The organism is Clostridium sp. CTA-7 (genome assembly GCF_054768095.1).
Map to the genome: position 1 here is coordinate 173,015 of NZ_BAAAAV010000001.1, position 230,686 is coordinate 403,700.

General features: G+C 27.9%; 208 protein-coding genes (2 of these 208 cut by a window edge). 176 read left to right on the forward strand and 32 right to left on the reverse strand.

Annotation, left to right across the window (positions count from 1 at the left end):
- The 7 genes from ACYUEX_RS00695 to fsa form a co-directional block, all read left to right on the forward strand.
- A protein-coding gene (locus tag ACYUEX_RS00695) for a PTS sugar transporter subunit IIB (RefSeq protein WP_460286107.1) crosses the window boundary here: on the forward strand, positions 1 to 68 show its 3' end. Its footprint begins 226 nt before the window's first position; only the last 68 of its 294 coding nucleotides appear in the window; its start codon lies beyond the left edge, outside the window; it ends in the stop codon at positions 66 to 68.
- 109 nt (positions 69 to 177) lie between these two features.
- On the forward strand, positions 178 to 1,218 hold the full coding sequence (locus ACYUEX_RS00700; RefSeq protein WP_460286108.1) for a hypothetical protein: 1,041 nt from the start codon (positions 178 to 180) through the stop codon (positions 1,216 to 1,218).
- Positions 1,219 to 1,342: 124 nt separating this feature from the next.
- A complete protein-coding gene (locus tag ACYUEX_RS00705; protein WP_460286109.1) occupies positions 1,343 to 2,041 on the forward strand; it encodes an L-ribulose-5-phosphate 4-epimerase in 699 nt (232 codons plus the stop codon).
- A gap of 19 nt (positions 2,042 to 2,060) precedes the next feature.
- Positions 2,061 to 2,924, forward strand: a complete 864-nt coding sequence (locus tag ACYUEX_RS00710) for an L-ribulose-5-phosphate 3-epimerase (protein ID WP_460286110.1) — start codon at positions 2,061 to 2,063, stop codon at positions 2,922 to 2,924.
- Position 2,925: 1 nt separating this feature from the next.
- Positions 2,926 to 3,735, forward strand: coding sequence for a transketolase (locus tag ACYUEX_RS00715; RefSeq protein ID WP_460286111.1), 810 nt, complete (start codon positions 2,926 to 2,928; stop codon positions 3,733 to 3,735).
- A 9-nt stretch (positions 3,736 to 3,744) separates the two neighbouring features.
- Positions 3,745 to 4,668, forward strand: a complete 924-nt coding sequence (locus ACYUEX_RS00720; RefSeq protein WP_460286112.1) for a transketolase family protein — start codon at positions 3,745 to 3,747, stop codon at positions 4,666 to 4,668.
- Between the two features lie 116 nt (positions 4,669 to 4,784).
- Positions 4,785 to 5,429: a fructose-6-phosphate aldolase gene (fsa, locus tag ACYUEX_RS00725; RefSeq protein ID WP_411169793.1), complete on the forward strand. Its 645-nt coding sequence runs from the start codon at positions 4,785 to 4,787 to the stop codon at positions 5,427 to 5,429.
- Positions 5,430 to 5,500: 71 nt separating this feature from the next.
- Here fsa and ACYUEX_RS00730 read toward each other — a convergent pair whose 3' ends face one another.
- The gene (locus ACYUEX_RS00730) at positions 5,501 to 6,343 is read right to left on the reverse strand and encodes a Cof-type HAD-IIB family hydrolase (protein ID WP_460286113.1); all 843 of its coding nucleotides are present in this window, start codon (positions 6,341 to 6,343) and stop codon (positions 5,501 to 5,503) included.
- Between the two features lie 187 nt (positions 6,344 to 6,530).
- On the opposite strand from ACYUEX_RS00730, the gene ACYUEX_RS00735 reads away from it, so the two are divergent.
- Positions 6,531 to 7,085, forward strand: coding sequence for a sigma-70 family RNA polymerase sigma factor (locus ACYUEX_RS00735; protein ID WP_460286114.1), 555 nt, complete (start codon positions 6,531 to 6,533; stop codon positions 7,083 to 7,085).
- A gap of 134 nt (positions 7,086 to 7,219) precedes the next feature.
- On the opposite strand, the gene ACYUEX_RS00740 is transcribed toward ACYUEX_RS00735, so the two are convergent.
- Positions 7,220 to 7,792, reverse strand: coding sequence for a sigma-70 family RNA polymerase sigma factor (locus tag ACYUEX_RS00740; RefSeq protein ID WP_460286115.1), 573 nt, complete (start codon positions 7,790 to 7,792; stop codon positions 7,220 to 7,222).
- Positions 7,793 to 8,136: 344 nt separating this feature from the next.
- Here ACYUEX_RS00740 and ACYUEX_RS00745 point away from each other — a divergent pair, with 344 nt between their 5' ends.
- The 20 genes from ACYUEX_RS00745 (at position 8,137) to ACYUEX_RS00840 (ending at position 26,821) form a co-directional block, all read left to right on the forward strand.
- Positions 8,137 to 8,859 carry a CpsB/CapC family capsule biosynthesis tyrosine phosphatase gene (locus tag ACYUEX_RS00745; RefSeq protein ID WP_460286116.1) on the forward strand — a complete coding sequence of 241 codons (723 nt, stop codon included), beginning with the start codon at positions 8,137 to 8,139 and terminating at the stop codon, positions 8,857 to 8,859.
- Positions 8,860 to 9,577: 718 nt separating this feature from the next.
- Positions 9,578 to 10,252 (forward strand): YveK family protein, encoded by a 675-nt coding sequence (locus ACYUEX_RS00750; RefSeq protein WP_460286117.1) that lies wholly within the window; start codon positions 9,578 to 9,580, stop codon positions 10,250 to 10,252.
- Between the two features lie 9 nt (positions 10,253 to 10,261).
- Complete coding sequence (locus ACYUEX_RS00755; protein WP_460286118.1) at positions 10,262 to 10,915, forward strand: CpsD/CapB family tyrosine-protein kinase; 654 nt, start codon at positions 10,262 to 10,264, stop codon at positions 10,913 to 10,915.
- Between the two features lie 22 nt (positions 10,916 to 10,937).
- A complete protein-coding gene (locus tag ACYUEX_RS00760) occupies positions 10,938 to 11,711 on the forward strand; it encodes a tyrosine-protein phosphatase (RefSeq protein ID WP_460286119.1) in 774 nt (257 codons plus the stop codon).
- Positions 11,712 to 11,778: 67 nt separating this feature from the next.
- The gene (locus tag ACYUEX_RS00765; protein ID WP_460286120.1) at positions 11,779 to 13,626 is read left to right on the forward strand and encodes a polysaccharide biosynthesis protein; all 1,848 of its coding nucleotides are present in this window, start codon (positions 11,779 to 11,781) and stop codon (positions 13,624 to 13,626) included.
- Between the two features lie 55 nt (positions 13,627 to 13,681).
- Positions 13,682 to 14,245 (forward strand): NeuD/PglB/VioB family sugar acetyltransferase, encoded by a 564-nt coding sequence (locus ACYUEX_RS00770; RefSeq protein WP_460286121.1) that lies wholly within the window; start codon positions 13,682 to 13,684, stop codon positions 14,243 to 14,245.
- Positions 14,246 to 14,263: 18 nt separating this feature from the next.
- Complete coding sequence (locus ACYUEX_RS00775; protein WP_460286122.1) at positions 14,264 to 14,866, forward strand: sugar transferase; 603 nt, start codon at positions 14,264 to 14,266, stop codon at positions 14,864 to 14,866.
- Positions 14,867 to 14,929: 63 nt separating this feature from the next.
- Complete coding sequence (locus ACYUEX_RS00780; RefSeq protein WP_460286123.1) at positions 14,930 to 15,826, forward strand: NAD-dependent epimerase/dehydratase family protein; 897 nt, start codon at positions 14,930 to 14,932, stop codon at positions 15,824 to 15,826.
- The gene (locus tag ACYUEX_RS00785; protein WP_460286124.1) at positions 15,823 to 16,947 is read left to right on the forward strand and encodes a glycosyltransferase family protein; all 1,125 of its coding nucleotides are present in this window, start codon (positions 15,823 to 15,825) and stop codon (positions 16,945 to 16,947) included. Before ACYUEX_RS00780 ends, ACYUEX_RS00785 begins: the two co-directional genes overlap by 4 nt.
- Entirely contained in the window at positions 16,948 to 17,553 is a 606-nt protein-coding gene (locus ACYUEX_RS00790) for a DapH/DapD/GlmU-related protein (RefSeq protein WP_460286125.1), read from the forward strand.
- Positions 17,554 to 17,591: 38 nt separating this feature from the next.
- Complete coding sequence (locus ACYUEX_RS00795) at positions 17,592 to 18,776, forward strand: glycosyltransferase (protein ID WP_460286126.1); 1,185 nt, start codon at positions 17,592 to 17,594, stop codon at positions 18,774 to 18,776.
- Between the two features lie 58 nt (positions 18,777 to 18,834).
- Complete coding sequence (locus ACYUEX_RS00800; RefSeq protein WP_460286127.1) at positions 18,835 to 19,794, forward strand: GT-D fold domain-containing glycosyltransferase; 960 nt, start codon at positions 18,835 to 18,837, stop codon at positions 19,792 to 19,794.
- A gap of 310 nt (positions 19,795 to 20,104) precedes the next feature.
- Positions 20,105 to 21,409 (forward strand): O-antigen polymerase, encoded by a 1,305-nt coding sequence (locus ACYUEX_RS00805; protein ID WP_460286128.1) that lies wholly within the window; start codon positions 20,105 to 20,107, stop codon positions 21,407 to 21,409.
- 368 nt (positions 21,410 to 21,777) lie between these two features.
- Entirely contained in the window at positions 21,778 to 23,028 is a 1,251-nt protein-coding gene (locus ACYUEX_RS00810) for an oligosaccharide flippase family protein (protein ID WP_460286129.1), read from the forward strand.
- A gap of 99 nt (positions 23,029 to 23,127) precedes the next feature.
- A complete protein-coding gene (locus ACYUEX_RS00815) occupies positions 23,128 to 23,292 on the forward strand; it encodes a hypothetical protein (protein ID WP_460286130.1) in 165 nt (54 codons plus the stop codon).
- Positions 23,293 to 23,347: 55 nt separating this feature from the next.
- Complete coding sequence (locus ACYUEX_RS00820) at positions 23,348 to 23,491, forward strand: hypothetical protein (RefSeq protein ID WP_460286131.1); 144 nt, start codon at positions 23,348 to 23,350, stop codon at positions 23,489 to 23,491.
- A gap of 151 nt (positions 23,492 to 23,642) precedes the next feature.
- A complete protein-coding gene (locus ACYUEX_RS00825) occupies positions 23,643 to 23,783 on the forward strand; it encodes a hypothetical protein (protein WP_460286132.1) in 141 nt (46 codons plus the stop codon).
- A gap of 302 nt (positions 23,784 to 24,085) precedes the next feature.
- A complete protein-coding gene (locus ACYUEX_RS00830; RefSeq protein ID WP_460286133.1) occupies positions 24,086 to 25,450 on the forward strand; it encodes a UDP-glucose dehydrogenase family protein in 1,365 nt (454 codons plus the stop codon).
- Positions 25,451 to 25,548: 98 nt separating this feature from the next.
- Complete coding sequence (locus ACYUEX_RS00835; RefSeq protein ID WP_460286134.1) at positions 25,549 to 26,610, forward strand: GDP-mannose 4,6-dehydratase; 1,062 nt, start codon at positions 25,549 to 25,551, stop codon at positions 26,608 to 26,610.
- 43 nt (positions 26,611 to 26,653) lie between these two features.
- Positions 26,654 to 26,821: a hypothetical protein gene (locus ACYUEX_RS00840; RefSeq protein ID WP_460286135.1), complete on the forward strand. Its 168-nt coding sequence runs from the start codon at positions 26,654 to 26,656 to the stop codon at positions 26,819 to 26,821.
- 335 nt (positions 26,822 to 27,156) lie between these two features.
- On the opposite strand, the gene ACYUEX_RS00845 is transcribed toward ACYUEX_RS00840, so the two are convergent.
- Positions 27,157 to 27,840, reverse strand: a complete 684-nt coding sequence (locus ACYUEX_RS00845) for a hypothetical protein (RefSeq protein ID WP_460286136.1) — start codon at positions 27,838 to 27,840, stop codon at positions 27,157 to 27,159.
- A gap of 326 nt (positions 27,841 to 28,166) precedes the next feature.
- Here ACYUEX_RS00845 and ACYUEX_RS00850 point away from each other — a divergent pair, with 326 nt between their 5' ends.
- The 6 genes from ACYUEX_RS00850 (at position 28,167) to ACYUEX_RS00875 (ending at position 34,227) form a co-directional block, all read left to right on the forward strand.
- Complete coding sequence (locus tag ACYUEX_RS00850; protein ID WP_460286137.1) at positions 28,167 to 29,075, forward strand: conserved phage C-terminal domain-containing protein; 909 nt, start codon at positions 28,167 to 28,169, stop codon at positions 29,073 to 29,075.
- A gap of 212 nt (positions 29,076 to 29,287) precedes the next feature.
- A complete protein-coding gene (locus tag ACYUEX_RS00855) occupies positions 29,288 to 30,229 on the forward strand; it encodes an LCP family protein (protein ID WP_460286138.1) in 942 nt (313 codons plus the stop codon).
- Positions 30,230 to 30,425: 196 nt separating this feature from the next.
- The gene (locus ACYUEX_RS00860) at positions 30,426 to 30,650 is read left to right on the forward strand and encodes a DUF1659 domain-containing protein (protein ID WP_411169824.1); all 225 of its coding nucleotides are present in this window, start codon (positions 30,426 to 30,428) and stop codon (positions 30,648 to 30,650) included.
- Positions 30,651 to 30,697: 47 nt separating this feature from the next.
- Entirely contained in the window at positions 30,698 to 30,916 is a 219-nt protein-coding gene (locus ACYUEX_RS00865) for a DUF2922 domain-containing protein (protein ID WP_460286139.1), read from the forward strand.
- A gap of 296 nt (positions 30,917 to 31,212) precedes the next feature.
- Complete coding sequence (locus ACYUEX_RS00870) at positions 31,213 to 33,153, forward strand: FAD-dependent oxidoreductase (protein ID WP_460286140.1); 1,941 nt, start codon at positions 31,213 to 31,215, stop codon at positions 33,151 to 33,153.
- A 300-nt stretch (positions 33,154 to 33,453) separates the two neighbouring features.
- Positions 33,454 to 34,227 (forward strand): MurR/RpiR family transcriptional regulator, encoded by a 774-nt coding sequence (locus ACYUEX_RS00875; protein WP_460286141.1) that lies wholly within the window; start codon positions 33,454 to 33,456, stop codon positions 34,225 to 34,227.
- A gap of 91 nt (positions 34,228 to 34,318) precedes the next feature.
- Here ACYUEX_RS00875 and ACYUEX_RS00880 read toward each other — a convergent pair whose 3' ends face one another.
- From ACYUEX_RS00880 to ACYUEX_RS00890, 3 genes are read right to left on the reverse strand one after another with little or no spacing between them, the layout of a single operon-like run.
- Positions 34,319 to 35,980, reverse strand: a complete 1,662-nt coding sequence (locus ACYUEX_RS00880) for an ABC transporter permease (protein ID WP_460286142.1) — start codon at positions 35,978 to 35,980, stop codon at positions 34,319 to 34,321.
- Positions 35,981 to 36,003: 23 nt separating this feature from the next.
- The gene (locus tag ACYUEX_RS00885) at positions 36,004 to 37,131 is read right to left on the reverse strand and encodes an ABC transporter ATP-binding protein (protein ID WP_460286143.1); all 1,128 of its coding nucleotides are present in this window, start codon (positions 37,129 to 37,131) and stop codon (positions 36,004 to 36,006) included.
- A 36-nt stretch (positions 37,132 to 37,167) separates the two neighbouring features.
- Positions 37,168 to 38,205, reverse strand: coding sequence for an ABC transporter substrate-binding protein (locus ACYUEX_RS00890; RefSeq protein ID WP_460286144.1), 1,038 nt, complete (start codon positions 38,203 to 38,205; stop codon positions 37,168 to 37,170).
- A gap of 125 nt (positions 38,206 to 38,330) precedes the next feature.
- Between ACYUEX_RS00890 and ACYUEX_RS00895 the strand changes: the two genes are divergently transcribed.
- The 27 genes from ACYUEX_RS00895 to ACYUEX_RS01025 all read left to right on the forward strand — a co-directional run bounded on the left by ACYUEX_RS00895 (position 38,331) and on the right by ACYUEX_RS01025 (position 79,157).
- Positions 38,331 to 40,040: a sensor histidine kinase gene (locus ACYUEX_RS00895; protein WP_460286145.1), complete on the forward strand. Its 1,710-nt coding sequence runs from the start codon at positions 38,331 to 38,333 to the stop codon at positions 40,038 to 40,040.
- 57 nt (positions 40,041 to 40,097) lie between these two features.
- Positions 40,098 to 40,868: a response regulator transcription factor gene (locus tag ACYUEX_RS00900; RefSeq protein WP_460286146.1), complete on the forward strand. Its 771-nt coding sequence runs from the start codon at positions 40,098 to 40,100 to the stop codon at positions 40,866 to 40,868.
- Between the two features lie 153 nt (positions 40,869 to 41,021).
- Complete coding sequence (gene pgaC / locus ACYUEX_RS00905) at positions 41,022 to 42,269, forward strand: poly-beta-1,6-N-acetyl-D-glucosamine synthase (protein WP_460286147.1); 1,248 nt, start codon at positions 41,022 to 41,024, stop codon at positions 42,267 to 42,269.
- Positions 42,269 to 42,715 (forward strand): poly-beta-1,6-N-acetyl-D-glucosamine biosynthesis protein PgaD, encoded by a 447-nt coding sequence (gene pgaD / locus ACYUEX_RS00910; RefSeq protein WP_460286148.1) that lies wholly within the window; start codon positions 42,269 to 42,271, stop codon positions 42,713 to 42,715. The genes pgaC and pgaD overlap by 1 nt, the downstream gene beginning before the upstream one ends.
- Complete coding sequence (locus ACYUEX_RS00915) at positions 42,699 to 43,559, forward strand: polysaccharide deacetylase family protein (protein WP_460286149.1); 861 nt, start codon at positions 42,699 to 42,701, stop codon at positions 43,557 to 43,559. The genes pgaD and ACYUEX_RS00915 overlap by 17 nt, the downstream gene beginning before the upstream one ends.
- Before the next feature lie 361 nt (positions 43,560 to 43,920).
- Positions 43,921 to 45,948, forward strand: coding sequence for an LPXTG cell wall anchor domain-containing protein (locus ACYUEX_RS00920; protein WP_460286150.1), 2,028 nt, complete (start codon positions 43,921 to 43,923; stop codon positions 45,946 to 45,948).
- Positions 45,949 to 46,026: 78 nt separating this feature from the next.
- Positions 46,027 to 48,405 carry an O-antigen ligase family protein gene (locus ACYUEX_RS00925; RefSeq protein WP_460286151.1) on the forward strand — a complete coding sequence of 793 codons (2,379 nt, stop codon included), beginning with the start codon at positions 46,027 to 46,029 and terminating at the stop codon, positions 48,403 to 48,405.
- 225 nt (positions 48,406 to 48,630) lie between these two features.
- Positions 48,631 to 50,211, forward strand: coding sequence for a PTS transporter subunit EIIC (locus tag ACYUEX_RS00930; RefSeq protein ID WP_460286152.1), 1,581 nt, complete (start codon positions 48,631 to 48,633; stop codon positions 50,209 to 50,211).
- A 40-nt stretch (positions 50,212 to 50,251) separates the two neighbouring features.
- Positions 50,252 to 51,490, forward strand: coding sequence for an N-acetylglucosamine-6-phosphate deacetylase (gene nagA / locus ACYUEX_RS00935; protein WP_460286153.1), 1,239 nt, complete (start codon positions 50,252 to 50,254; stop codon positions 51,488 to 51,490).
- A gap of 276 nt (positions 51,491 to 51,766) precedes the next feature.
- Positions 51,767 to 55,330: an Ig-like domain-containing protein gene (locus ACYUEX_RS00940; RefSeq protein WP_460286154.1), complete on the forward strand. Its 3,564-nt coding sequence runs from the start codon at positions 51,767 to 51,769 to the stop codon at positions 55,328 to 55,330.
- Positions 55,331 to 55,609: 279 nt separating this feature from the next.
- The gene (locus ACYUEX_RS00945) at positions 55,610 to 56,920 is read left to right on the forward strand and encodes an ABC transporter substrate-binding protein (RefSeq protein ID WP_411169840.1); all 1,311 of its coding nucleotides are present in this window, start codon (positions 55,610 to 55,612) and stop codon (positions 56,918 to 56,920) included.
- A gap of 161 nt (positions 56,921 to 57,081) precedes the next feature.
- On the forward strand, positions 57,082 to 57,912 hold the full coding sequence (locus ACYUEX_RS00950) for a carbohydrate ABC transporter permease (RefSeq protein WP_460286511.1): 831 nt from the start codon (positions 57,082 to 57,084) through the stop codon (positions 57,910 to 57,912).
- A complete protein-coding gene (locus tag ACYUEX_RS00955; RefSeq protein WP_460286155.1) occupies positions 57,905 to 58,750 on the forward strand; it encodes a carbohydrate ABC transporter permease in 846 nt (281 codons plus the stop codon). The genes ACYUEX_RS00950 and ACYUEX_RS00955 overlap by 8 nt, the downstream gene beginning before the upstream one ends.
- 110 nt (positions 58,751 to 58,860) lie before the next feature.
- Positions 58,861 to 61,980, forward strand: a complete 3,120-nt coding sequence (gene lacZ, locus ACYUEX_RS00960; protein WP_460286156.1) for a beta-galactosidase, LacZ type — start codon at positions 58,861 to 58,863, stop codon at positions 61,978 to 61,980.
- A 213-nt stretch (positions 61,981 to 62,193) separates the two neighbouring features.
- Positions 62,194 to 63,762: a response regulator transcription factor gene (locus ACYUEX_RS00965; RefSeq protein ID WP_460286157.1), complete on the forward strand. Its 1,569-nt coding sequence runs from the start codon at positions 62,194 to 62,196 to the stop codon at positions 63,760 to 63,762.
- Positions 63,737 to 65,488 carry a sensor histidine kinase gene (locus ACYUEX_RS00970; protein WP_460286158.1) on the forward strand — a complete coding sequence of 584 codons (1,752 nt, stop codon included), beginning with the start codon at positions 63,737 to 63,739 and terminating at the stop codon, positions 65,486 to 65,488. The genes ACYUEX_RS00965 and ACYUEX_RS00970 overlap by 26 nt, the downstream gene beginning before the upstream one ends.
- Before the next feature lie 372 nt (positions 65,489 to 65,860).
- Complete coding sequence (locus tag ACYUEX_RS00975) at positions 65,861 to 67,645, forward strand: leucine-rich repeat domain-containing protein (protein ID WP_460286159.1); 1,785 nt, start codon at positions 65,861 to 65,863, stop codon at positions 67,643 to 67,645.
- Positions 67,646 to 67,905: 260 nt separating this feature from the next.
- The gene (yhfZ, locus tag ACYUEX_RS00980) at positions 67,906 to 68,832 is read left to right on the forward strand and encodes a GntR family transcriptional regulator YhfZ (protein WP_411169846.1); all 927 of its coding nucleotides are present in this window, start codon (positions 67,906 to 67,908) and stop codon (positions 68,830 to 68,832) included.
- A gap of 50 nt (positions 68,833 to 68,882) precedes the next feature.
- On the forward strand, positions 68,883 to 69,227 hold the full coding sequence (locus ACYUEX_RS00985; RefSeq protein WP_460286160.1) for a PRD domain-containing protein: 345 nt from the start codon (positions 68,883 to 68,885) through the stop codon (positions 69,225 to 69,227).
- Positions 69,228 to 69,429: 202 nt separating this feature from the next.
- Complete coding sequence (locus ACYUEX_RS00990) at positions 69,430 to 69,786, forward strand: DUF2620 domain-containing protein (protein WP_097033665.1); 357 nt, start codon at positions 69,430 to 69,432, stop codon at positions 69,784 to 69,786.
- Between the two features lie 150 nt (positions 69,787 to 69,936).
- Complete coding sequence (locus tag ACYUEX_RS00995) at positions 69,937 to 71,229, forward strand: YhfT family protein (protein WP_460286161.1); 1,293 nt, start codon at positions 69,937 to 69,939, stop codon at positions 71,227 to 71,229.
- A 248-nt stretch (positions 71,230 to 71,477) separates the two neighbouring features.
- Positions 71,478 to 72,353: a phosphotriesterase family protein gene (locus tag ACYUEX_RS01000; protein ID WP_460286162.1), complete on the forward strand. Its 876-nt coding sequence runs from the start codon at positions 71,478 to 71,480 to the stop codon at positions 72,351 to 72,353.
- An 11-nt stretch (positions 72,354 to 72,364) separates the two neighbouring features.
- Positions 72,365 to 73,474 (forward strand): aminotransferase class V-fold PLP-dependent enzyme, encoded by a 1,110-nt coding sequence (locus ACYUEX_RS01005; protein ID WP_460286163.1) that lies wholly within the window; start codon positions 72,365 to 72,367, stop codon positions 73,472 to 73,474.
- Positions 73,475 to 73,486: 12 nt separating this feature from the next.
- On the forward strand, positions 73,487 to 74,650 hold the full coding sequence (locus ACYUEX_RS01010; protein WP_460286164.1) for a YhfX family PLP-dependent enzyme: 1,164 nt from the start codon (positions 73,487 to 73,489) through the stop codon (positions 74,648 to 74,650).
- Positions 74,651 to 75,019: 369 nt separating this feature from the next.
- Positions 75,020 to 76,228, forward strand: a complete 1,209-nt coding sequence (locus tag ACYUEX_RS01015; protein WP_460286165.1) for a phosphopentomutase — start codon at positions 75,020 to 75,022, stop codon at positions 76,226 to 76,228.
- A 208-nt stretch (positions 76,229 to 76,436) separates the two neighbouring features.
- Positions 76,437 to 77,522, forward strand: a complete 1,086-nt coding sequence (locus tag ACYUEX_RS01020) for an amidase family protein (protein ID WP_460286166.1) — start codon at positions 76,437 to 76,439, stop codon at positions 77,520 to 77,522.
- A 108-nt stretch (positions 77,523 to 77,630) separates the two neighbouring features.
- Positions 77,631 to 79,157: a DUF6056 family protein gene (locus ACYUEX_RS01025; RefSeq protein WP_460286167.1), complete on the forward strand. Its 1,527-nt coding sequence runs from the start codon at positions 77,631 to 77,633 to the stop codon at positions 79,155 to 79,157.
- A gap of 33 nt (positions 79,158 to 79,190) precedes the next feature.
- Here the strand turns inward: ACYUEX_RS01025 and ACYUEX_RS01030 are convergent, their stop codons facing one another.
- The 3 genes from ACYUEX_RS01030 to ACYUEX_RS01040 form a co-directional block, all read right to left on the reverse strand.
- Entirely contained in the window at positions 79,191 to 79,574 is a 384-nt protein-coding gene (locus tag ACYUEX_RS01030; protein ID WP_460286168.1) for a GtrA family protein, read from the reverse strand.
- Between the two features lie 17 nt (positions 79,575 to 79,591).
- Positions 79,592 to 80,539, reverse strand: a complete 948-nt coding sequence (locus tag ACYUEX_RS01035; protein WP_460286169.1) for a glycosyltransferase family 2 protein — start codon at positions 80,537 to 80,539, stop codon at positions 79,592 to 79,594.
- A gap of 195 nt (positions 80,540 to 80,734) precedes the next feature.
- On the reverse strand, positions 80,735 to 81,691 hold the full coding sequence (locus ACYUEX_RS01040) for an LCP family glycopolymer transferase (RefSeq protein ID WP_460286170.1): 957 nt from the start codon (positions 81,689 to 81,691) through the stop codon (positions 80,735 to 80,737).
- Positions 81,692 to 81,858: 167 nt separating this feature from the next.
- Between ACYUEX_RS01040 and ACYUEX_RS01045 the strand changes: the two genes are divergently transcribed.
- The 34 genes from ACYUEX_RS01045 to rfbB all read left to right on the forward strand — a co-directional run bounded on the left by ACYUEX_RS01045 (position 81,859) and on the right by rfbB (position 121,532).
- A complete protein-coding gene (locus ACYUEX_RS01045) occupies positions 81,859 to 84,165 on the forward strand; it encodes a cell wall-binding repeat-containing protein (protein WP_460286171.1) in 2,307 nt (768 codons plus the stop codon).
- A gap of 46 nt (positions 84,166 to 84,211) precedes the next feature.
- On the forward strand, positions 84,212 to 86,269 hold the full coding sequence (locus ACYUEX_RS01050) for a family 10 glycosylhydrolase (protein WP_460286172.1): 2,058 nt from the start codon (positions 84,212 to 84,214) through the stop codon (positions 86,267 to 86,269).
- 345 nt (positions 86,270 to 86,614) lie between these two features.
- The gene (locus ACYUEX_RS01055) at positions 86,615 to 87,592 is read left to right on the forward strand and encodes an NAD-dependent 4,6-dehydratase LegB (protein ID WP_460286173.1); all 978 of its coding nucleotides are present in this window, start codon (positions 86,615 to 86,617) and stop codon (positions 87,590 to 87,592) included.
- Between the two features lie 49 nt (positions 87,593 to 87,641).
- Positions 87,642 to 89,438, forward strand: a complete 1,797-nt coding sequence (locus ACYUEX_RS01060; RefSeq protein ID WP_460286174.1) for a thiamine pyrophosphate-binding protein — start codon at positions 87,642 to 87,644, stop codon at positions 89,436 to 89,438.
- 33 nt (positions 89,439 to 89,471) lie between these two features.
- Positions 89,472 to 90,446, forward strand: coding sequence for a Gfo/Idh/MocA family protein (locus ACYUEX_RS01065; RefSeq protein ID WP_460286175.1), 975 nt, complete (start codon positions 89,472 to 89,474; stop codon positions 90,444 to 90,446).
- A 1-nt stretch (position 90,447) separates the two neighbouring features.
- Positions 90,448 to 91,383: a Gfo/Idh/MocA family oxidoreductase gene (locus ACYUEX_RS01070; protein ID WP_460286176.1), complete on the forward strand. Its 936-nt coding sequence runs from the start codon at positions 90,448 to 90,450 to the stop codon at positions 91,381 to 91,383.
- A gap of 44 nt (positions 91,384 to 91,427) precedes the next feature.
- Positions 91,428 to 92,312, forward strand: a complete 885-nt coding sequence (locus ACYUEX_RS01075; RefSeq protein WP_460286177.1) for an NAD-dependent epimerase/dehydratase family protein — start codon at positions 91,428 to 91,430, stop codon at positions 92,310 to 92,312.
- 16 nt (positions 92,313 to 92,328) lie between these two features.
- Positions 92,329 to 93,528: a LegC family aminotransferase gene (locus tag ACYUEX_RS01080; protein WP_460286178.1), complete on the forward strand. Its 1,200-nt coding sequence runs from the start codon at positions 92,329 to 92,331 to the stop codon at positions 93,526 to 93,528.
- Complete coding sequence (locus ACYUEX_RS01085; protein WP_460286179.1) at positions 93,518 to 94,570, forward strand: sugar phosphate nucleotidyltransferase; 1,053 nt, start codon at positions 93,518 to 93,520, stop codon at positions 94,568 to 94,570. The genes ACYUEX_RS01080 and ACYUEX_RS01085 overlap by 11 nt, the downstream gene beginning before the upstream one ends.
- Positions 94,567 to 95,226, forward strand: a complete 660-nt coding sequence (locus ACYUEX_RS01090) for an acetyltransferase (protein WP_460286180.1) — start codon at positions 94,567 to 94,569, stop codon at positions 95,224 to 95,226. Before ACYUEX_RS01085 ends, ACYUEX_RS01090 begins: the two co-directional genes overlap by 4 nt.
- Positions 95,205 to 96,206, forward strand: coding sequence for an N-acetylneuraminate synthase (neuB, locus tag ACYUEX_RS01095; RefSeq protein WP_460286181.1), 1,002 nt, complete (start codon positions 95,205 to 95,207; stop codon positions 96,204 to 96,206). Before ACYUEX_RS01090 ends, neuB begins: the two co-directional genes overlap by 22 nt.
- Positions 96,203 to 97,366 (forward strand): UDP-N-acetylglucosamine 2-epimerase, encoded by a 1,164-nt coding sequence (neuC, locus tag ACYUEX_RS01100; RefSeq protein WP_460286182.1) that lies wholly within the window; start codon positions 96,203 to 96,205, stop codon positions 97,364 to 97,366. The genes neuB and neuC overlap by 4 nt, the downstream gene beginning before the upstream one ends.
- A 15-nt stretch (positions 97,367 to 97,381) precedes the next feature.
- Entirely contained in the window at positions 97,382 to 99,190 is a 1,809-nt protein-coding gene (locus ACYUEX_RS01105; protein ID WP_460286183.1) for an ArnT family glycosyltransferase, read from the forward strand.
- A gap of 56 nt (positions 99,191 to 99,246) precedes the next feature.
- On the forward strand, positions 99,247 to 100,224 hold the full coding sequence (locus ACYUEX_RS01110; RefSeq protein ID WP_460286184.1) for a glycosyltransferase family 2 protein: 978 nt from the start codon (positions 99,247 to 99,249) through the stop codon (positions 100,222 to 100,224).
- Entirely contained in the window at positions 100,208 to 100,687 is a 480-nt protein-coding gene (locus tag ACYUEX_RS01115) for a GtrA family protein (RefSeq protein ID WP_460286185.1), read from the forward strand. The genes ACYUEX_RS01110 and ACYUEX_RS01115 overlap by 17 nt, the downstream gene beginning before the upstream one ends.
- On the forward strand, positions 100,687 to 101,373 hold the full coding sequence (locus ACYUEX_RS01120) for an LbetaH domain-containing protein (protein ID WP_460286186.1): 687 nt from the start codon (positions 100,687 to 100,689) through the stop codon (positions 101,371 to 101,373). The genes ACYUEX_RS01115 and ACYUEX_RS01120 overlap by 1 nt, the downstream gene beginning before the upstream one ends.
- Before the next feature lie 62 nt (positions 101,374 to 101,435).
- The gene (rfbF, locus tag ACYUEX_RS01125; protein WP_460286187.1) at positions 101,436 to 102,206 is read left to right on the forward strand and encodes a glucose-1-phosphate cytidylyltransferase; all 771 of its coding nucleotides are present in this window, start codon (positions 101,436 to 101,438) and stop codon (positions 102,204 to 102,206) included.
- 2 nt (positions 102,207 to 102,208) lie between these two features.
- Positions 102,209 to 103,267 (forward strand): CDP-glucose 4,6-dehydratase, encoded by a 1,059-nt coding sequence (rfbG, locus tag ACYUEX_RS01130; protein ID WP_460286188.1) that lies wholly within the window; start codon positions 102,209 to 102,211, stop codon positions 103,265 to 103,267.
- A gap of 3 nt (positions 103,268 to 103,270) precedes the next feature.
- Positions 103,271 to 104,608, forward strand: coding sequence for a lipopolysaccharide biosynthesis protein RfbH (gene rfbH / locus ACYUEX_RS01135; RefSeq protein ID WP_460286189.1), 1,338 nt, complete (start codon positions 103,271 to 103,273; stop codon positions 104,606 to 104,608).
- A gap of 95 nt (positions 104,609 to 104,703) precedes the next feature.
- Complete coding sequence (locus ACYUEX_RS01140) at positions 104,704 to 106,458, forward strand: hypothetical protein (protein ID WP_460286190.1); 1,755 nt, start codon at positions 104,704 to 104,706, stop codon at positions 106,456 to 106,458.
- Positions 106,459 to 106,821: 363 nt separating this feature from the next.
- Positions 106,822 to 107,478 carry a sugar transferase gene (locus ACYUEX_RS01145; protein WP_460286191.1) on the forward strand — a complete coding sequence of 219 codons (657 nt, stop codon included), beginning with the start codon at positions 106,822 to 106,824 and terminating at the stop codon, positions 107,476 to 107,478.
- 39 nt (positions 107,479 to 107,517) lie between these two features.
- On the forward strand, positions 107,518 to 108,555 hold the full coding sequence (locus tag ACYUEX_RS01150) for a mannose-1-phosphate guanylyltransferase (protein ID WP_460286192.1): 1,038 nt from the start codon (positions 107,518 to 107,520) through the stop codon (positions 108,553 to 108,555).
- Between the two features lie 21 nt (positions 108,556 to 108,576).
- Positions 108,577 to 109,707: a glycosyltransferase gene (locus ACYUEX_RS01155; protein WP_460286193.1), complete on the forward strand. Its 1,131-nt coding sequence runs from the start codon at positions 108,577 to 108,579 to the stop codon at positions 109,705 to 109,707.
- Positions 109,707 to 110,804, forward strand: coding sequence for a glycosyltransferase family 4 protein (locus tag ACYUEX_RS01160; protein WP_460286194.1), 1,098 nt, complete (start codon positions 109,707 to 109,709; stop codon positions 110,802 to 110,804). The genes ACYUEX_RS01155 and ACYUEX_RS01160 overlap by 1 nt, the downstream gene beginning before the upstream one ends.
- Positions 110,805 to 110,915: 111 nt before the next feature.
- Positions 110,916 to 112,301 carry an O-antigen ligase family protein gene (locus ACYUEX_RS01165; RefSeq protein ID WP_460286195.1) on the forward strand — a complete coding sequence of 462 codons (1,386 nt, stop codon included), beginning with the start codon at positions 110,916 to 110,918 and terminating at the stop codon, positions 112,299 to 112,301.
- A gap of 54 nt (positions 112,302 to 112,355) precedes the next feature.
- Positions 112,356 to 113,420 (forward strand): glycosyltransferase family 4 protein, encoded by a 1,065-nt coding sequence (locus ACYUEX_RS01170; RefSeq protein WP_460286196.1) that lies wholly within the window; start codon positions 112,356 to 112,358, stop codon positions 113,418 to 113,420.
- 1 nt (position 113,421) lies between these two features.
- Positions 113,422 to 114,882 carry a flippase gene (locus tag ACYUEX_RS01175; RefSeq protein WP_460286197.1) on the forward strand — a complete coding sequence of 487 codons (1,461 nt, stop codon included), beginning with the start codon at positions 113,422 to 113,424 and terminating at the stop codon, positions 114,880 to 114,882.
- Positions 114,875 to 115,780 (forward strand): glycosyltransferase family 2 protein, encoded by a 906-nt coding sequence (locus ACYUEX_RS01180; protein WP_460286198.1) that lies wholly within the window; start codon positions 114,875 to 114,877, stop codon positions 115,778 to 115,780. The genes ACYUEX_RS01175 and ACYUEX_RS01180 overlap by 8 nt, the downstream gene beginning before the upstream one ends.
- A gap of 12 nt (positions 115,781 to 115,792) precedes the next feature.
- Complete coding sequence (locus tag ACYUEX_RS01185; protein WP_460286199.1) at positions 115,793 to 116,905, forward strand: glycosyltransferase family 4 protein; 1,113 nt, start codon at positions 115,793 to 115,795, stop codon at positions 116,903 to 116,905.
- Positions 116,905 to 117,999 (forward strand): glycosyltransferase, encoded by a 1,095-nt coding sequence (locus tag ACYUEX_RS01190; protein WP_460286200.1) that lies wholly within the window; start codon positions 116,905 to 116,907, stop codon positions 117,997 to 117,999. Before ACYUEX_RS01185 ends, ACYUEX_RS01190 begins: the two co-directional genes overlap by 1 nt.
- 12 nt (positions 118,000 to 118,011) lie before the next feature.
- Positions 118,012 to 118,896 carry a glucose-1-phosphate thymidylyltransferase RfbA gene (rfbA, locus tag ACYUEX_RS01195; RefSeq protein WP_460286201.1) on the forward strand — a complete coding sequence of 295 codons (885 nt, stop codon included), beginning with the start codon at positions 118,012 to 118,014 and terminating at the stop codon, positions 118,894 to 118,896.
- 17 nt (positions 118,897 to 118,913) lie between these two features.
- Positions 118,914 to 119,480, forward strand: a complete 567-nt coding sequence (gene rfbC / locus ACYUEX_RS01200) for a dTDP-4-dehydrorhamnose 3,5-epimerase (RefSeq protein WP_460286202.1) — start codon at positions 118,914 to 118,916, stop codon at positions 119,478 to 119,480.
- Between the two features lie 75 nt (positions 119,481 to 119,555).
- The gene (rfbD, locus tag ACYUEX_RS01205) at positions 119,556 to 120,440 is read left to right on the forward strand and encodes a dTDP-4-dehydrorhamnose reductase (protein ID WP_460286203.1); all 885 of its coding nucleotides are present in this window, start codon (positions 119,556 to 119,558) and stop codon (positions 120,438 to 120,440) included.
- Positions 120,441 to 120,482: 42 nt separating this feature from the next.
- On the forward strand, positions 120,483 to 121,532 hold the full coding sequence (gene rfbB / locus ACYUEX_RS01210; protein WP_460286204.1) for a dTDP-glucose 4,6-dehydratase: 1,050 nt from the start codon (positions 120,483 to 120,485) through the stop codon (positions 121,530 to 121,532).
- Between the two features lie 40 nt (positions 121,533 to 121,572).
- On the opposite strand, the gene ACYUEX_RS01215 is transcribed toward rfbB, so the two are convergent.
- Positions 121,573 to 122,574: an LCP family protein gene (locus ACYUEX_RS01215; RefSeq protein WP_460286205.1), complete on the reverse strand. Its 1,002-nt coding sequence runs from the start codon at positions 122,572 to 122,574 to the stop codon at positions 121,573 to 121,575.
- Positions 122,575 to 122,762: 188 nt separating this feature from the next.
- Complete coding sequence (locus ACYUEX_RS01220) at positions 122,763 to 124,316, reverse strand: cell wall-binding repeat-containing protein (RefSeq protein ID WP_460286206.1); 1,554 nt, start codon at positions 124,314 to 124,316, stop codon at positions 122,763 to 122,765.
- 189 nt (positions 124,317 to 124,505) lie between these two features.
- Here ACYUEX_RS01220 and ACYUEX_RS01225 point away from each other — a divergent pair, with 189 nt between their 5' ends.
- Positions 124,506 to 126,401, forward strand: coding sequence for a cell wall-binding repeat-containing protein (locus ACYUEX_RS01225; protein WP_460286207.1), 1,896 nt, complete (start codon positions 124,506 to 124,508; stop codon positions 126,399 to 126,401).
- A gap of 26 nt (positions 126,402 to 126,427) precedes the next feature.
- Here the strand turns inward: ACYUEX_RS01225 and ACYUEX_RS01230 are convergent, their stop codons facing one another.
- Positions 126,428 to 127,417, reverse strand: a complete 990-nt coding sequence (locus tag ACYUEX_RS01230; protein WP_460286208.1) for a hypothetical protein — start codon at positions 127,415 to 127,417, stop codon at positions 126,428 to 126,430.
- Positions 127,398 to 128,207: a polysaccharide deacetylase family protein gene (locus ACYUEX_RS01235; RefSeq protein ID WP_460286209.1), complete on the reverse strand. Its 810-nt coding sequence runs from the start codon at positions 128,205 to 128,207 to the stop codon at positions 127,398 to 127,400. Before ACYUEX_RS01235 ends, ACYUEX_RS01230 begins: the two co-directional genes overlap by 20 nt.
- A gap of 185 nt (positions 128,208 to 128,392) precedes the next feature.
- Here ACYUEX_RS01235 and ACYUEX_RS01240 point away from each other — a divergent pair, with 185 nt between their 5' ends.
- From ACYUEX_RS01240 to ACYUEX_RS01295, 12 genes are all read left to right on the forward strand, one after another.
- On the forward strand, positions 128,393 to 129,526 hold the full coding sequence (locus tag ACYUEX_RS01240) for a glycosyltransferase family 4 protein (protein ID WP_460286210.1): 1,134 nt from the start codon (positions 128,393 to 128,395) through the stop codon (positions 129,524 to 129,526).
- 13 nt (positions 129,527 to 129,539) lie between these two features.
- Positions 129,540 to 130,715 carry a glycosyltransferase gene (locus ACYUEX_RS01245; RefSeq protein WP_460286211.1) on the forward strand — a complete coding sequence of 392 codons (1,176 nt, stop codon included), beginning with the start codon at positions 129,540 to 129,542 and terminating at the stop codon, positions 130,713 to 130,715.
- On the forward strand, positions 130,708 to 132,129 hold the full coding sequence (locus tag ACYUEX_RS01250) for an oligosaccharide flippase family protein (RefSeq protein ID WP_460286212.1): 1,422 nt from the start codon (positions 130,708 to 130,710) through the stop codon (positions 132,127 to 132,129). The genes ACYUEX_RS01245 and ACYUEX_RS01250 overlap by 8 nt, the downstream gene beginning before the upstream one ends.
- 117 nt (positions 132,130 to 132,246) lie before the next feature.
- Positions 132,247 to 134,106: a polysaccharide biosynthesis protein gene (locus ACYUEX_RS01255; RefSeq protein ID WP_460286213.1), complete on the forward strand. Its 1,860-nt coding sequence runs from the start codon at positions 132,247 to 132,249 to the stop codon at positions 134,104 to 134,106.
- 38 nt (positions 134,107 to 134,144) lie between these two features.
- Positions 134,145 to 134,750, forward strand: a complete 606-nt coding sequence (locus tag ACYUEX_RS01260; protein ID WP_460286214.1) for a sugar transferase — start codon at positions 134,145 to 134,147, stop codon at positions 134,748 to 134,750.
- Between the two features lie 13 nt (positions 134,751 to 134,763).
- Positions 134,764 to 135,846 carry a Gfo/Idh/MocA family protein gene (locus ACYUEX_RS01265; RefSeq protein WP_460286215.1) on the forward strand — a complete coding sequence of 361 codons (1,083 nt, stop codon included), beginning with the start codon at positions 134,764 to 134,766 and terminating at the stop codon, positions 135,844 to 135,846.
- A 75-nt stretch (positions 135,847 to 135,921) separates the two neighbouring features.
- Positions 135,922 to 136,944: a glycosyltransferase family 2 protein gene (locus ACYUEX_RS01270; protein ID WP_460286216.1), complete on the forward strand. Its 1,023-nt coding sequence runs from the start codon at positions 135,922 to 135,924 to the stop codon at positions 136,942 to 136,944.
- A gap of 19 nt (positions 136,945 to 136,963) precedes the next feature.
- On the forward strand, positions 136,964 to 138,313 hold the full coding sequence (locus ACYUEX_RS01275) for an ABC transporter substrate-binding protein (RefSeq protein ID WP_460286217.1): 1,350 nt from the start codon (positions 136,964 to 136,966) through the stop codon (positions 138,311 to 138,313).
- Position 138,314: 1 nt separating this feature from the next.
- Positions 138,315 to 139,715, forward strand: coding sequence for an O-antigen ligase family protein (locus tag ACYUEX_RS01280; protein WP_460286218.1), 1,401 nt, complete (start codon positions 138,315 to 138,317; stop codon positions 139,713 to 139,715).
- Positions 139,716 to 139,992: 277 nt separating this feature from the next.
- Positions 139,993 to 140,589, forward strand: a complete 597-nt coding sequence (locus tag ACYUEX_RS01285) for a hypothetical protein (RefSeq protein WP_460286219.1) — start codon at positions 139,993 to 139,995, stop codon at positions 140,587 to 140,589.
- Between the two features lie 23 nt (positions 140,590 to 140,612).
- Positions 140,613 to 141,509, forward strand: coding sequence for an ABC transporter ATP-binding protein (locus ACYUEX_RS01290; protein ID WP_460286220.1), 897 nt, complete (start codon positions 140,613 to 140,615; stop codon positions 141,507 to 141,509).
- Positions 141,490 to 142,521, forward strand: coding sequence for a hypothetical protein (locus tag ACYUEX_RS01295; protein WP_460286221.1), 1,032 nt, complete (start codon positions 141,490 to 141,492; stop codon positions 142,519 to 142,521). Before ACYUEX_RS01290 ends, ACYUEX_RS01295 begins: the two co-directional genes overlap by 20 nt.
- Positions 142,522 to 142,668: 147 nt before the next feature.
- Here ACYUEX_RS01295 and brnQ read toward each other — a convergent pair whose 3' ends face one another.
- A complete protein-coding gene (gene brnQ, locus ACYUEX_RS01300; protein WP_460286222.1) occupies positions 142,669 to 143,940 on the reverse strand; it encodes a branched-chain amino acid transport system II carrier protein in 1,272 nt (423 codons plus the stop codon).
- 264 nt (positions 143,941 to 144,204) lie between these two features.
- On the opposite strand from brnQ, the gene ACYUEX_RS01305 reads away from it, so the two are divergent.
- Both ACYUEX_RS01305 and galU read left to right on the forward strand, forming a co-directional pair.
- Complete coding sequence (locus tag ACYUEX_RS01305) at positions 144,205 to 145,095, forward strand: UDP-3-O-(3-hydroxymyristoyl)glucosamine N-acyltransferase (protein ID WP_460286223.1); 891 nt, start codon at positions 144,205 to 144,207, stop codon at positions 145,093 to 145,095.
- 182 nt (positions 145,096 to 145,277) lie between these two features.
- Positions 145,278 to 146,147, forward strand: coding sequence for a UTP--glucose-1-phosphate uridylyltransferase GalU (gene galU, locus ACYUEX_RS01310; RefSeq protein WP_460286224.1), 870 nt, complete (start codon positions 145,278 to 145,280; stop codon positions 146,145 to 146,147).
- A gap of 70 nt (positions 146,148 to 146,217) precedes the next feature.
- On the opposite strand, the gene trpS is transcribed toward galU, so the two are convergent.
- From trpS to ACYUEX_RS01330, 4 genes are all read right to left on the reverse strand, one after another.
- The gene (gene trpS / locus ACYUEX_RS01315; protein ID WP_460286225.1) at positions 146,218 to 147,228 is read right to left on the reverse strand and encodes a tryptophan--tRNA ligase; all 1,011 of its coding nucleotides are present in this window, start codon (positions 147,226 to 147,228) and stop codon (positions 146,218 to 146,220) included.
- A gap of 342 nt (positions 147,229 to 147,570) precedes the next feature.
- Positions 147,571 to 147,717 carry a hypothetical protein gene (locus ACYUEX_RS01320; RefSeq protein WP_411169892.1) on the reverse strand — a complete coding sequence of 49 codons (147 nt, stop codon included), beginning with the start codon at positions 147,715 to 147,717 and terminating at the stop codon, positions 147,571 to 147,573.
- A 115-nt stretch (positions 147,718 to 147,832) separates the two neighbouring features.
- On the reverse strand, positions 147,833 to 147,988 hold the full coding sequence (locus ACYUEX_RS01325) for a zinc-ribbon domain-containing protein (protein WP_016207738.1): 156 nt from the start codon (positions 147,986 to 147,988) through the stop codon (positions 147,833 to 147,835).
- A gap of 179 nt (positions 147,989 to 148,167) precedes the next feature.
- Positions 148,168 to 149,262: a GerAB/ArcD/ProY family transporter gene (locus ACYUEX_RS01330; protein WP_411169894.1), complete on the reverse strand. Its 1,095-nt coding sequence runs from the start codon at positions 149,260 to 149,262 to the stop codon at positions 148,168 to 148,170.
- Positions 149,263 to 149,399: 137 nt separating this feature from the next.
- On the opposite strand from ACYUEX_RS01330, the gene ACYUEX_RS01335 reads away from it, so the two are divergent.
- The 5 genes from ACYUEX_RS01335 (at position 149,400) to tyrS (ending at position 155,111) form a co-directional block, all read left to right on the forward strand.
- Positions 149,400 to 150,809 (forward strand): spore germination protein, encoded by a 1,410-nt coding sequence (locus ACYUEX_RS01335; RefSeq protein ID WP_460286226.1) that lies wholly within the window; start codon positions 149,400 to 149,402, stop codon positions 150,807 to 150,809.
- A 2-nt stretch (positions 150,810 to 150,811) separates the two neighbouring features.
- Positions 150,812 to 151,930 (forward strand): Ger(x)C family spore germination protein, encoded by a 1,119-nt coding sequence (locus ACYUEX_RS01340; RefSeq protein ID WP_460286227.1) that lies wholly within the window; start codon positions 150,812 to 150,814, stop codon positions 151,928 to 151,930.
- 126 nt (positions 151,931 to 152,056) lie between these two features.
- Complete coding sequence (locus ACYUEX_RS01345; protein ID WP_460286228.1) at positions 152,057 to 153,136, forward strand: sensor domain-containing diguanylate cyclase; 1,080 nt, start codon at positions 152,057 to 152,059, stop codon at positions 153,134 to 153,136.
- A 130-nt stretch (positions 153,137 to 153,266) separates the two neighbouring features.
- Positions 153,267 to 153,680 (forward strand): hypothetical protein, encoded by a 414-nt coding sequence (locus ACYUEX_RS01350; RefSeq protein ID WP_411169898.1) that lies wholly within the window; start codon positions 153,267 to 153,269, stop codon positions 153,678 to 153,680.
- Between the two features lie 210 nt (positions 153,681 to 153,890).
- The gene (tyrS, locus tag ACYUEX_RS01355) at positions 153,891 to 155,111 is read left to right on the forward strand and encodes a tyrosine--tRNA ligase (RefSeq protein WP_460286229.1); all 1,221 of its coding nucleotides are present in this window, start codon (positions 153,891 to 153,893) and stop codon (positions 155,109 to 155,111) included.
- 227 nt (positions 155,112 to 155,338) lie between these two features.
- Here tyrS and ACYUEX_RS01360 read toward each other — a convergent pair whose 3' ends face one another.
- The 4 genes from ACYUEX_RS01360 to ACYUEX_RS01375 form a co-directional block, all read right to left on the reverse strand.
- Positions 155,339 to 156,772: a HAMP domain-containing sensor histidine kinase gene (locus ACYUEX_RS01360; protein ID WP_460286230.1), complete on the reverse strand. Its 1,434-nt coding sequence runs from the start codon at positions 156,770 to 156,772 to the stop codon at positions 155,339 to 155,341.
- Between the two features lie 2 nt (positions 156,773 to 156,774).
- A complete protein-coding gene (locus tag ACYUEX_RS01365; RefSeq protein WP_460286231.1) occupies positions 156,775 to 157,458 on the reverse strand; it encodes a response regulator transcription factor in 684 nt (227 codons plus the stop codon).
- A 321-nt stretch (positions 157,459 to 157,779) separates the two neighbouring features.
- Complete coding sequence (locus ACYUEX_RS01370; RefSeq protein WP_460286232.1) at positions 157,780 to 158,868, reverse strand: tetratricopeptide repeat protein; 1,089 nt, start codon at positions 158,866 to 158,868, stop codon at positions 157,780 to 157,782.
- Positions 158,869 to 158,893: 25 nt separating this feature from the next.
- Positions 158,894 to 159,964 (reverse strand): Ig-like domain-containing protein, encoded by a 1,071-nt coding sequence (locus ACYUEX_RS01375; RefSeq protein WP_460286233.1) that lies wholly within the window; start codon positions 159,962 to 159,964, stop codon positions 158,894 to 158,896.
- Positions 159,965 to 160,159: 195 nt separating this feature from the next.
- Between ACYUEX_RS01375 and ACYUEX_RS01380 the strand changes: the two genes are divergently transcribed.
- The 7 genes from ACYUEX_RS01380 to ACYUEX_RS01410 all read left to right on the forward strand — a co-directional run bounded on the left by ACYUEX_RS01380 (position 160,160) and on the right by ACYUEX_RS01410 (position 167,434).
- A complete protein-coding gene (locus tag ACYUEX_RS01380) occupies positions 160,160 to 162,214 on the forward strand; it encodes a hypothetical protein (RefSeq protein WP_460286234.1) in 2,055 nt (684 codons plus the stop codon).
- Positions 162,215 to 162,237: 23 nt separating this feature from the next.
- On the forward strand, positions 162,238 to 162,501 hold the full coding sequence (locus ACYUEX_RS01385; RefSeq protein ID WP_411169905.1) for an EscU/YscU/HrcU family type III secretion system export apparatus switch protein: 264 nt from the start codon (positions 162,238 to 162,240) through the stop codon (positions 162,499 to 162,501).
- Positions 162,502 to 162,510: 9 nt separating this feature from the next.
- On the forward strand, positions 162,511 to 163,197 hold the full coding sequence (locus ACYUEX_RS01390) for a metallophosphoesterase (RefSeq protein WP_460286235.1): 687 nt from the start codon (positions 162,511 to 162,513) through the stop codon (positions 163,195 to 163,197).
- Positions 163,198 to 163,405: 208 nt separating this feature from the next.
- Positions 163,406 to 163,639, forward strand: a complete 234-nt coding sequence (locus tag ACYUEX_RS01395; protein ID WP_460286236.1) for a glutaredoxin family protein — start codon at positions 163,406 to 163,408, stop codon at positions 163,637 to 163,639.
- A 95-nt stretch (positions 163,640 to 163,734) separates the two neighbouring features.
- On the forward strand, positions 163,735 to 164,388 hold the full coding sequence (locus tag ACYUEX_RS01400) for a Crp/Fnr family transcriptional regulator (RefSeq protein ID WP_460286237.1): 654 nt from the start codon (positions 163,735 to 163,737) through the stop codon (positions 164,386 to 164,388).
- Between the two features lie 115 nt (positions 164,389 to 164,503).
- Positions 164,504 to 164,782, forward strand: a complete 279-nt coding sequence (locus ACYUEX_RS01405; RefSeq protein WP_460286238.1) for an ArsR/SmtB family transcription factor — start codon at positions 164,504 to 164,506, stop codon at positions 164,780 to 164,782.
- A gap of 177 nt (positions 164,783 to 164,959) precedes the next feature.
- Complete coding sequence (locus ACYUEX_RS01410) at positions 164,960 to 167,434, forward strand: DsrE/DsrF/DrsH-like family protein (protein ID WP_460286239.1); 2,475 nt, start codon at positions 164,960 to 164,962, stop codon at positions 167,432 to 167,434.
- A gap of 58 nt (positions 167,435 to 167,492) precedes the next feature.
- Here ACYUEX_RS01410 and ACYUEX_RS01415 read toward each other — a convergent pair whose 3' ends face one another.
- Positions 167,493 to 168,467 (reverse strand): methyl-accepting chemotaxis protein, encoded by a 975-nt coding sequence (locus ACYUEX_RS01415; RefSeq protein WP_460286240.1) that lies wholly within the window; start codon positions 168,465 to 168,467, stop codon positions 167,493 to 167,495.
- Between the two features lies 1 nt (position 168,468).
- Complete coding sequence (locus ACYUEX_RS01420) at positions 168,469 to 169,194, reverse strand: DUF2225 domain-containing protein (RefSeq protein WP_460286241.1); 726 nt, start codon at positions 169,192 to 169,194, stop codon at positions 168,469 to 168,471.
- Between the two features lie 164 nt (positions 169,195 to 169,358).
- On the opposite strand from ACYUEX_RS01420, the gene ACYUEX_RS01425 reads away from it, so the two are divergent.
- The gene (locus ACYUEX_RS01425; protein ID WP_460286242.1) at positions 169,359 to 170,153 is read left to right on the forward strand and encodes a GTP pyrophosphokinase; all 795 of its coding nucleotides are present in this window, start codon (positions 169,359 to 169,361) and stop codon (positions 170,151 to 170,153) included.
- Between the two features lie 119 nt (positions 170,154 to 170,272).
- Here the strand turns inward: ACYUEX_RS01425 and ACYUEX_RS01430 are convergent, their stop codons facing one another.
- A complete protein-coding gene (locus ACYUEX_RS01430) occupies positions 170,273 to 170,995 on the reverse strand; it encodes an exosporium glycoprotein BclB-related protein (protein WP_460286243.1) in 723 nt (240 codons plus the stop codon).
- Between the two features lie 180 nt (positions 170,996 to 171,175).
- On the opposite strand from ACYUEX_RS01430, the gene ACYUEX_RS01435 reads away from it, so the two are divergent.
- From ACYUEX_RS01435 to aroF, 15 genes are all read left to right on the forward strand, one after another.
- Complete coding sequence (locus ACYUEX_RS01435) at positions 171,176 to 172,111, forward strand: ABC transporter permease (protein WP_460286244.1); 936 nt, start codon at positions 171,176 to 171,178, stop codon at positions 172,109 to 172,111.
- Positions 172,111 to 173,064 (forward strand): iron chelate uptake ABC transporter family permease subunit, encoded by a 954-nt coding sequence (locus tag ACYUEX_RS01440; protein WP_460286245.1) that lies wholly within the window; start codon positions 172,111 to 172,113, stop codon positions 173,062 to 173,064. The genes ACYUEX_RS01435 and ACYUEX_RS01440 overlap by 1 nt, the downstream gene beginning before the upstream one ends.
- Positions 173,061 to 173,816 carry an iron ABC transporter ATP-binding protein gene (locus tag ACYUEX_RS01445; protein WP_460286246.1) on the forward strand — a complete coding sequence of 252 codons (756 nt, stop codon included), beginning with the start codon at positions 173,061 to 173,063 and terminating at the stop codon, positions 173,814 to 173,816. Before ACYUEX_RS01440 ends, ACYUEX_RS01445 begins: the two co-directional genes overlap by 4 nt.
- A gap of 41 nt (positions 173,817 to 173,857) precedes the next feature.
- The gene (locus ACYUEX_RS01450; RefSeq protein ID WP_460286247.1) at positions 173,858 to 174,805 is read left to right on the forward strand and encodes a siderophore ABC transporter substrate-binding protein; all 948 of its coding nucleotides are present in this window, start codon (positions 173,858 to 173,860) and stop codon (positions 174,803 to 174,805) included.
- Between the two features lie 248 nt (positions 174,806 to 175,053).
- On the forward strand, positions 175,054 to 175,602 hold the full coding sequence (locus ACYUEX_RS01455; RefSeq protein WP_411168699.1) for an NADH peroxidase: 549 nt from the start codon (positions 175,054 to 175,056) through the stop codon (positions 175,600 to 175,602).
- Between the two features lie 227 nt (positions 175,603 to 175,829).
- Positions 175,830 to 177,257, forward strand: a complete 1,428-nt coding sequence (gene cls, locus ACYUEX_RS01460) for a cardiolipin synthase (RefSeq protein ID WP_460286248.1) — start codon at positions 175,830 to 175,832, stop codon at positions 177,255 to 177,257.
- A gap of 63 nt (positions 177,258 to 177,320) precedes the next feature.
- The gene (gene aroB, locus ACYUEX_RS01465) at positions 177,321 to 178,370 is read left to right on the forward strand and encodes a 3-dehydroquinate synthase (RefSeq protein ID WP_460286249.1); all 1,050 of its coding nucleotides are present in this window, start codon (positions 177,321 to 177,323) and stop codon (positions 178,368 to 178,370) included.
- A 91-nt stretch (positions 178,371 to 178,461) separates the two neighbouring features.
- A complete protein-coding gene (aroA, locus tag ACYUEX_RS01470) occupies positions 178,462 to 179,757 on the forward strand; it encodes a 3-phosphoshikimate 1-carboxyvinyltransferase (protein ID WP_460286250.1) in 1,296 nt (431 codons plus the stop codon).
- The gene (gene aroC / locus ACYUEX_RS01475) at positions 179,735 to 180,817 is read left to right on the forward strand and encodes a chorismate synthase (RefSeq protein WP_460286251.1); all 1,083 of its coding nucleotides are present in this window, start codon (positions 179,735 to 179,737) and stop codon (positions 180,815 to 180,817) included. The genes aroA and aroC overlap by 23 nt, the downstream gene beginning before the upstream one ends.
- 2 nt (positions 180,818 to 180,819) lie before the next feature.
- Entirely contained in the window at positions 180,820 to 181,110 is a 291-nt protein-coding gene (locus ACYUEX_RS01480; protein WP_460286252.1) for a chorismate mutase, read from the forward strand.
- Positions 181,111 to 181,396: 286 nt separating this feature from the next.
- Positions 181,397 to 181,813 (forward strand): GNAT family N-acetyltransferase, encoded by a 417-nt coding sequence (locus ACYUEX_RS01485; protein ID WP_460286253.1) that lies wholly within the window; start codon positions 181,397 to 181,399, stop codon positions 181,811 to 181,813.
- Positions 181,814 to 181,933: 120 nt separating this feature from the next.
- Entirely contained in the window at positions 181,934 to 182,743 is an 810-nt protein-coding gene (aroE, locus tag ACYUEX_RS01490; protein ID WP_460286254.1) for a shikimate dehydrogenase, read from the forward strand.
- 17 nt (positions 182,744 to 182,760) lie between these two features.
- Positions 182,761 to 183,261, forward strand: a complete 501-nt coding sequence (locus ACYUEX_RS01495) for a shikimate kinase (protein WP_460286255.1) — start codon at positions 182,761 to 182,763, stop codon at positions 183,259 to 183,261.
- Between the two features lie 123 nt (positions 183,262 to 183,384).
- The gene (aroQ, locus tag ACYUEX_RS01500; RefSeq protein WP_460286256.1) at positions 183,385 to 183,816 is read left to right on the forward strand and encodes a type II 3-dehydroquinate dehydratase; all 432 of its coding nucleotides are present in this window, start codon (positions 183,385 to 183,387) and stop codon (positions 183,814 to 183,816) included.
- A 46-nt stretch (positions 183,817 to 183,862) separates the two neighbouring features.
- On the forward strand, positions 183,863 to 184,885 hold the full coding sequence (aroF, locus tag ACYUEX_RS01505) for a 3-deoxy-7-phosphoheptulonate synthase (protein WP_460286257.1): 1,023 nt from the start codon (positions 183,863 to 183,865) through the stop codon (positions 184,883 to 184,885).
- Positions 184,886 to 185,104: 219 nt separating this feature from the next.
- On the opposite strand, the gene ACYUEX_RS01510 is transcribed toward aroF, so the two are convergent.
- Complete coding sequence (locus ACYUEX_RS01510; protein WP_460286258.1) at positions 185,105 to 186,151, reverse strand: HD-GYP domain-containing protein; 1,047 nt, start codon at positions 186,149 to 186,151, stop codon at positions 185,105 to 185,107.
- Positions 186,152 to 186,484: 333 nt separating this feature from the next.
- Here ACYUEX_RS01510 and ACYUEX_RS01515 point away from each other — a divergent pair, with 333 nt between their 5' ends.
- Positions 186,485 to 187,045: a class IV adenylate cyclase gene (locus ACYUEX_RS01515; RefSeq protein ID WP_460286259.1), complete on the forward strand. Its 561-nt coding sequence runs from the start codon at positions 186,485 to 186,487 to the stop codon at positions 187,043 to 187,045.
- 95 nt (positions 187,046 to 187,140) lie between these two features.
- Positions 187,141 to 187,956 carry a ZIP family metal transporter gene (locus tag ACYUEX_RS01520; protein WP_411169930.1) on the forward strand — a complete coding sequence of 272 codons (816 nt, stop codon included), beginning with the start codon at positions 187,141 to 187,143 and terminating at the stop codon, positions 187,954 to 187,956.
- 113 nt (positions 187,957 to 188,069) lie between these two features.
- Here ACYUEX_RS01520 and fba read toward each other — a convergent pair whose 3' ends face one another.
- Complete coding sequence (fba, locus tag ACYUEX_RS01525; RefSeq protein WP_411169931.1) at positions 188,070 to 188,933, reverse strand: class II fructose-1,6-bisphosphate aldolase; 864 nt, start codon at positions 188,931 to 188,933, stop codon at positions 188,070 to 188,072.
- Between the two features lie 389 nt (positions 188,934 to 189,322).
- On the opposite strand from fba, the gene ACYUEX_RS01530 reads away from it, so the two are divergent.
- The 20 genes from ACYUEX_RS01530 (at position 189,323) to ACYUEX_RS01625 (ending at position 211,844) form a co-directional block, all read left to right on the forward strand.
- The gene (locus ACYUEX_RS01530) at positions 189,323 to 189,472 is read left to right on the forward strand and encodes a hypothetical protein (RefSeq protein WP_460286260.1); all 150 of its coding nucleotides are present in this window, start codon (positions 189,323 to 189,325) and stop codon (positions 189,470 to 189,472) included.
- Positions 189,465 to 189,569: a hypothetical protein gene (locus tag ACYUEX_RS01535; RefSeq protein WP_460286261.1), complete on the forward strand. Its 105-nt coding sequence runs from the start codon at positions 189,465 to 189,467 to the stop codon at positions 189,567 to 189,569. The genes ACYUEX_RS01530 and ACYUEX_RS01535 overlap by 8 nt, the downstream gene beginning before the upstream one ends.
- A gap of 434 nt (positions 189,570 to 190,003) precedes the next feature.
- The gene (gene pbp4b / locus ACYUEX_RS01540) at positions 190,004 to 195,226 is read left to right on the forward strand and encodes a penicillin binding protein PBP4B (protein WP_460286262.1); all 5,223 of its coding nucleotides are present in this window, start codon (positions 190,004 to 190,006) and stop codon (positions 195,224 to 195,226) included.
- A gap of 187 nt (positions 195,227 to 195,413) precedes the next feature.
- Complete coding sequence (locus tag ACYUEX_RS01545) at positions 195,414 to 196,073, forward strand: HAD family hydrolase (protein ID WP_460286263.1); 660 nt, start codon at positions 195,414 to 195,416, stop codon at positions 196,071 to 196,073.
- Positions 196,074 to 196,160: 87 nt separating this feature from the next.
- Entirely contained in the window at positions 196,161 to 197,201 is a 1,041-nt protein-coding gene (locus ACYUEX_RS01550) for a nucleoid-associated protein (RefSeq protein ID WP_411169935.1), read from the forward strand.
- 179 nt (positions 197,202 to 197,380) lie between these two features.
- On the forward strand, positions 197,381 to 198,268 hold the full coding sequence (gene phaZ / locus ACYUEX_RS01555; RefSeq protein WP_460286264.1) for an intracellular short-chain-length polyhydroxyalkanoate depolymerase: 888 nt from the start codon (positions 197,381 to 197,383) through the stop codon (positions 198,266 to 198,268).
- Positions 198,269 to 198,536: 268 nt separating this feature from the next.
- The gene (locus tag ACYUEX_RS01560; RefSeq protein ID WP_460286265.1) at positions 198,537 to 199,556 is read left to right on the forward strand and encodes a 3-oxoacyl-ACP synthase; all 1,020 of its coding nucleotides are present in this window, start codon (positions 198,537 to 198,539) and stop codon (positions 199,554 to 199,556) included.
- Between the two features lie 3 nt (positions 199,557 to 199,559).
- Complete coding sequence (locus ACYUEX_RS01565; protein ID WP_411169938.1) at positions 199,560 to 200,435, forward strand: branched-chain amino acid ABC transporter permease; 876 nt, start codon at positions 199,560 to 199,562, stop codon at positions 200,433 to 200,435.
- Between the two features lie 13 nt (positions 200,436 to 200,448).
- Positions 200,449 to 201,459, forward strand: coding sequence for a branched-chain amino acid ABC transporter permease (locus tag ACYUEX_RS01570; protein WP_460286266.1), 1,011 nt, complete (start codon positions 200,449 to 200,451; stop codon positions 201,457 to 201,459).
- Positions 201,437 to 202,225: an ABC transporter ATP-binding protein gene (locus ACYUEX_RS01575; protein ID WP_411169940.1), complete on the forward strand. Its 789-nt coding sequence runs from the start codon at positions 201,437 to 201,439 to the stop codon at positions 202,223 to 202,225. Before ACYUEX_RS01570 ends, ACYUEX_RS01575 begins: the two co-directional genes overlap by 23 nt.
- 1 nt (position 202,226) lies before the next feature.
- On the forward strand, positions 202,227 to 202,946 hold the full coding sequence (locus ACYUEX_RS01580; RefSeq protein ID WP_460286267.1) for an ABC transporter ATP-binding protein: 720 nt from the start codon (positions 202,227 to 202,229) through the stop codon (positions 202,944 to 202,946).
- 67 nt (positions 202,947 to 203,013) lie between these two features.
- Positions 203,014 to 204,228 (forward strand): ABC transporter substrate-binding protein, encoded by a 1,215-nt coding sequence (locus tag ACYUEX_RS01585; RefSeq protein ID WP_460286268.1) that lies wholly within the window; start codon positions 203,014 to 203,016, stop codon positions 204,226 to 204,228.
- Positions 204,229 to 204,296: 68 nt separating this feature from the next.
- Positions 204,297 to 205,631: an acetyl-CoA hydrolase/transferase family protein gene (locus ACYUEX_RS01590; protein ID WP_460286269.1), complete on the forward strand. Its 1,335-nt coding sequence runs from the start codon at positions 204,297 to 204,299 to the stop codon at positions 205,629 to 205,631.
- Between the two features lie 24 nt (positions 205,632 to 205,655).
- Positions 205,656 to 206,471, forward strand: coding sequence for an alpha/beta fold hydrolase (locus ACYUEX_RS01595; RefSeq protein ID WP_460286270.1), 816 nt, complete (start codon positions 205,656 to 205,658; stop codon positions 206,469 to 206,471).
- A gap of 66 nt (positions 206,472 to 206,537) precedes the next feature.
- Positions 206,538 to 207,113, forward strand: coding sequence for a TetR/AcrR family transcriptional regulator (locus ACYUEX_RS01600; RefSeq protein WP_460286271.1), 576 nt, complete (start codon positions 206,538 to 206,540; stop codon positions 207,111 to 207,113).
- Between the two features lie 104 nt (positions 207,114 to 207,217).
- On the forward strand, positions 207,218 to 207,940 hold the full coding sequence (locus ACYUEX_RS01605; protein ID WP_460286272.1) for a beta-ketoacyl-ACP reductase: 723 nt from the start codon (positions 207,218 to 207,220) through the stop codon (positions 207,938 to 207,940).
- An 11-nt stretch (positions 207,941 to 207,951) separates the two neighbouring features.
- Complete coding sequence (locus ACYUEX_RS01610) at positions 207,952 to 209,133, forward strand: acetyl-CoA C-acetyltransferase (RefSeq protein WP_460286273.1); 1,182 nt, start codon at positions 207,952 to 207,954, stop codon at positions 209,131 to 209,133.
- A 55-nt stretch (positions 209,134 to 209,188) separates the two neighbouring features.
- Positions 209,189 to 209,605: a MaoC family dehydratase gene (locus ACYUEX_RS01615; protein ID WP_460286274.1), complete on the forward strand. Its 417-nt coding sequence runs from the start codon at positions 209,189 to 209,191 to the stop codon at positions 209,603 to 209,605.
- Between the two features lie 28 nt (positions 209,606 to 209,633).
- Positions 209,634 to 210,635 (forward strand): phosphate acetyltransferase, encoded by a 1,002-nt coding sequence (pta, locus tag ACYUEX_RS01620; protein ID WP_460286275.1) that lies wholly within the window; start codon positions 209,634 to 209,636, stop codon positions 210,633 to 210,635.
- A gap of 15 nt (positions 210,636 to 210,650) precedes the next feature.
- A complete protein-coding gene (locus ACYUEX_RS01625) occupies positions 210,651 to 211,844 on the forward strand; it encodes an acetate kinase (protein ID WP_460286276.1) in 1,194 nt (397 codons plus the stop codon).
- A gap of 236 nt (positions 211,845 to 212,080) precedes the next feature.
- On the opposite strand, the gene ACYUEX_RS01630 is transcribed toward ACYUEX_RS01625, so the two are convergent.
- The 3 genes from ACYUEX_RS01630 to ACYUEX_RS01640 all read right to left on the reverse strand — a co-directional run bounded on the left by ACYUEX_RS01630 (position 212,081) and on the right by ACYUEX_RS01640 (position 214,634).
- A complete protein-coding gene (locus ACYUEX_RS01630) occupies positions 212,081 to 213,274 on the reverse strand; it encodes a 3D domain-containing protein (RefSeq protein WP_460286277.1) in 1,194 nt (397 codons plus the stop codon).
- 308 nt (positions 213,275 to 213,582) lie between these two features.
- Positions 213,583 to 213,963 carry a DUF4363 family protein gene (locus ACYUEX_RS01635; RefSeq protein WP_411169952.1) on the reverse strand — a complete coding sequence of 127 codons (381 nt, stop codon included), beginning with the start codon at positions 213,961 to 213,963 and terminating at the stop codon, positions 213,583 to 213,585.
- The gene (locus ACYUEX_RS01640; protein ID WP_411169953.1) at positions 213,963 to 214,634 is read right to left on the reverse strand and encodes a DUF421 domain-containing protein; all 672 of its coding nucleotides are present in this window, start codon (positions 214,632 to 214,634) and stop codon (positions 213,963 to 213,965) included. The genes ACYUEX_RS01635 and ACYUEX_RS01640 overlap by 1 nt, the downstream gene beginning before the upstream one ends.
- A 185-nt stretch (positions 214,635 to 214,819) precedes the next feature.
- Between ACYUEX_RS01640 and ACYUEX_RS01645 the strand changes: the two genes are divergently transcribed.
- From ACYUEX_RS01645 to sdaAA, 4 genes are all read left to right on the forward strand, one after another.
- Positions 214,820 to 216,475 carry a nucleoside kinase gene (locus ACYUEX_RS01645; protein WP_460286278.1) on the forward strand — a complete coding sequence of 552 codons (1,656 nt, stop codon included), beginning with the start codon at positions 214,820 to 214,822 and terminating at the stop codon, positions 216,473 to 216,475.
- A gap of 86 nt (positions 216,476 to 216,561) precedes the next feature.
- Positions 216,562 to 217,152, forward strand: a complete 591-nt coding sequence (locus tag ACYUEX_RS01650; RefSeq protein ID WP_460286279.1) for a hypothetical protein — start codon at positions 216,562 to 216,564, stop codon at positions 217,150 to 217,152.
- Between the two features lie 128 nt (positions 217,153 to 217,280).
- A complete protein-coding gene (sdaAB, locus tag ACYUEX_RS01655) occupies positions 217,281 to 217,961 on the forward strand; it encodes an L-serine ammonia-lyase, iron-sulfur-dependent subunit beta (RefSeq protein WP_411169956.1) in 681 nt (226 codons plus the stop codon).
- Between the two features lies 1 nt (position 217,962).
- Positions 217,963 to 218,847, forward strand: a complete 885-nt coding sequence (gene sdaAA, locus ACYUEX_RS01660) for an L-serine ammonia-lyase, iron-sulfur-dependent, subunit alpha (protein ID WP_460286280.1) — start codon at positions 217,963 to 217,965, stop codon at positions 218,845 to 218,847.
- Positions 218,848 to 218,976: 129 nt separating this feature from the next.
- Here sdaAA and ACYUEX_RS01665 read toward each other — a convergent pair whose 3' ends face one another.
- Positions 218,977 to 219,354, reverse strand: a complete 378-nt coding sequence (locus tag ACYUEX_RS01665) for a winged helix-turn-helix transcriptional regulator (protein ID WP_411169958.1) — start codon at positions 219,352 to 219,354, stop codon at positions 218,977 to 218,979.
- A 197-nt stretch (positions 219,355 to 219,551) separates the two neighbouring features.
- On the opposite strand from ACYUEX_RS01665, the gene ACYUEX_RS01670 reads away from it, so the two are divergent.
- The 11 genes from ACYUEX_RS01670 to ACYUEX_RS01720 all read left to right on the forward strand — a co-directional run bounded on the left by ACYUEX_RS01670 (position 219,552) and on the right by ACYUEX_RS01720 (position 229,344).
- The gene (locus ACYUEX_RS01670; RefSeq protein WP_460286281.1) at positions 219,552 to 220,157 is read left to right on the forward strand and encodes an FMN-dependent NADH-azoreductase; all 606 of its coding nucleotides are present in this window, start codon (positions 219,552 to 219,554) and stop codon (positions 220,155 to 220,157) included.
- A gap of 120 nt (positions 220,158 to 220,277) precedes the next feature.
- Entirely contained in the window at positions 220,278 to 220,436 is a 159-nt protein-coding gene (locus tag ACYUEX_RS01675; RefSeq protein WP_460286282.1) for a DUF1540 domain-containing protein, read from the forward strand.
- A 269-nt stretch (positions 220,437 to 220,705) separates the two neighbouring features.
- The gene (locus tag ACYUEX_RS01680; RefSeq protein WP_460286283.1) at positions 220,706 to 221,845 is read left to right on the forward strand and encodes a mechanosensitive ion channel family protein; all 1,140 of its coding nucleotides are present in this window, start codon (positions 220,706 to 220,708) and stop codon (positions 221,843 to 221,845) included.
- Positions 221,846 to 222,045: 200 nt separating this feature from the next.
- Positions 222,046 to 223,104, forward strand: coding sequence for a selenide, water dikinase SelD (gene selD / locus ACYUEX_RS01685; protein ID WP_460286284.1), 1,059 nt, complete (start codon positions 222,046 to 222,048; stop codon positions 223,102 to 223,104).
- 196 nt (positions 223,105 to 223,300) lie between these two features.
- A complete protein-coding gene (gene yqeC, locus ACYUEX_RS01690; protein WP_460286285.1) occupies positions 223,301 to 224,044 on the forward strand; it encodes a selenium cofactor biosynthesis protein YqeC in 744 nt (247 codons plus the stop codon).
- A 33-nt stretch (positions 224,045 to 224,077) separates the two neighbouring features.
- Positions 224,078 to 224,884 carry a selenium-dependent molybdenum cofactor biosynthesis protein YqeB gene (gene yqeB / locus ACYUEX_RS01695; protein WP_460286286.1) on the forward strand — a complete coding sequence of 269 codons (807 nt, stop codon included), beginning with the start codon at positions 224,078 to 224,080 and terminating at the stop codon, positions 224,882 to 224,884.
- A gap of 11 nt (positions 224,885 to 224,895) precedes the next feature.
- Positions 224,896 to 225,702 carry an XdhC family protein gene (locus ACYUEX_RS01700; protein WP_460286287.1) on the forward strand — a complete coding sequence of 269 codons (807 nt, stop codon included), beginning with the start codon at positions 224,896 to 224,898 and terminating at the stop codon, positions 225,700 to 225,702.
- A 78-nt stretch (positions 225,703 to 225,780) separates the two neighbouring features.
- On the forward strand, positions 225,781 to 226,779 hold the full coding sequence (locus tag ACYUEX_RS01705) for a molybdopterin-binding protein (protein WP_460286288.1): 999 nt from the start codon (positions 225,781 to 225,783) through the stop codon (positions 226,777 to 226,779).
- 69 nt (positions 226,780 to 226,848) lie between these two features.
- On the forward strand, positions 226,849 to 227,622 hold the full coding sequence (locus tag ACYUEX_RS01710) for a radical SAM protein (protein WP_460286289.1): 774 nt from the start codon (positions 226,849 to 226,851) through the stop codon (positions 227,620 to 227,622).
- A gap of 27 nt (positions 227,623 to 227,649) precedes the next feature.
- On the forward strand, positions 227,650 to 228,267 hold the full coding sequence (gene yedF, locus ACYUEX_RS01715; RefSeq protein WP_460286290.1) for a sulfurtransferase-like selenium metabolism protein YedF: 618 nt from the start codon (positions 227,650 to 227,652) through the stop codon (positions 228,265 to 228,267).
- A gap of 183 nt (positions 228,268 to 228,450) precedes the next feature.
- A complete protein-coding gene (locus ACYUEX_RS01720; protein ID WP_460286291.1) occupies positions 228,451 to 229,344 on the forward strand; it encodes an MBL fold metallo-hydrolase in 894 nt (297 codons plus the stop codon).
- A 117-nt stretch (positions 229,345 to 229,461) separates the two neighbouring features.
- On the opposite strand, the gene ACYUEX_RS01725 is transcribed toward ACYUEX_RS01720, so the two are convergent.
- Complete coding sequence (locus tag ACYUEX_RS01725; RefSeq protein WP_460286292.1) at positions 229,462 to 230,028, reverse strand: NUDIX hydrolase; 567 nt, start codon at positions 230,026 to 230,028, stop codon at positions 229,462 to 229,464.
- A 297-nt stretch (positions 230,029 to 230,325) separates the two neighbouring features.
- Between ACYUEX_RS01725 and ACYUEX_RS01730 the strand changes: the two genes are divergently transcribed.
- Positions 230,326 to 230,686: the 5' end (the start) of a hydroxyethylthiazole kinase gene (locus ACYUEX_RS01730; protein WP_460286293.1), read on the forward strand. It continues 485 nt past the right edge of the window; 361 of the gene's 846 nt are visible here — the first part of the coding sequence; it begins with the start codon at positions 230,326 to 230,328; its stop codon lies beyond the right edge, outside the window.

A 230,686-nucleotide genomic window follows, 5' to 3' on the forward strand; every position in this document is an offset into this window, starting at 1 on the left:
TTAGAAATTTATTATCAGAGCAAGAAATAGAGCAAAAGATTATAGATAATGTAGTAAACAAAAAATAATTTATCTACAAATTAATAAATAAAATAAAGAGGTTAATTTATATTAACAAGCTTAACAGAAGAATAGTTAACAATAGTAACAAAAAAGTAGTATCAGGGGGAGAAAGATATGAAATTTGAAAAGAAATTTCTTACAAACTTGCATAGGTGTTATGCAACAAGTAGTACTGTAATTGATGGAGAAAGATATATATTACTAGCAACAGAAGGAGAAGGTCCTTGTTATAGCTATAGAGGAGAAGAATTTGAACAAAATACAGTTTGGGATGGACCAGGTGGAACAATGTCTATGATACCTGTGCCAGGAAAAAATGGAGATTTTTTAGCAGTACAAAACTTTTTTCCAACTTTCCAATCAGAAAATGCAACTATAGTATGGGCAAAACCAAATGGAAGTGGTGAGTTCGAAGTAAAGACTTTATTTAAAATGCCATATGTTCATAGATTTGATATATTATCAGCTGGAGATAAGCACTATTTTATAGGAGCTACTTTATGCACAACAAAAGAATTTAAAGATGACTGGAGTAATCCAGGAAAAATATATGTAGCAGAAATTCCGGAAGATTTAAATACTCCTTTTGAATTTAAAATTATAAAAGAAGGATTAACTAAGAATCATGGATACTGTAGAACTACATGGAATGGAAAAATGGCAGGACTTGTAACATCTGAAGAAGGAGTTTTTGTAGTAACTCCACCTCAAAAAGATGGAGACGAGTGGTCAGTAGAACAAATAATGAATAGACCAACAAGTGATATTGCCGTTGTGGACATCGATGAAGATGGAGAAGACGAATTAGTTACAATTGAAGACTTCCATGGAGGAAACTTCTTAATAAATAAAAAAATAGATGGAGAATATAAAACTATATACAAATATCCAAAAGAAATGGACTTTGGACATGTAGTATGGGGTGGAAAATTAAGAGGAATCCCAATTATAATTGGTGGATACAGAAGAAATGAAAAAGAATTATTTATTATCCAATGCGATGATAAAGAAAAGCTTACATTTAAAACACAAGTTATTGAAGCAGGGGTAGGACCAAGTAATGTTGCAGTAATAAATGAAGAAGATAGAGATATAATAATTTCAGCAAACAGAGAACTTGGAGAGGCTGCACTTTACTTTGTAACAGAAGAATAAAGTAATAAAAAACTATAGACAGTAAATGGAATAAAGGCATCTTAGGAGGTATACGAATTAAAAAGTTCTATACCTCTAAATTTAGAAAAAAATAGTATTTTCTATTTATAAAGGAGGAATATTTATGCTAGAAGAACTAAAAAAAGAAGTTTATAAAGCAAATATGCTTTTGCCAAAATATGAATTAATTACATTCACATGGGGAAATGTATCAGCAATAGATGGAGAAAAAGGCTTGATAGTAATAAAACCATCAGGTGTTGAATATGACGAAATGGGTCCAGAAGATATGGTTGTAGTTGACTTAGATGGAAATGTTGTAGAAGGAAAGTACAAACCTTCATCAGACACTCCAACACATATAAGACTTTATAAAGAGTTTAAAAATATAGGAGGAGTAGTTCATACACATTCAAGATGGGCAACTATTTTTGCACAAGCTGGAAAGAGCGTAATACCATATGGAACTACTCAAGCAGATTACTTCTATAATGAAGTTCCATGTACTAGGGATATGACTCCTGACGAAATAGGGAATAACTACGAATACAACACAGGAGAAGTTATAGTAGAAACATTTAACAATCTAAACCCAGATTTTATACCAGGAGTTTTAGTTAAAAACCATGGACCATTTACTTGGGGAAAAAATGCAAATGAAGCAGTTCATAATGCAGTAGTTTTAGAAGAAATTGCAATGATGGCATGGAACACTGAAATATTAGGTGGAACTTATATAAAGAAAATGCCTCAAGAGCTTATTGATAAACACTTTATGAGAAAACATGGTCCTAATGCATATTATGGACAAACTTCTAAATAAAAGTTAAGGAGGTATATATATGAGCTTTGAATATACATTAGGCTTATACGAAAAATCAATGCCTAATACTTTAAACTTCAAAGAAAAATTACAATGTGCTAGAGAATGTGGCTTCGATTATATGGAAATAAGTATAGATGAAACTGATGAAAAACTAGCAAGACTTGATATGACTAAAGAAGAAAGATTTGAAATAGTAAAGGCTATGTTTGAAGTTGGACTTCCGATAAGAACAATGTGCTTAAGTGGACATAGAAAATATCCTTTAGGAAGTTTAAATGAAGAAACAAGAAATAGAGCCTTAGAAATAATGGAAAAAGCAATAGACATAGCTTATGACCTTGGAATAAGGGTTATTCAAATAGCTGGCTATGATGTTTATTATGAAGAAAGCAACGAAGAAACAAAAGAACTTTTCATAAAAAATCTAAAAAAATCAGTAGAAATGGCATCAAAAAAAGGGGTAATCCTAGCCTTTGAAACTATGGAAACAGATTTCCTAAATACAGTAGAAAAAGCAATGGAATACGTAAATTTAGTAAACTCACCATATCTTCAAGTTTATCCTGATTGTGGTAATGTAACTAATGCTGTGTTAAATACAGAAAAAACAGCTAGTGATGACTTTAAAATAGGAAAGGGACATCTAGCAGCAGTACATCTTAAAGAAACAGTTCCAGGAAAATTTAGAGAGATACCATTTGGAACAGGACATGTAAATTTTGAAGATATAATAGAAACTTCATTAAACTTAGGAGTTAGAAAATTTACAGCAGAATTCTGGTATGTAGGAAATGAAGATTGGAAAGAAGTTATAAAGAACACAAGAAAATTTATGGATATAAAATTCAAAAGTGTTCTAAGTAACAAAGGGGGAAAGTAACTTGAATAAAGATTATTTAATAGAAGTATCTAAAGAAGTAAGAAAAAATATAATTAATATGATTCACAGTGCAAAATCAGGACATCCAGGTGGATCACTATCCTGTGCAGATATAATGACATACTTATTCTTTGAAGAAATGAGCATAGATCCTGAAGATCCGAAGATGGAAAGTAGAGATAGGTTCGTTTTATCAAAAGGTCATGGAGCACCAGCTTTATATAGCGTACTTGGAGAAAAAGGCTTCTTTGATAAAAGTGAATTTACTGGACTTAGAAAAATAGGAAGACTCCTTCAAGGACATCCAGATTCTAAGCATATCCCAGGAGTAGATGTTTCAACAGGATCTCTTGGTCAAGGTATATCAAATGCAGTTGGAATGGCTTTAGGTTTAAAATTAAGTAACCAAGAAAGCAAGGTTTACTGCCTATTAGGAGATGGAGAAATACAAGAAGGTCTAGTATGGGAAGCTTCAATGTGTGCAGCTCACTATAAATTAAATAATTTAGTAGCTATATTAGATTATAATGGCTTACAAATTGATGGTAAAAATGATGATGTAATGACTATTTCTCCAGTAAAAGAAAAATTTGAAAGCTTTGGCTGGACTGTAATTTCATGTGATGGACATGACTATGATGCTATAGATGAAGCTTTTAAAAAAGCAAATGAAGTAAATGGACCAGCTATGATTATAGCTAAAACAGTTAAAGGTAAAGGCGTAAGCTTTATGGAAAACCAAGCAGGATGGCATGGACAAGCACCTAATGATGAGCAACAACAATTAGCTATAAAAGAGCTAGGTAACTAGGAGGTTAATATGGGAAAAGCAACTAGGGAATCTTATGGAGCGGCACTAGCAGCTATAGGTAGAGAAAATGAAAATATAGTGGTTTTAGATGCTGACCTTTCAAAATCAACAAAAACAAATATATTTTTAAATGAATTTCCAGATAGATTTTTTAACGTAGGAATAGCAGAACAAAATTTAATGGGAGTAGCAGCAGGTTTAGCTAATGTAGGAAAAATACCATTTGCAAGTACATTTGCAGTGTTTGCAACAGGAAGAGCCTTTGAAATAATAAGAAATTCAATTTGTTATCCAAAGATGAATGTTAAAATAGCGGCAACTCATGCAGGAATAACAGTTGGAGAGGATGGAGGCTCTCATCAATCTATAGAGGATATAGCATTAATGACAGCACTACCTAATATGACAGTAATAGTACCAGCTGATGATAAAGAAGCTATGGAAGCAGTAAAAGCAGCAGCAGAAATAAATGGACCAGTATACTTAAGATTTGGTAGATGTGCAACACCAGACTTATATGATGAAAACTATAAATTTGAAATAGGAAAAGGATCACTTTTAAAAGAAGGTAATGATATAACTATTATTGCTACAGGTATGATGGTTGCAAAAGCTTTAGATGCAGCTAAGATTCTAGAAGAACAAGGAATAAATGCAAGGGTTATAAATATGGCAACTATAAAGCCAATAGATGAAGAAATAATTATAAAAGCAGCTAAAGAAACAAAAGGAATAATAACAGCTGAAGAACATTCTATTATAGGTGGTCTTGGAGATACAGTAAGCGCAGTAGTTTGTAAGAACTCTCCAGCAAGAGTAGAAAAAGTAGGAATAAATGATGTTTTTGGAGAGTCAGGAACCCCAGATGAATTAATGGAAAAATATAAACTAACAGCAGAAGAAATAGCTTCAAGAGCTAAAGCAATATTATAAAATAACCTGTTTAATAAAACAGTATAATTAACATTATAAATTGCCATAACATAGCTAGAGTATAAGATAATTAATCTACAAAATAAAAATGGCAAAGCCTTAGGAGGAGTTAATATATGAAAATTTTTATAGATACAGCTAATGTTGACGAAATAAGAAAAGCAAGCAAGCTAGGAGTGCTAGCAGGAGTTACAACTAATCCATCTTTAATAGCAAAGGAGGGAAGAGATCTAAAAGAAGTAATAGAGGAAATATGTGAAATAGTAGATGGCCCTATAAGTGGAGAGGTTATATCTTTAGAGCATGAAGCTATGATTAAAGAAGGAAGAGAATTATCAAAACTTCATAAAAACATAGTAATAAAAATTCCTATGTGTGAAGAAGGATTAAAAGCAGTTAGTGTTTTATCAAAAGAAGGAATAAAGACAAATGTAACATTAATATTCTCTCCACTACAAGCCTTACTTGCAGCAAGAGCAGGTGCATCTTATGTAAGCCCATTCTTAGGTAGATTAGATGATATAGGAAACCCAGGAATAAATATAGTTAAAGAAATAGCAGAAATGTTCAAAATACATAATATAAATACAGAAATAATATCTGCTAGTGTAAGAAATCCAATGCATGTTTTAGAATGTGCATTAGCAGGATCACATATAGCAACAATTCCATACAATGTAATAGTACAAATGACAAAACATACATTAACAGATATAGGAATAGAAAAGTTCTTAAAAGACTACGAAAATATGAATAAATAAAAAGTATAGGCTATATCACTTAGAGTTGATATAGCCTTTTTGAAATTTTATGTAAATTTATCTAATATCCCTTACTGTCCTAAAACAAACTTTTCAATGGCTTTAGCAACGCCATCATTATCATTAGTATCAGTTACAAAATCTGATATATCCTTAACCAGTTGAAGTCCATTTCCCATTGCAACTCCAAGTCCAGCAAACTTAAGCATTGAAATATCATTTTCAGAGTCACCTATGCACATAATTTCTTCACTTGGTATATGAAGAGAATCAGCTAAGTAAGCTACAGCATTTCCCTTAGAAACATTTCCAATCATTATTTCAAAATTATTTGTACCAGAGCTAACTATGTGAAGTTTATCCTTGTAAATTGATTGAAGCTCTTCTTTAGCTCTCCAAAGCTTCTCTTTATTTTCATCTTCGACGATTATTACTTTGAGAAGGTTACCTTCAAATTCATTTATAGCAGATATAAAATCCTCATTTACTATAAAATTAACCTTTTTTCCTTCAGGTAAATCCTTATTCATAGTTTTATAAGCATGGCCTTCAGGAATTTCAGCATCTCTAATAAAAGTATTCCAACTATTAGAGTTAACAATTAAATCATGTTTTTTAATAATTTTATAAATGTCGATTAACATATCTTTAGGGATAGGACATTCAAGTATAGGATCATCTTCGTACTTATTTTTAATATAAGCACCATTAGAAGCTATAACAGGGGTATCAATTCCAAGTAAATCAGAGTAATATCTTGCAGAGCAAAAAAGTCTTCCAGTAGTAACAGCTATATTAATACCCATTTCTTTAGCTTTTTTTAGGGCATTCTTATTTTTTTCACTTACTTCATGTTTACTATTAAGTAAAGTACCATCCATATCTATGCAAATTAGTTTAATATTTTGCTTCATATATAAAATCCTCCTAGTAAAAATATAAGTTTAAAAAACTCTTTATCACTAGTATAATCTAAAATTCAAAAAAATAAAAATTTTATTAAAATAAAGCATTCTGTCATAAATTGCGATAATAATATGTGGAACAACGAACATGTGTTTGATATAATTTAATTGTAATAAATTTGAGGGAGATGAATTTATGAATCAATTAATCAAAAAAGCTAAACAAGGGGATAAAAAAGCAATGGAAGAAATACTAAATAGTTTTGAGCCATTAGTTTACAAAACTTCAATTAGCTACTATATATACGGCTGCGATACAGAAGATATTAAACAAATAACAAGGCTTACAATAATTAAATTAGTAGATAAGTTTAACATTGACTTAAGTGGATCCTTTCCGGCTTATGTACAAAAGGGAATAAGAAACCAAATGTATAAAGAAATAGAAAAGGCTACTAAAAAATACTATGACAATAAATTGAATAAAGAAATAGTCTCCTCAATAGATATAAAAGAAATAGTAGATAAAAATACTAATATAACTGAAGATTATATAAAAAAAGAATTGAGAGAAAGTTTATATAATATTATAGAAAAGCTAAACTCTAGTGAAAAGGCTTTACTTAACTCACTATATGTAAAAGGAATAACCTTAAAGGATTACTCAAAAAGTCAAAATATAGAGTACCATAAAATGAGATATATGAAAGATAAGATAATAGAAAAGTTAAGAAAGGAAGTAGTTATTTAAAGTATAATTTTTAAAATTTTTATGAAAGTATAAAAGTTTAAAGTTTTTAAAATGTGATTACAAGTGTGGAGAGTAATTTTATGGTGACTTGGAGCGAAGAGACGGAACAAAGAAAATTACTCTCCTCACTTGTATTAATACACATTAAGCGTTATACTTTTTAATTTATGAAGAGCTCTCTTTTTTAAGCAACTACAATAATAATAATCTTTATCCTTTAAAATACTGTACTTAGAAAGGTTTGGTTTTTTATTAGATATATAAAGAAATTCAATTAACTCCCTTTCCTCAGGATCTAAATAATCTAAAGCTAAATATAGCCTTTCATATAAAATATCATTAATTACATCTTCTTCAGGGTTAATGTCTGTATCTATTATACTGTTTCCTAACTCATAACCATCATCAGTAGTTTTATTTAAACTAAACTCATCATTATATTTAATTTCCCTTCTACAAATATATCTAAAACCATTTTTAATTGCCCAAAGAGCATAAGAAGGAAAACTACTAGCCTTTTTAGATAAATCAAATTTATTTATAGCATTAAGTAAATTTACAATACCAATTTGAATAAGATCATCAAAGGATTTGTTCTTAAGATAAATTCCTTTAGCTTCTTTTATTATTAATGGATAATACATTTTTATTATTTCTTCCTTTGCAAAAGAATCCTGATTTTTTGCTTTCTTTAATAAATCCTCCATAAAATTCTTCTCTCCTTTAATATAAAAATTTATTTCATTAAATAAATATCCTAAAAAAATATGTTTTGAGAAAAAAATTAAAAAAAATATTTAGTTAAAATAATACAAAAAATTGGAAATTTACTCCAAATACATTAATCTAGTTATAAACAATATTAAATAGAGGAATAAAAACAATTAAATATATGATAATAGAGTATATATTAACTGAATTTGAACCAATATATAACAACAAATATATAAATTTACTATTAATATGTCTAAAGATGTAGAAATAAAGTTGTGGTTTAAAGAAAATTTTAAACTTATAATTAAAATATGATATATGGGAGCGGGGGGATAAAATGTTATTTGCAAATTTAATTTTTAAGGATTTGGTCATACGAGGAGAATTTAAATCAACATATTTACTTAAAAAGATAGATGAAGCAATTAAGTGTAATATAAAAAGATTAGTTTTAGCACCAGCATATTATGATATAGAAAGTAAAACTAGCATAGATGAAGTTAGTAATATTGTAGAAGAGTTAAATTCTTACTTAAAAGCTAAAAATGTAGATTTAACCTTATATTCAGCTAATCTATTAAGAGATAACTATGAAAATGTAAAAGACTATATAAGTGGTGATGCAGGAAGCATAAATAATAGTAACTATATTTTACTTGATGTTGAGGAATCTAATAAAATAGATGAGCTTTTAGAAATAGTTTTTGAGTATAGATTGCGTAATTTAGTACCTATAATAGTTAGTCCGGAAAAAATAGAAGAAATAATAGAAGATAACAAAAAGATAGAAAAGCTTTTACAAGAAGATTGCCTTTTTCAATTAGATCCAGGAAGTTTGCAGGGGATTTATGGGAAAAAGGTTCAAAAGGCAGCAAAGGCTTTAATAAAAAAAGATGTTTATCAATTTGTTGGATTTGAAGAAAAAATAGAAAAAGAATTTATAGATAAACAAATAATAGATTTAAGTAAAAAGAGTTTATTTATTTTAAAACCAGAAGGTAGAGGGCCTAGAAAACTTTTAAAAGATTCTAAAAAGAAAAAGGTTGGATTTTTTAAATAAGATATTCAGTAAATAACTGAATATCTTATTTTTTATGCAACGAAATGAATAGGTTTTTAAAATTTATAAAAATGAAATGTATATTTATTAAAAAAGCATTTTATTATTATAGTGATAGTCTAGGATACGACAAAAAAATACATTTAATAAAAATGAATTAAATAAAATTAAAAATAGAATTTAAGTAGAATGAATTATAGATAATATTTTTTTATAAGTAAAAGGTTTAACAAAGAAAGAAAACATATAATTTTGCATGAAAAATATGTAAAGTTCTAATTTTTATCGATGAAATATATAATTTTATTAAATAAAAATTTGCAAAAAAATTAATGGAGATGATATTCAAAAATACATCTATGTCGAATGATTTAATTTAGCTAAATATGTAGATAATTTTTTAGGAGAAAATCATAACAAAACAGTGTATTTATGGTATAATTTTATATTGTTGAATAAGTTTATAGATAAAGCAATAAATTTACTATGAATAATTATTCAAAATAGCTGTATAATTATAAAAAATAATATTAAATTAAAAAACAAACAAAATATACATTTAATTAAGTAATATATAAGGAAGTTTAAATAGAAAATTAAATAAGAGTAAATTTACTATTTAATTTAAGTGTTAAAACGTGTAAAAAAATAGGATTTAATGTTATAATAAGCCTATAATGTAATTTTGTAATGTAATTATGGTTTAGGAGGAATTTAATTGGAAGAACAAGTAATAAGATTAGACGAATTATTTGAAGCCTTAAAAAAGAAATGGTTAATGATATTTACAATTACAATAATAGCTACAGTAATAGTAGCTGCGTTAAATTTTTTTGTAATAAAACCTAAATACGAGGCCTCTACAAAAGTGTTTATAGGTAAAGAAGGAGAAAATCAAGCTTATAATCAAAATGATGTTCTTATGTATCAAAAGCTTATGAAAACATATTCTGAAGCAATAAAAACTAAGGATTTAGTTTCAAGAAGCATAGATAATACAAGTTTTAACTTAAAGCCAGAAGGAGTTTTAGCAAATTTAACTGTAGTACCAGTTGCAGATACACAAATACTACAAATTAAATATAAAAGTACTAATCCTCAAGAAGCAAAGGAAGTTATAAGCGAAATAACAGATGAATTTATAAAAACATCTAAAGATTTAGTTCCAAATGGAAATATAAAAGTAATAGAAGAAGTTCAGTTCCCAGAAAAACCAGTAAGTCCAAATAAAAAAATGAATATAGCAATAGCATTTTTACTTGGATTAATGGTAAGTGTAGGGTTAGCATTCTTATTAGAATTCTTAGATAATACCTTTAAAACTAAAGAACAATTAGAAAGAGAGTTAGATATCCCGGTAATTGGAACGATACCTAACGTGAAGGAGCTTTAGGAGGATAATATGTTTATAGTAGAAAAAGAACCAAAATCTATAGCAGCAGAAACCTATAGAACTTTAAGAACAAATATACAATACTCATCCTTTGATAAAGAATACAGAGTAATAATGGTTACAAGCTCAGAGCCGGGTGAAGGAAAGTCAACTACTTCAGGAAACCTTGCTTTATGTTTAGCTCAAGGAGATAAGAAGGTTATATTAGTAGATTGTGATTTAAGAAAGCCTTCAATACATAAGAAATTTAGAATTTCAAACATAGTAGGTTTATCAGATGTAATTATAGGAAAAGAAGATTTAACTACAGCTATGCATAGATATAATAAAAATTTAGTAATTTTAACTTCTGGTAAAATACCACCAAACCCATCAGAAATGCTTTCATCAAAGGCAATGACTACTTTAATAGAAAATCTTAAAGAAAACTTTGATTATATAATTTTAGATACACCGCCAGTACAAGCTGTTACAGATTCACAAATTCTGTCAACAAAGGCAGATGGAACAATTTTAGTAGTAAGAGCAGAAAAAACAAAAAAAGATTCAGTTCAAAATGCAATTGGTCTTTTAAAGAAGGTAAACGCACATGTTATTGGAACAGTACTAAATGGAGTAGATAACTCAAGAAATAAATACTATTACTATTACGGAGAAAAATAAATATTATAAAGGCGGGTTAAATATGGTAGATTTACATTCTCATTTAATTTGGGAAATTGATGATGGATCTAAATCTAGGGAAATGACCTTAAATATGTTGAAAAAGGCAATTGAGGGAGGAACTACAAAGATAGTTTCTACCCCACACTTCCTGCCTGGATATTATGAGGTTCCCTTAGAAGAAGTGAAAAAAAGAATAGAAGATGTAAAAAACTTAGCGAAAGAGGAAAATTTAAATATTGATATATATTATGGACAAGAAGTATATTACTCATCAAGCTTATTAGAGAATTATTATAATGGATATATAGGAACAATAAATGATTCAAGATATATGCTAATTGAATTTAATATGAGAGATTTTTCTATTAAAGAGGCAGTTGAGAATATATATGAGTTACAACTTAAGGGAATAGTACCAGTTATAGCCCATCCAGAAAGATATCAAAAATTTATAAAAAATCCTTCTTTAATAAATGAGTTTATAAAAGAGGGATTTCTTTTTCAAGTAAATATGGGAAGTATAACTGGAGACTTTGGAAAAGACGTTAAAAAGACAGTTGATTTATTTTTGAAAAATAAGATTTATAGCTTTATAGGTTCTGATGCTCATAGAGATACCAAAAGAAACACAGATATGAGAAGTGGAACTGAAGCTATAAAGAATTTAGATAAAGATTACTTTAACTACTTAAAAAAATCAGGAGAAAAGCTTATAGAAAATGAGGAAGTTAAGCTTAATGGAAACTTAATAAAAGAGAAAAAAGGGCTTTTTGGTATGTTTAGTAGAGGTTAATTAAAATGCTAAGTAAAATTTGCAAAGAATATTTATATTAATATTTTGAAGATAAGGGTGTGATAATTTGAAAGATTTAGGGAAATTAAGAAAACCAATATTAATACTAATAGATGCAGCTCTTGTAAACTTATCCTATATACTAACCTTATATTTTAGATATAATTACAGCACTTTTATAGAATTAGCATCTAATTATAAAGAAATAGCAATAATAGTTACAATTATTTATATAATTTGTTTTTACTTATTTAAGTTATATGAAAGCATTTGGACTTATGCTAGCATAGATGAGTTTATGTTAGTTATAGGAGCTTGCTTAACGGGTAATCTATCAGCAGCAGTTGTAGGTAGCATTTTATCACACCCCTTTCCTTATGGTGTAATTATAGTATCTTGTGCATTCAATATTCTTTTCATAGTAGGGTTTAGAATATCATTTAGAATATACAATAGATTTACAAATATATTAGACTACAATTCTAACAAAAATCAATTAAAAAGAACTATGATAATAGGAGCCGGAGAAGCAGCTTCTGTAGTAATAAGAGAAATGAAAAATAGCAAGAATAGTAATTACCTTCCATTAGCTTTAATTGATGATAATGAATACAAAGTAGGAAAAAATGTTCTAGGTGTAAAGGTATTAGGTACTAGAAAAGATATTGTAAATATAGCAAAAGAAAAATCAATAGAAAACATAATAATTGCAGTTCCATCCATGGAAGACGAGGATAAAAAAGAAATATTAAATTTATGTAAAAAGACAGAATGTAGAATTCAGACTATTCCGAGTGTGTGTGAAGTTATTGATGGTAAAATCTCACTAAACCAAATTAGAGATGTTAACATTGAAGACTTACTTGGAAGAGACCCTATAGAGCTTGATATGAAAGGAATATCAGAATACATAAAAAATAAATGTATTTTAGTAACAGGGGGAGGAGGCTCAATAGGTTCAGAACTATGTAGGCAAATTGCTAAATTTTCTCCCAAAAAACTTATTATATTCGATATTTATGAAAACAATGCTTATGATATACAAAATGAGCTTAAATACAAATATCCCAAATTAGATTTAAAAGTGCTGATAGGTTCTGTAAGAGATAAAAAAAGGTTAGAGCAAATATTTCAGGAATATTCGCTAGATATAATATTCCATGCAGCAGCTCATAAGCATGTTCCTCTTATGGAAGATAGTCCTATAGAAGCTATTAAAAATAATGTGTTTGGAACCTTTAATGTAGCAGAATGTGCAAATAAATATAAAGCAGAAAGATTTGTATTAATATCTACAGATAAAGCAGTAAACCCAACAAATATTATGGGAGCTACAAAAAGAATGTGTGAAATGATTATACAATCTATGGATAAAATAAGCCAAACACAATTTGTAGCAGTTAGATTTGGGAATGTACTTGGAAGTAATGGTTCAGTTATACCATTATTTAAAAGACAAATAGCCCATGGAGGACCGGTAACAGTAACACATAAAAATATAACTAGATTTTTTATGACGATACCAGAAGCATCACAATTAGTACTTCAAGCAGGTGCCTTTGCTAAAGGAGGAGAAATCTTTGTTTTAGATATGGGTAAACCAGTTAAGATATATGATTTGGCATGTGATCTTATAAGACTTTCAGGTTTTGAGCCAAATAAAGACATAAAAATTAAAGTAACTGGACTTAGACCTGGTGAAAAGTTATACGAAGAACTTCTAATGAGCGAAGAAGGGCTAACTAATACAAAACATAAAAAGATATTTATTGGTAAGCCTACCTTTAATGATATATATGAGCTAAAAAGTCAAATGGAGGAACTAAAATATATCATTGAAAAAAATGACATTGAAAACTTAATTTTAAAGGTAAAAGATATAGTTCCAACTTATGTGAAAAAGGAAAATGATTAATTAGCTATTAGTATATAGGTTATAAAAAAGTTTGTAATAAAAGGGTGTTGTTGCTATGGAGAATTTATTAATAATAGGTGCTGGAGGCCATGGAAAAGTTGTAGCAGAAGCTGCAGATCTTGAAAAAAAATATGATAAAATATCATTCCTTGATGATAAAGAGGGTATAGAAAATATATATAATTTTAAAGTAGTTGGTAAAATTGATAGGTATATTGAGTTTATAAATGAGTATAAATATGCATTTGTTGCAATTGGAAATAATGAAAAAAGATTGGAACTTATAGATAAACTTATAAGTGTGGGCTTTAATGTACCAATCATTATTCATCCAAAAGCATCAGTAAGTAAATACAGTAATATAGGACTAGGAACAGTTATCCTAGCTAATGCTGTAGTTAATGTTAACACAACTATTGGAAATGGGTGCATTTTAAATATTAATTCTTCTGTAGACCATGATTGTGACATATCTAGTGGAGTTCATATTTCATCTGGTGCAGTTATTAGAAGTATGGTTAATATAGGAGAACTATCAATAATAGATGCTGGAGCTTGTGTTACAGCACAAAAGGTTTTAAAAGAGAAATCTTTTTTACAAGCAGGAAAAGTTTTTTAGATGGTAAGGGGGTAAATTATGAAAAGATTTTTTGATTTTTTAATTAGTTTAATATTATTAGCATTATGTTCACCTGTAATTTTATTAGTTGCAATACTAATAAAGTTAACCTCAGAGGGACCAGTATTTTTTACTCAAATGAGAATAGGTAAAAATAATGAACTATTTAAGCTTTATAAGTTTAGAACAATGAAGACTGGAACACCAAATGTAGCAACAGATAAGCTTGGAAACGCTCAAAGTTATTTAACAACTGTTGGAAAAATTTTAAGAAAGACAAGCTTAGATGAAGTTCCACAGTTAATAAATATACTTAAAGGAGATATGACATTTGTTGGACCAAGACCAGCCTTATACAATCAATATAATCTAAAGGAACTTAGAACAAAAGCTGGTGTACATACACTGGTTCCAGGAATTACAGGATGGGCACAAATAAATGGTCGTGACCATAATGATGATTTTCAAAAAACAGAGTTAGATAGGTATTACTTAAACAATAAATCCATTAATTTAGATATAAAAATATTATTTATGACTTTTTTTAAGGTTCTTAGAGCAGAAGGAATAATTGAGGGTCAAAATAAGCTTGGAGAAGAGAAAGAAAGAATGGGTGCTTAGTTGATTGAAGAATAATATTAAAGTTAATATATGTCTTAGGTTATAGAAGGAAGGTGAGAGCAAATGAAAAAGATTCTTATAACTGGAGCAAATAGTTATATAGGAACAAGTTTTGAAAAGTGGCTTAAGCAATGGGAAAATGAATATGCAGTTGAAACTGTGGATATGATAGATGGAACTTGGAAGGAAAAAGACTTTTCTAAGTTTGATGTGGTATTTCATGTAGCTGGGATTGCTCATGTATCAACTGATCCAAATATGGAGGATTTATATTACAAAGTTAATCGTGATCTTACCATTGAAACGGCTAAGAAAGCTAAAATAGAAGGAGTTAAGCAATTTGTTTTTATGAGTAGTATTATCGTTTATGGTGATAGTAGTCATATAAATCATAAAAGAGTTATAGATAACAATACAGTTCCAACACCAAGTAACTTCTATGGAAGAAGTAAGTTACAGGCTGAAGAGGGAATTGCTCCATTTCAAGATGATAACTTTAATGTAGTTATAATAAGGCCACCAATGATATTTGGTAAAGACTCTAAAGGAAATTATCCTAAGCTTGCCAAGATAGCTCAGAAGTTGCCAATATTTCCTGATATCAAGAATGAAAGAAGTATGCTTCATATAGACAACCTTTGTGAGTTCATTAGACTTATGATTGTTAATGAGGAAAGAGGAATATTTTACCCTCAAAATGCTGAGTATATAGGGACAAGCGAATTAGTGAAGCTTGTTGCGGAAGCTCATGGAAAGAGGATTATACTTACAAAAGTATTTAACCCTGCATTGAAGTTAATGGGTAATTTTGTTGGAATGGTAAATAAGGCATTTGGTAATTTAGTTTATGAGAAAAGTATGAGTGATTATAAAGAGAAATATAGGGTTAGAGATTTGAAAGAGTCGGTAAGGGTGACGGAAGTGGAAGATGTGACACGTAGAGTGGGTGTAGAATCATGAAGGTAGTTATTGTTAATTGCTTTGATACTTATGAGGATAGAATAGATTTACTTCATGATTTTTTTAGTAATAAAGGTGATGATGTTACAGTTGTTCAATCTGATTTTAGACATTTTAAAAAGATCAAACGTACTCAAAATAAACAGGACTTTATATTTGTAGAATCAAAGCCATATTATAAAAATATGTCAGTAGCAAGAATGAGATCACATTATGATTTTGCAAAGAGAGCATTTAAGGTTGTAGAGAATTTACATCCAGACTTATTATACGTAATGGTACCACCAAATTCACTAGCTAAATTTGCTGCTAAATATAAAAGAAAACATAATGATGGAAAGTTAATTTTTGATTTAATAGACCTTTGGCCTGAAACTATGCCGGTAGGAAAAGTTGAATCATTACCACCATTTTGTTTTTGGCGTACGATGAGAGACAATGCATTAAAGTATGCAGATTGTGTTATAACAGAATGTGACTTATATCAGAAAGTACTTACAAAATATTTAAAAGGTGTTAAAGCTAAGACAGTATATTTAGCCAAAAGAGAAGTGGAGATTTATAGTCAACCTGTGTTAAATAAAGATGAAATTCACTTATGTTATTTGGGCTCAATAAATAATATAATTGATATTCCTAAAATAAAAAAGCTTATAAATGAAATAAATAAAATTAAGCCTGTAGCACTTCATGTTATAGGTGACGGAGAAAGCAAGGATATTTTAATTGATGAAGTAAAAAGTACAGGTGCAATTATAGAATATCATGGAAAAGTATATGACTCGCAAAAGAAGAAGGATATATTTGATAAATGCCATTTTGGATTAAATATTATGAAAGATACAGTATGTGTTGGACTTACTATGAAGTCTATTGACTATTTTCAAGGTGGGCTTCCAATTATAAATAGTATTGAAGCAGATACTGAAGATATAGTTGATAAATATAAGATAGGTATAAATGTTATAAATGAGAACATAGAAGATGTAGCTACTAAGGTGGCTGGCTTTAATATAAAAGAATTATTGATCATGAGAGAGAATACAAAGATGGTGTTTGATAGTCTATTTTCTCTTGAGGCATTTAATGAAAAATTAAAAGATGCAATTAAGGAGTTGTAAATGTTCATGAAAAATGGATACGGATTAGGTGAAATGTTTACTAATGCAATATCACTTATTTACACAAAAATATTTTATAAAGGTGCACGTTTAATACGTAGGCCAATATACGTTAGAGGTAAAAAATTTTTGCGATATGATGAGGGCTTTACTACAGGGTATAGTTGTAGGTTAGAAATGTTTGATACAGAAGTTGGTGGAGATAAGAAACTCATAGTAGGCAAAAACTGCAAGATTGGTGATTACGTTCATATTGCAGCTGGGGAGAGAGTTACCATAGGAGAAAATTGTCTAATGGCATCAAAAATATATATTAGTGATATTAATCATGGAGATTATTCTGGAAATTTTGAGTATTCATCACCTGATACTCCACCAGATGATAGAACATTATATACAAAGCCTGTTTCGATAGGAAATAATGTTTGGATAGGTGAAAATGTATGCATTTTACCTGGAGTTAATATTGGAAATGGATGCATTATTGGAGCGAATTCCGTGGTTAACAGGGATGTTCCTGATAATTGCATTGTTGCAGGGGTACCGGCTAAAGTAATAAAAAAATATGATAAATATACAAAAAAATGGAATAAATATAATGATTAATATATTATGAATCAAGTTAGATAAGGGTTGGTGATGGAATGATTGGATTATTCAGTTTTGATGGACCAATGTATCGTGATTGTAATGGAGTATATTGTAATACAACGATTACTTCTGAAATGTTTTCACGATATTTTCATGTAGTAGATGAATTAATTGTTGTTATTCGTACATTTCATATAGATAAAACTTATGAAGAGGCTAATTTAAAAAAGGTAGAATTAAAAGGTCTTCAATTTATTGAAATTCCCAATTTAAATTCTATTAGTGGATTTTTAATAGATAAACCTAAATATAAAAAGCTAATTGGAGAACAAGTTGAAAAAGCTGACTTGATATTTGCAAGAATGCCAAGTGTTATTAGCGATATAACTATTCATATAGCAAGAAATATGGGGAAAAAGTATATGGTAGAAGTTGGAGGATGTGCTTGGGATGCTTATTGGAACCATGGATTAATGGGGAAATTAGTTGCACCATACATGTTTTTAAATGAAGTTAAAGGTGTAAAAAATGCTACTTTTGCGTCATATGTAACTGAAAAATGGCTACAAAAACGTTACCCATGTAGTTGCCCAACTATTTCAGCATCAAATGTTTATTTAAAACCTCTTGATGAATCTATTTTAGAACAACGATTAAATAATATACAAATAAAAAATAAGCGTGACAGGACTATAATAGGAACAACAGCAGCTGTCGATGTAAGTTATAAAGGGCAAGAATATATTATAAAAGCCATTTCAGAATTAAATAAGCAAGGATATGATTTTGAATATGAATTAGTTGGAGGAGGAGACAACTCTTACTTAAAAAAACTAGCAAAAAAGCTTGGAGTGGAAGATAAGGTTAGATTTAAAGGACTATTATTACATAACGATGTGATTAAATGGCTTGACTCAATAGATATATATGCTCAACCAAGTAAACAGGAGGGATTACCTCGTGCTTTAATTGAAGCGTTAAGTAGGGGATGTCCAGCTATTGGTTCAATAACTGCAGGAATACCAGAGTTGCTTCAGACTGAAACAGTATTTAAAAACGGAGATGTAAATCAAATTTGTGATATATTAAAAATGCTTATTCGCAGTGATCTTTGTAAAATAGCAAAACGTAATTTTGAAAAAGCAAAGGAATATGAATTAATACGATTGAACACTAAACGAAATGAGATTTACGAGCAATATTGTAGTTCAGTAGTTTATGAGAATTATAAGAAATAATCAAGCATACGAGTATTACAAAAAGAAAGAATTATGATAATAAATATTGGGGGAAAATATGACAACGATTATTAAAATTAAACGAGAACTTTCACGAACAATAGTTGGACGAACTCTTTTAAAGATTTATCATTATATTATAGCTATACCGTTAGCTAAAATTTACTCATTTAAGTTTTATTTTATAAGAAACAATTTTAAACACATATTATTTTATTCAATCGAAGATACATTTGATATGATAAAAACCAAAAAAAAGTCTTTATGTAGATTTGGCGATGGTGAAATTTCATGGATATATCAGGATTCTAAAGGGTATTTTGGACAGGAGAATTCTAAAGAATTAAGTGATAGACTAAGTAGTATCATATGTTCAGAGAATGAGGATATACTTATTGGGATACCTAACTTTTTTGGCTCAATGGATCATTATACTCGAAAGCATAGAGAATCAAGAAATACACATTTAGCAAAATATTATAAAAGGTGGATGGTATTGTTAGATACTGACAGATTTTATGCAGATGCTTTATTAACAAGAGTGTATTATGGTCGTATAGATAATAAAGGCGAATATATGTTTAAGAATTGGAAAAGTGTATGGGAAAATAAAAATATAATAATCATTGAAGGTAGTCAAACAAGATTTGGCGTAGGGAACGATTTATTAAATAATGTACGTAGTATTAGACGGATTATAGCTCCTGCTGAAAATGCTTTTGAAAAATATAATGAGATATTAAATATTTCAAAAAAATATATATCAGAAGATGTTTTATTTTTAATTTCATTAGGACCTACAGCAACAGTGTTAGCATATGACATTGGAATTTCTGGAGGCCAGGCTATTGATATTGGACACCTAGACATAGAGTATGAATGGTATTTATCTGGTACAAGTAAAAAGAAATCTGTAATTGGTAAATATGTTAATGAAGCAGGAGGGGCACCAAATATTGAAATACCGGAAGCTATATTGTATGAATATAAATCTCAGATTATAAAATATATAGTATAAGTTGATTATAAAGAGAAACTGTACTACGAATAATAATTGTCTTTATGAATAGCTTATTTGGTTAGCACAGTATGAGGTGAAGTTCTCGTATAAAACTGTTAGCAATATAATATTAATTGACTCAATAATGATGGTTATATTTCTTATGAACCGTGATAAAAAAGTGTCTAATATAAAGATTAAGACACATGTACTTATTAGTTATATATTACTAGAATATTAGCTAATGACGAAGCCGATAAATATCAAATTATATAATAAATATAATTACATTTAGTTAAGAGTATAATGTACTCAGATTGAGGTGTTTATGGATAAAGTTAATAAAAATTTAAGAATAGCTGGGGGATTGAAATTATATACAGATATTATAGTATCGATATTTTTATGGGGAGCAATTATTATTTTAGATAATTCTCAATATTCATTAAGATGTTTAGGTGTTTTATTAATATTTATATCATTGTATCAACTATTCAAGGTAAGATTTAGTACAGAATTACTTATTTTATTTGGCACAATTGCTTATATTAATATATCGGTAGCATTGGGGGATTTGTTGCAAATTGGTCAAGTATTAGGTATAAATACTTTAGATTGGCAAATGGCAGTTCGTATATCGGAATATAATGCATTAGGAGCAAAATCTATTTTGCTCTTAATGAGCATTCTAAACTTATGTATAAATAGAAAATATTTAAGGGAAATTAGTCCTGATGCATGCACTCCAATAAAAAAGAAAGAAAATAATTATATTTTTTTTGTTGGTTTATTTATTTTATTAATATTCTGGTTATTTGGATATGAAACATCAATAGGAAGTACTTATCATAGTAATACGCGTACTATATATGAATACAGTATCATAATTTTTATAGTTGTATGGTTTTATAGTGGAAATTCAAAAATAAAGAAATATTTATTATATTCATATGCAACTATATATATTCTACAAGCATTAATTAGGGGAGATCGTTCTTCAGCATTTCCTATGATAATTGTTTTATTTATAATTCAAAATTATAAGATTAAAATTAAAACATTAATTATTCTGGCTATATGTGGAATTTTTGCATCTAATATTATATCTGTATATCGAGTAGCATTTTCTATTTCTGAACTTAAAAGTTTGTATTTATCCAAATACGGTATGGCTTCGTTCCTATCTGATACTGTATCACAATCTTATTATACGGCGATTACCATTTTGAATGTGCATGATATAATTCCTTCAACAATGGGGTACTTTATTAATTTCCTAGGTGGAATAATAATGGGTGGAGGTTTTAATAATGCTGATGTAGGAGCTATATCATATAATTATCTACTGAATAAAGGCGGAGGTTTTTACTTCTCTTGGTTTTATTTTTGGTTTGGCATATTTGGGGTAGTAATTGGTTCGTTCTTTTTAGGATATTTAATTAGATTATTTTTCCGTAGTAGGAATAACTATATTAAATTATATAAGATAAGTTTAATTGCAATGTCATTTAGATGGTATTTATATACACCATTTGTTTTATTTAGATCAGTACTGTTCATATTTACAATCTTATTGCTTATTTGTTATATGGTTGAAAGACTCACTATTAAGAAATATATGAATCATAGTTAATCTACATATTTTACATAAAATGCAGTTGTGAATAACTCCTCAAGATTGAAATTTGATATAGCCTCCTGTTATGTAGAATTATAACAGGATAAAGTTTAGTATATGATTTATCTAATCATGAATTATCTACACGAATGAGAAAAGAACTAAGAGTAGTTTCATGAAATTTATTGCATGGATAAGGTGCTTTTTTAGAAGAAGTAAAAATTATAATTATGACATATTATTCAATTGAATTTAGCGGAATAAAGTGATTTTACCAAGTAACTTTTTTGAAAATCTGAAATTTACAAAAAGAAATCCCATGGAACTTTATAAATATATTATTTTTATAAATCTTCAAATTGTTTAGAAGGGATGATGATTATTTGAGAAATAAGAATGAGTATATCATATCAATTGTATCAAAAATAATACTCGTAGGGTTGTCTTTTATAAACTCGGTATTAATTAATAGATATTTAGGTCCAGTATTAAAAGGTGAATATTTTTATATACTAAACATATCAAACATTATTACTATTATTATAGGATTTAATATAGCTTCTTCTTATCCATATTTTTCAAAAAAATATGGACTTAGTATTAGACAAAAGCTTATTAACATTATATTTTTTCAAATGGGGATATACACACTTAATGCTATTCTTTTATCTTTTTTTATAAAGAATAATTTATTTATTTATATAATGATTATTAGTATTTTACTTCAATTTAGTAATCAATTAGATTTCATGAGTATTATTGATAGTATTAATAAAAGAAATAAAATTACTGTTATTTCTACTTTTATTTATTCATCAATATTATTTTACTTGTTTTTCTATACTAAAAATAGTTTAGAGTATATCGTAGGAGCACTATTATTATTCAATGTAATTAAATCTTTATTATATATTGTTAATAATAAATTTATTCCTTTAAAGATTTTAGAAGATTCTCCATCATTATTTGAAATTTTTAGATTTAGTTTCTTTCCTATGATTACTTCATTACTTACAACATTTAATTATAATATCGATGTTGTTATATTAAAATTATTTGTTGCTAATAGTGAAATAGGAATGTATAGTGTTGGTGTTACATTAGCAGCAATGTTATGGATTATTCCTGATGCTTTTAAGGAAGTATTATTTAACAAAACAGCTAAAAGTGATTCAATTGATGCAATTGTCTTGAGTATTAAAATTAATGTTTATATAAGTTTAATTGTTATTTTAGGTTTTGTTTTCATAGGCAAGAATTTTATTTCTTTAGTTTATGGGATTGAATATCTTGATGCCTATAATGTTTCTGTTATTTTGCTTGTAGGAACGATACCAATGATATTCTTTAAAATTATTAATACGCTATATCTTGCTATTGGAAAACAAAAATATAGTTTTTATATATTATTCATATCAGTATTATTAAATGTAGTGATAAATTTCTTGATGATTCCGTTTCTTGGGATAGAGGGAGCTGCAATTTCTTCAGTTTTATCTTACATGATATGTGGAATAGTTATGCTTATATCTTTTAATAAAAAATACGAACTTAGTATTAAAGATATATTTCTAATAAATAGTTATGAAAAAGAAAAGATTAAAAGTATTATTTTGAAAAAAGGAATGAATTAAACGTAAAGTAAGGAAAGCGTAATTGATATATTATATAATAATTTACAAATTATTAAATCTAGATTAGAATACTTTTTATAGAAATTTAAAGAAGAGATAATGATAAACAGCTATGAAAATACGTCTAATCCTGATGGATATGATTTTAACGAAAAGTTTATGAATTATATTAATTATGAACATAATAAAATAAGAAAGAAGTTATACTTACCATATAGTAGAAGTCCTTTTTATATTATAAAATTTATAGCTATGTTTTATTAACGTATAGAAAAGTTAATAGAATTATAAGAAGAAAATTAAATATAAGGTGATGATTATGGATAATAGTAAAACTCAATTAGAAGTGTTTTATAATTCATCACTAGATGTTCAAAATTCCAATAAAATATTTAATGATTTAAAAATATTTTTTTATAGAGAGCTAAAAAGTAAAATTTTCTGGAGATCTCTGTTTTTGTAGTAGTGAGATAAAAAAGATTAAGATATGTAGAAGAAAAAAGAATAGATGATTTAGTGCAAAGGATATCTGATAAAATACGATATATTGATAAAGAAAAAATTGATTATAGTTTTTTAATACTGAAGAATTTGTAAGAATTGTACTTTATTATTTGGAGAAATCACAAACTGATTATAGATATAACAAGATTCAGTATTATGCCAATGCATTATTAAATTATTCAGCTAAAAAAATTTCAGAGGGTTTTTATAAGGAAAGAATAATAAAAATAATATCAAAGATTACAGTATAACATTTATTAGTACTTAAAAAGGCATATGATATTCATAAAAATAAAGAAAAAAATGACTCTAACAAAGTTGAATTTACAGATGTATTAAAAGTTGAAGAGATTGACAAAGATATTTTTAAATATTCTATTCTTGGTTTAAAATCAGAGAAATCAATTAATTAAGTAATTGGCGCTATTCTAGATTATTTTAGTGGTAGCTATTATATTAGTAAATATGGAATTAGGTGTATTAAAATAATAACATTGAATATATAAGTTAAAAGAATTTATTATAATAATTTTTAAAAGAGGGGTAAATAAACATGTACAAAATAGCAGTAGCAGGAACAGGCTATGTAGGCCTTGTGGCAGGGGTTTGCTTTGCAGAGGTAGGTCATCAAGTTACCTGTGTAGATATTGATGAAAAAAAAATAAAGTTAATGGAGAGTGGAGTTTCTCCAATTTATGAAGCAGATTTAGAAGGTCTTATGCAAAAGAATTATGCAGCTGGTAGACTTCATTATACTACAGATTATAAAACTGCTTATAAAGAAGCAGATGCTATCTTTATTGGAGTAGGAACTCCAGAGCAATCAGATGGTTCTGCAAATTTAAATTATATAGCTACAGTTGCAAGGCAAATAGCTGAAACTATAGAAAAAGATTGTCTTGTAGTTGTTAAGTCAACAGTACCTGTTGGTACTAATGATAAGGTAGAGCAATTTATAAAGGACTTTTTAGTTAATGATGTGAAGGTAGAGGTGGCATCAAATCCTGAGTTCTTAGCTCAAGGAACTGCAGTTCATGATACACTTCATGCTGCAAGAATTATAATTGGAACTGAAAGTAAATGGGCAGAAGAGATGCTTATGAAGATATATGAACCATTTAATCTTCCAATAGTATCTGTAAATAGACGTTCTGCAGAGATGATAAAGTATGCATCTAATGATTTTTTAGCTCTTAAAATATCATATATGAATGATATAGCTAATCTTTGTGAGCTTGTTGGAGCAAGTATTCAAGATGTGGCTAAGGGTATGAGTTATGATGAGCGTATTGGTAGAAAGTTCTTAAATGCTGGCATTGGCTATGGTGGTTCATGTTTTCCTAAGGATACAAAGGCTCTTGAGTATCTTGCAAGACAAAATGGTTATGAGCTTAGAACTATTAAAGCTGCAATTGATGTAAATAAAGACCAAAAGACTATGTTATATAAGAAGGCTTGTAGACGTCTTATTACATTTAGTGGACTAAAAGTAGCAGTACTTGGACTTACTTTTAAACCAGGAACAGATGATTTAAGGGAAGCACCATCACTTGAGAATATTCCTTTATTACTAGAACAAGGAGCTGAAGTTTATGCTTATGATCCAGTAGGAAAGGATAACTTTAGTAAGGTTTATCCAGAAGGAAAAAATGGACAAGGTACTATAAAGTATGTAGATAATATAGAGGAAGCTTTAAAAGGAGCTAATGTATGTTTTATATTCACTGAATGGGGTGAAGTTAAAGCTATTACTCCAAAAAAATACAAAGAATTAATGAGAACGCCTTTAGTTTATGATGGAAGAAATATATATGATGTTGAAGAGATGAATGAAGTAGGCGTAGAGTATTACTCAATAGGAAGAACTTATATGAAGACTAGTGATGCAATTGATGAGGCTGCAGCAACTAAGAGTTAAATTTATATTTTTTATAAAATAATTGAAATGTTAAAAAGAAAGTAGTTTAAGATATTATTATCTGTAATGATAAATATCTATTTTAAGGGGGATTAAAATTGAGTTACAAAACTTTAGATACGTCTAAAACTTATCTTGTTACTGGAGCAGCAGGGTTCATTGGATTTTATTTGTCTAAAAAGCTTTTGGGGAAAGGCTGTAGAGTAATTGGTATTGATAATATAAACGATTATTACGACGTTAATCTTAAATATGAAAGATTGGAAAAGCTTAAACCTTTTGAAAAGTTTACTTTTATTAAAGAAGATATATCAAATAAAGCTATAATCATGAGCATTTTTGAAGAATATAAACCTAATATTGTAGTAAATTTAGCAGCTCAAGCAGGGGTAAGATATTCTATAGAGAATCCAGATGTATACATTGGAAGTAATGTTGTAGGATTTTTTAACATTCTAGAAGCTTGTAGATATAATCATGTAGATCACCTTGTATATGCATCATCTAGTTCTGTATATGGTTCTAATAAAAAAGTTCCATTTGAAGAAACTGATTTTGTAGATCATCCAGTATCATTATACGCAGCTACAAAGAAATCAAATGAACTTATGGCGCATACTTATAGTCATCTTTATAAGATACCATCTACAGGGTTAAGATTTTTCACTGTATATGGGCCTATGGGAAGACCTGATATGGCGTACTTTGGATTTGCTGATAAATATTTTAATGGAGAGGCTATTAAGATATTCAACAATGGTGACTTTGAAAATGATTTGTATAGAGACTTTACTTATGTAGATGATATAGTAGAAGGAATAGAGAGACTTCTTAATAATCCTCCTAGTGAAGATGTTGTTAATAGTGATAAAGATAAGAACAGTACTGGAGTTCCACATAGAGTATTTAATATTGGAAATAATAATCCAGAAAAATTAATGGTATTTATTACAGCGTTAGAAGAAGCTTTAAGTAAGTCATTAGAAAGACAAATAGTTTTTGAAAAGATATTTGAACCTTTGAAAGCAGGAGATGTTCCAGCAACCTACGCTTCTACAGATAAACTTCAGGAAGCAGTAGAATTTAAACCATCAACAAGTGTACAAGAAGGACTTCAGAGATTTGCTGATTGGTATGTAGAGTATTACGGTAAAAAATAATAATCATATCAATTTTTATTCAACTCAATGTCAAGTATTTTGGGTGAATAATGGTAATAGAAATTTAGTGCAAGAAATGGAAGAAGCTATAAATATATCTTTAGAAAAAGCACAAGAGTTAGTTAATAAACATGTAATACCATTATTAAAAGATTATGAAAATAAAAATCCTAGAGTAATAGATAATTACTTTATGAAGGGTTCAGAATGAAATTTAAAGAGCATACCTACAACAGAATATAATAATAATTTCTATAGTGTTATGGTAACAGATACTAAAAGAGCAGAAACAAAGTATTATGTTAATGAATCTAATGGAAATATATATGGTGTAGTAACTGGATCTAAAATAAATTAATACTAATGTAGATATAGCATAAGAATAAAGAAGAATAAAAAACGATAGCACAGTAAAAGCTATCGTTTTTTATATTTATTGTGACAGTAGATGATTTGTGTAATTCTTTTTACGCTTATGAGCGAACAAGTAAAGACAACATTAAAATGATGTATATAAGGTAAAAGTATGAAAATATAAATAATACATTAAAGTGACCATTTATAAATAGTTCCACCTAACTCCATTTCTAGGTACGTAGAATCACTATTAGTTATTGCTATAAATTCTTTTCCAGTAGCATTTCTTCCTTTGCCTATATCATATGTTCCAGCACCTTTTGAATTAGGATATGTCCTACATTTAGTACCATTAGAATCATAGAATTCAGCTTGGTTATCTAAGAAGAAATCTAATTCTCCCATGCTGATGTTCTCCACAGTGTAATTTATTTCAACAACATTTTTCACTTGATCAGCAAATTGATTTCTTTCACTAGTTAACTGAACACTATTGATCGTCAATGCAAATTCTCCTTTAGAACCGTATTTAAATACTATTCTTTCCCCTATTTTATTAGCTTTTTTAGCTTCTTCTTCTTTAGCAAGTTTTTCTGCTTCAGCTTTTTTAGCAGCTTCTTCCTTGGCTAATCTTTCTTTTTCTACCTTTTTTTCATCCGCCTTCATATTAAACCATGGTTCAGCTTCATCTACTTTTGCTTGTAGATCATTAATTGAATTGTTTTTATCTGATATTTCACTTGATAAAGTATCTACAGATTGTTGTAATTCTGAAATTTTTGAAGAGTTTGAGAAAATAATGCCACCGAAAATAAAGCAAATTATTCCTATAACTACTCTATTTTTTAAAACTTTTATAAATTTTTCTTTCATTTCATTACTCCCTTATGAAAATATGTTAACTAATATTTTACCATATAAATCATTTATTGTAAATATATGTTTAATATACGATTCAGAAAGATGGGAATTATTATGATATATAATAATATTAGAAGTATATATTTCAGAACAGCAGAAGTATCAATTTTAGAACAGCAGATAGTATCAAACTGAAACATCTGCTGTTCTTTTTTGTATATTAGAGAGAACTGGAATAGTTGTGACAAATAATATAAAAATATTTTTCTCAAAAAGTTCAAACATTAGGTATTTATTAGTTGAAGGATAAAATAATTATTTTAAAGGGGATAGGATTTATGCAATATTCATTTTTAGGGTTTTCAGTTAAAAAGATTATGGAGTTTGATTTAGATGTTAAAGATTTAGCTATACTTAGATATTTTGATGATTTTAGAGATAGTGGAAGAATGAATTATGAAGTTATTGAAGGTGAAAAGTATTATTGGGTTAGTTATCAAAGTTTTGCAAAGGAAATGCCTTATTTAGGATTAGAAAAGAGATCAATTATGGCTAGGATGTTAAAGCTAAGAGATTTAGAGATATTAGATCATTATACTAAAAAAGAAGGAGGAACCTTCTCTTATTTTAAGCTTGGTAAAAGATTTTATGAGCTTTTTGATGATAATAATATGCAAAATAATGCCCATAGTGTCTTTAAAAATGATGATACTGTTCATAAGTCAGAAAAGGAAAGGTCTTGTGATGATGAGGTTATCTATAAAAATGATAAAAGGCTATCTACAGAAAATCATAAGGGGTGTACATCAAAATGTTCATCAAAGACTAATCTATTAAATAATTCATCTATTATAGATACTAATATATATAAATATATAGAAGAAGCTAAAGAAATAATTGCATATTTAAATTCAAAGATTGGAACTAATTATAAAGAAAATAACAAAGGTACTATTATGTTAATTAAGGATAAGCTCAAGGAAGGCTATGATATTGATGATTTTAAGACTGTTATTGATAAAAAGGTGAAGACTTGGAAAAATAATAAGTTTGAGCAATATTTAAATCCTCAAACTTTATTTGGAGATAAGTTTGAAATATATTTAAATCAAAATATCATTAAAGAAGAGAAAAAGAATAAAGACTATGAAGATTATAGAGGCCGTAAGAAATTAAGGTTTAATAATTTTATAGGAAGAGATTATGATTATGACATTTTAGAAAAGCAGCTTTTAGGGTGGGCATGATTAAAATTTATAATTAATAGCATGGTCTTAGGGGAGGCGCGTTTGGCGACATACCCTGGGGCCAAATTGATTGATATTTGCATTAATAAAAGTTGTATAGTAAAATTAAGTTTAATTATTAAAATTAAACAATAGAATGTAGTTATTATCTGGTGATATTACTAGGTAGCAAGAAAATTATGATTAAATCAGTCTAATAGGGAGAGATGTTTATGTCTAAAAGAGATAATAAAAGAAAAATGTCCAAAAATAAAAAGGTAGTTCTATGGACATTAGGAGTTCTGTTATTCCTTTTATTAGGATTAATTGGTGGGGGATATTGGTACGCTAATATCATGCTAAATAAAGTTGAAAAGGTAGAAATTAATACTAATTCAGAAGAACTTGGAATTAAGCCAGAAGTAGAAGAAAAGTCTAAAGAAATTAGAAATATAGCTTTATTTGGTATTGATGCACCAGAAGGTGATGTTGGTAGATCTGACTCTATTATGATTTTAACTTTAGATAGTGTACATAATAAATTAAAGTTAACTTCTATTATGAGAGATTCTTATGTTAATATTCCAGGACGTGGTCTTGACAAAATAAATCATGCATATGCCTTTGGTGGTCCAGAACTAGCTGTTAGAACTTTAAATGAAAATTTTGATTTAAATATAAAGGAATTTATGGCAGTTGATTTTACGTCACTTCCAACAATTATAGACAATCTTGGAGGAGTTAATATTAACATAATACCAGAAGAAATATCTCATATACCAGGAGTAACTTCTGCTGGAAACCAAGTATTAAATGGTAAACAAGCTTTAGCATACTCAAGAATTAGATATGCTAGTGGTGGAGATTATAAGAGAACAGAAAGACAAAGAACTGTTGTAGATGCAATATTTAATAAATTAAAAGATACTACTTTAACAGAGTATCCTGCTCTTGTTAGTGAATTTTTACCTTTCGTAAAAACTAATATGTCACCAAATGAGATATTAACTTTAGGAAAGGATTTTAGTGGATTAATATCAAGTGGACTAGCGCAAGAGAGATTCCCAAGAGATAATCAAGGGGAAGGTCAAATGATAGATGGAGTATATTACTTAACTTTTGATAGAGATTTAGTAAGAAGTAGTGTGCATAACTATATATTTGAAGACAAGTAAGATTTCTTATTATTTTTAGACTTCGAGGTAACATTTTAAGCTGAGCTTGAGTCCAATTAATCTCCAAAGAAAAATAAGTATCAAATATTTTTAAAGGGGCTATTGTTTTAGTAGCCCCTTATTTTTATGAAAAAATTTATATAATTTTTAAAAACTTCTCATATCTGCATATATAGATAATGAGGAGGTGATAAACATGGCAGCAAGTTCAGTATTAGTAGGAAACAATTTAGCAGTAAGATACCAAGTAGGTGTTAATGCTAAGGGGAAAGATGTTTTTAAGGAACAAAGCTTTAAAAACATATCAGCTACTGCAACAGATGAGGAGCTAGTATTATTATCTGATGGTATAGAAAAACTTTTAGATTTTAATATTGGTACAATCAAAAAAGAGCAAACCTTTGTAATAACTAGAGGATAGTAGATTAATAGGAGTTATTACAAATAATAAAGAAAGGGGGAAGGGGAATGATTCAAAGAACTGCTACTATGGCATTTAAAGATGTTTCAGGAAAGAAGCTTAACCTAATAGTTAGAGATGTTAAGCAAGATGTTCAAGATGCAGATATTTCAGCGCTTATGGATTCTGTTATAGCTAAAAAGCTTATAAAAACAGAAGCAGGAGATATTGCTGAAAAATTTGCTGCACAGGTAGTTACTAAAGAAACAATTAAAGTTACACTTTAATTCACAAAGTAAAACAAGTTCGTTAATATTTAATGGGGATAAAGTTAAATAAGGTTATATTTACTAAGGATATAAAAGGGGGTCGCGTTTCGCGACCCCCTTTTATAATTATAGCGAGGTTACTAAAAACTACTTGTAAGGTTCCATACTTTTTTAGATGTGAAAGATATAAGAATGATTATTTATATATATGTAAACGTCTAGAATAGAAAAAATAAATCTGATTCTGAAACTTTGTTAATAATTTATCCATGTTATACTATGAAATGTAGGATAAAGTTGGAGGAGAGGGAAATATGAAAAAATGTCTTATGAAGTTTTTGTCTCTATTTGCTGTAATGACCCTTTTATTTGCTAGTGTTGGGTGTTCAGGTAAATCAGGTGTTAAATTTACACCAGGAGTATATACAGGAACTGCCGATGGTAAAAATGGTCCCGTTACAGTTGAAGTAGAGTTTACAAATACAGAAATTAAAAGTGTTAAAGTAGTTAGTCATTCAGAAACAGAAACTATTGCTGAAGCGGCAATTAACCAGTTACCAGAAAAAATTGTTTCAAATCAAAGTATAGGTGTTGATGCTATTTCTGGTGCTACATTAATGAGTGAGGCTATACTAAAAGCTGTTGAAGATTGTACTGTACAAGCTAATGGTGATGTTGAAAAATTAAAGCAAGTTAAAGAGATAGCTTCTAAAAAAGAAAATGAAGAAGTTAGTACTGATGTAGTTGTAATAGGTGCTGGTGCGGCTGGAACAGCAGCGGCTCTTTCAGCTGTGGATAATGGGGCAAAAGTTACTTTACTTGAGAAAACAGCAACACCTATGGGAGCTGGAACACTTGCAGGTGGTATGTTTGCTGCTGATTCAAAAGAGCAAAAGGAGAAAAATGCTACTGTAAGTAAAGAATGGCTATATAACGAATATCTTAAAGCTTCTGATGGGTTTATGAACTCATTATTAGTTCGTAAAATAATTGATGAATCAGGTCCTACTGTAGACTGGTTACAAGAAAATGGCTGTGAGTTAAATCTTGTTGATGCTGGAACAGGTGGAGGATATGAGCATATAGGAAAGCCTGCTACATTACATGGATATAAAGAAGGTGGAACAGTAGCTATAAATAAATTAATAGAATCATTTAAATCTAAAGGTGGAGACGTTAGGTTTGGTACACCAGCAAATGAATTAATTAAGGATTCTGATGGAAAAGTTACTGGAGTTAAGGCTACTAAGCCAGATGGATCAACTTTAACTGTTAATGCTAAAGCTGTTATAATAGCAACAGGTGGTTTTGGTGGAAACGATGAAATGTTAAAGGAATATATTGGTGATAGTTATACTAAAGGTGAAATTGCTCAAAACACAGGTGATGGAATTAAAATGGCTTGGGATGCAGGCGCTGATAAGTATGGAACAGATGTAACACAATATTTCTGGGAAAAGTTCACAGATGAAGAAAATGCTAAACTTGCTGAGGCAATAGGCGAAGCTTCATATATATTACCAAATCTTAGTAAATTTCCTAACTTAAGAGTAAATAAATTAGGACAACGTTTCTCAGATGAAACAAAAGCAACATTATATTCAATTCATGGTGCAGAAATTAGTGCACAACCAGAACAAACAGAATATGTAATTATTGACTCAAATATGTTAGATAAAGTTAAAGTATCAGGTACTGCAGCTATTGAAGAACAATTTGGTAAGTGGAAAGATAATTCACAATCTTTTATGGAGTTTAATGAGCCAAATGATACAGCTATGTTTTTAGAAGAAGAGCATACTCCGGTAGATTATGCTGCACTTTTAGATAAAGCATTAGGTACTGGTGCTGTATTTAAATCAGATACATTAGAAGGTCTTGCTAAGGAAATGGGTGTAGATGAATCAAAATTTGTAGCATCAGTTAAGCAATATAATGATTCTATAAAAAATGGAAGAGATGAATTATTCTTCTCAAATCCATCTAGATTAATATCAGTAGATAAAGCACCATATTATGCGGTTAAGTTCTCAGCAAGAAATTTAGGTACTTTAGGTGGAATTAGTATAAATGAAAATATAGAAGTAGTTAATAAAAAGGGAATGCCTATAGATGGATTCTATGCAGCTGGTGCTGATGCAGGTGGAATGTATGGTAAAGCATATGTTGATTTTGAAGGTGCAACTTTAGGATTTGCATATACATCAGGTAGAATAGCAGGAATTAATGCTGCAAAATATGTAAAGAGTAATTAGTTTTTAATAGAATTAATAGTTATTAAGAGAGATAGGTCATCTCTAGCCAAGCTAGAGATGACCTATTTTTAAATCTGTAGGAAAGTATAGAAGTTTAAAGTTGTGAAAATGTGATTATATAATACTTTTATTACCTTCAGTTTGTAAGTGGGCATATGTAAGTTTACGTTGACTTGGAGCGAAAGCGACGGAATAAGTAAATTTACATATGTCCACTCTTTAATGGCATAAAACTTCATTTAAGGCATAAATTGTGTTATCATAATAGAGGCTACTAAAGGATTTTAAGGGGATGATTTTATGCTAGAGTTAGGAGCTATAATAGATTGTTATAATACCTATGATCAAGGGGATATATATTTTGAGGTTTCTAAATCTATTTTAGAAAATTATAATAATCTTGATATGTCAAATTTACAATCTTGTGCAGATTCTCTACATATTTCAGTTTCAACATTAAATAGATTTATAAGACAAATGTATTATAGTAATTTTTCAGATTTTAGAAATTATATGAGTATGTCTGAGGAAAATTATTATTATGATGGTAAATATTTTCCGGGAGTAAATGAAAAAAATATTACTCCTATTGAATATGGACAAATTTTATGTGATGAAATAACAGAGGTCATGAGTGTGTTAGCTCAAAATAGCATTGAGTCTTTAGTATCGATGATTAAAGATAGTAAAGAGGTTATATTTATTGGGATTCAACTTACTTCAGAGGTATGGCGTCTACAAAGAGAATTGATTTTCATGGGTAAAAGGACAAGTGCTTTTTTAGACCCTAATTATCAAGTTTCTGAACTAGATAAGGTAGGACCTGATTCACTTGTAATTTGCTTGCAATATAATCGACAACAAGATAATCATAATGAAAGATTAATTAAAAAAGCAAAGAGCAAAGGGGCCAAAACGGCGTATATTGGAAACATAAAATTTAGAAGCATCGAACAAGATAGTGATATATCAATTGTTTATAAAGGAACAAATACAAATATTGATACGAATATGATGCATATGATATTGAATTATATAGGTAATTATTTAAGAAATATTATTTTAACACGATAAAAAATATCTAAAAGGACCTAACAAAACGTTAGGTCCTTTTAGAATTTATAGTAAGCCCATAATAAGCCACCTGAGGACTAATTAATTGAGGTTACATAGTAACTTCTTTTTGTCCTGATACTTTAAAGAAGATTAATAGGGATATAACGGTAACTATCAGTAGTATAGTTGCAAGGGCTGCTGCAACACCATAATTTCCTCTAATAACTTCAGTATATATGGCTATTGTCATTGTTTTAGTCTTTGCAGTATAAAGAATAATTGATGTACTAAGTTCAGTTATAATTGTAATCCAACTAAGGATTGCCCCGGAAATTACACCAGGTAACATAAGTGGTAGTGTAATTTTACTAAAGGTTTTTACGTTAGAGGCACCAAGGCTTATAGCTGCTTCTTCTGTATTTGTACCAATTTGATGTATTATAGCTGCACTAGATCTTATAGTGTATGGCAGTCTTCTAATTGCAAAGGCCAGTATCATTATAAAGGCCGTTCCACTTAAAAGTAATGGTTTTTTGTTAAAGGCAACTAATAATGAAATACCTAAAATTGAACCAGGAACTATATAAGGGAACATTGTAATAATATCTAATAAGTTTGTCATAACGTTACGCCTTCTAATAGTTACGTATGCTATTATTACAGCTAATATAATTATAATTATTAATGCTATTATAGCTAGTGAAAAAGTATTTTTTATTGAGCCACCAACTTTAGTAAAGGCATTTTTATAACTATTTAATGAATAACCTTCTTTAAATAATCTACCAGATGTATTTAGGAAGGAAGTATATATAACTGTTATTTGAGGTAGTAAAGCTAATAAAGTGAATATATAAACGTAAGCATGTGATAATATATTGCTAATTCCAGTTACTTTTTTAGCTTTTATTGGTCTAAGAGCACTCATAGTAAATGACTTTTTATTTGATATATATTTTTGCATTAAAAATACTGCTGTTGCAAAAACAATTACTATAACACTTATGGCAGCTGCAAAGCCATCATCGCCACCCATTTCACTTATAAATTCGTTAAAGATTAAAACAGGAACTGTTTGATAACCTTCACCTATAAGCATTGGAGTACCAAAATCGGCTAAAGCTCTCATAAATACAAGTAGTGCCCCAGCTAAAATTGTTGGCATAATTAAAGGCATAAGAACCTTTAGCATTTTTTTAATTCCAGTACAGCCCATACTTTCAGCTGCTTCTAGAAGTGAGTTGTCCACCTTCTTTAATGCACCTGATACATACATATATACAAGTGGAGTAAGCTGAAGGGTTAAAACTAAAAGTATTCCAGCAAATCCATATATATCAGGAGTAGGAAGATGAAGTGTGTTTTTTAGAAAGTTTGTTAATGCACCATTTCTTCCAAGTAATAATATCCATGAATAAGCACCTATAAAAGGAGCTTGCATTGATGATATAAGAATTAATATTTGAATAAGTCCCTTGCCTTTAATTTTTACAGTAGTCATTATATAAGCAAGAGGGGTAGCAACTAGTACACATAAGAATGTAACGCTAATTGTAACCTTTAAACTGTTAAATAACGCACTGTAGTAATAAGGTTTACTAAAGAACTTTTGAAAATATCCTAATGAAAATCCATGTGTATTTCCATCAACAAAACTCTTTGCAAGTAATGAAAATAAAGGGAAAATCAAAAATATTACATAAAATATAAAGATTAAACCTGTTAATGAAGTCCAAATATCTAAATTTTTATTTGCTTTATTTAATTTCATAAAATCACCTACTCACTTATCAATTAATTTGAAGCAGTAGCTGCAACAGAATATTTTTTAGTATAGTTTTCATCACCTTTATTACTAAATACATTAATCTTTTCTTTTTTAACAGTAAGATTAATCTCAGTTCCAGGTTTTAATATATTATTAATAGTTGATTCTTGGATTATTTCACAGGTTTCATTTGTATCTTTTATTTCAACGAAATAGTGAGTGTTTATTCCTAAGAAAATGCTAGATAAAATAGTAGCTTTAATTCCTTCATTTTCATTAGAAATTACAAATTCTTCAGGTCTTATAGATACAGTAACATCTAACTTATCATTATTATTTAATAAGTCTTTAGATAAATTATCCATTTCGATGTTGTAATTCTTAGATAATGAAAGAGTAACTTTTCCATTATTTAAAGAAATACTTCTTTTCATTATATTTGTGCTTCCAATAAATGAAGCAACGAATAAATTGCTAGGTCTTTGATAAATTTCTTGTGGAGTTCCAATTTGTTGAATAACTCCAGAATTCATAACAGCAATTCTATCTGAGACAGCCATAGCTTCTTCTTGGTCGTGAGTTACGTAAACAGTTGTAATACCAATTTGATTTTGAATTTCTTTAATTGCGTTACGCATATCTACACGTAATTTTGCATCTAGGTTTGAAAGGGGTTCATCCATTAAAAGAACATCTGGATGAATAACTATAGCACGAGCTAAGGCAACTCTTTGCTGTTGACCTCCTGATAAAGCCTCAGGAAGTCTATCTTTATAATCACTAATTTTTACAATATCAATTATTTCATCAACTTTTTTAGCTATTTCATCCTTAGGAACCTTTCTATTTTCAAGTCCAAAAGCTATGTTTTCTTTAACAGTTAAGTGTGGGAAAATAGCATAGTTTTGAAAAACCATTCCTATATTTCTTTTAGATGGAGGAACATTGTTAACGATAGTGTCATTGAATTTTATAGTGCCACCTTCTATGCTATTAAATCCCATAATCATTCTTAACAATGTTGTTTTTCCACAACCAGAAGGGCCTAGTAGTGTGAAAAATTCACCATTTTTAATTTCAAGATTTAGATTAGGAATAATTATGTTTTCACCATATTTTTTTATTATATTTTCACATGTAATACATCTACTCATTTTCGAATATTCCTCCTATAAATAATTTATTTAATATTAATTTTTAGCATTTGTAAATATTTCAGTATATTTTTCAGCTATTTCTTTCTTATGTTCAAATACATAATTTCTATCTTCTTCTAATAATTTAATATCTTTTAATGGTTTCATATAATCAGCAAGTTCAGCATCTTTTCTTAAAGGTCTTATAGTTAATTGAGTACCAAAAGCATCTTGAGCTTTCTTTGAAGTTAAAAAGTCCATAAATAACTTAGCGTTGTCCATATTTTTAGCACCCTTAATTATTGCAGAACCAGGATCTAGGAAAACTGCACCTTCTTCAGGGTAAACAACTTCAACGTTTCCACCATTTTTGACATAGCTTACAGATGGATCTTCATAAGTTAAACCAACAACAAATTCACCATCAGCAACACTTTTGTGAACAGCACCTGAACCATTAGCAACTTTACCATCTAAATTAGCAACTAAAGATTTAACATAATTCCAACCAGCATCAGATGTGTAATCACCACCCATTGCAAGTAATATGTTAGTTAATTGAGCAAAAGAAGAACTTGAAGTTGCAGGATCAGAAGCAGCTATTTTACCTTTAAGCTCAGGGTTTAATAAGTCTTTATAACCTTTTATTTTTATATTACCAATTAGATTTTTATTAACTAATAGTACGCTTCCATCAGAACCGTAAGTAGTTACATAACCATTAACATTTCTATGACCTTCAACTAAATCATCATTATATTTAGCAACATATGGTTCAAAAAGATCAGGGTTTTGAACATATTGAGCCATTGAACCACCAAATATTACGTCAGCATAAGAATTATCCTTTTCTGATTGTAGACGTTTAAATAATTCGCCTGTTCCAGCACTTACTAGTTCAACTGTTATACCAGTTTCATCTTCAAATAAAGGTACTATAGTGTTAACTATGTCTTCACTATTAGGTGAGTAAACAACAAGCTTTTTAGAGCCGTCTTTGGTTTGTGCTGAGTCCTTTCCACCACCACAACCTACAAAAGTACCAACTGTTATTACAGTAGCAGTTAAAAGAGCAATAATTTTTTTCATCATAAAATCCCCCTTAAATTTAAAAATTTTAACAATTCTATTTTAATAAAAAGGTTTTCATAAATAAATGTCAAAATAAATAAATATAGTGTAAAATAGAAAACAGATTTACGAAGGAGAAATATAATATGGTAAAGGGAGCTAAAAAGGTAAGAAATTTTGAAGATTCAATAAGATACATGTTTTTAAGGTATTCATTAATGTCGATAGTTATAGCATTAGTATTATTTTCAATATTTGTAGTTGTAATGCTAAAGATAAATATTATTATTAATACAACTCAAGCAAATAAAATCATAAATGAGAACATTAGTAAGTTATATGAGAATTATTATAATGAAATTAATAATGTATCATCTTCTGCTAATTTAGTAAATTATATTAAAACTAAAGAAGATGGAAATCTTATTTTTGATGAGTTTTATAAATTTAACAAAGATCAAAATGTAAAGGGTGTATTTGAGGTAGTAGATACAAGTGGAAACTTTATAATATCTACAGCATATTCGGATTCTAATTTTGATGCAGATGGATATATACGTAGAAATATAATACCTAAGCTAAAAGAAAAACCAGATCAGACTTATGTGGAAGAGAATTTTATTAAGTATCAAAATGACAGTACAGCTATTACCTTTGCTAAAGCTGTAAAGGATAACAACGAAATAATTGGTTATGCTCTTTTAATGGTATTTAAGTCACCATTAGAAGAAATGCTCTTTGTAAAAAATAATGAGCTTGCAGTTTTTACAGATAAAAGAAATAGAGTTATTGCAACTACGAACAATTCAGTTAAAGGACTTGTAAATAAGTTTAATCCACAAGTTGCAAAAGGAAATAAAATAGAAAATGTAGATGCTTTAGAATCAGGTAGTTATTATATGAAGAAAACAACTTTACCTGGGTCTAAATTTAATATTTACACTTTAAATTCCTCGGAAATAAAAAATACATTATTTATTGTTTATGGAGCCTTTTTAATGATAGTAGGCTTTCTATTCTGGTTTTTATTAAATCACTTAGCAAATAGGATGTCAAAAGAAAATACTAAGTCAATAGACAAGCTTATTTGTGCAGTTAATAAGTTGAAAACTGGGGATACTTCCCATTATGTTAACATAAAAACTGGGGATGAGTTTGAAGTCCTTGGGGATGAATATAATTCTATGTTAGATACATTAAATTCTTTAATGATAAAAAATAAAGAACTATCTAAATTAAAATATCAAAGTGAAATGAAGCTACTACAATCACAATTTAATCCTCATTTTATATTCAACATACTAGAAACATTAAGGTATTCAATATATATAGCACCAAAGGATACAGAAAAGATAATAATAAAGCTAGCAAGTTTATTAAGGTATAGCATAAATTATGAGGCTGATAGAGTAACTTTAGATAAGGATATTTGTTATATAGAAGATTTTTTAGAGTTAAATAAATTTAGGTTTAAGGACATGCTTAATTATAATTTTTTTATAACTGATAAAGCAAAAGAAGCTTTAGTACCAAAGTTATTAATACAAACTTTAGTAGAAAACTCAATAAAATATGGTTATATAACAAAGGACAGCCTTAAGATAGATATTATATGTGAAAATAAGGAAGATAAACTAATAATAGAAGTGAAAGATAATGGATCAGGAATGAATGAAGAAACATTAAAAGAGGTTCAAGAAATAATATCAAAGGTTGAAAATAATTCTAATCATATAGGATTACATAATTTATATAGAAGGCTTGAGCTATTTTATGGAGAAAATAAAAGCTTTGAAATTTCTAGTACTTTGGGGGTAGGTACTAGTATAAAAATAGAATTACCCTATGAATTATGAATTTATAGTAAGAATACTTTGAAGATAAAAATATGAACAATGGATGGAGAAATAACTATGTATAAGGTTTTAATTATAGAAGATGAAGAAATGATAAGAAAAGGGTTAATTTATACTTATGAATGGGAAGAGCAAGATTTAATAGTAGTAGGAGAAGCTGTAAATGGGATAGAAGGGTTAGAAAAAATAGAAAGCTTAAAGCCAGATATAGTTATAGTAGATGTAAATATGCCTATAATGACTGGAATAGAGATGCTTGAAAAATCAGTAGATAAATATATATTTAGTGCAATAATACTTTCAGGCTATGCAGAATTTTCTTTAGCTAAAAAGGCTGTTCATTTAGATGTAGCAGAATATCTTTTAAAGCCTGTAGATAAAGAACAATTAAAAATAGCTTTAGAAAAAGCTAAGGAACAAGTAGAGCTTAGAAAACAAGCTAAGATTATAAAGGAAGAATATAAAGATATAGATGAATTTTCATGTTTAAAACCAAATTTAATAAAAGATAAAAAGAAAACATCTAAATATGTTTTGAAGATGATAGATTATGTTAATGAAAATTATAAAGAAAAAATAAGCATTCAAGATTTAGTTGAAATACTATGTGTAAGCTCAACCTTTTTAAATAATGAATTCAAAAAGGAAACAACATATACCTTTAATGACTATTTAAATAGGTATAGGATAAATAAAGCAATAATATTAATGAAGGAAGGTGATGAAAAAATATATAATATTGCATCAGAGGTCGGCTTTAAGGATTATAGGTATTTTATTAATGTATTTAAGAAATATACAAATTGTACTCCAACTGAATTTAGGTAATATATCTGGAATAAGAAATAATATGAACAATATGTAAATAGATACTATTGTAAATGAATGAATAAAAAAATATGATATAATTATTCAAATATCTACATTAGTACTTTAGTATGAATGTTTTATTAATATTATTTTTTAGAAAGGTTGTGGATAATGATAGATTTTATTTATAATAATTTATCTATACTAGGAGCATTTGTTTTTTGGTATCCGTTAATAATGTCTCTGTTTTGGATTTCTGGAGCAGTAATATTTTCATTTTATAGAGAAAAACATATTGAGTTAAATATAGAAGAAATATCATGGCCTAAAATTAGCATTTTAGTACCATGTTTTAATGAAGAAGAAACTATAAGAGAAACAATAGAAAATCTACTAAATTTATCATATCCAGATTATGAGATTATTGCTATTAATGATGGAAGCACAGATGGTACAATAGAAATTTTAAAGGATATAGCTAAAAATGAAGAAAAGTTAAAAGTTATCCATTCAGTGCAAAATAAAGGTAAGGCAAATGCTTTGCATATTGGTGCTTTTGCTTCAACATCAGAATATTTATTATGTATAGATTCTGATGCTTTAATAGAAGACAGTGCCCCTTACTATTTAATTAACCATTTTATTAATAAAGGTGAAAGAGTAGGTGCTGTTACAGGAAATCCAAGAATAAGAAATAGGGATACTTTATTATCTCGTATGCAAATTGTTGAATATTCTTCTATTATTGGATCTATTAAAAGAACTCAAAGAATACTAGGAAAGGTTATGACAGTATCAGGTGTCATTGTAGCTTTTAGAAAAAAGGCATTAATGGATGTAGGAATGTGGGATAGAGATATGATTACAGAAGATATAGCTATTTCATGGAAACTGCAAAAAAGATTTTGGGATATAAGATACGAACCAAGGGCTTTATGCTGGATGTTAGTTCCTGAGACTTTAAAGGGAATATGGAAACAAAGAGTTAGATGGTCTCAAGGTGGACAAGAAGTAGTCCTTAGACATTGGGATATATTTAAAGATTGGAGACAGAGGAGACTTTGGCCAATATATATTGAGCAAATTCTTAGTATTATATGGGCATTTATGTGGTTAATTATTACTGTTATTTACATATTAAAAGCTAAAGATTTTCAAGAAATTATGATGTGGTTTGCATTTAATTCTTTTGCATTAGTAATGTTAAGCCATGTCCAATTAATAATATCCATAATAAATGACTCAAGATATGATAAAGTGGCAAGATACTATATTTGGGCAGCATGGTATCCAGCTATTTATTGGATGATAAATACTTTTGTTGTAATTGCTGCAACACCGAAAGCAATAAAGTCGAGAATAAGGGGAGGCTATGCTGTGTGGACCTCGCCAGATAGGGGGCATAGAAGTAGTATTTAATGAATAATTTTATAATTAAATCGAAACAAAATCCTTTTAAAAAATTATTAACTATAATATTAACATTAGTTATGTGGATTTACTCTATTGTAGTTTTTTATTTTTTTATAAGTGCTGTGTTTAATGAAAATGATAAATACATATCTGCTGTAAAGGAAGCTTTAAAAATGACAAATAATGATATTAATATGTTTTTAATAATTGTATTTTTATTACTAATTATGAGCTTTTTAATATTGATTATTTGGAGAACATATAACAAAAAAAAATTTGGAAAGCTAAATAGAAGAGTATATCCTAAAAATACAACAAAAGAGGAAATGCTCAGTTTAAATTTAATATCTGAGAAAAACTTCAATAAGCTACAAGAACATGGAGTTCTAATTTTTGAAGAGAATCCAATAAAAGAATTAGAACGAGGTAAGAAATTTGAAAAAAAGAAATAAGATTATTTTAATAGGGTTAGTAATATTATTAGTAGCTTTTAAATGTTATCAAATGATTATTTTAGATTCTAAAGAAGATGAAACTTTGAAAGAAATAACTTCAGAAAATATTTGTGTTGCATTAAATTATCATAGAGTGAAGAAGCCTAAAATATGGTTTAAAAGTATAGAAGCTATAACTAATTCTAAAGAATTATCTAAATATAATGTATATGAAGATGATTTTAAAAAGCAAATGACTATGTTAAAAGAACAAGGTGCATATTTTGCAACATTAGATGAAATGATTAAATTTAGAGAAGAAGGGAATTTTCCGGAAAAGTGTGTATGGATTTCTTTTGATGATGTGGATAAAAGTGTGTATGAAAATGCATTTCCAATTTTAAAAGAAATGAGTATTCCATTTACTTTATTTGTTATAGCTGGACAAGTAGGAAATAATGATTTTAATAACTTACAAATGGCAACTTGGGATGATTTAAGAGAAATGAAAGATAGTGGACTAGCATCCTTTGGTTCTCATTCTTATGATATGCATTATTTAGAAGATGATAAAGCAGTTTTCTTAGAGGAGAGTAAATATACAGAGTTTAAAGAAGATATAATAAAAAGCAAAGAAGTAATAGAAAATAACTTACAAGTGGAAGTTAAAGCTATAGCATATCCTTTTGGAGAAACTTCAGATGAAATAACTAATATTGCAAAGGAAGCAGGCTTTGAAGAAGCTTTTATCCTTAGTTCATTACCTATAACACCTAATTCAGATCCATATTATCAAAATAGATACTTAATAGATAATGTAGCTTTTGATCAGGTTATTATTCCATGGATAGAAAATAATTAGATTTAATAAAAAGCATTAGATTAATGAGATTCTAAAAACTTGCTCATATGTGATTATGCAACTATCATATCAACAAAAATACATAACAGAGCGACAATTAAAAGTAAATAGCATTAACAAATAGGCTGTATCAAAAGTTTTTTGATACAGCCTATTTTTATCTTTTTATAAGTAAGTCTTTGTCAAACAATGACTATATAACTAACACTATGTAAAATATTATAAAATAATATATATAAAAGTAATATTTAATATAAAAATTAAAGAAATTTTAAAAACAATTTAAAATTACATATAATTATTGAGAAATGAAGAAAATAATGGTAAAATACCTTGGGGGTTATAAGAGGAGGATATTGACGTGAAAAAATTTAAAACACTTGTTGCCAGTATTATAACTTACATAATGGTAACAACATTAATTCCAACAAATTTAATAGGGGTGGTAGCTAAAGCTGCAGAAAATCAAAATGTAAACATTATTGAAAATGATTTATATTTAAGAACTGCTGCACAATATGGTGATAAAGCATTAGTTACTTACGGGATAAAAACAGAAGATAATAAAAGTGCTATTAGAATATCATTATTTGATAAGGGTCAAGAGAAAGTAATAAAAGAATTAGTAGCTACAGATGGGAAGACTGCATGGTCAATTGAAGGAAAGTCAGAAGAAGGAAAGGCTACATTTACAGTTTATAATGTAGCTGAAAATGGAATTCATTTTGAATATGATTTTAAAACAAGTGAATTAAAGCAAGTTGATAAAGTTACTAGCAATAATGGTGACTATTCTTGGAGCTCTAATTATACAGATGATATGGATCTTAAGCTAAGCGTACTAGATAAGGTAAACAAAAAATATAATAAAAATTATAAATTAGATGATAAAAATAGAAAAGAAATAGTATTTGTAGATGTTCTTAATATTAAAATTGAGCAAGACGGTAAAGTGTTAGAAGGAATAGAGTTTGAGTGTAGTGTAGAAAAACCAGAACTAGCTTCGCATGAAGCATATAGAGGAATCATAATAAAAGATATGGATATTATAAATAGAGATATTTATTTAAATTCATATTATGATGGAAAGTCTAAGGAATTTAAAATTTTATCATCAGATGATGATTTTAATAGTTATGATTATATAACTATATCAATTGATGGTACTGTAAATAAGGAGAGAATTGTACTAGACGAATATGCATATTTATCTAATAAAATAGAAGCTACAATTAATGACTTAACATATATGAAAGGTAGTACTTTCCCTGAACAACATTTATATGAATTCAAGAAAGAAAATAATGAATATCATGTAAAAAATGTATACAATTTATTCAATGGTTATAATAATGTAGTTGTAGACAAAAATAATAATTTATGGTTTTTAAATGGTAGTCCTGATAAGGTAAATGTAAACAAAATAGAAAATGGACAAATGATTACAGTTTATGAATTAGATGCTACAAAAATTGCTGATCAGTTTATGCAATTATATGTTTATGATGAAAATAATATAATAGTTGCATCTCCTATGGGATCAATTATGATCAGCTCTAAGGATAATACAGGAAATCCAAATGAAGGTAATAACAACAATCAAGGAGATAATAATCAGGGAAACAACAACCAAGGAAGTGGAAATGGCGGAAATAACAATTCAGGAAGCGATAATGTAACTATTAAGCCTATAGAAAATGGACAAGCTAAAGTTGAAGTAGCTACTGTTAATGCTAATGGGGAAAATAAAATAGACTTACAATTAGATGATTCAGCTAAAGGTGTAGATGTTACTTTTAATGATATTAATTCAATTAAAAATGGAACTGGTTCTATAGCTTTAAATATTAATAATAAAGTAAATATGAATTTACCTTTTTCATTAATAGATAAGAGTCTTTTAGATGGAGCAACAGGTTTAACAGTAAATTTAAATACTATTGTTGATTCTGAAATAGTTAAAGGGTTAAATGCTGTAAATAGGGTATATGATTTTAATTTAACTATAAATAAAGAAAATGGACCTGTTTCTATTCATAATTTTGCAAATGGTGTTGCAGAAATAAAAATAAGTGTAACTGATGAAGATTTAAAAGGATTAGATAGAAATAACCTTTCAGTTTTCTACTATAATGAAGAAACTAAGAAATTCGAAGAAGTTGAAACAACAGTTAATGGAAATGAAATAACTTTTAAAACTTCACACTTCTCTAAATATGTAATTGGAGAAAAATCTTTAGGTGAATTAGCTAATAATGGATCTTCAAACACACAAATATTACCAAATACAGGAGCTGTTGTATCAAGTACTGTAATAGCTCTTATAGGATTATTATTAGTAGCAGCTGGAATTACATTAAATTCTAGAAGAAAGAGAAAGACAGTATAATATATGAAGAGGAGTGGTGCTAACTATTCCTCTTTTTACATACTAATTATCAACAAAATACATAATACTGGAGGACATATGAATTTAGAAATAGTAATAGCTATTTTACCTTTGATAATACCTTATGGAATATTAGGAGAAAATCTGAGTAATTTAATTTTAGCTATTTTAGCTTGTATTTATCTTATAAAATCTAAGAAAAAAATAAAAATAGATAAATACTTTTATTTAATTAGTATATTATCTATTACTGCCTTTATAACTCAAATAATTATATCTAGAAATATTGAAAGTCTTTCAGGACTTTATATTTATATAAATGTAAATTTATATTATTTAACTTGGAAAAATATTTTTAAAGATAAAAATAAAGACAAGCTTTTAAAATATATGGTTTTATCTATAGTCATAGTAAGTGTTATTTCTATAATAACACAAGGATTTTATTTAGATATTAGAATAAATGGAAATATTGGTTATGCTAATAGCTATGCCTTGTTATTATTAATAGGTATATATATCAATAAGTTAAGAGAAGAGGACAAACTATCAGATATTATTGATAGTATATTTGTGTTAGGAATTTTTTATACTGGCTCTAGAACTACTATTATATTATTAATTGCTTATTATTTATATTTACTTTTATATGAATATAAGAAAAATAAAAAAGAGATTGTATATTCTTTAGAACCTTTTATTTTAGGGGTAATTCAATATTTAATTTATTCAAATGTTGGACTATTTTCTTTAATTATAATTCCTATATATATAATTATTTATAACTATATAAAGAATGAAAAATGGAGAAAGTATTTATATTATATTGGAATTATACTAGGGGCTATAGCTATGTTCTTTAGCTCAAGTAATACCTTTGAAAGACTTAGGAATATATCATTAAATAATGGTAGCTTTCAAGAAAGGCTAGTATTTTTTGAAGATAGTATAAAAAGTATATTTAATAATCCTTTAGGACATGGAATAAATACTTTTCAATATAAGCTTTATGATAATGCATCTGCTTTTTATGATGTAAAGTATGTACATAATTCAGTTTTACAAACTAGCTATGATATAGGTATTATTGGAGGTTTATTAATTTTAATTATATTTATTTATGGGATTATAAAGTTATTTAAATCAAATGAAAGCAACAGAAATTATTTTATTTTATTATATATATCAATATTTATTCATTCTTTAATGGATTTTGATTTTTCCTATAGCACTTTAATAATATTATGGGTGTTAGTAATAGCTTTAATTAATGAAGATAACAAAGAAATTATAAATAGAAGAATTGCCTATATTCCAGTTATAGCTTTAGCAACATTTTTATTATTGTATGAAGGAACATTACTTTTAGGAGAAAAGGCGATGAAGTATAATTTAAATTCCTTTGCAGAAAATTGTTTTAATGTTGCAAATAAAATTTCCTTCCAGCTAGATTATAGAGGTTATTATAATGAAGCTCAATTATATAAAAACTTATATGATGAGAATAAAAATGAAAATAATTTATTAGAGTCTTTAGATTTACTAAAAACTTGTGAAAAAATAAATAAGGATGATCCAAGGATATTATGGAATATTTCTTATATATATGAGAAGCTAGGAGATGCTGATAATACAGAAAAATATATGGAATTAGTTTTAGAAAAAGAAAAGTATTATAAAGAAGCTTATATAAGGTATCAAGATTATTTAATTAAAGCTTATGGCAAAATTAATGACAATAAATATGTAGATAAGTTAAACAACTTAGAGAACTATTATTATGAAAGCTATAATAGTCTAAATAATAAGGCTATATATATGAAAAATCAATTAAAAGAAAACTATGATGATATAAGAGATATATCTATTGATTACAATATATTGTTAAATGGTAAATACAAAGACACAATAACCTATTATGATCAAAAGGATACTAAATGGAATGATATTTCATATCCAACTAAAGAAAAAAATGTAGGGGAGTATGGTTGTGGTGCAGTTTCAATGGCTATTGTACAAGCTACATTAAATAATTCTAATATAACACCAATAGAAATGGTTAATTATTCTTTAGAAAATGGATATTGTGAAAATGGTACAAAGAGAGAATTCTTTACAGATGTAGTAAAGGAAGAAAAGTATAAATTAAATTTAGAAAAATATTCTTCTACAGAAATAAGTAAGGTGAAAAGGCTATTAAGTGATGGAAATCATGTAGCAATAGCTATAATGAAGCCTGGAAACTTTACTAAAGAAGGGCATTATATAGTTTTAAATGGTATAGAAACTATAGATGGATATAACTATTTTAACGTTGTAGATTGTAATAAAAATAATGACAATTATAAAAATAATGGTAACTTAATAGTTAGTGAACCTAAAAATGGAATAGTTAAAGCAAGAACTAATATATTTCAAAAGGAATGCGATGAATATTGGGTTTATAGTAAAAATTAAAATTATAAATGATTATAAGAAGTGAAGGGGCTGTATTTTGAGACAGCCCCTCTTTATATTTTAGTTATATTATCTTTTAAAACATTACAAAAATTCCTAAAAACCAGTTATAAAATATCATAAATTTTCATATAAAGAGTATGAGGGTATCTATACACAATAAACGTATTTGGGGATTATCTAAAAAATTTATTGTGTAAAAATTATAATGGGGGAATTTAAATTATGAAGAAAAAAGATAAGTTTTGGCAATCCGTACAAACCTTTGGACGAAGCTTATTATTACCAGTTGCTCTTATGGCGCCAATTGGTATGGTAATGGGGATCTGTAATGCATTTACACAAAGTTATATGATAGAACAGTTTAGCTGGCTATCAAATGAAACATTGCAAACTATTTTAAATAGTTTAAAGTCCATAACAAGCATCATATTCAATAATATTCCTTTATTATTTGCAATGGGAGTAGCTTATGGACTAAGCAAAAAGGAAAAAGGCATAGCTGTATTTTCTTCTGTTGTTGCATATTTAACACTAAATATAGTTATGAATGTTTATCTAATAGTGACAAAAACCTTAGCTCCTCAAGAAACTATGACTCAATTAGGACAAGGAATGGTATTAGGTGTACAAACATTGAAAATTGAAGCTTTAGGAGGAATTATTGCTGGTATAGTAGCAGCTAAGTGTACAGATAGATTTTATAAATTACAGTTGCCACTTGCCTTTGCTTTCTTTAGTGGTAAGAAATCTGTTCCTATAATAAGCTTTGCATTAATGATTCCTATAGGATTAGTAATTCCATTTTTCTGGGGAATAATAACCAAGGTGCTTATAAGTGGATCTGTAATTTTTATGAATAAATACGTAGGACCTGGTATATATGTGGCACTTAATAGATTGTTGATTCCATTTGGATTGCACCACGTTTTATCTTCAATAGTAAGATTTACAGAAGCTGGTGGAGTTTATATGATAAATGGAGAGCAATATGTTGGAATAATGAATGCTATGAATGAAATATTATTTAATTTAGGGCCAACACATCCAGCATGGAACGAGTATATGCCAACTTTATCAAGCTATATGGCTCCAGCTCAAATGTTGACTACTTTATTTAGAGTTCCAGCTATTGGACTAGCTATGTACCATACAGCATTTACAAAGAATAAAAAAGTAGCAAAAGGTGTTATTATTACAGTTTGCTTAACAGCTTTCCTAGGAAATATTACAGAGCCTTTAGAGTTTACCCTATTACTTGTTAGTCCAATGTTATTTGTCACCTATTCAATTCTTGCAGGCATAACAACTATTCCGTTAGGATTTTTAGGGGTAAAGATGGGTTATATAAGAGGTACAATATTTGACTTTGGAGTATTTGGACTTCTTTATGAAAATACTAATTGGATTAATTTGGTGATACTAGGGACTATAAATTTTGTTATATTCTATTATGGATTTAAATTTATGATTAAGAAGTTTAATTTAGTTACTCCTGGTAGAGAAGATTTTGAGCTAGATGAAGGTGCAAGTCTTTTATTAAAAGAAAAGAGATATAAAGAAATTGCTGAAATTGTTATAGATGGTTTAGGTGGTGCAATTAATATTCTAACTGTAGAAAACTGTGTAAGCCGTTTGCGTGTAGATGTTGATAAGCCAGAATTAATTAATAAAGATAGAATAAGAGAGAGTGGATGCTTAGGTATATTCTTACCATCAGAAAAGCATATACATGTAGTTTTTGGGCCACATGTAGAAGCTGTAAAAAATGCTGTAGATGATGCATTGAAACAGTTAGGAGAATAGTGGCAAAATATTAAAAAAGCTGATGAAATGGAGAAATAGTATGATAATTTATTCTAAGAATATATATTTAGAAGATAAAAAGATAAGTGGGTTTATTAAAATTCAGGAAGAAAAAATTGTAGATATAGTAGAATGTAAAGATGAACTAATAGAGGGGGATTTAAAAAATCATATTTTAAATGCATTGAAATGGGATAATCATAATGAAGTTCTTGATTATTCAGATTTTAATATTATTCCAGGTTTTATAGACAATCATGTTCATGGATGGGGAACAGGGTCTTTTTGGATTGAAAAGTCAAAAGAATCAATATTAGAAATGCAAAAGAATTTACCAAAGGAAGGTGTAACATCTTTTCTTGCAACAACTGGAGCAGATGCTATAGAAGATATTTTAAAACAGATTGATGAGGCTAATGAAGTATATGAATCAAAACAAATAGGGGCAGAAATGGTAGGAGTTCACTTAGAGGGGCCATTTATAAATAAGGAATACAAGGGAATGCAAAAGGAAGAAAATTGTATATCACCTAATATTGAACTTATGAAGTCTTTTTACAATAGGCAAAAGTCACATGATTTAATAAAATTAATGACAATGGCACCAGAATTAGAAGGTGCTAAAGAAGTTGCTGAATTCTGCAATGAGAAGGGAATACAACTTTCAATTGGCCATTCTGCATCTACCTTTGATAAAATTAAAGAAATGAAAGGATATGGGTTTGGAGGATTTACTCATACTTTTAGTGGGATGAGAGGTATGCATCATAGAGAGCTTGGTGTAGCTGGAGCAGCCTTGTATTTTGAGGATATGTATTGTGAATTTGCTAAACAAACTGGCTTAACAGTAAAACATGAGATTTTTGATATAGCATTAAGAATTAAAACTAGCGATAAAATAATCTTAACTACAGACTGTTGTGGACTAGCTAAAACAGATAAGCCTTGGCATCATTACGTTAGGAAAATAACTCTAATTCCTCATGAAAAAGGCATAATGATTAAGCATGATGATGGAAGAGAAGAAATAATAGATAATAGTCAATATGAAAACGTTAAAGACTTAGAAATGAGTTATATTAATTCAGTAAAAAATGTTGTAAAACATTCTAAGGTGGATTTCTTCGATATTATGAAGATGGCTAGTATAAACCCTGCAAAATATATAAATGTATTTGATAGAAAGGGAAGCATAGCTGTAAACAAAGATGCTGATTTACTGGTAATTGATAATGAATTTAATATAATTGATACAGTTATTAGAGGTAAGGTTTATTAAAAGGTTGATGCATAAGTAGTTACTAAAGAAACAACTAAAGTTACACTTTAGTTTCCAGTTTTTTTGACCCCAGGGGAAGCAGGAGCTTTTACTGGGGTTTAATTATTTCTATTTGAAAATTATAAGTAACTAGAAACAACTAGAATCATAATATTACTACTTATTAATAATAATTAAAGTTTGATTAAAATACAAATTAAAAGAAAATTATATTATATATAGAAAATATATACATAATATGATAAAATATCCCTTGGAAATAAAAGGAGGAATTTTATGCATAACTTTACAAAAAAAATATCTATGTTGTTAGTAGCATTTATGTTATTAACGTATATGCCGGTAAATGCTATAAGCAATAGGGATTATAGCAAATTTGGAATTAGCCATGTTAGCTTAATTAGAAATCAGGAAGATAAGAGAGAAATTTCAGTAAATGTATCAAATGAAGTTTTGTCAACTATAAAAGAAATGAAGATTTATTTGAAAGTTGTACAACGTGGATACGACCCATTAGATAAAGGAACAGTCTTCGAAGGACCAAGTATTATATTAAATAAGGGGCTTGGAAATAACTTCACTGGAACTTTAGAGGAAAAGGATATTAAGAATTTTGGGGAGTATCATGTAGATAAAATAGAAATTTATTTAACGGATGGTACTAAAAAAGTTTCATATAACGAAAAATTTTATGATTCTTTAAGTGATAATGATAAAGAAAATGGGGAAATAATAACTTATTATAGTATTGGAGAAATAAATAATCCTATAACTATAAATGAAATTAATATAAACAAAACATTAATTAAGTTAGGTGACGAACAAAAGGTTGAATTAAAAATAGAAAGCTCTAATGAAGAAGTTTATCCAAATTTAGTTTATGTAAACTTCATTAATGATACTAGTAAAAAAGAGCAAACAGTAATAGCAAAAAAGTTAGAAGAAAATAATTATCAAGCAACTATAACCTTAACCAACAGCTTAGATACTGGTGTGTGGAGAATTAATAAAGTAGATGTTATAGATAACTTTGAGAGAAGTTTAAGTAATAATGTTTATCCAGAAAGCTTTACTGTTGTATCGGAAAATGCAGATATTAATGCACCAGTTTTAAAAGGGATAACATTAAATAAAAATGTATATGATGGAAAAGGATCAGACAAGCCGTATTTTGATTTAGATATAACTGATGATTTATCAGGATTCAGATCTGGAACAATTACATTAGTGAACAAGGCTGATAAGAATATTACATATGATATTAATATATGGTTTAATGGAAGCAGTTCAAATGAAAGCAAGTATAGAGCAGGATTAAATGGTATAAAGAAAAATGGAGATTATACAATAAAAAGAATATATATTGAAGACAATAGTAAAAATAGTGTGGTTTACTATAATTCAAACTATTATGATTCTTATGTAAATAGCAGTTATATAAAATGGGACTTTAAAGATGTTAATATAACTGCAATAAATAATGAAGAAGAAGAAAAAGTAAAGGTAGAGATCTTAGATATTAAAAATAACTCTAAAGAAGTAAAAAATAACACGGAGATTGATTATGAAATAAAGGTGAAATCTAATGTAAAAATTAAGTATATGACGATTTTCGTTGAGAACCAAAACAATAATAGTGTAAGTTTTAGTACAAGAGGCGTAGAAGAAAATAATGGGATATACACTTTTAAAGTAAAAGGGGTTAGTAAGTCTGACGAGTTAGAATATATGGCTAGTGGAAATTATATTGCTGATCATATAAGTTTTGCATATGATGGAGGAGAATTTAATAAACAACATAGAGTTTACGATTTAAGAAGTAAACATTCAAATAAAAATATTGAAAAGTATGATTTGAAGGAATTAGATTTTAAATGTAATAATCCTAATGAAGATATAACTCCACCAGAAATATTAGAAATTAACTTAGATAAAAATGTTGTAGTGCCAGGTGAAAAGGTAAATATATCTATTAAAGCTAAAGATGATAAATCAGGTTTTGTGAAAGGTTGGAATAGGCAAGATCCGAGCATATCTTATAAAAATGGAGCTCATGAGATTGATGCAAGAATTACAGAATTTGATGAAGTTAATGGAGTCTTTAAAGGAACTATAGAAATACCAACATATGCATCGACAGGAGCATATTATATAAATTATTTAAGCCTTTACGATATTGCTAGAAATAATAAATATTATGGATGGTATAATGAAAGCGATAAGAATTTATTATCACAAGGATCTATTCTAGTTAAAAAAGATTTAAATGAAATGCTTCCACCTGTGATAACTACAAACATAAAGGAAGATATAGTAGAAGGTTTCAAAGCTCCGTTTACACCAATAGTTAATAGTGATCATGGAACAGTAGAAATGCTGTTAAATGGAAATAAGTATAATGGTGAGCCGATAAATAAGATAGGAAATTATCATTTACTAATTAAAGCAACAGGGGTTGATGGTTCCGTATCAACTAAAAAGGTTAGCTTTAAGGTTATTAGTGAAATAAATAATGAAACTAAGCCTGAAGAAGTTGCTGATCAAATAAAAAATTCAGAAGAAAAGAATATCGAAGTTGAAGTTAAAAACGATGAAAAAGTAATAGATGCATCTATTTTTGAAGCTATAAAGGGTAGCGATAAATCAGTATCATTTACTCAAAATGATGGTACAGTATGGACTTTTAATGGTAATGATATTAAAGACGAAAATATAGGGAACATAAAAATTTCTGTTAGTAATATTGCTGATGAAGAAAATAAAGAAAATATAGAAAAGATAGATAGAAGTTCTAGAGTAATCCATTTTGATTATCATGGAATTTTACCAGGAAAAGCATCAGTTAAAATAAAGGTTAATAATCCTGGAGATATGATAGGAAAGGATTTAACTTTCTATTACTATAATCCAGAAACTAAAAAGCCAGAAAAGGTACAAGGACCTTTATCAATAGATAAAGATGGATATGTTACTGTAGAAATTGAACACTGTAGTGATTACTTCTTATCTACAAAGGATAATTTAGATGCAATTGCTAATATGCCTATAATTACTGTTAAAGATACAGATTTAACTTTAAAAGAGGGAGAAAATTATAAATTAAATGTGACTGTTGACCCTATAGATGTTAAACCGGTGTTTACTTCACTTAATGAAAATATAGCTAAAGTTAACGAGAATGGAGAAATAGTAGCTTTATCACAAGGAGAAACTCAAATTAAAATAGAGGCAAAAGAAGCTGTTGTATTTGTAAATGTTAAGGTAGAAAAAAAGGAAGACTATAATTGGCCTATAATAACTGTGGATAGAGATGAATTTATATTAGCTGTTGATGAAGAAGTTAAGATAAATGCCACTGTTATTCCAGAAAATACAAAATTAAATTATGTTGTTATGGATAAAAATATTATAACTGTTAGTAATGATGGTGTTATTAAAGGTCTCGCTAAAGGAGAAACTGTTGTTGTAATTGATACAGGAGCAACATTAAAAACAATTAAAGTAATTGTAAATGAGAAAAAAGTAACAATTCCAGAAGAAAATCAAAAACCAGATAAAAATGGTAATAAAGAAAATAATGAAATTGAAAATCCGGTTGAAAAACCAAATGATGATACAGTAGATATAAATAAACCAAGTACGAACCCTGGACAAGTAGAAGAAAGCAAACCAGTTACTAAACCAGAAGTAAAGCCAGTGGTTAAAGAAGAAGTTAAACAAGAGGTAAATGAAGCAGAGAATATTTTACCTAAGACAGGAGATAAAGTATCCACTAATACATGGATTATTATTTCTTTAATTACTGTAGCATCAGGAGTATTATTATATAGAAGAAAATAGTTTTATTTATAAGCCATATGGAGATTTCCCTGTGGCTTATTTTAATCTAAAAATAGTACAAGTTTATAAAAATAATCCATTTCTTATGTAATGTAGAAAATAAAATCTAAAAATATTAAAAGTTTAAGTAAAGAATTTTCTAAATTAAAGCAATTAAGTTATGATAATATAAATGCATAAGGTGTAAAGCATTACAAAATGTAAACAAGCCTAGTTAAGCTTAATACACTTTTCATAAAAGGGGAATGACAAAGAGAATATTAAGATGGAGGGGTTTAAATGAAAATTAAAAAATTGACATCAATTTTATTAGCAGCAACTTTAACTTTAGGTCTAGTAGCTTGTGGAGGAAATAGTAAAAATACAAGTGATAAGACGGATAATAAAAATGCTAAAAGCAACAAAATAACAATATGGGCATGGGACGAGTCTTTCAACATAGTAGCAGCGAATAAAGCAAAGGAAATATATAAAAAGGATCATCCTGACGCAGAAATTGAAGTTGTTACAATGGCTCAAAATGATATTGTAGCTAAATTAAATACAAGCTTATCTTCAGGATCCTATGAAGGACTTCCTAATGTTGTATTAGTTGAAGATTATAGAATTCAAGGATATCTAACATCATATAAAGACGAATTTGCAGATTTGTCATCTATAGCTAAAGCAGGAGATTTTGCAGAGTTTAAAACAGGTGTAAATTATGTTGATGGTAAATTATATGGAATTCCTTTTGATAGTGGAGTTGCAGAAACTTTCTATAGAACAGATTTAATAGAAAAAGCTGGATACACTAAGGAAGATATGCAAAACCTAACTTGGGAAAAATACATTGAAATAGGTAAAGCTGTAAAAGAAAAGACTGGTGTTGCTATGTGTACACTAGATCCAAGTGATATAGGACAAATTAGAATGATGTTACAAAGTGCTGGAGCATGGTACACAGATGAGAATGGTAAGGTTACTATAGCAGATAATCAAGCACTAAAAGATGCTCTAAAGACATATAAGGATCTAACTGAATCAGGAATTACAAAGCAAGTAGCAAATTGGGATCAATTTGTAGGAGCATTTAATAAAGGAGAAGTTGCATCAGTAGTTACAGGTTGTTGGATTGCACCTTCAATTAAGAAGGCTGAAGATCAAAGTGGAAAATGGGCTATAGCACCATTCCCTAAGATGGGAGCTAATTCTAAATCTGTTAATGCATCTTCACTAGGTGGAGCAGGATGGTATGTTCTTAAAAATGTTGGAAATACAGATATGGCAGTAGATTTCTTAGGAAAAACTTTTGCTTCAAACACAGATTTAATGAATGGATTAGCGCAAGATATAAATTTAGTAAGTACTCTAAAGGCAGCAGCGAAAGCTCCAAATTATTCTAAGCCAAATGAATTCTTTGGTGGACAAGAAATATTTGCAGATTTTGCAAAATGGAATGAAAAAGTACCTTCAGTAAATTATGGACTACACACTTATGCAATTGAAAGTATTATGACTGAAGCTGTTCAAGCTATAGTAGGTGGAGCAGATATTGATTCAACTTTAAAGAATTTCCAAGGTCAAATTGAATCAGCTGTAGCACAATAATAAGAGTTAAAAGAGAAATAATTATCATAAGGAGAGTAGCCATTTATTAAAATAAAAATTAGTAAATGGTTATTTTCTATATAGGGGGAATAGGCTTGATAGTAAGAAAGAAAAACAATAGTCTCAATTATAAGTCGGATAGAAAAGCATGGATATTTATTATGCCAAGCATTATTTTAATAACAGTCTTTGTGTTTTATCCAATGGTACAAGCTTTTATAACTTCCTTCCAAGGTGGACTGGGAAATAATCTAGGCTTTGTAGGAATAGATAACTATAAAAGGTTGTTAACAGATTCAACATTTAAGAAGGCATTATTTAATACATTATTATATCTAATAATCCAAGTGCCTATTATGACTATATTAGCACTTGGAATATCAGCTTTATTAAATGATAAAAAATTAAAAGCAAGAGGATTTTTTAGAACGGCAATATTTTTACCATGTGTTACGTCACTTGTAGCATATTCTATTATTTTTAAAAGTCTATTTGCCACTGATGGATTTATAAATGTAATTTTAATGCAAATTAATGTTATATCAGAACCAATTGCATGGATTACTCATCCAATATGGGCAAAGGTATTAATTATAATAGCAATAACATGGAGATGGACAGGATATAATATGGTATTTTACTTAGCTGGTATGCAATCAATTGATGATTCTATATATGAAGCAGCTGAAATTGATGGGGCAAGTGCTTTTATGAGATTCAAATGCATAACCCTTCCATTACTAAAACCTATAATTTTATTTACAACAATAAATTCTACAATAGGAACATTACAATTATTTGATGAAACTGCAAATATAACACTTGGAGGACCAGCAAATGCAACAATTACAATTTCACAATATATATATAATTTATTATTTAAATATTCACCAAACTTTGGATATGCAGCAGCAATATCATATGTAGTAGTACTAATTATAGTAATACTATCATTTATTCAATTAAAAGCAGGAGGGGATAAGGATGAATAAAAAAAGTAAGATAATAAATTTTATTAAATATGTGTTTTTAATTATTTTATCTTTTATATCAGTCTTCCCATTTATTTGGATGGTCATAGCTACAACTAATAAGTCCGTTGAAATTACCAAAGGCACATTAATACCAGGAACATATTTTTTTGAAAATCTAAAAAACTTATTAGCATCAGACTTGCAATATATGACAGCATTTAAAAATTCACTAAAAATTGCAGTTATTATTACAGTTTTAGCTATGCTAATTTCTTCATTGGCAGGATATGCTTTTGAGGTATATAAAACAAGGGGAAGAGATAAAATATTTAAATTTATACTACTATCTATGATGGTACCTTTTGCAGCCTTAATGGTGCCTTTATTTAGAATGTTTAGTAAATTTAGCAATGTTGCTCCACTAAAAGGAATATCTTTAAATACACATGGTTCAGTAATTATTATTTCAGTTGCAACAGCATTTTTAATATTCTTCTTTAGGCAAAACACAAAGAGTTTTCCAAAGGATTTAATGGAAGCAGCAAGAATAGATGGTCTAGGGGAATTTGGTATTTTCTTTAAGATTTATATGCCAACGATGAAGTCAACTTATGCAGCAGCAACAATAGTAACTTTTATGGCTAGCTGGAACAGTTACTTATGGCCACTTATAGCACTACAATCACCAGAAAAAAGAACATTACCACTTGTTATATCAGCATTAGGTTCGTCATATACTCCTGATTATGGACTAATGATGACTGCTGTTTTAATAGCAACTTTGCCTACAGCCTTAATATTCTTCTTAATGCAAAAGCACTTTGTTGCAGGTATGACAGGCTCAATGAAGGGATAATTATTGCCCCTCCCTCCAGGGGTTCAATTATTTTAAAAAAGGCTGTGTTAGGGGTAAATGCTTAATACAGCCAAATAAAAAGATAAAAGCAGAAAAGAGGTGTTATGTTTATGTTAGATATACAAAGCTCACAAAGAACTGAAAACTTACAAAATGAGCCAAGCTTAGATTGGTTAGAAAATCCAGAAGTTTTTAGAGTTAATAGAATAGATGCTTATTCAGATCATTTATTTTATGAGAAGAGAGAAGATTTATTATTAGGATATAATATGCCACTTAGGCAAAATTTAAATGGAAAATGGAGATTTTCTTATGCAGTTAATCCAAGTAACAGAATAAAGGATTTTTATAAGGAGGATTATGATTGCAGTAGTTTTGATTATATAAATGTACCAGGACATATTCAAATGCAAGGCTATGATAAATGTCAATATATAAATACAATGTATCCATGGGATGGAGTAGAGGAACTAAGGCCTCCACAAGTTTCAAAAGAGTATAACCCAGTTGGAAGTTATGTTAAATGTTTTAAAGTAAAAGAAGAATTAAAAAATAAAAAGATTTATATATCATTCCAAGGTGTTGAAACAGCATTTTATGTATGGCTAAATGGAGAGTTTATAGGCTATAGTGAAGACACATTTACTCCATCAGAATTTGAATTAACAAAGCATCTAAAGGATGGAGAAAATAAATTAGCTGTTGAAGTATATAAAAGAAGTAGTGCTAGCTGGATAGAAGACCAAGATTTTTGGAGGTTTTCAGGAATATTTAGGGATGTTTATCTATATGCAACACCAAATTATCATGTAGAAGATTTATTTGTAAAGGCAGGGTTAGATGATACTTATACTAATGGTGAATTAAGTATAGATATAAAATTAAACAATAATAAAGGATGTATTGTAAAAGCATATTTAAAAGATAAAAATAATAATTTAATTCATAGCTTTAAAGAAGTTAAATTTGATAAATATAATAATGAAAATGATAGTAATACCACTAATAAAGACATTAATAAAATAAGCTTTAAATCTACTATAAATAAGGTTAAAGCATGGAGTGCTGAAAGTCCTTATTTATATAAACTTTATATTGAGCTATTAGATAATGAAGGAAATTTATTAGAAATAGTTCCTCAAAATGTTGGATTTAGAAGGTTTGAATTAATTAATAAACTGATGTGTTTAAATGGAAAGAGGATAGTATTTAAAGGAATAAATAGACATGAATTTAGCTCTAAAAATGGGCGTGCAATTACTAAAGAGGATATGCTATGGGATATAAAATTTTTAAAACAAAATAATATAAATTCAGTAAGAACATCTCACTATCCAAATCAAAGTCTTTGGTATGACCTTTGTGATGAATATGGAATTTATTTAATAGATGAAGCCAATTTAGAAAGTCATGGATCATGGCAAAAGATGGGGGCATGTGATCCAGAATGGAATGTTCCAGCTTCAATTCCAGAGTGGAGAGATGTTGTAGTTGATAGAGCAGAATCAATGCTTCAAAGAGATAAAAATCACCCATCAATTTTAATATGGTCATGTGGTAATGAATCTTATGCAGGAACAAATATTTTAGAGATGACAAAGTATTTCCATGAAAATGATGATACTCGATTAGTTCACTATGAAGGTGTATTTTGGAATAGAGAGTTTGATGAAATAAGTGATATTGAAAGTAGAATGTATGCAAAGCCTTCAGATATAGAGGAATATTTAAAAAACAATCCACAAAAGCCTTATATAAGCTGTGAATATATGCATGCAATGGGCAATTCCTGTGGAGGAATGAAGTTATATACAGATCTTGAAGATAAATATGAAATGTATCAAGGTGGATTCATATGGGATTATATAGATCAAGCAATAGAAGTAACTAATAAAGAAGGAAAAAAAGTATTTGCATATGGAGGAGACTTTGATGATAGGGCAACAGACTATTGTTTCTGTACTGATGGAATTGTTTATGCTGACAGAAGTGTATCTCCAAAGGCTCAAGAAGTGAAATACTTATATTCAAATGTAAAACTTATTCCTGACAACAAAGGTGTAACTATAAAAAATAATAATTTATTTGTGGGAACAGATGAATATGATTTTGTAGTATATATTGAAAAAGAAGGCGAAAGGATTTTTGAAACTATAATAAAAGCTGATGTTAAACCAGGAGCAGAAAAATATATAGAGATACAATATCCTAATATTCAATGCTATGGGGAATATACTTATAATATATCTATGAGGTTAAAGGAAAATTTATTGTGGGCTAATAAAGGGTTTGAAGTATCTTTTGGTCAAGAAGTTTATAATATAGATTGCAAAGATTGTACAAAAGTTAGTGAAAATAGCAGTTCATCACAAAGTTTCAAGATCATTCATGGAGATGTGAATATAGGTGTAGTTGGTAAAGGCTTTAGAATGATGTTTTCTAAACAAGAAGCAGGGTTAATATCTCTTTGTTATGATGGAGTTGAATATATAACAAGAGTTCCAAGAACTTCTTTCTTTAGAGCAACCACAGATAATGATAGGGGAAATGGCCATGATTTTAGAACTGCACAATGGCAAATAGCAGGAGCTAATCAAAAATTAGAAGGCTTTCAATATATAGAAGAAAATGGTAAAATAATATTAACTTATAAATTTATAATGCCAACTAGCATTATAACTAATAATATAGTTAAATATACAGTAACTCCAAATGGGAATATAGAAGTTGATATACATTATAAAGGTGTAGAGGGTTTATCAGAGATACCTATATTTGCGATGGATTTTAAATTAAAAAAGGAACTTAGTAATTTTGAATACTATGGTTATGGTCCAGAGGAAAATTATATAGACCGTAATAATGGTGCTAGGCTTGGAAGGTTTAAAAATACAGCTATAAATAATTTATCTAAATATTTAATTCCACAAGAATGTGGAAATAGAACAGGTGTAAGATGGGTAAGGGTAACAGATAGTAATAATGAAGGCTTATCTTTTAAATATATAAATACGCCATTTGAGTTAAGCGTATTACCATATAGTGCTCATGAGCTTGAAAATGCTATGCATATAGAAGAACTTCCACCTATTAATTATACATGGGTACGTATAATAGCTAAACAAATGGGTGTTGGTGGAGATGATAGTTGGGGAGCCTTAGTACATGATGAATATAAAATTTCATCTAAAGAAGATATAAATTTAAGTTTTATTATATCAAAGGCTTAAGGCATTATCAAATAAATATTAGACCAGTTTTCTCGCCTATTTGTCACGATTACTTCGTCGTCAAAAGCCTGGCATAGCTCCACTATGACAGTCTTTTAACTTCTTGTCTCGTGGCAAATATGCTTCGAACCTTTGGTCTATTATTTATTTTCACATGCCTAATATTTAATCTTTAGTGTAACTTATATATAATAATTTGTAGAGGGGGATATTATGAGTAAAAATTATTGTAAGGTTTTAATTGTAGAAGATGAATTTATTATGCGTCAAGGAATGAAACATATGCTTGAATGGGAAAGGGAAGGCTTTACAATAGTTGGAGAAGCAACAAATGGGCAAGAGGCATTAGAGTTAATAGATACCTTAAAGCCTAACATTATAATTTCTGATATAGTTATGCCAATACTTAATGGTGTTGATTTCTCAAAAATAGTTCAAAAAAAATATCCAGATCTACAGATTATTATTTTAAGTAGCTATGATAATTTTGAATATGTTAAAGATACTCTTTTAAATGGAGCTGTAGATTATATATTAAAACCAACATTAAATCCAAGTCAGCTTTTAGTAACTTTAAAAAAAGCAGTTGATAGAATTCCAGGTTTAGAGTTAATTAAAAATGAGGATATTTATTACAATAATTTAATTGAAAGATATTTACTTGGTTTTGATTCTAAATTAGATAATACTAAGTTTTCAGCAATTTTTCCTAATACTTATTTTAGAATTTTAGGTATAAATTTGAAGCAAATTTGTGGAAAAAATAAAGAAAATATAAAAAGAATTAAAACAAAGATAGAAGAATTTTTTATAACTAATAAAGAGTATATTCATTTGAAGCTCTTAATTAATGATGAAGTACTTTGTTACATTGTCAATTATAAAATAAGTAAAGATAAAGAAATAGTAGAGAACATTAAAGAATATATTGAAAAGAATTTATTAATTCAAGAAAATATATTTTTTATAATCACACCAAGAATTGATAACATTTACAAAGTTAAAGAAATGTATAATGAAAAGTTTATTTCATACATATCTCAAAAATTTTATTATAAAAATGAGTTTCTACTAAATACAGAAGGAATAGATTTAAAAAGCAAGTTAGTAAAGTTTGATTATAATAAATATTCTAATCTAATAAAAACAAAAGAATTCAATTTAGCAATTAATATGATAAATGAATATGTAGATTATGCTATAACTTCAAGGATGGATGAGTACAAGCTTAAAAACCTTGTTAAAAACTTATTATATAATGTAATAGTAAGTTTAGAGTCTTATGAAATAGAAACAGATGAGTTAAGACAATCATACTTTAAGAAAATAGATAATTTATCATATTCACAAGACTTTATTGAGGAAATTAATATAATTATTTTAGAACTTAAAGATATTATTTCAAAAAATATTAATGTGGAAGAGGAGAGAATTAAAGAAATTTTAGACTATATAAAGGAGCATTATGATAAACCTCTTGAGTTAAGTGATATTTCAAAGGCATTTAACTTTAATTATTATTACTTATCCTTCTATTTTAATAATCACTGTAAGGAAGGCTTTTCAGAATATCTGAATAGAATAAGAATTGAAAAAGCATGTGAACTATTACAAGAAAATAAGTTTTATGTTTCTGAAATAAGTAGTATGGTAGGTTACTCAGATCATAGTTATTTTTGTAGAGTCTTTAAAAAGATAGTAGGACATACTCCTAGTAATTATCGAAGATTAAGCAAAGTTAAGGGAGTGCTAAGTAATGAAAAAGAAGCTGATAAAGAATAGTTTATTTTTTAAAATACTATGTGTTGTTGTTGCGGGAGTAATTTGTGTATCAGCTTCCATTAGTTATATTATAATAAATATTTCAAGAGGAATATTTACAAAAACTTATAGTGACTCTCAGAAAAAAATTTTTCAGCAAGTAAACGATAAATTTTATGATTTTCATGCTGAGGTAGTTAAAGTTATAAATGAAGTGAATTCTCATAAAGCCTTTAAAGTATTTCTCGCTGAAGAAAATTTAAGTATAAAAGAAAATTTTAAAAATATATATGATGTTAAGAGTCAGATGAAATCAGCATTAGCAACAAATACATATGATATGAGTGTTTTAATAGTAGGTTTAAATGGAAATTCATATTTAAATAGAGAAGAGCTTTTAACTATGGATGCTAATGAGATATTGGACATGGATATTTCTAAAAAATCCTTAGAAAATAGTAAAACTATTCTATATCAGTATTTAAAAAAGGGATTTACTTCTTTCACAAAGGATGAGCCTGTAATTGTTATAACAAAAGCTTTGAATTTAAGTAATGGAAAGCCTTATGGAGTTATATACTTTACAATAAAAGAAAAAGATTTTGAAAAATTTTATGATTATTTTACAGTAGAAATAAATGATATAGTAGTTCTAAATGAAAATAATGTTGTTCTATCTTCAAACAAAAAAGAAAATATTGGAGAAGTTCAAGAAGAATTTAAAGAAAGCATAGATGAACTTGCTTTAACAAAGGAAGTAAGTAAAAGTTATAAAAGTGATACAAATACAATATTAATTCAAAGACTTCCTTATTGTAATTTAACTATATGCGGAACTGTAGATAATTATAAAGCCTTAGGAAAAATGTATGATATGAGAAATATAGTTCTCATTTGTGTTGTAATTACATTATGTATTTTAATAGTTATATTTTTAATAGTTAGGCAGATGACTAAACCTCTATATTTACTTACTAAAAAAATGTCTAATGTAAGGGATGGAAACTTTGATGAATATATAGAAGTAAGTGGTCCTGAAGAAGTTAAAGAGCTATCATCTACCTTTAATTATATGATAAAGGATTTAAATAAATATGTAGATGAGCTAGTTAAGGTTCAAAGGGAAAAGAGAGTAGCCGAAATACATGCCTTGCAGATGCAGATAAATCCACATTATATTTTTAATACATTATCAAGTATAAAGTGGCTTATATGGCAAGGAAGTAATGATAAATCAATAAGTGCATTAGATTCTTTTATAAGTTTATTAAGAAATACAATTAGTAAGACAGATGAGTTTATTACTGTAGCTGATGAAATAGAGAATATTAAGAATTATGTTTTTATAAATAATATTAGGTATGGAGACAGAATAAAAGTTGAGTATTTTATAATGCCTGATTGCAATGATTATTTGGTGCCTAAACTAATACTACAGCCTTTTATTGAAAATTCCTTCTTCCATGGATTTCCATCAGATGAAGAAGGAAAGATACAAATTTTCATAAAAGAACAAGATGAAAATATGAAAATAGAAGTATATGATAACGGTGTAGGAATAGAAGAAGAGACTTTAGAAAAAGTCAAAGAGAAAAAAGAAAATAAAAACGAACACTTTAGCGGAATAGGGATAAATAATGTTGATAGTAGAATTAAGCTTATATATGGGGATGAATATGGAATTGAAATAAAAAGTAAGTTAGATAAAGGAACGACTATAACTATAATAATACCAATTAAGAAATGAAAAAGTGGACATACGTAAGTTTGCTTATTCCGTCGCTTTGCTCCAAGTCAACACAAACTTACGTATGTCCACTTGAAAACTGAAGGAAGGAAATTATAAAAAGTTATTCACATAATAAACTTTTTATAATTTCCTCGTATTAGAAGAAAAAATCAAAGGGGGTAGCGTAACGTTACCCCCTTGAGGTCTAATTATTTTTCAATAAAAGAACTATCTTAATGAAAGTTTTTTATGTATTTAGATATAAATAGTAAAACATTTAAAAATATGTCCAAAATATGTCCAAATATGTCCAAAATATAAATTAATGTAATTATTTACAAATACTGTGATATAATTATCATATAGGAAATAATGGAAGGAAGTATTTTTATGAATAAGAGAAAAATTTATGCTTTAATATTAGCTATGGCAATACTTACTCAAGTAGCAGCACCATCTGTAAATGTTTTAGCTGAAGAAGTTAATACTAAAAAAATTGATGAAAAAGTAAGCTTAGAGGAAGACAACTTAAAAATTAATGAATCATTACAAAAGAAGGATGAAATTATAAATATACCAGATGTTAATTTAAAGCAAACATTAAATGAAACATTAAATCAAGCAGAAAATGCTGATATTACTAGAGAACAACTTGAAAGTATAACAAAATTAGCAGCAAGTGATAAAAATATAAATAGCATCGAAGGTTTACAATATTGCAAAAATTTAGAATTTTTACAAGTGGTTAATGGTCAAATAAATGATATTAGTCCTTTGAAAGACTTAACTAATTTAAATATGTTAGATTTATCTGGAAATAAAATAAATGATATTAAAGCTTTAAAAGACCTGAAAAACTTAAAATATCTATGTTTAGCAAGAAATGAAATAAGCAAAATAGAAGGGTTAGAAGAATTAACAAAATTAGAAGAATTACGTTTAGATGACAACCACATTACTAAAATAGAAGGATTAGAAAGATTGACTAACTTAAATCGACTAGCTTTATCAGATAATAGTATAAATAAAATCGAGGGGTTAGAAGAATTAACTAATTTAGGGTATTTATATTTAGAAAAGAATGAAATAAGTAGCACTGATAGTTTAGGGAATTTATCTAATTTATGTTTATTAGATTTGTCAAATAATAAAATAAGCAAAATAGAAGGGTTAGAAGGATTAACTAATTTAGAATACTTAGGTTTAGCTTCAAATCAAATAAGCAAGGTAGAAGGGGTAGAAGGACTGACTAATTTAAAAGTATTAGTATTAAGTTCAAATCAAATAAGCAAGATAGAAGGTTTGGAAGGGTTAAAAAGTTTAAAGGTCTTAAGTTTAAGTTCAAATCAAATAAGCAAGATAGAAGGTTTGGAAGGGTTAAAAAATTTAAATGCCTTAAGTTTAAATTCAAATCAAATAAGTAAAATAGAAGGACTAGAAGGGGTAACTAATCTAACATCATTACAATTAGATTTAAATCAAATAAGTAAAATAGAAGGGTTAGAAGGGCTAAATAATTTAGAGTTCTTAGTTTTAAGTTCAAATCAAATAAGCAAGATAGAAGGTTTGGAAGGGTTAAAAAATTTAGATAGCTTAACTTTAAATTCAAATCAAATAAGTAAAATAGAAGGACTAGAAGGATTGAATAATTTATCTTACTTACATTTGCAGTCTAATAAAATAAGTAATATAAAACCATTAAGTGGGTTAACTGAATTGCTTTATTTTAATATAAGTGATCAAGAGATTAATTTATCTGAATTAGAGGCAAATGCTTCAGTTGAGATAGATAATATTTTAGTAGGTCTTAATGGAGAAGTTATAAAGCCTAGCGAAATTAGCAGTGGTGGTAATTATAATTCAGAAACAAATAAGATTAAGTGGAATAATATATCGAAAGATGTAGTTGAGAATTATTCCTTTGCAAATGATATAAAGATAGGAAATGCTAATGGAACTTATTCAGGAATAGTATCACAACCAATCAAGTATATAAATAATAGCCAAGGAAATACTGATAACAATTCAAATACTAACAGTAATGGTAAATCAGATACAAAAAATAATACTTCATATACTAGTCTTCCAAAAACAGGGGTAGAGAGTCCATTACCATATATAGCTGGAGTATCTTTATTATTGGGTTCTGTATTAAGTATTAAGAAGAAAAAATAATATAAAAATAATTTAATATTATAAGATAAATATAAAGTTTTTTTAGGGCGATTCAATGATAAATTTGAATCGTCCTTTTTATAATTTCCTCGTATTAGAAGAAAAAATCAAAGGGGGTCGCGAAAAATGCTACCCCTTTTGAGGTGCAATAATTTCCAAGAAATATTTTTTTAAATACTATTGTAAAGGTAATCAAAGCGTGATATTATAAATATACAAAATATTGTACATTAAATGAGAATTAGACAGGAAGTGATATATTGGACTTGCAAAGTACGCTTATGCAAAAGCTTGGAATAGCAATTAATTCCTTAGCAGTTGAGTTTTTATCTTTAAATGAAGGTGACAGAATTAAGACTATTGCAGAGCTTTCTGAGAATTACTACACCGCAAGAGGCACAATACAATCTGCTTTAAAGTTTTTAAAAGAGCATGGTGCATTAACTTTAGAATCTAGAGGACATTTAGGAACTTTTATAAAGGAGATAAATTATATAAAGCTTTTAGAACTTACAGGAATTAAATCTTTAGTTGGGGTTATGCCATTACCTTATTCTAAAAGGTATGAAGGACTAGCAACTGGACTTTGTAAGTGTTTAAATGGCTCAGGTATAAATACAAATCTTGCTTTTATGAGAGGATCTAACCATAGATTAAAAGCTTTGGAAGATGGCAGATATGATTTTGCAGTAACTTCTAGACTAACTGCTGATTATTATTTAGAAAATAATAAGGAAATTCAAATAGTTAAAACATTTGGAGATTTTAGTTATGTTAATGAACATATAATAGTTGTTTCTAAAGATTTTAATGGTGAATTCAAAAAAGGTACAAGAGTTGGAATAGATAATTCTTCTATAGATCAGTTTATGTTAAGTAAAATATATTTTGAAGAAATAGAAGTAGAATATGTTCCATTAAACTATAGTCAGTTTATCACAGCAATAAAAGAAAATAAAATAGATGCTGCAATTTGGAATTTAGATGATATTGAGGATAGGAAAGATGACATAAAATTTATTCCTATAAACAGAGAAAATAAAAACATAAAAGATACAGAAGCAGTAATTATTGCAAATAAGAAAAATTCAATTGTTCCAGCACTATTTTCTAGGGTGTTAAATGTAGATGATGTGAAGGAATATCAAAGACTTGTTATGGAAAAGAAGATAATGCCTCAATACTAGGGGTATTACTAATATCAAAATACAAAAAAACGTATATTGGAGGTTTGGAGATGGAATTAACATTAAGATTAAATATACTAAGAGACTCAGGACAATTATCACAACAAAATTATGACAAGGTTCTAAAGGTAATAGACCATTTTAAAGAAAAAATGGATATAACACTTTTAGAAGAGAATGCATCTATGTTTATAACTCATTTATGTTCAGCATTAACAAGAATTGAAGAAGATAAATTAGTTAATAAATTAGATGAAGTTGTAGCAGAATCTTTAAAAGAAGATAAAAATTATGATAAGGCATATTTAGTAACAAAAGATTTAGAAGAAATTTTAGGAAAAATTCCAGACTCAGAGTTTGATTTTATAATAATGCATGTTTGTACATTGCTATAATTAATCTAAGTAAACAAAGAAGAGTGGGACAAGTAAATAGATATAGGACAAATATATAAGAAAATAAACAAATGAATAGATAAATAACAATATGGAAAAGTAGATAATGTAAATAAACATATAAAGATATAGATAGGTAGTAAGTAAATAAAAAAATTAGAATAATATAAAGAAATTTTTAAAATTAGGGAGGAATATAAAAATGAAAAGAATAGTAATAGGTGGACAAATAGACAAGCAAAGAGTAGCAGATATAACAGCAAAAATAGCAGGTGACAAAGCAAGTATTGAAATTAAAAGTGATATAGAAGCAGCAATGGCAATAAAAACAGGAGCAGCAGATTTTTATTTAGGAGCATGTAACACTGGTGGCGGTGGAGCACTTGCAATGGCAATAGCATTACTTGGAATGGGTCAATGTGCAACAGTATCAATGCCAGGAAATATTAAAAGCGAAGCAGAAATAAAAGCAGAAGTAGAAGCAGGGAAAAAAGCGTACGGATTTACAGCACAACATGCAGAAGAAGTTATACCAGTAATTCTTAAATATCTATTATAAAATATTTATCAACTCAAATATTTAGATATGAAAGTTAGCTTTTGTTGAATAAAGTGAGCAAATAGTCATAAAAACACAAATAGAAAATTTAATTAGTTATATATTTTATTTATATATATTATATTAAAAAATTTTTGGGAGGTATTATTTATGCAATATTTAGTTGTAGCACTTTTAGGTGCTTTAGCAGCAATACTAGCAAATGCAGGTATAGCAGTTTTCAATGATGGTTTTAGAGCTATAGTCCCAGAATACTTAGAAGGTAGAATGGACAAAAAAGCTTTAGCAGCAACATCTTTTGCAATAAGCTTTGGATTAGTTATTGGTTTTGGTATTCCAGTATCAATAGCGGCATCTATAATCTTAATTCACAGTATATTATTAGGTACTGATATTATTGGTTCATTCTGTCCAAGTGGCAAAAAGGGACTAGTTATATCTGGAATAGTTGGAGCTCTTTATGGAGTGGGTATAGTTTATGGATTACAATTTGTTGTTGATTTATTCGCAAAGCTACCAGTTAATTTCTTAGATTCATTAAAACTAGTTGGTACTCCAATTACAGTTGCATTTGCAGTATTCCCAGCATTAGTTGTTTCATATCAATTTGGCATAAAGAAAGGATTCCTTACAGGAATAGTTGCTTTAATAGTAAGACAAATAACTGCAATATATGGAACTTTCACTATAAATGGTGGTGCAGCTAAGATTAAATTAGACCAAGAAGGTATGGCATTACTTGCTGGTATGATAATAATGATTGCCTTTGCAATGAAGGAAAAACCAGATCCAAATGCACCAAAGATTGATTTAGCAGCACTTTTTGAAGAAAGAGTTAAAAAAATCAAAAAGAACTTACCTTTATTAGCTTTAATGGGTGGATTAGTATCAGCAGCAACTAGTTTAAGCCTAGTAGCTGGAGACCCTATTAGTTTAAATCTTTTAGCAGAAGGAAAAACAACTGAAGCTGCAATGACAGCATTTGCAAGAGGTATAGGATTTATACCACTAGTTGCAACTACTGCAATTTCCACTGGAGTATATGCACCAGCAGGTATGACATTTGTATTCGTTACTGGATTCTTAATAGGAAACCCAATACTAGCATTTGTTGCAGGGGCAGCAGTAATGACTTTAGAAATTTTATTCTTAGATGTTATGGCTAAGATGATGGACAAGTTCCCAGGAGTTAGAAAGTGCGGAGATAACATAAGAACAGCTATGAGTAAAGTACTAGAAGTTGCTTTATTAGTAGGTGGTGCGATGGCAGCTCAAGCAATGGCACCAGGACTTGGATTATTCGTAGTAGTTGGACTTTATGTATTAAATAAAACTTCAAAGAAGCCAATAGTAGATATGGCTGTTGGTCCAGTAGGAGCAATTACAGTAGGAATTTTAATTAACATATTAAACTTAGTTGGATTATATGTAGTTCCTAAATAAGAATTAAATAAAAATTAGATAAATTTTACTTAATTAAATAGAGAGGTAGCATAATAACTTGCTACCTCACTTTTAAAATAAGCATAACTTATTCAATAACTAAAATGTTATAGAAGTACATATACTCCAATATATAATTTCCTTCCTTCAGCTTTGAAGTTCACCTATGTAATTTTTCGATGACTTGGAGCGAAGGGACGGAATAAGTAAAATTACATAGGTAAACTTTTTTATAAGGAGATATTTATATGAATAAAGAAATAATTTATTGTCATGAACATATTACTATAGATTTATCAGGTGTAAAAAAAGATGCAGATTGTTTTTTAAATAATAAAAGACAAACAATAGAAGAGTTTAAAGATTTAAAGGCTAAAGGAGTTTCTACCATTATAGATGTTACTAATAGAGGAATGGGAAGAAGTACTGAATATGTTAGTGAAGTTATTAAAGAAACTGGTATAAATATTCTTCAAGCAACAGGATACTATAAGGAACCATTTCTTCCAGAAGAGGTTTATAACATAAGCGAAAAAGAAATGGCAAAGCTTTTAGTAGATGAAATAGTTAATGGGATAGATGGGACACAGGTTAAAGCAGCTGTTATAGGAGAAATAGGAACTAGCTTAAATAAAATAGAGGAAATGGAAAAGAAAGTTTTTGAAGCTTCATGTAGAGCACACTCTGAAACAGGAGCACCGATAATAACACATACAACACTTGGAAAATTGGGATTAGAGCAAATTGAAATATTTAAAGAGTTTAACGTTGATTTATCTAAAGTTACATTAAGCCATATAGATTTAAGTGGTGATTTAGAATATATGTTTAGATTAGTTGACACAGGAGTAAATATAGCATTTGATACAATTGGAAAAAATAATTATCAGCCAGATGAAAAGAGAGTAGAGTGGTTAAAAGCTCTTTGTGAAAAAGGATATAGCAATCAAATAGTTATGTCTATGGATATTACAAGAAAATCTCACTTTAAAGGAAATGGTGGACTTGGTTATAGTTATTTAATAGATAACTTTTTACCAAGATTATATGAAAATGAAATTTCTAACAAACATATAGAAAATATGTTAGTTAATAATATAAAAAATATATATAACCTTAAGTAGGAGGAAAATCTATGAGAACATACCCATTACACTCAATAAGTTTAGATGAAGCAAAGAAATTACAATTTAAAATAATAGATACAATAACAAAGAATTTTGATGGACAAGAAATATTATCCCTAGGGGACTTAGGTGTTGTTAAGGGATTAAATAAACCAACTTATACTAAAAAAGTAGAAATGGTTTTTGCAGAAGTATTTGATGCAGAAGCAGCAATATTTGTTAGAGGAGCAGGAACTGGAGCTATAAGATGGGGATTAATTAGCTTTATGAACAGTGGAGATACTATTTTAGTTCATGATGCACCAATATATCCTACTTCAAAAGTTACTATTGAGACTATGGGGCTTAAGGTTATCAAAGCTAACTTTAATGATTTAAATGATGTAAAAGATGTTATCTTAAAAAATCCAGAAATAAAAGGTGCATTAGTTCAAAATACAAGACAAAAAATAGATGATTCTTATGATTTAGAAGAAGTCATAACTACTATAAAAGAAGCTAATTTTAACATAAAAATAATTACTGATGATAACTATGCTGCTTTAAAAGTAAAGAAGATAGGTAACCAATGTGGAGCTGATCTTGGAAGTTTTTCTTGCTTTAAGATATTAGGACCTGAAGGTGTTGGTGTTTTAGTAGGAAAGAAGGATCTTATAGATAAGGTTTATTCATTAAATTATTCAGGGGGAAGCCAAGTGCAAGGCCATGAAGCAATGGAAGCTTTAAGAGGGCTTGTATATGCACCAGTTTCATTAGCAATTCAATCAGAAGTTAATGAAGAACTTGTAACTAGATTAAAAAGTGGAGAAATCCCAGGAATAAAGGATGCTTTTCTTGCTAATGCTCAATCAAAAGTATTATTAGTTGAATTAAAGGAGAATATAGCAGAAGAAGTTTTAGAATTAACAACTAAATATGGAGCAGCATCACATCCAGTAGGCTCAGAATCAAAATATGAATTTGTTCCAATGATGTATAGAGTTTCTGGAACCTTTAGAGCAGCTGATCCTACTTTAGAAAAGAGAATGATAAGAGTAAATCCAATGAGAAGTGGAGCAGATACAATAATAAGAATATTAAAAAATGCAATTGATGACGTTAGAAAAGAAGCTAAGTAAGGGGGAGTAAAGATGTTTCTTGAAAAAACCATAGAAAGAAATAGAGAATTAGTTCAAGCTGCATTTAAGCTCCATAAAGAAGGGTTAATTATTCCTGACACTTATGTTATTGACTTAGATACATTATTAGAAAATGCTAAAAAAATGAAAGCTGAAGCAGATAAGTATGGTATAAAGCTTTATTTCATGACAAAGCAAATAGGCAGAAATCCTTTTATTGCAAAAGAGTTTATGAAACTTGGATATGATGGAGCAGTAGTAGTAGACTTTAAAGAAGCAGAAGTTATGATTGATAATGGAATTAAGATAGGTCACGTAGGACACTTAGTTCAAATTCCAAAGGCTTTAATAGAAAAGGTAGTTAAATCTAAACCAGATTATATTACTGTTTATTCAGTTAAAAAAGCTAAAGAAATTAATGAAGCCTGTGAAAAGCTTGGATTAAAGCAAAATATAATGCTTAGAGTTTTAGGAGAAAATGATAACTTATATTCAGGTCAATATGGAGGATTTAAGTTAGAAGAACTTAAAATAATTGGAGAAGAATTAGTAAAGCTTAAGAATTTAAACTTAGCAGGAGTAGCTTCATTTCCATGTTTCTTATTTGATGAAGAAAGTAATAAGATTAAAAGAACGAATAACATAGATACAATTAAAAAGGCTAAAGATATTTTAGAAGAGACATTTAATGTGAAAATAGAACAATTAAACATGCCATCAGCTACTTGCGTTAGTTCTATAAAGAGCATATACGAAGAAGGTGGAACTCATGGAGAACCAGGTCATGGTTTAACTGGTACTACTCCATATCATAAGTTTAATGATGGAGTGGAGCTTCCAGCTATGGTTTATGTAAGTGAAGTATCACATAACTTAGGAGATAGATCTTATTGTTATGGTGGAGGTCATTATAGAAGATCTCACATGGAAAATGCTTTAGTTGGTGAAGATATAGATAATTCAAAAATGATTAAAGTTATTCCACCAACAGATGAAAGTATAGATTACCATTTTGAACTATCAGAAAACTGTAAAGTATCAGATACTGTAGTTATGGCTTTCAGAACTCAAATATTTGTAACAAGAAGTAATGTAGCTTTAGTTAAAGGAATTAAAGATGGGAATCCAGAAATAGTTGGGGTTTATGATTCGCAAGGAAGATTAATAGAAAATTAGCGAAGTTTTAAAACTCGCTATGCTAAAGAATTAAAATTCCTAAGGCAATATTTGCTACAGAAATAATGAAATTCTAAAAATTTGCAGGTAATTATGCAACTATCATATCAACAAAGGTGTCTAATAGATTCTAAGAATAATTATGTATTAGAAAGTTGTAGTGATATGATAAAAGGTTGTAGTGGTATGATAAATTTAAAATAAAAAATAGTTAAAAGAAATGGATGCTGAGGATGGGATAGTACTACAACCTTGTGCTGAAGTTTCTTTTAATTATATTCAAAAATTAGAGTGTGTTAGAGGGAAATGTCTAACCAGTGAAATATTAAAATTAATATTTGACTAAATAAGAAGAGGAGGAAAATTAATATGGGAAAATTTGTTGTAATTGTACTCGATGGTTTTGGCATTGGAGAAATGGATGATGTTAAAGAAACAAGACCTCAAGATATAAATTCAAATACATGTCTTCATATATTAGAAAAAAGGAAAGATGTAGTTTTACCTAATCTAGAAAAGTTAGGTCTTATTAATATATTAGGAACAGAAATAAATGGAATGAAGGAAAATCCACATGCAACTTTTGGAAAGGGAAAATTAACTCACTTTGGAGCAGATACCTTCTTTGGGCATCAAGAAATAATGGGAACAAAACCAAAGATGCCTTTTAGAGAGCCTATTAAAAATAAAATAAAATCAATATATAATGCTATAAAAGAGGCTGGATATAAAGTTGAATATAAAGAGGGAAATAAGGAGAAGTATCTAGTTGTAGAAGATGCACTTACTGTTGCAGATAATATAGAATGTGATTTAGGTCAAGCTTTCAATATTACATCAGCATTAGATATAATACCATTTAGTAAGGTTTTAGAAATTGGACATATAGTTAGATCTATTGCAACAGTTCCAAGAGTTATAACCTTTGGAGGAAAGGGTATTACTTTAGAAGACATATTAAATGCAGAAGAAGAAAAAGACGGTGGATATATAGGAATAAATGCACCAAAATCAGGTGTTTATGATAATGGATATGAATGTATTCATTTAGGATATGGAGTTAATCCTAAAACTCAAGTTTCAACAATACTTTCTGAAGAAAATATACCAGTTTATTTACTAGGAAAAGTAGCAGATGTAGTTATAAATGAAAAGGGAACAAGTATCTCTATGGTAGATACAGAAAAGGTATTAAAAAGAACAATAGAAATAGCTAAAGAAGTAGAAGAAGGATTCATATGCTGTAATGTTCAAGAAACTGACCTTTCAGGACATGCGGAAAATATTGATAGATATGCAGAAAAACTTCAAATATCAGATAAGCTTATAGGCGAGCTTATAGAAACAATAACTGGAGATGATATACTACTAGTAATGGCAGATCACGGAAATGATCCAACAATAGGGCATAGTAAGCATACAAGAGAGATGGTTCCAATTATGATATATGGAGAAAATATTAAAGAAGGAACAGTTGGAGTAAGAGCAACACTTTCAGATGTAGGAGCAACAGTTGCAGATTACTTTAAAGTAAAAGCACCGGAAAATGGAGCAAGTTTCTTAAATAAACTATTATAAAATTTGTACTTTAAGTAGTATAAACTTTTTAAAGAGACAAGGATAAATATTATATATAGGAAAATTAAATAATTCAATATAATGGAGAAATTAAAATGAAGAAAGTTAAGGTTAATAAAGGATTAATAAATTTAATTTGTTTTTATTTCTCCATTGCTTATTTTATAGAGGTGAAAAGTTATCTTTAATTAACAAGGAGGTTACCTAAATGATGGATTGTAAAACAAAATTATATAAGACTAAAATTCTAGCAGAACAAAATTTATATAAATCTGTTATTTCAATAAATAAAACCTTAGAAGAAGAAGAAAAACACAAAGAAAAAGAATATTTAACCTTTGGTGTTAAAAATACTGTGGATATACCTATAGAGGTAGTGGATAAATTAAGGAAAAATTCTAAATATTTATTCACTACTGTGGATAAGATGTCTCATATTGGTAGAAGTGTGGATACGGATTTAATTAATCCTTTAACTTATAGATGTATGACTGGCTCAAGTAGTGGAACCGCAGTAAATATTCTTAAAGGAATTAATGACTTTGGCATAGGAACAGATGGGGGAGGATCAGTCCTTGCTCCTGCCCTTAGCACTAATTTGTATTCTTTTATAGGTTCAGGAATAGGATTAGTTACAGGTAAAGAAGGCTTATCCACAGATAGTATATCTTTTACTGGAGGAATTGGGATAATTTCTAAAAATTTTCCTGTATTGAAGATGGTAGTAGAAGATATTATCCACAAGGAAATAAATTATAAACAAAAGAAAACGAGAGTATTAATACCAGCATATAATTGCTTAAAGTTACCAGATGGCATAGATATGAGGTTAGAAATAGATAGAACAATATCTAATATAAACAAAGAAGAATTTGAGTTTAAGGAATACTTTTTTGAGAATATTTATGAAAGAAGCATAGGAATAAAAGAAATTAAATATATTTTTGAAAATGACATAGCAGACATTATTTTAACCTATGAAGGACCAATAGATGTTTATGGCTATGATGAAACTATTCAAAGAAGCTTTAAAGGAAAAGCAGAAAAAGAAATTACTTCAAATGGTGGAAAAGCAATAGTAAAGGCAGCAAATATGTGTAAGTGTACAGCCTTAACAATCCCAGGAGATAAACTTGCTAGTGGCTTTGTAATATGTGCAAAAGAAGGAATGGATGGTTTAGTAAATGCATTTAATCTTGGAGAGCTTTTAGATAATAATATAGAAAAGAATGAGGTTTTTAATAGATACTTTATAGAAAGGGAGAAATTTATTGAGCCTATAAAGATAGATTAATAGTTAAATAATATAGATATCTTTTAATTAAAAACATGTTTCTTCTTTTATTTTTAATAAATTTGTTATATAATTTAGTTTAAGTAATTTTTTAGGAGAGTATTTTATATGAAAAAGAAATCTTTATATAAGTTTATACCGTTATTTATATTATTTGTTGCTATGTATATGATTCATAGATATATATTTATTTATGCCGATGATTTATACTATTCTAGAGATGCACAATATGGATTATCATATCTACCAGAATTTATGCTTAAACAACTTAATATTAATGGAAGAGTATGGGTGCATGTTTTACTTTCATTTTTGCTAAAGTATGACGTTTTATTATTTAGAATAGTAAATCCTATTATAATATCACTTACAGTATTATTAATAGCAAAAATATGTATACATGATAATGAAAAGAATAAGAATATATTTCCTGCTATTTTAGTGAGTTCAGTTTTATTTCTAGCTCTTCATACACCAATATCTAGTACAACAATTTATTATGCAGCATGTGCTTTAAATTATCTTTATCCTACATTGGTTGCAATATTATTTGGATATTTACTATTTAAATATTATTCAAATACAAATAATAATTCAAAAATTAGTTTACTTATAGTGATAGTAGCATTTTTTGCAGGGTCATCAACTCAACAAGCGGGAATGATTGCAATAGGATTTGCTGTATTAATTACTTTATATTTAATATTTGTAAAAAAATATAGGTTTAGATTAAATTACAGTATATATTTTATTTCACTATTTTTAGGTTATGGATTAGTAACATATGGTTCAATTAAGAGAATGTTATTTGAACAAAATAGTGGGGTAGTAATTAAAATTACGGACACTATTACAGAGATGTTAAAAAGTAATGTGTTTTCAAAGCCTGTTTCTATTTTTGTTTTATTAATATGTATAAGTTGTATAGTTTGGTTAATTAAATTTATTATAGAAGGAAGTAAAAGTAAGCTTCAAGGATATTTTAATATAATACTTGCAATTACTTTATGTATATCAAGTTTATGTTATATATATGTTGTAATTATTAAAGGGTTTAATGTGGTGATTTTTGATGCTACAAATGTAAGCTTAAAGGTTAGATTATTTTATCTAGGATTTACAGTCCTATATCTATTTTCAATTTTATATATAGGAACATTAATATTATTAAATAAAAATAACCCATTCATATTATCTTGTATAATAAATGCAATAGGAGCACAAGCTATGCTTTTAGTTGCAGATTCTAGATTTGCTGGTTCATATAAGATAGTATTTCCATCATTATTATTGATGTTTATATTTATATCATATACTTTCTCTGAATTGTATAATGGAAATAGCATAAAATTTAATAAAGTAGTATTTACAGTAGTATTATTACCTTTTATGATAATATCATTTAAAGTATATTATCAAAACTATAAAGGTTATAAAAATACATCAAAAGAAATAGTTTATAATTTAAATGCTATAAAAGAATATAATAAAAGTTCTGATAAAAGTATACTTACTTTAAAAAAGGTTCCGCCTAGCTTATATGGTTATAATCTTGGTAATTGGAATGATATGCCTTATTTTATGAAGCAGTGTTATAAAATAAATGAAAATACAATTATTAATTATATAGATTAAGATAAATAAAGAGGCTATCTAGTGATAGCCTCTTTATTTATCTTTTAAAGCAACTCTAACAATTAAGAAGTTAACTGGAATTGAAATGGAGTAAACAAAAATAGGAGCAATGCTCTTATTTATACCAATGTAGATAAATATATTAAGTAATATTATCTGAAGAAAATAATTAAATGTATGTGCAAAGATAAATTTTATACCTTTCTTAGCTGTAGTATTAGTTTTAAATGTAAAATATGTAGATGCAACATAGTTAAAACAGAAACTAATAATATAACCTAAAGTATATGCTATATTATATTGAAAACCAAGTTTCTCTAGAGCTATATAAATAGAGTAACTAATAACTGTAGCAACTACTCCTACTATAGCAAATCTAAAAAATTGTTTTATAAAATCATAATCTATTTTTTTCATTTTATAAGGCACTCCTATTATTTAATGTCTTTTATATTTGTTTTATCAGTTATATAATTTGGTCTATTTTTAACTTCCATATAAGTTCTTGATAGATATTCTCCAATTATACCTATTGAGATTAATTGAATACCACCTAAGAAAAGTATTATACATAATAGAGAAGCATATCCTGGTACATCTTTACCCAGGATCAATGTTCTTACTATTACATAGATAGCATAAATGAAGGTTCCAGATGAAATAAGAGAACCTAATATACTTGCCAATTTTAATGGAGCAACAGAAAAAGATACTATACCTTCAATTGCATAAGATAGTAGGCCAAAAAATGACCATGTAGTTTTTCCAGCAACTCTTTCAACATTATCTATTTCTAACCATTTTGTTTTAAATCCAACCCATTCAAAAATACCCTTTGTGAATCTATGATATTCACATAGCTCAAGAACTGAGTTAACCATTTTTCTATTCATTAATCTATAATCTGTGGCAGCCTCTGTTATGTGTACTTTAGATGTTTTATTTATTATTTTATAAAACATTCTTGCAAAGTAACTTCGAATTAAAGGCTCTCCTTTTCTATTTTTTCGTTTTGTAGCTACAGAATCATATCCATTTTCAATTCCATCAATCATTTCATATAAGAGTTGAGGTGGATGCTGCAAGTCAGCATCCATTATTACAACAAAATCACCAGTGCAATTTTTTAATCCAGATAACATAGCAGATTCTTTGCCGAAATTTCTAGAAAATGTTATATACTTAATTCTATTATCTATTTTAGATAGCTTATATATTTTCTCTATGGTATTATCTTTACTTCCATCATCAATAAAAATAATTTCAAAGTTATATTTTTTTATATTGTCTATAACTTTAGATAAATCTTCATAAAAAAGATTTAAACCTTCTTCTTCGTTATAGCATGGAACAATTATACTTATTAAATCATTATTTTTCATATTGTCTCCTTACTGATAAATTATTTATAGTTTTAGATATATAGTAATAAATTTTAATTATATCAGTTTAATAAATATATAAAATTCTTTTTAATTTTAATTTTATCATAAAGTCATAAAACTTTATACCCCTTATAATTTATAATAAAAATATAAATCATAAAAGAGATTAGAATAAATTTTATAATAATTTAACTATTTAATTGAAAATAAGAATTCATGAAGCTCTTTAGTAGTCCCCTCTATATCTATATTAGTGTGATACATATCTGTAAATCCAGCACTTATAATGTTGCCATCTGAAGGGAATCTTCCTTGTTCTATATTACTTAAACCCATTCCAAGTGCTTTATTTGAAATAGATATAATTTCAGAATTTGAAAGATTAGTTGTAACTAACGGTAAAATATTGTTAACAAGACCTGGCATTTCTGTTAAACTAATATCCTTAAATTTAACAAATAAAGCTTCGAGAACATCCCTTTGACGCTCAGTTCTTCTAAAGTCTCTTCCTTCTGTGTACCTTATTCTACAATAAGCAGAAGCTTGAGTACCATTTAAAAGTTGATTTCCAGCTGTAGTTATATGTTGAGTTTTAGTACCATTATTTTTATCAATTTGATCTATGTAATTATTAATATATTTTAACTCATCTTGAGTTAATTCCATTTCTACACCACCAAGAGAATCAATTATCTTAGGTAGTCTTTTTAAATCAACTTGTACAAATTTATCTATCTTTAAGTTAAAGTTATAATTTATAGTCTTTAATATTGAACTAGGACCACCATCTAAAATAGTATAGTTTAAGTTCATTTTACCACCATCAGGTAAATCTAAATAAATGTCTCTCATTAATGAACAAAGCTTTATTTTATTATTTTTAGTGTCTATAGCCAAAATCATGGTCGCATCAGCAGAACTTACATCATAAAATTCAGAATAGTCGCTTCCAAATAAAGCTATAGTTATAACATCATCAGCTTCTTTAGGGGCTTCCTTTCCTGTGTCAGTAACTTCTGATCTATCTACCTCAATTCTTGAAACCTTACTAGATAGATAGTGTGTATATACTATTCCTGAGCCTAACAAAAGCAAAATTACTATAGCAATCGTAATAAATACTTTCCTCTTTAATGTCATTTTTTTCATTTATAACCCTCCTCATATTTAGAACCTAGGGGTATTATATCAAAAATAAGGTAATATTGGGAATACAACACTAAACTTTATATTAAATATTGGTAATTGATGTTAAATGTAAAAAGTGATAGAATTATTATTAGTTGTAAAAATTTTGGAATTTAAGGGGGAGAAGAATGAAAAAAATTATATCTGTAATAATATCTTTACTACTTTTTATACCATCAATAAAGCCTTTGGCTGATAGTACTATTGAAACCAATAATATATATAATTATATGATAGAAAATGGTACAAGCCTTGGAGCTGATAACCTGAGTGATAATTCAGAGAATAACAACTTACCTTTAATGGCTAATGGTGTTGAAAAAACAATTAATAACATAGTCGTACTTATAAGATTTAAAGGTGAAAATGAATTTATGAATGAAGAAAAATCTACTCAGTTAAATAGTTCATATAATTTATTTAATGATTTAAATAATGACAAAGTTTCAGATTTAGGCTCTGTATCTTTAAATTCATATATTAATGATTTAACTTATGGTGAAGTAAAAGTAAATAGTAGTTTTTATCCTAAAGGAAATAATACATATTTATCTATTGAAGCTCCACAAACTAGAGACTTTTATGAGAAATATGTTGCTGGAAGTAAAGAAGAACAAGAATTTATAAAATGGGCATTTGATTCAGTTAAAGATAATATAAATTTACCACAAAATGAATTAGATAAAAATGGAGATGGGGAAATAGATGTAGTTACTTTTTTGTGTAGTGGAGTAACTACAGGAAGTAATATGCTATGGCCTCATGAAACAAAATTTTCAGGAGATACATTATTAAATGGAAAAAGATTAGCTACTTATAATTTAATTAATGTAGGTACTAATGAAAATAATATTTTTAATAAAAATTTATTAAAAATAGCAATACATGAATTTTTACATGCGTTTAACTATCCTGATTTATATAGATATTACTATAGAGGAAATCCAGTTGGTGAATGGGATGTAATGGCTAATACAGATGGGTATGGACAACTTCCTTTAGTATATACTAGAAACTTTTATAGCAATTTAAATATGAATATTCAAGAAATAAAAGGTGATGGAGTTTATAATTTAAAAAACTCGCAAAGTTCAAATAAGAGTGACGTTGTAGCTTTTAAAATTAAATCTCCTTTATCAGATAAAGAATATTTTATGGTGGAGTTTAGAAAGAATTCAGGGAATTGGGATTCTACTTTACCAGGCTCAGGGCTTATAGTTTACAGAATAAATGAAAATGTAGATCCATATTTAGGTAATAGAAATGGATATCCAGATCATATTTATGTATTTAGATCAGGAGATATCAATAATACATATGCAGCGGGAAATACTAGAACTGCATTTTTATCACAAGAATCTGGTAGGACAAGCATAGGAAATAATAATGTAAATAGTGAATTTAATTCTAATAATTTATTTTTTGATAATGGAGAAAATAGTGGAATTGTAATTTCAGAAGTTGGAAGTGCAAATGGAGATGAAATAAGCTTTAAAGTTACCTTTCCAAAGGTAAATAGTGAAGTGAAATTTACAAGTATTATAGGAACTGATAGATATGATACTGCAGCAAGATTAAGTAATTCAAATTTTAATAGCTCAGATATAGTTGTACTAGTTAATGGAATAGAGCTAGCAGATGGTTTGACAGTTACACCTTTAGCTTCATTTTTAAAGGCTCCAATATTATTAACAGAGATTAATAATATTCCAATTGAAACTATAAATGAAATAAAAAGAATTGGAGCAAAAAAAGTAATAATAGCAGGGGGAGAAGGTGTTGTATCTCCAAATGTAGTTGAGCAATTAAAGAAATTGGGAATATATAATATAGAAAGACTAGCTGGAAAAGATAGATATGAAACATCACTTGAAATTGTAAAATATATTGATGCAAATTGTTATGACGTTGAAAATATAGTTATAGCAAATGGATATGCTGAGGCTGATGCAATGTCTATTGCAGCCATTTCAGGAAGAGACAAAATGCCAATTATATTATCAGAAACAAATAGTTTAAATAATAATAGTTATAATTGGTTGAAGAGTGAGAATTTACAAAATTCATATATAATTGGAGGCACAGCAGTAGTATCAGATAATATATTAAATACTATAAACTTAATAACTGCTTTAGATATAAGAAATAATAGGTTGGGTGGACTAGATAGATATAAAACTAATGCTTTAGTTATAGACAGGTTCTATGGTAATGAAATTAATAAAGTTTATGCGTCAAAGGGAATAGAGCTTATAGATGCACTAAGTGCAGGACCAGTTATTGCAATGAATAACGGAGCAATAGTTTTATGTGATAAATATTTGGATACAAATCAAAGAGTAGTATTAGAAAAAAGAGAAACTAGAGAAGTTATACAAATAGGTGGAGGAGTTTCAGAAAATACTTTATCAGAAACTATTAAAATCCTAAATTAATGCTAAAAATTTTTATAATAAGTTGATGGAAGAAAAGGGGTATATTATGAAAAAATTTAAAATACCAAGTATATTAATAATAATATTTACAATATTTAATTTACTAAAGGTTACTCCAAAGGCAGTTGTAAATGAGGACATGCAAGCTGTATGGATAACTACAGTTTATAATAAAGATTGGCCAAGTGTTGATTCAAGAAATAATGTGTCAGCACAAAAGCAAGAATTTATAAATATATTAGAAAATGTAAAAGCAATTGGCTTAAACACAGTTATAGTACAAGTTAGACCAAAGGGAGATGCCTTATATAAATCTAATATAAATCCATGGTCAGAAGTGTTAACTGGGACTCAAGGGAAAGATCCAGGTTATGATCCACTAGCTTTTATAACAGAGGAAGCACATAAAAGAGGAATTAAAGTTCATGCGTGGCTTAATCCTTATAGAGTAACAACAAGTGGTACAGATGTTAATTCATTATCAGAAAATCACTTTGCTAGAAAAAATCCACAAACAGTTATCACAGATGGTAAAGCTTTATATTATAATCCAGGATTACCAGAAGTAAGACAACATGTTATTGATACTGTAGATGAGATAGTAAGAAACTATAATGTCGATGGAATACATTTTGATGACTATTTTTATCCAGGAAATAATGTAAATGATAGTGATGCTTATTCAAAGTATGGTAATGGAATGGACATAGGTGATTTTAGAAGAAATAGTGTTAATGAATTAGTTAAAGCTGTTTATAATAAAATAAAAAGTGTTAATAGAAATGTAGAGTTTGGAATAAGTCCGAGAGGAATTTGGAAAAATAATTCAACTGACTCCACAGGCTCTGATACAAGAGGTGGACAAAGCTATTATGATATTTATGGAGATACTAGAACTTGGATAAAGAATGAATGGTTAGATTATGTTGCACCTCAAGTTTATTGGGAAATAGGAAATAGTGCTGCTGATTATTCAAAACTTATACCATGGTGGTCAAATGAAGTTAACGGAACAAATGTAAAGTTATATATAGGGCATGGTATATATAAACCTACAGTTGCAAAAGAAATAGATAAACAAATAGGTCTAAATAGACAATATCCAAATGTAAGGGGAAGTATATTCTATACTTATACAGATATAAAAAATAATGTTGAAGGTGTAAAAGATAAAATTGCAAATTCATTAAAGGTTCCTGTAACTCAATTAATAGGATTAGATAGATATGAAACAGCAGTAAAGTTAAGTCAAAGCCAGTTTAATAAGTCAGATACAGTAGTAATAGTTAATGGAATAGAGATGGCTGATGGGTTAACAGCAACATCATTAGCAACTTGTTTAAATTCTCCGATACTATTGTCAGAAGTAAACTCTATTCCTAATTATACTAAAAATGAAATTACTAGGCTAAATGCTAAAAAAGCAATAATAGTAGGAGGAAATGCAGTAGTAAGTTCTAATGTAGAAAATGCTTTAAGAAATCTTGGTATTACTACAATAGAAAGATTAGGTGGAATAGATAGATATGCTACTTCTTTAAGAATAGCCCAATATATAGATGCTAATCTTTATGATGTTGAAAATATAGTTATAGCTAATGGTTATGCTGAAGCAGATGCAATGTCTATAGCATCTATATCAGGAAGAGATAGAATGCCAATTATACTATCAGAAGTTAATAGCTTAAATAATAATAGTTATAATTGGTTAAAAGGTGAGAGTCTAAATAATGCTTATATTATTGGTGGTACAACAGTTTTAAATAATAATCTTTTAAATATAGTTAATGGAATAACTTCAACAGATATAAGTGGAAATAGATTAGGCGGATCAGATAGATATGATACTAATGCAATGGTAATAGAAAGATTTTTTGGTGAAAAGCTTAATAAAGTTTATGCCGCAAAAGGAATTGAGTTAGTAGATGCATTAAGCTCTGGCCCAATTGCAGCCATAAATGGAGGACCTGTAGTTTTATGTGATAATGATTTAAATAATTCACAAAAAAATATTTTAGGATTTAAAAATGCAAATTCTATTGTACAAGCTGGAGGGGGAGTTTCTCCTAATGCTATAAATTCTTTAAGAATTTCATTAAAATAAATATATTAGATACTTATAATACATTTTATGAAATTGAATTATAAGTATCTATATTAATATATAGTTATAAAAATTACTAGAAGTTATAGAAAAATAAGATAATTATAGTAATGAAAATAAAAATTTAATATAAGTATAATGACAAGTTAAAAAAAAGTAAAAAAACAACAAATAATTATTTTTTATGTATTATTTTGTATATTTTCATAATAAAATGAGGTAAATTATATAATTGCATATAAATTAAAAATATTTTATAAGAAAATAACTTATGTTATAATATGGAATGTAGTAATATGTAGAAATTTTTTATATGATAATTAAAAAATGTTTAGAGGTGTAAATATGAAAGTTTTAGTAACTGGTGCAGATGGATTTATAGGAAGTCATTTAACAGAAGAACTTATAAGGGCAGGTCATGAAGTAAGAGCTTTTGTTTATTATAATTCATTTAATTCTTGGGGGTGGATTGATTCTTTACCAGAAGATTTCAAGGATAAGTTAGAAGTAGTATCAGGTGATATAAGAGATCCTTATTTTGTTAGAAAGTCTATGGAGGGAATAGATTGTGTGTATCACTTAGCGGCATTAATAGCTATACCATTTAGTTATACTGCTCCTGATGCATACGTTGACACTAATATCAAAGGAACATTAAATGTGTTAAACGCAGCTAGAGATTTAAATACTAAAAGAGTACTTGTAACATCTACTTCAGAGGTTTATGGTACAGCACAATATGTTCCAATTGATGAAAAACATCCTTTCCAAGGACAATCTCCATACTCAGCATCAAAAATTGGTGCAGATAGAATTGCAGAGTCCTTTTATAGAAGTTTTAATGTTCCTCTTACAATTGTTCGTCCTTTTAATACCTATGGACCAAGACAATCTGCAAGAGCTGTTATTCCTACTATAATCTCTCAGCTTATAGCAGGATGTACAGAAATAAAGTTGGGTTCATTAACGCCTACAAGGGATTTCGTATTTGTAAAGGATACAGTAAGAGGCTTTATGGAAATTGCTGAATGTGATGATGCGATTGGTAAAGAAGTTAATATTGCAACTATGAATGAAATATCTATAGGTGATTTAGCACAGGCTATGATAAACATCATAAATCCTGAAGCTAAAATAGTATGTGATGATGAACGATTAAGACCAGCTAAAAGTGAAGTGGAAAGGTTGTTAGGAGATAATAGGTTATTATATTCTTTAACAGGGTTTAAACCATCTACATCAATTGAGGAAGGATTAAAAATTACAGTAGATTGGATAAAAGAAAATTTAGATGTATATAAATATAATCAATATAATATATAGAAATTTCAGCATGTAATAACGAATAGTATATTGAAGAAGGAGTCTTAAGATGATAAAAGTATCCGATTACATAATAAAATATCTTGAAAATATTGGGGTGAAAGATGTATTCTTACTATCTGGTGGCGGCATGATGCATTTATTAGATTCAGTTGGAAGAAGTAAGAAGATAAACTACTATTGCAATTTAAATGAGCAAGCAACGTCTATTTGTGCAGATGCTTATGGACAATATACAAATGATTTAGCAGTTTGTATGGTAACTACAGGACCAGGTGCAACTAATGCAGTAACAGGTGTTGCTGCTTCTTATCTTGATTCTGTTCCTGTCTTAACTATTTCTGGACAAGTTAAGACTTCAGATTTAGTTGGAGATAGAGGTGTTAGACAGATTGGTCCTCAAGAAATCAATATAGTTGAAATGGTTAAGCCTATAACTAAGTATGCAGTAACAATAACTAAAAAAGAAGAAGTTAAGTATCATTTAGATAAAGCTATTTATTTAGCTAAAAGTGGAAGAAGAGGACCTGTTTGGATAGATGTTCCATTAGATATTCAAGGAGCTCAAATAAATGAAGAAGATTTTATTGAGTTTAATCCAATAAATGAAGGATTGGCTGAAGAAACTTATATAGATGAAAAAGAAATAGACGACATTGTTGAAATGATAAAGATTGCAAAAAGACCAGTATTTCTTGTAGGGCATGGAGTAGTTGCATCAAATGCAGAAAAGAAGATGAAAGAATTGGTAGAATGCTTAGGTATGCCAGCATTGGCTACATGGCGTGCAAAGATGGTTTTTGCAGATGATCATGATCTCTACTTTGGACATCCAGGTTCACCAGGACCAAGATATTCTAATTTTATTCTACAAAATTCAGATTTATTGATTGTAATAGGAACTCGTTTAAATGTAGGAGTTACAGCATTTAATGAAAGAAATTTTGCGCCTAAAGCAAAGAAAGTAATAGTGGATATAGATAAATTTGAAATTGAAAAATTAGATATGGATTTTGAACATAAAATAGTATGTGATGCTAATAAATTTATTGAAATATTATCAAATAAGACAAGAGGATTAAAACTTAATAGTATAGATAAATGGATTAAGTATTGTAAAGAAACAAGAGAGAAATATCAAATTGTAAAAGAAAATCAAGTTACTGAGTCAAAATTAACTAATATGTATCTTTTTGGGGAAAAACTATCGAATTATGCAAATGAATATGATTCTATAGTTACAGCTTCGTCAGGACGTTCATGTGGAATATTAAATTTAAGTTTTAAACGTAAAGAGGGTCAAGTGGAAATTGGTTCAATGGGATTAGGTTCAATGGGATTTGCTCTTCCGGCGACAATAGCAGCGTGTATTGCTTCAAATAAAAATCGTACTATTACATTAGAGGGAGATGGAAGTTTACAGCATAACATTCAAGAACTAGCGCTTATAGATAGGTACAAGCTGCCTATAAAACTATTTGTTTTAAATAATAATGGATATGCTTCAATCGTTACTATGCAAAAAAATCATTTTAAAGGGAATTTTGTAGCTTGTGATGAAAGTACAGGTGTTAAATTGACACCGCTAAATAAGATTGCAGAAATTTATAATTTAAAGTATTTCATAATAAATAATAATGATGAAATTGATAAAGTATTACAAGATGTTATGAAGGATAATGAACCTGTAATTTGTGAAATACTTGCTGATAATAATTTTGATGAGATACCAAAAGCAGTTTCAAAAGTAAATCTAGATGGTACCATATCTTCATCTAAGTTAGAAGAATTATTTCCGTTTCTAGATGAAGATCACACTAAGAAAATGATGAGTATTTCTAAATAAGAATAAGGTGAATAATTAAAGAGGGTGAAATAAATGACTATAGTAATTATTGGATTAGGTTCTATGGGGAAAAGAAGAGTTAGATTAATAAGGCAGCTTAATCCTGACATTGAAATTATTGGGGTAGATAATTCATTAGATAAAAGGGAAGAAGCTAGTGAAGTTTTTAATATAAAAGTTTATAGTTCTTTAGAAAAAGCTATAAGAAATGAGAGTCTAGATGTTGCCTTCGTAGCTACATCACCATTAACACATAGTAGTATTATTACTATGTGTTTACAAAATAATATGCATGTTTTTACTGAGTTAAATCTAGTTAGTGATGGTTATAGCGATATTATTAAGCTAGCTAATGATAAAAATTTAAAGTTATTTATTTCATCTACACTTTTGTATAGAAAAGACTTAGCGTATATAGCAAATAGAGTTACTGGAAATAAAGTTAATTATATGTATCATGTTGGACAATATCTACCAGATTGGCATCCTTGGGAGGATTATAAAAATTACTTTGTTGGTAATAAAAAGACAAATGGCTGTAGAGAAATTTTCGCTATAGATTTACCTTGGATAATTAGAACGTTTGGAGAAATTGAGGATATTAATGTAATGAAGGATAAAAATAGTCAATTAGATATAGATTATAATGATAATTACATTGTATCTTTTAAGCATAAAAATGGAAATAAAGGTACTATATGCGTAGATGTGATTTCAAGAAAAGCAGTAAGAGCTCTGGAGGTTTTTTCTGAAAAAGTACATATTTTCTGGAGAGGTACTCCTAACAGTCTATATGAATACGATTTTAATATAAATGAAGAAGTAGCTATAAAGACTTATGAATATGTAGATAAAGATGAAAGATATAGCGAAAATATAATAGAGAATGCTTATTTAGATGAAATAATTACTTTCTTCAAATTTATAAATGATAAAGAGCAACCTATATATACTATTTATGATGATCTAAAAACATTAGATCTTATTGATAGAATAGAGGAGGAATAAGATGAAAGTTTGTTTTGTAGGTCTAGGTTCTATAGGAAAAAGGCATCTGAAAAATTTATATTTAGTTTGTAAAAGAAGAGGAGTTTTCCTAGAAGTTCATGCTTTAAGAAATAATAAAAATATTTTAGATGATGATATTGATAAAATTGTTAATAAACAATTTTATAATAAAAATGAAATGGATAGTCATTATGATATGATTTTTTTAACAAATCCTACAAATCTACATTATAAATCTTTGTTAGAGTTAAGAGACTATTCAAAAGCATTTTTTATAGAAAAACCGGTTTTTGAAAATGTTTATGAAGATTTACGTGAATTAAATTTACATGCTGATGGTAAATATTATGTAGCATGCCCCTTAAGGCATACAAATGTTATAAAATACTTAAATGATTTTACTAAAGAAAATGATATTTATTCTGCAAGAGTGATTAGTTCTTCATACTTACCTAATTGGAGGCCAGGAATTGATTATAGGACAATATATAGCTCATATAAAGAGCAAGGTGGAGGAGTATGTATTGACTTAATTCATGAGTGGGATTATATATCATATTTATTTGGTTTTCCAGAAAAATCTAAATTTTTTAGTGATAAAGTATCACACTTAGAAATAACAAGTGAGGATTTAGCTATTTATATCGCAAAGTATAAAGACAAATTAGTTGAACTTCATTTAGATTACTTTGGAAGGGTGCCAAGACGTTCAATTGAGTTATTTACTAAAGATGCTACTATTATGGTAGATATACTTAATTCTAAAATAAGTTTTTCTGATGAAAGAGAAGATATAAAATTTATTGAAGATAGTAATGATAAATATATAAAGGAAATTGAATATTTTTTAGATTTATGTCAAGGAAAAGAAGAAAATATAAATGACATAGTTAATGCTATTAAGGTTCTTAAAATTGCCCAAACTGAAAATATCTAAATTAAGAATTTTATATATTAAACTTTTAAGTATTGGAGGTTGTCATGAAAAACATACTTATTACTGGGGCAGGTCCAAATGGATTTGTTGGAAGGAATTTAAAGGAAATGTTGGCCATTAAATATAATATTTACTCTCCATCTAGTAAGGAGTTGGATTTATGTGATTATAACGCATTGGAAAAGTATATAAGTGAAAATAGTATATCTAACGTTATTCACTCAGCAGTTCATAATCCTCGTACTAAAGGAATAGATGGCGAAATTGAAAATAATTTAAGAATGTATTTTAATCTAGCTAAATTATCAACAAAGCTAGAAAAATTAATATATTTTGGATCTGGAGCAGAGTTTGATAAGAGATTTTCAATAAATATGGTAAAGGAAGATGATATCGGAATATCTATACCAATAGATCCATATGGATTTACAAAATATATTATGAATGATAATGCTATTAAATCAGATAATATATATAATATGAGATTATTTGGTATATATGGTAAATATGAGTATTGGCAGTCTAAGTTTATTTCAAATCTTTGTTGTAAAGCAGTATATGATTTACCTTTAACTGTGCGCAAAAATTGTTGGTTTGACTTTTTGTATATAGATGATTTACCGATAATTATTGAGTGGTTTATTGAAAATACTCCAAAATATAAAGATTATAATGTATGTTATGGAAAGGCTTTAGATCTAGTATCCATCGCTAAAATAGTAAATGAAGTTAGTGGGAAGAATTTAGAAGTTAAACTACTTAATACCGAAGGGTTTAACTTATCATATACAGCTAATAATGATAGATTATTAAAGGAAATCCCAAATCTTAGATTAACAGATTACAAGAGTGCAATTACTAAGTTATACAAGTATTATTATGAAAATAAGGATATTATTGATTATTCAATATTAAAGGAGACTAGATAAAAGGAGTATTTGTAAGATGGGAAAAGAAATGTTTATTCCGCTATCTGTACCTAATATTAAGGGAAATGAACTTAAATACGTAACAGAGGCAATAGAATCAGAATGGGTATCTACAGCAGGTAGTTATATAACAACGTTTGAAGAAAAATTTTCTAAATATCTAAACGTAAAGAGCGCATGTGCATGTCAATCAGGAACAGCAGGACTGCATTTGTGTCTTAGGGTATTGGATATTTCCGAGGGAGATATAGTACTAGTACCAACACTAACTTTTATAGCTACTATTAATTCATTAATGTATGAAAAAGCTACACCAATATTTATTGATTGTGATGATAATATGTGTATTAATATAGATCAAATTAGAGATTATATAGAAAATCAATGTGATTTTAATGAAAATAGCTTAATAGATAAAGCAACGGGAGCAAGAGTTAAAGCAGTAATGCCAGTACATGTCTTTGGAGATATTGCTAATATGGAAGCACTTGTGGATATATGTGAAAAGTATAAATTATATATTATCGAAGATGCAACAGAAGCGTTAGGAACAAAGTATGCTAATGGAAAGTATGAAGGAAGGTATGCAGGAACAATAGGTCACTTAGGGGTTTTTTCTTTCAATGGAAATAAGATTATTACAACTGGCGGTGGTGGAATGGTAGTTTCTCAAGATAGTAAGTTAATTGAGAAAATTAAATATCTGTCTACTCAAGCTAAGGACGATCAAGTGTATTTTGTACATAACGAAGTTGGATATAATTATAGAATGACTAATATCCAAGCTGCCATAGGTATAGGACAGCTGGAAAAATTAAATGACTTTATAAGGAATAAAGAAGAAAACTATAGATATTATAAAGAAAGATTAGTAGATTCATCACTTGGAAAAATGGTTAACTTTAATGAAAATATACACCCTAATTATTGGTTCTATTCATTTAAGTTAAATAAGCCAGATTATAAGTTGAGAGATGAATTAATAAATTATTTACAAAGTAAAAATATCCAAACAAGACCTATATGGAAGTTAAATCATACACAAAAGCCTTTTGAAAAATATAATTGTATCGGTTATGAAACAGCTTCAGAATTTTATGATAGTATCATAAATTTACCTTGTAGTAGCAATTTAACTAAAGAAGAAGTTGATAGAGTATGTAATGAGATTCTAAAGTTTGAACTTGAGAAAATAGGTGATAGTTATGGATATTAAGAAATACTTTGTTGATTTGGAAACACCAGTAAAAGATGCAATAAAGGCAATAGATTCACTTGGTAAAAAAACTGTATTTATTGTTGATAAAGATGAAAAACTTAAGGGCATTTTTACTGATGGGGATATGAGAAGGTTTATTTTATCAAATGGAAATTTAAACTCTCCAGTTAAAGAAGCTATGAATCCAAATCCAAAAGTTTTTCATGAACATGATGATATAAAGACAGAAAAATTAAAGAATAACAAGATGATGGTATTTCCTATAGTAAATGATTTAGGTCAAGTTATAAGAGCTACATTTTGGGATAATGATGAGTTAATTTCATCTTCTGATACTATAAAAGATAAAGTCCCAGTAGTAATTATGGCGGGAGGAAAAGGTACGAGGTTGTATCCTTACACTAAAATATTACCAAAGCCGTTAATTCCAATAGGGGATATACCAATAATTCAACATATAATTAATAGATTTAATAAGTATAATTGTAATCAATTTCGCCTAATAGTTAATCATAAAAGCAATATGATAAAATCATATTTTGGAGAAATTGAAAAAAACTATGAACTAATATATGAAGATGAGAAAGAATTTCTAGGAACGGGTGGAGGATTATCATTATTAAAGGGAAAAATAAATTCAACATTTTTTCTATCAAACTGTGATATCTTAATAGATGCAAATTATGGAAATATATATAAATACCACAAACAGAAAAAAAATAAAATTACTGTAGTTTGTGCACTTAAGAATATAACAATTCCATATGGAGTGATGAATTTAGATGACAATGGCAATATTAAATCTATGAAAGAGAAGCCAGAGATATCTTTTTTAACTAACACTGGTTTATACTTAATAGAACCTGAGGTTATAGATGATTTAGAGCCTAATACATTCATTCATATGCCAGAGATAGTTCAAAAATACATGGATAAAAATGAGAATGTGGGTGTCTATCCTCTTTCTGAAAATCAATGGCTTGATATGGGGCAAATTGAGGAAATGGAGAATATGATAAAGGTATTAGAAGAACAATGATGAAAAAAATTATTTTGATAGGCGGCGGAGGACACTGTAAAAGTGTAATAGATAGCATAAAGAAATCTAATGAATATGAAATAGTAGGTATAATAGATACTTGTGAAAAGATAGGAATGAAAATTTCATCTATACCAATAATAGGTGATGACAATGATTTAATAAATATCTATAAATCAGGTGTAAAGCATGCTTTTATTACAATAGGTAGTATTGGAAACTGTAGTCTAAGAAAAAAAATATATGATAATATAATTAGTATAGGGTATTCTGTTCCATCTATTATAGATAATTATTCTATTTTAGCAGATAATGTAGTTATTGATTCAGGATGTTATATCGGCAAAGGTGCAATAATTAATTCAGATTGTAAAGTTGGGAAAATGTCTATAATTAATACTGCTGCAGTAGTAGAACACGAATGCAAAATTGGAGAATATGTTCATATAGGACCTGGATCTGTCTTATCAGGAAATATAACTATTGGGAATTACACACATATTGGAATAGGTTCCTCTATAATTCAAGGAATTTCAATTGGAGAAGAGTGCTTAATAGGGGCTGGTAGTGTAGTGGTATCAAATGTAATATCAAATAAAAAAGCGTATGGAGTACCTTGTAAGGAGGTTGGAAAGTGGAAAAGCATATTTTTATAATAGCTGAAGCTGGTGTTAATCATAATGGAAGTATAGAAAATGCAATGAGGCTTATAGATAAAGCGAAAGATGCAGGCGTTGATGCAGTAAAATTTCAAACATTTAAGGCTAGTAATATAGTTTCTAAAAAAGCTAAAAAAGCTGATTATCAAATAAAAAACACTAAAAGTGATAATAGTCAATATGAAATGTTGAAGAAATTGGAATTAAATCATGAGGATCACATTTTTTTGTCTAAATATTGTAGAGAGAAAAATATATTATTTTTATCAACAGCTTTCGATTTAGATAGTATAGATATTTTAGAAGAGTTAGATGTTCCATTACATAAAATACCTTCAGGAGAGATAACTAATCTTCCGTATTTGGAAAAGATTGCAAAAACGGGCAAGCCTCTAATAATGTCAACTGGAATGAGTGAAATAAAGGAAATTGAAGATGCGATTAGAATTTTAAAAAAGAATGGAGCGAAAGAAATAACGGTACTTCATTGTAATACAGAGTATCCAACACCATTTGGAGATGTGAATTTGAAAGCAATGAAATACATTAAGGAAAAATTAGATGTAGATATTGGATACTCAGATCATACTATTGGTATTGAGGTTCCAATTGCAGCAGCAGCTCTTGGAGCATCTGTTATAGAAAAACACTTTACATTAGATAAAGAGATGGAAGGACCAGATCATAAGGCTAGTCTTAATCCCGAAGAATTACAGATGATGGTAAAATCGATTAGAAATATTGAAGAAGCATTGGGATGTAGAGTAAAAAAAGTTACTGAATCTGAGAAGAAAAATATAAAAATAGCAAGAAAAAGCATAGTTGCAAAGAAATGCATAAAAAAAGGTGAGTTATTAACGGAAAATAATATTACTGTAAAAAGACCTGGAAATGGTATAAGTCCAATGAAGTGGTATGATATTCTAGGAACTATAGCCATTAAAGATTTTAATGAGGATGAGTTGATTGAGATATGAAAAAGAAAATAGCTGTAATAACAGGAACAAGAGCAGAGTATGGGTTACTTTTTCCATTAATAAAAAAAATTTCTGTAGACGATAATTTGGAATTAAAACTGATTGTGACAGGAGCACACTTATCACCTGAGTTTGGATTAACATATAAATTAATTGAATCTGATGGATTTAAAATTGATAAAAAAATTGAAATTCTATTAAGTTCTGACTCTGATAGTTCAATAAATAAATCAATGGGACTTGCCATGATTAGTTTTGGAGAATATTTTGAAGAAAATCATTTAGATATGATAGTTGTATTAGGAGATAGATATGAAATTTTTGCAGCTGCCTCGGCAGCAGCAATAAGTAAGATACCTATAGCTCATATTCATGGAGGAGAGACTACTGAAGGAGCAACTGATGAATTCTTAAGACATTCAATTACAAAAATGAGTTATCTACACTTTACAAGTGCTGAAGAATATAGGCGTAGAGTAATTCAAATGGGAGAATCTCCTGATAGAGTATTTAATGTTGGGGCATTAGGTGTAGAGAATATAAAAAAGATGAAGCTTATGAGCAAAAAAGAGTTAGAAAATAGTATAGAATTTTCTTTAGATAAAAAATTTGGGCTTGTTACATTTCATCCGGTAACGATGGAATCTGGGAAATCTGAGGAGCAGTTTAAGGAGTTACTAAAGGCAATTGATAGTTTTGAAGATATGAGTTTTATTATCACAAAAGCAAATGCTGATTCAGATGGACGAATTATAAATAAGATGATAGATGAATATGTAGCAATTAATAAAAATAGAGTTATTGCTTTCAATAGTATGGGGCAGTTAAGATATCTATCTGCAATGAAATATTGTTCTATTGTTATTGGAAACTCGTCAAGTGGAATAATTGAATCTCCATCTTTTGAAATACCAACTGTAAACATAGGAGATAGACAAAAGGGAAGAATTCAAGCGAAATCAATAATTAACTGTGAAGCTAATTATAGTAACATTAAGAGTACTATTGAAGTGGCTCTAAGTAAAGAATTTAATGATAAAATAAGTGTATTTAATAGTCCTTATGGAGATGGAACAACATCAGTAAAAATTTTAGAAACTATTAAAGAGTATTTGCTAAAAAATAAAATCAATTTAAAGAAAACATTTTATAATTTATAAGATAGGGAACATGATATGAAAAATATATTATCAAATATAATTAATAGCAAAAAAATATACATCATTTTTGCTCTATTTATATGTTTAATCTTTTCCTTGAGAATAATTAATTTAGATAGTGATTTACCTCCTTGGGGAATAGTAAATTACCAACCTATTGATGAGGGAAGTTATTCAATACTTGCTTTAAATAAGATTAACCACGGAGAAATGAATCCATCTATAAGTGATTTTAATATAGAAGTATATACTCCTCCACATGTGAGGGTTAATGTTATAGGAAATGGTATATCATATTTGTCTATGAGGCTTTTAGGAGATAATTATTATGGATATAGAATGGTATCTATAATATGTTCATTAGCAATTTTTATACTTATATACTTAACTCTTAAAGAATTAACTAAATATTATGCGGAGCATTCTATTAAGAGAAAATGGTTTATACTTATGATAATGCTATTTTTAGCTACAGATTTTACCTTTTTAGTAGCAAGTAGGGTAGTAGAACCTAGTATAGTAAGAGCATTTATGAATATTCTCGCTGTTTATTTTTATATAAAGTTGAGAGATAAAGATAAGTTAAGATATTTTTCTTTAGGAATAATTTCAACCTTATCAATTTTATTTGTATATATAACAAATGTATTTATTTATATACCTTGCGGGTTAGTATTATTATTATATTTATTAGAGAAGAAATATAAAACATTCTTTATGAATTCTGCTTTTTTTCTTCTAGGGGTAGGAGTAGCCATATTAATAGTAGAACCATATTATAGAATTGTTTGGGATACATCAGGTATAGCTAATATGTTTTCCGCTATAAAGGACTTCAGTTCCGTTAGTGGTTATGAGACAAGTAATGCTATCAAAGGATATTTTAAGAATATAGTGATGTTTTTAAGTTCAAATATATTTCTTTATAATCCTTTATTATTAGCAGCTAGTCTCATTTCATTAGTAGTAAATTTATATAATGCAATAAAACAAAAAAATGAAATTTTACTTTTTTCAGTAACAGCTATAATAGGATTACTATTACAAACTTTATATTCTCAGGATTATATAATAAGAAAGATAATAGTTATTTATCCAGTTCTTATAGTAAATATTTTCTTGATGAGTTTTTATATTAAAGACATTATTGAAAAGATAATAGGTATAAAAGAAAAAAATAAAAGGATAAAACTTAAGATTTCAAGTTTAGTATTATTATTAATTGTGACTTCCATTACAATTTGTGCTATTTCATTTAGAATGTTTATTTTTAGTGATGGAACTATTAATGATTTTGAAAGAATAGATAAACTATTAATTATAGTATTAGGAATATCTTCAGTACTAATTATAATAATATGTCAAGTGATAAATTTATTTAAGAAAGCATTTAATGAAAATTTAAATTTAACTTTCTTATTTATAAGCATAATAATTTCTCTTTCTTTAAGCTTATACATGTCAATCAAGTATGTTTATATAAATCCTACATTCACGGAAAAACAAGTTATGGTTGAATTGGGAAAGGTGGCTAAAGATAATTATGTTTTAGGAGAGTATGAGAATGGATTTGCACTATATAATGATATAAAGCCAGTTTTGAATACTTATAGTAAAATAGGTGAGTTTATTGAAGAAGATGGAGTAGAATACTATTTTGATTATTATTTTAACCCATCAATTGAGGGAGAAAAAAACTTTATAGACAATGTGGTTTTTCAAAACAGTGAGTACACGGTATATCCTATAAAGGTTTTTGAAAGAAATTTCACAACTTTTGGAGTTTCAAGAAGTATGGCACTTTATAAAAAAGTAAAGAAATGAATGTATTAGTAAAAAATGAATAGTAGTACTTTAAAATTAAAGGAGATGAATTCTGAGTGAAAAAGATTAGTATTGTAACACCTTGCTATAATGAAGAAGGAAATGTATACAATATGTTTCAAAGTATAAAAAGGGTATTCGAAAGTATTGAAAATTATGAATATGAGCACATATTTATAGATAATTGTTCTACAGATAGAACAGGAGAAATATTATGTGAAATTGCAGAAGAGGATGCTAGAGTAAAGGTTATTTTAAATGCAAGAAACTTTGGACCAGGTCGTTCAGGTGGATATGCCTTATTACAGGCAAAAGGTGATGCTGTAATAGGACTAGCTTGCGACTTTCAAGAGCCACCAGAATTAATACCAGATTTTATTAAGAAGTGGGAAGAAGGGTATAAAGTAGTATTTGGCCAAAAGAGTGAAAGTGAAGAAAGTAAAATCATGTTTTCAATTAGAACTCTTTATTATAAGATTATAAAAAAAGCTTCATCTTCAGATCAACTTGAAAATGTTACTGGATTTGGATTGTATGATAAAGAGGTAATTAAGATGATGAGGTGGATAGATGATCCAAATCCATATTTTAGAGGAACAATTGCAGAGTTAGGTTACGAAGTAGGACTAGTGCAGTATGTGCAACCAAAAAGAAGAGCTGGAAAATCAAGTTATAATTTATTTAGATATATAGACACAGCTATAAATGGAATGATAAACTCATCACAGGTACCTTTAAGAATTGCTAGTTATGTAGGCTTTATTATGTCAGCTATTTCATTTATTATAGGAATTATATACTTCATGCTGAAGATAATATATTGGAATAGTTTTAATATAGGGATAGCTCCTTTGGTTATAGGTTTATTTTTTCTTGGTTCTATACAACTTGCATTTATTGGAGTGCTTGGTGAATATATTGGTGCAATTTTAACAAGAGTAACTAGAAGACCATTAGTAGTAGAGAAGAAGAGAATAAACTTCGAAAATAATATTGAAAGTGAAGTGAACATTAAGGTTGCAGAAAGAGTATAAAACTAGCAATAAAGAAGAGATAACATTCTCAGATAAATTAGTTGAATGGATACCATTTTTAAATAAGATTTTTAAAGTTTTCCCATGGTTAATGCAATTTATTAATTTTGGCATAGTAGGTGTAAGTAATACTATAGTTGCATATGGAATATATGCAATATTAGTTTATTTTAATTTACATCCACAAATTGCTAATATAATTTCATTTTTAGCTAGTATGTTAAATGCTTATATATGGAATAAGGTATGGGTGTTTAAAGATAGCTCTAATAAAAAGAAAACTACAGCGGTTAAATTTACAGTAGTGTACGGTGGAAATTTACTACTAGGAATAATTTTACTTTATTTATATTTAGATGTATGGCATCTAAATAAGTATATTGCTCCGTTTTTATCATTACCTATAACTATTCCAGCTAATTATATATTAAATAAGTTTTGGGTATTTAAGGGGGAAAATTAATGCATTTATCATTAAGAGAGAATGAGCTGAAAGACTATGTTGGAAGACAATTACAATTTAATTTTCCTGATAAATATTCTTTTAAGGGAAATGATGTTGATATAGCCTTTAAATATGCATTAGAGAGAACTGAATGGTGTTTTAAACATATAACACTTAATGGATATACCAATGGAAAAGACGCAAATTTCTCTCATCTACATTCAGATCAATATAGTCAATTTTTATATTATTTATCAAATAGTTTATGGAAGCAATCAGAAAATAAACCAATATGCGATAAATTAATATTTTTAAATAAAGCTTTAAATGGAATATTCTATTCTTATAAGGCCGAGCTTCCAAATATATTTTTGCTAGGGCATCCTGTAGGAACAATTATAGGCAACGCTAATTATTCAGACTTCTTAGTTATATTACAAAATGTAACTATAAATACAGATTGTGATAGTAATAATAATAGGGCACCCAAAATTGGGAAAGGTGTATTTTTAGGAGCAGGAGCAAAGATTATAGGAAATAAACCTATTGGAGATAGAGTGTCAATAGGTGTAAATACAATGGTGTACAACAAAGAGATTGAAAATGATTCCATTGTGTATACAAACTCTATGGGGAATGTTGAAGTAATTAAAAGAAAGAAAATGTGTAAAGCACAAAGTTATTTTAATGTACCTATAGAATGATTTGTTTAAGAGTAAATATGGTTTAAAGGTATAATATAATATTTAAAGTAGGGGGAATAAAAGTGAAAGTTGTAATTTTAGCGGGAGGATTTGGAACAAGAATAAGTGAAGAATCTCATTTAAAACCTAAACCAATGATAGAAATAGGTGATAAACCTATTCTATGGCATATAATGAAATATTATTCAAGCTTTGGATATAATGATTTTGTTATTTGTTTAGGATATAAAAGTTATGTAATAAAAGAGTTTTTTGCTGATTATTTTTTACATACGTCAGATATAACATTTGATTTAAAAAATAATCAAATGACTGTTCATAATAATTATTCAGAGCCTTGGAAAGTAACTTTAGTTGATACAGGTCTTAATACTATGACTGGTGGAAGAGTTAAAAGAGTTAAAGAATATATAGGAAATGAACCGTTTATGTTAACTTATGGAGATGGAGTAAGTGATGTAAATATAAATGATTTAGTTAAGTTTCATAATGAACATGGAAAAGTTGTTACAATGACAGCTATCCAACCAGGAGGAAGATTTGGAGCTTTAGGAATAAATAAGGATTGTTCAATACATTCTTTCAGAGAAAAGACTAAAGATGACGGAGGTTGGATAAATGGTGGGTTTATGGTTTTAGAACCAGAAATATTTAATCATATTGATGGTGATAGCACAGTTTTTGAAAAAGAACCTCTTGAAAAAATGGCTAATAATAATCAGTTAGTTGCATATAAACATGATGGATTTTGGAAGTGTATGGATACATTGAGAGATAAATTAGAGCTTGATGAGCTAATTGAAAAAAATAAGGCTCCGTGGAAGGTGTGGTGATTATGAATAGAGACTTCTATAAAAATAGAAGAGTTTTAGTAACAGGTCATACTGGATTTAAAGGCACATGGCTATGTAAAACCTTATTAAAATTAGGAGCAGAGGTAATAGGATACTCATTAGAGCCACCGACAAGTCCAAACCTATTTGAGATATCAGGTATTGAAGATGAGATGAGATCATATATTGGCGATATTAGAGATTTACATAATTTATCTAATGTATTAAAAAAAGAAGAGCCAGAGGTAGTATTTCACTTAGCAGCACAACCAATAGTAAGAGATTCATATGATAATCCAGTATATACCTTTGAGACAAATGTAATGGGAACAGTTAATATTTTAGAAGCCATTAGATTAACTGAATCTGTGAAAAGTTTTGTAAATGTTACAACTGATAAGGTATATAAAAACAATGAGTGGTTTTGGGGATATAGGGAAGATGATAATCTTTGTGGATTTGATCCATATTCAAATAGTAAATCTTGTTCAGAGTTAGTTACAGAAAGTTATAAGAATTCATTTCTAAATACTAAAAACATATCAATTTCTACTGCTAGAGCTGGTAATGTAATTGGTGGAGGAGATTTTGCAAATGATAGAATTATTCCAGATTGTATAAGAGCAGCTATTAAAAATGATAAGATAGTAGTTAGAAATCCTAATTCAATAAGGCCATATCAACACGTATTAGAGCCCATATTTAGCTATTTGATGATTGCTCAAAAGCAATATGAAGATAAAGAAAAATATAGTGGAAATTATAATATAGGTCCAGATGATTCTGATTGTGTTACAACAGGATCTTTAGTTAGTATATTTTGTGAGAAGTGGGGACAAGGGCAAAGTTGGGAAAATAAGAATGTAGATGGACCGCATGAAGCAAATTTTTTAAAATTAGATTGCTCAAAAGTAAAAGGCATTTTTGGATGGACTCCGACTTGGAATATTGAAATAGCAGTAGATAAAACTATAGAATTTACAAAAGACTATATAAATAATAATGACATTAGTAGAACGATGAGTAGACAAATAGATAAATTTATGGAAGATAGGAGATAAAACATGTTTGAGAATATGAATGAAAATCAAGCAAGAGAAGAAATTTTAGGCTTAGTAGCTGAATATTGTGATAAATATCATAATAATAATAAGAAATTTAATCCCGGAGATCGTATAACTTATGCATCAAGAGTTTATGATAAAGATGAAATGGTAAATTTAGTAGATAGTTCATTAGAGTTTTGGCTTACTTCAGGAAGATATACGAACATATTTGAAAAAAAATTAGGTGAATTTTTAGGAGTAAAATATACGGCTTTAGTAAATTCTGGATCATCAGCAAACTTATTAGCATTTATGGCATTAACATCTCCATTGTTAAAAGAAAGAGCAATAAAACGTGGAGATGAAGTAATTACAGTAGCAGCTGGATTTCCAACTACTGTAGCTCCATTAATTCAATATGGTGCTATTCCGGTTTTTGTTGATGTTACAATACCACAATATAATATAGACATAAACATGCTAGAAGAAGCTTTATCAGATAAGACTAAAGCTGTAATAATAGCTCATACATTAGGAAATCCATTTAATTTAAAGGCAGTTAAGGATTTCTGTATAAAGAATAATTTGTGGTTAGTTGAAGATAATTGCGATGCACTAGGCTCAAAGTATACAATAGATGGAGTAACTAAATATACAGGGACAATTGGTGATATTGGGACATCAAGCTTTTATCCTCCACATCATATGACTATGGGTGAAGGTGGAGCAGTTTATACAAATAATCCAATATTAAATAAAATTATAAAATCATTAAGGGATTGGGGGCGTGATTGTGTATGCCCATCTGGAATGGATAATCTATGTAAGAATAGATTTAGTAAACAATATGGAGAACTTCCTGTAGGATATGATCATAAATATGTTTACTCACATTTTGGTTATAACTTAAAAGTTACTGATATGCAGGCTGCTATAGGAGTTGCTCAACTTGAAAAGTTTCCAACATTTATTGAGAGAAGAATTAATAACTTTAATAGACTAAAAGCTGGATTAAGTGGATTAGAGAATAAGATTATACTTCCTGAATCAGAAAGAAATTCTATACCGAGTTGGTTTGGATTCTTAATAACTGTTAAAGACGGAGTTGATAGAAATTCCTTAATAGAACACATAGAGGGAAATGGAATTCAAACTAGAATGTTATTTGCAGGAAATTTAACTAAACATCCATGTTTTAATGAAATGAGAAGAAAAGGTGAAGGATATAGAATAGTTGGAAGTCTGATTAATACAGATAGAATAATGAATGATACCTTCTGGATAGGGGTTTATCCAGGGATGACTGATGAAATGATAGACTTCATGATAAAGACTATAAGAGATTATTTAAATTAATAGGTGAAACAGGTTATAAGTGGAATATATGTTATTCCACTTATAACTTATATAAGAATAATTTAAATGAGAGGGTGAAAATACTGAATAATTTTATGAAAAAGATAAGTAAATGTAATGATTTAAGGAATAGAATTTTCTTAACATATTTTATTGCTGTAACTATATCAATTATAATTATGATATTTACTATGGAATTATGGAATGCAGATTTTAGAATACCATTCACATATGAGGGAGATGGATTGTCTGTCGCTACTTTTTTCAAAGGATTAATAGATAATAATTCAATGATAGTTAATAAGTTTATAGGATATCCTTCTTATTTAAGTTCGTTAGAGACACCGATGAGTGATTGGTTACATATTTTAATTGCAAGATGTATAACATTATTTACTAATGATTATGGATTAGCGTTAAATATATTCTATCTTTTGACATTTCCACTAACTACAATAACATCACTTACTGTTTTACTAAAATTAAAGATTAGTTCATTTCCAAGTATAATAGGTAGTTTATTATATACATTTATTCCATATCACTTTATGAGAGGAGAGAATCATATTTTTCTTAGCGCTTATTATATTGTTCCTTTAGCTATAATGTTAATAATTATGATTGCTACAGAAGAAGATGTGTTTTTTTCTCTTAAAGGAGATAGATATAAATTTGAGTTTTGGAATTTGAGAACATGTGCTATAGCTATACTAAGCTTATTAATCGCATCTTCTGGTGTTTACTATGCATATTTTTCATGTTTCTTTTTGGTTTTAGCTGGTATAATAGCTAGCTTTAGAGTAAACAATATAAGAAAGTTTTTATCTTCTATCATAATAGTTTTTATGATTGTATTGGGTTGTTTCATTAATTTAGTACCACATATATTATATAATGCTAATGATGGTGAAAAGGTATCTTCTGTGGAAAGATCTTCAACAGAAAGTGAAATATATGGGCTGAAGATTGCACAATTACTTCTTCCTGTAACTGGGCATAGAATAAATTATCTTGAAAATAAAAAAGATTTATATGAGCAACGAGCCCCTTTAGTTAATGAAAATGGGACAGCTGCTTTAGGAATTATAGGGAGCATAGGGTTTTTAATATCTTTGGCTTATATTTATATAGATCGAAATGATAAATTAATTAGAAATATTGGATTGTTAAATTTAGGGGCAGTATTATTAGCAACTATAGGGGGATTTAGTACGATAGTTGCTTTCTTATTGACTGATATGATTAGAAGCTATAATAGAATAAGTGTTTTTATATCATTTTTTTCAATTATTGTTGTAGTTCATTTATTAGATAAAATATATAAAAAGTTTGAAAATAATAGGAAGATTATGTTTATCCTAGGTATATTAGTGATTTCGATTGGTATATATGATCAAACATCACCTAGGTTCATACCTAAATATAATGAGATTTCATTAGAATATAATGAAGATGCAAAATTTATAAATACAATAGAAAAAAATACTGAACTTGGCAGCAAAATATTACAGTTACCATATATTCCGTTTCCGGAAGAACCTTCTTTATTTAAGATGGAGTATTATGATATGCTAAAACCATATCTGCATTCAAAGCAATTATATTGGAGCTATGGTAGTATAAAAGGGAAGCAAAATGATTTATGGTTAAAAGAGGTTTCTCAAAAGAGTCCAGAAGAGCTTGTAGAAGATATATCCAATAAAGGATTTAACGGAATTTTTATAGATAAGTTTGGGTATGAAAATGAGGAGGAACTTAAAAATATAATTAATAGAATATCAAATATTGGAGGAAATTCTCCAATATATAGTAATAATAATAGATATGTATTTATAAAGCTTAATATATGATTACTTATAAATATAGGATCGTAATATAAAAATGTGGAAATAATTATAATGTCATCTTAAAAGAGACATTATAATTATTTTTTTATTAATATAAATAATACAAAATTCGACAATATATATATATATATATTTATTTAAATACAAAGTGATTATTAAAAGAAAATAAAAAATTTTGATCAATATAGTAAAGTTTAATTGTAATTTTAAAATAATACAATTAAATTTATAAAAAAGAAAAAATGGTAATTGCTTGCATGTGTTTGTTTTAATACACATATATGATATAATTATTTGTGCTAAAATATAGCGATGTTAAAGAATAATTATGCAGAAGTTCATATATTCTAATAGGGGGAAGGCTTTATGAGCAATATAAATTTAGATGTTAATGTTGATATAAGAAAAAAAGAAAATAAAACGATATATAACTTCATAAAAAGAATAATTGATATTATTGGTTCATTATGTGGATTAATATTGTTAAGTCCTATTTTAATAATTATTGGAATATTAATAAAGTTGGAGTCTAAAGGACCTATTGTTTTTACTCAAAAAAGAGTGGGTAAAAATGGTAAAGAGTTCAATATGTACAAGCTTAGGTCAATGGTAGTAAATGCTGAAGAAATTAAAGAAAAATTAATTGAACAAAACGAAATGTCTGGACCGATGTTTAAGATAAAGGATGACCCGAGAATAACAAAAATTGGAAAGCTTATCAGGAAGACAAGTGTTGATGAATTACCTCAATTAGTTAATATACTAAAGGGGGAGATGAGTTTAGTTGGTCCAAGACCAAGTCTACCTAGTGAGGTTAATGATTTTGAACCTTGGATGCTAAAGAGACTTGATGTTAAGCCAGGGCTTACTTGTTTTTGGCAAGTAATGGGAAGAAATAATATTGACTTTGAGGATTGGATGAAGCTAGATGCTAAATATGTAGATGAGAGAAGTTTATGGCTAGATATAAAGCTTATATTTAAAACATTTTTTGTCTTATTTGGAGATAGTAATGCAGCATAATTAATAAGTAAGTAATTATAAGTTTTTGGAGGATAAATTATGAATATATGTGCACTGATAATGGCTGGGGGAAAAGGGACAAGATTTTGGCCATTATCTACAGAGGAAAAACCTAAACAATTCCTTAACTTAATTGGAACTAAAACTATGATACAGATGACTGTTGATAGAATATTACCTATAATACCGATTGAAAAAATATTTGTTTGTACTGGTGAAAAATATGTAAAATTAATTAAAGAGCAATTGCCGGATTTACCAGAAAAAAATATAATTATAGAGCCAGAGGGGAGAAATACAGCCCCTTGTATAGCATTATCAGCATTAGTTATAAAAAGATATTATGGTGATGCAACAATGATTGTTTTACCATCAGACCATCTAATTAGGAATGAGGATAAGTTTAGAAATATTATAATTAATGGAAGTAGTTTTTTAGAAGATATTAATAATGGAATATTAACTTTAGGCATGAAACCTGATAGAGCAGAAACAGGGTATGGGTATATTAAATGTGGAGATGATGTTAGATTAGGAATAAATAAAGTTATTAAATTTGTTGAAAAACCTAACTTGGATTTAGCAAAGCAATACTTAAATGAAGGTAAATACTTATGGAATGGTGGAATGTTCTTATGGAAAACCAAGCATATAATAAATGAGATAAAGAAGCATATACCATCTACATATGAAGTGCTACATAATGTTGAGAAAATTGAAGAAGATAAAATACAGAAATTTATTAATAGTAATTACAAAAAAACTGATTCTATTTCAATTGATTATGCAGTATTGGAAAAAAGTGAAAAAATATATGTGATTCCAAGTGAAATTGGTTGGGATGATATAGGGACATGGAAATCTATTGAGAGATATAGAGATAAGGATAATGAAAATAATATAGGAAATGATAACACTCATATAATTGAATCAACTTCTAATATGGTGGTTAATAATACTAAAAAGGTTATTATGATTGGTGTAGATAATACTATGGCAATTGAAACAGAAGATGCAATATATATTGTGAATAAAGAGTATATGGATAATCTAAGAGATTATCAAGAACAAATATAATAGTTTAAGAAGAGGTTAAGTATGAAAGTTGCATTAATACATGATTGGCTACCGTTTATGGGAGGAGCAGAGAGAGTTTTAACAAATTTTTTAGAACTTTATCCAAATGCACCAATTTACACAACAGTAGCAAACCGAGAAAGGTTAGATTCACCATTAAAAGAAGCAGATATTAGAGTTTCAGCTTTACAAAAAGGCAAAAAAAATATAGAAAATCATAGAAGGCTATTTCCCTTTATGCCTACAGCTATAGAAAATTTTAATTTAAATGAATATGATATTGTTTTAAGCAGTAGTTCTAGTGTAGCTAAAGGAGTAATAACTAATCCAAATACAATGCATATTTCTTATTGTCACTCTCCTATGAGGTACGGATGGGAATTTTCTTATGATTACGCTGGGAAGATGGCTGGTGGAAGTAATCTGAAAAATAAAGCGCTAGGATATTTTTTATCATGTATGAGACTATGGGATAATGTATCTTCCGATAGAGTGGATTACTTTATAGCAAATTCAGAGAACGTAGCTAAAAGAATTTGGAAGCATTATAGAAGAGAATCAGTAGTTATACATCCACCTGTAAGGTGTAGCCTATTTCAGCCAAGTGATATAAATGAAGAGTATTTTTTAATTTTATCAAGACTACAAGAGTATAAAAGAATAGATGTAGCAGTAGAAGCTTTTAACAAAAATGGTCTGCCATTAGTAATAATAGGTGATGGTCCAGATAGAGAAAAACTTGAAAAAATTGCTAATTCAAATATTAAATTTTTAGGAAGGCAACCAGATGATGTAATTAAGGAATACTATGCTAAGTGTAGAGCTTTTATTTTTCCAGGAGAAGAAGATTTTGGAATAACTCCATTGGAGGCACAGGCTAGCGGAAGACCTGTGATTGCATATGCAAAAGGCGGGGCGTTAGAAACTGTTATTAATGAGATTACTGGCGTGTTTTTCAAAGAACAAAATGAAGCTTCATTAAATGAGGCTATAGAGAAATTTAATAAAATAAGTTTTGATAAAGTTAAAATTAGGAAACATGCTGAGGAATTTGATGAATCAATTTTTAAAGAGAAAATAAAAAAATATATAAATGAGTGCTATAATGAATTTAATAGTGAAAAGCATTGGAAGGTTATTAGAGGTGAATAATGATAGTATTTAATGCATTGCAAACAACATTAAGTGGTGGTATTGGTAGGTATTGCTATGAATTAAGTAAAGCGCTATACAAAATAGAAAATGATATTAAAATAGTAGTAAGAAAAGAGGATTTACCTCTTTTCTCTTTTATAAACAGTGAGGATTTAATAGTTGTAGAAAATATTACAAGTGGTATTAAAAGAAATATATATGAGCAGTTTAAATTACCATTTTTAATAAATAAGCTTTACCCTAATGCAATTTTACACTATCCAGATTCAATGGCACCTATTTTTTCTAAAAATCCAGTAATTATAACTATTCACGATATTGCTTTTAAGAGTTTAAAGAATGTATTCACATGGAAAACGAAGTTATGGAAAAATTTTATAACAAATATTTCCGTAAAAAAAGCTAATAAAATAATATCTATTTCAAAATTCACTAAATCAGAGATAAGAAAAGCTTATGGTGAAAAGGTAGAAAATAAAACATATGTTGTTCTAAATGGTTTTAATGATTTTTCAGAAGAGAAAATTAATATAAAAAATGTGAGAAAAGATATAAAAGAGATATCAAAAGAAAAATATATTTTGACAGTTAGTACGATATCACCACGTAAAAATATAGATGGACTTATAAAAGCATATAATATGGGGTCATTTAAAGATGAGTATAAGTTGATTATATCTGGTGGAAAAGGATGGTTATATGAAGAGGTATTTAGTGTAGTCGAAAAACTAAAATTAAAAGATAAAGTGATTTTTACAGATAGAATAAATGATGATGAATTAAAGTTTCTATATAAAAACTGTGACATTTTCACTTATGTTTCTTTTTATGAGGGATTTGGGTTACCACCTTTAGAAGCTATGAGTTATGGAGTCCCATGTGTTGTATCGAATACATCATCTATACCAGAGGTTGTTGGTGATGCAGCTATAAAGGTAGATCCGTATAATATTAAGGAAATTTATGAAGCTTTAGCAAGTATTTGTAACAATGAAGAAGAAAGAAATAAATACTCAAACTTAGGTAAGATTAATACATTTAAATTCTCATGGAATAAATGCGCTATAAAAAGTAGGAAAATATATAGTAAATAATTTTAGTATTTTTTTTGTTTATATATAGAAATAGATTTTACATTAGAATGATAAATTGTTAGTAGAAAGGAAAATATACAGTGGAGATTTTCGGTGTATAAGGTGGACGAATTGGAAATTACATTAATAGGATTTGTAGTTATAATATTATCAACATATGCATTTTTTAAGAACGAAGATTACTTATTATATTTAGCTGTATTTTTTTCGACTTTTATAGCAGCATCAGTTTTGAATATTGAGAGTAGTGTTACTGGAGTAACACCATTTTATTTTATTGCTTCTCTTTGGATGTTTAAAGTGGTTATTAGATATATCAAAAGCAATAAAAATATAAAAGATATTTTTTATGAATTTAAATCTAATAAACTAATAGTATCACTAATAATTTTTTTAATAGTTCTTTTATTAGGAGAGATTTTATTACTTTTTAATAGAAATATAGAATTCACAGATTTAAATTTAGGTAAACTTGTATTAATAAATTTTTCCTCTTCTAACATAACGCAACCGATATACGTATTATTTATGGTAGTATTTGCAATTATGTTATCTTTAGAGGTAAAAGAAAAAAGTAAGATTATACTATTGATAAAAATATTTTCAGTAAGCACTATTTTTGCTTTAGTTTGGGGCATTATTCAATTCTGCTTATTTTACCTTAATTTAGAATATCCAAGCTATTTATTTAATAACAATATTGCGTATTTACAGCTCTATCACCAGATGATCTATGGAATTAAAAGAGTGAATTCTATTGCATTGGAGCCATCTATGTTTGGATTAAATATAATAGCATTTATTCCATTTATATTAGTGGCATGGGTAGCAAATATAAAAATATTAAAAAATAAAAAAATATCTAACATATTGCTACCAATTTTAATAGGGATATCTTTAATTTGCTCAATATTAACTACTTCAACTACGGTGTATGTAGGAGTAGCTTTAATAATATTATCATTAACAATATACATTTTTATATTTTCTATAAGAGGTAAAGATATTTATAAGAATAGAACGAGAATTGTTGTTTTTTATGGTATGTGTATAGTAAGTTTGATAGTTGTATTAATATTATCTTTAAAGGTGTTTGGAATTTACTGGGAAACTATTGTAGATACGCTTAAAGATATAACAGTTAACAAAGGGAATTTACAAACTGGACATGAGAGAACAAATGCTATAAAAATGTCATTGACTATATTAAGTTCATCGCCATTGTTTGGGGCAGGATGGGGATCATTTAGATCATTAGATTTAACTAGCAATTTATTAGCTAATACAGGAATAATAGGACTATGCTCATATATATACATATTATTTGTAGTTATTAAGGAAATATTTAGATATAGAGATATTAATGAAAATTTAGCTATAGCATTTATATTATCTATAACTATTTCATCGATAGCACTTTTAATTTCTATACCGGATTTAAATTATGGATATTATTGGATGATGATTGCATTAGGGTTTAACTATTGTAGAGATTAGATAAGTAAATTTAATACTATTACTGATCTAGATTTATTTAAAAATGGAGGATATATGAAAATAAATGTAATAATACCATTTACAGCGGTTACTGGTGGGATTAAAGTTATGTTTCAATATATAAATGGTTTAATAGAAAAGGGACATGAGGTAAATGTTTATGTTCCAGCAATAAGTTATAAGTTTAATTATAAAGGATTGAAAGGAACAGTTGAAAGAGGGAGAGCTAGCCTGTTTAACTGCTTATCATGGAGAAAAGTAAAGTGGTTTGATTTAAAAGTTAGAGTTAGAGTTGTACCTAGTATTAATAACTTATTTATAGAAGATGCTGATGTAACTATAGCTACTGCATGGCCAACTGCATATTCAGTTAATAACTTAAATAATAAAAAAGGTAAAAAAGTTTACTTCATTCAACATTATGAAACTTGGTCAGGGAAATTGGATAAAGTAGAGGGAAGTTATGATTTATCATTAAATCAAATTGTTATATCTAAATGGTTGAAAGATCTTATGATTAATAAACATAAACAAAGTAAAGTTTATCTTGCATACAATGGTCTTGAAAACTCATTTATTTTTAATGAAGAAAAGAAATTTAATGAGAAAATTAATATATTAATTATGCATCATAATTTAGAGTGGAAAGGCTTTAGTGATGGATTGGAAGCACTTAAAATAGTAAAAAATAAATATAATAATATTAATGTTAAATGTTTTGGTTTAGAGGATTACCAAAATGATATTTTAGAATATCATAAAAGACCTAAAAAGGAAAAATTGAAAGAATTATATAGAGAATCAGATATTTATATATTCCCAAGTAGATTTGAAGGTTGGGGGTTAACCGTAATTGAAGCGATGGCAAATAAATGTGCTGTAGTAGGAACTAAAACAGGAGTTCTTGATGACCTTGGAATTAATGAAGTCAATTCATTAATTAGTGATATTAGAGATATTGAAGGGCTTGCTAATAATATAATAAGATTAATTGAAGATAAAAAATTGTTGGAGAAAATTTCAAATAAGGGATTTGAAGTTGCACAGTCATTAGAGTTAGGAAATACTATTGAAAATTATGAAAAAATATTAAAAGAGATAATAGAAACGGGAGAATAGAATGTCTAAAAAGAAATCTTTAATAAATAGTATGGCATATAATACCTGGTATACTATGATAAATTTATTATTTCCATTAATAACAATGCCATATTTAGCAAGAGTATTAGGTGCTGATGGAGTTGGAAAGGTAAATTTTGCAGCATCAATAGTAAGTTACTTTATTATAATCGCAGCACTAGGTGTACCTTTATATGGAATCAGAGAAATAGCTAATGTAAGAGAAGATAAGAAAAAGTTAGAGAAAACATTTAATGAAATTCTTTTAATAAATACAATATCTTCACTTATAAGCATTATATTATATTTAATTATTATACAATTAGATATATTTTCTGAGAATAGAATTTTATTATATATAAATGGATTAACATTACTCTTTAATATAGTTAATATAGATTGGTTTTATAGAGGATTAGAGGAGTATAGATACATAACTATAAGAAGTACAATTATTAAAATTATATCATTAATATGTATTTTTGCATTTGTAAGAGAGAAAAATGATTTTATAATTTATGGAACAATAAGTGTTTTAGCTTTAAATATTAATCATTTATGGAATATAATTCATAGTAGAAAATTTGTAAAGATCAATTTTAGGAACTTAAATTTAAAAAAGCACTTAAAACCAATATTTGTTTTAGTCTCCGTAGATTTAGCTGTAAGTATATATGTAAATTTAGACACTACAATGTTAGGTGTATTATGCAATTCGGAAGTCGTTGGATATTATACTAATTCAATAAAAATTAATAAAATAATAGTTTCAGTTGTAACTAGCATAACTACAGTGCTATTACCAAGACTTTCATATTATATAAAAAATGATATGAGGGAAGAATTTCAAGGTTTGGTTAGTATTGCATTAAAGACAATCACATTTATCTCTATACCAGCTACTATTGGAGTATTTATTTTATCGAAGCCAATAGTTGATATATTTTTAGGTATTGAGTTTACTCCAGCTATAGCAACTATAAAGATATTATCATTATTAATTACTATTCTTGCTGTAGGAAATTTATTTGGAACACAAATATTAATACCAATAGGAAAAGAAAATTATTTGTTAAAATCTGTTATGTGCGGCGCGATTATTAACTTTATATTAAATTTAATTTTAATTCCTAGATTTAATAATGATGGAGCGGCAATGGCATCAGTTATTGCTGAATTCTTTGTTATGCTTATTCAAATAATATTTGTTAAAAAGTTTTTTGATATAAAGATATTTAATAAAGATCTAATAAAGATAATTTTTTCATCTTTAATTATGGTTATAGGAATAAACAGTGTAGAAAATTTTATTGTATTAAATCAATATATTATTATTATATTAGAGGTTTTAATAGGTGGAAGTCTATATTTAATATCTAATATATTATTAAGAGAAAATACTACTATTATGGTATTAGATAAAGCTATTAAGATAGTGCATGGGAGAGTAAAAAATGTTTAAGGAAAAACCACTGGTATATATTATTTTAGTAAACTACAATGGAGTAGAAGATACTATAGAATGTATTAAAAGTCTAAATAAAATAAAATATGACAATTATAAGATAGTTATTGTAGATAATAATTCTAATAAAAAGGATGTAGAAATACTTTCTAAACAAAGTGGATTTAAGCTATTTACTTTAGAAGAAAACATAGGATTTGCAGGTGGAAATAACGTAGGAATAGAATTTGCTATGAAAAATAAAGCTGATTATGTTTTACTTTTGAATAATGATACCGTAGTAGAAGGAGATTTTTTATGTAAGTTAGTTGAAACAGTTGAGTCAGATAAGAATATAGGTGCTGTTGGGGGGAAAATTTTCTACTTTGATAATAAAGAAGTATTATGGTACGCAGGAGCAAAAATAAATAAATTTAATGGTAAGACAAAACATGAAGGTGTTGATGAAGTAGATAGTGAAAAATATTCTATACAGAAAGAAACTGATTATATTACAGGATGCATGATGTTAGTTTCAAGAGATGTTTTAGAAAAAGTAGGAATGATGGATGATTCATATTTTTTATATTATGAAGAAACAGATTGGAATGTAAGAATTAGACATGCAGGTTATAAATTAATATATAATCCAGAATCAATTATTTATCATAAAATATCTAAAAGTACTAAGTCATTAAACTATATAATGGTATGTTATTATGATAGAAATTCCTATTATTTTATAATGAATAATTTTGGTATTATAAATAGAATATATATGTTTATATATAAAAGACTAAACTTGCTAACTAAATATATATATTACATAATACGCGGAAATAAAGAGAAGAAAAAATTGGTAAGACTAACTTATAAAATGATAAGAAATAAAACAATGGGAAGAATTGATTTTTAGATAAAGGGGTAGGTGAAAAAGTTGAGAATTGGTATTGATGCAAGGCCATTAATTGAAAAGAAAACTGGAATAGGTTATTATTTAAAATATTTGTTGGAGAATATTTTAGATAACGATAAAGAAAATGAATATGTATTATTTTCAGATAGGAAAATATTTTTTGATATAGAAAAGTATGAAAATGTTAGCTTCATTATTGATGAAAAAAGTGTATTAAAGAAAACCTTTTGGTATATGTTTAAATTAAATAAATTATGTAATGAAAATAAAATTGATATTTTTTGGGGAACACAGCATGTATTGCCGTTGGGATTAAAAAATCAAAAGTGTGTTTTAACTGTTCATGATTTAGTAGCGTTTGATTTCAAGAAAACTATGAATATTTATAATAGAATTATAAATAGACTTTTGATACCTAGATCAATTTTAAAGGCAGATAAGATTATAGCTGTATCTAAGTCAACTAAGAATAGATTAGAAGCGCACTTTAATAGGCAATCAAATAATAAAGTTAAAGTAATTTATGAAGATGTTATTGTAAAAAGAAATTATCATTTAATAAAAGATAATTATCTTAGAAGTAATGGGTTAGAGGAAAAGCGGTACATTCTTTTTTTAGGAACTATTGAACCAAGAAAAAACATTATAACTCTTATTAACTCTCTAGAATACATATATAATTCTACAAAAATGAAATTAGTTATATGTGGGAAATATGGCTGGAATTGCGAGAAAGAAAAAGAACTGATTGATAAAAATAAAGACAAAATTATATTTTTAAATTATATTTCAGATGATGAAAAAGATTACTTAATGAATAAATCTTTTGCTTTCATATTTCCATCTTTATATGAAGGATTTGGATTACCGGTATTAGAGGCAATGAGAAATAATACAGTAACTATTGTATCCGATAATACATCATTGAGTGAGATAGTAGATAATAGCTTAATTAAATTTGATACACTAAACGAAAAAGATTTAGCTTCCAAAGTTATTGAATTATATAATGATCCTAATTTATATAAAGAAGCATTAAAATATTGTAATGATAGAGAAAAATATTTTAATTGGAATGATATTTCTAGAGAATATATATTTGAGTTATCTAATTGGGAGGAATAATGAAGATTTGTTTTATAGTTGGTGCATTTCCACCAATGAAATGTGGTATAGGTGATTATACTAATTTATTAGGAAGAGAATTAGTTAAAATGGGATATGAAGTCACTATAATAACTTCAAGGAATGCTAAATATATTAATGAAGATAATTATAAAGTTAAAAATATAATTGATAAATGGGATAACTATGCAAAAGATATAATTATTAGAACTGTTAGAGAAAGCAATGCTGATATTGTTAATATTCAATATCCAAGTGATGAATACAAAAAGGGACTTTTTATGAATATTTTACCTATGATTTTAAAAAAACAATGTAATGTCAAAGTTGTAGAAACAGTCCATGAATATTTAAACTATACATATAAAGGTAAGATAAGAAATTTAATTAATTACTTATATGCAGATAATTTAATTGTAGTAGAAAAATTATATATAGATAAGATAAGAAGTTTTTTACCTATAATTTCTAAAGGAATTAAAATATCATATATTCCTATAAGTTCAAACATACCGAAAAGTACTTTGTCTAAAGAAGAGTTAATTAAGTTTAAAAATACCTTAGTTAGTAATAATGAAAAATTAATATCATACTTTGGATTTATAAATGATCTAAAGGGCGTTGAAACGCTATTAAATTCATTTAAATTATTTAATGAGAGAATTAACTCTAAATTACTTATTATTTCTGAATTAAATCTTAATAATGATTATCATAAAAAAATATTTAATCAAATTGAAAGATTAGGTTTAAGACAAAAGGTTATAGTCACAGGATTCAATGATAATGTTGATAAAATAGCAAATTATTTAGTTAGTAGTGATGTATGTGTACTACCTTTTAGAGATGGTGTATCAGAGAGGAATGGAAGTTTTTTAGCTGCTTTAAATCAAGGTATTCCTATAATAACGACATCTAAAGAGGATAAAATAAGTTCAAATGGAGTTTATTATGTAAAGCCCAATGATGACTTGAGCATTGTTAAGTATTTAAATAAATTATCAGATAACAAAGAACAATATGAGAGATCTAGTTTATCTTGGGAAAGCATAGCAAGAGAGTATATAAATGTATATAGTAGATTATTGAAATAACAGGAGGTTACTATGAGAGGAATTGTATTAGCGGGAGGGTCAGGAACCAGATTATATCCAGTAACAAAAGCAATGTCAAAGCAAATGGTGCCAATATACGATAAGCCAATGATTTATTACCCAATGTCAGTGCTTATGCTAGCTGGAATTAGAGAAATTTTAATTATATCTACACCAAGAGATATAGTTAACTTTAAGGAATTATTTAAAGATGGATCTGAACTAGGTTTAAGAATAGAATATGCTATTCAAGAAGAGCCAAATGGTTTAGCAGAAGCATTTATAATAGGAGCAGATTTCATTGGTGATGATAATGTTGCTATGATATTAGGAGATAATATCTTTTATGGACAAAGCTTTTCAAATCATTTAAAAGAAGCAGCAGCTTTAGAAAAAGGAGCTATGATATTTGGATATTATGTACAAGATCCAAGATCTTTTGGAGTAGTTGAGTTTGATGAAAATAATAGAGTTGTATCATTAGAAGAAAAACCGGAAAAGCCAAAATCAAAATATGCTGTTCCAGGGCTTTATTTCTATGATAATTCTGTAGTTAAAAAAGCAAAAGAGCTTACTCCATCAGCAAGAGGGGAACTTGAAATAACTGATTTAAATAGAGTTTATATGGAAGAAGAAACATTAAAGGTTAACTTACTTGGAAGAGGGTTAGCTTGGCTTGACACAGGAACACATTCATCTATGCTTCAAGCATCTAACTTTGTTGAAGCAGTTCAAAATACTCAAGGAACATATATAGCATGTTTAGAGGAAATATCCTATAGAAAAGGATGGATAAGTGCAGATGAGGTAATTGAACTTGCTAAGCCTTTAATGAAAACTGGATATGGTAAGTATTTAGTTGATGTCGTTGAAGAATTAGAAGCAAAGAAGAGATAGATTAGGAGAAGATTTATATGGGAAATTTTAATTTTATAGAAACTAAAATAAAAGATTTATACATAGTAGAACCTAAGGTTTTTGGAGATAACAGAGGTTATTTTATGGAGTCTTATAATAGAAAATCTTTTGTAGAAGCTGGCCTAGATATGGAGTTTGTTCAAGATAATGAATCAAAATCTAAAAAAGGTGTACTTAGAGGAATGCATTTTCAAACAAAGCATACTCAAGGAAAACTTGTAAGAGCAACAGAAGGTGAAGTTTATGATGTTGCTGTAGACTTAAGAAAAGGATCACCTACTTTTGGAATGTGGGACGGGGTTTTACTTACTGCTGAAAATAAAAAGCAATTTTATGTTCCAGAAGGCTTTGCTCATGGATTCCTAGTAGTTTCTGACACTGCAACATTTAATTATAAATGTACAGATTTTTATGCTCCAGAATATGATAGTGGACTTCTTTGGAATGATCCAGATGTAGGAATAGAATGGCCATTAGATGGAATTGAAGAAATACTTTTATCAGAAAAAGATAAAAAGCAAAAGACTTTAAAAGAATTAGATTTACCTTTTGAATATAAGTAAGAATCAAATATATGATTTTTCTATTGAAATTACTCCCATAATTTAGGAGTAGTTTTATTAAAAAGGAGAGATATTATGAAAATATTAATAACAGGCTCTAAGGGACAATTAGGAAATGAACTTCAAGATATAATAAAGACTGGTAAAGCTGAAATTGGTAAAGTTAGTGAAGAAGTAAAAAACTCTGAAGTATTTGCTTTAGATGTAGAAGAATTAGATATTACTAATTTAGGACAAGTTAAAAAGGTTCTAAATGAAATAAAGCCTGATGTAGTTATAAATTGTGCAGCAGCTACTAATGTTGATGGTTGTGAGAGTAATAAAGACTTAGCTTTTAAAATAAATGCTATAGGACCAAGAAATTTAGCGATAGTTTGCGAAGTGATAGGTGCAAAGTTAGTTCAAGTTTCTACTGATTATGTATTTAGTGGAGTAGGGGAAACACCTTTAACTGAATATGATTTAACAGCACCGTATAGTGTTTATGGAAAAACAAAACTTAAAGGTGAAGAATATGTTAGAGAATTTTCATCAAAGTATTATATAGTAAGAACAGCATGGCTTTATGGATATGTTGGAAAAAACTTTGTTTATACAATGATGAATTTAGGAGAACAAAAGGAATCATTAAATGTTGTTAATGATCAAAAAGGAAATCCAACTAATGCAAATGATTTGGCATATCATATTCTTAAGCTAATTGAAACAGAAGAGTATGGAATTTATCATTGTACAGGAAAGGGCGAATGTACTTGGTATGATTTTGCTAAATTAATTATGGAGCTAAGTGGAAGAAAATGCATTATAAATTCATGTACATCAGAAGAATTTAAAACTCCAGCAAAGAGACCAGAATATTCATCATTAGATAATATGATGCTTAGATGTACAATTGGTGATGAAATGAGAGATTGGAAGGAAGCTTTAAAGAGTTTTATAGCTAACACTTCAAATAAATAGTTGTTTAACTAAAAATAACTTTATGTAAGGGGAGAATTATTAATGAAGACTTATTTAGTAACTGGTGGAGCAGGATTTATAGGATCTAACTTTGTTTTATATATGCTAAAGAAATATGAAGATATTAGAATAGTAAATTTAGATAAATTAACTTATGCAGGAAACTTAGAGAACTTAAAATCTATTGAAAATGATGAAAGGCACATATTTGTTCAAGGAGATATTTGTGATGCAAAATTAGTTTCATCTTTATTTGAAAAATACGATATAGACTATGTTGCTCACTTTGCAGCAGAATCTCATGTTGATAGAAGTATAAGAGAGCCAGAAGTTTTTGCTAAAACTAACGTAATGGGAACAGTTAATCTTTTAAATTGTGCTAAAAATGCATGGGAAACTGAAACTAGTTGGAAAGAAGGAGTTAAATTCCTTCATGTATCAACTGATGAAGTTTATGGATCACTTGGAGAAACAGGATTCTTTATGGAAACAACACCTTTAGATCCACATAGTCCATATTCAGCAAGTAAAGCATCTTCAGATATGATGGTCAAGGCATATGGAGATACTTACAAAATGCCAGTTAACATAACAAGATGTTCTAATAACTATGGTCCATTCCAATTCCCAGAAAAGCTAATACCTTTATTAATAAATAACTGTTTACAATTAAAGGATTTACCTATTTATGGTGATGGATTAAATATAAGAGATTGGTTATATGTTGAAGATCATGCTAAAGCTATTGATATGGTTATAAACAACGGAAGACTTGGTGAAGTTTATAATGTTGGTGGACATAATGAAAGAACAAACCTTCAAATTGTTGATACTGTTATAGACTATATAAATAAAAATGTAGATGATAAAGTAACTACAGATTTAAAGAAGTTTGTTGAAGATAGAAAAGGCCATGATAGAAGATATGGTATAGATCCAACTAAAATAAAAGAAGAACTTGGATGGTACCCAGAAACATCTTTTGAAGTTGGAATAGTTAAGACTATTAAATGGTATTTAAATAATAAAGAATGGATGAATAATATAACATCTGGAGATTATCAAAAGTATTATGAGAATATGTATAAATAAAAAATCAGTTAGAATCTATAAATAGATTCTAACTGATTTTTTATTTCACATCATTAAATATATAATCTCTCATTTGTTTCACAGTAGCATCTTTATCAAATGTTAAGTAGTAAACCCCATCAATCATAGTTCCTTCACCATAACCATCTCTAGGGAATCTTTCTTGTTCTAGGTTATTTCCTATACCAAGCACTTTTGTTCCAAGTGAAAGGATATCAGTAGCACTTAAGTTTGTTTGAACATAAGGTAAAACTTCATTTAATAATGAATTATATGATGCGACTGATGTGCTTGTTAATTTATTAAACAAAGCATCAAGTACAGTTCTATGTCTTTGTGTTCTTTCATAATCTCCACCACTTGTATATCTTATTCTAGAATAAGCAAGAGCTTGAGTCCCATCTACATGCTGAACTCCAGCATAAGTTATATGAGGGGAATTTGTACCATCTTTTGCATTGATATCATTAATATAATCATTAATATATTGAAGTTCCTCGTTTGTGATTTCAAGATCAATTCCACCAAGAATATTTATAATTACAGGTAATGATGAAAAGTTGACTGATACAAAATTCTCTATGTTTAATCCAAAGTTTTCATTTAAAGTTTTAATTGCTAATTCAGGACCACCAAATGCATAAGCATGATTTATTTTATCTTGTCCATGTCCAGCTATAGATACATATGAATCTCTCATAACAGAGGTTATTTTTAATTTGCTGTGAACAGGATCTATAGTAGCAACCATAATTGAATCTGAACGACCAGTTTCACCGTCAGTTGAGTCAATTCCAAAAAGAGCAATATTTTTTATTTTTTTAGAGTTTTCATAATCCTTAAATTCTTCTTCAACTATTCCTAAGTTCTTATTATCTAACTTAACACTCTTCATTTTATTCAGAAGTCCTATAGCGTATCCTCCACCTACAATAGTAAATGCAAGTAGTACACATAGAAATCCAATAAATATTTTAAATCCTATAGATTTCTTTTTTTTCTTTTTAACTTTTCTTCTATTTTTATTATCAAGTTGTGACATTTGTACACTTCCTTTCTAAAGAATATTTTATCATAAGGGCATAATATATTACAATTATAAACAACAATTGTAATATATTATTTAGAATTTCATTCCTTTAGTTTTCAAGTGGACATATGTAAGTTTGCGTTGACTTGGAACGAAGTGACGGGATAAGCAAGATTACTATGTCCACTTTATTATTATGCTTATAATCCAGGTTCATGCAAATATGATGAAACAAGATCATTAGATGTTAAATTATCAAATAAGGAAGATACTGATTTATATCCTATTCCTTCCCTAATCATATCTTTATTGTCCACCTTATATTCATAACAAGCCATTAAAATTTTATTTTTTTCATCTATGTCATCAGAAACGCTTTCTATTAGAGCCTTTTTATTATTAGTAGGTATAAGCTCTTTACGTCCAAAGAATCTACAATCTTTAATAAGCCCTTCTTTATATAAATTGTATAGAACCTGACCTGTTTTTAAATGTTGTGGATGCATATCATATTTATAGCTATGAGTTATATGTGTTACATTATTAAAATTGTTTTCAAAATTTAATATTGTATTTTTAACTAGTTTTTCGTCAACGTATTTCTCAGGTTGGTTTAGAAATATTAAATTACTTTCTAGTACTCCTAGCTGAGAGGTAGCTGCTTTAAATTCATTATTTCTTAAAGTTGTCTTTTCCAAAACACTAAGATTTTTATATCTATCATCAAGGAAGACACCACTTTCATCTCCATCTGTGATTAATACTACATACACATTTTCCCTACCAACAGATTTAATAGCATCAACTATAGCGCTGCCAGCAAATAATGTTTCATCATCTTGGTGCTGAGAATAAAATATTACTTTATCAGAATATATATAGCCTTTTGCTCTATTTACTGCATTTTGATTTATATCACCAAAAACTGTAGCACTTTTAGCTCCAGCTATTATAGATTTATCTGAATAGTTATCAACTAAAACAACGGGCTCTTTTAAAGCAGATGATGTTAATGCGTCTATAAGTTCTTCTGATTTACTTAAATTTACATGAGTTTTATCAGGAAAAAATTTTTTGATTACATTTTTATTTGTTTCAAATCTATTTATTCCATTTATACGTTCAGAAAAATTATCAAAAGATGAATTTAAAACAGTAAGTCCTCCAATGGAATATGATTTTACAGATTTTAGATAGTTTGTTGTTTTACCATCAGTCAATATAACAGGGTTTCCAGTTTTAGCTGCAACAGGTGCAATACTCATTGCATCTGCTTCTCCAATTAAACCATTAACATAGTAAATTTCATTTACACCTTTAATTTTTTCGATTTCATTTGCAACAGAATAAGAGGTAGAAAATCTATCTAATCCTCCTAAGCGTATTACGTTTTTACCATAGTCTTTAAGTTTTTTTTCTACAGATTTTGATATTACACTTTCACCTCCAACTAAGTAGATATTTGTAGCTTTTCCTACTCTATCTAATGTTGAAGTTGGAATTGAATTAACTTCTGTTAATAAAATTGGAGCATTTAAACTTCCACTAAGACCACTTGCAGATAGCCCATCTACCAAGGCTAGTCCGTTAACTAGAACAACAGTAGAATAATCAAGCTTGTCAGATATCAAAGCAGCAGTTTCATATCTATTTTGTCCAGCCACGTATTCTATTGATAATGCTTGTACATTAAAAACGTAAGTTGATACTATAGATAATGTTAAAATTAATGTTTTTAAATATTTGTTTTTCATTTTATAACTCCTATATGTATATTTGAATAATATAAATTATTCCATTACATAGAGTATTATAACAAAATTTACATAAATTATAAAATAATTAACTAAATTTGCTAGTTAAGTATGTTGAATAGGTTTAATTAATACTATATAATTATATTATGTAAACTTTAATATAAATAAAAAAACAAAGAAGAGAGGATGGGGATCTTGAGAAATAATAGAAATTTAAAATTAACAGTATCTATTTTATTACTTGCATTCATAATGAATTTTACATTTCCTTTATTTGAAGTTAAAGCTAAAGCCCAAGAGGGTAGTTCACGACAAGTAGAGCAAATGTTAAAAGAAGTAGTTTCCAAATATGGAGAAGAGAATGTAATATTTGAGGATGGTATATACGCATATTTAGGAGAAGAGATTAATCTTTCAAGTTTACAAAATTATGAAGGTGTAGTATGGCATTCTGAAAATGAAGAAATAGTTACAGTTAGTGGTAATAATTTAATTGGAGTTAGTGAAGGTACTACTTTTATAGTTGGTAAAAAAGATACAAAATATTTTATAAAAGAAGTATATGTTGCAACTAAAAGAGCTGATGTTAGAGCATTAAATTCAGCAGTATCAAATGCTAAATCTCAGTACGTGGTTTATATTGACCCAGGACATGGGGGATCAGACCCTGGTGCCAGTGGAAATGGTATAATAGAAAAGAATTTGAATTTAGATATTGGGTTAAAAGTTAAACAAAAACTTGAGTCTAAGGGAATAAAAGTAGTAATGAGCAGAACATCAGATGAATTTGTATCATTAGGAGATATAAGTAAGGGAGCTAACTATGCGAATCCTGATATTTTTATTTCTATACATATAAATTCTGCAGGAGCAGTAAGTGCTTCAGGTATAGAAACTTTCCATAATAAAGATATAGACAAGTCTCTAGCTGAAAAGCTTCAAAATAAATTGATAAGTTATACAGGAGCTGTAAATAGAGGAGCTAAATGGGAAGACTTCCATGTTATAAGAGAAACTAGAATGCCAGCAAGTTTAGTTGAATGTGGATTCTTAACTAATGTGAATGAAGCTAATAATATGAAAAGTTGGAATTATCAAGAAAAATTGGCTGATGCAATAACAGATGGTGCTGTTGATTATCTAGTTGAAAATATAAGTTTAGGTGGAAATGGAACATTACTTGCAAGTAGAATATTTGGAAGTAATAGGTATGAAACATCATATGAAATTTTTGAAAGAGGATGGAATGTATCAGATTATGCTGTGTTAGCTTCAGGTATAGACTATCCAGATGCATTATGTGCAGCACCATTAGCTGCAAAGTATAATGCACCTATAATTTTAGTTGATAACACAACTCTTAATAATCAGCCTAGACTATTAGAGTTATTAAAGAGTAGAGGTGTTACAAAGACGTTTATAGTTGGTGGAACAAGCGTTATTCCTTCATCAATTGAATCAGGACTTTCAGCTTCAGGTATATCTAGTACAAGACTAGGTGGAAAAGATAGGTATGAGACTTCTGTAAAAATAGCTAAAGAGGTTGGAAATGAATCAGGTGAGGTATCTATAGTTAGTGGATTAGATTTTGCTGATGGATTATCAATTTCTCCAATTGCTGCTAAAAGAAAGAGTCCTATACTTTTAACTGAAAACAATAATTTGCCAGATGTAGTTTCAAATTATATAACAGGATTAAACTTAAATAAAAGTTTTATTATAGGTTCAACTGGAGCAATTTCTAATAATGTAGCTAGTAAATTACCAAACGTTGAAAGACTTGGTGGAAAAGATAGATATGAAACTAATAAGAAGATATTTGATAGATTTAAGAATGATATAAACTTAAGTGATGTATATATTGCATCAGGTCTAGATTTTCCAGATGCCTTATCAGCTTCAGCTTTAGCTGGAAAAAATGGTGAATTCGTTATATTATCAAACGTAAACTCACCTGAACCAGATGTGAGAAATCTTATTTCTGAAATTAAACCTAATATTGATAATCTTTATGTATTAGGTAGTAAAATTATTATTAGTGATAATGTATTAATTAATTTAGGGATAAATTTCATAAGATAAAAATAATATGTATAAAAAATGCTATATCAATGTGATATAGCATTTTTTATAGTAAGCAATAAGTTATTTAGTGTATAGTAAGGAGTTAACTCACCTCCGAATTTTCTAAAGTATCTTTCAATAGAAGGTATCATAGAACCTTCAAAATCAAAGACAGGAAGCTTTAATATGTTTTTAGTATATAGCATTGATTCCCAAAGTAAATAAGACATTCCAAAATTATTATTTCTGGAAATACCCCCCATAATATAGTAGGCTCTTTTGGTATCATAAGCTAAAACACAACCACCAATAGGAGTATTATCTTCGTCAAAAACTATTCCTATAATGCAATTATTATTTTTGTTTAATTCTTTTAATAGATTTTTAGTTAACTCATTATCAAAGTTATCTATATTTTGGCTACTAAAGCTTTTATCATTCAATTCAAAATAAATATCAAGATATTCATTAAATCCCCATTCAATTTTAACATTACTTTTATTACCTTTATTAACAGAAGTTTTTTCTTGTAAATTACTCCAAAGAATCTTTTCATCATCCAGATTCACTCTATATGTATATCTTAGGCTTGTAATATAATTATTCCAAATAAATGGCTGCATATCAGTGTGTTCTGGTGAAAAGCTATAGTAAAGTAAAGTTTTTTCTTTTAATTTTTTTATGAAAATTTCATTTATTTCTTTAATATTTCCTATTCTTTTACTAATTGTTAATTTGTGTATCATTGGAGCAATCATAACTCCTCCAAAAGGTGTCATATGAGGCATTACTATAAAATTTTTCCCTATTTTTTTTGAAGTAGATATATAGAATGCTGAAATCCAATTATTATTTTTATCGCTAAGATAATAAAACTCGTAGCTTTGAGCAGATTTAAAGTTTTTTCCTATATTATTTAAAAGCCAATAACTCTTATGGTAAAATGTACCTTCAGGCGATTCATCTACAAAGTTATCCCATTTTAGCAATAACTCTTTATTACTAATATCTATTTTATTTATTTCCCAGTTCATCAACTACCTCCTGATAACTAATAAATTCTATATTGTTGTTATGGCAGTATTCAACAATCCATGTGTACCAATCTTTCCAATCTTTCCACCCATTTGAGAAATATTCTTGATGAAAGTTAACGTTGAATATAATATCATTATTATAATTATCATCAATAATTTTCTTTGTAAATTTTACGGCATAGTCTAAATTATATTTTTGAAGCCCTTTATCTTGGAACAAATAACTATCCATAAGATGAAAAGGTATTTCTACTAATCCTTCTTTTGTAATATAGGGTTGTTTAAGTTCAGGTGAATACTCTGTTGTATCAAAAGCATAACCTATTTTTTTCATATTTGCAAAGGTTTCCCTATCTTTTCTTAAGTAATGCATTCTTATACCTATATTACTTGTATTGTGAATAGTATTAAACTTGTCATATTCTTCTTTCATTTTAGAAAAATTATTAAAAGCTATTCCATGTATTCCAACATTTAAGCCATTTTTTAGGATGTAATTTACATGTGGCTTAGGAGCCTCAGCTTTGTAAGCCAATGTGCTATCATTTGAAGTTGCAAAAAAGTAAGTTGCCTTTGTATTATATTTTTTATCTAATTCTACTAATTCTTTAATATTAGTAAGATTATTATTAAATATTAGTTTTAACCTAGTAAAAAAAGTATTAAAATTAATTCTAAATAATAATAGTTCTATGAACGCCCTTATTATCATTTTAATAATTATTAAATCATTTTTATGTTCTTTAGTAGTAAGATTATCTACATCATGCGATAATATTATTTTCATAAAAAAATCTCCTTTTTAAAATAATCTATTAAGTTTAGTAATGATATTATACATATAGAATTATATCATATAAATAACAATTTACTCGAAAAATATGTTTTTAAGAAATCTTTTATTTATTTTCTTAATAAATATGTTAAGATAAAGATAAAACCTATGTAGGAAAATAGGAGGATTATAAGGTTATGGATATTAATGTATTACATTTATGTTCTTATTATTACGGTTCTAAGTTATATGAAAATTTATTTAAAGACTTAGGAGAAAAAAATATAAAACAAGTAGTTTACGTACCGATTAAGACAGGTCTAGACATCGGTAAAATAAATGATTTCAATAATTGTAATTTTATAATAAAAGAAACAAGCAATAATTTAGATAGATTGTTTTTTAAGCGTAAAGCTATGAAAAATTATACAGGTTTATTGTCAGAAATAAATATTAATGACTTTAATATAGTTCATGCACATACATTATTTACTAATGGATATATGGCATATGAGTTAAATAAAACTTATAAAATTCCTTATATTGTGGCTGTGAGAAATACAGATGTTAATGTATTTTTTAAGTATTTTATTCATTTAAGAAAATTAGGAATAGATATTCTTTTAAGAGCAGAAAAAATTATTTTTATATCTCCATCATATAAGGAGAATACTATAAACACATATATACCTGAAAAATATAAGAAAGAGATAGAAAGTAAGTCAATAGTTTTACCAAATGGTCTTAATGATTATTGGATAAAAAATAGAGCTGAATCTAGCAAGAGTTTGGAAAATGATATTTTAAGGTTAACATATGTTGGTGAAGTTACTAAGAATAAAAACATTCATAAAGTAATACAGGATATAAGTCATATGATAAATAAGGGAATGAATATTCGATATGACATAGTTGGGGATGGAGAATATTTAGAGAATATAAAATCTTTAGTTAATGAAAAAAAGCTAAATGATCATATAAGAATCTTTGGTAAAATAAATGATAAAGATAAAATTAGAGAAATATTTAATGAAAATGATATTTTTGTTATGACTTCAACTTTTGAAACTTTTGGCTTATCATATATAGAAGCTTTAAGTCAAGGACTTCCAGTTTTATATACAAAGGGCCAAGGTATATATGGATATTATCAGGAGGGATATGTTGGATATGCCGTAGATAATGGAGATTCAATAGAAGAAAGTTTAAATAAGCTGATGTGCAGATACAACGAAATGTCTGCTAATGCAATTGAAGTTATAGAAGAGTTTGAATGGGGAAAAATTGGTGACAAATATATAGATATATATAGCAAATTATTAAAAAAATAGAGGTGAAAAATTAATGCATATTTTAGTGATACCATCAGCATATCCTACGCTAGAAAATCCATTAAGTAGCATTTTTTATAAAGAACAAGCTAAAGCTATACAAGAAGCTGGTAATAAAGTAGGTGTTATTTTTTCTGAAACTAGGAGAGTTTCTGGAATTAATTTTAATAGTTTTAATAAAAATCATTTTCAGATTAGAAAGTATATTGAAGATGGATTAACTACTTACAGGCTACATGGATGGAATATATTCACAATGAGGGGAACTCTAGGAGTTGATCTTTGGGTTAAACAATCTTTAAAGCTCTTTCATAAATACATAGAGTCAGAAGGAAAACCAGATATTATACATGTTCATTCAGCTTTATATGGTGGGTTAGTAGGGATGAATATAAAAAAATTGTATAATATACCATATGTAATAACAGAACATTCATCTTCTGTTTTAAAATATGAATTAAGAAAACATGATTTACCCATATTAAAGAGTGTTTATGACTATGCGGATAGAATAATAAGCGTAGGAGAAGCCTTAAAAGAATCTATTAATAAGCATAGTAAAAATTATGTTGAAGTTATTCCTAATATAGTTGATATAGAAAAGTTTAATATTAATAAGAATACTATAAAAGAAAATTTTAACTTTATATCGATTTCTCATTTAAAAGAAAATAAAAATATCGACTTAACAATAAGAGCATTATACAAAGTTATAAAGGTTTATAATAATGTGAAATTAACAATTGTAGGAGATGGTCCAGAAAAGCAGAATTTGATTGATTTAGTAAATAAATTAGGAATATCAGAAAATGTGGAGTTTGTTGGAGCTGTTTCAAGAGAAGAATTAAATAAATATATTAATAGATCAAATGCCTTTGTTTTACCTAGTAAGTATGAAACTTTCGGAATAGTATATATTGAGGCTTTATCATGTGGTATTCCTATAATTACAACTAAATGTGGAGGACCAGAGGACTTTTATAATGAGGATATTGGATATATGATAGAATCAGAGGATGAAGATATACTTAAAGATGTAATGATAGAGATGATAGAAAATATTAATAGATTCGATCCAAATACGTTACGTAAATATGTAGAAAGCAAATTTTCTAAAAAAGTTATTTCTAATAAAATTATAGCTGTCTATAAAGATATTTTAAATAAGAATGGAGATAATAATGAATAAGCTATTTAAAAAATTTATAGAGTTTGCATTAGGAAATGCAATAGTATTTATTTTAGGAATTGTATCTGTTCCTATAGTTTCAAGAATGATTGACCCAACACAAAATGGAAAAGCTTCTATGTTTATCACATATACTAGTCTTATAGTTTTAGTATTAACAATGGGAATAGACCAAGCATACATAAGATATTATAATGACGAAAATGAAAATAATAGAGGGAAACTTTTAAGAACTAGCATTAAAGTTCCTATAATTAGTAATTTGATTTTAGGTTTTTTTCTGTTGATATTATATACACAAGTTTCTAATTTAATGATAAGTGAAACTTCATTCTTAGTTGTACTATTAATGATTATACACAGCACTGCTAGTATAGTAGGAAATTTTGCAATGGTACACGTTAGGATGAAACAAAAAGGAAAATTATATTCATTTTTAGGAGTTAGTAATAAACTAGCATATTTAGCATTGATGTTTGTATTTTTCTATATATTTAAAAATAACTATATTACTATGATATTAGCAACAGTAATATCTAATATAGTAATGGTAGTTCTTGCAATATTATATGAAAAAAATGATTGGTTCAACTTTAGTAATGAACCAATAAAAACAACTACAAAAGATTTATTTATTTATGGATCTCCATTTATATTTTCAATGGCAATAACTTGGATTTTCCAATCTATAGATAGAATTTCTATACAAAATTTTAGTAATGACTATGCACAAATTGGGTTATATACAGGAGCCATGTATATAATTTCACTTTTAAATACTGTTCAAGGAGCGTTTACAACTTTTTGGACTCCAGTAGCTTATGAAAAATATTCAACTAATCCTAATGATAAAGAGTTTTTTGTAAAAATAAATGAAATTGTATCAGCAGTTATGTTATTTATTTCAGTAGGGTTAATTGCAACTAAGGATATTTTAATAATTTTACTTGGCAAAAAATATGAAGGAGCTCAGTTTATTTTTCCTTTTTTAGTTCTTATGCCAATAATGTACACTATATCTGAGACTACAGTTTTAGGTATTAATTTTAAAAAGAAAACAAAATATCATATTTACATAGCTGCAGCTGCAGCAATTGCAAATATAATTGGTAATTTAATTTTAGTTCCTATCTATGGAGCTAAAGGAGCAGCAATATCAACTGGCCTTGCATATATAGTATTTTTCTTAGCTAGAACATATTATGCAAATAAATTTTATAAAATAAATTTTAGATTTTCCAAATTGTGGATATGTATTATATCTGTATATATTTTAGCTGCATATTCAAGTGTTTATAAATTTAATATAATAATATTATTACTAACTATAGCTAATATAATTATTATATTAATTTCATATAGAAATATTTTTAATGATTTAGTTAATTTGATTAGAACAAAAATTAAGAAGTAGTGTATATGGCATAGTAATATAGACAATTTATTATTAGTAGTAGTATAATTATATGGACTAAAAAATAAAGAATAGATATTTTAATGTTATACCTAAAAGTGGGTAGGAGGAAATTTTATGAATAGAGTAAAGACTCTTTTACTTGTTATAATAGATATTTTTATGGTTAATATGGCTTATTTATTAGCAATAAATATTACCTTTTTTGATAGATTTACAGAAATATCTACTATATATCAAAAAGATGTATTTTCAGTAACTATAATTTACTTGATATGTTTTGCATTATTTAAGATGTATAGTTCATTATGGCATTTAACAGGAACAGATGAGTTTTTATTAGGTGCAGGTGGAGGAATTCTAGCAGGAATATTAGTAATTTTATATACTAGAAACTTAGGTGCAACTATACCATTAAATGTTTGTGTAATTGGAACTATGATTTCATGTATACTAGTATTAGGATATAGAGTATTATACAGAGTTTATAGAAGAACGTTATTGTATGTGCCATATAAGTATTCTAAGGATCAGCAAAGAGTTATGATAGTAGGAGCTGGATCGGCAGGCACTATGATAATTAATGAAATGTTTGCTAGAAGAAATTTAAAGCTTAATCCTATTCTTTTAATAGATGATACTGAATTTAAAAAAGGTAAAAGAATAAGTGGTATAAAAGTAGAAGGAAATAGAAATGACATAATTAGATTAGCAGAAGAAAGGGAAATTGATACTATAATAATTGCAATTCCATCAATAGATAATGAAAATAAGAGACAAATTCTTGAAATTTGTAAGAAAACTAATTGCAAAGTTAAAATTATTCCAGGAATTTATGAAATAATTTCAGGCGAAGCTACAGTTAGTAAAATAAAAGATGTAGAGCTTGAAGATTTATTAGGAAGAGATCCGGTAGTATTAGATAATAAGGGAATATCAAACTACTTAAATAATAAAGTAGTATTAGTTACAGGAGCAGGTGGATCCATTGGATCAGAATTATGCAGACAAATTTCACAATTCGGACCAAAGCTTTTAATTTTATTTGATATATATGAAAATACAGTATATGATATACAAAATGAATTAAATTCTAATTATGAATCACTAAATATTAAGGTTTTAATTGGTTCAGTTAGGGATTATGAAAGATTAGATGAAGTATTTAATAAATATAAAGTAAATGTAGTATTTCATGCTGCAGCTCATAAACATGTTCCTTTAATGGAAGATAGCCCTAAAGAGGCTATAAAGAATAATGTATTTGGAACTTTAAACTTAGTTAAAAAGTCTCATGAATATTCAGTTGAGAAATTTGTTTTAATATCAACTGATAAAGCTGTAAACCCAACAAATGTAATGGGAGCTACTAAGCGCTTATGTGAAATGATAGTTCAATCATATAATACTATAAGTAATACAGAGTTTGTTGCTGTTAGATTTGGAAATGTTCTAGGAAGTAATGGATCAGTAATTCCACTATTTAAAAATCAAATAAAAAATGGTGGACCTGTAACAGTTACACATAAAAATATTACTAGATACTTTATGTTAATTCCAGAAGCAGCTCAACTTGTATTGCAAGCAGGTGGATTTGCAAATGGTGGTGAAATATTTGTTTTAGATATGGGAAAACCAGTAAAAATATATGATTTGGCTATTGACTTAATAAAACTATCTGGTTTAGAACCACACAGAGACATAAAAATAAAAATTACAGGATTAAGACCAGGAGAAAAATTATATGAAGAGTTATTAATGAGTGAGGAAGGGTTAGTAAACACAGCTCATAACAAAATTTATATTGGAAGACCAACATTTGACAGTATAGATAAATTAGAATGTAAATTAAGAGAGTTAGAAAGTATTTTAAAAGAAAATGATGAGAATATAGTAAAAGAAAAAATGAAACAAATAGTACCAACATATAAGGAACCTTCAGAAGTAAATGAAGTAGCAGTAACTGATATAAAATAGACTTAGTGAAAAGTTAAAAATAGACGAGGAATTGAATTATGAAAAGTATTAATAGAATTATCAAAAGAATATTTGACTTTATAGCTTCTTTACTTGGAATAATAATACTATCACCTTTATTGATAATAGTAAGCATTGCAATAAAGATAGATTCTAAGGGAAATGTTATGTTTCTACAAAAGAGGGTTGGAAGGAATGGAAAATTATTTTATATCTATAAGTTTAGAACAATGATAACAGATGCTGAAAAATTAGGAAAACAGATTACTGTTGGAAAAGATAATAGGATAACTAGAGTTGGAGCCTTTCTTAGAAAATTTAAGATTGATGAACTTCCACAATTGTTTAATGTAGTAAAAGGAGATATGAGTTTAGTAGGACCAAGACCAGAAGTGCCTAAATATGTGGAACTTTATACTAATGAAGAAAAAAAAGTTTTAGAAGTTAGACCTGGTATAACTGATCTTGCATCATTAAGATACAAGGATGAAAATGAAATATTAGGAAAAGTAGATAATCCAGAAGAGTATTATATAAATGTAATAATGAAAGATAAACTTAAATTAAATTTAGAGTATATAGAAAAGAGTAATATTTTACTAGATATACTGTTAATTTTTAAAACTGTAATAAAATGTATATAAGGTGGGAATTAAAATGAAAAAACTTAAGTTTGCTATTATTGGTTGTGGAAGAATTTCATATAAGCACGTTGAAGGATTAGTTGAGAATAATGATGTTGCAGAATTAGTAGCTACATGTGATGTAAAATTGGAGCTTGCCGAAGCTAAAAGAGATGAATATTTATCAAAAATGAATAATTCTTCATTAAATCTAACAGCTTATGTAGATTATAAAGAAATGCTTGAAAAAGAAGAGATTGATGTTGTTACTATTGCTACTGAAAGTGGATATCATGCAGAAATTGCAATTTACTGCATGAATAAAGGTAAGCATATTATTGTTGAAAAGCCTATGGCTATGTCTATAGATGATGCAAATGAAATGATAGAAGTAGCAAAGAAGAATAATGTTAAATTATCAGTTGCTCATCAAAATAGATTTAATAAACCAATCCAAAAGTTAAGAGAAGCTGTTGAGGATAATAAGCTTGGAAGAATAATGAATGGAACTGCTAGAATTTTATGGAGAAGAGATGATAATTATTACAAGCAAGCTCCATGGAGAGGAACTTGGGATTTAGATGGTGGAACTCTAATGAATCAATGTATTCATAATATTGATTTACTTCAATGGATGATAGGTTCAGAAGTTGAAAGAGTTTATGCAGAATGTGACACATATAGAAATAAAATTGAAGCCGAAGATTTTGGAGCTATAGTAGTTAGATTTAAAAATGGGGCTATTGGAGTAATAGAAGGAAGTGCAGTAGTTTATCCTAAAAATTTAGAAGAAACTTTAAGTATATTTGGTACTGAAGGAACAGTAGTAATTGGAGGTTTAGCTGTTAATGAACTTAAAACCTGGAGATTTGAAGGTGAAGATGAAGAAATAGTAAAGAAAGACTTACAAGTGGAAATAGATAGTGTATATGGAAAAGGGCATACCCCTTTATTTAGAGATGTGATTTATGCTATAAATAATAATAGAAAACCATATGTTAGTGGAGAAGATGCAATAGTGCCATTGTCAATAATATTAGCAGCATATAAATCAAGAAAAACAGGAATGCCAGTAAATTTCCCGTTATGTAATTTTTCAAGCTCAGATATGAAATAATTTAAAGCGCCCTTTTGGGGGCTTTATTTCCATATAATGATTAATATGTTATTAATAATTTAAGGAGTTGAATTTGTGAATAAAACAGTTTCAGTTATTATACCATGTAGAAATGAAGAAAATTATATAGGTAAGTGTATTGAATCTTTTATCAATCAAAGCTACCCGAAGGAGTTACTTACAATAATAGTAGCAGATGGTATGTCTACAGATGGTACAAGAGATACAGTCAAAAACTTTGAGAAAAAAAATAAAAATGTAGTAATGTTAGATAATGAAGGTTTATCAGCACCTAAAGGAATGAATTTAGGAATTAGATATACTAAATCTGATATAGTTATAATATTTGGAGCACATGCTTATGCTCATAGAGAATTTGTTACGGAAAATGTTATAGCTCTTGAAAATAGTGAAGTTGGATGCTCGGGCGGTGTAATTACAACCATAAATGAGACTACTAAGGGAGCTGCTATAGCAGAGGCAATGAGCTGTCCATTTGGTGTTGGAAATGCATTGTTTAGATATGCAGATAAAGAAACTTATGTAGATACTGTTGGATTTGGAGCTTATAGAAGAAGCCTTCTTGATGAAATTGGATTGTTTGATGAAGAGTTAGTAAGAAATCAAGATGATGAACTTAACTTTAGGGTAGAAAAAAGTGGAGCAAAGATTTTATTATCCCCAAAAATAAAATCTACTTATTATAGTAGAGGTGATTTTAAAAAGTTATGGAGACAGTATTATCAATATGGATTTTGGAAGGTTAGAGTAATTCAAAAGCATAAAAAACCAGCATCTATAAGACACTTAATTCCATTAATGTTTGTATTATTTTTAGTATTTGGTGGAATACTTAGCATTTTTTCTAATATAATAAAAAATTGTTATTTTATTATATTAGGATTATATATTTTGTTAGATTTATTTTTTAGTGCAAAAATTTCTTTTTCTAAATCATTAAAATATTTTATGTATTTATTAATTACATTTCCATTATTGCATATTTCTTATGGCTTAGGATTTATACTAGGAATATTTAATTTTTATATAATTAAAAGTTCTAAATTAGAAGAAAAAAATAAAGAGATTTCAAGATAACAAGAATAAAGGTGAAATTATGAAAAATTTTATATTAAAAAATAAGAAAATATCAATATTCTTATTAGCTATGATTATAGTATCTATTTTTTATAAGGTATATAAAGTTTTAGAATTAAAATATAGTGGTACAAATAAAGAGGTAGTAACAATACTATTAAAAAATGATGAAATAGGAAAAGGTATAGATAAATTAATAAGTCAATACAATAAAGAACATGATGATATATATATTAAATTAATGTTAAGTAATGATGATTATGATAATCTAGCTTATACAAAGCTTGCTAACCAATATGATATTGATATTTTAGAGTATATTGGAAAAACACTTATAGAGAAAAATTTTATACAGCCTTTAGAAAATTATAATATTGATTTATCTCCTGTAAATGATGATTCTTTGTTTTTATACAATGATAGGATTATAGGAGTAAAATATGGCTTAGCTATGCCAAAGCTTATGTATAATAAAGAAATTTTAGTAGGATCAGGTATAAATCCTGAAGAAACTCCTAAAACTTTGGACGATTTAATAGTTATGGGAGAAAAAATTAAGAAATCATATCCAGACATAGTTCCAATTAATTTATCATTAAGCTATATTCATGATTTATTTGCTATTTTAGGAACTCCAGCTACATCTGAGAGTACTACATATCCTACATTTTGGAACTATAAAACAGGTGAATATGATTATAGTGGATTAAATTTAGTCTTAGAAAAGTTCAATGAAATGTATGAAAAGGGAATTATAAACAGGGATTTTGAATCTAAAACATCTGAAGAACTATTTAATAATTTTAAGTATGGAGAAGCAGCAATTACGACTACAAATTATTATGAGAAATATAGTGTTAGAGATAGACTGGAAGGGATGGATTTAGGGTTTAGTAATATTCCATTTATAAAAGAAGGTAATGGTAGCTTATATTATTATACATATCCTAGGACATTAGTTGTTGCCAATAATGAAAGAGACGAAAATCCTATTTATAAAGGTAATGAAGAAAAACTAAATAAGCATAAGGAAGCTGTTAAAGAGGTTTATGAATGGATGCTAAGTGAAGGAGTAACAAATTATTTAGTTGAAAATGATAATAATTTTACTTCCTTTGGTAACAACTATTTTGCAAGTGATATGTATGATGGCCTTAATGATAATAAAGGATATAAACATGCTTTGAAAGATCCAACAGAGGTTTTAGTCGGAGATTCTGAGCTTATAAAGAAATATATATTTAGCATGATAAAAGGAGAAAAGGATATACCATCAGGACTTAAAGAATTAAAAGATAAAATGAATGATTTTATTAATAAAAATGAAAGAAATAAAGATGTGGAACTAGATAAGTATAAGGAGCAGTAGCATGAATGATAAAAAGAGTTACCTAAAGATAATATTATTATTTATAACTACTATTATATGTGGAATATTTTCTGTATATAAAGTAGGAGTTAAGGATGGGGCTACTTTTACCTTATCATTAATTATAACAATATACATAATATTAAATGGGAAAAAAAATGTGAAGCAATCAATTTATATTTTTATTACATCTATGCCAGTATTAGTAACAGCGCGAAAACTATTATATATTGATTTCTTTTTAATGAAGTTAAATTTTGAGTCTATAATTATAATATATTTATTTGTTATTAATTATAAGACTATAACATTAAAAATAAAGAATATATTTGAAGATGGGAAAAAGGCTAAGACGTATAGTTATCTTTTAATTATATTTATAGTGGCAAGTTATATTAGTTGTATATTTTCTGATGAATTTTTCTATTCTTTTGAGCTAGTAACTACTTCAGTATTTTTACCTATTTTGTTAGGCATAATTGTAGTAACAATTTTCAATAAGAATGATTTAAAGCCTTTATTGTATTCTCTTATATTATCAATAAATTTAAGTTGTTTATATGGTGGAATGCAAATGATTGAAATAGGATCAAGTATAAGCGGAATTAAATCTGCAAGAGAACAACTAACTTTTGGATATCACAATTTAAATATTTTTGTTAATGTGGCTTTATTAGTGTTTCCATTACTATTAAATGAATTACTATATAATAAGTCTACTATTAAAGAAAAATTATTTTTAATTGGATCAATATTGTTACAAAGTGCTGCTATATTTTTAACTTTTTCAAGAGGAGCATGGCTAGCTTTAGGAATAGTTACAATATTAATTTTATTTAGTAAAAGATATAAGTATGTATTTTTAGTAATTACTTTATTAGGAATGTTAATATCGCCAGTTATGATTCCTAAAATAATGGGAAGAGGGGATAGTTCTAGTCATTTCTTGGAAAACACTTCAAATACAGCAAGATTATTATCAATTGTTACTAGTAAAGAAGTGATGAAGGATAATATTTTGGGCGTTGGTTATGGAAACTTTAACAAGTATTATAGAAATAATGTAGAGAAGGCCTATTTAACAATAGATTATGATGTGAGAAAACATATGGTCGCACCGCTTTATACAATGGAACATGCCCATAATTTTTTCTTAAATATAGGAGTAGAGTTGGGTATAGTTTCTTTGATAGCCATAATTGGGATTTTCATTCAACGTTTAAAGGCTTGCATTAAGAATTACAATTTAAATAGAGGCATCTTTGTTTCTTTAATTATATTTATATTTATAGGATTAACAACAGGTATAGAGTTAAACCATAAAGGAGTAATAACTAATACATATATTTTATGGATATTATTTTCCATGATCACTTTATCTAAATCTGTGGAAAATATTTAAAATAATATAAACTTTCATAGTTTGGATAATAAATTAATGAAAAGTAAGGATAGAGAAAATAAAAAGAAATTCTGATATGAAATAACAAACTTAAGTTTATATTAAGAAAATATTAATTGTATAAATACAGTTTATTCCATATAATACTAAGTGTACTATGTCAATTAGTGCACTTAGTATTTTTTACTCTTTAGGAAATTATATTTTTATATTTAAGGGCGACGGCTCAAAAAACTCGCATTGGCGACTTTTTTAATATAAATTAGGGGGATTTTATATGAAGAAATCTACGCTTTTAGCTTTAAGTGGGATAATTGTAGTATTTTTAGTTATAATGGCAATGGGAAATAAATCAAAGGTTTATGAAAAGCAAGAGAGATATAAGAATCCAGAGGATGCAATTGTTAACTTCATAGGTTATATTAATAGTTATGAAGTAGTGAAGGATAGAAGTATATATTATAATATAATCCCAAATGAGTTTTTAGAAAGCATATCACGAAGATATAGACTATATATAAATGAAGATAATATGAATAAGTGGATTTTAGGTGAGGTTCCTATACTTTATAGTTATGAATTAAGTGAGATAAATAAGGAAGATTTAAATTATCTTATAACAAGTTATGAATCCTCCTATGATGGTGTACCTAATTATAAAAAACCAGTAGAAACTAGATATTATAAATTAGATGCAGTAGGTTCATATAATGAAAATGTAGACAAGACTTTAGTTAAGTCTAATGGAACAGTAGATAAACTTGTATCGGATAAAGATTATGATTTATCAAAAAATAATATAGAGATTTACTTAATAGTTGTTGATGAGGGAGAAGGATATGTAGTTGATTATTATAATACAATATCTAAATAACTAGTATAAGGGAGGAATATAAGATGATAGAATTAAAGAACTACTCCTTAAACTATGGTGGTAACAAGATATTAGATAGCATAAGTTTTTCACTTGATAGAGGAAAAGTATTAGGGGTTGTAGGGCCTAGTGGAGTAGGAAAAACTTCATTAATTAGAGGAATAGTTGGAATTTATAAGGGAACAGAAGGAAGTATACTTTTTGATGGAGAGGAAGTATATGATAATCCAAAGGTAAAAAAGAAAATAGCTTTTGTGCCAGATGAACATAGTAGTTTTTATTTGATAACTTTAAAAGAAATAATTAAATATTATAAAAGTATATATCCTAACTTTGATGAAGATAGATTTTATAAAATTAACAAAGTGTTTAAGATTCCGTTAAATAAAAGATTTATGCAACTATCAAAAGGAATGAAAATGAGAGTTAATTTAATGATTGCATTTTCATTAAATTGTGAGCTTCTAGTTTTAGATGAGCCTACCTCAGGCTTAGACCCTATTTTAAAAGAAAAGGTTCTAAAAATAATAATGAATGAAGTCTATAGCAAAGAAAAGTCAGTTATAATAAGTTCACATAATTTAGGGGAGCTTGAAAGGATTTGCGATGAAATACTTATTATTAATGATGGAAAGGTTTATTATCATAATTCCTTAGAAAGTATAAAGAAGAATATAAAAAAATTACAAGTTGCCTTTGATATGCCTGTTTATGAAGAAGATTTGAATATAGAAGAAATCTTTAGTATTTCTCAAGTTGGAAGAGTATTTACTATTATAACAGAAGAATATAATGATAGCTTTAAAGAAAAGATAAATAAATTTAAACCATTATTTATAGAAGAAATCGATTTAAACTTAGAAGAGGTATTTATACATAAGCTAGAGGGGAAGTGTGATTATGAAGAAATATTTAAATGAAGGTTTATTTTATCAGGGAGATGCTAAAATAATACTTCCATTAACTATAGCTTATATAGGTGCTTTTTTGTTTAATAAGATGATTATTAGCGAGTTTTTCACTTGGACAATAAGGCAGAAACTTTATAATAATAATATGAACCAATTAATTTATCCCTTTGTAGGAATAGTTACTTTAATATTATACTTAATAGTTATTTATACAATATCAGTAGGAATATTTAAGAGAAAAAAGTGGTCTACTTTGCTAGCAGGGCCATTTTCTCGAATGGATATAAGAAAGAGAGAATTATGTATAGTTGTTATGTCTAATTTTGTTTATATACTTATTTACTTAGTTATTGTAGGACAAGGTATTATTGAAAATATGGAGATTATATCTTATATAGGTAACTTTAAAGAAATAATAATTATTGATTTAATTAGAATTATTAGCATATCAATTATAACTATTGGTGGACTAGCTTTATTAGATTCTATTTTTTCTAATATATATTATTTAATAGGATCAATGATATTTATAGGAGTATATATAATTTCACTATTAATTAATTTTCAGTTAGGCTCATTTACTTATATAGATTCAACAGATACTAGCGGGGTAAGATATGTATATAATGGTCTTACAGAATACTTGCAAGGTGTAGCTATTGGAAACAAAATTAGTAGTCTGCAAATTACTTGTATATCTTTAAGTTTTATAATAACAGGAATAATTTTAATATTAATAGCAAAAAAGTTAACTAATAAGATGTTAGTTGAACATATGAATGAAGGCATAATATTTAATTTTCCTAAAAAAGTAGTTCAATTTATGTTAGTTACATTTTTAGGAGTATTGTTTGCTCCAATTTTAAGCAATTTAATCAACGAATTTTATTTTTATTATACATTAGGTAATCTAGAGATAATTTTTATAAGAATAGGAATAATAGTAATTTCATCAATACTTTCTTATCTCTTACTAATAAAATTCAAAAAAAGAAAAAAACATAATTATTATAATATTTAGAGCTGTACTTCTTAAGTACAGCTCTTATTTATCCTATAGGAAATTATAAAATTTTTATAATTTATTTTCTTGGTGACTCTAAGTTTGAATAGTAATTTTATGGCAACTTGGAATGAAGAGACGGAGCAAATAAAATTACTATCCATACTAATCTAATTGAATTACTTCTTTAGTTTTTGGAGTAAATATAATATATCCTATTATAATTGAGATTACTGTTGGAATAACCCAACCAAAGCCTAATTCTCCTAAGGGAATAAAACTTAAATTTAATCCCGGAATTGCAAATAATAATCCAAATGCTAGTGAAGTATATACTCCAAGTCTTACAGCTTTTATATTCTTTAAAACTCTTGATAAAAGAGTAGTTGCAATTAATGTAATAGAAACTGGATATAATACATTAAGTATAGGTACAGATAAAAGAACTATTTTATCAACTCCTAATGTAGCAATACCTAAACTAATTATAGCTAGGACTATAGCATTAAATTTATATGGTAACTTTCCTTTTGATACTTTTTCAAAAAATGTTGCACCAGCGGTTAATAGCCCAATAGATGTTGTCAAGCAAGCGAGACCCATAGCAACTCCGATTATTACAGGACCAATTGAGCCTAAGATATTTTTAGATATTAAGATTAATAAGGATGTTTTACCTATGTCAGATGGAGCTAAATCAACAGTTTGTGCTCCTATGTAAGTTAATCCACCATATACAAATGCAAGTCCTATAACTGCAACAAGGCTTGATTTTAAAATCATTGATGAAAGCTGTGTTTCTTTGTATCCTTTGTCTTTTATTGACTTTGTTATTATTCCAGCGAATAAAAGAGCCGCTATTGCATCCATAGTTTGATATCCTTCTAATAATGAGGATGGAAAAACAGAAACAGCATTTGTTTCTAATATAGGACCTATAGGCATTAATGTACCTTTAACAATAATAGTTACTAACAGTACTATTAAAGCAGGTGTTAAGTATTTTCCAATTGCATCTATTATAGAAGTACTTTTTAAAACAAAAAATAAATTTATTATAAAATAAATTGTCATTGCCAAAAATGCTGATATATTAGGGAAAAATGGATTTATTGTAAGCTCAAAAGTAGTTGCAGCTGTTCTAGGAATACCAAGCATTGGTCCTATAGCTGTAAAAAGCACAGCTGTAAAAATAATAGCAAATTTTTTATTTATTTTTCCAGCAAGAGCTTCAAAAGTGCCATTGCACTTAGAACAAGCAAGGATAGCTAAAAGTGGTAATCCAACTCCTGTAAATATAAAACCTATAATTCCTAATAAAAATTCACTTCCTATTTTATTTCCTAGGAAAGCAGGAAATATAAGGTTTCCAGCTCCAAAAAACATTGAAAATAGAGCAAAACCAACAACAATGGAATCTTTCGTACTTTTCTTCATATTTTTACCTTCCTTTACTTAAAGTTATAACAAAATTTAATTTCAAAACAAATTATTATCAAAATTTATAATTTAATAATAGTTTAATAATAAAAATATATTATTATTGAATAAATGATAAATCACATAATGTTTATATTACCATGATGGAAGAAATTATTCAATAAATTATTAAATTAAAACTTAAGAGAAATAATGGTATAATGAGATTGATATTTAAGAGAAACTTAATTGTTAAATTCATAAATTTTAGGAGGAAAGCTTATGCTATTAAGTGAAATTGTTAATTTAGTAGAAAATTTAGAAATTTTTAGAGATGGAGAATTTACCTCTTTAGGCCTTGCTGTTGCAGTATGTGAAGAAAAATTACTTTCTTTTATAGAAAATGAAAATTATATAAGTGGATTAAGTGATAAAATCACATGTTTAATAACAACAAAGGAAATAGGGGAAAAGCTTAAAGATACATATGGTATAATAATTTCTAAAAATCCAAGGATGGATTACTTTAAATTACATAATAAGCTTTCTAATATTAGAGGATATAAGAGAGAGGATTTTGATACTATTATTGGAGATAGATGTGAGATAAGTAATTTATCATCTATAAGTAAGAAAAATGTGAGAATAGGGAATAATGTAAAAATAGAAGAGTTTGTTGTTATTAGAGAAAATACAGTGATAGGAGATAACTCTATTATAAGAGCAGGTGTAGTTCTAGGTGGGGAAGGATATGAGTATAAAAGAACTGATGGGATAATAATGAATGTTAAGCATTGTGGAGGAGTAATAATAGGAGACAATGTAGAAATTCAATATAATGGGTGCATAGATAAGGGCCTTTATCCATGGGATAATACAATAATAGGAAGTTATTCTAAATTAGATAATTTGGTTCATATTGAACATGGAGTTAAGGTTGGGGATAGATGCTTAATTGCATCAAGAACAACTTTTGGAGGTAGAACAATAATTGGAGATGATTCATGGGTTGGATTAGGAGCTATTATTTCAAATGGATTAATTCTTGGGAATAAAGTTAGTGTGAGCCTTGGTTCTGTAGTAACTAAAAATTTAAAAGATGGAGAAAAGGTATCTGGAAATTTTGCTATAAATCATGATAAATATATAAATTTTATAAAAGGTATTAGATAAAAATGTATTTTAATAAGGAATAAGGTGAAAATAATATTAAGCATGTATTTAAATATTATTATAGTTTATTAGAATACTAAAATAATTTAGCTTAAATAAATGTAATTTGTTTTATATAAGTAGATATGTTAAAATTATACTTGGTTATATTATGTAAAGATATATGAATGAGAGGGATAAAGATGAAAGTAAGAAAAGCCATTATACCAGCTGCTGGGCTTGGAACTAGATTTTTACCAGCTACAAAGGCACAACCAAAGGAAATGTTACCTATAGTTGATAAGCCAACAATACAATATATCATAGAAGAAGCAGTAGCATCAGGAATTGAAGAAATTCTTATAATTACAGGAAGAAATAAAAAGTGTATAGAAGATCATTTTGATAAGTCCGTAGAATTAGAAATGGAACTTGAAAAAAATCATAAAGAAGATCTTTTAGAGCTTGTAAGAGATATATCAGACATGGTTGATATCCATTACATAAGACAAAAAGAGCCTAAAGGCTTAGGGCACGCTATACTATGTGCAAAGGCTTTTGTTGGAAATGAACCTTTTGCTGTTTTATTAGGTGATGATGTTGTTGACTCAGAAGTTCCTTGTTTAAAGCAATTAATGGATTGTTACAAAGAGTATAAGACTTCTATATTAGGAGTTCAAACAGTAGCTCATGAAGATGTAAATAAATATGGAATAGTAGATGGAATTCATATAGAAGACAGAGTTTATAAAGTTAAAAAACTAGTAGAAAAACCTTCTATAGATGAGGCTCCAAGTAATGTTGCTATATTAGGAAGATATATAATAACACCACATATATTTGAAATATTAACTAATACAGCTCCAGGAAAAGGTGGAGAAATTCAGCTTACAGATGCATTACAAACATTAATAGAAAGTGAAGCAATGTATGCATATAACTTCGAAGGAAGAAGATATGATGTTGGAGATAAGCTTGGATTTTTACAAGCAACAGTTGAATATGCTTTAAAGAGGGAAGAACTTAGAGAACCATTTATTCAGTATTTAACTAGTGGAGATTGGAATAAGTAAATTTTATAAATCAATAATAGCATAAGCAAAAGACTCCATTTGGGAGTTTTTTGTTTATGCTAATTTTAATCTATCCTCTTGGTATAAACCCAATTTTCTTTTGCATTTTTCTTAAAGTTTTCATTGAAACATAATTTGCTTTTTCAGCACCTAATTTATAGATATCCTCTAATGCTTTTTTATCCTTAAGGATTTCTTCAACCTTATTTTGAATTGGTTCTAATTCTCCAACTATAGCGTCAGCGACATCTTTCTTTAAATCAGCATAACCTTTATCCTTATAGTATTCTACAAGTTTTTCTGGTGTTGATCCTTTAATTGCAACTAATAAATCAAGTAAATTCTTAACACCTGGTTGTTCATCAGAGTAGTTTATAATTCCTAGGCTATCAGTAACAGCTCTAGAAACTTTTTTTCTGATAACTTCAGGTGGATCCATAATTAAAATATATGAATTAGGATTATCATCTGATTTAGACATCTTTTTACTTGGATCTTGTAGGCTCATTATCTTAGCTCCTACCCTTGGAATGTAAGGATCAGGTATTTTAAATGTTGGGCTATAAGTATTGTTAAATCTATTAGCAATATCTCGTGCAATTTCTAGATGTTGCTTTTGATCTTGCCCAACTGGTACTAAGTCTGTATTATATAAAAGGATATCTGCAGCCATTAATACTGGATAAGTAAATAATCCAGCTCCTATTGAATCTCCATATCTTTGAGATTTATCTTTGTATTGAGTCATTCTGCTAAGTTCACCCATATAAGTATTGCAGGTCAATAACCATGCACATTCACTATGAGCAGGAACATGGGATTGAATAAATAGAGTATTTTTTTCAGGTACTATACCTGCTGCTATATATATTGCAAGAACTTCAAGAGTTCTTTGTCTTAAATCCTTTGGTTCTTGTTTAACAGTTATTGCATGTAAGTCGACTACACAAAAATAACAATCAAACTCATCTTGAAGAGAAACCCAGTTTTTTATTGCTCCTAAATAATTTCCTAATGTTAATTGACCAGAGGGTTGAATTCCACTAAAAATAACCTTCTTTTTTTCCGTATTACTTTCCAAATAAAGCACTCCTTTCATTTGTGCATACTAACATTTATAACCATAACTATATTCTTAATTATAGATTTGGAAAATTATGATGTCAATAAGGATGGATTAATATTAAAGTTATTAATACTATAGGTAGCAATATTGATGTAATATGAAAGTGGTAATGAATTAATTTGAGGTTTTATAAAGAGGAAAAAATTTAGATAAGAAGCATGTTTAAAGATTAATTTAAATTATGATAAATATTAAAATTTATATAAAAAGATTTTTAAGAGAGGGAGAAATTAAAAATCTTCACAATGCCAATACATTAATCAAGAATTTAATTTAGATGTTATTTATTAATAATATCTAAGCTTTTACATAAAAAATGTCAATAAATAATACTAACATAGATAAAAGTAGTATTATATTAATTGACCAAACTGAAAATTTAAATATTAAAGCAATTAACGTGAATAAAACAAATATATTAAAAAATATTTTTAGAAATTTCATTAAGTAAGTCCTCCTATAATGTAATGATAGGTCTAGATACTTAGTTTATGCAAGTTTCCAAAAAAAATACATAAAATAAAGACTAACCTTTAATGGTTAGTCTTTAGAAATAGAATTATCTTCTATTGTTTTGTGCTTTTCTAGCTCTTCTACAATCAGGACATCTTACTGGCTCGTTATCAAATCCTTTTTCCTTGTAGAATTCTTGCTCTCCAACTGTGAAAACAAATTCCTTTCCACAATCTTTACAAATTATTTTCTTATCTTCCATTTTAAAATCCTCCTTAAAATTCATAGGGATAAACTTGATAAATCTTCTTCCTTAAGGTGTACTATGAACTTTAAGGGATAGAGAATGTATCGAGATTTTTCCTAATCATTTAAATTTTCAAAATAATTATACCATAAAGCATAATTATTTCAATAAGATATAATAAAAATATTTATAAATTATTTAGAATTTTTTGAAAACTTCTCCATAGACTTAAATTTAAAGTAATAAGAAGAAAATACTATAAGAGGTATTAAAATAAAACTAAATAAATTAAGTATTTGTAAATACTTTAAAGCATCATAAAGTATATAATTATTCATTCCTAAAAAATTAGAAAAAACAAATATTAGAAATGTATATATGCCTATAAAAATACGCTTATTTTTCATATATTTCCCACAGATTAATAGAATGCTATAAGTTGATAAAACATATTTTACAAAAAATCCTATTACTGTTTGAACTATAAAAAATAGTTCTCCAAATTCTAAAAAACCAGCAACTTCAATTCTCTGACCTAATATAAATTCTGGATAAAAGATATTTGCAGCCCTTAATGGACCAAAGGCTGTTATTACTCCTATCATTGATATAACTACAAAGGCAGAGGTAATAATTCCAGCGTAAAAAGTATGTCTTCTTATATTTTCATATTTTTCTATGTACTTTAAAAATGGTAGGGCTATCATAAAGGAAGAAAATCCCCCAAGTACAAGAAAGCTTGAAATTATAAATTCCATAGAAATTCCGTTTCCAATTACAGGGAGTAAATTATTTATATCCTTATAGCTTTGAGATAAGATAAAAAATATTATTCCATTTACTATAAGTATAAATACGCTAACTAAGACAAAGATTAAGATAGTTTTTAGCTTTTTATTAAAAATAAAAAGAGATGGAAGAAGGAAAAAAATTAATGCATACCAAACAGGAGTTTCAAGAAAAAGTGTGGAATGTAATACATTTGCTTCTACGGCACCTGCTTCAATTGCATTTATAAATAAAGTTAATAAAAATATAAGCATTAAAATTATACCTATCCATTTAGGCATGGAACGATAAAATATATCGTTTATATCGTAGGTTTTTGTTGTTTTACAAACACTAATTATATACATTAAGAAAACTATAAATGCTATAGATGCTATTAATGATGCAAGCCAAGTATCTCTTCCCCCTATGTCAACAAATATAGATGGATATGTTTTAACAGATATAAGGGCTACTCCAATTATAAATAATATAAAATGTTTACTAGAAATTTTATTCATCTTTATCACCTTTCTGAATATTTAATACTTAACAATTAAGATTTTCACTAATGCATTGATTTTGTGCATTATTTAGTATTAGCAAAAAAATGAATATTAAACAGTTTTTCAACAAATAATACAATCAGGTGATGTATATGAATAATTTAGAATATGTAAAAGAGAAATTAAAGAACTCTTTTGATGTTAAGTATAGACCAATCCAAACAGTAATAGGAAAGGCTACAGTAGTATTTATTGATGATTTATGTAATGTGGCTATGATAAGCGAATATGTAGTTTTACCATTAAGGAGATTTGGAGAAATGACTCCTAATAGTAGAAGTATTAATTCTCCTAAAGAAGTAATAGAAAATGCATTAGACATAAATGCAACAGATATTGCTAAAGATATAGACGATGCAATAATGCATGTGTTATCAGGAGATCCTATATTAATATTTGATAACTTTCAAGAGATAATTTATGTAGAAACAAAAGGCTTTCCAGTAAGAAGTGTTGGAACCCCACAGACAGAATCGGTTTTGAAGGGACCAAGAGAGGGTTTTAATGAGTTAATGGTAACTAATATTGCATTAATAAGAAGAAGAGTTAAGAATCCTAATTTAAAGTTTGAGGCAGTAGTAGTAGGAGAACAATCTAAAACATCAGTAGCTGTATGTTATATAGATGGAGTTGCTCCAAGCGAATTAGTAGAGAATATAAAGGAAAAAGTAAATAATTTAGATTTAAGATTTATATTAGATACTAATTATGTAGAAGATGCCCTTAAAAACCAAAAAAGCTTTTTTGATACAGTTGGTTATACAGAAAAACCAGATGAAGTTAGTGCAAAATTATTAGAAGGAAGAGTTGGAGTAATTGTTGATGGAACACCATTTGTAATTACGGCGCCATACTTCTTTTTAGAAAATTTTCAAATGCCAGATGATTACTATTTAAATAAATATTATACAAATTTTAATCGTATATTACGATGGTTCGCATTTTTTATAGCTACATTAGTACCAGGACTTTATGTTGCCGTAATAACATACCACTTTGCTATGATACCTTCATTATTTATGTTTAGGCTTGCAGTATCTAGAGCGGGGGTTCCATTTCCTACATTTATTGAGGTAATGTTAATGATGCTTGCCTTTCAATTTATAAAAGAAGCAGGCTTAAGGTTACCACAGCCGATAGGTGGAGCAATGAGCATAGTTTCAGCATTAATTTTAGGAGATGCTGCAGTAGGTGCTGGTATTGCATCAAGAATAACAATAATAGTAGTAGCATTAAGTACTTTATCATATTTCTTAATTCCAAAGCTTTATGGAGCAGTATCCTTTTGGGCATTGATATTAGTTGTATTTTCAGCTGCATTTGGAATACCAGGATTTTTATGTGGAGCTTTATTACTATTAATACAATTAGCAGAATTAGATTCAGTTGGATATCAATTTTTATTTCCAGTTGGAAGCATAAACGAATATAGATTTAAAGACGTAGTTTTAAGAGGTGGTCTTGGAAAAATATCAAAGAATATAATAAAAAAGGGGAATTAAAAATGAAAATTAAAATATTAAGTAAGATTTTAACTATATTTTTTATTCCTTTATTTTTAGTTGGATGTTTTAATTATAGAGATATAAATAAGGTAAGCTTTGCAACAAGTGTTATTTTTGATACAGATGAGTTCGATAGAGCCATAGTTTATGTAGACGGTGTAAAGCCTTATAGAAGTACTAATGAAAGTTCAGATAAAGGAAAAAGAGTAATATATAAGGGCGTAGGGAAAACGGCTTTAGAAGCATTAAGAGATGTAAATTTAGCTTCTAGTTACGAGTTAAATTATTCTCAAAATAGAGCTTACATATTTACAGAAAAAGCAGCTAGAAAAGGAATTAAAAAATATGTAGACTTAATAAATAACAATCAAGAATTTCAAATTAAACCAGATATATTTGTATATTTTGGTGAAGTTGATGATTTATTAAAAGTTACTTCAAGTGATGAAGAATATTTGGGGTTATATTTAGAAGAATTAGTTCATAAGAATAAAAGAAACCCAAGAGCAATGAGAGCAAATATAAATGATTACTTAAGTAATTCAATAACAGCTAGCGATACATATATAGTAGGAGTAATTGAAATAAGAGATGATGCATTAGACAAAAAAATAGAAATAGGTGGAGGAGCTATAATAAAGGATAATACTTTAGTTGAAAGAATAGATGCAAAAGATGCTATGAGCTATAATTTACTAATGAATAAGATTAAAAGAGGAACCCTTGAAATGTCAAATCCACAATCCAAAAGAGGTTTTATAACTCTTGATGTATTAGATAGTAATACAGAAAGTAAACTGAGATTAGATGGAGATAATATAAAGTTAGTTAAAAATTTAGAAGTAAAAGTATCAATTGCAGAAACTCAAGATAGATTTATTGTTGATAATGAATTGTTGAAATATATAAAAGAGGTTAAATCAAAGGAAATAGAAAATTATCTTGAAGATATATTTAATGAGTATAAAGAAAAAGATTTAGATGTTTTTGAGGTCGAAAGACTTTTGGATATATACTATCCTAAAGCAGCAGTCTCTGATCCTATTTCGAAAACAGATTTAGAAGTTAATGTTAACTTAATAATTGAGGGAAGCAGCTTAATTAAAGATAGTCTATAACAATAGTTTAGCTAAAAAATTTTCAGTAAGAAAAAGCTATTGATATTAAAAGGAAAATAAAGTAATATTAATCTATAGATTGTCTGGATTCGATTCATACTATGTAAGATGAAATAGGGAGGGAGTATGGACGATTATAAAGTTAAGTATCATCAACTTAAGTCAGAGTACGAAAGCTATCAGAAAATCACAGAAGAAAAAATACAAGAATTAAGTTGTGTTAATGTTCAATATGAAAAAAATCTTGATATGCTTTCTAATGTAATATTAATTAGCAATTATATAAATTCAAATTTAAGTAATAAGAATATAATACAAATGATAAATGATATGATAATAGGAATTATAGGAGTAACACAATCTACTATATACTTGTTAGAAGATTTTAAATTTGTAATAAAGGCTACTAATGGAACCAAGGAAAGTATAGGACTTACAGAAGAGTGTAAGAGGAACATAGGTAAGAATAAAACATTTATAGTAAATTCAAAAGAACCGATTGTAAAAGATGAATTAAATGGTATATTTATTCACTCAAGAATGGGAGTACCAATTAAGGTTGGAGAAAAATTCATAGGATATATAATTGTTGATCATACACATTATAATTATTTAACTGAGTTTCATGAAATATTTTTAAGTTCTATAGCTAGTCAAATTGCAATTGCTTTAGAAAATTCTATTTTATATAAAAAAATAGAAAAGGCAGCGAAGTTTGATGCACTAATTGGAATTTATAATAGAAAGACATTTTATGAAATTATAGAAGAAAGATTGGATAATGGAAGAGTAGATAAGTATGCTATAGTTATGATTGACTTAGATAATTTTAAGAGGGTTAATGACACATTAGGGCATCAATTTGGTGATAAGGTTTTAATAGAAACTGCAAACATAATAAGAGATAGGTTATATCAACAAGATATAATTGCAAGGTATGGTGGAGAAGAAATAATATTATATATAGATTGTATGAATGACACCAAAGGAGTGTACGAAAGAATAGATAAAATTAGAGAAGCAGTGTCTAGAAACTTTGTTTTAAAAGAAGGAATTGTTAGAAATGTTACTGCAAGCTTTGGAGTAGGTTTTTATCCTTATGATGGAGAAACTTTAGAAGAAGTTATAAATTGCGCAGATAAGTATCTTTATAAAGCAAAACACGCAGGTAAAAATAAAGTAATGAGTTCGCACTTTTTTAGGTAAAAAGATAGAGATTAAAAGGAATTCTCTATCTTTTTATTTTTTTAAATATAATATTGTAAATAATTTCAACAAGATAGAATATATATATATTAAGAGAATAAAAAATTTTATATAGAAGGAGTGGATTCCAATGATTCAAGTTTTTTGCGCAAGTAGGGGGTCAGGTAAAACTAAAAGATTAATAGAACTTGCAAATGAACGTTTAAGCCAGGCAAAAGGGGATTCAGTTTACATTGATAATGATACAAGATACATGATGCAGCTTAGAAGAAAGATAAGGTTTATAAATACTAATGAATTAGGCGTAATAGATTGTGATAGCTTTTATGGATTACTTTGTGGAGTTATATCTCAAAATTATGATGTTGAAAATATATATATAGATGCTTTATCTAATATAGTAGAGTGTAGTAATTTAGAATCAACAAACCTGTTTATAAAATTAAAGGAATTCTCTCAAAAATTTAATCTAAATTTATTTATAAATTTAAATTGTGATTGCAAAGAAGATTTACCAGACTTTATAAAGAAATATGCAGCATAAATGTCAAAGGTTAAAAAGTGGATAGTTTTTACTATTCACTTTCCTTACCTTCAGTTTGTAAGTGTACATATGTAAGTTTACGTTGACTTGGAGCGGAGCGACGGAAAAAGTAAACTTATATATGTTCACTTTTTTAAGCTTTAATCAGTTGATAATATTTAAATTAAAAGATATACTATAATAAGTAATAAAAGTAGGAGGTTACGTAGAATGGCTAATGTTTTAGATGAGTTATTAGATCGTGGATACATAAAGCAATTTACTCATGAAGATGAAACTAGAGAATTGCTAGAAAAGGAGAAAATAACTTTTTATATAGGCTTTGATCCAACAGCTGATAGTTTACATGTTGGACATTTCATTGCATTAATGTTTATGGCTCATATGCAAAGGGCAGGACATAGACCAATAGCACTTCTTGGTGGGGGAACTGCAATGGTAGGAGACCCTTCAGGAAAAACTGATATGAGATCTATGCTTACAAAAGAACAAATTCAACATAATGTTGATTCAATAAAGAAGCAAATGGGAAGATTTATAGATTTTTCTGATGATAAAGCTATATTAGTAAATAATGCAGATTGGTTATTAAACTTAAATTATGTAGATTTCTTAAGAGAGGTTGGAGTTCACTTTTCTGTAAATAGAATGCTTTCTGCTGAGTGTTTTAAGCAAAGATTAGAAAAAGGTCTTTCCTTCTTAGAGTTTAATTATATGTTAATGCAAGGATATGATTTCTACGTATTAAATCAAAAGTATAATTGTAAGATGCAATTAGGTGGAGACGACCAATGGTCAAACATGATTGCAGGTGTTGAATTAGTTAGAAGAAAGGCACAAGGTCAATCTATGGCAATGACTTGCACTTTATTAACTAATAGCCAAGGTCAAAAGATGGGAAAAACTGTTGGAGGAGCTTTATGGCTTGATCCAAATAAAGTTTCACCATTTGATTTCTATCAATACTGGAGAAATGTTGATGATGCTGATGTAGAAAAATGTTTATCATTATTAACATTTGTTCCTATGGATGAAGTAAGAGAAATATGTTCAGTAGAAGGTTCAGCTATAAATGAAGCTAAAAAGCGTCTTGCATTTGAAGTTACAAAGTTAGTTCATGGTGAAGAAGAAGCTAATAAAGCTAGAACAGCTGCTGAAGCTTTATTTTCAGGTGGAGTAGATATGAGTAATGTTCCAACTGTAACTATAAGTAAAGAAAAGTTAGGTTCAACTATCTTAGATATAATGGCTGAAAACAAAATAGTTCCATCTAAAGCTGAAGGAAGAAGACTAATTCAACAAGGTGGATTATCATTAAATGGAGAAAAGGTTACTGAAGTTACTAGAACTTTAGAAGAATCAGATTTAGAAGATGGTTCAGCTTTAATTAAAAGAGGAAAGAAAAATTATAATAAAATAGTAGTTGAATAAGTAAATTATAAAAATAAGGCTATTAATATAAAATACTGAAAATCTAGCAATATTATTTCTAGATAGAGTATTAATTATTAATAGCCTTTTAGATTAAATAAAATAAGTACGTCTGAATTTATTTTTTATTTTATAGTTAATAAGTGATTAATTAAATATAACAATTAAAGGTAAATAATATATTTAATAATATTTTGTTTAAAAAGCACTTTATTGAAAAATTCTACTTAATTTATAGTAATTAAGGGAAGCTTTATAGTTGTAATTATTTCATTACCATTATCTAAGAAAATTGTACCGTTATGATCTTGTATTATTTCCTTACATAAATAAAGTCCTAGACCAGTACTATATAAATCATCCGAAGTAGTTGACTTTACAAATGGTTCAAATATATGTTCATATATTTCATTTGGAATTGGATGAGATTCGTTAACTATATCAACTATATAGAAATCATCAATTATATATGAATTAATTATTATAGTTGAGTTTTCTAGGGAGTATTTTATTGCATTATCTAATAAATTTATTAATACCTCTTTTATTTTATTTTGTTTAATTGATATAAAAGAATCCTCTAATATAAATGAAATTATTAAATTATACTTTTCAGCTTTAATATTCATATCTAAGCATACTTGCTTAATTAAAGAGCATATATCAACTTCTACGAAATTTTCATTTATAGAAGATAATCCCTTTGAAATATTTATTATTTCAAGGACTAATTTATTTAATCTTTGACTTTCTGAATGTATTTGATTAATTGCACGAGATTTAAATTCTTCATCATCCACTATATTTTCTATTATCATTTCAGAATAGCCAATAATGGAGGTAAGAGGTGTTTTTAACTCGTGAGTAACAGTATCAAAAAATATTTTCCTACTTAAGGCTAGTTTTTCAACCTTTTCTTTTTCCTGCTCAATATCTAAAATTTGTTCTTGGATTTTAGATTTCATATTTATAAATTCTTTAGATAATATGGAAATTTCATCATTTCCTGAATAATCTATAGAAACATTATAGTCACCTTCTCCAACTTTTTTAGAAGCTAAAGTTAAATAAGTAATTGGTTGTACTATCTTATTTGTTAAGAAATATGAAATTGAGAAGATAAATAAGATTAACACTATTTCAATTAAAGTTAATATATTTGTTGCTTTAGTATAATCCGAATAAAGATAGGTATAGTCTTTATTTAAATTTATTATACCTATGTAGGATTCATTAATTATTATTGGATAAGAAAGCTTTCCTGTAAGGGTTTTATTATTATATTTTATATCAACAATAGTTTTACCAGATTTAACTTGAGGAAGATTTTCAGTAAATTCAGGATTAGCTTTTTCTAAATTAGAAGCAAGTACATTACCATCTATATCACATATTTGAAGCTTACTATCATAGTTTAAAGAGATATATTCCATTAAATATTTACTTTCTTGAGATAAAGCTTTATCTTTATAAAGATAATTTCTTACAGATAATGTGTATTTAACAGATTCACGGGTACTCTTCATTATTTCTTTTAATGAAGAAGTAACTGTATTTTCCATATTATCTTTTAATATTTTTCTAACAGATATATTTAATGAAATACCAAGTAAGACAATTGTAAGAGTAATAATTAAAGTAAATTTATATTTAATTTTCATGTTTACCTCATCATATATCCAATACCAAATACTGTTTCAATTATTGATGGTTGTCCAACTATATCAAGTTTACTTCTAATTCTTCTTATATGAATATCGACAGTTCTTATATCACCATCATAAGAAAACTCCCAAATATTATCTATAAGTTGCTCTCTAGAAAAAACTTTATTTCTGTTTTGAACAAAAAATTCAAGGAGTTCATATTCTTTAGGTTTAAGTTGGATAACTTCATCATTTTTTAAAACAGTTCTGTTATTAAAATTAATTTTTATATTTGAATTTATATTAATAAAATTTTTATTATTTTTTGAAGAGGACTTTTCAATACGCCTAAATACAACCTTTATTCTACTTATGACTTCTTTTATATGGAATGGCTTAGTAATGTAGTCATCAGCTCCAAGTTCAAGGCCAAGAACTTTATCAAATACATCACATTTGGCAGTAAGAATTATAATAGGTATAGTATATTTAGCATTTATATCTTTACATAAGTCAAAACCACTTCCATCTGGCAAGTTTAAATCTAATAAAATTAAGTCAGGTAAGTTTGTACTTAAAAAATCATTAGCTTCTTTTAAAGAAAAGACACTATGAGGTAAATAACCTTCAGACTTTAAAGTATGAAATAATATATCATTTATAGATTTATCATCTTCGATAATAAGTATTTGAGTATTCATTATATATTCTCCTTAATATGGATATTATAATATAATTATATTAAATATTTAGTAAATAATAAATAGAGCCATAAAAACTATTGATAATAAATGTAATACTAAAGAAATAAAAAAAGTGGACATATATAAATTTGCTTATTCCGTCACTTTGCTCTAAGTCAATGATAACTTATATGTCCACTTGAAAACTGAAGGAAGAAAGTATAAATTAAATCTAAATTTCAAACATTGATGTTTTAAAGAAATTATATAATCATATTTTCAAAATTATAAATTTTTATACTTTCATATACATTAAAAATTAAGATTACAAGAATAAACTTAAGGTGTGTATTGTCTATAGATAGAGTAAGCAGATCCATTTTTTAATTCTATCCAACAAAGTGTACCTCTATTAGTTAATGGCTTATCATCCTTTATAACAGGATCTCTTATATCCATTGATTTTCGCAAATTAATATAATCTTTAAAATCTTTAAATGAAGCTACTTCGGTTATAGAAGAATTTTTAGGTGGAGCAACATTAATCCCCAAATCTAGAAAATCATGATTTAATAATTGAAAGCTACAGTTGTTTGATATTTCATAGGTGGTTAATTTATCATAGTTATTTCTTATATAATAACTATCTGGAACATAATACTCTCCCTTATCATTAGTAGGAAGATCTATCTTATCTTTATTATCTTTGAGAAATTCCCTAAGAGATTCTTCTCCGCCACGATAAAATTCAACTAAGTCAACATCTATATAAGTTTTTCCATCAATAGTATAGATATTATTAATACATCCAATTTGCTTATCATAAACATTTTCTAAAACTGTTAGGTTCATTTCTACTTGCCGGCCATATTCATCGTTGGTGCCGTAATAACTAAAGGTACCTGGATTTAATGTATCAACTTTTGATACATTCCATGTTAGAGGAAGTGAGATTTGTTCTTCGTTTATATCAGTAATTACACTTTGAGGTAGGTTAAATTCTGAATCTTGATAAACAGAATTTGTAAGCTTAATTACATCAAATTTAGATGAAATTTCTTTAGCTATTGTTTTCATGTTTTCACTGTCTACTCCATTAGCTAGAGCAGTTTTAACTATAAAGTAAGCATCATCAAGTTTATTAGAGTTCATATATATATCCTTTATTTCTAAATATAAATCTTTATTTGTTTTATCTAGATCAATAGCTTTATTAAAATATGCCTTGGCTTCATCGTATTTATCATCATCAAGAAGTTTTTTTGCATTGCTAATAGCTTCATTAACTTCAGTTTCTTCCACTAAAATTTCACCTTGAGTATCATTAGAAACTGTTACTTTTTTTGTCGTGTCAGTGCAGGCAAATAATGAAGTAGTTAATATTAAAAAAATAGGTATAATAGCTAATTTTATAAGTTTTTTATTCATAGTAAAGTCTCCTTTATTTTAGAATTTATAAATATTTTCTAGATATAGAGTACACAGTGTTATTTTTGATTTCAACCCAGCATAAAGTTGTTCTATTAGTTATTATTTTGTCACCTAATTCTTGCTTATTATCTAAGTGCATTTTATACATCATATCAATATAATTTTTGAAGGTTTCATAAGAAACTGTATTTAGTTCAGGTAGATTTGATTCACTATCATAACCTAAGACAAATAAATCAATAAAAAATAGTTGGAATACACAATCTCTTGAAACTTCGTAAGTAGTTATAGTGCTATTATTATTTCTTATATAGTAGCTAAATGGAAGAAAGTATTCTCCTTTTTCCTCATCATAAGCAGCCATATTATCTTTTTTGGCTTCAATTAAAGCTTCATTAGGGTCTAAATATAATTCTACTAAATCTACATCTATATAGGTTTTTCCATTAGAAGTATAAATTTTATTTATAGATCCAATTTGCTTATCATAAACATTTTCTAGAACTGTTAATTCCATTTTTGCCCTTCTACCGTATTCTTCATTAAAACCTTCGTAAATAAAAGTGCCTGTAGTTGAAGAGTCAACTACTTGGTTATCCCAAGTTATAGGAAGTGATATTGTATTTCCTGAAATTACAGTTTTAACTTCGTTAGGTAAGGTGTAGTTAGTATTTTGATATATAGATAAAGTCGTGTTTATTGATTCAAATTTAGAGGAAATATCTTTTAAAATTAATTTCATATTCTCAATATCTATATTGTTTGTTAGTGCTGTCTTTACAATAAAATAGGCATCATCAAATCTATTTAGAGACATATAGATATCCTTAATTTTTAAATATATGTCCTTATTTGTTTTATCTAGAGATATTGCTTTATTGAAATATTCTTTAGCTTCATCAAAATTATTTTCATTAAGATATTCCTCACCAGTTTTTATAGCTTGATTTATTTCATTTTCCTCAGAGGAAATTGTGTTTTTTGTATTATCCGATATAGTTATTTTTTTTGAAGTATTTTGACAAGATACTAGGGTTGATGAAACTGTAATAACAGATATAATTATTATTTTTGAAAAAAATTTTTTATTCATTTCTTAACCTCCATTGATTTCTATACTTATATCATATAAGGTAAAAATTTCTAAAGATTATATAGTTATTTCTAACTTATTTCCAAAAGAAAATTAATTTGGATTTTAAATAAAGCTTTCTGAGGTTATATATGTTAAGAATTTGTATAAAGTATTCGACATTATAAATAATATAGATGTATATGAGGTGAAATTATGCCAGGAGTTTTTAATGTAGGTAATTCATACAATGTAAATAATAAAAGAATATCTAGTAAACTGACCTTTGATTCTGGTGAAAAATTTTCAGGTAAGATAATTAACAAAGATGATAAAAATGAAGTTACTATAAAGCTGCTAGATGGTTGGGAGTTTTCAGCCGAAATTGATGGAGATATAGAATCATTAGATAATGGATTACAAAGATTTCAAGTTGAAGGTTTTGTAAATGGAAAATTAAAATTAAAGGTTATAGCTAAGAGTGTTTCTGGAGATGAGTTAGCTCAAGGTGAATTTAATGATATTATTTCGAAAGAAGGATTAAGCAAAGAAGATACAAACTTATTAAAGTCTATGTTAAAGTTTGGAATCCCCCTTACTAAAGAAAATATAAAAGAAATTAAGGGGTTAATTCAGTTTTCGGATAAGATACAAGCTAATCCAAAAGAGATAGATGAGTTTATATCAAAATACTTAATGAGCAAAGGAATAAGCAAGAATAGTGAAGAAGGAATAAAAATTAATAATATTCTTAAAGAATTTTTAGGAGAGTTTAAGACATTATCAAAAGAAGATATTTTATTATTTTTTGAAAATGATATAGAATTTAATAAAGAAAATATAAAGGGATATAATAATATTTTAAAAGGTGAAAATAATATATCTAAATTACTTGATGATATTTCTAATTCTATTCCAAAGTTTAAAGAAGGAATTTTAGAAGATAGGTTAAATCTTAATAATTCAAATCATAATAAGGATAATTTGAAGTTAAATAATATAAATATTAAGACTACAGATATAGAAGAGGCAATAGATATAAAAAATCTTCAAATTAGTAATGGGGAAGAAGTTAATATTGATCAAAAAGTTAGTAATGGTCAAGAAACTAATAAGGGGCAAGAGGTTAATAATATAAGTAATAAATTAGTGAATGAATTATATCAAAAAAGTGATTCAGGTAATTCTAAGGTTAGTATGCTTTCATTACTTAAATCTATTTCAGGTCAAGCAGAAGACTTGCTTAATACTTCATTAAAAGAAATCTTAAGTAATAGAAGAGTAGAGTTTACAAGTAATGAATTTGATAGAACTTTTAACTCAATAAATTTAATAAAGCCAGAAGAATTTATAGGCAAGCTTAAAGAAATAATAGCTGAGTTTAATGAAATTGGGGCTAAAAATATAGTAGATGAGTTTAATAATTATTTAAATAAAGCTAATAATGAATCATTAGGAGTAACAGAATCATTAGACTTTAGTAAAGGACAATTAGAAAAATTACTATCTACTGCTATGGGAAAAGGAATAACATTAACAGAAGAGGAGTTTTCAAAATTAAAGGATGTTATAAATTTAAAGTACCAAGAAACTTTAGATAAAGATTCAATTAAAAATACTGAAACAAGTGATTTACTTAAAGATGGAGTTATTAAAGATACTACAATAAAAGATGCTATAATAAAATCTGATATATCCATTAATAATAAATTAAATATACCATCAAAAGAGTTAATAGAAGCTTCTATTAATAAAGGTGGAGAAAATAATAAAGAAATAATTAAAGATATTATATCTACTTTAAAGGGAGAGTCTATAATTTCTGAAAAAGTTATAGATATTATAAAAAATAATATAAATGAAATAAAGATGTTTAATAAAATAAGTGAAGAATACTATTATGCAGATGTTCCAGTTAATATTAAAGAAAGAGAATATCCATGTAAGCTAATAATTAAGGATAATAGAAAAGAAGGCAAAAAAATAGATAGTACAAATGTAAAAATGGTAGTTACAGTTGATACTAAAAATTTAGGCACAATAGATGGATATATGAAGGTTTTAGATAGAAAAATAGACATAGATTTAAAATGTGAAGAAAAATTTGTTAAAATAGTAGATATGGCAAAGACAAAATTAGTTAATAATATAGAGAATATGGGATTTTTAGTAGGTGTAAAAGTATCTAAAAAAGAAAGTGAAGTTTCATTAACATCATGCAGGGATTTCTTTAGTTCAAACTCAGGAATATCACTTGATAGGAGAGTTTAAAGTAAAGAGTTTAGGAGGAGAATATGAAAGGAAGAAAAAAGGCTGCTGCTTTAAAATATGAAGAAAATTTAATTGCTCCAATTGTTACAGCAAGTGGAATGGGACATATTGCAGATAAAATACTTGAAAAAGCAGAAGAAAATTATGTTCCTGTAGTGTATAATAAGGAATTGACAGACTTGCTTTGTAATGTAGATATAGGAGAACAAATACCTTCTGATCTTTATGAAGCAGTAGCACATATTATTGCATATGTAACAGATTTAGATAGAATAGTAGAAAGGTGAGTAGATTAAATGGCTTTATATGCTATTTCAGATCTTCATCTTGCTTTTACAACAGACAAACCAATGGACATATTTGGAGAAAAGTGGCTTAAGCATGATGAAAAGATAAAGGATAATTGGATGAATAAAATCACAAATGATGATACAGTGCTTATAGCAGGAGATATATCTTGGTCAATGAGATCGGATGAAAGTAAAGTTGATTTAGATTGGATAAATGCCCTGCCAGGGAAAAAAATTATATCAAAGGGAAACCATGATTATTGGTGGGGTGGAATATCAAAGCTTAATAAGATGTATGAAAACACAAAGTTTCTCCAGAATAATTTTTATACCTATGAGGATTATGCTATTTGTGGTTCAAGAGGATGGATCTTAGAAGGAACAGATAGATTTACAGAAAAGGATAAAAAGATATTTAATAGAGAACTTATAAGATTAAGACTTTCCCTAGATAAAGCAAAAGCAGAAGGATATACAAAGATAATAGTGATGATACATTATCCTCCAATTAACGAGAAAAGAGAACCTTCAGCCTTTACAGAGCTATTTAAAGAATATGCTGTAGAGAAGGTTATATATGGACATTTACATGGACCTTCATTAGCAAATGCACTTAATGGAGAATACGAAGGAATTGAATATATAATGACAGCCTGTGATTTTTTAGATTTTAATCCTAAAAGAATTTTATAAAATAATCTACATTTTAGATTTTTGCATATCTAAAATGTAGATTATTTTTTATATGGTAAATAGCAGTATAATCTGCAGTAAACTATATAAAAGCAAATTAATATAATAATATAAAAATTAAGTTTTGTGACTTTGTTACAGTCAAAAACAATATAAAAGAATATACTTATATCATAGAATAAATAATATGATATTGGAGGAAATAAAAATGAATAATATAAGAGTTTATACAACAAACACTTGTCCATGGTGTACTAAGGTTAAAAATTATTTAACAATTAACAATATAAGTTATGAAGAAGTTAACGTAGGCTTAAATAGAGCAGCAGCTATGGAAATGGTAAACAAGAGTGGACAAATGGGAGTTCCTGTTTTAGATATAGATGGAAAAATAGTTGTTGGGTTTGACAAGAATAGAATAGATAATTTATTAGGACTATAAATTAAAATAGTTATCAAATGGGTTGATAAAGAAAAAAAGTAAAGCTAAAATAATATTAGTTTTACTTTTTTTAGAGTTTATGAGGTATGTATAATATGGATTTAAGAAATGAATTAATGGAAAGTTATCCATTCTTAAAAGATTTAAATGAAGATTTATTAGAAGAGCTTTTCAATAGAATCATTATAAATAATTATTCAATTGGAGATAGTATGTTTAATAATATACAAAGTTGTATAGGTTTTTCTTTTATACTAGAAGGAACAATAAGAGTTTACAAATTAGGGGATGACGGTAAAGACATAACTTTATATAGGTTGAAAAAAGGTGATAATTGTTTTAATACAATACTATGTGCATTAACTAAATCAGAAGATACTTCTTTTGCAGAAGTAGAAGAGAATTCTGTTATTGCCCTTATACCAATGGACTTTTTTAAAAGAACCTTATTAGATAATAGTAGTTTCTTAAAATATATATTTAAAAATTTATATAATAAGTTTGAAGATGTAGTGCAAGGGCTAGAAAAAGTTACATTTGACAGTATAGAAAATAGACTTATAAATTATTTTAAGGAAAAAATGAAAGATAATAATGGTAGTAAGATAATTTATACCACTCATGAAAAAATTGCAGCTGATATAGGCTCATCTAGAGAAGTTGTAAGCAGAAGTTTAAAAGCTTTAGAAAAACGTGGCATTTTAAAACTAAGTAGAGGAAAAATTAAAATTATAAATTGGAGTTATTAAATTTATATTGACATCTAAGTAACAATATCATAAAATTTGAATATAGTAATATTATTGACAGATTAATAACAAAGTGCGATGATATTTATATTGAGAAGGGGGAAGAGGTGATAGCTTGGATAGTAATTATAAACAATATGAAGATATAGCAGAGTTTTTAAAGGTTTTAGCTCATCCTGTTAGACTTTGTATAGTAAAGAATCTTTTAGAAAAAGGTTGTTGTAATGTAACTAATATGCATAGTTGTTTAGGGATGCCTCAATCTACAATTTCTCAGCATTTACAAAAGCTAAAAAGTGTTGGAATAATAAAAGGTGAAAGAAATGGACTAGAAATAGTTTATGAAGTAGTAGATGAAAGAGCAGGAAAAATAATAAAATCACTTATTGAATGATAAGTGATAATAAGTAGTTGTTAATTTAGGACAGCTAATATAAAGCTGTTCTTTAAATTTATAGTATAAATCGTAATATTATAATATACAAATAACTTATTAAATAGATATTAAAATGAAATTCATTTATTTAAATTTTTATAAAGATTAGTATTATTTAATTTAGGAGGATTTTAAATGAAAAAGAAGGTTTTAATAGTTGGTGGTGTTGCAGGAGGAGCATCTGCTGCAGCTAGACTTAGAAGGTTAGATGAAAATATTGATATAGTAATGTTTGAAAAAGGTGAATATATTTCATTTGCAAATTGTGGACTTCCTTACTATGTTGGAGAAGTTATAAAAGAAAGAGACGCACTTTTACTTCAAACACCAGAAAAAATGAAATCTAGATTTAATATAGACGTTAGAGTTAATAGTGAAGTAGTAAGTATTAATTCAGAAAAGAAAACTGTTAAAGTTAAATCTTTAAAGGATGGTGAGTATGAAGAGAACTTTGATTACTTAGTTCTATCACCAGGAGCTAAACCAATAAGACCTAATTTACCAGGGATTGATAGTGAAAAAATATTTGCTGTTAGAAATGTTCCAGACATAGATAGAATAAAAGCTTATGTAGATTCGAAAGAGACTAAATCTGCTGTTGTTATAGGTGGAGGATTTATCGGAGTAGAAATGGCTGAAAACTTAAAAGAAAGAGGAATAAAAGTAACTTTAGTTGAAGCTGCGCCTCATGTTTTAGCACCATTTGATTCTGAATTTTCATGTTTAATTGAAAGAGAATTAAATGCAAATGACATAATCATAATACTAAATGACAAGGTTAATGGATTTGAAGAAACTTCAGATTCAATAAAGGTTAACCTTGGAAGTGGAAAAGAAATAGTTGCTGATATGGTCATTTCAGCAATTGGAGTTACTCCTGACACTTCTTTTATTAGAGATACAGGAATAGAGCTTGGGGAAAGAGGTCATATAATAGTTGATGATCATATGAGAACAAATAAAGAGGGGATTTTTGCAGTAGGAGATGCCGTAGTTGTTAAAGATTATGTAAATGGAAAAGAATCATTTATCCCATTAGCAGGACCTGCAAATAGACAAGGAAGAATAGTAGCAGATAATATAGCTGGATTAAACTCAGCTTATAAAGGAACATTAGGAACTTCAATAATTAAAGTTTTTGATATGGTTGCTGCATCAACTGGAAATAATGAAAGAACACTAAATAGATTTGGAATTAAATTTAATAAGGCTTATTTACATCCAATGAGCCATGCGGGATATTATCCAGATGCTACACCATTAACAATTAAAGTTATATATGATATTGAAGGAAAAATATTAGGAGCACAGGCTTTAGGTTACGAAGGTGTAGATAAATTTATAGATGTAATAGCAACTTCAATTAAATTTGGTGGAACAATGGAAGACCTAGCAGAGCTTGAACTTGCATATGCACCTCCATTTTTATCAGCAAAATCTCCAGCAAATATGGCAGGTTTTGTTGCTCAAAATCAAAACAAAGGATTAGTAGATACTATAAACATAGAAGAGTTAAAAGACTTTGATTCATCAAAGCAAATTTTACTAGATACAAGAGACAAGCAAGAAGTTGAACTTGGTAAAATAAAAGATTCGATAAATATACCAGTTAATGATTTAAGAGAAAACTTAGATAAGTTAGATAAGGATAAGGAGATTTTGGTTTACTGTGCTGTTGGTATAAGAGGTTATATAGCTGTAAGAATATTAAAGGCTAATGGGTTTAAGGCTAGAAACTTAAACGGTGGATACAAAACTTATGCAAACTGGAACTATAAAGCTAGAGTTATAGAAGATTCTATGGATGATAATAACGAAAATAACTATGGCGGAGATTCTGTAATGAAGGAAGTAGCAGCAGATCAAATAAGAGAATTGAATGCAACTGGATTATCTTGTCCAGGACCATTAATGCAAGTAAAAGCAACTATGGATACTATGGATGATGGAGAAGTACTAAAAGTAAAGGTATCAGATGAGGGTTTCTGTAGAGATATTGAAGCATGGACTAAAAAGACTAATAATAGACTTTTAAGCATAGAAAAGAATAAAGGTATAATAGAAGCTACGATTAAAAAATGTTCAGATCAGTTTTTATCAGAAAAAGCAGTTTCTAATGCTTGTTCAAATCTTCCAACTAAAAATGGACAAACAATGGTAGTGTTTAGTGGAGATTTAGATAAAGCTATAGCTTCATTTATAATAGCAAATGGTGCTGCAACGATGGGTAAAAAAGTCACTATGTTTTTCACTTTCTGGGGACTAAATATATTAAGAAAACCAGAAAAAATTAAAACTTCCAAGAATTTAATAGAAAAAGCCTTTGGAATCATGATGCCAAGAGGTAGCAAAAAGCTAGGCTTATCAAAGATGAATATGGGAGGAATGGGTGCTAAAATGATAAGAGGTGTCATGAACAACAAAAACATTCAATCTCTTGAAGACTTAATGGAGGCAGCTATTGAAAATGGAGTTGAAATAGTAGCTTGTACAATGTCTATGGATGTTATGGGAATTAAAAAAGAAGAATTAATAGATGGTATAAGCTATGGTGGGGTAGGATACTACCTTGGAGAAGCTGATGATTCTAATATTAACCTATTTATTTAATAGTTAAAATAACTTAAAAACTAAAGGGATATGCTTTGCATATCCCTTTCTATTACTATTAAATTTGATTATTTAATGATGAAATAGTATCATCAAGCCTTTCTAAGCTAGTTGTTTGTAAGTCCATATTTGCAGCAATTTCTTCACATAAAGCAGAATGCTCTTGAGAAATAGTAGAAACTCTTTCTATTGTAGATAAAACATTATCTTTTTCAGAAGAAGCTACAGTTAGATTTTCTATACAGCTATCAATTTCTGTAATTGAATCACTTATTGATGATTTTATATTTGTAAAGCTACTTTTAGTGCTAAGAAGGGTTTTTTGTTGATTATCTATAGCTGAACTACCAGCTTGCACAGCTTTTGAAGTATCAATTATATCAGATTTAATATCATCTAATATTTTAGTGATACTTTCAACAGATTGCTTTGAGTTTTCAGCGAGCTTTCTTACTTCACCAGCAACTACTGAGAAGCCTCTACCAGCTTCTCCAGCTCTTGCAGCTTCAATTGCTGCGTTAAGAGAAAGTAAGTTTGTTTGGCTTGCAATTTGACTTATAGAATCTGTAATTGTATTTACTGATTCTAATTTTGAAACAAGAGAATTTACAGTTTGGCTTACTATTGTGAAAGCTTGTTGTAATGACATTAATGATTCATTTAAATCAGTAAATGTATTTAATCCTTCATCAGCAACTTTATCTGTATCAAATACTGCTATTTGCACATTAGTGACATTATAAGCTAACTGTTCCATACGACTATTGAAATTTGCCATTATATTGTTAACATTATTAATTTCTTCAGCTTGTGTAAGAGTAGCAGTAGTTAAATTTGATAATGAACTATTAACATCGTGTATTGCACTAGATATACTAGAACTGCTTTCACTTAACATAACCATCTCATTTTTTAGATTCTCGTTTGCATTTTCTTTTTTGTTAATGTTAGTAGTAACGAACTCATTTGAAATTTCCTCTACATTATTTTTGGTTACTTCACTATTCTTCTTTGATTTAGAAAATAAACCCATTTTAGTACCTCCTAATTTTATCCTTTCCATCACGAGCCATCTCTTTTATTTTTTGAGGCGCACCTATAGAAGTAATTACTTCAGAAAACCATTTTAGAGCAAGGGTATCTTCACTAATTCTTCTATATAATTCACCGATTAGGAACATAATAGAAAACCTATCCAATCCATATACTGGAAGTTTTTCATTCGTAAATGTATCATTAAAAGCTGCTAATGCTTGTTTAATAAAGTTTTTTTCATTAACATCGTCCATTAATAGCCTGTACATCCAAGCGATTTTTAAGCAAAGCATAGCTTTAGTACTACTTTTACCTTCAATAATTAAGGCGTTAAGTAAAGCTAATTTATATCTTTCAATTGCAATTTTTTCATTAAAAGGAATATCATATTCACGATTGATCCATTTAGGTGTGATTTTTTCTTTAACTAGTTTTATTTGAAATTCTCTTATTTTATTAAAATCTGTTTTTAAGGAAGCGTAACCACAAGTTGGGCATAACCATACTTCATAAAAATATGGGTTTATAACAGAATATCTTATAAATAAGTCTGAATCTCTAGAAACAACTCTAGGTGCATTAACCTTTACAGATGCTGTTCTAAAAGAGTTATCACAAACTGGACAAGATACTTCCTTAAGGAATAAATTATTTATTAATTTATGATTATTATCGTTTACTTCTTTTAAATCTTTAGTATTTATGTCGTTTGAAGATTTTATCATAAGTTACCACCTCAATATTACACATATAGGTAATTATAACATATTGGAGTGATTTTGTAGATAAGACATTTATAAATATAAGAATATAACTTAAATAATTTGATTACACATTTTAATATTTTTGATATAATAGTTAAGGTGAAGTTTGAAAAGGGTGATAAGATATGGCAATTCAAGATTGGAAAAGTTTTTTTATGCCTTATGAACAGGCTGTAGATGAACTGAAAGTAAAACTTAGAAGCATAAGAAAGGAATATAGAAAGAAAAATGAATATTCTCCAATAGAATTTGTTACAGGAAGAGTAAAAGAAATATCAAGTCTTCTTGAAAAAGCTAATAAATTCGGAATTCCTTTAGATAGGCTTCAATATGAAATTGAAGACATAGCTGGCATTAGGATAATGTGTCAGTTTGTAGATGATATAGATAGAGTTGTAGAAATATTAAGAGCAAGAAAAGATATGCAAATACTCTATGAAAAGGACTATGTTAGAGGTGTAAAAGAAAGTGGATATAGAAGCTATCATATTATAATTAAGTATCCAATAAATATGGCAGAAGGCCAAAAGGAGTTATTAGCTGAATTTCAGATAAGAACATTAGCTATGAACTTTTGGGCAACTATAGAGCATTCTTTAAATTATAAGTATAAAAAACAATTACCTGATAATGTAAGAGAGAAGCTTAAGAAAGCAGCTGATGCAGCTTTTGAATTAGATGAACAAATGCTTGATATTAAGGATGAAATCAAAGATGCTCAAAGGCTATTTGAAATAAAGTCAGATATTATTTCAAGTATAATGCATAATATATTAACTCTTATATCATTAGGAAAGTTTGCTGAAGCAAGTAGGTATGAAAGTTCATTAAATAAGTTAATAGAAGATGGAGAGATATATGAACTTAACAATCTACTAGTATCTATTAAAAGAGATATAAATAAGTATAAAGATAATTAATATTTAAAAATAAATAATTAGTATTTTAAAGAAGGGGATATTTTCACAATTTAGACATGTGAAAATATCCCCTATTTTTTATTTTTTATAAGATATTATTTAAATCTATTTTAAATTTTTTATAATATACCCAATCCTGCACTTGCATAACCTACTATTGGATTAGGAGCAACAGTTGTTGTTCCTTGAGCTATAGCTGAGAAAACTAACATTAAGCGTGTTTGCCTTCTTACAGGTATATTTATATTTCGCCTAATTCCAGTAGATACACTACCTATAATTGAAGCACCTGTGATTGGTGGTGCTAATGTTACTTCTGTACCTGGTATTGCTGTGAAAGTAATACTTGGTGGGAATGATCTGTATAACTGAGCCCTTATAAGAACTGCCCCTGCAGTAATACCTGATAAATTAGATAAAGTAAAATCTGCAGCTAGTGATCTTATAATTCCATTTCTTGGCATAGTAAATGCCATATTAACAGTGCCCGCTAGCGGCAAAGTAATAGTTCCACTCGGTACATTTAATGTAAGTGGAGTTGCATTATTACCAAAAGCAATTGCACTTTCATTTACATTAACAGTATTAGGTTGAATTACATTTAAGCTTACAGTACCTCCTGATGCAAATGGAATTATACTTGAAGCTAATCTTATTTCTCTACAATGTCTTTCATGACATCTGTGATCATCATGACATTTGTGATCATCATGACATTTGTCATCATCATGCCATCTGTGCTTATCGTCACATTCATCTTCTTCGTACATTGCTTTAGAGTCTGAATAATCATTTGAAGAATGATCGTAATAAAAATTATTTGGATAATTGTCAATACTCATTTGTATTTCTCCTTTTTTCATAAGTTATTGATATATTACATAATATGCAGAAAATTTAAAAATGTTAATTCTATATAAAAATATGTTGATTTATTTTAAAAAAATAATTGACAATGATAATCTTTATCATCTATACTAATAATCAATTGATAGAAATTATCAAATAACAGGAGTGAGTATATGACTAAGAAATCTTTAATAGCAACTACTATTATATTATCAGTAATATCCCTATTTGTTGGAGTATCAGATATTAATTTTTTTAATATAGGAGCAGAAGAAATAGAAGTGCTTATGATAAGTAGGATACCTAGGGTGTTAAGCATATTAGTAGCCGGAATAGGAATGAGCATTAGTGGAGTTATAATGCAGCAAATAAGTAATAATAAATTTATTTCGCCAACAACAGCAGCAACAGTTGATTCGGCTAAGCTTGGAGTTTTATTTTCATTAATAGTGTTCAACTCAGCTACTATAATGCAAAAAATGTTTTTATCCTTTGTATTTGCAATAATAGGTACTTTTATTTTTATGGCAATACTTAAAAAAATAAAATTTAAAAATGTAATTTTTATTCCATTAGTAGGTATAATGCTCGGAAATGTAATAGGCTCAATAACAGATTTCTTTGCATTCAAATACAACTTAACTCAAAATATTGGAGCTTTTATGCAAGGTAGTTTCTCATCAGTAATAAAGGGAAACTATGAAATATTGTACTTAAGTATTCCCTTGGTAATAATTGCTTTTTCGTATGTACATAAGTTTACATTAGCAGGTATGGGGGAAGATATGTCAGTTAGCCTTGGGCTAAACTACAAAAGAGTAACTAATATAGGAGTTATATTAGTTGCATTAATATCAGCTTTAGTTGTAATAACAGTTGGAAGTATCCCATTTATAGGACTTATTATCCCTAATATTGTATCTATTTGGAAAGGGGACAACTTAAAAAATAATATGCCTTTAGTTGCACTTTTAGGATCTAGCTTTTTATTAGCATGTGATATATTAAGTCGTTTAATAATTTTCCCTTATGAAATACCAATAGATTTAACTGTTGGGGTAATTGGTGGAATAATATTCCTTTATCTAATATTTAGGAGGAATAAGTAATGATAAATAAGAAAAAAAGAACATGGGCACTTTTTATACTAGCAGTAATTTTTTTAATTTTATATATTGTATGGGGATTAAATTCTAATAACTATACTTACAATTTATCACATAGACTTCCAAAGGTTTTAGGGATAATAATAGCAGGAGGAACAATAGCAGTAGCATCAATACTATTTCAAACTATTACAAATAATAGAATTATTACACCTAGCATAATAGGATTAGATGCATTATATGGCTTAGTTCAAAGTTTTGTAGTATTTGTATTTGGGTCAAGCTCTATATTTATGACTAACAAAACTATAAACTTCATAGCATCAGGAACAATTATGATAGGACTTGCAATGCTATTATTTAAAGTTGTATTAAAAAAAGGGAAAAACAATATATTTTTCTTGCTTTTAGTAGGAACAGTACTAGGAACTTTATTTAGAAGTTTCTCAACTTTTATTCAAGTTCTTATAGATCCTAATGAATATGATGCATTACAAAGTAGATTATATGCTTCATTTAGTTTAGTAAATACACAGATACTGTTTGTATCAATTATAGTTATACTAATACTTTTTGCATTCTTATATGATGACTTTAAAAAACTAGATGTTATGTCATTAGGTAGAGAACAAGCAATAAATTTAGGTATAGATTACGATAAATTTAGTAAAAAAATATTAGTAATAGTAGCTATATTAGTATCTTTATCAACAGCTTTGGTTGGACCAATAACTTTCTTAGGAATTATAGTAGTAAATTTAACTTATGAAGTTATAAGAAGCCATAAGCATACTGAATTAATTATAGTAGGTATATTAATTAGTGTTATAGCTTTGGTAGGAGGACAATTTTTAGTTGAAAGAGTATTTAATTTTAATACAACAGTGGGAATAATAATTAACTTCATAGGAGGAGTTTATTTTATAAATTTACTGTTAAGGGAGAGTAGAGCATGATAGAAGTTAAAAATATAAGTAAAAGTTATGGAAGTAAAAAAGTTTTAGAAAATGTTTCTTTTAATATAGAAAAAGGAAAAATAACATCTTTTATAGGTCCTAATGGTGCAGGAAAAAGCACAGTTCTATCTATAATATCAAGACTCATGGATATGGATGAAGGAGAGGTATTTATAGATGGTAAAGAACTTAAATCATGGGATACAAAAGAACTTTCAAAAAAATTATCTATACTTAAGCAAAGTAACAATATAAATATAAGATTAACAATTAGAGAATTAGTATCCTTTGGAAGGTTCCCATATTGTGAAGGAAAGTTAAAAGAAGAAGATGAAATTTTAGTAGATAAGGCTTTAGAATATATGAAGCTTATAGATATACAAGATAAATATTTAGATGAGCTTAGCGGTGGGCAAAAGCAAAGAGCTTATATAGCTACGATAGTAGCTCAAGATACAGATTATATACTTTTAGATGAACCACTAAACAATTTAGATATGAAGCATTCAGCAGAAATGATGAAGCTACTTAGAAAAATGGTTAATGACTTAAGGAAAACAATTATAATAGTTATTCATGATATAAACTTTGCATCTTGCTATTCAGATAATATAGTTGCTTTAAAGGATGGGAAATTAGTTGAAAATGGCAGCTGGGAAAATATTATTACAGAGGATAGCTTAAGTAAACTTTATGAGATGAACTTTAATATAAGAGAAGTTAACAATCAAAGAATATGTATATATTTTTAACATAATTAATATAAATTTTTATAAAATGGAGGAATTTTAAAATGAATAAAAAAATAGGAATAATTATAGGTATTATAATAGTATTAATGCTTGGTGGCTTTGGAGTATATAAATTTAAAGGTGAATCTACAACACAAACACAAGTTGAAAAGACAGTTAAAATTGTAGATAGAAAGGGAGAAAAAGAAGTTCCATTAAAGCCAGAAAGAGTAGTTGTATTAGATTTAGGTTCATTAGATATAATGACTGAATTAGGGGTAGAACCAGTTGGGTTGCCTAAAAATTCATTACCATCATATTTAGAAAAGTATAAAGATAGTAAATATGCTGATTTAGGTGCTTTAAAAGAATTTAATATGGAAAAAATAAATGAATTAAAGCCAGATTTAATTATAATAGAAGGAAGACAAGAATCTTTTTATGATGAGCTAGCTAAGATAGCACCAGTAGTATTCTTAGGAACAAAGGATGGAGATCATTTTGGTTCATTAGAGACAAATATAGATGTTCTAGGAACTATATTTGATAAGAAAGATGTAGCTGATAATAAATTAAAAGATATAAATACTAGAGTTGAAGCAATAAACAAAAAAGTTAAAAAATTAAATAAAACTGCCTTAGTTTCAATGGTTAGTGATAGTAAGATAAGCGTTTTTGGACAAGGATCAAGATTCAGAATGATATATGATAAGTTTGGATTCGCTCCTGCTGATGATAAAATTGAGGTGTCAGGACATGGACAAGATGTTTCATATGAATATTTAAAAGCTAAAAACCCAGGATATTTATTTGTTATAGATAGAGGAGCTGTAGTAGGCGGAAATCAAAAACCAGCGAAAGAAGTTATAGAAAATGAATTAGTAAAAACAACAGACGCATATAAAGAAGGCAACATTGTTTATTTAAATCCACAAGCATGGTATATAGGTGGTAGCGGATTAATGTCAACAGATGTAATGCTTACAGAAATAGAAAACTCACTTAAGTAAAATTCTATAATTAGTAATCAAATATCTCTTTATATAAAAATACGTTAAGTTAAGAAAATTTAAGTTTATTTATAAAAGTAGGATGCTTTTAAATTGTAAAAGTGCCTTACTTTTATTTATTATAAAATTTTATAAAAAACTCTTTACAACTAATAATAATTATTATATAATAATAAATGTAAACAGGAATTACAAAATAAAAAAAGATTATAATTAAATTAAGATATAAATGAGGAGGATTTTAAATTATGAAGAAATTTGTTTGTACAGTATGTGGATACGTTCATGAAGGGGATATGGCGCCAGCACAATGTCCAGTATGTAAGGTTGGAGCAGATAAGTTCGTAGAACAATCAGGAGATTTAGCATGGGCAGATGAACACAGAGTAGGAGTAGCAAAAGATGTAGATCCAAGAGTAATGGAAGGATTACAAGCTAACTTTGTAGGAGAATGTACAGAAGTAGGAATGTACTTAGCAATGTCAAGACAAGCAGACAGAGAAGGATTCCCAGAAGTAGCTGAAGCATATAAGAGAATAGCATTTGAAGAAGCAGAACATGCAGCTAAATTTGCAGAATTAATTGGAGAAGTAGTAGTAGCAGATACAAAGGCTAACTTACAAGCAAGAGTAAATGCAGAACACGGAGCTTGCCAAGGAAAGAAAGATTTAGCAACATTAGCTAAACAATTAAACTTAGATGCAGTTCATGATACAGTTCATGAAATGTGTAAAGATGAAGCTAGACATGGTCAAGCATTCAAAGGATTATTAGACAGATATTTCGGACAAAACTAATTATAAGTATATAGATTCTCAGAAAAGGAGTTATTCTCTAATGATTAATAAAGTCATTAGAGATATAACTTCTTTTTATATTTTTATATAAGAGTTTCAGAGCTCAACAATTTATAATAAAAACGAATTGGAAATTGCAATATAAATTCTTATTTCTTTCATAATATTATAAAAATGTATATAATAAGATAATAGAATAAAATAAGTTCAGATAGAGGTGATATAAAATGAATGCATCTATTTTATTAATAGTAGCTTATGCTATTAGTATTTTATCTGCAATATCTCTAATATTTATAGAGAGAAAAGAGCCAACTACTACTTGGGCATGGTTATTGATATTATTAGTTCTTCCAGGGGTAGGATTTATAATATATTTGATATTTGGTCAAAATTTAAGTAGACAAAAAATATTTAGAGAAAAGAAAGTTACAGATGAAAAGAAATCCAGAAAATTATTAGAAGAATTTAAGGAAGAAAAAAGAGCGCAGAGAATATCTGATGAGTATATGGATCTTATAATGATGAATTATAACCATTCAGGAGCTCTTTATACAACAGGAAATAGCATTAAAAGCTATATAAACGGAGAAGAAAAATTTAATGATTTAGTTGAAGACATAAAATCTGCTAAAGATTTTATACATATTGAGTATTATATATTTAGACTAGATGGATTAGGAAAGAAAATTATAAATGAGTTAAAGAAAAAAGTAGATGATGGAGTTGAAGTTAGACTCTTAGTTGATGCTATGGGATCTAAGAGTATAAGAGGAAAGGATATTAGATATATAAGGAGCTTAGGAATAAAATTCAAAGTTTTTTTCCCAGGAATATTACCTTATATAAATATACGTTTAAACTATAGAAATCATAGAAAAATTGTTGTTATAGATGGTAAGATAGGATATGTAGGTGGATTCAATGTAGGTGATGAATATATAAATAAGGGAAAACAGTTTGATTTTTGGAGAGATACGCACATAAGAGTTCAAGGTGAAGCTGTAAATGAACTAAATAAGAGATTTATACTAGATTGGGATTATGCATCAGAAGGAGAACTTAAAAGCTATGAAAAATATTTCACTAAGCAAGAAATCTACGGGGAAGTAGGGATGCAAATAATATCATCAGGTCCAGATCATAAAGAAGAGTATATAAAAAATGCATATATGAAAATAATTAATAATGCGAAGAAAAATGTGTATATTCAAACCCCATACTTAGTCCCAGATGAGCCAATGAAAGAAGCTTTAAAAATAGCAGCTTTATCAGGAGTAGATGTAAGAATAATGGTTCCAGGAAAGCCAGATCATTTCTTTATGGAGTGGATACTTAGCGCCAATATGGGTGAACTTATAGAATGTGGTGTAAAGATATATAGATACCAAAAAGGATTTATTCACGCGAAAACTATCGTAGCAGATGGGAAAGTATGTAGTATAGGGACAGCTAATTTAGATATAAGAAGTTTTCAATTGAACTTTGAAATAAATGCATTTATATTTGAAGATGATTTTGCTAAAGCACAAGAGGAAGTTTTTTATAAAGATATAGAAGTTTGTAATCTTGTTACGATGGATGAATATAACAATAGAGGGAAATGGATAAGAATTAAAGAAGCTTTAATTATGTTAATTGCTCCTATATTGTAGTGTTAAAGAGTTTTTAATAGTAGTCTTAATTCTCTAATTAGTTTAATTGTAAGAGGTGATGTTTTGAAATTATCTGTAAATTTAAATCATAGTAACTATGATATTATTATAGAAAAAGGCTTATTAAATAAAATTGCTTATGAAATAAAGGGGACTTTTAAAGGAAATAAAGTTTTTATTTTAACTGATAAAAATGTTGATAAGCATTATGGTAGCAATATTTTAAATAGCTTAACTCAAGAAGGATATGAATGTAAAAAGTTAGTGTTGGATCCAGGGGAAGAAACAAAAGTCTTTTTTACTTTACCTTTAATATATGATGAACTTTTAAATTTTAAATTTACTAGAAGTGATTTAATTATAACCTTAGGTGGTGGAGTTATTGGGGATTTAGGTGGATTTGTTGCATCTACTTATTTAAGGGGTGTACCATTTGTACAATGTCCAACTACTTTACTTGCTCAAGTAGATAGCAGTGTAGGAGGAAAAGTAGGAGTAGATTTAGATAAGGGAAAAAATTTAGTAGGTAGTTTTTATCATCCAAAGAAGGTTATTATAGATCCTATAGTTTTAGAAACTTTAAGTGAAAGAGTTTTTAATGATGGTATGGCTGAAGTTATTAAATATGGTTGTATAGAGGATAAAGATTTTTTTGAAAGGCTATTTAATTATAGAGATAAAAAAGAAGTTATAAACAATATAGAATACATTATTCACAATTGTTGCAAAATTAAAACAGAAATTGTGGAAAAAGATGAAAAGGATACTGGAGAAAGAATGCTTTTAAATTTTGGTCATACAATAGGTCATGCAATAGAACAATACTTTAAATATAGTAAGTATACACATGGAGAAGCTATTGCAATAGGAATGTATGAAATAACTAAATTAAGCGAAACGCTGAAGTGTACTAAAGGTGGTACAGCAGATAGAATAAAGAGGATATTAATTAAATACCAATTACCATATGAATTAAATATTAATATTAATGAAATAATTAAGACAGTGGAATTAGATAAGAAGAATTTAGGGGCAAATCTTAATTTAATATTTCTAAAAGAAATAGGGAATAGCTTTATATATACAACTACTAGCAAAATATTTATAGAATAAGAGAGTCTGAAAATAAGAAATTAAGAGAACAATATAATAAAGTTAGTGAAAGTTATTTTATTACCGTAATCATTAATAAGGGTGGTGTTTTATGAAGACATTAAAAATAAGAAGATCTAAATTAGATGGAATTGTTAAGGTGCCTCCCTCAAAGAGTATGTCACACAGAGCTATTATTTGTGCAGCTCTTGGAGTGGGAACATCTACTATAGAGAATATAGATTACTCAGATGATATTAATGCAACTATAGATGCAATGATTGCTTTAGGAGCAACAATTATTAAAGAAGAAGATAAAGTGATTGTTAGTGGAATGTATAGAGAAGATTCAATAAAAAGTAATGTTAGGGTTATTGACTGTAATGAATCAGGTTCTACTTTAAGATTTATAATACCTATTTCTCTTTTATTTGCTGGAATTACTAAATTTGTGGGCAAAGGTAACTTAGGAAAAAGACCTTTAGATACATATTTTGATATATTTAAAGAACAGGGAATTAAATATAATTATGTTGAGAACGAATTAAATATGATAGTTAAAGGTGTTCTAAAATCAGGAGAGTTTACTTTGCCAGGGAATATAAGCTCACAGTTTATAACTGGATTATTATTTTCTCTTCCTTTATTAGATGGTGACTCTAAAATAATTATAACTACTGATATAGAATCAAAAGGTTATATAGATTTAACTCTTTCTTGTATGAAGAATTTTGGAATAGAAATAGAAAATAACAATTATAAAGAGTTTATAATTAAAGGTAACCAAAGATATATATCTAGAAACTATAGAGTTGAGGGAGATTACTCTCAAGCAGCATTTTATCTTTCAGCAGATGCCCTAGGATCAAATGTTGTAATTGATGACTTAAATATAAAATCATTACAGGGAGATAAGGAAGTAATAAAGATATTAGAAAGAATGGGTGCTAAATTTCACGTTAATGAAAATAGCATTAATTGCACTATAGATAATGAATTAATATCAACGGTTATAGATGCATCTCAATGTCCTGATATAATTCCAGTGTTGTCAACAGTTGCAGCTTTAGCAAAAGGGAGAACTGAAATTATAAATGGAGGAAGGCTTAGAATTAAAGAATGTGATAGGCTAAAAGCGATAGCAACTGAGCTTAATAAGATTGGTGCTAAAGTAGAAGAAAAAGAAGATGGGCTTATAATAGAGGGAATAGATGAATTTGAAGGTGGAGTTGAAGTTTGGAGCTGGAAAGATCATAGAATAGCAATGAGCTTAGCTATAGCCTCAACTAGGTGTAGAGAGCCTATAATAATAAAGGATTATGATTGTGTTGCAAAATCATATCCAAATTTCTTTGAGGATTTTAAAATGCTAGGAGGCAGTGTAGATGAGTGGGATATGGGGGAATAGCATAAAGGTTTCTATATTTGGAGAATCCCATGGAAATGCTATAGGAATAAATATAGATGGGTTACCATCAGGCTTTGAAATTGATATGGAAAAAATTCTTTTGGAAATGTCAAGAAGAGCTCCAGGTAAAAATCAAATATCAACAGCAAGAAAGGAAAGGGATCTTCCTGAAATATTAAGTGGTTATTTCCAAGGAAGAACTACAGGAACCCCTCTTTGTGCAATAATAAGAAATGGTGATACTAGATCAAAAGATTATAGTAAAACAAAAGATTATATGAGACCAGGTCATGCTGATTTTACAGGAAATTCAAGATATTCTGGTTTCAATGATTATAGAGGGGGAGGGCACTTTTCAGGGAGAATAACTGCTCCACTAGTATTTGCTGGAGCTATATGCAAACAGATATTAGAGGAAAAAGGAATATTTATTGGAGCCCACATTTCTTCAATAAAGAATGTAGTTGATAAAGAATTTAATAGTATAAATATATCCAAAGAAGAATTATTAGAATTAAGAAACAAGGAATTACCATTAATAGATAATTCCCTAGAAGAGAAAATAAAAAACACGATACTACAAGCAAAATATGAAGGAGACTCTGTTGGTGGAAGTATAGAGTGTGCTGTTATAGGAATAAATCCAGGGATAGGAAATCCATTTTTTGATTCAGTAGAGTCTACATTAGCCCATTTAATATTTTCAGTACCAGCTGTAAAGGGAATAGAGTTTGGTAAGGGCTTTGAAATGACTAATATGTTTGGTTCGGAGTGCAATGATGAATATTATTATGATAAAGATAAGGTTAAGACAAAAACTAATAACAATGGTGGAATATTAGGTGGAATAACTAATGGAATGCCAATAGTATTTAAGGTTGCTATAAAGCCTACAGCCTCTATTATAAAAGAACAAAATACAATAGATATAAAAGCTAAAGAAAATGTAAAATTAAAAGTAGAAGGAAGACACGATCCTTGTATAGTTCAAAGAGCAGTACCAGTTATTGAAGCCGTGACAGCAATAGGTTTACTTGATTTAACAAAGGGGATAGAATAGGAATGAATGAGTTAGATAACTATAGAAAAGAAATTGATACCATTGATAAAGAACTAATAGCACTATTTGAGAAAAGGATGGATATTTCAGCTAAAGTTGGAGCCTATAAAAAGAAAAACAGTTTACCAATTTTTAATGGAAAAAGAGAAGAGGAAGTTATAGAAAAAAATATAATGAAGCTTAAGAATAAGAATTATTCTAATTTTGCACAGAGCTTTTTTAAAAATATAATGGAATTAAGTAGGATTCTTCAAGAAAATATAATTAAAGAAGATAAGAATTCTAGCAATTAAATTAGGGAAATTAGATTTTTTCTTTATACTTTCCTTAACTTTAGTTTGTACGTGGACGTATGTAAGTTGGCGTTGGAATAAGTAAATTTACATATGTCCACGTTCTCTTTTGAAAGCTTTTATTAGAAGAGCATAAAAAAATAGTAGAAATTAGGAAGTTTTAGATGTATAATTAGTATACCAATAATTATTAGAATTTTCAGAAAAGTTAAAAGGGTATAAAAATAACAATCTTTTTAAAAAACTATATTTTGAAAAGGTTTACTAAAGCTGGGGAGGAATTTCTATGGTGGGTTTTGATGTTAGAGAGATGGAGTTAAATGATTATAATGATATTAATAAGCTTAATTCTAAGATAGATTATTCTAAGGTAAAATATATCTTAGAAGATAGAAATCACTTAATGATTGTAGCTCAATTAAATGATGATGTTATAGGCTATATTAGTAGCAATTTAAATGAGGATATAAAAGCTAATAAGGTAGTTGGAATTGAAGATATAATTGTAGACGAAAAGTATAGAGGGCTTGGTGTAGGACATCAATTGATGTTAGAACTAGAAAAAAGTAAAAAAAGTAAAGGGGCAAATTATATTATATCTTCGAATAAAAACTGTAATGAAGAAGAAATTAAATTTTATAAAAGACAAGGATTTACATTAGATAATGATTTTAAATTTATAAAAAATACAAATTTGCAATAATAGAAGAGTGGTGAAACTAACTTAAATTAGTCAGGTTCATCACTCTAATTATTTATAAAGAAATAATAAATTGATTATGCTATAATAAAAATTAAAATAATAGTTTAAGGAGACATAATTATGGAGTTTTATGGATTATTAGGAGAAAAGCTTTCACATAGCTTATCACCTCAAATTCATAGTGAAATATTAAAATTAATAGATAGAGAAGGAGCTTATAAGTTATTTGAAGTTAAAGAGAAAAACCTTCAAGAGTTTGCAAAGGCTTTAAAAATATTAAAAATAAAAGGAGCAAACGTTACAATACCATATAAAGAAGAAATAATTAAACATATAGACAGTATATCCAAAGAGGCAGAGAGAATAGGGGCTATAAATACCATATGGTTAAAGAATAATAAGTTATATGGGCATAATACTGATTATTATGGTTTTGGATATATGTTAAAAGCTAATGACATTAATGTAGAGGGGAAAAGAGCAGTTATATTAGGGAATGGAGGAGCTTGTAAGGCAGTTTTATATTATCTTTTAGATAATGGTATAAGTAATGTTTATATAGTAAGTAGAAATCCAGATAAAAGAGAATTTAATTTAGAAAATGTTAAAGTTATAAGTTACGACCAATTAGAAGACTTAAGGGGAGATATAATTATAAACTCAACTCCTGTTGGTATGTATCCAAATATAGATAAAACTCCAGTTTGTGAATATGTAATAAAAAATTTTGATGTTTTATTAGACTTAATATATAATCCAACTGAAACTATGTTTTTAAGCATCGGAAAGTCATTAGGAAAGAAAAGCATTGGAGGACTTTATATGCTTATAGGGCAGGCAGTTAAAAGTCAAGAGATATGGCAAGAGAAAGAAATAGAAGAGGAAGTAATAAAAAAGATATATGAGAAAATAAAATTGCAATTCATTTAGTTTAAAGGAGAACAAAAATGAATAAAGATATAATTTTACTAATTGGTATGCCAGGATGTGGAAAAACAACTATTGGAAAAGAGCTAGCTAAGGATATAAACTATGATTTTTATGATATGGACAATTATATAGAGGAAGTTTCCAATAAAACTATAAAAGAATTATTCAATATAAATGAAGAGCATTTTAGAGATTATGAAACAAGGGCTTGCGCAGAATTAAGCAATAAAAATAAAGCTGTTATATCAACTGGTGGAGGGATAATTAAAAGAAAAAAGAATATAGAGTTATTTAAGGGAAATAGTATAATTATATTTATTGACAGACAAATAGAAGATATAGCTAATGATATTGATATCAATTCAAGACCGTTATTAGCAGAAGGTAAGTCTAAACTTTACAACTTATATTTAGAAAGATATAATTTATATAATAAATATTGTGATTTTAAGATAGTTAATGATGGAACAATAAATGATATTGTATATAAAATTAAAAGTAATATATATATGTTCTAATTAATATTCTACATTATCTATATTTAAATTGAAATCAATAGTTAAAATTCAAAAAGCAAGTTTAATAGTGAATTAGAATCATATATATTTATAGCTATAAGCTTAATATAAAGGAGCGATTTTATGAAAATACTAGTTATAAATGGTCCTAATTTAAATATGCTTGGCATAAGAGAGAAAGGCATTTATGGAACTAGAAATTTTGAAGATATATGCAATTATATAAAAGAAGAGGGGCAAAAAAGAAATATCGATATAACACTTTTTCAAAGCAATATTGAAGGTGAAATAATCAATACAATTCATGAAGCATATTATGAAAATTATGACGGAATGATAATAAATCCAGGAGCATATACTCATTATAGTTATGCTATATTTGATGCAATAAAAGCAGTAAATATAAATACTATAGAAGTACACTTATCAAATATACATGCAAGAGAAGAATTCAGACATAAGTCAGTTATAGCACCAGCATGTATAGGTCAAATTTGTGGCTTTAAAGAATATGGTTATGTAATGGCAATGGAAGCATTAAAGAATAAAAAATAATTTTAAATTTTACAGTTTAAATTGTTTTGTAGCATGGAGGACAGAGATGATTATTATAATGAATCCAAATTGTAATAAAGATGAAGTGTGGAAGGTTAAGAGAGAATTAGAGAGTAGAGGGTTAGAAGTTCACTTATCACAAGGAGCTACATTTTGTATGTTGGCAGTAGTTGGAGAAACTAGAACAATAGATTCAGATAAACTTTTAAGATTTCCAGGAGTTGATAAGGTACTTAATGTTGAAGAACCATACAAGAAGGCTAATAGATTATTCAAGCCTGAAGATACTGTAATTGATGTAAAGGGAAGTTTAATTGGAGGAAATAACTTAGCTGTTATGGCAGGACCTTGCTCTGTTGAAAGTGAAGAACAAATAATTGAAATAGCTAAAAGTGTTAAGGAATCAGGTGCAACTTTTTTAAGAGGAGGAGCATTTAAGCCAAGAACATCTCCATATAGTTTCCAAGGCCTAGAATTAGAAGGGTTAGAATTATTAAAAAAGGCTAGAGAAGCAACTGGATTACCAATAGTAACGGAAATAATGTCAACTGATTATATAGATATATTTGTTAGAGATGTTGATATAATTCAAATTGGTGCTAGAAATATGCAAAACTTTGATTTGTTAAAGCAAATAGGAAGGACTAATAAACCAGTTTTATTAAAAAGAGGGCTTTCAGCTACTATAGAAGAATGGTTAATGTCCGCTGAGTACATAATGGCAGAAGGTAATGAAAATGTAATTCTTTGTGAGAGAGGGATAAGAACATTTGAAAATTACACAAGAAATACATTAGATTTAAGTGCAGTTCCTGTGGTAAAGAGAAAATCACATTTGCCAGTAATAGTAGATCCAAGCCATGCAGCTGGATATTGGTATCTTGTAGAGCCATTAGCAAAAGCTGCTATAAGTGCAGGGGCAGATGGCCTTATGATAGAAGTACATAACAATCCACAATGTGCTTTAAGTGATGGACAACAATCAATTAAGCCAGAATCATTTAAAAACTTAATGGATAAAGTTAAGATACTAGCAGAAATAGAAGACAAAAAAATAAAAACTCTTTAGGAAATTATATTTTTATATTTATTGTGAATAACTATTGTAAGATATTTAGTTATTAAAGTTATATCCTAAAGTAATAAATTGTGAATTAAACTTAATGACATGTATTAATGAGGAGAATTCTTCATTTAATAATTTTAAGTGGAGAAATATAAGTTGGCGAAGATAAATAGAATATGCTTATAGAACATATCTATTTATCTTCGCCTTTATATTCGTAATTTATAAAATTTCTACAATGTATAAATCATCAGTTTTAGTTAAGTCTATAAATTCATCTTCACATAATATAAGTGGTGAAGAAATATTATTTAAATCAATTTGTATTATTTTAGCTTTTGAATCATTGTTTAATAATACCTCTTGACCAGTATAGAAATTTGCCATACCTTTTAGAAATGTACAACATAGAGTATAATCTAGTTTATTTAAGCTTTCTTCTTGAATTATCCTAAGTGCTTCCAAAGGTTTACTTTTTTTCTTATAACATCTATTAGAATTTATCGCATCAAATGTATCTGAAATAGCTATAATTTTAGCAAATTCATGAATTTGATTACCTTTAAGTCCAAGAGGATATCCAGAACCATCACATCTTTCATGGTGCATTAAAATTGAATAAATCACAGATTTACTTATAAAAGGAATATTTTTTATTTCATTGTATCCAACAGTTGTATGAGTTTTTATTGTTTCAAATTCTTCTTTGTTAAGTTTTCCTTTTTTATTTAATATTTTTTTATCAATTTTAGTTTTTCCAAAGTCATGAAGCAAAGAAGCATATATAAGATTATGTAATTGAGCGTCATTTAATCCATGCCACTTTCCAAATAAATAGCTTAAAGATGCAACATTAACAGAATGTCTATATATACAATCATCTCCGCTACCATGCAATACTACACTTTTTAATATTTTATTATTTAATTTAAGTTCTTTCATTAATTTTTTTGCATATTTGTTTATTTCATTTGTGTTATATGATTGAAGGGTTTTAACGTTATCAAATATAAGTTTAACATCTATAGATATATTATTAAGGGTTTTATCAGCAGCCTTTAAAGCTACAATTTCCTCAGAATTATCTTTTTCATTGGTGTATATTTCAATATCATCAAAGGTACAAAGAGAATTTAATTTATTTAACATATGCTCAGTAAGAACTTTATCTTTTCCTACAAGAACTTTACCATTAGACAATATTTCATCAGCTGTAACCATACCTTCTTTTAAATCCCTAATATTTAGAGTCTTTTTTTTAAAATTCATTAATTTAACCTCACAGAATAAATTTTTATAAATGTAATTGCTATAATTATACAATTTAATAGAATTAATGTAAATTATTGCTTACATATTTAATCTCGGACAGTAAATGAAAAATTTTATACTATAAGGTTAAATTTGTAATAATAGACATGGTAATATCTATTTTTTTGTGTAGTGCCTATAAAGAATATACAATAATAAATATTAAACTAAATAATACAAAACTATAGATTAATATAATTTAATTAAAGGTAGGGAAGAATAAAAGCTTATCTGCTTTTAATTTTACTATGGTATAATATCTTATATAATTTTTGAAAGGAGTAGATTTTCATGAAAGAATTAGAAACTAGAATAATTGATATAAATGTTGATGAAATTAGAAAAAAACTTAGAGAGCTTGGAGCATCTAAGGTAAAGGAAGAATATCAAATAAATAATATATATGATTTTGAAGATAATAGGCTTCTTAATAATAAAGGATATGCAAGAATAAGAATAACAGATGATAAAATTACAAATAAAGAAATTATATATATGACAACAAAAAAAATGTTAAGTCAAGATACTTTTAAAGTTATGGAAGAAAATGAAACAATAGTTGAAGATAAAGAAGCAGCAAATAAAATTCTTTTATCTTTAGGATTGCAACTTAGGCAGTCAATTAAAAAGTATAGAGAAAGTTATGAGATAAAAGGTTCTTTAATTGAAATAGATATAAATGACGAAAGTTTCTGTCCATTTCCATATTTAGAGATTGAAACATCTTCTGAGGAAAGCTTAAAAAAAATATTAGATTTAATTGGTTATACAATAGACGACACCACATCAAAAACTATATATGAAATATTAGAAGAAAAGGGACTGAGTTTAGGTGATGGGAAAGGCCTTTAAATTATAAATGTAATATTTTGTATTTATTTGTAACAAAAAGATATCCTCTTTAGTAAATTGTAATTAAGGAATTTAAATGCTAAGGAGGATAGGACGTGGATTGGTTTAGTGGACTCAGCCCTGTTTTACAAGGATTAGTTGCAACTTTATTTACTTGGTTTATTACAGCTTTGGGAGCATCACTGGTATTTTTCTTTAAGAAAGTAGACAAAAAAATACTAAATACTATGCTAGGCTTTGGAGCTGGAGTAATGATTGCAGCTAGTTTTTGGTCTTTATTAAATCCTGCTATTGAACTTTGTAATGAACTTGGATATAGTGGTTTTGTGATTCCAGCAGTGGGATTTTTCTTAGGTGGGTTATTTTTAATATTTGCTGATAAATTAATGGATACTTATTCTTATGGTGTAGTAGCAAATAAAGATGAGAAAAGCTTACCAAAAACAACAAAGTATAAAAAAAGTATATTGCTAGTCTTAGCTGTAACACTTCATAATATTCCAGAAGGACTTGCGGTAGGAGTTGCATTTGGAGGAGTTGCAGTTGGTATTCCAGGTACATCTTTAATTGCAGCAATGACTTTAGCATTAGGAATAGGGCTTCAAAATTTTCCAGAAGGAGCAGCTGTATCTCTACCATTAAGAAGAGAAGGAATATCAAGAACCAAAAGTTTTTTATATGGCCAAGCATCAGGTCTAGTTGAACCAATAGCTGGTGTTATAGGAGTAATAGCAGCTTTATCAGTAAGAAGTATTCTACCATTTCTATTATCATTTTCAGCAGGAGCAATGATTGCTGTAGTAGGAGCTGAATTATTGCCCGAAGCATCAATGGAAAATAAAAAGTTAACAACACTAGGATTAATATTAGGATTTATAGTTATGATGGTATTAGATGTGGCTCTAGGATAACATAAATTAATATTTTTAATTAAAGGTTAATACAAATTTATCTATAAGGTTATTTAAAATTAGATAAACTAAAAGGTAGAAACAATGCGTTTCTACCTTTATATTTTATGGAATTAAGCTTGGTTAACTGATCCGAATAATTCCATTTTTTCTTTAACTGTAGCTTTTATAGCTTCAAATCCTGGACCTAAAAGCTTTCTTGGGTCAAAGCCTTTTCCTTGTAGGTCTTTTCCAGCTTCAATATATTTTCTAGTGCCTTCTGCAAATGCTAATTGACACTCAGTGTTAACATTGATTTTTGCAACTCCTAAAGAGATAGCTTTCTTAATCATATCTTCTGGAATTCCAGTACCACCGTGTAATACTAGAGGAACATTGTTAGTAGAATTGCTTATAGCTTCTAATGCATCAAAGCTTAATCCCTTCCAGTTTTCAGGATATTGTCCGTGGATATTACCGATACCAGCAGCTAACATAGTAACTCCTAAGTCAGCAATTGCCTTACATTCAGCAGCATCAGCTATTTCACCAGCACCTACAACTCCGTCTTCTTCTCCACCGATTGAACCAACTTCTGCTTCTAAAGAAATTCCTTTTTCAGTAGTTAATTTAACCATTTCAGTTGTTTTAGCTATATTTTCATCTATTGGATAGTGAGATCCATCAAACATTATTGATGAGAATCCAGCTTCCATAGCTTTTAAAGCTCCATCATAGCTACCATGGTCTAGGTGTATTGCAACAGGAACAGTGATTTTTAACTCTTCCATCATTCCGTTTACCATTGAAACTATAGTTTTGAAACCACACATGTATTTAGCAGCTCCTTCTGAAACTCCTAAAATAACAGGTGAATTATTTTCTTGAGCAGTTAATAAAATAGCTTTAGTCCATTCTAAGTTGTTGATATTGAATTGACCAACAGCGTATTTTCCCGCTTTAGCCTTGTTTAACATTTCTTTTGCTGAAACTAACATGGTATAAACCTCCATAACTTTAAATTTTATTATAATTAAGCTGTAAAGCTAAAATTTAGTAAGAACATATACTTTACATATTTATTCTTGTCAATAGTATTATAACTCAAAATAAATTTAATTGAAACAAAAAAATTAGAATTTAATTTCTAGTACATAAATATTATAACTATTTAGGTAAAATTTTTAAGTATAAATAAATTTGAATATTATTTTTACAAATTTCAATCATAGTTTTATTAAATTTATTATTTGAAGGAAAATATCATTAAATAAATAGCAAAATGATAAAACTAATCAAATTTTGAAATAAAATTTCCATAATATGGTATTATATTAAAGAGATAATTTTTAGCTGCTAGGATTTATTTGAAGATGGAGATTACCTTATGAAAAGCGTAATTGTAGAATTACAAGAATATATAAATAAGTCAAGTGAAACTGAGAGGGAAATAATAAATTATCTATTAAAGAATCCAGAGTCTGTAGTAGACTGTAATATTTATCAGTTATTCGGGGCTTATAGAAGAAGTGATTAAATGTGCAACGGTCATAAAGGAAATTGATGCTCCTATTATTGCAATTACTAGATCAGATAGTTCTCCTATAGGTAAAATAGCAGATTATAATTTGTAGGTAGCTATAACAGAATTAATATTTAGAAAAGGTGTAAGTTCTTCTATAATAGCACAATTAAATTTAATAGATATTTTATACATTGCCTTTGTAAATGAACATTATGATTCTAATATTAAGCAATTTAATAGAATACATATAAAAAATAAATATACATATTAAGTAAACGTTATCTTGAGGAGGTGAAAAGGTAATTTAATCAGTAAGAAATGCTTTGTCACAAATTGCAGATATAATATAAGTTTGGACTAAGGCTTTAGAGAAGGGAGGTAGAATAAATTAATTATAAAGAAGCTGAAGAGTTGCAGGTTTTATCATAACTTATTTTGTTATAAAGGAATCTGATGTTAGAAATGCATAATTTATATAGATAACTATTAATTAAAGTAGTATATAACATAAAATGAGATAGATTGGAAGGTAAGGTGGTAAATTTGAAATGTAATAAAAATTTATTCAGCATTGTTATGGCTTTAACATTCATGTCATCTATGATATCTGCACCTACATTAAAAGTTAAAGCAAATGAAATTAATTATGGAAATGTTAGTGTGTCAGATGGCTCTATTAATGATTCAGGATTACAAGCTAATATAACTTTTCCTGATTACTTAAATTATGTAGATGATACTTTAATAGTCAATAATATGTACACTTTTAAGGGATATAAAGGACAAGGAAAATTATATATTACATGTACTGATGGATTGCAAAGCATAAGGGTATTTATAAATGGTAAAGAAATTGATGTTATCGAAGCTTGCAAAAATAATGGAGCAACTTATGAAATAGATTTTTCAGATGTTTCAGTAAACGATAGAAATACTATACAAGTTACAAATTTTGTACCTGAGACAGGTAAAGTTAATATAAAAATACCATACCCTGAAGTTATAGAAGGTAATGCAGAATCAGTTGGAATGAATCAAAATACTTTAGATTTAATCGATACTATAATCAATAATGATATTAAATATGGATTTACAAGTGCTCAAGTAGCTGTTATTAAAGATGGTGTTATGGTTAAAAATAGTGCTTACGGTAATATAAACTCTTATAACCAAGATGGAACATCAAAAACAGATTCAGCAAAGGTTACAACTGAAACCCTTTATGATTTAGCATCAAATACAAAGATGTATGCAACAAACTATGCTATTCAAAAGCTTGTTAGTGACGGAAGAATAAATATTGCAGATAAGATAACTAAGTATTTTCCCAACTTTGTAGATGGAGCTAATGATTCAATAAAAGGAAAAGCTAATTTAACAATACAGAATTTATTAGAACACCAAGGGGGATTCCCTGCAGATCCACAATATCATAATAATAAATTTAATCAAGCAACTCAAAAGCCAGATAAAAATGTAGATAATCCTTTATATTCACAAGATAAGGCTACCACTTTAGAAATGATATTAAAGACACCACTTCAATATGAGCCAGGTAGTAAAACTGTATATTCAGATGTTGACTATATGCTTTTAGGTTTCATAGTTGAAAAAATAACTGGAATGGACTTAGATAAATATGTAGAAGAAACTTTCTATAAGCCATTAGGATTAAATAATATATTATATAACCCATTACAAAAAGGATTTGAAAAGGATAATATAGCAGCAACAGAACTTAATGGAAATACAAGAGATGGAGCTATAAGTTTTGAAAATATTCGTGACTATACACTACAAGGTGAAGTTCATGATGAAAAAGCTTATTATTCTATGGATGGAGTTTCAGGACATGCAGGATTATTTGCAAATGCTGAAGATTTAGCTAAATTAGCTCAAGTTATGCTTAACGATGGTGGATATGGAAATAGTAAGTTCTTCTCTAAAAATACTATAGAAGAATTTACAAAGAGAAAGGCTTCTAGTCCAGTTTGGGGATTAGGTTGGTGGAGAGAAGGAGATAACGGTAGATTATGGTATTTCGGTACACAATCATCTAGTAATACTTTTGGACATCAAGGATGGACAGGTACCCTAACTGTTATAGATCCTGAAAGTAATTTAGTAGTTGTTTTATTAACAAATAAAATTAACTCACCAGTTATCGATAATACTATAAATGCAAATACTTTCATTGGAAATAAATTCACTACAGCAACTCTTGGTACAGTACCAACACTTGTTTATGAATCAATAGAGCATGGTAATAAAGAAGCAATAGATGCTAACCTTGCAACTATGGTAACAGAAAAATTAAAATTATATAACCCTTCAAATTATCAAGGAGAAGCAGTTTTAAAATCTGCATATTCTGTAGTTGATACAATGGTAACAAGAGCAGAAGAACGTAAGGCTCAATCTACTATTGAGTATGCCTATGCTGCAATAGAAGAAATAAACAAAGTAGATACAAATAAAACTATTATTAATGAACTAAAGGCTAGAGTAGATAATATAACAGTTGGTGATGAAGCAGAAAGGGATTTATCTAAGATTTCTTCATCTAAATTATCAGAAGTTCCAAATGCAGATTGGCAAGCAGATATTGCTTTCCCAGATTGCTTAGGATATGTTGATGATACATTAATAGTAAATAACTTATATACATTCAATGGATATCAAAATCAAGGAAGGGTATATATCAAAGCTTCACAAGGAGTTACATCTGCAAGAATATTTATAAATGGCGTTGAAATGGATACAACTGAAATTTTTATTAACTCAGGAACAACTTTTGAGGTTGATTATTCTCAAGTAGCCAAGAATGGAAGAAATACCATACAAGTTACAAATATAGAGCCTAAAAATACTGCTATAAAAAATGGTATATCAGTAAAAATACCATATCCAGAGGTTATAGAATGCAATACCGAATCAGTCGGAATGAATCAAAGTACCTTAGATTTAATTGATACTATGATTAATAATGATGTTAAGTATGGATTCACAAGTGCTCAATTAGCAGTTATTAAAGATGGTGTTATGGTTAAAAATAGTGCTTACGGTAATGTAAACTCTTATAACCAAGATGGAACACCAAAAACAGATTCAGCAAAGGTTACAACTGAAACTCTTTATGATTTAGCATCAAATACAAAGATGTATGCAACAAACTATGCTATTCAAAAGCTTGTTAGTGACGGAAGAATAAATATTACAGATAAGATAATTAAGTATTTTCCCAAATTTGCAGATGGAGCTAATGATCCAATAAAGGGTAAGGATAATCTTACTATACAAAATCTTTTAGAACATCAGGGGGGATTTCCAGCAGATCCACAATATCATAATAATAAATTTAATCAAGCAACTCAAAAGCCTGATAAAAATGTAGATAATCCTTTATATTCACAAGATAAAGCTACTACTTTGGAAATGGTATTAAAGACACCTCTACAATACGAACCAGGAACAAAGACTATATATTCTGATGTAGATTATATGCTTTTAGGACTTATTGTTGAGAAGGTTACAGGAGTGGCTCTAGATGAGTATGTAGAGAATACATTCTATAAGCCATTAGGATTAAATAATATAGTATATAATCCATTACAAAAGGGATTTGAAAAGGATAATATAGCAGCAACTGAACTTAATGGAAATACAAGAGATGGAGCTATAAGTTTTGAAAATATTCGTGACTATACACTTCAAGGCGAAGTTCATGATGAAAAAGCTTATTATTCAATGGATGGAGTTTCAGGACATGCAGGATTATTTGCAAATGCTGAAGATTTAGCTAAATTAGCTCAAGTTATGCTTAACGATGGTGGATATGGAAATAATAAATTCTTCTCTAAAAATACTATAGAAGAATTTACAAAGAGAAAGGCGTCTAGTCCAGTTTGGGGATTAGGTTGGTGGAGAGAAGGAGATAACGGTAGATTATGGTATTTTGGTACACAATCATCTAGTAATACTTTTGGACATCAAGGATGGACGGGTACCTTAACTGTTATAGATCCTGAAAGTAATTTAGTAGTTGTTTTATTAACAAATAAAATTAACTCACCAGTTATAGATAATACTATAAATGCAAATACTTTTATTGGAAATAAATTCACTACAGCGACTCTTGGTACAATACCAACACTTGTTTATGAATCTATTATTCATAACAATGATGATGCAGTAGATGCAAATATTGCTCAAATGGTAGCTGAAAATTTAAAGCTATATGATTCTAAAAGCTATTTAGGTAAAGCTGTATTAAAATCTGTTTATTCTAAGGTTGATACTGTTATTACAAGAGCAGAGCAAAGAAAAACTGCTGCAAATTTAGCTTATGCTGAAGAAGCAGTTTCTAAATTAGACATTGAAAATGATAGACAACAAATAATTAAATTTAATGAAAGAATCGTAGCTCTTGGTGGTACACCAGTAGAACTTCCAAATTATAGTGCTGAAATAGAACAATTAAATAATGCTATTAAAGATTCAAAAGTTATAATTGATAAGGGACAAGATATAGCAGATCACATTCATTATCAAACTACTACTTGGAATAAGTTTGTTCAAGCTTATGAAAATGCTGTGAAAGTATCTAGTATGGGAAATGAAGCTAAGAAAGATGAACTTGTTAATGCTTATAATGAATTAAATCTAGCAAAAGATGAATTAGTTAAAATAGATAAAACTAATCTTAATAAAGCAATTGAAGATGCTAGATCTAAGATTAAAGAGGGAAAATTAGATAACGTAGATGAAGAATTTAAGAATTCATTTAATAAAGCTATAAAAGAAGCATTAGCTATATATGAGAATAAGGATTCAAGTATACAAGAAGTTGCACAAGGATATAATAATATTTTAGAAGAATATAGAAAGATAGGTCTTCCAATTGGAGATAAAAACACTCTTGATGATATAGTAAAACTGGCTGAAGCTATTAAGTTAGATAGATATATAAGCAAAGGCCAGGATGAATTTAAAAATGCTTTAGCTAATGCAAAAGTTATTTTAGAGTTAGAAGAAGTATCAGAATTTGAAATATATGAAGCTTACAAAACTCTATATAATTCTATGATGAAATTAGAGTTAAAGGCAGATAAGTCTAGTCTTTATAACACAATTATATCTGCAGAAAAAGTTAATTTAAATAAATATACTGAAAATAGTAAAACAAGTCTTTTAGAAGTATTAGAAGTAGCAAATAGTGTAAAAGATAATGAAGAAGTTACTCAAGAAGAAGTTAATGTTGTAGTAGAAAATTTAAATAAGGCTTTAGAAGCACTTATAAAAGTAGCTGATAAGAGCGAGCTTAAAAATATAATTGATAAAGCAGTAGGTATTGATGTTAATAAGTACACAAGTGAGAGCTTGGAAAGGTTTAATAAAGCTTTAAATGAAGCTAAAACAATTATGGAAGATAAAAATATATCAATAGATAATCAAGCTGTTGTAAATAATGCAACAAATAATTTAAATAATTCAATAGAATCACTTGTATTAAAAGATTCATCTAATGGTAATGGTTCTGGAAACTCAGGAAATGAAGATGATAACAAAGAACAAGAGGATACAACAACAAATAATAATAACACAAATAGCAGTAATAAAAATAATGGTAATAATAGTGACGTTGGCAAAGGTAATTCTAATTTACCAAGTACAGGAGGAAACTCACCTATAGTATTAGGTAGTATTGGAATATTAATAATAGTAATAGGTGTATATATAATCAGAAAAAGGAAAGTACAACAATAGATAAAAAACAAATTTAAAATAAAAATTAGGATTTATATTCTTTTAGAGATTAAAGCTCAAAAAGGTATAAATCCTTTTTTATAAATAGATTTAAGTTGTTAATAAAATATAGATTAAATAAAAGGTTAAAAATTAGTAAGTTTTATTATAAAATATATAATGAAGAAATGACTGGGGGAAAATTGCAATGGAAAATGTAAAACTAGTAATATTTGATATGGATGGATTAATATTTGATACAGAAAGACTTTCTTATGAGTCATGGAGAGAAGCTGCTAATAAGTTTAACATAAATTTTGATTTAAATTTATTATATAAGTTACTTGGAACTAATCATGAAAGTGTTAGAAATACTTTAAATAAGGAGTTTGCAAATAAAATAAATGTAGATGATTATATAATAGAAAGAAATAAAATTTATTTGTCTAAAATATTAAATGGAGAAGTAGAGAAAAAGAAGGGAATAGAAGAGTTATTAGAGTATTTAACTAGTAAAGGAATTAAAAAAGCTGTTGCCACATCATCTAATAGGGAAGTTGCTTATAAATTATTGAAAGAAGCAAAGATTTATGATTATTATGACTATATATTATGTGGTGATGAAGTTAAAAAATCAAAGCCAGATCCAGAAGTTTTTTTAACTGTTGCAAATAAGCTAAATGTACATACAAGTAAATGTATTGTTTTAGAAGATTCTGAAGCAGGGACCATTGCAGCAAACAAAGCTATGATGATTCCAATAATTATACCTGATTTAAAAGAACCTAGTAAGGAAATAAAAAAGCTAGCCTTCAAAAAGCTAGATAATTTAGAAGAAGTAGTAAATGTAATTGAAAACTTAAAATAAATTATAGATAATAATATGTGCATAAGAGAAAAGGTGGTGAAGTTTAGTAGAATGCGTTATAATTTAGCCTTCTACTAAAGATTAATAATGGAATATATAAATGATATAAATATACAAGAAGCAGTTATTCATATAGTAGATTCAAATGCAGATGAGCCTATTCTAAATGAGTATAGCCTTGAACTAAATGAAGATATTTATAAATTTCTTCATAGGCATATAGAAAAATGTTTTAAGGATGAGGAACTAAAATATGCTATTTTTAATCCAGAAAGAAATATAGTGAAGGAGCTTGTTCAAGATTATTTAAATGGAATAGATGATAATTTAATTAATTTATCGCAAGAATTAGCAAGGCAGTTATTTATAATAATGAAAGCAAATGTTAATATTCCTTCTTGTGATTTGATAGTAATATCATTAATAACAGATCAAGGACCTATGATTGGTATACTTAAGATGGATTATGTTAAGAATTTTACTCATCAAGTAGAGTTTATAGAGAATAAAATAGGAATAGGTATAGTACCACAATCAGCAGGACTTCCAGCAAGTAGCCAAAGAATACAAAAGGCAGCCTTTATAAAACCTATAAGAGAAAATCAAGCATATAATCTTATGGTAATAGATAAACAAAAAAAGAGTAAAGAAGAGGAAGCATATGGAGCAAACTATTTTATAAGCAATTTTTTAGGGTGTTCAATAGTAAATAATGAAAGAGATATGACTAAAACTTTTTTAAAGGCTACAGAAAACTGGACTAGAAGTAATATAGTAGAAGATGCAGATAAGGCTGAGAGAATAAGAACCACTGTTAAAGCAAAATTGAAAGAAGAAGATACAATAAATATAGATGAAATTTCTCATGAGTTATTTAAAGAAGAGCCACAAATAAAAAATGATTTTTCTAATTTTATTAAAAGTCATGGATTAGAGGATGAGGTATCCATAGATAAGCAATGGGTTGAAAAAAAGTTAAAAAGGGTAAGATTAAAAATTGATAAAGACATAGACTTATACATAAATGAAGAAGCATACAATGATGCTAGTAGGTTCGAGATACAACGAAATGGTGATGGAAGTATAAATATGATAATAAAGCATGTTATAAATTATTTAGAAAAGTAAAACTATATTTAAGAATAAAGGCTATATAATGATTTAAATTATTATATAGCCTTATAATTTACCAAGATATAGTATTTTTAGCAAATATATAAATTTACTATTGTAAGTTCTAAAGTAATATAATAAAATAGAGTTATTAAATGTAAGCGATTACTTGCGTGGAGTGGGAGGGGTTATTTATGGTTAATACTGTTGAGTTAAAAAAGGTGAATTTATCAAGTGGTGAAACTATAGCATATAGAGAGGCTGGACTAGGAAATAAGACTTTACTTCTTATTCATGGAAATATGTCATCTTCTAAGCATTGGGATATTTTTATTGATGAGATAAAAGATAAGTACAAAATATTTGCGGTAGATATGAGGGGTTTTGGAGATTCAAGCTATAAAAATCCAATTAATTCATTAAATGATTTTGCTAAAGATATAGAAGAATTTTTAAATATAATGAATATTGAATCATGTTCTGCTATTGGATGGTCAACTGGTGGAGGTGTTTCATTAGAGCTAGCAGCTAATTGTCCAGATAAGATTGAAAAAGTAGTGCTAATAGAGTCAGTAGGGGTTAAAGGATATCCTATATATAAAAAAGATAAAGATGGAAATCCTACAAGTGAGTTATTAAAAACTAAGGAAGAAATAGCAGAAGATCCTATACAGGTTAAACCTGTATTAGATGCACTAGCAAGTAGAAATAAGGAATATTATAGAATGCTTTGGAATATGGTGATTTACACTCATAACAAACCTAATGATGAGTTATATGATGAGTATTTAGAAGATATGATGACTCAAAGAAACTTAGTAGATGTAGATTATTCACTGGCGCATTTTAATATGACTAATGAAAGTAATGGAGTAAATGAAGGTACTGATAGATGTAAACTAGTTAAGGCGCCTGTTTTAATATTACAAGGAGATAGAGATTTTGTAGTACCTATGTATATGGCAGAAGATACAAATAAGCACATTAAAAATTCAAAGATAGTTATACTTAATAATTCTGGACATTCACCAATGATAGACTGTATGGATAACTTGCTAAAAGAAATAAATAAATTTATATAAAGAAATAAAAATAAAGCAGAATGATAATAATATCATTCTGCTTTATTAACTATAGAAAAAGATTGTTATATATATAACCAAAATGGTAAGTTGTGAAAGTATTATAGAATATTTTAGCAAATTATCAAAAAGAATGTAGTAAAAATGTTTCATTGAGAATATTTAGAAAATTAGGAAAGTTATATTGACAAGAAAACCGGAAAAGGTTTACAATTAGTATGAAAGTAAATACTTACATACTATAAGGTTATTGGAATGGGGGATTAATATGATTAATGTAGGAATAGTAGGATTAGGATTGTATATACCAGAAACAAAAATGACAGCAAAGGAAATTTCAGAGGCTACAAATGGTATTTGGAGTGAAGATGCTGTAATTAAAAAATTAGGTATAATTGAAAAAACTATACCAGGAGAAAATGATGGGACTCAAGAAATGGGTGTTAGAGCAGCTTTAGACGCATTAAAAGATGCAAATATGACTCCAGAAGAGATAGACGTAATTTTATGTATGGGTGAAGAATGGAAGGAATACCCACTTACAACATCAGCACTTTATATACAAGGTAAAATAGGTGCTGTTAATGCTTGGGGAATAGATATTCAAAATAGATGTTGTACTACTGTATCTGCTTTAAAAATAGCTAAGGATATTCTTGTTGCAGACGAAGATATAAATACAGTGATGGTAGTTGGTGGATACAGAAATGGGGATTTTGTTGACTATTCTGATCCAAATATGTCTATGATGTACAACCTATCAGCAGGTGGTGGAGCTATAATATTAAAGAGAAATGCTGGAAAAAACCTTGTATTAGGATCACATATAAAAGCAGATGGAACATTTTCAAGAGATGCTGGAGTAGAAATTGGAGGAATAGCCAATCCATTTACTTCAAATAATGTTGAAGAGGGTTACAAGTCTTTAAGATTAATGGATGCAAAGCATATGAAAGATGGTCTAAATGCTATTTCAATGCCAAATTGGTATGAATGCATTGATAAAGCCTTAGAAAAATCAGGTTTAACAAGAGAGGATATAGATTATTGTGCGATTCTTCATTTTAAGAAATCAATGCATGATTTAATGCTAAAGGATTTAGGTTTAAGAGAAGATCAATCAATTTATCTATCAAATTATGGACACATGGGACAAGTAGATCAAATACTTTCATTAAAGCTTGGAATAGAAGAAGGAAAGGTAAAAGATGGATCAGTAGTTTTAATGATAGCTGCTGGTATAGGATATGTATGGTCTGCCAATGTAATAAAATGGGGAGAGTGTTAAAGCATGGATACATTTTTTCAAATATTATTTAGTAGTTTAGAAACTGGAAGTGTATATGCCTTAGCAGCATTAGGTATAATAATAATTTTTAGAACAAGTAGAACTACTAACTTTGCTCAAGGCTCCATAGGTATGTTTAATGCTTTTGTTGCAACATTTGCTTTTATACATTTTGGATTACCAACATGGGCAGCTGCAATAGTTGGTATGATAGCAGCTTTTGTATCAGGGGTATTAGTAGATGTAGTAATTATAAGAAAAGCTAAAAAAACATCACCAGTAGCAAAGCAAATCATAACTTTTGGAGTAATAATGCTTTTCTTAGGAGTAGCACCTATGATATTTGGTTCAACACCTTTGAATTTTCCAAAGTTTATAGAAAGTGGAGCTATAGATATATTTGGAGCATCAATTTCTTATAATGCTTTATTAAATATAATAGTTGGATTAGTAATAATGGGTGTACTATTCTATTTCTTACAAAATACAAAATGGGGACTAGCAGTAAGAGTAACAGCATCAAATGAGCAAACAGCAAGACTTATGGGGGTTCCAACATCATTAGTAACAATGGGTGCTTGGGCAATAGCAGCAGCTTTAGGAACTTTAGCAGCACTAATGCTTGCACCAGCAATTACAGTAAATGTTTCTATGATGGATAATGTTCAAACTAATGCACTTATAGCTTGTGTATTAGGTGGATTCCAAACTTTCTATGGGCCTGTAATAGGAGCTTATATAATTGGACTTGGAAGAAATGTATTAATATATTATGTTTCATCAACTTGGGGTGAACCTATACTATTTACATTAATCTTATTATTCATAGTTTTAAGACCAAACGGAATAATAGGAAAGAAAATAATAAAGAAGGTATAGGAGGAACAAAGAAATGAAGAAACTCTTAGAAAATAGATATATCAAATATATTTTATTTGGAGTTGTATTAGCTTTATTGCCATTACTTCAACAAATGGGAATTATAAAAAGTTCAACTGTAACTATATTTGGAACAATACTGTTTTATGCAATAGTAGCTATAGGACTTAATGTTCTTTTAGGATATTCAGGATTAATATCGTTAGGTACTGCAGGGTTTATGGGACTTGGAGCATATTTATCAGCATATCTAACTGATGATTTGAAGCTTCCTTTTATAGTATCTCTAATAATATCTATAGTGGTTCCACTTTTAATAGGTCTTTTAATAGGACTTGTATCTTTAAGAATTTCTGGAATGTATCTAGCTATAGCAACATTAGCGGTATCAGAAATATTTAAAAAGATATTTATTGAATTTGACAATATAACAGGTGGATTTTCAGGTAAAAGGGCAGGATATCCAAACCTTTTTGGAATAACATTAGATAGAGATACCACTTTTATATTAATTGTAGTGTTGCTAGTTATAGTTATGATACTTACAGATAACTTTATACATTCAGCAACAGGAAGAGCTCTTTTAACTATGAGAGTTAGTGAAGCAGCGGCACAAGCAATGGGAATTAACCTTTTAAAGTATAAGCTTACAGCATTTGCAATAGCAACAGTTTATGCTTCATTAGGTGGAGTGTTATATGTTCACTTTATAAGATTCTCTTATCCTGCTACATGGAACTTACTTTTATCCTTACAAATACTAGCTGTAATAGTTATTGGAGGAGTAAGAACTATAAGTGGACCTATAATAGGATCGATAATAGTTTTCGGAATTCCAGAATTAATACTAAAGCAATTACCTGTAATAGGTAGCATAGATGGACTAGCTTATATATTTACTGGAATACTGATAATAGTTGTAATACTGTTCTATCCAAATGGATTAATCTATATAGGAAAAGATATTAAAAAATATATTAATAAGAAGAAGGTGAAAGTAAATGAGCTTAACGCAAACACTTAAGGTTGAAAACTTATCTATAGCTTTCGGAGGATTAAAAGCCGTTGATGACTTAAGCTTTCATATTAATGAAGGAGAAATATATGGATTAATTGGTCCAAATGGAGCTGGTAAAACAACAGTATTTAACTGTATAACACAATTTTATAAACCTAATAATGGAAAGGTTATATTTAAATCAATAAAAAATGAGGATGTAAATTTAGTAGAAAAAAATACACATGACATTATTAGGCTTGGATTAGTTAGAACCTTTCAAAATGTTGAATTAATTCAAGACTTAAGCCTACTTGAAAACTTACTTATAGGTGCACATATTTCATATAAATCAGGATTATTTTCAAATGCTCTTAGAACTAGAAAATCTAAAAGGGAAGAAAAAGAAAATATAGAAAAGGCAGAAAAGATTTTGAATTTTTTAGGAATAGAAAGCAAAAAAAATGAACTTGCTGGTGGACAACCTTATGGAATATTAAAAAAGATAGAGCTTGGAAGAACTCTTATGAGTAATCCAAAATTAATAATTTTAGATGAGCCAGCAGCTGGATTAAATGATACTGAAACATTAGAATTAGCAAAATTGATTAAAGATATAAGAGATGAGTATAAGTGTAACATTTTATTAGTTGAGCATGATATGAGATTAGTTATGGATATTTGTGATCGTATATGTGCAATATCTTTTGGGAAAAAACTAGCAGAGGGAACTCCAAAAGAAATACAGTCTAATAAAGATGTACAAGAAGCTTATTTAGGAAAGGATGAGTAAGATGGAAAATTTAGCATTAAAGATAAATAATCTTACTGTTTCTTATGGAAGTATAAAGGCACTTAAGGGAATAGATATAGAAGTTCCAGAAGGAAAAATAGTTGCTTTACTCGGAGCAAATGGAGCAGGTAAAACTACTACTTTAAAAACTTTATCAGGAATTGTTAGTTCTGAAAGTGGAAGTATAAATTTTTATGGAAAAGATATAACTAAGCTATCTCCAGAAAAAATAACATCATTAAGAATGGTCCAATCGCCAGAAGGAAGACAAATTTTCCCTGATATAACAGTTGAAGAAAATTTAAGAATAGGAGCCTTTACAGTAAAGAGTAAGAAGGAAATAGCTAAAAATTTTGATAGAGTTTATAAATATTTCCCAATATTACAAGAAAGAAAAAAACAATTAGCAGGAACATTAAGTGGAGGAGAGCAACAAATGCTTGCAATTGCAAGAGCTTTAATGGCAAGTCCAAAGGTATTGCTTCTAGATGAGCCATCTTTAGGGTTAGCACCTCTTATAGTAAAAAATATATTTGAAATTGTAAAGGAAATAAATTCAGAAGGAACAACAGTTCTAATAATAGAACAAAATGCTCTTCAAACTTTAAAGATAGCAGATTATGCATATGTACTAGAAGTTGGAGAGATAAGTATGAAAGGTAAGGCTAGTGAATTAATCCAAGATAAGAGGTTATTGGAAGCATATCTTGGAGGGGAATAAAGTTTTTAGGGAGAAATCCTTAATATAAGTAAAATATATTTAAATAAAATATGTGGAGGGAATTTTTATGAGAAAAAAAATTGCATTACTTTTAGCTTCACTTACACTAACGATGGCTTTTGCTGGTTGTGGTAAAAAAGAAGAGGCAGCGCAAGGTGTTACTGAAACATCGATAAAGGTAGGAAATAGTATAGCAACTTCAGGTGCTTTTGCTCCAGTAGGAGTGCCATTTAAAGCAGGTATAGAAGCTTACTTTAAAATGGTAAATGAAGGTGGGGGAGTTAAGGGAAGAAAAATAGAGTATGTGCATCAAGATGATGAATTTAATCCAGAAAAAGGTAAAGCTATATTAGATAAGCTTGTAAATGATGAGAAAGTATTCTCTATAGTTGGACATTTTGGAACTCCAGTTGTAGGAGCAACATTAGATGACCTTAAAGAAATAGGTATTCCATCAGTTTACTTTGCAACAGGAACAGGTATATTATATAACGAAAATGCTACAAAGGGACAAGGAGATAATATATTCCCAGTACAACCTGTATATCCAATGGAAGGCCGTATAATGGCTGCTTGGGCAAAGGGTGAATTTAAAGCAGATAAAATAGGTGTAATATACACTAATGATGATGCTGGTAAAGATTTAGTTAAGGGTGTTGAGACAGAAGCTAAGAATATGGGTGGAATTGAAGTTATAAGTGAGCAAGTAGCTCCAGGTGCTGAAGATGTATCATCAGCAGTAACAAAAATAAAGAATGCAAATGTAGATACTGTAATAATTGCTGGTATTCAAGGTACATTCCCACAAATAGCTAAGGAGCTTGCAAAGCAAGGAAACACTAAACCAGCTATAACTACTTATGTAAACGTAGATAAAACTATGGTTGAGGCTGTAAAAGCAGACGTAGCAGGTAAGTTTGATATTTATGGAAATGCTTGGGTTGATGTAACTACACCAGCTATGGCTGAGTTCCAAAAATGGGTTAAGGAGACTTCAACTCAAGATTTTTCAGGAAATGCATATGCAATGACTGGATGGATAGCAGCTGATTTCTTTGTAAGAGGTTTAGAAAAAGTCGAAGGTGAACTAACTTGGGAAAATTATATAAAAGCTATGGAAAAAGAACCTATAAAGAATCCATTTGGAGGATCAATAGATTTTTCAGGTGGTAAGAGACTTGGTACACAAGAAATGTCTCTAGCAAAGATGGATTTAACAAGTCCAACAGGTTGGGCACCATATGTTGGATTTAAGAGCATAAATGATATATTAGGAAAATAATAAGAATTTATAACTATCAGCCAAGCTGATTTGGCTGATAGTTTACAAAACTTATGGGAGGGTTTAATATGTTACAAACAATTAAATCAAAAGACGTAATTGAAGATAAATATATAACAGTTGAAGAGGCTTTAACAAAGATAAAAACAGGTGATATAATTGTTTCAGGTCTTGCAGCTGCAGAGCCAAGAGAAATATTAAGAAATCTTCATACTATAAGTGATAAAGTAGAAGATGTTACAGTTACTACATGTTTACCGATGGAAATGGCAGAGTATTTTTTTAATCCACAATATAAAGATTCCTTTAGAATGGATGGATGGTTTTATACAGCTGCAATGAGAAAAGCTCATAAAAATGGAAATATTTCATTTATACCAAACCATTTACACTTAGCAGCAGTAAAAAGATTAGCTCATAAAGAGCCTAATATATATATGGGAACTGCAACTTTGCCAGATAAACATGGATATGTTTCTTTATCTTTAAGCAATGTGTATGAGAAAAGAATGCTGGAGGCTGCTGACCTAGTAATACTAGAAATAAATGAGAATTATCCAAGGACTTTTGGAGATGTAGAAGTTCATGTAAATGATATAGATTATATGATAAAAACTGATTATGAAGTACCAGAGCTTCTAGAGGTAGAGCCAAATGAAAAAGATTTAAAAATAGGAAAATTTATAGCTGATAGAATTAATGATGGAGATTGTATTCAACTAGGAATAGGAGGAATACCTAATGCAGTAGCGGCATCATTAATGGATAAAAAAGATTTAGGAATTCACACAGAGATGTTTACAACTGGGATGATGAAGCTTATAAGAGCTGGGGTAGTTACAGGAAAAAATAAAAATATATATAAAGGAAAACATATAGCAGCATTTGCTCTTGGAACTAAAGAACTTTATGATTTTATAAATGATAATCCATCTGTACTAATAATGGATGGGTATTGGACTAATGATCCATATACAATAGGATTAAATGATAATCAAGTTTCTATAAATACAACAATAGAAATAGATTTAACTGGACAATGTGCATCGGAATCAATAGGAGCAGTTCAATTTAGCGGAACAGGTGGACAAGCTGATACAGCTATAGGAGCACAAAGATCTAAGAATGGACGTTCTTTTATAGCTTTATATTCAACAGCAATGGTTAAAAATAAAGAAACAGGGGAAAGGGAAGAGATATCAAAGATAGTTCCGTTCTTAAAACCAGGAGCAGCAGTAAGTTTATCAAGGAATGACGTTGACTTAGTTGTTACTGAATATGGTATTGCAGAGTTAAGAGGAACGACTATTAGTGAAAGAGTTAATAGGCTAATTGAAATTTCACATCCCAAATTTAGAGAAGAACTTTTAAATAAGGCAAAAGAAATGGGCTTAATTTATTAATATAAAGTTAATGGAGGAGCAAATATGCCATTTATAAAATATAACAATAAGAATATTTACTATGAAGTTCATGGTGAAGGTAATCCACTTATAATTCTTAATGGGATTATGATGTCACATATGAGTTGGTCAGCATTCTTACCTCAATTAACAAAAGATAATAAAGTTATACTTTTAGATTTTTTTGATCAAGGTAAGTCAGATAAAATGGATAAAAGCTATAAGCAAGATTTACAGGTTGAAGTGGTTAAGACTGTAATAGATGAATTGGGTCTAGGGGAAGTGAACATATTTGGGATTTCTTATGGTGGGGAAGTAGCATTACAATTTGCATTAAAATATAATAATTTAGTAAATAAGCTTATGCTATTTAACACTACAAGTTATACTAACCCATGGTTACATGATATTGGAAGAGGATGGCTTAAAGCAGCACTTACAAAGGATCCAGAAATTTTTTATAATATAACTATACCTATTGTATATTCACCAATATTTTATACAAAAAATATAGATTGGATGAATAAAAGAAGAGAGCTTCTATATGGGGTATTTAAAGAAGACTTTTTAAATGGAATGGTAAGGCTTATAGAGAGTGCAGAGGGATATGATGTTAGAGAGCGATTAAATGAAATAAAGGCTAACACCTTAGTTGTTAGTAGTGAGTTTGATTTTATAACACCAATACCTGATCAAGAATACATTTGTGATAATATTTCTTTAGCTAAATATGTATTAATTAGAAATTGTGGTCATGCATCTATGTATGAAAAGCCTAATGAATTTATTAATATATTAACAGGATTTCTTGCTATTGAGAAAGAAATAAAAATAGTATAATATATTAATAGAGATAAATGTAAGGAATCACTTACTCTGAAACTGCTAAAAAAAGGAGAAAAAATAATGAGATATAACAATGAAACAAGTGAAAAGATAATGAAAGTAGCTTTAAAATTATTTTCTGAACAAGGATATTACTCTACAACTACAAAGCAGATTGCAGAGGAAGCTAGTGTTAATGAATTGACTATTTTTAGACATTTTGGATCTAAAAGCAATTTATTTCAAGTAACTACAGAACACTATGTAATTGACTCACATGTTGACTATATATTAAATGATACAGAGGAATTGACTTTTGAAGATGCTATGTTGATGATTTCAAATAGAATTTATAATCTATTTATTCAAAATACAAAGCTTTATAAGGTTCAAATGAAGTTAGCAGACAATGAGAAAGAATTTATTAAACTTAAGCTTTCAAGAAAGTTAATAAGTGTTCTCAAAGATTATTTTGAAAAGTTAAATGAAGAAGATGTAATAAAAGGAGAGCCAGAAATAATGGCTATTACCCTTATAAATAGCCTTTTAGGAGCATTTACAGTTGAATTATTAAGCGATGATACAATAACAGAAATATCATGGGAAGATTTAGTTAAGGAACATACAAGACAATTTGTGTCTTTATACAAGATTTAATAAAATATTAAAAATAATTAATCTTATTCGATAGGGAAAGATTAATTTTTTTAAAACATTATGTAAGTAAGTGCTTACGTAGAATGATTTTAGGAGGAGTTAAAATGTTAAGATTAGAAAATAAAGTTGCTATGGTTACAGGAGCATCACAAGGAATAGGAAGAGCAATAGCTGAAACTTTTGCAAGAGAAGGAGCTACTGTAATAGCTGTTGATATGAATAAGCTACCTTATGAAGTAGAGAATATACACGGATATGAAGTAAACGTTACTGATAGAGAAGGTATAAAAATATTCTTTAATTCAGTAATAGAAAGATTCGGTAAGGTTGATATTTTAGTAAATAATGCTGGAATAACAAGAGATGCATTAATACAAAAAATGACAGAGGAAATGTGGGATTTAGTTATAGATGTTAACTTAAAAGGATTATTTAATATTGCACAACTTATAGGACCTCATATGATGGAAACTGGTAAAGGTTCAATTATTAATATAGCATCAGTTGTAGGTGAATTTGGAAATGTTGGACAAACTAATTATGCAGCTACAAAGGCTGGTGTGATAGGTATGACAAAAACATGGGCTAAGGAGTTTGCAAGAAAAGGCGCTAACGTAAGAGTAAACTCAGTTGCACCAGGATATATAAATACAGATATGATGAAAACTGTTCCAGAGAAAGTATTAGAAAATATTAGATCTAAAACAATGCTTGGAAGACTAGGAGAAGCTGAAGAAATTGCAAATGCTGTTTTATTCTTAGCTAGTGATGAATCTTCATATGTAACAGGGCATAACTTATCAGTAAATGGTGGAATAAGATTATAGGAGGAATTTAAATGAGAGATGTAGTTATTTTATCAGCAGTGAGAACTCCTGTAGGAAGCTTTGGAGGAAGTTTATCAAAATTTACAGCAGTGGATTTAGGAGTAATTGCAGCAAAAGAAGCTATTAAAAGAGCTGGAATAAAGCCAGAAGATATAAATGAAGTTTTAATAGGAAATGTTTTAAGTAGCGGACTTGGTCAAAATGTATCTAGACAAATAGCAGTAAAAGCAGGGGTACCAGTAGAGGTTCCAAGTATGACATTAAACAAATTGTGTGGATCAGGACTAAGGGCTATTACTTTAGCAGCTCAAGAAATAATGCTTGGAGATGCTGATGTAATTTTATGTGGTGGAACAGAAAGCATGAGTAATGCGCCATACATTCTTAATTCAGCTAGATTTGGACAAAGAATGGGAGACGGAAGGCTTATAGACAGTATGATAGAAGATGGTTTAACTGATGCTTTTAACAAATATCATATGGGAATTACTGCAGAAAATATAGCAGAAAATTGGAATATATCAAGAGAAGAGCAAGATGAATTTGCAGTAAAGAGTCAAAATAAAGCAGAGGAAGCTCAAAGACTAGGCAAATTTGACGAAGAAATAATAGCAGTTGAAATTCCTCAAAGAAAAGGAAATCCTATTATATTTGATAAGGATGAGTATATAAAAGCAGGAATGAATTTAGACAAGTTAAACAGCTTAAGACCAGCCTTTAAAAAAGATGGTACTGTAACAGCAGGAAACGCATCTGGAATTAATGATGGTGCAGCTATGCTTGTAGTAATGAGCAAAGAAAAAGCTGATAGTTTAGGATTGAAACAATTAGCGACAATTAAAGGTTATGGTTCAGCAGGTGTTGACCCAGCAATAATGGGTTATGGACCTGTACCAGCGACAAGAAATGCTTTGAAGAAAGCAAATTGGACTGTGGAAGACTTAGATTTAATAGAAGCAAATGAAGCTTTTGCAGCTCAATCAATTTCAGTTGTTAAGGATTTAGGATTAGATACAGAAAAGGTAAATGTAAATGGTGGAGCAATTGCTTTAGGTCATCCTATTGGATGTTCAGGAGCTAGAATAGTTGTTACATTACTTCACGAAATGAAGAGAAGAGATTCTAAAAAAGGATTAGCTACACTTTGTATAGGTGGAGGAATGGGAACAGCAGTATTAGTTGAAAGAGAATAATAAAGGAATAAAAAGAATAAAAATAATAAAAAGAATAAAAGGGAGAGAGGATATTATGAAGGGAAGAACTATAAACGAAATAAGTATAGGGGATAAATCAAGCTACAGTAGAACTATATCGGAAGCTGACGTTGTTTTATTTGGTGGAGTAAGCGGTGATTTAAATCCAGCACATTTTAATGAGGAATATTCTAAGGATACTATGTTTAAAGGAAGAATAGCTCATGGAATGTTATCAGCTGGATATATATCTACTGTTTTAGGTATGCAATTACCAGGACCAGGAACAATATATTTATCACAAGAGTTAAAATTTACTGCACCAGTAAGATTTGGAGATACAATAACAGCTACTGTAGAAGTTATAGAGAAGTTAGAAGATAAAAATAGAATAACATTAGAAACTATTTGTACTAATCAAAAAGGAGACGTTGTTGTAAAGGGAAAGGCAGTAGTAATGCCACCTAGATAAATTAATTGATTTAATCAGGGGGAGAAAAATGGAGCTATTAGATAAACTCTGGGAATTATCTAAAAATGATATTAAAAGGATTGTACTTCCAGAGGGTGAAGAAGAAAGAAATATATTAGCAGCTATTAAAATTAAAAAATTAGGTTTAGCACATCCAATACTAATTGGAAACTTTGATGTTATATTAAATAAATCAAAGGAATTAAAGGAAGACATAAGTGCAGTTGAAGTAATAGATCCAGAGACTTCAAATAAGCTTGAAGATTATATAAATAGATTTTATGACTTAAGAAAAAGTAAAGGAGTAACCTTAGAAAAAGCTGAAAGAATAGTTAAAGATCCATTATATTTTGGAACTATGATGGTAAAATGTAATGATGCAGATGGAATGGTATCTGGAGCTATTCATACAACAGGAGATTTATTAAGACCTGGTCTTCAGATAATAAAAACATCAAAAGGTGTATCAGTGGTTTCTAGCTTTTTTATAATGGGTGTTCCAAATTCTTCTTATGGTGAAGAAGGAATGTTATTATTTGCAGACTGCGCAGTTAATCCAAATCCGACTTATGAACAATTAGCAGCTATAGCTATAGCAACAGCAGATACTGCTAAGAATGTATGTAAAATTGAACCAAGAGTCGCAATGCTTAGCTTTTCAACTATGGGTTCTGCAGATCATGAAACTGTAGAAAAAGTAAGGAAAGCTACAGAACTTGCTAAGGAGTTAAGGCCAGACTTATTAATAGATGGAGAACTGCAATTAGATGCAGCGATAGTTGAAAAGGTTGCAAAGCAAAAAGCACCAAATAGTAATGTAGCTGGTAGAGCAAATGTTTTAGTATTCCCAGATTTACAATCAGGTAACATAGGATATAAGCTTGTACAAAGATTTGCAAATGCTGAAGCAATAGGTCCAATTTGTCAAGGATTTGATAAGCCGATAAATGACTTATCTAGAGGATGTTCAGCTGATGATATAGTAAATGTAGTAGTTCTTACTGCTGTACAAGCACAAGCTACAAGATAATAGAGGTGAAGATAAATGAATATACTTGTTATTAATTGTGGAAGTTCATCATTAAAATATCAATTAATAGAGATGAAAAACGAAGAAGTTATATGTCAAGGGTTAGTTGAAAGGATTGGAATAGAGGGTTCCATATTAACACATAAGACAAATATGGATATAAAGCATGTAAATAAAAGAGAAATTAAAAATCACAAAGAAGCTATAAATTTAGTTTTAGAAACTTTATTAGATAAGGAAATAGGAGCAATAAGGGATCTTAATGAAATATTTGCTGTAGGTCATAGGGTTGTTCATGGAGGGGAAAGGTATTCTGAATCAGTTGTAATAGATAATAATGTTTTAAGTTATCTAGAGGAATGTATAAAGCTAGCGCCAATTCATAACCCACCAAATGTTATTGGAATAAAGGCTTGCATGGAATTAATGCCTTTAACTCCAATGGTAGCAGTTTTTGATACTGCATTTCATCAAACTATGCCTGAAGTTGCATATATTTATCCAATTGAATATAGTTTATATGAAAATCATAAAATTAGAAAATATGGATTTCATGGAACCTCTCATAAATATGTATCCCAAAAGATTGGAGAAATACTAGATAAGGATATAAAAACTTTAAAGATAGTAAGTTGCCATTTAGGTAATGGAGCAAGCTTGTCTGCAATTAAAAATGGAAAATCAATAGATACTTCAATGGGATTTACTCCTCTTGCAGGAGTTGCAATGGGAACTAGATCAGGTAATATAGATCCATCAATAGCTACATTTCTAATAGAGGAATGTGGGTATACTGTTGAAGAAGCAAATGAATCTTTAAATAAGAAATCTGGAGTATTAGGAATATCAGGTGTAAGCTCAGATTTTAGAGACTTAGAAAAAGCAACAGAAGAAGGTAATGATAGAGCACAACTTGCATTAGATATCTTTCATTATAGAATAAGAGGACAAATAGCTGCTTATGCCGCTCATATGGGTGGAGTAGATGCTATTATATTTACAGCAGGAATAGGAGAAAATTCTATTACCACAAGAAAATCGTGTTTAGAAGGATTAGAGTTTTTAGGTATTGAAATTGATGATAAAAAGAATAATGTGAGAGGAAAAATAGCAGAAATTTCATCTGATAATTCTAATGTAAAAGTATATGTTATACCGACAAATGAAGAGTTAATGATTGCAAAAGAAACTTTAGAAGTTTTAAATTAGCTATTTCTCATTAAATGACCTTATATAAATAAAGAGCTATATAATTGGATTCCCCTACATCCAATTATATAGCTTTTTAACTCTTTAGAGGAAATTATAAAAAGCTTACCCCGTGAATAACTTTTTATAATTTCCATCCTTCAGTTTTGAAGTTCACCTATGTAATTTTGCGATGACTTGGAGCAAAGCGACGGAATAAGCAAAATTTACATAGGTGAACTTTTTTATTAATTTAACTACCATTGCCCAGGATAAGCAATTACATTTACAGTAACAGTTCGTCTACCAAAAGCATAGCATTCAGCATCTGAATTCATATATAAATCAATTTTATTTCCTTTAATAGCTCCACCAGTATCAGAAGCTATAGCATACCCATATCCTTCTACATAAACCTTTGATCCTAATGGTATAACATTAGGGTCAACAGCAACTGTACTAATTCCATTAGGATCTCTTATAGGCTTAAGACCTGTTGCAGTAAGACCATGTCCAGTATATGCAGTTGCGTTCATAGTATGTGTAGATACTTGTCCACTGACATCTTCCACAGAATTGGAAGTAGTCGGTTTAGATTCTGCTTCAGAAGACTTTTCATTAGCTAGAGCAATTTTATCATTACCTAAATTAATTGCATCTTTAGCTAATCCTATAGAATAATCACTATTAAGTTGAGGTAACATAGCTTGCAATGTATTAACAGCATTTTGTAATTCAGAAATTGATGAAGAATCAGAGTTGATTATAGAAAGAGGGTGAGAAATTAAATTCTCTTCATTAGCCTCTATTACAGACATAATTTCATCTTTTCTAGAATTTAAACTTTGCAAAAGGTTTTCTTCTTCTTCTTTTTTAGAGTTTACTTCCGCTAAGTCACTTTGAATCGATTCTTTAAGCTTTTCTAATTCATTTTTCTTTTCTTCTATTTCTGTTGCATTTTTGTTGAGAGAATCCTTTTTTTTATTTATTTCTGAAATCATTTCTTTATCAATAGAAACAATTTTGCTCATAGCTTGTACCCTGTTGAGCATATCAAAAATATTTTCAGAAGTTATTAAATAAACTAACATACCTGTTGTCATATTACTTTTATACATTGAACGTAGACGTCCATCAAGGGTTTTTTGAGTTTTATCAATTTCTAGCTTTGCTTCTTCAATTTTATAATTAATAGTTTTTATTTCGTTGTTAGTATCTTCAATTTCAGAATTGTTTTTAGATAACTTTTCGTTAAGATTATTAATTTCACTATTTAATTTACTAATCTTAGTATCTAATTCCATTGTTTCGCTATCTAATTGTTCATATTTAATCTTATTTTCCTGGATAGTTTGGCCTTCAGTAGGGTTAGGCTCTGCAAATGCAATATAACTATTATTAAGTAAAAATAAAAAAGTCATGCATGCAGAGAATAAAGCTCTTCTTGTCAAAATATACACCTCCAATTAAACAATGCTACAATAATTGATATGTAAATAGTCATATAAGACTATAATGATATGTATTATCCTACAATAAATATTAGATCTTAGCAAGAAAAATGTAATATAATGTAATATATAACATTATATATACTAGTGCTATAATTAAGGATAAGCTTAATAAAACTTAAAATAAGTTTTATTATAAATATAAATAATAGATAAGAACTTATATCGAAAAGACATTAAATAGATTTGTATAAAACAAATTTATTTAATGTCTTTTTAATATGAATTTTTAAGATTTTAAGGTAACATTAAAATAAGTTATTAAGGTTAGGTTTTTGAAGTTCTTTTAAATGTTCTGCAGCATATCTTAATACATGAAGAGTTGCTAATGAATCTCCTTTTTCATCACTTTTAATATATAGGGAAAGCTTTAGGGATTCATTCATTAAAGAATCATAATCAACATGATTTAAATATATAGCTGGAATATCAGCTCTTTCTTCAATGAATTCTAATAATTCAACTGACTTTTCATAGGCTATATAATTTTCATTTGCCTCTAATAAATCTTCAATTTCTTGACATTTAAACATTACATCATCACAAAGTGATACAAATTTGTTATCAAGAAATAATAAGCCTGAGATCAAAGCTATAAAAAGAACTACAGAGATAATACTATTTCTCATTAATAATCCTCCTTGTCCTTATGTAGTTGATAAATAAATTTTCCTTTTGTATCTGTCATTGCAATTAAAACATCATCTATAGAGTTTATTTTATGATTCTTTAATTGCTTTTTAATCCACTCATAATTTTTACCACTAGATGTTAGAGCATTTTTGTTTACTTTTCCATCCAATACATATATAACTGGTAATAGAGGCTTAGTAGAATTATTATTTTTAGAGTTACTACTATCAGAAGTTAAAAAAGACATTTGACCATTGTTCTCTAGTATGCCGTATTCAATTTCACTTAAATCAAAATACCCAGCTAATCTAATTTCCTCCATAAGTTCATCTAAATTTATTTGTTGTCTTTTTAAAGACTCAAAATTAATTTTACCTCTAGAAATTAAAATAGAAGGTTCACCTTCTAAAATTTGTCTAGCCTTTTGGCTCTTTAATTGAATTATAGATAAAATAGTTTTTATAAATAATAAAGTGATTATAGGTATTACCCCTAGAATCAAAGGAAGCCTAGTATCTTGCATAGGTAAGGCTGCCAAGTCTGAAATCATTATTGTAATTACAAACTCATAGGGTTGTAATTCTCCTATTTGTCTTTTTCCCATTAATCTAATTACTAATATAACTAAAGCGTAAAGAAAGATAGTTCTTATTAATACTATAAACATGTTCAAACACCTCGCATGAGATATTATTTGTATAAAACTATAACTTTATTCCTATAATTTAAATAGGTAACAATACATTTTTATAGATTTTTTTAGATTCAAGTATATAATATACATATGGAAGATTCTTATAAAATAGAGAATAGAGATTAGAGAATAGTAAGTAGGTATTAGGAGGGAATTTAATGAATAATTTAAATATAAAATACAATAATAAAGACTACTTAGTAAATATGGATACTACTTATAAAGAGTTTATAGATAATTATCTGAATATTGATTCAAATAAGGTTGCTTTATGCAGACTAGATAGAGAGTATAAAGAGTTGTTTCATAAGATAGATAGAGAGGGAGTTTTAGAACTAGTAAAGTTTAATACTCCAATAGGATATAAAATTTACACTAGAACATTACAATTTATATTTATAAAAGCTGCTTTAGACCTCTATGATAATTCAATAATAACAATTGAGCATAGTCTTGGAGAAGGAGTCTTTGGTGAACTTCATAAAGAAGAGGCTTTAAATGAAAGTGATATTGAAAAGATAAAGGTAAGAATGAAGGAACTTATAGATAAAGACTTACCAATAAATAAAATAAAGGTGAAAAGGGAAAAAGCAATTGAAATTTTCAAGAGTTATGGAATGGAAGATAAGGTTTCTTTATTAAATCATGTAACCTTTGAAAATGTAAATTTATATGAGTTAGATGGAAGATATGATTACTTCTATGGACAAATGGCATATTCAACAGGAATAATAAAAGCATTTGATTTAATGTATTATGATCCAGGCTTTGTGCTAAAATATCCAAAGAAAGATGATTTAAATATAGTAGCAGAGTTTAAGGAAAATAGAAAATTATCTCAAATTTTTATAGAAACAGAAAGATGGTTAAATATACTAGGTATTGGAGAAGTAGGATCTCTAAATGATAAAGTAGAAAATAAGGAGTTAAGAGATTTAATTATGGTTTCTGAAGCTCTTCATGAAAAAAAAATAGCCCAAATAGCTGATATGATTAGTGAAAGAAAGGAAACAAAGGTAGTATTAATAGCAGGACCCAGCTCATCTGGTAAAACTACATTTGCAAATAGATTAGGAGTTCAACTTAGAGTAAATGGATATGTTCCGATGCCTATATCTTTGGATGATTATTTTGTTGATAGAGATCATACTCCAAAGGATGAAAATGGAGAATATGATTTTGAAAGTATATATTCTTTAGATTTAGATTTATTTAACTCTCATTTAGGTAGTTTATTAAAAGGAGAAGAAGTTGAAATTCCAAGTTTTAACTTTAAAAAGGGTGAAAGAGAATGGATAGGTCATAAATTGATCCTTCCAAGTAATGGAATACTTTTGATTGAAGGGATTCATGGATTAAATCCAATGCTTACAGCTTCTATTTCTGATAAGCATAAATTTAAAGTATATATATCAGCACTAACACAACTTAATTTAGATAATCATAATAGAATAGCAACAACAGATATAAGAAGAGTTAGAAGAATAGTTAGAGATTATTTATCAAGGGGTTATGGAGCAGAGCAAACGTTGAAGATGTGGCCATCTATTAGAAGAGGGGAAGAAAAGAATATTTTTGTATTCCAAGAAGAAGCAGATGTGATGTTTAATTCTACTTTAGTTTATGAACTATGTGTTTTAAAGAAATATGCTTTAGAGGAGTTAAATAAAATAGGCCAGGATAGTCCAGTTTATTTAGAAGTAAGTAGATTAAAATCATTTCTAGGTTTCTTTAAAGAAATAGATAAGGATTATGTTCCTACAAATAGTATTTTAAGAGAATTCATTGGTGGAAGTGTTTTTTATAAATATTAATAAGGGATTTTTCTAGTGAAAAATAATAGACAGTTAACATATGATTAATTGTCTGTTATTTTATACTATTTTTGGGGGGAATTTTATTGGTATTATTAAGTGACTATGGTAGGGTAATTTTAGAGGTAAATGAAGAAGAGATTATATATAAAAAACGTGTTATAAAAAAATGTGATATTAGAAGTTTATATTATGATGAGAATATCTTAGCTATACTTTGTTATAATGGCAAAGTACATTCACTAAATATGAATTCTCTTTTATTTAGTGAAAGAAAGAAGTTAGAGTACCTATATAGTGAATTAAATAAAGAAAATATGCTTTTTAATATTGATAAGAGGTATATAGGAAATACTGGACTATATTGGCTGCTATTTTTTATACCACGATATAGTAATAGTTATATATGTTTAACCTGGATTATAATTTTATCAGTACTTATATGTACATATATAATAGAGAAAAAGAAATATGTAGGTACATTTTATAATTTAGACAAGGAAGAATTTGAAGTATTAAAAAATGATAAAGTTATTAAAATAAAAAGAAAAGATGTAGAATATATAAAGATTAAAGAAATTAATTTGGGTAGCATAGTAGAAATTGTTTATAAAAAGAGCAAGTATAAAATGTTTATTAGAGAAAATGTAGATTGTAAAAAACTATATAATAAATGAGTTTTACCAATGTATAATAGTGACTAATAATTATTGAGATTTAAATTAATAAATTATAGATAATTATTAGGTTCATATATATAATAATAAATAGTTAAATTAAATTTATAACTAAAGGAGAAAAAAGCATGAGTGGCATGGGTGTTTTTGATATATTAGGACCTATAATGGTAGGGCCATCTTCATCACATACAGCAGGAGCAGCAAGGCTTGGAAAGGTTGCTCGTACAATAGCTGGAGATGAAGTAGTTGAGGTTACTTTTTTATTACATGGATCCTTTGGAAAAACCTACAAGGGACATGGAACAGATAGAGCCTTAGTAGCTGGAATAATGGGAATGGATCCATCAGATGAAAGGCTTAGAGATTCTCTTGAAATTGCAAAAGAAAAGGAAATAAAAATAGCATTTAAGGATGAAGATTTAGGAGATTATCATCCTAACACTGTTAGATTTTTAATGAAATGTAAAAATGGCAAGGAATGTGATGTCATAGGTAGTTCAATAGGCGGAGGAAATATTGAAATTGTTGAAATAAACGGAAATAAAGTTAAATTTACAGGTGCTTATGCAACTATAATAACTTCACATAGAGATATACCTGGAACTGTAGCAAAGGTTACAAATATTTTATATGATAATAAAGTTAATATTGCATTTTTAAATTTAGGTAGAAACCAAAGAGGTAAAAATGCTACTATGACATTTGAAGTTGATAGTAAAATTCCAAGTGAATTAATAGAAGAAATTAAAAAAGTTGAAGGAATAGAAAAAGTAATCCTTATTAATAAAGTTGAGGAGGGTGAATAGTTTGGATATAGCAAAGTCTGGAGAAGAACTTGTACATATATGCGAAGAAAATTCAATTTCATTAAGTGAATATGCAATTATAAGAGAAATGGAAGATAGAGATATTTCAAGAGAAGAAGTTTTCTTAAAAATGAAAAAAACTTTAGAGGTTATGAGAGTTGGAGCAGCTGAAGCTAGAGAAAAAGAGATATATTCTGTTAGTGGATTAATTGGTGGAGATGCCTATAAGTTACAAGAATATTTAAAAAAGGGAAAATCATTAACAGGAGATACAATGATATTGGCTATGGCTATGGCTCTTTCATCTTCAGAAGTTAATGCTTCTATGGGGAAAATAGTTGCTTGTCCAACAGCTGGATCTTGTGGAATTCTGCCAGCAGTAATACTAACAGCTGGAGAAAAACTTGGTAAAAATGATGAAGAGCTTATGAAGGCTTTATTTGCATCAGCAGCAGTTGGAATGATTATTGGAAGAAATGCAACATTTGCAGGAGCAGAAGGTGGGTGTCAAGCTGAATGTGGCTCAGCAGCAGCAATGGCATCAGCAGCAGTTGTAGAAATGATGGGTGGAACACCTAAAATGTCATTAGATTCAGCTGCGATAGTGTTTAAAAATATATTAGGATTAGTTTGCGATCCAGTTGCAGGTTTAGTGGAAATACCTTGTGCTAAAAGAAATTCTTCTGGAGCAATAAGTGCTTTATGCACAGCAGATTTAGTTATGGCAGGTGTAGAATCTAAAATACCTTTTGATGATGCTTTATCTGCAATGTATAAGGTAGGACGAAGTTTACCTTCATCATTAAGGGAAACAGGACTTGGAGGAGTGGCTATAACAAAAGCTGGATTAGCCTTAAAGAAAAAGGCTTTTGGAGAAAATAATTAAACTTGTTTTATACTTTAATTAGGTTAAATATTCATCTAATAATTTTAAGTGGAGAAATATAAGTTGGCGAAGATAAATAGAATATGTTTATGGAACATATCTATTTATCGTAGCCTTTATATTGGCAATTTATAAAATTTCACCATTAAGCATATCTATATATTCTTTTCCATAGTTATGCATAGATTTTAAAACAGGTATAATTTTTGTACCAATCTCAGTTAATCCATATTCAACCTTAGGAGGAACCACAGGATAAACCTTTCTATAAATCAAATTATCTTCTTCTAAACTTCTAAGCTGGTTCGTTAACATTTTTTGAGTAACGTTAGGAAGTTTTCTTTTAATATCACTAAATCTAAGTGAGCCATTACATAAATACCAAAGTATTAGTATTTTCCATTTTCCTGAAATTAGTTTGTGAACTAAAATCATTGGGCATATTTCGTGAGAATTTGTATTTTCATTTACATAACAGTCTGTATGATTTATTGAAAACTTTTCCATAAAATGTCTCCTTACTTATAACATATATTTATTAAAATTGAAACATAATAAATACATTGAATATTAATATATAGTATCTTTTTATATACTATATATAAAAAAAGTACCTACTTGAAAAAATATATCATATAATCTAATATTTATATTATAACAAAAAAGATATATATTACAAATGGTAATTATAATAGGAGGAAAAAATGAGTAAAATACTATATATAAAAGCAAATATAAAACCAGAAGGTGAATCAAGAACATTTAAAGTTTCAGATAGTTTTATTGAGGAATATAAAAAAAATAATCCAAATGATGAAATTACAGTATTAGATTTATATAAGGAAAAAATTGATTTCTTAAGACCAGAAGATTTACAAGCAGTATTTGGAGAAAAAACTGAAGAAAGCAAAAATCATCCAATATTAAAATATGCATATCAAATGGCTGAGGCTGACAAAGTTATTATAGCAGCTCCTATGTGGAATTTAGGAGCACCAGCTATAGTTAAAGCTTATTTTGATTATGTAAGTGTAACAGGAATAACTTTTAAATACACTGCAGAAGGTCCAGTTGGAATATGTAAGGCTGATAAGGCTCTTATAGTTTCAGGAAGAGGTGGAGATTATACAAATTCAGTAACTTCACAATTTGAAATGGGAGAAAGATATTTAAGAACAATTTTAGCTTTCTTTGGAATAAAAGATATTAAGAGCCTTGCTGCTGAAAGTCTTGATGTATATGGAATGGATGTTGAAAAGATACTTTCAGATACAATTTCAGAAGCAAAAGAAATAGCAAAAGAATTTTAGAATTAATAAGAAATATTAAGATTAAATAATATAAATTAAAATCATCACCATAAATTATATTCAAGCTATGAATAGTATAAATTTAAAAGTAAATAATAACTTTGTAAGGTGGTGATTTAAATGGATAAGAATCCAAACATAAAGTGCACAGTAGGACAATGTAAGTACAATAATACAAATGAAAGTTATTGTACATTAACAATGATTGAAGTTGGAACACATGAAAAGAATCCGACTCAAGTACAATGCACAGATTGCAATTCTTTTGAATTAAGATAGTAATTAAACTTGATAATTTAGAATTGAAATTAGATAATGAATAAAATAATTCATTATAAAAGAATTAATAAAAAGATAGAGAAACTTATACTTTCTCTATCTTTTTATCGTTAAAAATTATTTGCAGATAATGAATTAAAATAGTCCACTTCTAAATTAATTGGATAAGAACAAAATATATAGGTAAAAATAATACTTGATATCAAATAAAATACAGGTGTTATTAAGTTTATAGTTAACATTTTGTAGAAATCCTTTTAGGAGGAACTATGAAAGAATTAGAAGATATTATTAAAGTATTATTTCAAATAAGTATAAGCAAATATTTAATTGCAGTTATAGTTATAGTTTTAGCAATAACTATAAATAAATATATAGTAGATAATATATTTACCCATATTATTAGACTAGCAAAAAAGACTAAAAATTTTGCTGATGATAGCCTTGTTAGGGCTTTAGAAAAGCCAACTAAACTATATATAATACTATATTCTTTATATTTATCTTTGAGAATTATAGATTTTGATGGATTAAATGTAAATACAGTTACAAGTGATAGATTAAAAATGGTATTTGTAGTTATAGTTGCCTGTTATTTTTTATATAACTTAACATTAGAAAATTCGCTTTTATATACAAGAATGCATAGAGGTGATGGAGGAAATACTATAGTCTTCCCTTTTATTTCTATAATAATAAGATTAATTATCGTTGTTATTGGAATAAGCTGCATAGCTAGAGAATTTGGATTTACAGGATTTATAGCAGGGCTTGGAATTAGCGGTATAGCCTTTGCTTTAATGGCACAAGACGCTTTTTCTAATTTATTTGGAGGAATGATAATAGTATTAGATAGACCTTTTGCAATAGGTGATTGGATACAAACCTCTCAAGTTGAAGGAATAGTAGAAGATATAACCTTTAGAAGTACAAAAATTAGAACATTTTCTATGGCAGTTGCAACTGTACCTAATTCTAAATTAGCAAATGAAAATATTATAAATTGGACACAAAGAAAATTAAGAAGAATACATTTTAAATTCACAATAAAATTTGATACAGAAGTAGAAAAAATTGAAGGCATTATAAATGAAATAGAAAATTTGCTTAAAGAACATGAAAAAATAGATAAGGATTTAATTATAGTGAGCTTTAATGAATTATCTACTTATGGTTTTGGGATTTTTGTTTATTTTTATACAAATGAATTAAACTACACTTGTTATGAAAAACTTAAAGAAGAGATAAATATTAAAATATTGAAGATACTTCGAGACAAAGAAGTCGAATTAATGTTTGTTACATTTAATTTTGGAAATGGACTTGAGCATAGAGGTTCAAATTGTGAGACAGAGTGTACAGAATTAGAATCAATAAGAAATATAACTGAAGAAGAACGTGGAAAATAGATAGGAAATCCTATCTATTCTTTTCTTACCTTCAGCATCTAAGTGGACATATGTAAGTTTGCGTTGATTTGGAGCGGAGCGACGGAATAAGTAAATTTACATATGTCCACTTTTTTATATAAATTTAGTGTTATAATTTAATTATTAAGTAAATTATAATTAAAAATGGTACTTTTAAATAATATATATGAGGTGTTTATATGGAAATAAATGATAAAAAACTTACACAATTATCAACACGATGCGGATGTGGAGGTAAATTTACCCCAGATGGATTAGCAAAGGTTTTGTGTCATATAGAAGCAAAGGAAGAAGATAGGGATCCAAATTTAATCGTTGGATTTGATAAATCAGATGATGCTGGTGTCTATAAATTATCAGAAGATTTAGCGTTAGTACAAACAGTAGATTTTTTTACACCAGTTGCAAATGATCCTTATACCTTTGGGCAAATTGCTGCAACTAATGCTTTAAGTGATGTTTATGCAATGGGCGGAAAGCCATTAACTGCATTAAACTTAGCTTGCTTTTCAGCAACTATAGGACCAGAAATATTAGCTGAAATATTAAAGGGTGGAGCAGACAAAATAAGAGAAGCAGGAGCAACTATAGCAGGAGGCCATACTATTACAGATGAAGAAATAAAATATGGAGTATCAGTTACAGGAATAGTTGACCCAAAAAAAGTAATAACAAATTCAGGGGCTAAAGATGGAGATGTGCTTATATTAACTAAGCCAATAGGGTCAGGGGTCTTAACTACAGCTTTAAAAATAGAATTTATTACTGATGAAGAATTTTTAGAAGCTGCAAAAGTAATGTCAACACTGAATAAGATAGCTTCAGAAGAAATGCAAAAGATAGGAGTTCATTCCTGTACAGACATAACAGGTTTTGGGTTTATTGGACATGCTTACGAAATGGCAAATGGTAGTGATGTTCAGTTAGAGATAGATAGCAAAGAAGTTCCAGTAATGAATAAAGTAATAGATTTAATAAAGGAATATTGCCTTCCAAGTGGAGCATATTCTAATGAAAAATATTTTGAAAAATGGGTGGACTTCCATGATGAGATTTCAGAGCAAGTAAGGTTATCTCTTTTTGATCCTCAAACATCAGGGGGATTATTAATTTCAGTTGAAGAAAGCAAGGCTGGAGAATTATTAAAAAATATAAATGATAGAAGTGAGATAAAAGCTAAAATAATAGGAAAAGTGGTTAAAAAAGAAACTAATAAAAATATAATTACTATATCATAATTAGAGCAGGTGAAGTTGTATAGCTTCACTTATTTTAATTTTTAAGTATCTTCAGTAAATCTTAAGTAAATATTTACATATGAATTATATAACAAATATACTATTTATTATATAATTATATTATGTAGAATATGTAAGAAGAAAAGCTATATAAAATATCTAGTTATTAACTTAAATATAAAGGAGATAGAATCAATTGAACTTAAGTGAAATTTTAAATTTAAAAAGAAATTCTTTAGTTTCAATAGTAGGTTCTGGTGGTAAAACTACATTAATGTATTTGTTAGCAAATGAACTTAAATCAAATAATAAAGTATTAGTTTCAACTACAACAAGGATATATGCTCCAAATAAAGAAGAAGTAGATTATATGGCTATAGGAAAAGATAATTATAATAATATTAAGGAGTTAAATTCTAATGGAATATATGCATATGGAACATGCATAAATGATGAAAATAAGCTTATAGGCATAAGCAAAGAAGATTTAAATATATGCATAAATGATTTTCCATATATAATAGTAGAAGCTGATGGATCTAAGAAAAAATCCATAAAAGGATGGAATGAAAAAGAACCAGTAATTTGTGATAAAACTGATATAACTATAGGTATAATGAGCTTTAAATCACTAGGAATGATAATAAATGATGAGAACGTTCATAGAGTAACTGAATTTAATAAACTTACAGATAGCTATTTAGGAGAAATAATAGGTATAAGGCATTTTATACGAGTTATATTCGGAGAAAATGGGTTATTTAAAAATTCTAAGGGGGAAAAAGTACTATTCTTAAATAGAATAGAAGAAGGAGTTGATACAGATATTCTTAAAGATCTCCTTGAGGAGATTAAGAAAAATAATAATAAGTACAAGCTTTTGGATAAAATAATATTTGGAAGTTTGAAAAATGAGCTCTATAGATATATTGAGTTCTAAAGCGAAATATAAGAAAGATGAGGTTTTTAAACTATGGAATTAGGGAAAATAGTAGTAAGAGGTGGAGGCGATATAGCTTCTGGAACTATACAAAAACTTTATAGGAGTGGGTTTAAAGTATTAGTTTTAGAAACAGAAAAACCAACAGCTATAAGGAGAAATGTTTCATTTAGTGATGCTATTTATAATGGAGAAACTATAGTTGAAGGGATAAGAGCTATACGTGTTAAGAATTTAGATGAAGTAAATGAAGCATTTAAAAATAATATTATTCCTATAATAGTAGATAGCAAAGGAGAATTTATAGAAAAAATTAAGCCATTAGCAGTTGTTGATGCAATATTAGCTAAAAAAAATATTGGAACTAATAAAAATATGGCACCAATAACAATAGCATTAGGACCAGGCTTTAATGCAGGTGTAGATGTAGACATAGTAATTGAAACAATGAGAGGACATAATTTAGGAAGATTAATCTTTGAAGGGTATGCTAAAGAGAATACTGGAATCCCGGGAGAAATTGGTGGATATTCTAAAGAAAGAGTAATATATAGTGAATGTGAGGGTATTATAAGAAATTTGAAGTTTATAGGTGACATAGTAAAAAAAGGTGAAGTATTAGCAACAATAAATGAAAAGGAAGTATTAGCACCTATAGATGGTTTACTTAGAGGTCTAATTAAAGATGGTACTAACGTTCATTTAGGACTAAAAATAGGGGATATAGATCCAAGATTAAAAGAGGTAGAAAATTATACCACAATATCTGATAAAGCAAGAAATATTGGGGGGGGAGTGCTAGAGGCCATACTAATAACAAAAAAAATAAAAGGTTTATAGGAGGGTTAATTATGGATGAAGAACTATTCATTGAGATTTATGGAAGACTTAAAAAGGGCGAAAGTGTTGCATTAGCGATATTAACGGAAGATATAGGTTCATCACCTAGAAAACATGGATCTTCAATGGCAGTGTTTAGTAATGGAGAAACTTTGGGATCTGTAGGTGGTGGAAAAGTTGAACTTGCTATAATTAATAAGGCTAAAGAAGCTATAGAGAAAGGAGAAAGTACAAGCTTTCAATATAGTTTAAATGAAAGTGACTTAGGAATGCAATGTGGCGGAAGCGTTAAAGGATATATAAAAGTATTTATGCCTAAAAAAAGACTTATAATAGTTGGTGGAGGACATATAGGAGAAAAACTTAATAGCATAGCTAAGATTTTGAATTTTTATACAGTAGTTTTTGATGATAGAGAAGAGTATAAAAATGATGAAAGACTTAAAGAAGCAGATGAAATAATAACTGGAAACATAGAAGAATCATTAGGATGCTACAATATAAACAAAGAGGATTATGTTGTTATAGTTACAAGAGGACATCAAACTGATAAAGAGGCTTTAAAAAGTGTTGTTACAAGAGATGCTGCTTATATAGGAATGATAGGAAGTGTAAAAAAGATTAAGCATATAATGAATGAGCTTATAGATGAAGGTATTCCTGAAAAAAGACTTAAAGAGGTATATGCTCCAACTGGATTAGACATAGCATCAAGTTTACCAGAAGAAATTGCTTTAGGGATATTAAGTGAGATAATTCTTATAAAAAATAAAGGCTCATTAAATCATAAAAATGATACAAAAAAAATTTGGGATTAAGTAAAAATAAAGTTTAGACGTAGGGTTATTATAGTACTTATAGAGGAAATACGTATTCTATAAGACAAGGAGGAACATATGAGGGTTATAAATGTAAGAGATGCTGTTGGTCAAAAATTATGTCATGATATTACAAAAATAGTTCCAGGTGAATTTAAAGGAAGATTGTTTAAAAAAGGTCACATAATTAAAGAAGAGGATATAGAAGAACTTTTATCAGTAGGAAAGGATCATATCTATATATGGAATGATGAAGAAGACTTGGTTCATGAAAATGAGGCAGCAGAAATTCTTAAGGAAATATCAGCAGGATGTGGACTAAGCTTTTCAGAAGTTAAAGAAGGAAAGATAGAATTTTTTGCAGATATAGATGGGTTACTAAAAATAGACTTAGATTCACTTATAAAATTAAATTCTATAGATGAAATTATATTGTCTACTATAAATAATAACAAAGTTGTTAAAAAAGGAGATAAAATTGCCGCAACTAAGGTTATTCCATTAGCAATAAAGAAAGAAAAATTAATTGAAGCAGCAAATTTAATAAAGGAAAAAATAATAAATATTTATCCAATAAAATCTAAGAAAGTTGCAATAGTGACCACAGGAAATGAAGTTTATTATGGAAGAATAAAGGATGCTTTTAAAGAAGTTATTGAGAAAAAACTATATCCATACAATTGTGAGATTATTGGACAATCTATATTGCCAGATGACACAGAAAAGATAAAAGAATCTATTGAATATTGGATTAACAATGGAGCGGAAATGATTTTGTGTACAGGTGGTATGTCTGTAGATGCTGATGATTTAACTCCTAAAGCAATTAAAGAAGTAGGAGCTGAAATTATATCTTACGGAACTCCTATTTTCCCAGGGGCTATGTTCTTGATTTCTTACAAAGGAGATATGCCAATACTAGGTCTTCCTGGAGGTGTTATATTCTCAAAGAGCACTACTTTTGATGTTCTTTTACCAAGGATATTGGCAGGAGAAAAGCTTACTAAGAGTGATATAGTAGCTTATAGCCATGGAGGCTTATGCATTACTAATGAATACGCAAATAATATATATTAAGTTAAAATAGGATATTATAATTCAAAAGAGTATAAGGTTTAGTTCATAAAATCTTTGGAGGTGAGTACAATGCTTGATAAATGGGGAAGAAATATAGATTATTTAAAAATATCCATAAATGATAGATGTAATCTAAATTGTATACATTGCGTTCCAAAGGAAGATATAAGTTATACAAAAAAAGATGAACTATTAACTGTAGATGAAATAGTTAAAATTGTTCAAATATCTTCGAATTTGGGAATTACTAAGATAGGAATTACAGGAGAAGAACCACTTTTAGTAGAAGAAATTGAAGACTTAATATACAGAATAAAGAATGTTAAAGATATTAAACAAGTTTGTATAAATACCAAGGGTGCTTTCCTTTATGAAAAATTAGATTCTTTAGCAGAAGTAGGATTAGATGGAATTAACATAAAACTAGAGACGTTAAAATGTAATACCTGTAATGAAATAAGAAATTGCAATTTAACAGGTGTACTTAAAGGAATTAATAAGGCTCTAGAAAAGGGGATAGAAGTAAAAATAAATTCTATAAATTTAAAGGAATATAATGATATAATGAATTTTATTAAAACAAGTGAAAATTCAACTGGAAAAATAGGATTCACTAGTCCATTTAATCATTTAGATTGCAAAGATTGTAATAGGATTAAAATAACAGCAGATGGAATTATAAAGCAGTGTCTGTTTTTTAATTCTCCAGTTAGTATAAAGAAATTAATTAGAGAAGGCATATATGATGAAGATTTAGAAAATATGTTAAAAGTTTTAATATATAATAAGCCTTATAATAAACACTGTGTAGAAAAAAATATGAATCAAATAAGTAGAAAATAGTATAAGCAAAAATAGAGGAGTGTTATTATGAATACTATAGATTGCAAAGGACTAGCATGCCCTATGCCTGTTATAAAAACAAAAAAATATTTTGATTTAGAAAATTCAAAAGAAACATTAGTAATTGTAGACAATGAGGTAGCTAAAAATAATATTTTAAGATTAGCAAAAGGGTTAAAATTATATAGCAGCTTTATAGAGGAAAACGGAATATACAAAATACAATTATCAAGATCTGAAGTTACAGAAATTGGTGAGGGGTTAGATTCTAATGAAGCAAGTAAAATAAAAAGTGAATTAACTTATAAAAAGGCACCAACGATTTTAGTTTCATCAAACTTGCTTGGAGGGGGAGATGATAAGCTAGGTGAGACTTTGATGAAAGTATATATAAATACTTTAGCAGAAGCAGAAATGCTTCCAGAAAACTTAATGTTTATAAATGGAGGAGTGAAATTAACTTGTACAGGCTCTGATGTTTTAGATAGTTTAAATTCAATGAGGGAAAAAGGTGTTAACATAATAAGTTGCGGGGCTTGTCTTGATTTCTATAATTTAAAAGAGGATCTTAAGGTTGGAGAAATAGGCAATATGTATCAAATAATAGAGCTTATGAATGAAAGTGGAAATACTATAAAACTATAGAATTTAAAATATAGTAAACTATTATTTAGAGGGTGAGTAAAGTCACCCTCTAAATTTATGTGCAATTATACTATTAATTTTAAATTAATAGTATAATAAGAAATGTATTTATATAAACATTGGATGGCGAAGAGTTATATAGTTTAAAACACATTATAAGTTTATTTATATAGGAGGAATTAAATGCAGATTATACAAGTAAGAGAAAATACATTTTGCATTGATACAGGAATGACATATATACCTTTTTATAGGGTTAGTGAAAATAATATAGTAATGATTGATACCGGTTTGGCTAAAGGTGAAAGAGGGAAATTAGATAGATTATTAGAAGAAAATTCATTTAATATAGTTGGAATTATATGTAGCCATGCTCATATAGATCATATAGGTAATGCATCTTATTTTAAAGAAAAGTATAAATGTCAAGTTGCTATGTCTGAAACAGAAGCTTTTATTTGTAGTAGTATAATTAATCTTAAGATGTATTATTGTGATCAAAGCTTAGATGAAATAGAAGAGTATTTTGGCCATATGGTTTGTAAAGTAGATATTGTAATAAAAGAAAATGATTATATTGTAAATATAGCTGGAAGTAATTTTAAAATTCTTCATACGCCAGGTCATAGTGCAGCACATATATGTATTACAACTCCTGATGATGTTTCATATCTTGGTGACACCCTTATTAGTTATGAAGTTATGAAAGGAGCAAAAATGCCATATGCTTTTATTTTAAAGGAAGATTTAAAAAGTAAAGAAAAATTGCATAGTTTAAAGGGCATAAAATACATAGTAGCTCATAAAGGAATATATGATAATATAACAGAACTTATAGAAGATAATATAAACTTTTATAAGGATAGAGCAAATAAGATATGTGAATTAATAGATATGCCTATGACAAAAGAAGATGTAATCAAGAAAATAGTTAAAGAATGGAAAATAGGAATAAGGAATATTAGAAAATACATTGTTATTGAAAGAATGTTAAAATCATATATAGAGTATTTAAATGAGACTAAAAAAATAGAAATAATTTTAGAAGATGGATTTTTGAAGTATAGCAAATTATAAAAAAAGATTTTCCTTACCGTCAGTTTGTAATTGGACATATGTAAGTTTGCGTTGACTTAGAGCGGAGCAACGGAATAAGTAAATTTACATATGTCCACTTTTTACTCTATAGTAAATTTAAAAATTATAAATTTCTTTTATTTTTTGATTAAATTTCTCATAAAGTTTTATCATATCTGGCTCTGTTGAGTAAATTCCAACTTCATCTATTGAAATCCACTTTACACCGCTATTTTCATCTTCCTTTATTATAAGCTCATCATTTTCATCAGCTTCTAGTAAATATGCAACTGACAAATGTAAATGTGAGGATACAAATTTTCCTCTTTTTATGTGAGCTGGTACAGGCAATACATCTAATGAGAAAATTTTAGAATCTAATGCTTTTATATTCTTTACTCCAGTTTCCTCTTTTGCTTCTTTAATAGCTACATAAAGTAAATCATCATCACCGTCTGCATGTCCACCTGTCCATGACCAGGAATTATATATATTATGATAAATCATAAGGACTTTAGTTTTATCTTTATTTACTATATATCCAGAGCTAGTTATATGAGCTAATGGATTTTCTCTAGTTAAAAGATTATTAAAATTATCTATAGAATATAGAATAGCCTCTTTATCAGTAGCTTCTTGATCATTGTATGGCGTATATTCTTTGATTTCTTTTATCCAATTCATAAGTTACTCCTTAAAATTATAAATTAAGTTTAATGTATATTCTAATTAGAATGTATAAGTAGTTATTGATATATAACTATATGTTGTATAAATATTAGAATAATAAAACTATATATAGATTAAGTATATTAATACATATTAAATTTAATTATATACTAAAAAATATATATAATAAAACTATTTATATAGAAATAAATATGTAACATATAAAAATAAAGTCGAATAACATATAGAGATGTAGTATAAATATAATTACATCTTTAAAATTTAAGTTCAGGATGTAAGAGAGGATACGAAATGCAAATTGGTATAAGGGCATTAGACGAGAGTTTAAACTTGCAGCAAAAAAAGCACCCCCTTATACACTGTATCTCTAATTTAGTCACAGCAAGAGATTTAGCACAAGGTATTTTATGCTATAATGGTAATCCTTTAATTTCAAATTCTATTGAAGAAGCTTCAGATATAACTTCTGAATGTGAGAGTCTGTTAATAAACCTAGAAGACTTAAATAGTTCAAAAGTAGATGCTATTGAAAAATCACTTAGAGTAGCAAGAAGAAAGAGGATACCTGTAGTCTTAGATATAATGGGAATAAGTTTCTCATTTTTCAGAAGAGAAGTAGCATTAAGATTTATAAGTAGATACAATATAAATG

Bases quoted from the DNA above. Each gene is read 5' to 3' on its own strand.
- ACYUEX_RS00700 (WP_460286108.1), top strand. From the start codon at position 178: ATGAAATTTGAAAAGAAATTTCTTACAAACTTGCATAGGTGTTATGCA.
- ACYUEX_RS00705 (WP_460286109.1), top strand. From the start codon at position 1,343: ATGCTAGAAGAACTAAAAAAAGAAGTTTATAAAGCAAATATGCTTTTG.
- ACYUEX_RS00710 (WP_460286110.1), top strand. From the start codon at position 2,061: ATGAGCTTTGAATATACATTAGGCTTATACGAAAAATCAATGCCTAAT.
- ACYUEX_RS00720 (WP_460286112.1), top strand. From the start codon at position 3,745: ATGGGAAAAGCAACTAGGGAATCTTATGGAGCGGCACTAGCAGCTATA.
- fsa (WP_411169793.1), top strand. From the start codon at position 4,785: ATGAAAATTTTTATAGATACAGCTAATGTTGACGAAATAAGAAAAGCA.
- ACYUEX_RS00730 (WP_460286113.1), bottom strand. From the start codon at position 6,343: ATGAAGCAAAATATTAAACTAATTTGCATAGATATGGATGGTACTTTA.
- ACYUEX_RS00735 (WP_460286114.1), top strand. From the start codon at position 6,531: ATGAATCAATTAATCAAAAAAGCTAAACAAGGGGATAAAAAAGCAATG.
- ACYUEX_RS00740 (WP_460286115.1), bottom strand. From the start codon at position 7,792: ATGGAGGATTTATTAAAGAAAGCAAAAAATCAGGATTCTTTTGCAAAG.
- ACYUEX_RS00745 (WP_460286116.1), top strand. From the start codon at position 8,137: ATGTTATTTGCAAATTTAATTTTTAAGGATTTGGTCATACGAGGAGAA.
- ACYUEX_RS00755 (WP_460286118.1), top strand. From the start codon at position 10,262: ATGTTTATAGTAGAAAAAGAACCAAAATCTATAGCAGCAGAAACCTAT.
- ACYUEX_RS00760 (WP_460286119.1), top strand. From the start codon at position 10,938: ATGGTAGATTTACATTCTCATTTAATTTGGGAAATTGATGATGGATCT.
- ACYUEX_RS00770 (WP_460286121.1), top strand. From the start codon at position 13,682: ATGGAGAATTTATTAATAATAGGTGCTGGAGGCCATGGAAAAGTTGTA.
- ACYUEX_RS00775 (WP_460286122.1), top strand. From the start codon at position 14,264: ATGAAAAGATTTTTTGATTTTTTAATTAGTTTAATATTATTAGCATTA.
- ACYUEX_RS00780 (WP_460286123.1), top strand. From the start codon at position 14,930: ATGAAAAAGATTCTTATAACTGGAGCAAATAGTTATATAGGAACAAGT.
- ACYUEX_RS00785 (WP_460286124.1), top strand. From the start codon at position 15,823: ATGAAGGTAGTTATTGTTAATTGCTTTGATACTTATGAGGATAGAATA.
- ACYUEX_RS00790 (WP_460286125.1), top strand. From the start codon at position 16,948: ATGTTCATGAAAAATGGATACGGATTAGGTGAAATGTTTACTAATGCA.
- ACYUEX_RS00795 (WP_460286126.1), top strand. From the start codon at position 17,592: ATGATTGGATTATTCAGTTTTGATGGACCAATGTATCGTGATTGTAAT.
- ACYUEX_RS00800 (WP_460286127.1), top strand. From the start codon at position 18,835: ATGACAACGATTATTAAAATTAAACGAGAACTTTCACGAACAATAGTT.
- ACYUEX_RS00805 (WP_460286128.1), top strand. From the start codon at position 20,105: ATGGATAAAGTTAATAAAAATTTAAGAATAGCTGGGGGATTGAAATTA.
- ACYUEX_RS00815 (WP_460286130.1), top strand. From the start codon at position 23,128: ATGATAAACAGCTATGAAAATACGTCTAATCCTGATGGATATGATTTT.
- ACYUEX_RS00820 (WP_460286131.1), top strand. From the start codon at position 23,348: ATGGATAATAGTAAAACTCAATTAGAAGTGTTTTATAATTCATCACTA.
- ACYUEX_RS00830 (WP_460286133.1), top strand. From the start codon at position 24,086: ATGTACAAAATAGCAGTAGCAGGAACAGGCTATGTAGGCCTTGTGGCA.
- ACYUEX_RS00845 (WP_460286136.1), bottom strand. From the start codon at position 27,840: ATGAAAGAAAAATTTATAAAAGTTTTAAAAAATAGAGTAGTTATAGGA.
- ACYUEX_RS00850 (WP_460286137.1), top strand. From the start codon at position 28,167: ATGCAATATTCATTTTTAGGGTTTTCAGTTAAAAAGATTATGGAGTTT.
- ACYUEX_RS00855 (WP_460286138.1), top strand. From the start codon at position 29,288: ATGTCTAAAAGAGATAATAAAAGAAAAATGTCCAAAAATAAAAAGGTA.
- ACYUEX_RS00860 (WP_411169824.1), top strand. From the start codon at position 30,426: ATGGCAGCAAGTTCAGTATTAGTAGGAAACAATTTAGCAGTAAGATAC.
- ACYUEX_RS00865 (WP_460286139.1), top strand. From the start codon at position 30,698: ATGATTCAAAGAACTGCTACTATGGCATTTAAAGATGTTTCAGGAAAG.
- ACYUEX_RS00870 (WP_460286140.1), top strand. From the start codon at position 31,213: ATGAAAAAATGTCTTATGAAGTTTTTGTCTCTATTTGCTGTAATGACC.
- ACYUEX_RS00875 (WP_460286141.1), top strand. From the start codon at position 33,454: ATGCTAGAGTTAGGAGCTATAATAGATTGTTATAATACCTATGATCAA.
- ACYUEX_RS00880 (WP_460286142.1), bottom strand. From the start codon at position 35,980: ATGAAATTAAATAAAGCAAATAAAAATTTAGATATTTGGACTTCATTA.
- ACYUEX_RS00885 (WP_460286143.1), bottom strand. From the start codon at position 37,131: ATGAGTAGATGTATTACATGTGAAAATATAATAAAAAAATATGGTGAA.
- ACYUEX_RS00890 (WP_460286144.1), bottom strand. From the start codon at position 38,205: ATGATGAAAAAAATTATTGCTCTTTTAACTGCTACTGTAATAACAGTT.
- ACYUEX_RS00895 (WP_460286145.1), top strand. From the start codon at position 38,331: ATGGTAAAGGGAGCTAAAAAGGTAAGAAATTTTGAAGATTCAATAAGA.
- ACYUEX_RS00900 (WP_460286146.1), top strand. From the start codon at position 40,098: ATGTATAAGGTTTTAATTATAGAAGATGAAGAAATGATAAGAAAAGGG.
- pgaC (WP_460286147.1), top strand. From the start codon at position 41,022: ATGATAGATTTTATTTATAATAATTTATCTATACTAGGAGCATTTGTT.
- pgaD (WP_460286148.1), top strand. From the start codon at position 42,269: ATGAATAATTTTATAATTAAATCGAAACAAAATCCTTTTAAAAAATTA.
- ACYUEX_RS00925 (WP_460286151.1), top strand. From the start codon at position 46,027: ATGAATTTAGAAATAGTAATAGCTATTTTACCTTTGATAATACCTTAT.
- ACYUEX_RS00930 (WP_460286152.1), top strand. From the start codon at position 48,631: ATGAAGAAAAAAGATAAGTTTTGGCAATCCGTACAAACCTTTGGACGA.
- nagA (WP_460286153.1), top strand. From the start codon at position 50,252: ATGATAATTTATTCTAAGAATATATATTTAGAAGATAAAAAGATAAGT.
- ACYUEX_RS00940 (WP_460286154.1), top strand. From the start codon at position 51,767: ATGCATAACTTTACAAAAAAAATATCTATGTTGTTAGTAGCATTTATG.
- ACYUEX_RS00945 (WP_411169840.1), top strand. From the start codon at position 55,610: ATGAAAATTAAAAAATTGACATCAATTTTATTAGCAGCAACTTTAACT.
- ACYUEX_RS00950 (WP_460286511.1), top strand. From the start codon at position 57,082: ATGCCAAGCATTATTTTAATAACAGTCTTTGTGTTTTATCCAATGGTA.
- ACYUEX_RS00955 (WP_460286155.1), top strand. From the start codon at position 57,905: ATGAATAAAAAAAGTAAGATAATAAATTTTATTAAATATGTGTTTTTA.
- lacZ (WP_460286156.1), top strand. From the start codon at position 58,861: ATGTTAGATATACAAAGCTCACAAAGAACTGAAAACTTACAAAATGAG.
- ACYUEX_RS00965 (WP_460286157.1), top strand. From the start codon at position 62,194: ATGAGTAAAAATTATTGTAAGGTTTTAATTGTAGAAGATGAATTTATT.
- ACYUEX_RS00970 (WP_460286158.1), top strand. From the start codon at position 63,737: ATGAAAAAGAAGCTGATAAAGAATAGTTTATTTTTTAAAATACTATGT.
- ACYUEX_RS00975 (WP_460286159.1), top strand. From the start codon at position 65,861: ATGAATAAGAGAAAAATTTATGCTTTAATATTAGCTATGGCAATACTT.
- ACYUEX_RS00985 (WP_460286160.1), top strand. From the start codon at position 68,883: ATGGAATTAACATTAAGATTAAATATACTAAGAGACTCAGGACAATTA.
- ACYUEX_RS00990 (WP_097033665.1), top strand. From the start codon at position 69,430: ATGAAAAGAATAGTAATAGGTGGACAAATAGACAAGCAAAGAGTAGCA.
- ACYUEX_RS00995 (WP_460286161.1), top strand. From the start codon at position 69,937: ATGCAATATTTAGTTGTAGCACTTTTAGGTGCTTTAGCAGCAATACTA.
- ACYUEX_RS01000 (WP_460286162.1), top strand. From the start codon at position 71,478: ATGAATAAAGAAATAATTTATTGTCATGAACATATTACTATAGATTTA.
- ACYUEX_RS01005 (WP_460286163.1), top strand. From the start codon at position 72,365: ATGAGAACATACCCATTACACTCAATAAGTTTAGATGAAGCAAAGAAA.
- ACYUEX_RS01010 (WP_460286164.1), top strand. From the start codon at position 73,487: ATGTTTCTTGAAAAAACCATAGAAAGAAATAGAGAATTAGTTCAAGCT.
- ACYUEX_RS01015 (WP_460286165.1), top strand. From the start codon at position 75,020: ATGGGAAAATTTGTTGTAATTGTACTCGATGGTTTTGGCATTGGAGAA.
- ACYUEX_RS01020 (WP_460286166.1), top strand. From the start codon at position 76,437: ATGATGGATTGTAAAACAAAATTATATAAGACTAAAATTCTAGCAGAA.
- ACYUEX_RS01025 (WP_460286167.1), top strand. From the start codon at position 77,631: ATGAAAAAGAAATCTTTATATAAGTTTATACCGTTATTTATATTATTT.
- ACYUEX_RS01030 (WP_460286168.1), bottom strand. From the start codon at position 79,574: ATGAAAAAAATAGATTATGATTTTATAAAACAATTTTTTAGATTTGCT.
- ACYUEX_RS01035 (WP_460286169.1), bottom strand. From the start codon at position 80,539: ATGAAAAATAATGATTTAATAAGTATAATTGTTCCATGCTATAACGAA.
- ACYUEX_RS01040 (WP_460286170.1), bottom strand. From the start codon at position 81,691: ATGAAAAAAATGACATTAAAGAGGAAAGTATTTATTACGATTGCTATA.
- ACYUEX_RS01045 (WP_460286171.1), top strand. From the start codon at position 81,859: ATGAAAAAAATTATATCTGTAATAATATCTTTACTACTTTTTATACCA.
- ACYUEX_RS01050 (WP_460286172.1), top strand. From the start codon at position 84,212: ATGAAAAAATTTAAAATACCAAGTATATTAATAATAATATTTACAATA.
- ACYUEX_RS01055 (WP_460286173.1), top strand. From the start codon at position 86,615: ATGAAAGTTTTAGTAACTGGTGCAGATGGATTTATAGGAAGTCATTTA.
- ACYUEX_RS01060 (WP_460286174.1), top strand. From the start codon at position 87,642: ATGATAAAAGTATCCGATTACATAATAAAATATCTTGAAAATATTGGG.
- ACYUEX_RS01065 (WP_460286175.1), top strand. From the start codon at position 89,472: ATGACTATAGTAATTATTGGATTAGGTTCTATGGGGAAAAGAAGAGTT.
- ACYUEX_RS01070 (WP_460286176.1), top strand. From the start codon at position 90,448: ATGAAAGTTTGTTTTGTAGGTCTAGGTTCTATAGGAAAAAGGCATCTG.
- ACYUEX_RS01075 (WP_460286177.1), top strand. From the start codon at position 91,428: ATGAAAAACATACTTATTACTGGGGCAGGTCCAAATGGATTTGTTGGA.
- ACYUEX_RS01080 (WP_460286178.1), top strand. From the start codon at position 92,329: ATGGGAAAAGAAATGTTTATTCCGCTATCTGTACCTAATATTAAGGGA.
- ACYUEX_RS01085 (WP_460286179.1), top strand. From the start codon at position 93,518: ATGGATATTAAGAAATACTTTGTTGATTTGGAAACACCAGTAAAAGAT.
- ACYUEX_RS01090 (WP_460286180.1), top strand. From the start codon at position 94,567: ATGATGAAAAAAATTATTTTGATAGGCGGCGGAGGACACTGTAAAAGT.
- neuC (WP_460286182.1), top strand. From the start codon at position 96,203: ATGAAAAAGAAAATAGCTGTAATAACAGGAACAAGAGCAGAGTATGGG.
- ACYUEX_RS01105 (WP_460286183.1), top strand. From the start codon at position 97,382: ATGAAAAATATATTATCAAATATAATTAATAGCAAAAAAATATACATC.
- ACYUEX_RS01120 (WP_460286186.1), top strand. From the start codon at position 100,687: ATGCATTTATCATTAAGAGAGAATGAGCTGAAAGACTATGTTGGAAGA.
- rfbG (WP_460286188.1), top strand. From the start codon at position 102,209: ATGAATAGAGACTTCTATAAAAATAGAAGAGTTTTAGTAACAGGTCAT.
- rfbH (WP_460286189.1), top strand. From the start codon at position 103,271: ATGTTTGAGAATATGAATGAAAATCAAGCAAGAGAAGAAATTTTAGGC.
- ACYUEX_RS01140 (WP_460286190.1), top strand. From the start codon at position 104,704: ATGAAAAAGATAAGTAAATGTAATGATTTAAGGAATAGAATTTTCTTA.
- ACYUEX_RS01145 (WP_460286191.1), top strand. From the start codon at position 106,822: ATGAGCAATATAAATTTAGATGTTAATGTTGATATAAGAAAAAAAGAA.
- ACYUEX_RS01150 (WP_460286192.1), top strand. From the start codon at position 107,518: ATGAATATATGTGCACTGATAATGGCTGGGGGAAAAGGGACAAGATTT.
- ACYUEX_RS01155 (WP_460286193.1), top strand. From the start codon at position 108,577: ATGAAAGTTGCATTAATACATGATTGGCTACCGTTTATGGGAGGAGCA.
- ACYUEX_RS01160 (WP_460286194.1), top strand. From the start codon at position 109,707: ATGATAGTATTTAATGCATTGCAAACAACATTAAGTGGTGGTATTGGT.
- ACYUEX_RS01170 (WP_460286196.1), top strand. From the start codon at position 112,356: ATGAAAATAAATGTAATAATACCATTTACAGCGGTTACTGGTGGGATT.
- ACYUEX_RS01175 (WP_460286197.1), top strand. From the start codon at position 113,422: ATGTCTAAAAAGAAATCTTTAATAAATAGTATGGCATATAATACCTGG.
- ACYUEX_RS01180 (WP_460286198.1), top strand. From the start codon at position 114,875: ATGTTTAAGGAAAAACCACTGGTATATATTATTTTAGTAAACTACAAT.
- ACYUEX_RS01190 (WP_460286200.1), top strand. From the start codon at position 116,905: ATGAAGATTTGTTTTATAGTTGGTGCATTTCCACCAATGAAATGTGGT.
- rfbA (WP_460286201.1), top strand. From the start codon at position 118,012: ATGAGAGGAATTGTATTAGCGGGAGGGTCAGGAACCAGATTATATCCA.
- rfbC (WP_460286202.1), top strand. From the start codon at position 118,914: ATGGGAAATTTTAATTTTATAGAAACTAAAATAAAAGATTTATACATA.
- rfbD (WP_460286203.1), top strand. From the start codon at position 119,556: ATGAAAATATTAATAACAGGCTCTAAGGGACAATTAGGAAATGAACTT.
- rfbB (WP_460286204.1), top strand. From the start codon at position 120,483: ATGAAGACTTATTTAGTAACTGGTGGAGCAGGATTTATAGGATCTAAC.
- ACYUEX_RS01215 (WP_460286205.1), bottom strand. From the start codon at position 122,574: ATGTCACAACTTGATAATAAAAATAGAAGAAAAGTTAAAAAGAAAAAA.
- ACYUEX_RS01220 (WP_460286206.1), bottom strand. From the start codon at position 124,316: ATGAAAAACAAATATTTAAAAACATTAATTTTAACATTATCTATAGTA.
- ACYUEX_RS01225 (WP_460286207.1), top strand. From the start codon at position 124,506: ATGGGGATCTTGAGAAATAATAGAAATTTAAAATTAACAGTATCTATT.
- ACYUEX_RS01230 (WP_460286208.1), bottom strand. From the start codon at position 127,417: ATGAACTGGGAAATAAATAAAATAGATATTAGTAATAAAGAGTTATTG.
- ACYUEX_RS01235 (WP_460286209.1), bottom strand. From the start codon at position 128,207: ATGAAAATAATATTATCGCATGATGTAGATAATCTTACTACTAAAGAA.
- ACYUEX_RS01240 (WP_460286210.1), top strand. From the start codon at position 128,393: ATGGATATTAATGTATTACATTTATGTTCTTATTATTACGGTTCTAAG.
- ACYUEX_RS01245 (WP_460286211.1), top strand. From the start codon at position 129,540: ATGCATATTTTAGTGATACCATCAGCATATCCTACGCTAGAAAATCCA.
- ACYUEX_RS01250 (WP_460286212.1), top strand. From the start codon at position 130,708: ATGAATAAGCTATTTAAAAAATTTATAGAGTTTGCATTAGGAAATGCA.
- ACYUEX_RS01255 (WP_460286213.1), top strand. From the start codon at position 132,247: ATGAATAGAGTAAAGACTCTTTTACTTGTTATAATAGATATTTTTATG.
- ACYUEX_RS01260 (WP_460286214.1), top strand. From the start codon at position 134,145: ATGAAAAGTATTAATAGAATTATCAAAAGAATATTTGACTTTATAGCT.
- ACYUEX_RS01265 (WP_460286215.1), top strand. From the start codon at position 134,764: ATGAAAAAACTTAAGTTTGCTATTATTGGTTGTGGAAGAATTTCATAT.
- ACYUEX_RS01275 (WP_460286217.1), top strand. From the start codon at position 136,964: ATGAAAAATTTTATATTAAAAAATAAGAAAATATCAATATTCTTATTA.
- ACYUEX_RS01280 (WP_460286218.1), top strand. From the start codon at position 138,315: ATGAATGATAAAAAGAGTTACCTAAAGATAATATTATTATTTATAACT.
- ACYUEX_RS01285 (WP_460286219.1), top strand. From the start codon at position 139,993: ATGAAGAAATCTACGCTTTTAGCTTTAAGTGGGATAATTGTAGTATTT.
- ACYUEX_RS01290 (WP_460286220.1), top strand. From the start codon at position 140,613: ATGATAGAATTAAAGAACTACTCCTTAAACTATGGTGGTAACAAGATA.
- ACYUEX_RS01295 (WP_460286221.1), top strand. From the start codon at position 141,490: ATGAAGAAATATTTAAATGAAGGTTTATTTTATCAGGGAGATGCTAAA.
- brnQ (WP_460286222.1), bottom strand. From the start codon at position 143,940: ATGAAGAAAAGTACGAAAGATTCCATTGTTGTTGGTTTTGCTCTATTT.
- ACYUEX_RS01305 (WP_460286223.1), top strand. From the start codon at position 144,205: ATGCTATTAAGTGAAATTGTTAATTTAGTAGAAAATTTAGAAATTTTT.
- galU (WP_460286224.1), top strand. From the start codon at position 145,278: ATGAAAGTAAGAAAAGCCATTATACCAGCTGCTGGGCTTGGAACTAGA.
- ACYUEX_RS01320 (WP_411169892.1), bottom strand. From the start codon at position 147,717: ATGAAATTTCTAAAAATATTTTTTAATATATTTGTTTTATTCACGTTA.
- ACYUEX_RS01325 (WP_016207738.1), bottom strand. From the start codon at position 147,988: ATGGAAGATAAGAAAATAATTTGTAAAGATTGTGGAAAGGAATTTGTT.
- ACYUEX_RS01330 (WP_411169894.1), bottom strand. From the start codon at position 149,262: ATGAATAAAATTTCTAGTAAACATTTTATATTATTTATAATTGGAGTA.
- ACYUEX_RS01335 (WP_460286226.1), top strand. From the start codon at position 149,400: ATGAATAATTTAGAATATGTAAAAGAGAAATTAAAGAACTCTTTTGAT.
- ACYUEX_RS01340 (WP_460286227.1), top strand. From the start codon at position 150,812: ATGAAAATTAAAATATTAAGTAAGATTTTAACTATATTTTTTATTCCT.
- ACYUEX_RS01345 (WP_460286228.1), top strand. From the start codon at position 152,057: ATGGACGATTATAAAGTTAAGTATCATCAACTTAAGTCAGAGTACGAA.
- ACYUEX_RS01350 (WP_411169898.1), top strand. From the start codon at position 153,267: ATGATTCAAGTTTTTTGCGCAAGTAGGGGGTCAGGTAAAACTAAAAGA.
- tyrS (WP_460286229.1), top strand. From the start codon at position 153,891: ATGGCTAATGTTTTAGATGAGTTATTAGATCGTGGATACATAAAGCAA.
- ACYUEX_RS01360 (WP_460286230.1), bottom strand. From the start codon at position 156,772: ATGAAAATTAAATATAAATTTACTTTAATTATTACTCTTACAATTGTC.
- ACYUEX_RS01365 (WP_460286231.1), bottom strand. From the start codon at position 157,458: ATGAATACTCAAATACTTATTATCGAAGATGATAAATCTATAAATGAT.
- ACYUEX_RS01370 (WP_460286232.1), bottom strand. From the start codon at position 158,868: ATGAATAAAAAACTTATAAAATTAGCTATTATACCTATTTTTTTAATA.
- ACYUEX_RS01375 (WP_460286233.1), bottom strand. From the start codon at position 159,964: ATGAATAAAAAATTTTTTTCAAAAATAATAATTATATCTGTTATTACA.
- ACYUEX_RS01380 (WP_460286234.1), top strand. From the start codon at position 160,160: ATGCCAGGAGTTTTTAATGTAGGTAATTCATACAATGTAAATAATAAA.
- ACYUEX_RS01385 (WP_411169905.1), top strand. From the start codon at position 162,238: ATGAAAGGAAGAAAAAAGGCTGCTGCTTTAAAATATGAAGAAAATTTA.
- ACYUEX_RS01390 (WP_460286235.1), top strand. From the start codon at position 162,511: ATGGCTTTATATGCTATTTCAGATCTTCATCTTGCTTTTACAACAGAC.
- ACYUEX_RS01395 (WP_460286236.1), top strand. From the start codon at position 163,406: ATGAATAATATAAGAGTTTATACAACAAACACTTGTCCATGGTGTACT.
- ACYUEX_RS01400 (WP_460286237.1), top strand. From the start codon at position 163,735: ATGGATTTAAGAAATGAATTAATGGAAAGTTATCCATTCTTAAAAGAT.
- ACYUEX_RS01410 (WP_460286239.1), top strand. From the start codon at position 164,960: ATGAAAAAGAAGGTTTTAATAGTTGGTGGTGTTGCAGGAGGAGCATCT.
- ACYUEX_RS01415 (WP_460286240.1), bottom strand. From the start codon at position 168,467: ATGGGTTTATTTTCTAAATCAAAGAAGAATAGTGAAGTAACCAAAAAT.
- ACYUEX_RS01420 (WP_460286241.1), bottom strand. From the start codon at position 169,194: ATGATAAAATCTTCAAACGACATAAATACTAAAGATTTAAAAGAAGTA.
- ACYUEX_RS01425 (WP_460286242.1), top strand. From the start codon at position 169,359: ATGGCAATTCAAGATTGGAAAAGTTTTTTTATGCCTTATGAACAGGCT.
- ACYUEX_RS01430 (WP_460286243.1), bottom strand. From the start codon at position 170,995: ATGAGTATTGACAATTATCCAAATAATTTTTATTACGATCATTCTTCA.
- ACYUEX_RS01435 (WP_460286244.1), top strand. From the start codon at position 171,176: ATGACTAAGAAATCTTTAATAGCAACTACTATTATATTATCAGTAATA.
- ACYUEX_RS01440 (WP_460286245.1), top strand. From the start codon at position 172,111: ATGATAAATAAGAAAAAAAGAACATGGGCACTTTTTATACTAGCAGTA.
- ACYUEX_RS01445 (WP_460286246.1), top strand. From the start codon at position 173,061: ATGATAGAAGTTAAAAATATAAGTAAAAGTTATGGAAGTAAAAAAGTT.
- ACYUEX_RS01450 (WP_460286247.1), top strand. From the start codon at position 173,858: ATGAATAAAAAAATAGGAATAATTATAGGTATTATAATAGTATTAATG.
- ACYUEX_RS01455 (WP_411168699.1), top strand. From the start codon at position 175,054: ATGAAGAAATTTGTTTGTACAGTATGTGGATACGTTCATGAAGGGGAT.
- cls (WP_460286248.1), top strand. From the start codon at position 175,830: ATGAATGCATCTATTTTATTAATAGTAGCTTATGCTATTAGTATTTTA.
- aroA (WP_460286250.1), top strand. From the start codon at position 178,462: ATGAAGACATTAAAAATAAGAAGATCTAAATTAGATGGAATTGTTAAG.
- aroC (WP_460286251.1), top strand. From the start codon at position 179,735: ATGAGTGGGATATGGGGGAATAGCATAAAGGTTTCTATATTTGGAGAA.
- ACYUEX_RS01480 (WP_460286252.1), top strand. From the start codon at position 180,820: ATGAATGAGTTAGATAACTATAGAAAAGAAATTGATACCATTGATAAA.
- ACYUEX_RS01485 (WP_460286253.1), top strand. From the start codon at position 181,397: ATGGTGGGTTTTGATGTTAGAGAGATGGAGTTAAATGATTATAATGAT.
- aroE (WP_460286254.1), top strand. From the start codon at position 181,934: ATGGAGTTTTATGGATTATTAGGAGAAAAGCTTTCACATAGCTTATCA.
- ACYUEX_RS01495 (WP_460286255.1), top strand. From the start codon at position 182,761: ATGAATAAAGATATAATTTTACTAATTGGTATGCCAGGATGTGGAAAA.
- aroQ (WP_460286256.1), top strand. From the start codon at position 183,385: ATGAAAATACTAGTTATAAATGGTCCTAATTTAAATATGCTTGGCATA.
- aroF (WP_460286257.1), top strand. From the start codon at position 183,863: ATGATTATTATAATGAATCCAAATTGTAATAAAGATGAAGTGTGGAAG.
- ACYUEX_RS01510 (WP_460286258.1), bottom strand. From the start codon at position 186,151: ATGAATTTTAAAAAAAAGACTCTAAATATTAGGGATTTAAAAGAAGGT.
- ACYUEX_RS01515 (WP_460286259.1), top strand. From the start codon at position 186,485: ATGAAAGAATTAGAAACTAGAATAATTGATATAAATGTTGATGAAATT.
- fba (WP_411169931.1), bottom strand. From the start codon at position 188,933: ATGTTAGTTTCAGCAAAAGAAATGTTAAACAAGGCTAAAGCGGGAAAA.
- ACYUEX_RS01530 (WP_460286260.1), top strand. From the start codon at position 189,323: ATGAAAAGCGTAATTGTAGAATTACAAGAATATATAAATAAGTCAAGT.
- ACYUEX_RS01545 (WP_460286263.1), top strand. From the start codon at position 195,414: ATGGAAAATGTAAAACTAGTAATATTTGATATGGATGGATTAATATTT.
- ACYUEX_RS01550 (WP_411169935.1), top strand. From the start codon at position 196,161: ATGGAATATATAAATGATATAAATATACAAGAAGCAGTTATTCATATA.
- phaZ (WP_460286264.1), top strand. From the start codon at position 197,381: ATGGTTAATACTGTTGAGTTAAAAAAGGTGAATTTATCAAGTGGTGAA.
- ACYUEX_RS01560 (WP_460286265.1), top strand. From the start codon at position 198,537: ATGATTAATGTAGGAATAGTAGGATTAGGATTGTATATACCAGAAACA.
- ACYUEX_RS01565 (WP_411169938.1), top strand. From the start codon at position 199,560: ATGGATACATTTTTTCAAATATTATTTAGTAGTTTAGAAACTGGAAGT.
- ACYUEX_RS01570 (WP_460286266.1), top strand. From the start codon at position 200,449: ATGAAGAAACTCTTAGAAAATAGATATATCAAATATATTTTATTTGGA.
- ACYUEX_RS01575 (WP_411169940.1), top strand. From the start codon at position 201,437: ATGAGCTTAACGCAAACACTTAAGGTTGAAAACTTATCTATAGCTTTC.
- ACYUEX_RS01580 (WP_460286267.1), top strand. From the start codon at position 202,227: ATGGAAAATTTAGCATTAAAGATAAATAATCTTACTGTTTCTTATGGA.
- ACYUEX_RS01585 (WP_460286268.1), top strand. From the start codon at position 203,014: ATGAGAAAAAAAATTGCATTACTTTTAGCTTCACTTACACTAACGATG.
- ACYUEX_RS01590 (WP_460286269.1), top strand. From the start codon at position 204,297: ATGTTACAAACAATTAAATCAAAAGACGTAATTGAAGATAAATATATA.
- ACYUEX_RS01595 (WP_460286270.1), top strand. From the start codon at position 205,656: ATGCCATTTATAAAATATAACAATAAGAATATTTACTATGAAGTTCAT.
- ACYUEX_RS01600 (WP_460286271.1), top strand. From the start codon at position 206,538: ATGAGATATAACAATGAAACAAGTGAAAAGATAATGAAAGTAGCTTTA.
- ACYUEX_RS01605 (WP_460286272.1), top strand. From the start codon at position 207,218: ATGTTAAGATTAGAAAATAAAGTTGCTATGGTTACAGGAGCATCACAA.
- ACYUEX_RS01610 (WP_460286273.1), top strand. From the start codon at position 207,952: ATGAGAGATGTAGTTATTTTATCAGCAGTGAGAACTCCTGTAGGAAGC.
- ACYUEX_RS01615 (WP_460286274.1), top strand. From the start codon at position 209,189: ATGAAGGGAAGAACTATAAACGAAATAAGTATAGGGGATAAATCAAGC.
- pta (WP_460286275.1), top strand. From the start codon at position 209,634: ATGGAGCTATTAGATAAACTCTGGGAATTATCTAAAAATGATATTAAA.
- ACYUEX_RS01625 (WP_460286276.1), top strand. From the start codon at position 210,651: ATGAATATACTTGTTATTAATTGTGGAAGTTCATCATTAAAATATCAA.
- ACYUEX_RS01635 (WP_411169952.1), bottom strand. From the start codon at position 213,963: ATGAGAAATAGTATTATCTCTGTAGTTCTTTTTATAGCTTTGATCTCA.
- ACYUEX_RS01640 (WP_411169953.1), bottom strand. From the start codon at position 214,634: ATGTTTATAGTATTAATAAGAACTATCTTTCTTTACGCTTTAGTTATA.
- ACYUEX_RS01645 (WP_460286278.1), top strand. From the start codon at position 214,820: ATGAATAATTTAAATATAAAATACAATAATAAAGACTACTTAGTAAAT.
- sdaAB (WP_411169956.1), top strand. From the start codon at position 217,281: ATGAGTGGCATGGGTGTTTTTGATATATTAGGACCTATAATGGTAGGG.
- ACYUEX_RS01665 (WP_411169958.1), bottom strand. From the start codon at position 219,354: ATGGAAAAGTTTTCAATAAATCATACAGACTGTTATGTAAATGAAAAT.
- ACYUEX_RS01670 (WP_460286281.1), top strand. From the start codon at position 219,552: ATGAGTAAAATACTATATATAAAAGCAAATATAAAACCAGAAGGTGAA.
- ACYUEX_RS01675 (WP_460286282.1), top strand. From the start codon at position 220,278: ATGGATAAGAATCCAAACATAAAGTGCACAGTAGGACAATGTAAGTAC.
- ACYUEX_RS01680 (WP_460286283.1), top strand. From the start codon at position 220,706: ATGAAAGAATTAGAAGATATTATTAAAGTATTATTTCAAATAAGTATA.
- selD (WP_460286284.1), top strand. From the start codon at position 222,046: ATGGAAATAAATGATAAAAAACTTACACAATTATCAACACGATGCGGA.
- yqeB (WP_460286286.1), top strand. From the start codon at position 224,078: ATGGAATTAGGGAAAATAGTAGTAAGAGGTGGAGGCGATATAGCTTCT.
- ACYUEX_RS01700 (WP_460286287.1), top strand. From the start codon at position 224,896: ATGGATGAAGAACTATTCATTGAGATTTATGGAAGACTTAAAAAGGGC.
- ACYUEX_RS01705 (WP_460286288.1), top strand. From the start codon at position 225,781: ATGAGGGTTATAAATGTAAGAGATGCTGTTGGTCAAAAATTATGTCAT.
- ACYUEX_RS01710 (WP_460286289.1), top strand. From the start codon at position 226,849: ATGCTTGATAAATGGGGAAGAAATATAGATTATTTAAAAATATCCATA.
- yedF (WP_460286290.1), top strand. From the start codon at position 227,650: ATGAATACTATAGATTGCAAAGGACTAGCATGCCCTATGCCTGTTATA.
- ACYUEX_RS01720 (WP_460286291.1), top strand. From the start codon at position 228,451: ATGCAGATTATACAAGTAAGAGAAAATACATTTTGCATTGATACAGGA.
- ACYUEX_RS01725 (WP_460286292.1), bottom strand. From the start codon at position 230,028: ATGAATTGGATAAAAGAAATCAAAGAATATACGCCATACAATGATCAA.